The organism is Proteus hauseri, assembly GCF_004116975.1.
GTDB classification, from domain to species: domain Bacteria; phylum Pseudomonadota; class Gammaproteobacteria; order Enterobacterales; family Enterobacteriaceae; genus Proteus; species Proteus hauseri.
In genome coordinates this window covers 57,672-288,357 of sequence record NZ_CP026364.1, presented here as the reverse complement: position 1 = coordinate 288,357, position 230,686 = coordinate 57,672, and the positions used below count along the sequence as shown (strand labels likewise).

The 230,686-nt window shown below is 38.0% G+C and carries 223 protein-coding genes, 14 tRNA genes, 2 pseudogenes and 2 CRISPR repeat arrays (1 of these 241 running past the window's edge); of the genes and pseudogenes, 160 read left to right on the top strand and 79 right to left on the bottom strand.

Going from position 1 to position 230,686, the window contains the following annotated elements:
* The 11 genes from PH4a_RS01470 to der all read left to right on the top strand — a co-directional run.
* Positions 1-3,200, top strand: the 3' portion of a protein-coding gene (locus PH4a_RS01470; protein WP_129037216.1) for an alpha-2-macroglobulin family protein. The gene continues 1,885 nt to the left of window position 1, outside the view; 3,200 of the gene's 5,085 nt are visible here — the last part of the coding sequence; its start codon lies beyond the left edge, outside the window; the stop codon is at positions 3,198-3,200.
* A 47-nt stretch (positions 3,201-3,247) separates the two neighbouring features.
* The gene (gene pbpC / locus PH4a_RS01465) at positions 3,248-5,569 is read left to right on the top strand and encodes a peptidoglycan glycosyltransferase PbpC (RefSeq protein ID WP_129037215.1); all 2,322 of its coding nucleotides are present in this window, start codon (positions 3,248-3,250) and stop codon (positions 5,567-5,569) included.
* Between the two features lie 327 nt (positions 5,570-5,896).
* Complete coding sequence (gene ndk / locus PH4a_RS01460) at positions 5,897-6,322, top strand: nucleoside-diphosphate kinase (protein WP_064720566.1); 426 nt, start codon at positions 5,897-5,899, stop codon at positions 6,320-6,322.
* 136 nt (positions 6,323-6,458) lie between these two features.
* The gene (rlmN, locus tag PH4a_RS01455; protein WP_064720565.1) at positions 6,459-7,640 is read left to right on the top strand and encodes a dual-specificity RNA methyltransferase RlmN; all 1,182 of its coding nucleotides are present in this window, start codon (positions 6,459-6,461) and stop codon (positions 7,638-7,640) included.
* Between the two features lie 90 nt (positions 7,641-7,730).
* Positions 7,731-8,165, top strand: coding sequence for a hypothetical protein (locus tag PH4a_RS01450; protein ID WP_064720564.1), 435 nt, complete (start codon positions 7,731-7,733; stop codon positions 8,163-8,165).
* Between the two features lie 74 nt (positions 8,166-8,239).
* Positions 8,240-9,199, top strand: a complete 960-nt coding sequence (rodZ, locus tag PH4a_RS01445) for a cytoskeleton protein RodZ (protein ID WP_129037213.1) — start codon at positions 8,240-8,242, stop codon at positions 9,197-9,199.
* 55 nt (positions 9,200-9,254) lie between these two features.
* Positions 9,255-10,376: a flavodoxin-dependent (E)-4-hydroxy-3-methylbut-2-enyl-diphosphate synthase gene (gene ispG, locus PH4a_RS01440; RefSeq protein ID WP_129037211.1), complete on the top strand. Its 1,122-nt coding sequence runs from the start codon at positions 9,255-9,257 to the stop codon at positions 10,374-10,376.
* Positions 10,377-10,498: 122 nt separating this feature from the next.
* On the top strand, positions 10,499-11,782 hold the full coding sequence (hisS, locus tag PH4a_RS01435) for a histidine--tRNA ligase (RefSeq protein WP_129037209.1): 1,284 nt from the start codon (positions 10,499-10,501) through the stop codon (positions 11,780-11,782).
* A gap of 10 nt (positions 11,783-11,792) precedes the next feature.
* Positions 11,793-12,413, top strand: coding sequence for a YfgM family protein (locus tag PH4a_RS01430; protein WP_129037207.1), 621 nt, complete (start codon positions 11,793-11,795; stop codon positions 12,411-12,413).
* A gap of 14 nt (positions 12,414-12,427) precedes the next feature.
* Entirely contained in the window at positions 12,428-13,600 is a 1,173-nt protein-coding gene (gene bamB, locus PH4a_RS01425; protein WP_129037205.1) for an outer membrane protein assembly factor BamB, read from the top strand.
* Between the two features lie 121 nt (positions 13,601-13,721).
* Entirely contained in the window at positions 13,722-15,212 is a 1,491-nt protein-coding gene (der, locus tag PH4a_RS01420) for a ribosome biogenesis GTPase Der (RefSeq protein WP_064720558.1), read from the top strand.
* A gap of 69 nt (positions 15,213-15,281) precedes the next feature.
* Here the strand turns inward: der and PH4a_RS01415 are convergent, their stop codons facing one another.
* From PH4a_RS01415 to PH4a_RS01405, 3 genes are all read right to left on the bottom strand, one after another.
* Positions 15,282-16,196 carry a Gfo/Idh/MocA family protein gene (locus PH4a_RS01415; RefSeq protein WP_129037203.1) on the bottom strand — a complete coding sequence of 305 codons (915 nt, stop codon included), beginning with the start codon at positions 16,194-16,196 and terminating at the stop codon, positions 15,282-15,284.
* A 142-nt stretch (positions 16,197-16,338) separates the two neighbouring features.
* Positions 16,339-17,523 (bottom strand): GDSL-type esterase/lipase family protein, encoded by a 1,185-nt coding sequence (locus tag PH4a_RS01410; protein ID WP_129037201.1) that lies wholly within the window; start codon positions 17,521-17,523, stop codon positions 16,339-16,341.
* Between the two features lie 33 nt (positions 17,524-17,556).
* A complete protein-coding gene (locus PH4a_RS01405) occupies positions 17,557-18,165 on the bottom strand; it encodes a TetR/AcrR family transcriptional regulator (RefSeq protein WP_129037199.1) in 609 nt (202 codons plus the stop codon).
* A 248-nt stretch (positions 18,166-18,413) separates the two neighbouring features.
* On the opposite strand from PH4a_RS01405, the gene PH4a_RS01400 reads away from it, so the two are divergent.
* The 3 genes from PH4a_RS01400 to PH4a_RS01390 all read left to right on the top strand — a co-directional run bounded on the left by PH4a_RS01400 (position 18,414) and on the right by PH4a_RS01390 (position 20,646).
* Positions 18,414-19,391, top strand: a complete 978-nt coding sequence (locus tag PH4a_RS01400) for an alpha/beta fold hydrolase (protein ID WP_129037197.1) — start codon at positions 18,414-18,416, stop codon at positions 19,389-19,391.
* Positions 19,392-19,541: 150 nt separating this feature from the next.
* Positions 19,542-20,111 carry a hypothetical protein gene (locus tag PH4a_RS01395; RefSeq protein ID WP_129037195.1) on the top strand — a complete coding sequence of 190 codons (570 nt, stop codon included), beginning with the start codon at positions 19,542-19,544 and terminating at the stop codon, positions 20,109-20,111.
* A gap of 184 nt (positions 20,112-20,295) precedes the next feature.
* Positions 20,296-20,646 carry a hypothetical protein gene (locus tag PH4a_RS01390; RefSeq protein ID WP_244212919.1) on the top strand — a complete coding sequence of 117 codons (351 nt, stop codon included), beginning with the start codon at positions 20,296-20,298 and terminating at the stop codon, positions 20,644-20,646.
* A 110-nt stretch (positions 20,647-20,756) separates the two neighbouring features.
* Here the strand turns inward: PH4a_RS01390 and hemF are convergent, their stop codons facing one another.
* Positions 20,757-21,665 (bottom strand): oxygen-dependent coproporphyrinogen oxidase, encoded by a 909-nt coding sequence (hemF, locus tag PH4a_RS01385; protein WP_129037193.1) that lies wholly within the window; start codon positions 21,663-21,665, stop codon positions 20,757-20,759.
* A gap of 133 nt (positions 21,666-21,798) precedes the next feature.
* Here hemF and PH4a_RS01380 point away from each other — a divergent pair, with 133 nt between their 5' ends.
* From PH4a_RS01380 to cysM, 8 genes are all read left to right on the top strand, one after another.
* On the top strand, positions 21,799-22,236 hold the full coding sequence (locus tag PH4a_RS01380) for a GNAT family acetyltransferase (RefSeq protein WP_064720550.1): 438 nt from the start codon (positions 21,799-21,801) through the stop codon (positions 22,234-22,236).
* A gap of 337 nt (positions 22,237-22,573) precedes the next feature.
* Positions 22,574-23,170, top strand: a complete 597-nt coding sequence (locus PH4a_RS01375) for an RpoE-regulated lipoprotein (protein WP_244212918.1) — start codon at positions 22,574-22,576, stop codon at positions 23,168-23,170.
* Positions 23,171-23,313: 143 nt separating this feature from the next.
* Complete coding sequence (locus PH4a_RS01370; RefSeq protein WP_129037191.1) at positions 23,314-24,210, top strand: Dyp-type peroxidase; 897 nt, start codon at positions 23,314-23,316, stop codon at positions 24,208-24,210.
* 279 nt (positions 24,211-24,489) lie between these two features.
* Entirely contained in the window at positions 24,490-25,509 is a 1,020-nt protein-coding gene (gene cysP, locus PH4a_RS01365; RefSeq protein WP_129037189.1) for a thiosulfate ABC transporter substrate-binding protein CysP, read from the top strand.
* A complete protein-coding gene (cysT, locus tag PH4a_RS01360) occupies positions 25,509-26,342 on the top strand; it encodes a sulfate/thiosulfate ABC transporter permease CysT (RefSeq protein WP_064720547.1) in 834 nt (277 codons plus the stop codon). The genes cysP and cysT overlap by 1 nt, the downstream gene beginning before the upstream one ends.
* Complete coding sequence (gene cysW, locus PH4a_RS01355) at positions 26,342-27,208, top strand: sulfate/thiosulfate ABC transporter permease CysW (RefSeq protein ID WP_129037187.1); 867 nt, start codon at positions 26,342-26,344, stop codon at positions 27,206-27,208. The genes cysT and cysW overlap by 1 nt, the downstream gene beginning before the upstream one ends.
* 51 nt (positions 27,209-27,259) lie before the next feature.
* Entirely contained in the window at positions 27,260-28,348 is a 1,089-nt protein-coding gene (cysA, locus tag PH4a_RS01350) for a sulfate/thiosulfate ABC transporter ATP-binding protein CysA (protein ID WP_129037185.1), read from the top strand.
* A 168-nt stretch (positions 28,349-28,516) separates the two neighbouring features.
* A complete protein-coding gene (gene cysM, locus PH4a_RS01345) occupies positions 28,517-29,401 on the top strand; it encodes a cysteine synthase CysM (protein ID WP_064720544.1) in 885 nt (294 codons plus the stop codon).
* A 364-nt stretch (positions 29,402-29,765) separates the two neighbouring features.
* Here cysM and crr read toward each other — a convergent pair whose 3' ends face one another.
* The 4 genes from crr to cysK form a co-directional block, all read right to left on the bottom strand.
* Positions 29,766-30,275, bottom strand: coding sequence for a PTS glucose transporter subunit IIA (crr, locus tag PH4a_RS01340; RefSeq protein WP_023581647.1), 510 nt, complete (start codon positions 30,273-30,275; stop codon positions 29,766-29,768).
* A gap of 49 nt (positions 30,276-30,324) precedes the next feature.
* Positions 30,325-32,052 (bottom strand): phosphoenolpyruvate-protein phosphotransferase PtsI, encoded by a 1,728-nt coding sequence (gene ptsI / locus PH4a_RS01335; RefSeq protein WP_064720543.1) that lies wholly within the window; start codon positions 32,050-32,052, stop codon positions 30,325-30,327.
* 136 nt (positions 32,053-32,188) lie between these two features.
* Positions 32,189-32,446 (bottom strand): phosphocarrier protein Hpr, encoded by a 258-nt coding sequence (gene ptsH / locus PH4a_RS01330; RefSeq protein ID WP_064720542.1) that lies wholly within the window; start codon positions 32,444-32,446, stop codon positions 32,189-32,191.
* 329 nt (positions 32,447-32,775) lie between these two features.
* Positions 32,776-33,729, bottom strand: coding sequence for a cysteine synthase A (cysK, locus tag PH4a_RS01325; RefSeq protein WP_129037183.1), 954 nt, complete (start codon positions 33,727-33,729; stop codon positions 32,776-32,778).
* 230 nt (positions 33,730-33,959) lie between these two features.
* Between cysK and PH4a_RS01320 the strand changes: the two genes are divergently transcribed.
* The gene (locus PH4a_RS01320; protein ID WP_064720600.1) at positions 33,960-34,499 is read left to right on the top strand and encodes a hypothetical protein; all 540 of its coding nucleotides are present in this window, start codon (positions 33,960-33,962) and stop codon (positions 34,497-34,499) included.
* Between the two features lie 42 nt (positions 34,500-34,541).
* Here the strand turns inward: PH4a_RS01320 and cysZ are convergent, their stop codons facing one another.
* Complete coding sequence (gene cysZ, locus PH4a_RS01315) at positions 34,542-35,312, bottom strand: sulfate transporter CysZ (protein WP_129037181.1); 771 nt, start codon at positions 35,310-35,312, stop codon at positions 34,542-34,544.
* Positions 35,313-35,536: 224 nt separating this feature from the next.
* Between cysZ and zipA the strand changes: the two genes are divergently transcribed.
* The 4 genes from zipA (at position 35,537) to PH4a_RS01295 (ending at position 40,461) form a co-directional block, all read left to right on the top strand.
* The gene (gene zipA / locus PH4a_RS01310; RefSeq protein ID WP_208730483.1) at positions 35,537-36,568 is read left to right on the top strand and encodes a cell division protein ZipA; all 1,032 of its coding nucleotides are present in this window, start codon (positions 35,537-35,539) and stop codon (positions 36,566-36,568) included.
* 59 nt (positions 36,569-36,627) lie between these two features.
* Positions 36,628-38,649 (top strand): NAD-dependent DNA ligase LigA, encoded by a 2,022-nt coding sequence (gene ligA, locus PH4a_RS01305; RefSeq protein ID WP_129037177.1) that lies wholly within the window; start codon positions 36,628-36,630, stop codon positions 38,647-38,649.
* 234 nt (positions 38,650-38,883) lie between these two features.
* Positions 38,884-40,068 (top strand): NupC/NupG family nucleoside CNT transporter, encoded by a 1,185-nt coding sequence (locus PH4a_RS01300; RefSeq protein ID WP_064720537.1) that lies wholly within the window; start codon positions 38,884-38,886, stop codon positions 40,066-40,068.
* A gap of 168 nt (positions 40,069-40,236) precedes the next feature.
* Positions 40,237-40,461, top strand: a complete 225-nt coding sequence (locus PH4a_RS01295) for a DUF3820 family protein (RefSeq protein ID WP_064720599.1) — start codon at positions 40,237-40,239, stop codon at positions 40,459-40,461.
* Positions 40,462-40,486: 25 nt separating this feature from the next.
* Here the strand turns inward: PH4a_RS01295 and PH4a_RS01290 are convergent, their stop codons facing one another.
* Positions 40,487-40,912, bottom strand: a complete 426-nt coding sequence (locus PH4a_RS01290; protein WP_129037174.1) for a MarR family winged helix-turn-helix transcriptional regulator — start codon at positions 40,910-40,912, stop codon at positions 40,487-40,489.
* 217 nt (positions 40,913-41,129) lie between these two features.
* On the opposite strand from PH4a_RS01290, the gene PH4a_RS01285 reads away from it, so the two are divergent.
* Positions 41,130-41,882, top strand: coding sequence for an SDR family NAD(P)-dependent oxidoreductase (locus tag PH4a_RS01285; RefSeq protein ID WP_129037172.1), 753 nt, complete (start codon positions 41,130-41,132; stop codon positions 41,880-41,882).
* A gap of 63 nt (positions 41,883-41,945) precedes the next feature.
* On the opposite strand, the gene PH4a_RS01280 is transcribed toward PH4a_RS01285, so the two are convergent.
* The 3 genes from PH4a_RS01280 to gltX all read right to left on the bottom strand — a co-directional run bounded on the left by PH4a_RS01280 (position 41,946) and on the right by gltX (position 43,702).
* Positions 41,946-42,021 (bottom strand) — tRNA-Ala (locus PH4a_RS01280).
* 28 nt (positions 42,022-42,049) lie between these two features.
* Positions 42,050-42,125 (bottom strand) — tRNA-Ala (locus PH4a_RS01275).
* A 158-nt stretch (positions 42,126-42,283) separates the two neighbouring features.
* The gene (gltX, locus tag PH4a_RS01270) at positions 42,284-43,702 is read right to left on the bottom strand and encodes a glutamate--tRNA ligase (RefSeq protein WP_064720534.1); all 1,419 of its coding nucleotides are present in this window, start codon (positions 43,700-43,702) and stop codon (positions 42,284-42,286) included.
* 319 nt (positions 43,703-44,021) lie between these two features.
* On the opposite strand from gltX, the gene PH4a_RS01265 reads away from it, so the two are divergent.
* The 8 genes from PH4a_RS01265 to PH4a_RS01230 all read left to right on the top strand — a co-directional run bounded on the left by PH4a_RS01265 (position 44,022) and on the right by PH4a_RS01230 (position 47,080).
* A tRNA-Val gene (locus PH4a_RS01265) sits at positions 44,022-44,097 on the top strand.
* Positions 44,098-44,140: 43 nt separating this feature from the next.
* Positions 44,141-44,216 (top strand) — tRNA-Val (locus PH4a_RS01260).
* A gap of 43 nt (positions 44,217-44,259) precedes the next feature.
* Positions 44,260-44,335: transfer RNA gene (locus PH4a_RS01255), tRNA-Val, on the top strand.
* 51 nt (positions 44,336-44,386) lie between these two features.
* A tRNA-Lys gene (locus PH4a_RS01250) sits at positions 44,387-44,462 on the top strand.
* A 30-nt stretch (positions 44,463-44,492) separates the two neighbouring features.
* Positions 44,493-44,568: transfer RNA gene (locus PH4a_RS01245), tRNA-Lys, on the top strand.
* A 41-nt stretch (positions 44,569-44,609) separates the two neighbouring features.
* Positions 44,610-44,685, top strand: a tRNA-Lys gene (locus PH4a_RS01240).
* A 15-nt stretch (positions 44,686-44,700) separates the two neighbouring features.
* Positions 44,701-44,776 (top strand) — tRNA-Val (locus PH4a_RS01235).
* Positions 44,777-46,777: 2,001 nt separating this feature from the next.
* On the top strand, positions 46,778-47,080 hold the full coding sequence (locus PH4a_RS01230) for a helix-turn-helix domain-containing protein (protein WP_064720533.1): 303 nt from the start codon (positions 46,778-46,780) through the stop codon (positions 47,078-47,080).
* Positions 47,081-47,658: 578 nt separating this feature from the next.
* Here PH4a_RS01230 and PH4a_RS01225 read toward each other — a convergent pair.
* The 6 genes from PH4a_RS01225 to PH4a_RS01200 form a co-directional block, all read right to left on the bottom strand.
* The gene (locus tag PH4a_RS01225) at positions 47,659-48,705 is read right to left on the bottom strand and encodes an ABC transporter substrate-binding protein (protein WP_129037170.1); all 1,047 of its coding nucleotides are present in this window, start codon (positions 48,703-48,705) and stop codon (positions 47,659-47,661) included.
* An 11-nt stretch (positions 48,706-48,716) separates the two neighbouring features.
* Entirely contained in the window at positions 48,717-50,855 is a 2,139-nt protein-coding gene (locus PH4a_RS01220; RefSeq protein ID WP_244212917.1) for a TonB-dependent receptor, read from the bottom strand.
* A 275-nt stretch (positions 50,856-51,130) separates the two neighbouring features.
* A complete protein-coding gene (gene phsC / locus PH4a_RS01215) occupies positions 51,131-51,910 on the bottom strand; it encodes a thiosulfate reductase cytochrome B subunit (protein ID WP_129037168.1) in 780 nt (259 codons plus the stop codon).
* Positions 51,907-52,485 carry a 4Fe-4S dicluster domain-containing protein gene (locus PH4a_RS01210; protein WP_129037166.1) on the bottom strand — a complete coding sequence of 193 codons (579 nt, stop codon included), beginning with the start codon at positions 52,483-52,485 and terminating at the stop codon, positions 51,907-51,909. Before PH4a_RS01210 ends, phsC begins: the two co-directional genes overlap by 4 nt.
* A 14-nt stretch (positions 52,486-52,499) precedes the next feature.
* On the bottom strand, positions 52,500-54,779 hold the full coding sequence (phsA, locus tag PH4a_RS01205; RefSeq protein WP_129037164.1) for a thiosulfate reductase PhsA: 2,280 nt from the start codon (positions 54,777-54,779) through the stop codon (positions 52,500-52,502).
* Between the two features lie 835 nt (positions 54,780-55,614).
* The gene (locus PH4a_RS01200) at positions 55,615-56,418 is read right to left on the bottom strand and encodes a sulfite exporter TauE/SafE family protein (protein WP_129037162.1); all 804 of its coding nucleotides are present in this window, start codon (positions 56,416-56,418) and stop codon (positions 55,615-55,617) included.
* A 103-nt stretch (positions 56,419-56,521) separates the two neighbouring features.
* On the opposite strand from PH4a_RS01200, the gene PH4a_RS01195 reads away from it, so the two are divergent.
* The 3 genes from PH4a_RS01195 (at position 56,522) to PH4a_RS01185 (ending at position 58,850) form a co-directional block, all read left to right on the top strand.
* Entirely contained in the window at positions 56,522-57,298 is a 777-nt protein-coding gene (locus PH4a_RS01195) for an AraC family transcriptional regulator (RefSeq protein ID WP_129037160.1), read from the top strand.
* Positions 57,299-57,454: 156 nt separating this feature from the next.
* Positions 57,455-57,526: transfer RNA gene (locus PH4a_RS01190), tRNA-Arg, on the top strand.
* A 166-nt stretch (positions 57,527-57,692) separates the two neighbouring features.
* Positions 57,693-58,850 carry a tyrosine-type recombinase/integrase gene (locus PH4a_RS01185; protein ID WP_129037158.1) on the top strand — a complete coding sequence of 386 codons (1,158 nt, stop codon included), beginning with the start codon at positions 57,693-57,695 and terminating at the stop codon, positions 58,848-58,850.
* Here the strand turns inward: PH4a_RS01185 and PH4a_RS18205 are convergent.
* The 20 genes from PH4a_RS18205 to PH4a_RS01090 form a co-directional block, all read right to left on the bottom strand.
* Positions 58,842-59,030, bottom strand: a complete 189-nt coding sequence (locus PH4a_RS18205; RefSeq protein ID WP_129037156.1) for a helix-turn-helix transcriptional regulator — start codon at positions 59,028-59,030, stop codon at positions 58,842-58,844. The genes PH4a_RS01185 and PH4a_RS18205 overlap by 9 nt on opposite strands.
* A gap of 204 nt (positions 59,031-59,234) precedes the next feature.
* Positions 59,235-59,441 (bottom strand): DUF4060 family protein, encoded by a 207-nt coding sequence (locus PH4a_RS01175; protein ID WP_069367891.1) that lies wholly within the window; start codon positions 59,439-59,441, stop codon positions 59,235-59,237.
* 7 nt (positions 59,442-59,448) lie between these two features.
* Complete coding sequence (locus PH4a_RS01170; RefSeq protein WP_129037154.1) at positions 59,449-59,994, bottom strand: phage N-6-adenine-methyltransferase; 546 nt, start codon at positions 59,992-59,994, stop codon at positions 59,449-59,451.
* On the bottom strand, positions 59,984-60,313 hold the full coding sequence (locus tag PH4a_RS01165; protein WP_129037152.1) for a phage protein NinX family protein: 330 nt from the start codon (positions 60,311-60,313) through the stop codon (positions 59,984-59,986). The genes PH4a_RS01170 and PH4a_RS01165 overlap by 11 nt, the downstream gene beginning before the upstream one ends.
* Positions 60,306-60,491 (bottom strand): hypothetical protein, encoded by a 186-nt coding sequence (locus tag PH4a_RS01160; RefSeq protein WP_129037150.1) that lies wholly within the window; start codon positions 60,489-60,491, stop codon positions 60,306-60,308. The genes PH4a_RS01165 and PH4a_RS01160 overlap by 8 nt, the downstream gene beginning before the upstream one ends.
* The gene (locus PH4a_RS01155) at positions 60,488-60,697 is read right to left on the bottom strand and encodes a hypothetical protein (protein WP_129037148.1); all 210 of its coding nucleotides are present in this window, start codon (positions 60,695-60,697) and stop codon (positions 60,488-60,490) included. The genes PH4a_RS01160 and PH4a_RS01155 overlap by 4 nt, the downstream gene beginning before the upstream one ends.
* A gap of 307 nt (positions 60,698-61,004) precedes the next feature.
* Positions 61,005-61,196 (bottom strand): hypothetical protein, encoded by a 192-nt coding sequence (locus PH4a_RS01150; protein WP_129037146.1) that lies wholly within the window; start codon positions 61,194-61,196, stop codon positions 61,005-61,007.
* On the bottom strand, positions 61,168-61,368 hold the full coding sequence (locus tag PH4a_RS01145; RefSeq protein ID WP_129037144.1) for a hypothetical protein: 201 nt from the start codon (positions 61,366-61,368) through the stop codon (positions 61,168-61,170). Before PH4a_RS01145 ends, PH4a_RS01150 begins: the two co-directional genes overlap by 29 nt.
* Positions 61,368-61,652 (bottom strand): hypothetical protein, encoded by a 285-nt coding sequence (locus PH4a_RS01140; protein ID WP_129037142.1) that lies wholly within the window; start codon positions 61,650-61,652, stop codon positions 61,368-61,370. Before PH4a_RS01140 ends, PH4a_RS01145 begins: the two co-directional genes overlap by 1 nt.
* A complete protein-coding gene (locus PH4a_RS01135) occupies positions 61,652-61,900 on the bottom strand; it encodes a hypothetical protein (protein WP_129037140.1) in 249 nt (82 codons plus the stop codon). Before PH4a_RS01135 ends, PH4a_RS01140 begins: the two co-directional genes overlap by 1 nt.
* 43 nt (positions 61,901-61,943) lie before the next feature.
* Positions 61,944-62,222 (bottom strand): hypothetical protein, encoded by a 279-nt coding sequence (locus PH4a_RS01130; RefSeq protein ID WP_129037138.1) that lies wholly within the window; start codon positions 62,220-62,222, stop codon positions 61,944-61,946.
* Between the two features lie 32 nt (positions 62,223-62,254).
* Complete coding sequence (locus PH4a_RS01125) at positions 62,255-62,728, bottom strand: single-stranded DNA-binding protein (protein ID WP_129037136.1); 474 nt, start codon at positions 62,726-62,728, stop codon at positions 62,255-62,257.
* Positions 62,728-63,303 (bottom strand): ERF family protein, encoded by a 576-nt coding sequence (locus tag PH4a_RS01120; protein ID WP_129037134.1) that lies wholly within the window; start codon positions 63,301-63,303, stop codon positions 62,728-62,730. Before PH4a_RS01120 ends, PH4a_RS01125 begins: the two co-directional genes overlap by 1 nt.
* Before the next feature lie 27 nt (positions 63,304-63,330).
* Entirely contained in the window at positions 63,331-64,023 is a 693-nt protein-coding gene (locus PH4a_RS01115) for a 3'-5' exonuclease family protein (protein WP_129037132.1), read from the bottom strand.
* Positions 64,024-64,032: 9 nt separating this feature from the next.
* Positions 64,033-64,185, bottom strand: a complete 153-nt coding sequence (locus PH4a_RS18105) for a hypothetical protein (RefSeq protein WP_164971517.1) — start codon at positions 64,183-64,185, stop codon at positions 64,033-64,035.
* The gene (locus tag PH4a_RS01110; RefSeq protein ID WP_129037130.1) at positions 64,182-64,457 is read right to left on the bottom strand and encodes a hypothetical protein; all 276 of its coding nucleotides are present in this window, start codon (positions 64,455-64,457) and stop codon (positions 64,182-64,184) included. The genes PH4a_RS18105 and PH4a_RS01110 overlap by 4 nt, the downstream gene beginning before the upstream one ends.
* Before the next feature lie 239 nt (positions 64,458-64,696).
* Positions 64,697-64,930, bottom strand: a complete 234-nt coding sequence (locus PH4a_RS01105) for a hypothetical protein (RefSeq protein ID WP_129037128.1) — start codon at positions 64,928-64,930, stop codon at positions 64,697-64,699.
* A gap of 3 nt (positions 64,931-64,933) precedes the next feature.
* The gene (locus PH4a_RS01100; RefSeq protein WP_244212916.1) at positions 64,934-65,173 is read right to left on the bottom strand and encodes a hypothetical protein; all 240 of its coding nucleotides are present in this window, start codon (positions 65,171-65,173) and stop codon (positions 64,934-64,936) included.
* Between the two features lie 29 nt (positions 65,174-65,202).
* Entirely contained in the window at positions 65,203-65,472 is a 270-nt protein-coding gene (locus PH4a_RS01095; RefSeq protein ID WP_129037126.1) for a hypothetical protein, read from the bottom strand.
* Between the two features lie 18 nt (positions 65,473-65,490).
* Complete coding sequence (locus PH4a_RS01090; protein ID WP_129037124.1) at positions 65,491-65,679, bottom strand: hypothetical protein; 189 nt, start codon at positions 65,677-65,679, stop codon at positions 65,491-65,493.
* 166 nt (positions 65,680-65,845) lie between these two features.
* On the opposite strand from PH4a_RS01090, the gene PH4a_RS01085 reads away from it, so the two are divergent.
* Entirely contained in the window at positions 65,846-66,127 is a 282-nt protein-coding gene (locus PH4a_RS01085; protein ID WP_129037122.1) for a DUF2622 domain-containing protein, read from the top strand.
* Here PH4a_RS01085 and PH4a_RS01080 read toward each other — a convergent pair.
* The 4 genes from PH4a_RS01080 to PH4a_RS01065 form a co-directional block, all read right to left on the bottom strand.
* Complete coding sequence (locus tag PH4a_RS01080) at positions 66,099-66,335, bottom strand: hypothetical protein (RefSeq protein ID WP_129037120.1); 237 nt, start codon at positions 66,333-66,335, stop codon at positions 66,099-66,101. The genes PH4a_RS01085 and PH4a_RS01080 overlap by 29 nt on opposite strands.
* A 14-nt stretch (positions 66,336-66,349) precedes the next feature.
* Complete coding sequence (locus tag PH4a_RS01075) at positions 66,350-66,619, bottom strand: hypothetical protein (RefSeq protein WP_129037118.1); 270 nt, start codon at positions 66,617-66,619, stop codon at positions 66,350-66,352.
* Between the two features lie 525 nt (positions 66,620-67,144).
* Positions 67,145-67,555: a hypothetical protein gene (locus tag PH4a_RS01070; RefSeq protein WP_129037116.1), complete on the bottom strand. Its 411-nt coding sequence runs from the start codon at positions 67,553-67,555 to the stop codon at positions 67,145-67,147.
* A gap of 179 nt (positions 67,556-67,734) precedes the next feature.
* Complete coding sequence (locus tag PH4a_RS01065) at positions 67,735-68,412, bottom strand: LexA family protein (RefSeq protein WP_129037114.1); 678 nt, start codon at positions 68,410-68,412, stop codon at positions 67,735-67,737.
* A 79-nt stretch (positions 68,413-68,491) separates the two neighbouring features.
* On the opposite strand from PH4a_RS01065, the gene PH4a_RS01060 reads away from it, so the two are divergent.
* The 22 genes from PH4a_RS01060 to PH4a_RS00960 all read left to right on the top strand — a co-directional run bounded on the left by PH4a_RS01060 (position 68,492) and on the right by PH4a_RS00960 (position 77,840).
* On the top strand, positions 68,492-68,719 hold the full coding sequence (locus tag PH4a_RS01060) for a helix-turn-helix domain-containing protein (protein ID WP_129037112.1): 228 nt from the start codon (positions 68,492-68,494) through the stop codon (positions 68,717-68,719).
* A gap of 129 nt (positions 68,720-68,848) precedes the next feature.
* Positions 68,849-69,229, top strand: a complete 381-nt coding sequence (locus tag PH4a_RS01055; protein ID WP_129037109.1) for a hypothetical protein — start codon at positions 68,849-68,851, stop codon at positions 69,227-69,229.
* A gap of 91 nt (positions 69,230-69,320) precedes the next feature.
* Positions 69,321-69,488, top strand: a complete 168-nt coding sequence (locus tag PH4a_RS18100) for a hypothetical protein (protein WP_164971516.1) — start codon at positions 69,321-69,323, stop codon at positions 69,486-69,488.
* Positions 69,481-70,317: a replication protein gene (locus tag PH4a_RS01050; protein WP_049257590.1), complete on the top strand. Its 837-nt coding sequence runs from the start codon at positions 69,481-69,483 to the stop codon at positions 70,315-70,317. The genes PH4a_RS18100 and PH4a_RS01050 overlap by 8 nt, the downstream gene beginning before the upstream one ends.
* 3 nt (positions 70,318-70,320) lie before the next feature.
* The gene (locus PH4a_RS01045; protein ID WP_088207255.1) at positions 70,321-71,688 is read left to right on the top strand and encodes a replicative DNA helicase; all 1,368 of its coding nucleotides are present in this window, start codon (positions 70,321-70,323) and stop codon (positions 71,686-71,688) included.
* A 19-nt stretch (positions 71,689-71,707) separates the two neighbouring features.
* Positions 71,708-71,911 (top strand): hypothetical protein, encoded by a 204-nt coding sequence (locus PH4a_RS01040; RefSeq protein WP_123822269.1) that lies wholly within the window; start codon positions 71,708-71,710, stop codon positions 71,909-71,911.
* A gap of 269 nt (positions 71,912-72,180) precedes the next feature.
* On the top strand, positions 72,181-72,402 hold the full coding sequence (locus PH4a_RS01035; protein ID WP_129037107.1) for a MarR family transcriptional regulator: 222 nt from the start codon (positions 72,181-72,183) through the stop codon (positions 72,400-72,402).
* On the top strand, positions 72,389-72,628 hold the full coding sequence (locus PH4a_RS18455; RefSeq protein WP_129037105.1) for a DUF551 domain-containing protein: 240 nt from the start codon (positions 72,389-72,391) through the stop codon (positions 72,626-72,628). Before PH4a_RS01035 ends, PH4a_RS18455 begins: the two co-directional genes overlap by 14 nt.
* Complete coding sequence (locus tag PH4a_RS01025; protein ID WP_129037103.1) at positions 72,625-72,903, top strand: hypothetical protein; 279 nt, start codon at positions 72,625-72,627, stop codon at positions 72,901-72,903. The genes PH4a_RS18455 and PH4a_RS01025 overlap by 4 nt, the downstream gene beginning before the upstream one ends.
* A 1-nt stretch (position 72,904) precedes the next feature.
* The gene (locus tag PH4a_RS01020; RefSeq protein ID WP_129037101.1) at positions 72,905-73,099 is read left to right on the top strand and encodes a Lar family restriction alleviation protein; all 195 of its coding nucleotides are present in this window, start codon (positions 72,905-72,907) and stop codon (positions 73,097-73,099) included.
* Positions 73,092-73,361: a DUF4752 family protein gene (locus PH4a_RS01015; RefSeq protein WP_064497299.1), complete on the top strand. Its 270-nt coding sequence runs from the start codon at positions 73,092-73,094 to the stop codon at positions 73,359-73,361. The genes PH4a_RS01020 and PH4a_RS01015 overlap by 8 nt, the downstream gene beginning before the upstream one ends.
* A 9-nt stretch (positions 73,362-73,370) precedes the next feature.
* Positions 73,371-73,814: a YbcN family protein gene (locus PH4a_RS01010; protein WP_129037099.1), complete on the top strand. Its 444-nt coding sequence runs from the start codon at positions 73,371-73,373 to the stop codon at positions 73,812-73,814.
* Positions 73,807-74,013, top strand: coding sequence for a hypothetical protein (locus tag PH4a_RS01005; RefSeq protein WP_129037097.1), 207 nt, complete (start codon positions 73,807-73,809; stop codon positions 74,011-74,013). Before PH4a_RS01010 ends, PH4a_RS01005 begins: the two co-directional genes overlap by 8 nt.
* The gene (locus tag PH4a_RS01000) at positions 74,010-74,459 is read left to right on the top strand and encodes a hypothetical protein (RefSeq protein WP_129037095.1); all 450 of its coding nucleotides are present in this window, start codon (positions 74,010-74,012) and stop codon (positions 74,457-74,459) included. Before PH4a_RS01005 ends, PH4a_RS01000 begins: the two co-directional genes overlap by 4 nt.
* Positions 74,437-74,586: a protein NinF gene (locus tag PH4a_RS18520; RefSeq protein WP_482811940.1), complete on the top strand. Its 150-nt coding sequence runs from the start codon at positions 74,437-74,439 to the stop codon at positions 74,584-74,586. Before PH4a_RS01000 ends, PH4a_RS18520 begins: the two co-directional genes overlap by 23 nt.
* Complete coding sequence (locus PH4a_RS00995; RefSeq protein WP_129037093.1) at positions 74,552-74,842, top strand: DUF1364 domain-containing protein; 291 nt, start codon at positions 74,552-74,554, stop codon at positions 74,840-74,842. The genes PH4a_RS18520 and PH4a_RS00995 overlap by 35 nt, the downstream gene beginning before the upstream one ends.
* A complete protein-coding gene (locus tag PH4a_RS00990; RefSeq protein ID WP_129037091.1) occupies positions 74,839-75,204 on the top strand; it encodes a RusA family crossover junction endodeoxyribonuclease in 366 nt (121 codons plus the stop codon). The genes PH4a_RS00995 and PH4a_RS00990 overlap by 4 nt, the downstream gene beginning before the upstream one ends.
* A 201-nt stretch (positions 75,205-75,405) precedes the next feature.
* The gene (locus tag PH4a_RS00980; protein WP_129037089.1) at positions 75,406-75,909 is read left to right on the top strand and encodes an antiterminator Q family protein; all 504 of its coding nucleotides are present in this window, start codon (positions 75,406-75,408) and stop codon (positions 75,907-75,909) included.
* Positions 75,910-76,334: 425 nt separating this feature from the next.
* Positions 76,335-76,640, top strand: coding sequence for a phage holin family protein (locus PH4a_RS00975; protein ID WP_064720841.1), 306 nt, complete (start codon positions 76,335-76,337; stop codon positions 76,638-76,640).
* Positions 76,637-77,029: a M15 family metallopeptidase gene (locus PH4a_RS00970; protein ID WP_064720840.1), complete on the top strand. Its 393-nt coding sequence runs from the start codon at positions 76,637-76,639 to the stop codon at positions 77,027-77,029. Before PH4a_RS00975 ends, PH4a_RS00970 begins: the two co-directional genes overlap by 4 nt.
* On the top strand, positions 77,026-77,475 hold the full coding sequence (locus PH4a_RS00965) for a lysis protein (RefSeq protein WP_129037087.1): 450 nt from the start codon (positions 77,026-77,028) through the stop codon (positions 77,473-77,475). The genes PH4a_RS00970 and PH4a_RS00965 overlap by 4 nt, the downstream gene beginning before the upstream one ends.
* Positions 77,472-77,840, top strand: a complete 369-nt coding sequence (locus PH4a_RS00960) for a hypothetical protein (RefSeq protein ID WP_129037085.1) — start codon at positions 77,472-77,474, stop codon at positions 77,838-77,840. Before PH4a_RS00965 ends, PH4a_RS00960 begins: the two co-directional genes overlap by 4 nt.
* A gap of 29 nt (positions 77,841-77,869) precedes the next feature.
* On the opposite strand, the gene PH4a_RS00955 is transcribed toward PH4a_RS00960, so the two are convergent.
* Complete coding sequence (locus PH4a_RS00955; RefSeq protein ID WP_129037083.1) at positions 77,870-78,085, bottom strand: KTSC domain-containing protein; 216 nt, start codon at positions 78,083-78,085, stop codon at positions 77,870-77,872.
* 440 nt (positions 78,086-78,525) lie between these two features.
* Between PH4a_RS00955 and PH4a_RS00950 the strand changes: the two genes are divergently transcribed.
* The 21 genes from PH4a_RS00950 to PH4a_RS18095 all read left to right on the top strand — a co-directional run bounded on the left by PH4a_RS00950 (position 78,526) and on the right by PH4a_RS18095 (position 99,389).
* On the top strand, positions 78,526-79,056 hold the full coding sequence (locus PH4a_RS00950) for a Rha family transcriptional regulator (protein WP_129037081.1): 531 nt from the start codon (positions 78,526-78,528) through the stop codon (positions 79,054-79,056).
* Between the two features lie 178 nt (positions 79,057-79,234).
* Positions 79,235-79,771 carry a terminase small subunit gene (locus PH4a_RS00945; RefSeq protein ID WP_129037078.1) on the top strand — a complete coding sequence of 179 codons (537 nt, stop codon included), beginning with the start codon at positions 79,235-79,237 and terminating at the stop codon, positions 79,769-79,771.
* A 9-nt stretch (positions 79,772-79,780) separates the two neighbouring features.
* Positions 79,781-81,265 carry a terminase large subunit gene (locus PH4a_RS00940; RefSeq protein WP_129037076.1) on the top strand — a complete coding sequence of 495 codons (1,485 nt, stop codon included), beginning with the start codon at positions 79,781-79,783 and terminating at the stop codon, positions 81,263-81,265.
* A gap of 11 nt (positions 81,266-81,276) precedes the next feature.
* Positions 81,277-82,722 (top strand): anti-CBASS protein Acb1 family protein, encoded by a 1,446-nt coding sequence (locus PH4a_RS00935; RefSeq protein ID WP_164971515.1) that lies wholly within the window; start codon positions 81,277-81,279, stop codon positions 82,720-82,722.
* Entirely contained in the window at positions 82,676-83,662 is a 987-nt protein-coding gene (locus tag PH4a_RS00930) for a phage minor head protein (RefSeq protein WP_129037071.1), read from the top strand. The genes PH4a_RS00935 and PH4a_RS00930 overlap by 47 nt, the downstream gene beginning before the upstream one ends.
* Before the next feature lie 24 nt (positions 83,663-83,686).
* Complete coding sequence (locus tag PH4a_RS00925; protein ID WP_129037069.1) at positions 83,687-85,078, top strand: DUF2213 domain-containing protein; 1,392 nt, start codon at positions 83,687-83,689, stop codon at positions 85,076-85,078.
* A gap of 3 nt (positions 85,079-85,081) precedes the next feature.
* Positions 85,082-85,522: a hypothetical protein gene (locus tag PH4a_RS00920; protein ID WP_129037066.1), complete on the top strand. Its 441-nt coding sequence runs from the start codon at positions 85,082-85,084 to the stop codon at positions 85,520-85,522.
* Positions 85,523-85,532: 10 nt separating this feature from the next.
* Positions 85,533-86,597: a major capsid protein gene (locus PH4a_RS00915; RefSeq protein ID WP_129037064.1), complete on the top strand. Its 1,065-nt coding sequence runs from the start codon at positions 85,533-85,535 to the stop codon at positions 86,595-86,597.
* Positions 86,598-86,606: 9 nt separating this feature from the next.
* Complete coding sequence (locus tag PH4a_RS00910; RefSeq protein ID WP_129037062.1) at positions 86,607-86,831, top strand: hypothetical protein; 225 nt, start codon at positions 86,607-86,609, stop codon at positions 86,829-86,831.
* On the top strand, positions 86,831-87,199 hold the full coding sequence (locus tag PH4a_RS00905) for a DUF7370 family protein (protein WP_129037060.1): 369 nt from the start codon (positions 86,831-86,833) through the stop codon (positions 87,197-87,199). Before PH4a_RS00910 ends, PH4a_RS00905 begins: the two co-directional genes overlap by 1 nt.
* Positions 87,199-87,537 carry a hypothetical protein gene (locus PH4a_RS00900; RefSeq protein WP_129037058.1) on the top strand — a complete coding sequence of 113 codons (339 nt, stop codon included), beginning with the start codon at positions 87,199-87,201 and terminating at the stop codon, positions 87,535-87,537. Before PH4a_RS00905 ends, PH4a_RS00900 begins: the two co-directional genes overlap by 1 nt.
* A 1-nt stretch (position 87,538) precedes the next feature.
* Positions 87,539-87,907, top strand: coding sequence for an HK97 gp10 family phage protein (locus PH4a_RS00895; RefSeq protein WP_129037055.1), 369 nt, complete (start codon positions 87,539-87,541; stop codon positions 87,905-87,907).
* Complete coding sequence (locus tag PH4a_RS00890) at positions 87,904-88,272, top strand: phage tail termination protein (RefSeq protein ID WP_129037053.1); 369 nt, start codon at positions 87,904-87,906, stop codon at positions 88,270-88,272. The genes PH4a_RS00895 and PH4a_RS00890 overlap by 4 nt, the downstream gene beginning before the upstream one ends.
* Positions 88,273-88,331: 59 nt before the next feature.
* Complete coding sequence (locus PH4a_RS00885) at positions 88,332-89,087, top strand: Ig-like domain-containing protein (protein ID WP_129037051.1); 756 nt, start codon at positions 88,332-88,334, stop codon at positions 89,085-89,087.
* Between the two features lie 49 nt (positions 89,088-89,136).
* Complete coding sequence (locus tag PH4a_RS00880) at positions 89,137-89,829, top strand: DUF6246 family protein (RefSeq protein ID WP_129037049.1); 693 nt, start codon at positions 89,137-89,139, stop codon at positions 89,827-89,829.
* A gap of 47 nt (positions 89,830-89,876) precedes the next feature.
* Positions 89,877-93,305: a tape measure protein gene (locus tag PH4a_RS00875; protein ID WP_129037047.1), complete on the top strand. Its 3,429-nt coding sequence runs from the start codon at positions 89,877-89,879 to the stop codon at positions 93,303-93,305.
* Positions 93,306-93,308: 3 nt separating this feature from the next.
* Entirely contained in the window at positions 93,309-93,785 is a 477-nt protein-coding gene (locus tag PH4a_RS00870) for a hypothetical protein (protein ID WP_129037045.1), read from the top strand.
* A complete protein-coding gene (locus PH4a_RS00865) occupies positions 93,785-94,255 on the top strand; it encodes a DUF1833 family protein (protein ID WP_129037043.1) in 471 nt (156 codons plus the stop codon). Before PH4a_RS00870 ends, PH4a_RS00865 begins: the two co-directional genes overlap by 1 nt.
* Positions 94,252-94,644 (top strand): NlpC/P60 family protein, encoded by a 393-nt coding sequence (locus PH4a_RS00860; RefSeq protein ID WP_129037040.1) that lies wholly within the window; start codon positions 94,252-94,254, stop codon positions 94,642-94,644. The genes PH4a_RS00865 and PH4a_RS00860 overlap by 4 nt, the downstream gene beginning before the upstream one ends.
* The gene (locus tag PH4a_RS00855) at positions 94,631-97,099 is read left to right on the top strand and encodes a host specificity factor TipJ family phage tail protein (RefSeq protein WP_129037038.1); all 2,469 of its coding nucleotides are present in this window, start codon (positions 94,631-94,633) and stop codon (positions 97,097-97,099) included. The genes PH4a_RS00860 and PH4a_RS00855 overlap by 14 nt, the downstream gene beginning before the upstream one ends.
* 58 nt (positions 97,100-97,157) lie before the next feature.
* Entirely contained in the window at positions 97,158-99,389 is a 2,232-nt protein-coding gene (locus tag PH4a_RS18095) for a tail fiber/spike domain-containing protein (RefSeq protein WP_164971514.1), read from the top strand.
* A gap of 35 nt (positions 99,390-99,424) precedes the next feature.
* On the opposite strand, the gene PH4a_RS00845 is transcribed toward PH4a_RS18095, so the two are convergent.
* Genes PH4a_RS00845 through PH4a_RS00835 form a run of 3 tightly spaced genes read right to left on the bottom strand, consistent with a single transcriptional unit; the run spans position 99,425 to position 102,284 of the window.
* Positions 99,425-100,999 carry a DUF6056 family protein gene (locus PH4a_RS00845; protein ID WP_129037036.1) on the bottom strand — a complete coding sequence of 525 codons (1,575 nt, stop codon included), beginning with the start codon at positions 100,997-100,999 and terminating at the stop codon, positions 99,425-99,427.
* Positions 100,993-101,922, bottom strand: a complete 930-nt coding sequence (locus PH4a_RS00840; protein ID WP_129037034.1) for a glycosyltransferase family 2 protein — start codon at positions 101,920-101,922, stop codon at positions 100,993-100,995. The genes PH4a_RS00845 and PH4a_RS00840 overlap by 7 nt, the downstream gene beginning before the upstream one ends.
* Positions 101,922-102,284 (bottom strand): GtrA family protein, encoded by a 363-nt coding sequence (locus PH4a_RS00835; RefSeq protein WP_099659828.1) that lies wholly within the window; start codon positions 102,282-102,284, stop codon positions 101,922-101,924. The genes PH4a_RS00840 and PH4a_RS00835 overlap by 1 nt, the downstream gene beginning before the upstream one ends.
* 666 nt (positions 102,285-102,950) lie before the next feature.
* Between PH4a_RS00835 and PH4a_RS00830 the strand changes: the two genes are divergently transcribed.
* The 4 genes from PH4a_RS00830 to mlaA all read left to right on the top strand — a co-directional run bounded on the left by PH4a_RS00830 (position 102,951) and on the right by mlaA (position 106,010).
* Complete coding sequence (locus PH4a_RS00830) at positions 102,951-103,526, top strand: fused DSP-PTPase phosphatase/NAD kinase-like protein (protein WP_129037032.1); 576 nt, start codon at positions 102,951-102,953, stop codon at positions 103,524-103,526.
* 892 nt (positions 103,527-104,418) lie between these two features.
* On the top strand, positions 104,419-104,604 hold the full coding sequence (locus PH4a_RS00825) for a hypothetical protein (RefSeq protein ID WP_129037029.1): 186 nt from the start codon (positions 104,419-104,421) through the stop codon (positions 104,602-104,604).
* A 33-nt stretch (positions 104,605-104,637) separates the two neighbouring features.
* Positions 104,638-105,087: a P-loop nucleotide/nucleoside kinase family protein gene (locus PH4a_RS00820; RefSeq protein ID WP_129037027.1), complete on the top strand. Its 450-nt coding sequence runs from the start codon at positions 104,638-104,640 to the stop codon at positions 105,085-105,087.
* 173 nt (positions 105,088-105,260) lie between these two features.
* Positions 105,261-106,010 (top strand): phospholipid-binding lipoprotein MlaA, encoded by a 750-nt coding sequence (gene mlaA / locus PH4a_RS00815; RefSeq protein ID WP_064720524.1) that lies wholly within the window; start codon positions 105,261-105,263, stop codon positions 106,008-106,010.
* Positions 106,011-106,085: 75 nt separating this feature from the next.
* Here mlaA and fadL read toward each other — a convergent pair whose 3' ends face one another.
* Entirely contained in the window at positions 106,086-107,441 is a 1,356-nt protein-coding gene (gene fadL, locus PH4a_RS00810; RefSeq protein WP_129037025.1) for a long-chain fatty acid transporter FadL, read from the bottom strand.
* Between the two features lie 345 nt (positions 107,442-107,786).
* Between fadL and PH4a_RS00805 the strand changes: the two genes are divergently transcribed.
* The 4 genes from PH4a_RS00805 to sixA all read left to right on the top strand — a co-directional run bounded on the left by PH4a_RS00805 (position 107,787) and on the right by sixA (position 112,670).
* The gene (locus tag PH4a_RS00805; RefSeq protein ID WP_074379363.1) at positions 107,787-108,083 is read left to right on the top strand and encodes a YfcZ/YiiS family protein; all 297 of its coding nucleotides are present in this window, start codon (positions 107,787-107,789) and stop codon (positions 108,081-108,083) included.
* 258 nt (positions 108,084-108,341) lie between these two features.
* Positions 108,342-109,646 (top strand): acetyl-CoA C-acyltransferase FadI, encoded by a 1,305-nt coding sequence (gene fadI, locus PH4a_RS00800; RefSeq protein WP_129037023.1) that lies wholly within the window; start codon positions 108,342-108,344, stop codon positions 109,644-109,646.
* Positions 109,646-111,814, top strand: coding sequence for a fatty acid oxidation complex subunit alpha FadJ (gene fadJ, locus PH4a_RS00795; protein ID WP_129037021.1), 2,169 nt, complete (start codon positions 109,646-109,648; stop codon positions 111,812-111,814). The genes fadI and fadJ overlap by 1 nt, the downstream gene beginning before the upstream one ends.
* A gap of 379 nt (positions 111,815-112,193) precedes the next feature.
* Complete coding sequence (gene sixA, locus PH4a_RS00790) at positions 112,194-112,670, top strand: phosphohistidine phosphatase SixA (RefSeq protein ID WP_129037019.1); 477 nt, start codon at positions 112,194-112,196, stop codon at positions 112,668-112,670.
* 56 nt (positions 112,671-112,726) lie between these two features.
* Here sixA and smrB read toward each other — a convergent pair whose 3' ends face one another.
* Positions 112,727-113,269: an endonuclease SmrB gene (smrB, locus tag PH4a_RS00785; protein WP_129037017.1), complete on the bottom strand. Its 543-nt coding sequence runs from the start codon at positions 113,267-113,269 to the stop codon at positions 112,727-112,729.
* A 621-nt stretch (positions 113,270-113,890) separates the two neighbouring features.
* Here smrB and prmB point away from each other — a divergent pair.
* The 7 genes from prmB (at position 113,891) to PH4a_RS00750 (ending at position 119,817) form a co-directional block, all read left to right on the top strand.
* Positions 113,891-114,823 (top strand): 50S ribosomal protein L3 N(5)-glutamine methyltransferase, encoded by a 933-nt coding sequence (prmB, locus tag PH4a_RS00780; RefSeq protein WP_129037015.1) that lies wholly within the window; start codon positions 113,891-113,893, stop codon positions 114,821-114,823.
* An 82-nt stretch (positions 114,824-114,905) separates the two neighbouring features.
* Complete coding sequence (aroC, locus tag PH4a_RS00775; protein WP_129037012.1) at positions 114,906-115,991, top strand: chorismate synthase; 1,086 nt, start codon at positions 114,906-114,908, stop codon at positions 115,989-115,991.
* 184 nt (positions 115,992-116,175) lie between these two features.
* Positions 116,176-116,976 carry a sulfite exporter TauE/SafE family protein gene (locus tag PH4a_RS00770; RefSeq protein ID WP_129037010.1) on the top strand — a complete coding sequence of 267 codons (801 nt, stop codon included), beginning with the start codon at positions 116,176-116,178 and terminating at the stop codon, positions 116,974-116,976.
* A 17-nt stretch (positions 116,977-116,993) separates the two neighbouring features.
* Entirely contained in the window at positions 116,994-117,548 is a 555-nt protein-coding gene (locus tag PH4a_RS00765) for an elongation factor P hydroxylase (protein WP_129037008.1), read from the top strand.
* Positions 117,549-117,701: 153 nt separating this feature from the next.
* The gene (locus PH4a_RS00760) at positions 117,702-117,974 is read left to right on the top strand and encodes a YfcL family protein (RefSeq protein ID WP_064720515.1); all 273 of its coding nucleotides are present in this window, start codon (positions 117,702-117,704) and stop codon (positions 117,972-117,974) included.
* Positions 117,975-118,300: 326 nt separating this feature from the next.
* A complete protein-coding gene (locus PH4a_RS00755; protein ID WP_129037005.1) occupies positions 118,301-119,197 on the top strand; it encodes a hypothetical protein in 897 nt (298 codons plus the stop codon).
* 86 nt (positions 119,198-119,283) lie between these two features.
* Positions 119,284-119,817, top strand: coding sequence for a GNAT family N-acetyltransferase (locus PH4a_RS00750; protein ID WP_129037003.1), 534 nt, complete (start codon positions 119,284-119,286; stop codon positions 119,815-119,817).
* Between the two features lie 75 nt (positions 119,818-119,892).
* On the opposite strand, the pseudogene PH4a_RS00745 reads toward PH4a_RS00750, so the two are convergent.
* The 3 genes and pseudogenes from PH4a_RS00745 to mnmC form a co-directional block, all read right to left on the bottom strand.
* Positions 119,893-120,558: pseudogene (locus tag PH4a_RS00745) on the bottom strand (DUF2145 domain-containing protein).
* A gap of 184 nt (positions 120,559-120,742) precedes the next feature.
* The gene (locus PH4a_RS00740; protein WP_129037001.1) at positions 120,743-121,177 is read right to left on the bottom strand and encodes an STM0539 family protein; all 435 of its coding nucleotides are present in this window, start codon (positions 121,175-121,177) and stop codon (positions 120,743-120,745) included.
* Between the two features lie 129 nt (positions 121,178-121,306).
* Complete coding sequence (gene mnmC / locus PH4a_RS00735) at positions 121,307-123,358, bottom strand: bifunctional tRNA (5-methylaminomethyl-2-thiouridine)(34)-methyltransferase MnmC2/FAD-dependent 5-carboxymethylaminomethyl-2-thiouridine(34) oxidoreductase MnmC1 (RefSeq protein WP_129036999.1); 2,052 nt, start codon at positions 123,356-123,358, stop codon at positions 121,307-121,309.
* A 205-nt stretch (positions 123,359-123,563) separates the two neighbouring features.
* Between mnmC and fabB the strand changes: the two genes are divergently transcribed.
* Positions 123,564-124,775: a beta-ketoacyl-ACP synthase I gene (gene fabB / locus PH4a_RS00730; protein ID WP_064720509.1), complete on the top strand. Its 1,212-nt coding sequence runs from the start codon at positions 123,564-123,566 to the stop codon at positions 124,773-124,775.
* A 564-nt stretch (positions 124,776-125,339) separates the two neighbouring features.
* Here the strand turns inward: fabB and PH4a_RS00725 are convergent.
* Positions 125,340-126,260: a DMT family transporter gene (locus PH4a_RS00725; RefSeq protein ID WP_064720508.1), complete on the bottom strand. Its 921-nt coding sequence runs from the start codon at positions 126,258-126,260 to the stop codon at positions 125,340-125,342.
* Positions 126,261-126,381: 121 nt separating this feature from the next.
* Between PH4a_RS00725 and PH4a_RS00720 the strand changes: the two genes are divergently transcribed.
* The 11 genes from PH4a_RS00720 to PH4a_RS00670 all read left to right on the top strand — a co-directional run bounded on the left by PH4a_RS00720 (position 126,382) and on the right by PH4a_RS00670 (position 137,120).
* Entirely contained in the window at positions 126,382-127,161 is a 780-nt protein-coding gene (locus PH4a_RS00720; RefSeq protein ID WP_064720507.1) for an AraC family transcriptional regulator, read from the top strand.
* Positions 127,162-127,382: 221 nt separating this feature from the next.
* Positions 127,383-128,510 (top strand): 4-phosphoerythronate dehydrogenase PdxB, encoded by a 1,128-nt coding sequence (gene pdxB, locus PH4a_RS00715; protein WP_129036997.1) that lies wholly within the window; start codon positions 127,383-127,385, stop codon positions 128,508-128,510.
* A gap of 42 nt (positions 128,511-128,552) precedes the next feature.
* Complete coding sequence (locus PH4a_RS00710) at positions 128,553-129,563, top strand: aspartate-semialdehyde dehydrogenase (RefSeq protein ID WP_129036995.1); 1,011 nt, start codon at positions 128,553-128,555, stop codon at positions 129,561-129,563.
* A 55-nt stretch (positions 129,564-129,618) separates the two neighbouring features.
* Positions 129,619-130,407, top strand: a complete 789-nt coding sequence (gene truA, locus PH4a_RS00705; protein ID WP_129036993.1) for a tRNA pseudouridine(38-40) synthase TruA — start codon at positions 129,619-129,621, stop codon at positions 130,405-130,407.
* Positions 130,408-130,443: 36 nt separating this feature from the next.
* Positions 130,444-131,145 (top strand): DedA family protein, encoded by a 702-nt coding sequence (locus tag PH4a_RS00700; RefSeq protein WP_129036991.1) that lies wholly within the window; start codon positions 130,444-130,446, stop codon positions 131,143-131,145.
* Positions 131,146-131,315: 170 nt separating this feature from the next.
* On the top strand, positions 131,316-132,278 hold the full coding sequence (gene accD / locus PH4a_RS00695; RefSeq protein ID WP_064720502.1) for an acetyl-CoA carboxylase, carboxyltransferase subunit beta: 963 nt from the start codon (positions 131,316-131,318) through the stop codon (positions 132,276-132,278).
* Positions 132,271-133,566, top strand: coding sequence for a bifunctional tetrahydrofolate synthase/dihydrofolate synthase (folC, locus tag PH4a_RS00690; RefSeq protein ID WP_129036989.1), 1,296 nt, complete (start codon positions 132,271-132,273; stop codon positions 133,564-133,566). The genes accD and folC overlap by 8 nt, the downstream gene beginning before the upstream one ends.
* Positions 133,559-134,194, top strand: a complete 636-nt coding sequence (dedD, locus tag PH4a_RS00685) for a cell division protein DedD (RefSeq protein ID WP_129036987.1) — start codon at positions 133,559-133,561, stop codon at positions 134,192-134,194. Before folC ends, dedD begins: the two co-directional genes overlap by 8 nt.
* 185 nt (positions 134,195-134,379) lie before the next feature.
* Positions 134,380-134,886, top strand: coding sequence for a colicin V production protein (gene cvpA / locus PH4a_RS00680; RefSeq protein ID WP_064720499.1), 507 nt, complete (start codon positions 134,380-134,382; stop codon positions 134,884-134,886).
* A gap of 13 nt (positions 134,887-134,899) precedes the next feature.
* Positions 134,900-136,417 carry an amidophosphoribosyltransferase gene (purF, locus tag PH4a_RS00675; protein WP_064720498.1) on the top strand — a complete coding sequence of 506 codons (1,518 nt, stop codon included), beginning with the start codon at positions 134,900-134,902 and terminating at the stop codon, positions 136,415-136,417.
* Positions 136,418-136,538: 121 nt separating this feature from the next.
* Entirely contained in the window at positions 136,539-137,120 is a 582-nt protein-coding gene (locus PH4a_RS00670; protein WP_129036985.1) for a UbiX family flavin prenyltransferase, read from the top strand.
* Between the two features lie 135 nt (positions 137,121-137,255).
* Here PH4a_RS00670 and PH4a_RS00665 read toward each other — a convergent pair whose 3' ends face one another.
* Together PH4a_RS00665 and PH4a_RS00660 are read right to left on the bottom strand one after the other, a co-directional pair.
* Positions 137,256-138,161, bottom strand: a complete 906-nt coding sequence (locus PH4a_RS00665; RefSeq protein ID WP_129036983.1) for a TIGR01777 family oxidoreductase — start codon at positions 138,159-138,161, stop codon at positions 137,256-137,258.
* A gap of 70 nt (positions 138,162-138,231) precedes the next feature.
* Positions 138,232-138,846: a glutathione binding-like protein gene (locus tag PH4a_RS00660; RefSeq protein ID WP_129036981.1), complete on the bottom strand. Its 615-nt coding sequence runs from the start codon at positions 138,844-138,846 to the stop codon at positions 138,232-138,234.
* A 198-nt stretch (positions 138,847-139,044) separates the two neighbouring features.
* Here PH4a_RS00660 and yfcD point away from each other — a divergent pair, with 198 nt between their 5' ends.
* Positions 139,045-139,587: an NUDIX hydrolase YfcD gene (yfcD, locus tag PH4a_RS00655; RefSeq protein WP_064720494.1), complete on the top strand. Its 543-nt coding sequence runs from the start codon at positions 139,045-139,047 to the stop codon at positions 139,585-139,587.
* Here the strand turns inward: yfcD and PH4a_RS00650 are convergent.
* A complete protein-coding gene (locus PH4a_RS00650) occupies positions 139,584-140,630 on the bottom strand; it encodes a LacI family DNA-binding transcriptional regulator (RefSeq protein WP_129036979.1) in 1,047 nt (348 codons plus the stop codon). The two genes, yfcD and PH4a_RS00650, sit on opposite strands and share 4 nt — an antisense overlap.
* 227 nt (positions 140,631-140,857) lie before the next feature.
* On the opposite strand from PH4a_RS00650, the gene PH4a_RS00645 reads away from it, so the two are divergent.
* The 12 genes and pseudogenes from PH4a_RS00645 to alr all read left to right on the top strand — a co-directional run bounded on the left by PH4a_RS00645 (position 140,858) and on the right by alr (position 155,808).
* On the top strand, positions 140,858-141,301 hold the full coding sequence (locus tag PH4a_RS00645) for a PTS sugar transporter subunit IIA (RefSeq protein WP_064720492.1): 444 nt from the start codon (positions 140,858-140,860) through the stop codon (positions 141,299-141,301).
* Between the two features lie 33 nt (positions 141,302-141,334).
* Positions 141,335-141,622, top strand: coding sequence for a PTS sugar transporter subunit IIB (locus tag PH4a_RS00640; RefSeq protein WP_129036977.1), 288 nt, complete (start codon positions 141,335-141,337; stop codon positions 141,620-141,622).
* 10 nt (positions 141,623-141,632) lie between these two features.
* Positions 141,633-142,889, top strand: coding sequence for a PTS ascorbate transporter subunit IIC (locus PH4a_RS00635; RefSeq protein WP_109406156.1), 1,257 nt, complete (start codon positions 141,633-141,635; stop codon positions 142,887-142,889).
* A 127-nt stretch (positions 142,890-143,016) separates the two neighbouring features.
* A CRISPR array of direct repeats spans positions 143,017-143,902; the repeat unit is 29 nt; unit sequence GTGTTCCCCGTATGCACGGGGATAAACCG.
* A gap of 250 nt (positions 143,903-144,152) precedes the next feature.
* Complete coding sequence (cas3, locus tag PH4a_RS00630) at positions 144,153-146,843, top strand: CRISPR-associated helicase Cas3' (RefSeq protein WP_129036975.1); 2,691 nt, start codon at positions 144,153-144,155, stop codon at positions 146,841-146,843.
* Positions 146,840-148,438, top strand: a complete 1,599-nt coding sequence (casA, locus tag PH4a_RS00625) for a type I-E CRISPR-associated protein Cse1/CasA (RefSeq protein WP_129036973.1) — start codon at positions 146,840-146,842, stop codon at positions 148,436-148,438. The genes cas3 and casA overlap by 4 nt, the downstream gene beginning before the upstream one ends.
* Entirely contained in the window at positions 148,425-149,012 is a 588-nt protein-coding gene (gene casB, locus PH4a_RS00620; RefSeq protein ID WP_082918442.1) for a type I-E CRISPR-associated protein Cse2/CasB, read from the top strand. The genes casA and casB overlap by 14 nt, the downstream gene beginning before the upstream one ends.
* 32 nt (positions 149,013-149,044) lie before the next feature.
* Entirely contained in the window at positions 149,045-150,079 is a 1,035-nt protein-coding gene (gene cas7e / locus PH4a_RS00615) for a type I-E CRISPR-associated protein Cas7/Cse4/CasC (RefSeq protein WP_064720486.1), read from the top strand.
* Between the two features lie 12 nt (positions 150,080-150,091).
* Positions 150,092-150,829: a type I-E CRISPR-associated protein Cas5/CasD gene (gene cas5e, locus PH4a_RS00610; RefSeq protein WP_129036971.1), complete on the top strand. Its 738-nt coding sequence runs from the start codon at positions 150,092-150,094 to the stop codon at positions 150,827-150,829.
* Entirely contained in the window at positions 150,829-151,506 is a 678-nt protein-coding gene (gene cas6e / locus PH4a_RS00605) for a type I-E CRISPR-associated protein Cas6/Cse3/CasE (protein ID WP_129036969.1), read from the top strand. The genes cas5e and cas6e overlap by 1 nt, the downstream gene beginning before the upstream one ends.
* Positions 151,507-152,426 (top strand): annotated as a pseudogene (cas1e, locus tag PH4a_RS00600) (type I-E CRISPR-associated endonuclease Cas1e).
* Between the two features lie 2 nt (positions 152,427-152,428).
* Positions 152,429-152,725, top strand: coding sequence for a type I-E CRISPR-associated endoribonuclease Cas2e (cas2e, locus tag PH4a_RS00595; protein ID WP_129036967.1), 297 nt, complete (start codon positions 152,429-152,431; stop codon positions 152,723-152,725).
* A gap of 58 nt (positions 152,726-152,783) precedes the next feature.
* Positions 152,784-154,216: a CRISPR direct-repeat array (repeat unit 29 nt; unit sequence GTGTTCCCCGTATACACGGGGATAAACCG).
* Between the two features lie 368 nt (positions 154,217-154,584).
* Positions 154,585-155,808: an alanine racemase gene (gene alr, locus PH4a_RS00590; RefSeq protein WP_129036965.1), complete on the top strand. Its 1,224-nt coding sequence runs from the start codon at positions 154,585-154,587 to the stop codon at positions 155,806-155,808.
* Positions 155,809-156,336: 528 nt separating this feature from the next.
* Here the strand turns inward: alr and PH4a_RS00580 are convergent.
* From PH4a_RS00580 to ackA, 3 genes are all read right to left on the bottom strand, one after another.
* Complete coding sequence (locus PH4a_RS00580; protein ID WP_129036961.1) at positions 156,337-158,736, bottom strand: membrane-bound PQQ-dependent dehydrogenase, glucose/quinate/shikimate family; 2,400 nt, start codon at positions 158,734-158,736, stop codon at positions 156,337-156,339.
* A gap of 233 nt (positions 158,737-158,969) precedes the next feature.
* The gene (pta, locus tag PH4a_RS00575) at positions 158,970-161,114 is read right to left on the bottom strand and encodes a phosphate acetyltransferase (protein WP_064720480.1); all 2,145 of its coding nucleotides are present in this window, start codon (positions 161,112-161,114) and stop codon (positions 158,970-158,972) included.
* Between the two features lie 78 nt (positions 161,115-161,192).
* Positions 161,193-162,395, bottom strand: coding sequence for an acetate kinase (gene ackA / locus PH4a_RS00570; RefSeq protein ID WP_064720479.1), 1,203 nt, complete (start codon positions 162,393-162,395; stop codon positions 161,193-161,195).
* A gap of 393 nt (positions 162,396-162,788) precedes the next feature.
* On the opposite strand from ackA, the gene yfbV reads away from it, so the two are divergent.
* The 5 genes from yfbV to PH4a_RS00545 all read left to right on the top strand — a co-directional run bounded on the left by yfbV (position 162,789) and on the right by PH4a_RS00545 (position 168,104).
* A complete protein-coding gene (gene yfbV / locus PH4a_RS00565) occupies positions 162,789-163,244 on the top strand; it encodes a terminus macrodomain insulation protein YfbV (RefSeq protein ID WP_064720478.1) in 456 nt (151 codons plus the stop codon).
* Positions 163,245-163,383: 139 nt separating this feature from the next.
* Entirely contained in the window at positions 163,384-163,878 is a 495-nt protein-coding gene (locus PH4a_RS00560) for a YfbU family protein (protein WP_064720477.1), read from the top strand.
* Positions 163,879-163,925: 47 nt separating this feature from the next.
* Positions 163,926-164,588: a sugar phosphatase gene (locus PH4a_RS00555; RefSeq protein WP_129036959.1), complete on the top strand. Its 663-nt coding sequence runs from the start codon at positions 163,926-163,928 to the stop codon at positions 164,586-164,588.
* A 109-nt stretch (positions 164,589-164,697) separates the two neighbouring features.
* Positions 164,698-166,527 (top strand): SLC13 family permease, encoded by a 1,830-nt coding sequence (locus PH4a_RS00550; RefSeq protein ID WP_129036957.1) that lies wholly within the window; start codon positions 164,698-164,700, stop codon positions 166,525-166,527.
* 188 nt (positions 166,528-166,715) lie between these two features.
* Positions 166,716-168,104, top strand: coding sequence for a hypothetical protein (locus PH4a_RS00545; RefSeq protein WP_129036955.1), 1,389 nt, complete (start codon positions 166,716-166,718; stop codon positions 168,102-168,104).
* Positions 168,105-168,203: 99 nt separating this feature from the next.
* Here the strand turns inward: PH4a_RS00545 and yfbR are convergent, their stop codons facing one another.
* Together yfbR and PH4a_RS00535 are read right to left on the bottom strand one after the other, a co-directional pair.
* Complete coding sequence (gene yfbR, locus PH4a_RS00540; protein ID WP_129036953.1) at positions 168,204-168,785, bottom strand: 5'-deoxynucleotidase; 582 nt, start codon at positions 168,783-168,785, stop codon at positions 168,204-168,206.
* A 134-nt stretch (positions 168,786-168,919) separates the two neighbouring features.
* Positions 168,920-170,134 carry a pyridoxal phosphate-dependent aminotransferase gene (locus PH4a_RS00535; RefSeq protein ID WP_129036951.1) on the bottom strand — a complete coding sequence of 405 codons (1,215 nt, stop codon included), beginning with the start codon at positions 170,132-170,134 and terminating at the stop codon, positions 168,920-168,922.
* Between the two features lie 856 nt (positions 170,135-170,990).
* Here PH4a_RS00535 and hexA point away from each other — a divergent pair.
* From hexA to nuoN, 14 genes are all read left to right on the top strand, one after another.
* Positions 170,991-171,908 carry a transcriptional regulator HexA gene (gene hexA / locus PH4a_RS00530; RefSeq protein WP_129036949.1) on the top strand — a complete coding sequence of 306 codons (918 nt, stop codon included), beginning with the start codon at positions 170,991-170,993 and terminating at the stop codon, positions 171,906-171,908.
* 815 nt (positions 171,909-172,723) lie between these two features.
* Positions 172,724-173,176 carry an NADH-quinone oxidoreductase subunit A gene (locus PH4a_RS00520; protein WP_064720464.1) on the top strand — a complete coding sequence of 151 codons (453 nt, stop codon included), beginning with the start codon at positions 172,724-172,726 and terminating at the stop codon, positions 173,174-173,176.
* Between the two features lie 17 nt (positions 173,177-173,193).
* A complete protein-coding gene (locus tag PH4a_RS00515) occupies positions 173,194-173,868 on the top strand; it encodes a NuoB/complex I 20 kDa subunit family protein (RefSeq protein ID WP_064720463.1) in 675 nt (224 codons plus the stop codon).
* A gap of 76 nt (positions 173,869-173,944) precedes the next feature.
* On the top strand, positions 173,945-175,741 hold the full coding sequence (gene nuoC / locus PH4a_RS00510; protein WP_064720462.1) for an NADH-quinone oxidoreductase subunit C/D: 1,797 nt from the start codon (positions 173,945-173,947) through the stop codon (positions 175,739-175,741).
* 2 nt (positions 175,742-175,743) lie between these two features.
* Entirely contained in the window at positions 175,744-176,289 is a 546-nt protein-coding gene (nuoE, locus tag PH4a_RS00505) for an NADH-quinone oxidoreductase subunit NuoE (RefSeq protein ID WP_064720461.1), read from the top strand.
* The gene (nuoF, locus tag PH4a_RS00500) at positions 176,286-177,650 is read left to right on the top strand and encodes an NADH-quinone oxidoreductase subunit NuoF (protein ID WP_064720460.1); all 1,365 of its coding nucleotides are present in this window, start codon (positions 176,286-176,288) and stop codon (positions 177,648-177,650) included. The genes nuoE and nuoF overlap by 4 nt, the downstream gene beginning before the upstream one ends.
* 62 nt (positions 177,651-177,712) lie before the next feature.
* Positions 177,713-180,436, top strand: a complete 2,724-nt coding sequence (gene nuoG / locus PH4a_RS00495) for an NADH-quinone oxidoreductase subunit NuoG (RefSeq protein WP_164971513.1) — start codon at positions 177,713-177,715, stop codon at positions 180,434-180,436.
* Positions 180,436-181,413, top strand: a complete 978-nt coding sequence (gene nuoH / locus PH4a_RS00490; RefSeq protein WP_064720458.1) for an NADH-quinone oxidoreductase subunit NuoH — start codon at positions 180,436-180,438, stop codon at positions 181,411-181,413. Before nuoG ends, nuoH begins: the two co-directional genes overlap by 1 nt.
* 14 nt (positions 181,414-181,427) lie before the next feature.
* A complete protein-coding gene (gene nuoI, locus PH4a_RS00485) occupies positions 181,428-181,970 on the top strand; it encodes an NADH-quinone oxidoreductase subunit NuoI (RefSeq protein ID WP_036935576.1) in 543 nt (180 codons plus the stop codon).
* A 12-nt stretch (positions 181,971-181,982) separates the two neighbouring features.
* On the top strand, positions 181,983-182,516 hold the full coding sequence (gene nuoJ / locus PH4a_RS00480) for an NADH-quinone oxidoreductase subunit J (protein ID WP_129036945.1): 534 nt from the start codon (positions 181,983-181,985) through the stop codon (positions 182,514-182,516).
* Positions 182,513-182,815 (top strand): NADH-quinone oxidoreductase subunit NuoK, encoded by a 303-nt coding sequence (gene nuoK, locus PH4a_RS00475; RefSeq protein ID WP_129036943.1) that lies wholly within the window; start codon positions 182,513-182,515, stop codon positions 182,813-182,815. Before nuoJ ends, nuoK begins: the two co-directional genes overlap by 4 nt.
* The gene (nuoL, locus tag PH4a_RS00470) at positions 182,812-184,647 is read left to right on the top strand and encodes an NADH-quinone oxidoreductase subunit L (RefSeq protein ID WP_129036941.1); all 1,836 of its coding nucleotides are present in this window, start codon (positions 182,812-182,814) and stop codon (positions 184,645-184,647) included. The genes nuoK and nuoL overlap by 4 nt, the downstream gene beginning before the upstream one ends.
* A 19-nt stretch (positions 184,648-184,666) precedes the next feature.
* Positions 184,667-186,196, top strand: a complete 1,530-nt coding sequence (gene nuoM / locus PH4a_RS00465; RefSeq protein WP_064720454.1) for an NADH-quinone oxidoreductase subunit M — start codon at positions 184,667-184,669, stop codon at positions 186,194-186,196.
* Between the two features lie 6 nt (positions 186,197-186,202).
* A complete protein-coding gene (nuoN, locus tag PH4a_RS00460) occupies positions 186,203-187,672 on the top strand; it encodes an NADH-quinone oxidoreductase subunit NuoN (protein ID WP_129036939.1) in 1,470 nt (489 codons plus the stop codon).
* 137 nt (positions 187,673-187,809) lie between these two features.
* Here the strand turns inward: nuoN and PH4a_RS00455 are convergent, their stop codons facing one another.
* Together PH4a_RS00455 and PH4a_RS00450 are read right to left on the bottom strand one after the other, a co-directional pair.
* Positions 187,810-188,817: an alpha-xenorhabdolysin family binary toxin subunit B gene (locus PH4a_RS00455; protein WP_129036937.1), complete on the bottom strand. Its 1,008-nt coding sequence runs from the start codon at positions 188,815-188,817 to the stop codon at positions 187,810-187,812.
* 13 nt (positions 188,818-188,830) lie between these two features.
* Positions 188,831-190,042: an alpha-xenorhabdolysin family binary toxin subunit A gene (locus PH4a_RS00450; RefSeq protein ID WP_129036935.1), complete on the bottom strand. Its 1,212-nt coding sequence runs from the start codon at positions 190,040-190,042 to the stop codon at positions 188,831-188,833.
* A 212-nt stretch (positions 190,043-190,254) separates the two neighbouring features.
* Between PH4a_RS00450 and PH4a_RS00445 the strand changes: the two genes are divergently transcribed.
* The 7 genes from PH4a_RS00445 (at position 190,255) to PH4a_RS00415 (ending at position 198,587) form a co-directional block, all read left to right on the top strand.
* Positions 190,255-191,586, top strand: a complete 1,332-nt coding sequence (locus tag PH4a_RS00445) for an isochorismate synthase (protein WP_129036933.1) — start codon at positions 190,255-190,257, stop codon at positions 191,584-191,586.
* Positions 191,587-191,921: 335 nt separating this feature from the next.
* Complete coding sequence (gene menD, locus PH4a_RS00440; protein WP_129036931.1) at positions 191,922-193,616, top strand: 2-succinyl-5-enolpyruvyl-6-hydroxy-3-cyclohexene-1-carboxylic-acid synthase; 1,695 nt, start codon at positions 191,922-191,924, stop codon at positions 193,614-193,616.
* Positions 193,591-194,358 carry a 2-succinyl-6-hydroxy-2,4-cyclohexadiene-1-carboxylate synthase gene (gene menH / locus PH4a_RS00435; protein WP_129036929.1) on the top strand — a complete coding sequence of 256 codons (768 nt, stop codon included), beginning with the start codon at positions 193,591-193,593 and terminating at the stop codon, positions 194,356-194,358. Before menD ends, menH begins: the two co-directional genes overlap by 26 nt.
* A gap of 12 nt (positions 194,359-194,370) precedes the next feature.
* Complete coding sequence (gene menB / locus PH4a_RS00430; protein ID WP_129036927.1) at positions 194,371-195,228, top strand: 1,4-dihydroxy-2-naphthoyl-CoA synthase; 858 nt, start codon at positions 194,371-194,373, stop codon at positions 195,226-195,228.
* Positions 195,228-196,199: an o-succinylbenzoate synthase gene (gene menC, locus PH4a_RS00425; RefSeq protein WP_129036925.1), complete on the top strand. Its 972-nt coding sequence runs from the start codon at positions 195,228-195,230 to the stop codon at positions 196,197-196,199. Before menB ends, menC begins: the two co-directional genes overlap by 1 nt.
* On the top strand, positions 196,187-197,629 hold the full coding sequence (gene menE, locus PH4a_RS00420) for an o-succinylbenzoate--CoA ligase (protein ID WP_129036923.1): 1,443 nt from the start codon (positions 196,187-196,189) through the stop codon (positions 197,627-197,629). Before menC ends, menE begins: the two co-directional genes overlap by 13 nt.
* A 76-nt stretch (positions 197,630-197,705) precedes the next feature.
* A complete protein-coding gene (locus tag PH4a_RS00415; protein ID WP_129036921.1) occupies positions 197,706-198,587 on the top strand; it encodes an AbaSI family restriction endonuclease in 882 nt (293 codons plus the stop codon).
* A gap of 83 nt (positions 198,588-198,670) precedes the next feature.
* On the opposite strand, the gene PH4a_RS00410 is transcribed toward PH4a_RS00415, so the two are convergent.
* Complete coding sequence (locus PH4a_RS00410) at positions 198,671-200,125, bottom strand: catalase (protein WP_129036919.1); 1,455 nt, start codon at positions 200,123-200,125, stop codon at positions 198,671-198,673.
* A 284-nt stretch (positions 200,126-200,409) separates the two neighbouring features.
* On the opposite strand from PH4a_RS00410, the gene PH4a_RS00405 reads away from it, so the two are divergent.
* Positions 200,410-200,952 carry a YfaZ family outer membrane protein gene (locus PH4a_RS00405; protein ID WP_064720471.1) on the top strand — a complete coding sequence of 181 codons (543 nt, stop codon included), beginning with the start codon at positions 200,410-200,412 and terminating at the stop codon, positions 200,950-200,952.
* 100 nt (positions 200,953-201,052) lie between these two features.
* Here the strand turns inward: PH4a_RS00405 and tyrP are convergent, their stop codons facing one another.
* From tyrP to ubiG, 6 genes are all read right to left on the bottom strand, one after another.
* Positions 201,053-202,264 (bottom strand): tyrosine transporter TyrP, encoded by a 1,212-nt coding sequence (gene tyrP, locus PH4a_RS00400; protein ID WP_129036917.1) that lies wholly within the window; start codon positions 202,262-202,264, stop codon positions 201,053-201,055.
* 182 nt (positions 202,265-202,446) lie between these two features.
* Positions 202,447-202,680: a YgdI/YgdR family lipoprotein gene (locus tag PH4a_RS00395; RefSeq protein ID WP_064720442.1), complete on the bottom strand. Its 234-nt coding sequence runs from the start codon at positions 202,678-202,680 to the stop codon at positions 202,447-202,449.
* Positions 202,681-202,771: 91 nt separating this feature from the next.
* Entirely contained in the window at positions 202,772-203,050 is a 279-nt protein-coding gene (gene yfaE / locus PH4a_RS00390) for a class I ribonucleotide reductase maintenance protein YfaE (protein ID WP_129036915.1), read from the bottom strand.
* Between the two features lie 29 nt (positions 203,051-203,079).
* Positions 203,080-204,210, bottom strand: a complete 1,131-nt coding sequence (gene nrdB / locus PH4a_RS00385; RefSeq protein ID WP_064720440.1) for a class Ia ribonucleoside-diphosphate reductase subunit beta — start codon at positions 204,208-204,210, stop codon at positions 203,080-203,082.
* Positions 204,211-204,221: 11 nt separating this feature from the next.
* Entirely contained in the window at positions 204,222-206,513 is a 2,292-nt protein-coding gene (gene nrdA, locus PH4a_RS00380; protein ID WP_064720439.1) for a class 1a ribonucleoside-diphosphate reductase subunit alpha, read from the bottom strand.
* A 348-nt stretch (positions 206,514-206,861) separates the two neighbouring features.
* On the bottom strand, positions 206,862-207,599 hold the full coding sequence (gene ubiG, locus PH4a_RS00370) for a bifunctional 2-polyprenyl-6-hydroxyphenol methylase/3-demethylubiquinol 3-O-methyltransferase UbiG (protein ID WP_129036911.1): 738 nt from the start codon (positions 207,597-207,599) through the stop codon (positions 206,862-206,864).
* A 172-nt stretch (positions 207,600-207,771) separates the two neighbouring features.
* Here ubiG and gyrA point away from each other — a divergent pair, with 172 nt between their 5' ends.
* The gene (gene gyrA, locus PH4a_RS00365) at positions 207,772-210,408 is read left to right on the top strand and encodes a DNA topoisomerase (ATP-hydrolyzing) subunit A (protein WP_129036909.1); all 2,637 of its coding nucleotides are present in this window, start codon (positions 207,772-207,774) and stop codon (positions 210,406-210,408) included.
* A gap of 184 nt (positions 210,409-210,592) precedes the next feature.
* Positions 210,593-213,421 carry a two-component system sensor histidine kinase RcsC gene (gene rcsC / locus PH4a_RS00360; protein WP_129036907.1) on the top strand — a complete coding sequence of 943 codons (2,829 nt, stop codon included), beginning with the start codon at positions 210,593-210,595 and terminating at the stop codon, positions 213,419-213,421.
* Between the two features lie 425 nt (positions 213,422-213,846).
* Here rcsC and rcsB read toward each other — a convergent pair whose 3' ends face one another.
* Together rcsB and rcsD are read right to left on the bottom strand one after the other, a co-directional pair.
* On the bottom strand, positions 213,847-214,503 hold the full coding sequence (rcsB, locus tag PH4a_RS00355) for a response regulator transcription factor RcsB (RefSeq protein WP_129036905.1): 657 nt from the start codon (positions 214,501-214,503) through the stop codon (positions 213,847-213,849).
* A gap of 2 nt (positions 214,504-214,505) precedes the next feature.
* Positions 214,506-217,220 (bottom strand): phosphotransferase RcsD, encoded by a 2,715-nt coding sequence (rcsD, locus tag PH4a_RS00350; protein ID WP_129036903.1) that lies wholly within the window; start codon positions 217,218-217,220, stop codon positions 214,506-214,508.
* Between the two features lie 201 nt (positions 217,221-217,421).
* Between rcsD and PH4a_RS00345 the strand changes: the two genes are divergently transcribed.
* From PH4a_RS00345 to PH4a_RS00325, 5 genes are all read left to right on the top strand, one after another.
* Positions 217,422-217,509 (top strand) — tRNA-Ser (locus PH4a_RS00345).
* Between the two features lie 6 nt (positions 217,510-217,515).
* Positions 217,516-217,591: transfer RNA gene (locus tag PH4a_RS00340), tRNA-Thr, on the top strand.
* 262 nt (positions 217,592-217,853) lie between these two features.
* Positions 217,854-217,941 (top strand) — tRNA-Ser (locus PH4a_RS00335).
* A gap of 6 nt (positions 217,942-217,947) precedes the next feature.
* Positions 217,948-218,023, top strand: a tRNA-Thr gene (locus PH4a_RS00330).
* Positions 218,024-218,098: 75 nt separating this feature from the next.
* On the top strand, positions 218,099-218,524 hold the full coding sequence (locus PH4a_RS00325) for a GNAT family N-acetyltransferase (RefSeq protein WP_129036901.1): 426 nt from the start codon (positions 218,099-218,101) through the stop codon (positions 218,522-218,524).
* 547 nt (positions 218,525-219,071) lie between these two features.
* Here the strand turns inward: PH4a_RS00325 and PH4a_RS00320 are convergent.
* The 3 genes from PH4a_RS00320 to PH4a_RS00310 form a co-directional block, all read right to left on the bottom strand.
* A complete protein-coding gene (locus PH4a_RS00320) occupies positions 219,072-219,974 on the bottom strand; it encodes a helix-turn-helix domain-containing protein (RefSeq protein WP_064720432.1) in 903 nt (300 codons plus the stop codon).
* 411 nt (positions 219,975-220,385) lie between these two features.
* A complete protein-coding gene (locus PH4a_RS00315; RefSeq protein ID WP_129036899.1) occupies positions 220,386-220,832 on the bottom strand; it encodes a hypothetical protein in 447 nt (148 codons plus the stop codon).
* Positions 220,833-221,009: 177 nt separating this feature from the next.
* A complete protein-coding gene (locus PH4a_RS00310; protein WP_064720430.1) occupies positions 221,010-221,189 on the bottom strand; it encodes a GhoT/OrtT family toxin in 180 nt (59 codons plus the stop codon).
* Between the two features lie 658 nt (positions 221,190-221,847).
* Between PH4a_RS00310 and PH4a_RS00305 the strand changes: the two genes are divergently transcribed.
* A complete protein-coding gene (locus PH4a_RS00305; RefSeq protein ID WP_129036897.1) occupies positions 221,848-222,390 on the top strand; it encodes a DUF924 family protein in 543 nt (180 codons plus the stop codon).
* Positions 222,391-222,460: 70 nt separating this feature from the next.
* On the opposite strand, the gene PH4a_RS00300 is transcribed toward PH4a_RS00305, so the two are convergent.
* The 3 genes from PH4a_RS00300 to PH4a_RS00290 are packed head-to-tail and all read right to left on the bottom strand — an operon-like array spanning position 222,461 to position 226,302.
* Positions 222,461-223,237, bottom strand: coding sequence for a dimethyl sulfoxide reductase anchor subunit family protein (locus tag PH4a_RS00300; RefSeq protein ID WP_129036895.1), 777 nt, complete (start codon positions 223,235-223,237; stop codon positions 222,461-222,463).
* Between the two features lie 3 nt (positions 223,238-223,240).
* Entirely contained in the window at positions 223,241-223,858 is a 618-nt protein-coding gene (locus PH4a_RS00295) for a DMSO/selenate family reductase complex B subunit (RefSeq protein ID WP_023581764.1), read from the bottom strand.
* 11 nt (positions 223,859-223,869) lie between these two features.
* On the bottom strand, positions 223,870-226,302 hold the full coding sequence (locus PH4a_RS00290) for a DMSO/selenate family reductase complex A subunit (protein WP_129036893.1): 2,433 nt from the start codon (positions 226,300-226,302) through the stop codon (positions 223,870-223,872).
* 942 nt (positions 226,303-227,244) lie between these two features.
* Here PH4a_RS00290 and PH4a_RS00285 point away from each other — a divergent pair.
* Positions 227,245-228,885 carry a hypothetical protein gene (locus tag PH4a_RS00285; RefSeq protein WP_129036891.1) on the top strand — a complete coding sequence of 547 codons (1,641 nt, stop codon included), beginning with the start codon at positions 227,245-227,247 and terminating at the stop codon, positions 228,883-228,885.
* A gap of 86 nt (positions 228,886-228,971) precedes the next feature.
* On the opposite strand, the gene PH4a_RS00280 is transcribed toward PH4a_RS00285, so the two are convergent.
* Positions 228,972-229,550, bottom strand: a complete 579-nt coding sequence (locus tag PH4a_RS00280) for an HdeD family acid-resistance protein (RefSeq protein WP_129036889.1) — start codon at positions 229,548-229,550, stop codon at positions 228,972-228,974.
* Positions 229,551-229,744: 194 nt separating this feature from the next.
* On the opposite strand from PH4a_RS00280, the gene PH4a_RS00275 reads away from it, so the two are divergent.
* Positions 229,745-230,602, top strand: a complete 858-nt coding sequence (locus PH4a_RS00275; protein ID WP_129036886.1) for a D-amino-acid transaminase — start codon at positions 229,745-229,747, stop codon at positions 230,600-230,602.
* The last annotated feature ends 84 nt before the right edge of the window (positions 230,603-230,686 follow it).

The following is a 230,686-nucleotide window of genomic DNA, read 5'->3' as shown; positions in this document are numbered from 1 at the left end:
TTGAGGCGGGTGGACGACCAGTTACGCGTCGTTATCAACAAGCGGTATGGCCAGCTACACATTTAGCGGGTATTCGACCTGTATTCCCTAAAAAAGAAGTCTACGACTATCGCACAGATAAATATAAAGCTGGCTATAGCGTTGATGAAAACTCGATGGCCGAGTTTGAAATTGTTTATACCGACCAAGACGGTAAAAAATTAGCCGCTAATGACCTTAAGGTAAGATTTATTTATGAGCGCCATGATTATTACTGGCGTTGGTCTAGTTCAAATGGTTGGGAATCAGGTTATAACGAAAAAGATCTGCAAATGGATGAGCAGACCATCAAAATTGCAAAAGATGGCACAGCGAAAGTCTCATTCCCAGTAGAATGGGGCTCTTACCGTATTGAAGTGATTGACCCTAAAACTGAGTTAGTCAGTAGCTTGCGTTTTTGGGCAGGTTATTCTTGGATGGATAACACTGGCGGTACCGGTGCGGTAAGACCTGATCAAGTAAAACTGTCTCTCGATAAAGAAAGTTATTTACCGGGTGAAAAGGTTAAATTAAATATTGTTGCGCCTCATTCGGGTAAAGGTTATGTGTTGCTTGAATCAAGTGATGGGCCTTTATGGTGGCAAGAAATTGATGTGCCAGAAAAAGGGCTTACTGTTGATGTTCCTATCAATAAAGAGTGGGCACGACACGATCTTTATTTAACTTCTGTTGTTGTTCGTCCTGGTGATACCTCAAAACAAGCGACAGTAAAACGCGCTGTAGGTATTTTGCATTTACCTTTGCAAGATAAGAATCGCCAAATCGATATTTCCCTTGATGCTCCAGAGAAAATTCGCCCAAATCAGGATTTAAAAATCCGTATTAAAGCGAATCCAGTTGCAGGACAGCCGTTACCAGAAAATATCAATGTGTTGGTTTCTGCCGTTGATACTGGTGTGCTAAATATTACTGAATATAAAACACCAAATCCTTATGATGCCTTCTTCGGTCGTAAACGTTATAGCGTTGATCAATATGATGTTTATGGTCAATTAATTGAAGGTGAAGGGCGCTTAGCTAACTTGCGTTTTGGTGGTGATGGTGGTGAGGAATCAACATTATCTCGAGGTGGTAAAAAACCACTAACGGATGTGCAAATCATTGCTCAGCAAAGTGCCCCAGTAAAATTAAATGAAAAAGGCGAAGGGGAAGTCTCTTTACCTATTCCTGAATTTAATGGTGAAGTTCGTTTAATGGCACAGGCTTGGACTGCCGATAAATTTGGTAGCCAAGAAGGTAAAGTGGTTATTGCTGCGCCATTAGTCACACAATTATCGTTACCACGTTTTATGGCTGGTGGTGATAATGCATTGCTTTCTTTAGATTTAACCAACCTAACCGATGATGCACAGGCAATTACCTTAAATTATACCGCTTCTGGGTTAGTAGGTTTGGCTGGCTCTGAGAGCAAAACCGTTTCGCTGACAAAAGGTGAACGAACTCAAATTCAAATTCCAGTAAAAGCAAAACATGGCTTTGGACAAGGTGAATTTTCACTGTCTATCTATGGCGTTAAAGTGCCTGGTGAAGAGATAAAACCTTATCAAAATACATGGAAAATTGGTGTGCGTCCGGCTTACCCAGCAGAAACGCTACATTATGCAAGTACATTGCAAGATGGTGAAACTTGGAGTTTACCAACAGAAATATTAAATCGTTTTAATACTTCAACATTAGAAGGTGAGCTTTTACTTACTAGTCGTCCACCGTTACAGATTGCACGTTATGTCAGAGAGCTATTTGCTTATCCTTATGGTTGTTTAGAGCAAACGGTGAGTGGCCTTTATCCTTCACTTTACTCAACAGAAAAAGAGTTAAAGCAACTAGGCATAAAAACACAAACCGATGCTGATAGAAAATTAGCCATTGAAACGGGTATAGCGCATTTGTTAACAATGCAAAAAGCCGATGGTGGATTCTCTTTATGGAGCCAAGGCGGTCGTGAAGAGTATTGGTTATCTGCTTATGCTACTGATTTCTTGTTCCGTGCATCTCAGCAAGGTTATTCAGTTCCTTCTGATGCACTAAAACGTGCTAACGACCGTTTATTACGCTATTTACAAGATAAGAGCTTAATTAACTACGAATATGCCGTAAACCAAGATGCTGCGCGTTTCTCTGCAAGAGCTTACGCTGCTTTAGTGTTAGCAAATCAGCAAAAAGCTCCATTGGGAGACTTGCGCCGCTTATACCTTGAGCGTAACCAAGCAGGAAGTGGTTTAGCATTAGTTCAATTAGGTATTGCATTAAAACAGATGGGCGACAATAGTCGCGCTGAAAGCCTAATTGCTGAAGGTGTGACAACAGAGCGTAAATATAATTACGGTTTAGGTGATTACGGTAGTGTTATTCGAGATCAAGCGCTGATTATCGCATTGTTAAGTGAAAACAACCTTGAAACTCAATCTCGCGATATTAGTGTTGTGACGTTGTCCGATAATTTAACAGGGCGTGAGTGGTTCTCAACTCAAGAAAGTAATTCTCTCTATCTTGCTGGCCGTTTCTTTATCAATATGGCTGAGCAACCTTGGGAAGTTGTAGTAAATCGTCAAACTCCATCGATAAGCAGTGATCGTGCAGTGAATGAAACACTAACAGCAACTCAATTACAAGAAGGGTTAGAGCTAAACAATCGTGGTGGCGCAACGATTTATTCACGAATGAATGTTGTAGGATATCCGAAGGTTGCACCTGCACCTTATTCTAATGTGTTGAATATTTACCGTAGCTACTATGACTTGAAAGGTAATCGAGTTCATCCAAATCGTTTACAAAGTGGTGAGATGCTGGTAGTGAAACTTGAAGTATCAGCAGATAGAGATGTACCAGATGCGCTGGTGGTTGATATGTTGCCGGCAGGTCTTGAAATTGAAAATCAAAACTTGGCGTCAAGTAGTGCAAGCTTAAGCGATAGTGCTGCTGACCTACAGGAATTGATTGATGATATGGGACAAGCAAATATCAAACATCTTGAATATAGAGATGACCGATTTGTTGCTGCAGTTTCTGTTGATAAGTATCGTCCTGTAACCTTGTTGTATTTAGCCAGAGCGGTTACTCCGGGCAGTTATCAAGTTCCACCACCACAAGTAGAATCAATGTATGTGCCTTATTGGCGTGCATTAGGAAAAACTGAAACTAAAATTGATGTTGTTCCTTAATATTCTTAGCCCTTTCTTTGGAAAGGGCTTTTTCTTTGAGTTATTGAATGAAAATAGGATATAAACGGTTTATTGCCGTCGTTATTATTTTTGTGTTAGCTACCCCTGTTTTAGTGTGGGTAGCCGATAAAATCTGGCCTCTTCCTGATCCTGAACCACAAATTGCAACCATTGTTACTGCTCAAGATGGAACACCGTTATGGCGATTTGCCGATAAAGATGGTGTATGGCGTTATCATGTTAAGCTTTCTGATGTCTCTCCCGAATACTTACAAGCTTTAATTACCTATGAGGATCGTTGGTTTTATCAACATCCCGGTGTTAATCCTATGGCGATATTACGTGCGGCTTGGCAAGATTTGAGCTCAGGACGAATAGTGTCAGGTGGAAGTACATTATCAATGCAAGTTGCTCGTTTAATTGACCCGCATTCTCGTACCTTAGGTGGAAAATTAAAGCAATTATGGCGAACAGCACAATTAGAGTGGTATTACTCGAAAGATGAAATCCTTGAAATCTATCTTAACCGAGCCCCTTTTGGTGGCACACTTGAAGGTATTGGTGCTGCAAGTTGGGCATATTTAGGTAAGTCACCGGCTGATTTATCTGCGGGTGAAGCAACACTAATGGCGGTGTTGCCTCAAGCACCAAGCCGTTTACGACCAGATCGCTATCCTGAGCGTGCTCAGGTGGCAAGAGATAAAGTATTAGATAGACTGGCTGAATACAAAGTTTGGTCACAAGAAAAAGTTGATGAAATTAAAGAAGAGCAGGTGCTTTTGGCACCAAGACAAACTCCTCAGCTAGCGCCTTTACTTGCTCGTAGAATGTATAACGAAAAGAAAGCGCCAGTTATCACAACAACGATTGATATTAATATTCAAAGGCAACTTGAAGATATTACTAATCAATGGAAATACCAGCTGGCAGATAAGACATCCTTAGCAATACTCGTGGTTGATCATACAGATATGAGTGTGAAAGGGTATGTTGGTTCTGCGGATTTTAATGATAATAAACGCTTTGGTCATGTGGATATGATTAGTGCATGGCGTTCGCCAGGTTCAACATTAAAACCTTTTATCTATGGATTAGCATTAGATGAAGGATTCATTCATGCTGAATCACTATTGCAGGATGTTCCGCGGCGATTTGATAATTATCGACCTGGTAATTTTGATTCTGGGTTTAATGGTGCAGTTAGTGCGAGTGAGGCGTTAAGTCGTTCTTTAAATTTACCCGCAGTACAATTAATTGAAGTCTATGGTGCAAAAAAATTTGCAGCTAAATTACGACATAATCATTTAGAAATGCGTTTTCCTTATGGTTCAGAGCCTAATTTAGCGCTTATTTTAGGCGGGACTGCAACACGAATGGATGAATTGGTTGCTGCATTTAGTGCATTGGCGCGACAAGGAAAAACTGCTGGTTTGCGTTTTAAGCCGGAACAAATTATCGAAGATAGAGTGTTAATGTCGCCGGGTTCTGCGTGGATAATACGTCGTATTCTTGCTGGAGAAGCTCGGCCTCGTCCTGATAGTGCTATTTCAGCGATTGCTCCATTAGCATGGAAAACAGGAACAAGTTATGGCTATCGTGACGCATGGTCAATTGGGGTGAATGCGCGCTATACCATCGGTGTATGGGTTGGTAGACCGGATGGCACGCCTGTTGTTGGGCAATTTGGTTTTGCAACAGCGGTACCCATAATGAATCAAGTAAATAATCTATTAACTGGATATATTTATCAAAATAAACAGCGTCCACCAACTGACTTAAGACCTAAAAGTGTCACCGCAGCAACAATTTGTTGGCCAACGGGTAAAATATTAGCGAAAGAAGATAGCAATTGCCGAGTTAGTCGCCGTAGCTGGATCCTTGATAACACTATTCCACCTACATTACTTAATGAGAACCAAGAAGGTATTTTGGGGATCAACGAAAAAATATGGGTAGATCAAGAAGGTAAACGTACAGGGCCAAATTGTCCAAATGCAGAGCTAAAAGATATTGCATTATGGCCGATAGCCTTAGAAGCATGGTTACCTGAAAAAGAGCGAAGGGCAAGGCGCTTACCTCCTATTTCTGAGACTTGCCCTCCAATTAAAGAAGACAATACTCCACTATTTATTTCAGGAATTCGTGCAGGAGATCTATTACGTCCTTTACCGGGTGAAACGGATTTAGAGCTCACTGTATCCACACAAGGTGGAAATGGAACTCAGTGGTGGTTTTTAAATGGCGAACAGATAGGCAGTACTGAAAATGGTGAGGTATTCTCTTATCTACTAGAAAAGCGTGGTAAGTATCAGCTTTCTGTTCTTGACCTAAGTGGACAAACGGATATGGTTAATTTTACTTTCCGTTAAACTAATAGTGCTTATAAAAGTAGAGCATCGTAATTTTTATCATTGAATATAATTTGTTATTTATAGAATTAATGAGCTCTATTTTATTTGGGCTCCTGATTAAAAGGGCTCAAATAAAGGTAAAAATGTGATTGGAACGATAATTTATAACTTTTTTGCCACATTTTTTTAAAAAAAGAGGGGGATTAATATGGGAAATTTGTTTTTATCCTCCTATAATCGTGCCCTTATTTTTGCAGGGAATGCGGTATTTTATTCGCTCTTCCATGATCTGCGATAAAAAGAGACAACAAAAGTTGTAATTAATAAAATAATCAGAGGTAAGACATGGCTATTCAGCGTACATTTTCTATCATTAAACCTAATGCAGTAAAGAAAAACGTAATTGGTGCTATCTATCACCGTTTTGAAAGCGCGGGCTTCAGCATTGTTGCAGCTAAAATGTTACATTTAACTCGCGAACAAGCAGAAGGTTTTTATGAAGAGCACAAAGGCCGTCCTTTCTTTGACGGACTCGTTGAGTTTATGACTTCAGGTCCAATTATGGTTCAAGTATTAGAAGGCGAAAATGCCGTTCAACGCCACCGTGATCTGATGGGCGCAACTAACCCAGATAACGCATTAGCTGGCACATTACGTGCAGATTATGCGGATAGCTTTACTGAGAACGCTGTACACGGTTCTGACTCAGAAGCATCAGCAGCGCGTGAAATTGCTTATTTCTTCGCTGAAGACGAAGTTTGCGCTCGCTAATTTATTAGCATCTATATACGAAAAACTGTACAATGCGGCGCCCTGTTAGCAAATTAACGGGGCGTCTTTTTTTATAAAGTATCCAGTTAACCAATTGGTTAACACAGGCCGCATAGTGTAACAACGAGGCAATGTCATGTCCCAATCTATAACTCCAGCGCCAAGCGCTTCTGTCGCTGTTTCTAAAGAAAATACTGTGAATCAAAAAGCAAAAATTAATCTGTTAGATTTAAATCGTAAACAGATGCGAGAGTTTTTTGCCTCTATGGGGGAAAAACCGTTTCGTGCTGATCAAATTATGAAGTGGATGTACCACTATTGTTATGATGATTTTGATCAGATGACAGATATTAACAAAGTGCTGCGAGCTAAATTAAAAGAAGTTGCAGAAATTAAAGCACCGGAAGTATCTGAAGAACAGCGATCAACCGATGGTACCATAAAATGGGCAATTACTGTTGGCGATCAACAAGTAGAGACGGTATATATCCCAGAAGATGATCGTGCAACGTTATGTGTCTCTTCGCAAGTGGGGTGTGCGCTAGAATGTAAATTCTGCTCAACAGCACAACAAGGTTTTAACCGTAATCTAAAAGTCTCTGAAATTATTGGTCAGGTTTGGCGAGCGGCTAAAATTATTGGTTCTTTAAAAGAGACCGGTCGTCGTCCTATTACTAACGTTGTTATGATGGGAATGGGCGAGCCGTTGCTTAATCTGAATAACGTTATTCCTGCACTTGAAATAATGATGGATGATTTTGGTTTTGGTCTATCTAAACGCCGAGTCACTGTATCAACATCAGGTGTTGTGCCTGCATTAGATAAATTGGGTGATGCTGTTGATGTCGCATTAGCGATTTCATTACACGCACCAACTGATGATATTCGTGATGAAATTGTGCCAATCAATAAGAAATATAATATTGAAATGTTTCTTGATGGTGTTCGTCGTTATATTGCGAAATCAAATGCAAATCAAGGCCGAGTAACGGTCGAGTATGTCATGCTTGATCATATTAATGACAGTACTGAACAGGCTCACCAATTAGCGGATTTGTTAAAAGATACACCTTGTAAAATCAATTTAATTCCTTGGAACCCGTTCCCTGGGGCACCTTATGGACGTAGTTCTAATAGTCGTATTGACCGTTTCTCTAAAGTACTTATGGAATATGGTTTTACAACGATAGTGAGAAAGACACGAGGTGATGATATTGATGCTGCATGTGGTCAATTAGCGGGCGATGTTATCGACCGTACTAAGCGTACACTGAAAAAGCGTCAACAAGGTGAACCAATCTCTATTAAAGCAGTCTGATACAGGTGGATGTCTCTTTGTGTTGTGCGTAATGTAGAATTATCATAATACAAAGAGTTACAAGGATGAAAACACTTAAGGGATATGACGATGATAAGGATATCATCATTAGTAGCAACTATTGGCTTGATGTTGTTGGTATTAGGTTGTCAACCATCAGCCAATCAAAAGCGTGTGGCTGTTTCGACTCGCTTACAATTAGGTGAAGCTTATTTAGCTGAACAGCAATACCAAATAGCGCAATACCATTTCCAAAAAGTGCTTTCAGTGATGCCAACACATCCTCAAGCAAATACAGGAATGGCTTTAACATTTCAATTATTAGGCGATAAGATCCAAGCGCAACATTATTACAAATTAGCGATGAAGTCGAAGCCAGTAAATGTTAATGTATTAAGACTTTATGGCAATTTCCTTTGTGAACAAAATCTATTAAATAACAATAGAGTAGTAATTGAGGATATATCGCCAGAATATTTGGTTTGCCAACAAGGTGATCCAGATATATCACAAAATTCGCGGTGATAGCGTTAAGGTACTGGGTGCTTTACGTGTTCATCAATGTTAAACATCCAATAGCCACAGTGCCTAGATTGCTAATGAATACTGAAAACAAAACCGAAGAAGTGAAATTAACAGCAGGTCAACTTTTACGTCAGGCTCGTGAAAGAGTGGGGTTAACACAACAAACTGTTGCTGATCGACTTTGTTTGAAGTTATCGACAGTTCGTGAAATCGAAACGGATGATGTTTCTTCGGATATTGCACCAACATTTTTACGCGGATATATGCGTTCTTATGCTAAGTTAGTTGGTGTTCCTGAAAGTGAAATTCTTGGTTTTATCAATCAACAAGCACCGGCTAAACAAATTCGAGTGACCACTACTCAAAATTATTCATTAGGCAAAAGACACAAAAAACGTGAAGGCTGGTTGATGAAAATCACATGGGTTATTCTCATTGTGATGGTGGCATTCGTAGGTGTTTGGTGGTGGCAAGGGCATCAAGCCGATCAACAAGAATTGGTCTCTATGGCATCTCAAAACATAGAGAAAAACAACTCGCAAGAAAGTTCGAATACAATAAATTCTCCTTTAGCATCCTTAGATAATACGCCTGTATCAGAGGGTGAAAATTTGCAAGAATCTGATTCTGTGATAGTAAATAATCAGCCGGATAAGGTTGTTGAGTCTACTCCTGCAAAAGCAATATCAACAGCTGAAGTAAAAACGGTTCCATTACCAGTGTCACCTCTAACTACATCAACCACTTCTCGTGCACATGCAACTGATGAAACAGCAACCGCAACCGCGGCTGTCGCTGATCAGCTTGTTATCATGTTTGATGGTGAATGTTGGTTAGAAATTCGTAATGCTCAAAATAAAGTCTTATTTAATGGTATTAAGAAAGCTGGCGAACGTCTGGAATTTAATGGTGAGCAACCTTATAAACTAAAAATAGGTGCGCCTTCAGTAACTCGCTTACAGTTTAATGGCGAATCTATCGATCTAAGCCGTTTTACTGGCAAAATAGCAAAAATAACCGTACCAGGCGCCTAATCTGACTACAATATTTGAGTAAGCATGGAAGCATGGAAGCATGGGAGAATTAAGAATGCATAAAGAATCACCTATTATTCGTCGTAAATCGACCCGAATTTATGTTGGTAATGTACCTATTGGCGATGGTGCGCCTATCGCGGTGCAGTCGATGACGAATACACGAACGACAGACGTAGATGCGACTGTTCGCCAGATTAAAGCACTGGAGCGTGTAGGGGTGGATATAGTTCGTGTTTCTGTACCAACAATGGATGCTGCTGAAGCATTTAAATTAATCAAACAACAAGTTAATGTACCTTTAGTTGCTGATATTCATTTTGATTATCGTATTGCACTAAAAGTCGCTGAATATGGTGTTGATTGTTTACGTATCAATCCAGGTAATATTGGTAACGAAGAACGTATTAGACAAGTTGTTGACTGTGCTCGTGATTATGATATTCCAATTCGTATTGGCGTGAATGGTGGCTCTCTTGAAAAAGATATTCAAGAAAAGTATGGGGAACCAACACCAGAAGCATTATTAGAGTCAGCAATGCGCCATGTTGATATCCTTGATAGACTAAATTTTGATAAATTTAAAGTCAGTGTTAAGGCATCAGATGTTTTTCTTGCCGTTGATTCTTATCGTTTATTAGCGAAAAAAATCGATCAACCTTTGCATCTTGGGATCACTGAAGCGGGTGGTGCAAGAGCTGGATCAGTAAAATCTGCAATAGGTCTTGGGCTTTTATTATCTGAAGGGATAGGCGATACATTAAGAATTTCATTGGCAGCAGATCCTGTCGAAGAAGTGAAAGTCGGCTTTGATATTTTAAAATCGTTGCGTATTCGTTCTCGTGGAATTAACTTTATCGCTTGCCCGACTTGTTCTCGCCAAGAGTTTGATGTTATTGGTACCGTTAATGAATTAGAGCAGCGTCTTGAAGATATTATTACCCCAATGGATGTTTCTATCATTGGTTGCGTGGTTAATGGTCCTGGTGAAGCTGAAGTATCAACATTGGGTGTAACCGGTGCAAAAACACGCAGTGGTTTTTATGAAGATGGTATCAGACAAAAAGAGCGTCTTGATAATGGTAATATGATTGATTTATTAGAAGCCAAAATTCGCGCTAAAGCATCAATGCTTGATAGCAATATGCGTATAAATATAAATCAATTGGACAAATAATATTCAATTTACGGGCTCATTGTACAATGAGCCCGTATTACTATTGATTTCAGATTGAATGCTGATTGATTTCGCTTCTATAATCAGTCTATTGAACAATGAATAACTATTAGAGAAAAAAAGTGGCCCAAAAAATCCAAGCCATTCGTGGTATGAACGACTATCTTCCTGCTGATACACGTGTATGGCAGAAAATTGAAAACACGTTAAAGCAAATTTTAGCGGGTTATGGTTTTAGCGAAATCAGAACACCTATCGTAGAGCATACCCCTCTATTTCAGCGAGCAATTGGTGAAGTAACCGATGTTGTTGAAAAAGAAATGTATACTTTTGTTGATCGTGGTGAAGATACTCAAAGCTTAACATTACGTCCTGAAAATACAGCAGGTTGTGTTCGTGCAGGTATTGAACATGGTTTACTGTATAACCAAGAACAACGCTTATGGTATTTAGGGCCGATGTTCCGTTATGAACGCCCACAAAAAGGTCGTTACCGCCAGTTTCACCAATTAGGTGCTGAAGTTTTTGGTCTTCAAGGTCCAGATATTGATGCTGAGCTTATCATGCTAACAGCACGCTGGTGGCGCGCTTTAGGTATTTCTGAGCATGTCACTTTAGAATTGAATTCTATCGGTTCTTTAGACGCGCGTGCTAAATACCGTGAGGCCTTAGTTGCTTTCCTAGAATTACACGTTGATAAATTAGATGAAGACTGTAAACGTCGTATGTATTCTAATCCATTGCGTGTTTTAGACTCTAAAAATCCTGAAATTCAGACTTTATTGAATGATGCACCTGAACTTTTCGATTATCTTGATGACGAATCTAGGGCGCACTTTGAAGGTCTTTGTGCATTACTTGATTCTGTTGGTATTACTTATCGAGTAAATCAGCGTTTAGTTCGTGGTTTAGATTATTATAACCGTACTGTTTTTGAGTGGGTAACTAGCGCATTAGGTTCACAAGGCACGGTTTGTGCTGGTGGACGTTATGACGGTTTAGTGAAGCAATTAGGTGGACATCCAACGCCAGCTGTAGGTTTTGCGATGGGAATGGAACGCATGATCTTATTAGTTCAAGCAGTTAATCCTGATTTTGTTGCTGATACTAATGTGGCTGATGTTTACCTCGCATCTTTTGGTGATAAGAGCCAAAGTGCAGCATTGATCTTGGCTGAAGAGATCCGTGACCAATTACCGCAATTACGTCTCATGACGAATCACGGTAATGGAAACTTTAAAAAACAGTTGGGCCGCGCTGATAAACAAGGTGCTAAAATTGCACTAATTTTGGGTGAAGACGAAATTAATGCAGGTACAGTTGCAGTGAAAGATTTACGTTCAGGTGAACAAAAAATCGTTGCTCGTAATGAACTGGCCCAGCAACTGTCACTGTTATTAGGTTAAGGAGAGACTTGTGGAAGTTTATAGCTCTGAGAATGAACAAGTTGATGCAATTAAGCAATTCTTCAAAAATTATGGCTTAACTATTGTGTTATCAGTAGTTATTGGTTTTGGTGGTGTATTTGGCTGGAAATATTGGCAGTCACACCAAATCAATCGCCTGCAAGAAAGCGCAAATGCGTTTGCTACAGTCAATGATGGCCTAAGTAAAGTAACGCCAGAAAGTATTGCTGCCGCTGAAAAATTTGTTACTGAAACTAACGATATTTATGGTGCATTAGCGGCTTTAGAGCTTGCTCAGATTGCTATTGAAGCAAATGACCTAGTGAACGGTGAACGTCACTTAACTGCAGCTTTATCAAAAGTGAAAAATGACGCTTTTGCAGACATGCTTAATCTTCGTTTAGCTCGCGTACAATTGGCATTAGATAAAACAGATGCCGCATTAATTTCGCTTGAGCAAGTGAAAAGCAAAGCATGGAATGGAATGAAAAATTATATCCGTGGTGATGTGTTAGCGAAAAAAGGTGATAGTGCAGGTGCAACAGCCGCGTATCGAGCCGCATTAACTGATGAAAATGCAGGTGCTATTCGCTCACTGGTTGAACTTAAACTCAATAATTTATCCAATTAAAGGGATCTTCAGACATGCAACTGCGTAAAACTCTCCTGGTTGGTCTACTAGCATCTGCTTTATTGGCTGGTTGTTCTAGTGAACAGGATAATGTGACGATGTCTCCATTACCTGAGGTGCAGAGTCAATTTACACCAACGGTTGTTTGGGACAAGTCAGTTGGAAATGGTATTGGAAAATACTATTCCCATTTGTCACCAGCATGGGATGGCTCAGTTGTTTATGTCGCTGATCGCCATGGTTTAGTTAAAGCATTAGAACTTGATACAGGTAAAGAGCTCTGGTCACAAGATCTCTCAACTAAGACGGGCTTCTTCTCTTCTAATGAATCAGCGCTGCTTTCCGGTGGTTTAACTGTTTCTGGTTCTCGTATTTTTGTGGGAACAGAAAAAGCGAAAGTTTACGCACTTAATACTGATGATGGTTCTATTGATTGGGAATCTAATGTTGCAGGAGAGGCAATTTCTCGCCCTGTCGTTAGTGATGGACTAGTTCTTATTCATACTAGTAATGGTATGTTGCAAGGGCTTGACTTGCTCAGTGGTGAGATTTCATGGACAGTTAACTTAGATACACCATCACTGTCAGTTCGTGGTGAATCTGCCCCTGCAGTTGCTTATGGTGCTGCTATTATTGGTGCAGATAATGGTCGTGTTAGTGCGGTTGTGTTATCTCAGGGCCAGCTGATTTGGCAACAGAATATCTCACAAGTGAAAGGCTCAACAGAAATTAGCCGATTAAATGACGTTGATATCACACCTGTTATTGATGAAAATACTGTTTATGCAATGGCATACAATGGTAATTTAGTTAGCTTAGATATGCGTTCGGGGCAGATTTTATGGAAACGTGATTTAGGCTCTGTTAATGATATGGTTCTTCTTGGTGATAATATTTACCTTGTTGACCAAAATGACCGAGTTTTATCTGTTCGTAAATCTGATGGTGTGACATTATGGACACAAGAAGATTTATTGCATCGTAATTTAACCGCTCCTGCTATTTTTGATGGCTATTTAGTTGTTGGTGATGCAGAAGGTTATCTTCACTGGATTGATACCAGCACAGGAAAATTTATTGCGCAAAACTCAGTAAATAGCTCTGGTTTACTTAGTCGTCCTCAAGTTGCAAAAGATAAACTGATGATCCAAGCTCGTGATGGTAAGCTTTATCTTTATAGTCGGTAATTTATTGCAGACTAACCTATTTATTTTACGGCTCCTTTAAAGGAGCCGTTTCGTCTTTTTAGTATTTACATGTAAAATACAATCATAGATTTATAATTGTATTTTTATGAGGCATCAAAGAATGATACCCGTTATTGCCTTAGTAGGGCGCCCTAATGTGGGAAAATCCACATTATTTAATCGACTAACACGCACAAGAGACGCATTAGTTGCTGACTTTCCTGGATTAACTCGTGACCGTAAATATGGTCGTGCAGAGTTAGATGGGGAAGAATTTATTATTATTGATACCGGTGGTATTGATGGTGCTGAAGAGGGTGTTGAAACCCACATGGCATCACAATCATTACAGGCTATTCAAGAAGCTGATATCGTTCTATTTTTAGTTGATGCACGCGCAGGTTTAATGCCAGCAGATCAGGGCATTGCTAAACATCTTCGTGGTGTTGAGAAAAAAACGTATTTAGTTGCGAATAAAACAGATGGTATTGATACCGATACTGCGCTTGCTGATTTCTATTCATTAGGTTTAGGTGAAATATTCCCTATCGCTGCTTCTCATGGTCGTGGTGTTGCTCAACTTATTGAACAAGCACTATTACCTATTACAGGTAAAGTGATTGAAGAAGAAAAAGAGCTGACTGAAGAGGAAGAAAATGCTGCTTATTGGGCTGCGTTAGAAGCTGAACAAAAAGAGCAAGAATTAGAAGATGAAGAAGATGATTTCGATCCTTCAACATTACCCGTAAAACTGGCGATAGTTGGTCGCCCTAATGTAGGTAAATCCACATTAACTAACCGTATGTTAGGTGAAGAGCGTGTGGTTGTTTACGATATGCCAGGTACAACTCGCGACAGTATCTATATTCCGATGGAGCGAGATGAGAAAGAATATATTCTCATTGATACTGCGGGTGTGCGAAAGCGCGGTAAAGTGAAAGAGACTGTCGAAAAATTCTCTGTTATCAAAACACTACAAGCTATTGAAGATTGTAATGTTGCATTATTAGTTATTGATGCAAGAGAAGGTATTTCAGACCAAGATCTCTCTTTATTAGGCTATATTCTTAACGCAGGACGCTCATTAGTTATTGCTGTGAATAAATGGGATGGCATGACACAAGAAGACCGTGATCAAGTAAAAGATATGCTTGATCTTAAATTAGGTTTTGTTGATTTTGCTCGTGTTCACTTTATTTCAGCGCTACATGGTAGTGGTGTTGGTAATTTATTTGAGTCTATTCAAGAAGCTTATATTTGTGCTACACGCCGCGTAGGTACTTCTATGCTTACACGTATCATGAAAATGGCTGAAGATGACCACCAACCACCGATGCTTCGTGGACGTCGTGTAAAAATGAAATATGCGCATGCAGGGGGTTATAATCCGCCGGTTGTCGTTATTCATGGTAATCAGGTGTCAGATTTGCCTGATAGCTATAAGCGCTATTTGATGAACTATTTCCGTCGTACATTACAAGTCATGGGGACGCCAATCCGTATTCAATTTAAAGAGGGTGAAAACCCATATGCGGATAAGAAAAATAAATTAACTGTTTCCCAAATGCGTAAGCGTAAGCGTTTATTATCCCATTTGAAGAAATCTAAATAAGTTAATTCAAGTTAAACAAATAAAAACTGAGTTCAGCTAATAATGAACTCAGTTTTTTATATTTAAAGCTTATTGATTTACTAACATTTTCTCTATCATTAATTGAGCAATAATTGCTTGCTCACCACTAGTCATCGGTGCTGTATCATTTATAACAGAGTGAATAAAGTGCTCAACAGCACCAATAAAACCACGTTGTAATAAAATAGGATCCCAATTTTCAGGGTGCTTTTCAGCGATAATATTTTTGTTTTCACTACGCCATAAATTCATATTTGTAATTTGATAAAGATTATCCTCATCAACTGCAATAAGTTGTTCTTGCTGGCTTCCTGCTTTTCTATGCATCGATGTTGTTATCCAGCAATCATTTATTTTTAAATGGTGCTCAGCATAAAATAATTCATCTTTTTCTGTTTGAATAATATTGCCACTAATAAGTTTTGCTTTTGAACCTGCAAACCAAAGAGCTGTGTCTACAACATGTAAATAGTCATCGAATAAAGTAAAACGAGTATCTTTGGGGCCTATACTATCGCATCGATGTTTATCAATTCGTAAAGAAGAAAGGTGTGTAATATTCTGTTTTAATGACTGATAAAAAGGGGCAAATCGACGATTAAAGCCCACCATTAATTTTTTATTTTTTTTAGCTGCAAGCTCAATTAGGGCTTCAGACTGATCAATATTTTCTGTTAATGGTTTATCGACATAAACATGTACACCGGCATGTAATAAATATTTTATGACTTCAAAATGGCTAGATGTAGCACTATGCACAAAGATAGCATCACATTGTTTAGCAAGGGGATCTAGATTATCAAAAAAAGGAATACGATAAGCAGAACAAATTCTATTTCCTTTTTCGTTATTAGGCGAAAATGCACCGACAAGTTCCCATTTAGCGGTATTAGTTAAAATAGGTAGATAAACTTTTTGTGCAATTGATCCTAAACCTACTATACCGATGCGTAATTTTCTCATTATTCGCCTTCTTATTTTTCAATGTATTATTAGTTTAACAGAGTAAAAAAATGTATATCACTAATAACAATCTGATAGAAATAGTAATAGTCGTCATCATATAAAATGGGAGAGTACGTAATGAATTTTTTATCTCAATAACTTAATTTATCATGATCTTTTTAAGAAATATTAATTCAGCAATGCGTAAATGCCCTTTATAATTTAAATGTAGGTGATCACCAGAATCATATTGTAAATTGAGCTGATGAACATTTTGGGGATCACGTATCAATACATCACTATCAATAATGGCATGAAATTCGCTACTTTCTCGCATCCACTGATTTACTTTTTGACGAATAAGTTCTTTTTTAGGTTGATAGAAATTTTCTAAACCATATTCATCAGCACTTCGTAATGGAACGATAGTAACACCGACTATATCAATATTTTTTTTACGTGCCATGCTAATTAATTGGCGATAACCCTCAATTAGCATATCGAATGTTGGTATTTGGCCACTAGGGTCTAAGGCTGTACCTGCGAGCCCCAAATCATTTAATCCTATTTGTACAATACAAGTGGTGATCCCCGGTTGATTTAGTACATCATCCTCAAAACGAGATAGTGTACTAATACCAATACCCTCTTTTAATAAACGAGAGCCAGATTGCCCCGCATTAACGATAGCAATATTTTGGGACACTACACGCTCGGCTAAAAAATCTGTCCAACGATGATAAGAGTCCATTTCTATGCCATTACCATCAACCATAGAATCCCCAATCACGACTATGCTTTTACCTATAGTTTCGGGTAAAACATGCACACTTTCTAACAATAAACGAGAACTGATTTTTTGGTCATATCCTGATTTTTCTTTGGTTTTATTACCGTTTCCCAAGAAAGAAAACTGGCGAGCATCCCAATGAAACGTATCTAGAAAAACTAATTCTGGTAAATAAACTTGGAGTTTTATAATTGATAGTGATGAAATATGTAGTGAAATTTCATCGCTATATAATATTTCTCCGGCAGGAATGGTTGCGCTAGTATCTCCATTAAATGTGATACTAATCGGTTCAGATAGATCAGATTGTTTTTCCACAGAAATACAGCTATCTGCTAATTTCAATGGTTGTTTACCATAGCGATTGGAAAAGATTAAACGCAGTTTCTTTCCCCCCAAACTGATACGGAATGTTTGTTTTAGCGTCTGATTATTTAATGTAGTTGGTATTTCTAGCGGAAAAGGAAATGCGTCGCCTGATGTTGGTTGAGAGGTTGAAAGCCATGTACACACCCACTCACTCTGTGAAGTATCAAAAGGTATTGAAGATGACATTATGTCTTTCTCCTACTATCGTTAAATAAATTATTAGTGTGAAGATGATGAGGTGATAAAAACATCGAAGGTACTCATTGCAACTTCTACCATATGCAGTAAACGTTCTCGGCTGACGCCGTCTCTTGCTTGAATTGATATTCCGTGTAAAAGCGTTGCAAAGTAGTCACCTATAGCTTGTATATCGGTTTTTATCGTTATATCGCCAGATTGAATACCTTGATTTATGCGCTCTATAATTGCGGCGGTACGAGCTTGGCGATAATGAGTAAGCCAAGTCATAATATTTTCATTATCACGAGTGTAATTTGTTAACGACAACACCACCATACAGCCATGAGGCTGGTTTTCTTTGGTGTAGGTTTCAACTGCATTGATAAGAAGTTGTCCAATGGCTAAACGTGTATTGGGTTCAAGCATGGCTTTATCAGCAAAGGCGCCTTCTTCAGCAAGGTACAGTGCGATAGTTTCTCGAAAAAGATCCTCTTTTGAGCCGAATGCAGCATAAATTCGAGCAGAGGCGATACCTAATGTTTCGACTAAATCTGAAATAGAAGTCCCCTCATAACCACGTTGCCAAAACACTAATTTTGCTTTTCGTAATGCCGCTTCACGATCAAATTCTCTAGGTCTTCCTGCCATGAAAAATTCTCCACATAGTTAATCATCATTAAATACTACCAATTATTTGCTGAATGACAAAGAATTATTTTTTAGTGATTGACAAATAATTAAAGATCATCTTAATCTATTGTTTGTCGTTCGATAAACAATTAAGTGTAATAGTATGCCAATGGTGATTAATTATTAATAAATTCATTTGGTTAATTGATATTGAATACTTGTTAAACACTTCAAAAAACGTTAATAAACTACTTTATGGAATATAAATGAACACATTATTTAAGAAGGTGATATTTGCTTCAGCAATGTTTTTTGCATTGCCTTGTACGATTTCTTTAGCAGCAGAAATGATAAAAAAACCAATAGAAGTGTTGAATTCAGCATCTATTCAAGCCAATGAAGCTGATTTTCAGCATCACTATGTGAAAGTGGATGGTCAGCGAATTCATTATGTTACTATCGGTAGTGGTGAACCTATTTTACTGATACCAGGATGGCCACAAACTTGGTATACATGGCGTTATGTTATGACTGAACTTGCCGCGAATGGTTATATGGCGATAGCCGTTGATCCACCAGGAACGGGTTATTCCGATAGACCCAATAGCGGTTATGACACCGGAACCGTAGCGACAACCATGTATAATATGATGAAACAATTGGGATATACTCAGTATGCCGTTGTAGGGCATGATATTGGCATGTGGATTGGTTATGCAATGGCGAGTGACTATCCTTCAACGATTAATAAAATCGCATTAGCTGAAGCGGTTATTCCAGGATTAGCCCCAGCACCTAGTATATTTGTGAAACCGGAAGAAAATATTTTTCTTTGGCATTTCATGTTTAATCAGGTGCAAGACTTACCCGAAATGCTAACGGCAGGCAAAGAGCGTGAATATCTCAATTTTATCTTTGATAATTGGTCATATCGACGCGATAGAGTCGCTGCTCAAACTTATATAGATTCTTATTCTTCACCCGGTGGGTTACGAGCTGGATTCGCATATTATCGAGCAATTCCGCAAACTATACTCCAAAACCAACAGCGTGCAGAGAAACAACTTACTATGCCTGTTCTGGCTATTGGTGCCGATCATGCTACTCGCGATGCGCCACAATTAACCTTGCAAGGTAGAGCTATAAATTTGAAAGGCGTTATTCTCAATGAGTGTGGACATTTTGTGACTGAAGAATGCCCAGAACAATTAATGGTGGAATTATTACCTTTTTTGAATAAATAATTTTGAATCACAAAGCCACTTATTCGAGTGGCTTTTAAATGAGTTAATTCTTGATTTACCAATATATTTCGGTAGTGTACATTCGCAGAAATTGCGATAATTATTTAGTTAAATACCCTCTGTTCCTCTCTTCTTTTTAGGAAGTTTAATATGCTTAGAGTACTCATTCTTTTTGTTCTTTTTGGCTACCAAAGCATTGCATTTAGTAGCAATGGTTTAAGTGATGCCTCTATTGGGCTTATTGCTAATAAAAATGACGGGCTGTTTTTATACACGGACAAGGCAATGTTAGCAGACCAATCTATTTATACTTGTTTTAATGACCCGATAGATAAAAATAACAATCGTTGTTTGTCATTAAAAGGTGAAGATTTTGATATTACAGATAAAGACAATGTGGTTTATGATTCTGTAGATGATAAAATTACTTACACATTTCTTTATAATAAAAAATTGACACAACTTGAACACTTTATGGATGAGTTATCAACTTCTGTTATTTACAGTAATAATCCTAATAAGAACAATACAATTAAGATTACAGGTGCACTAAATCAATCTGAAATCATTTTTAATAATGATAAAGTGAATATTACAAATTGCTATAGCTCTGAAGGAATTCATATATTTAATAAAGATGATATAAATAAATACCATTTATATTATTATTTAGGATTTGATGTTATTTCTGACTGCCCAGATGAGCTATTTGAAGAATAACATATTTTAAATATCGATAATGTTAATTAAATAGAATCGATTAGCACTATTTGAACAGAGAGTAACCTATCTTATAGTATTGATAGGTTCTTTACTTAAAGACATGATCTTCATAAAAAATTAATTATTTTTTTCAAAAAAAGTTTAAACTAAAACACATCTTTATTTGATGAGTTATTGTATCTTGAAAAAATGTATCATTATTGCACCACTATTTGTTCTTTCTTCATGTGCTACGCCTGAAAAATGGATAGCAAATACATCGGAGCCATCGCCTTTAGGATCAGCTAGAAATATGTGTATGCAGCGTGCTACAGAAAGATATCCTGTTAGTTATTCAATAAATTCAGCTAATACTTCTTTTTCTCCGATGATGGTAAATGGTAAAGAAATACCCAATACAGTAGCGGGGAGTACCTTCTCTTCTGATAGAAATGAGTGGGAGCGAAAAGATTATTTTAATACCTGTATGAGAGCAGAAGGGTGGGAAAATAAAAATAAAGTCACCGGGTTGTTAGCCTTTTTGTTTAATTAACTGCAACTGTCTTTGCCGCAAAGCGTAAATTCAAATATTGTTAAGATAAAACTTACTTTAAATAAAGCCACATTATTTAAGTGGCTTTATCTTCCATTATCTAACCAGTTTTACACCCACTCTTTTTGAATTAAGAAGTCAGTATATAATTTTGCTTCTGGTGAATTAGGCTCAGGGGTTTGATTATATTCCCAGCGAACAAGTGGTGGCATCGACATTAAAATAGATTCTGTGCGCCCTCCACTTTGCAAGCCGAATAATGTGCCTCTATCCCAAACTAAATTAAATTCCACATAGCGGCCACGACGATATAGTTGGAATTGACGCTCACGTTCACCCCAGGGCATTGTTTTGCGTTTTTCTACAATAGGTAAATAGGCATCGAGGTAACCTAAACCAACTTGTTTAACAAATTCAAAACAGTGGTCAAAATTTGGCGTGTTGAGATCGTCAAAAAAGAGTCCACCAATACCACGTGGCTCATTGCGGTGCTTGAGATAAAAATAGTCGTCACACCATTTTTTATAACGAGAGTAATAATCCTCGCCAAAAGGAGAGCAAACTGACTTAGCAACTTTATGCCAATGAATTACATCTTCTTCAAATCCATAATAAGGTGTTAAATCAAAGCCACCACCAAACCACCAGACGGGTTCTTCTCCTTCTTTTTCAGCGATAAAAAAGCGTACATTAGCATGAGATGTTGGAATATAAGGATTTATTGGATGAATTACCAATGAAACACCCATTGCTTGAAAACTACGACCACTTAACTCAGGGCGATGTGCTGTTGCTGACTTAGGTAAACTGTCACCATAGACATAAGAAAAGTTAACACCTGCTTGCTCAAAAATAGCACCTTCAGTGAGTACTCTAGTACGCCCGCCACCACCTTCTTTTCTTTCCCAATTGTCTTGTTGAAAAGTGGCTTTTTTATCCACGGATTCAATAGAATGACAAATGGTATCTTGCAGGGACAGAAAAAATTCTTTAACACGATGAATATCAGGTAAACTCATAATAACCTACAATTTTTATCATATTTATTAAAAATAAAGTTTTATATTCTCTATGTTCTCATTTTCAAGTTGATTCATAAACTAAACAAGCGATAATAAATTAAGATTTATATGACCAATAACAGGCAAAACCATGGAAATACGACTATTTCGCCAAGATGACTTTGAGGCAATTATTACACTTTGGGAGCGTTGTGATTTAATTTCACCTGATAACGATCCTGAAATTGATATTGAAAGAAAAATTAATCACTCACCTGATCTCTTTTTAATTGCTGAAGTTGCAGGGGAAATAGTAGGAAGTGTGATGGGAGGCTACGATGGCCACCGGGGATCTTTATATTATTTAGGTGTACATCCTGATTTTCGTGGTAGAGGTATTGCGAATGCGTTAATTTCTCGCCTTGAAAAAAAGCTTATTGCTAAAGGTTGTCCGCAAATCACCTTGGTGATCCCAGAAGAAAATGATGCCACTATTTTTATGTTTGAAAAATTGCTATATGAAGATCAAAACCAAGAAAGTACAACCTACACTAAGCGTTTAATTGTTGATCAAGATTTTGATCTTTAATATTTACAGCTAAAGCCCCTTATTAATTAGGGGCTTTAGGTTCTATCTTCTCATCTTTTTAAACCCCATCTTATTGTATTATCTTGTTTATCTTATTCATCTGATGATGGTTACTTGTTTATTAACCTTACTTTATTCATTACTTGGTAGATATCGAACAATATGGAACAAAAAGAAATATAGGTGGTCGTAATTAGGCTTTCTTTTTCATGTCATTATCGCAGATTAAGTTTGCTTATATTTTGTTATGCTTATTTATTACTTGGGTATCCATCATTACCGAGGTGGTATTAGTGTTATTTTTAATGTCTTATGAAAAAGTTTAACGGAGAGCGTTATGATGCCTAAATTTTGGTTACCCTTGTGTTTAAGCACAAGTGTTCTATTACTCAGTGGCTGTTCATCCATGGGGGGGATGTCTTTTTCTGCACTAAATCCAATCAATTGGTTTTCTAGCGATAATTTGATGGTTTCTGCTGATGGTTTAGGAAATATTACTGGCTCAACAAAAATCACTGAAAGTGAAATAAAAAAAGAATTAGGAAGCCGTTACCATTATCGACAAGGTATGGAAATGCAAAATGGCGATATTATGGTGATTTTGCAAGGACTTGAAGAGAATAAGGTTCAAGTGGCGTTTTATGGTAAAGAAAATGGTACCGTTGATAAAATAGAAATTTCTGATCCTAAAGTAGAGACAACATGGGGTACAGCAATGGGTACACCATTTAAAGATATTTATAAAAAAGCATTTGGCGCTTGTAGTAAAGGGCCTGTAATTAACGAACAAAAAACTATTTTGTGTCAGTCAGAACAAGCTAAATCAGTTAGCTATGTATTTAGTGGAAAGTGGGATGGCCCAGATGGGTTAATGCCACCTGATACTGCATTAACTAATTGGAAAATAATACAAATTATCTGGCAGAAAAAATGACACCAAGATATTCTTTTATAAAATACATCTGATTTAGCACAATAGAGCAACTGAAGTTTGTTAAAAGGCAAATCTTAGAAAATAAATATTAGATATAATCAGATATTATTTTGAGCGTTTTGATTATCGATTAGGGAAGCAATATGTCTCATGCACAAAGTGGCATTTTAGTCGCACATAGTAAATTTGGCCTGTTTATTGAAGCAATGGTTGTGGGTGAATTAGATCTTCTGCGTCAAGGATGTCAGAAATTTATGCAATCACTTTCTGATTTACAAAAGCAATTTCCTGATGCTTCGTTGGGTGCTGTAGTTGCATTTGGTTCAGATCTTTGGAAAAAACTATCAGATGAAAATAGTGCTCCAGAGTTAAAACCTTTTCGCCCATTAGGTAAAGGCTTGGCTCCTGCAACACAGCGTGATTTCTTTATCCATATTCAATCGATGCGCCATGATGTGAACTTTACATTAGCTCAAGCTGCACTTGCTGCGTTTGGCAATGTGATTAGCGTTGAAGAAGAGATTCATGGCTTCCGCTGGACTGAAGAGCGTGATCTTAGTGGTTTTATTGATGGTACAGAAAACCCACAAGATGACGAGCGTTATGGTGTTGCTCTTATTAATGATGGTGTGGATGCTGGTGGTAGTTACGTGTTAGTACAGCGTTACGAACATAACCTGAAGAAATGGGCACGTTTTAGCGAGTCTGAACAAGAGAAAATGATTGGACGTACTAAAAAAGATAGCGTCGAATTAGATGTGTCAGAACGCAATGTTACTTCTCATGTTTCTCGTGTCGTCATTGAAGAAGAGGGTGAGGAATTAGCTATTTTGCGTCATAGCCTGCCTTATGGTACTGCAAGTGGAAAACACGGGCTGTATTTCTTAGCATATTGTGGCCGCCTACATAATATAGAACAGCAGCTATTAAGCATGTTTGGTGAATTAGATGGTAAACACGATGATTTACTGCGAATGAGTAAACCCGTCAGTGGTAGTTACTATTTTGCGCCGTCTTATGAAGTATTAAAAGTGCTATAAGTATTAGGTTTTATTAAAAACACCTTATTTAAACTAAACGCCAGCTTTGAGTATAAGCTGGCGTTTCTCTTTTACTTAGTAAGTTCTATTTTTGTCTCTTTCTTCGCTGAATTCTTTTCAAGTTAACTCAAAGTGATTTATTTTTGGCTAATTAGCACGACTTTTATTCATTTTTAATAACTATCAGTTATATCAAATAACAAAAGCTAACTACACTGTTATAAATAAAGCCGATAGAGTAACCCTTAGAACAACATATTCAATGATGGGTAACTTTTAATGAAGAAAAACACAATAAGAACCTTTGCATTACAGGCAACCGCAGCATTGTCTTTAGTTGTGAGTAGTTATGCAGGGGCGGCACAATTACTTAATAGCTCTTACGATATCGCAAGAGAGCTATTTACAGCACTTAATAGTGATTTTAAAACACAATGGGATACTCAACATCCTGATGATAAAATCACTATTAAACAATCTCATGCTGGTTCATCTAAACAAGCACTTGCCATATTGCAAGGGTTGCCCGCTGATGTCGTGACTTATAATCAAGTGACTGATGTGCAAATTTTGCATGATAAAGGCAATTTAATTCCTACTAATTGGCAACAACGTTTACCAAATAATAGTTCACCTTATTACTCAACTATGGCCTACCTTGTTCGTAAAGGAAATCCTAAAAATATTACTTCATGGGAAGATTTAACCCGTGACGATGTCAAAATTGTTTTCCCTAATCCTAAAACATCAGGTAATGGGCGTTACACTTACTTAGCCGCTTGGGGCGCTTTTGAAAAAGCTTATGGCACTGATGAAAAAACCCGTGAAGCGATGACTAAGTTCCTGAAAAATGTTGAAGTGTTTGATACTGGCGGCCGTGGCGCAACCACTTCTTTTATTGAGCGTGATTTAGGGGATGTATTAATCAGTTTTGAATCAGAAGTGAATAATATTCGTAAGCAATATGGTGAGGATGATTACCAGGTTATTGTGCCACCTGTCGATATTTTAGCTGAGTTCCCAGTTGCCTGGGTAGATAAGAACGTTCAGCGTAATGGCTCAGAGAATGTTGCAAAAGCCTATCTTAATTATCTTTATAGCCCTAAGGCCCAAGAAATTATTACGCAATTTAATTATCGCGTAAATGATAAAGCAGTTATGGCACAAAAAGCAGCTCAGTTTCCTGCAACCTCTCTCTTTACTATCGAAGAGGTGTTTGGTGATTGGAATAATGTAATGAAAACGCATTTTTCAACAGATGGCACATTGGATAAATTGTTAGCACAAGGACGCAGATAATGTTTGCCACAACCAGCAAGCGAGTTTTACCAGGATTTGGATTAAGTCTAGGGGGAACACTGTTTTACACTTGCCTGATCCTTTTATTACCTATGAGTGCGCTGGTTGTGCAGTTATCTGATATGAGTTGGGCGCAATATTGGGCCGTGATTACCCATCCTCAAATTATCGCCGCTTATAAAGTAACACTACTAGCAGCAGGTATTGCAAGCTTGTTTAATGCGCTATTTGGTATGTTATTAGCGTGGATAATTACACGTTATCGATTTCCTGGCAGACAATTACTTGATGGTTTAATGGATTTGCCTTTTGCCTTACCCACAGCTGTGGCGGGATTAACACTGGCAACGCTTTTTTCAACACAAGGTTGGTATGGTTTTGTATTAGATAAGTTTGATATCAAAGTAATAAATACATGGATTGGTATTGCTGTTGCCATGTCATTTACCAGTTTACCTTTTGTGGTAAGAACCGTTCAACCTGTGTTAGAAGAGTTAGGACCAGAATACGAAGAAGCAGCAGAAACACTGGGTGCTAGTCGCTGGCAAACATTTCGTAAAGTAGTATTACCTGAATTATCACCCGCATTATTAGCAGGAACAGCGCTTTCTTTTACACGTAGTTTAGGTGAGTTCGGTGCAGTGATTTTTATTGCCGGCAATATTGCATGGCAAACAGAAGTTGTTTCTTTGATGATTTTTATTCGTTTACAAGAATTTGATTATCCTGCGGCAAGTGCTGTTGCCTCTGTGATTTTATTGGTTTCTTTAGTCTTACTGTTTGCAATTAATGGGTTACAAAGTCGCTTTGGACAACGCTTAAGGGGGCATTAATGTCAGGTTTATCAGACTCAATGCCACAACATTCAGTGTATCGAAGTCCAATTAACTGGGTTAAATGGGGACTGATTATTACTGGCGTTGTGTTATCGATTTTATTTTTGGTAGTACCGATAGCATGGATCTTTATGACCGCGTTTTCAAAAGGTATTGAAGTTTTTAATCAAAATTTACTCGATAGCGATATGTTACACGCTGTTTGGTTAACAGTATTAATTGCATTGATAACGGTGCCAGTAAATATGCTTTTTGGTGTGAGTATGGCATGGCTAGTGACCCGGTTTCAATTTCCGGGACGTCAGTTATTAATGACTTTAATTGATATTCCTTTTGCAGTATCGCCAGTCGTTGCAGGTCTGTTATATCTTCTTTTCTACGGTAGTAATGGCTGGGCAGGCCAATGGTTAGCCGTTTTTGATATTCAGTTAATGTTTTCATGGCCGGGAATGGCGTTAGTGACTGTTTTTGTGACTTGCCCTTTTGTGGTTAGAGAATTGGTTCCTGTGATGATGAGCCAAGGAAGTCAGGAAGACGAAGCGGCTGTATTATTAGGCGCGAGTGGCTGGAAAATGTTTTGGCGGGTGACATTACCTAATATTCGCTGGGCGCTGTTATATGGCGTTGTATTAACTAATGCGAGAGCTATTGGCGAGTTCGGTGCAGTTTCTGTGGTTTCAGGTGCAATTCGTGGTGAAACCTATTCATTGCCATTACAAGTTGAATTACTGCATCAAGATTACAACACTGTGGGGGCGTTTACCGCTGCGGCATTATTAGCATTGATGGCTATTTTAACATTAATGATTAAAAGTGTATTGCAATGGCATCTGGCTCGCCAGCAGCAATACGATCATCATTAAAAATGATCACTATTAACACTATCACCACTGACACATAGGTAGAGGCAAAATATGAGTATTAAAATTAATAACGTCACAAAATATTTTGATCGCACTGAAGTGTTGCATGATATTAATTTAAATATTGATTCAGGTGAAATGGTGGCATTGTTAGGCCCTTCGGGTTCAGGTAAAACAACCTTATTGCGCATTATTGCTGGGTTAGAGCATCAAACCCAAGGCAACCTCTCTTTTCAAGAAAAAGATGTCAGTCGTTTACATGCAAGAGAGCGTAAAGTGGGTTTTGTATTCCAACATTATGCCCTGTTTCGCCATATGACAGTATTTGACAACATTGCATTTGGTTTAACCGTTTTACCTCGTCACGAAAGACCAAATAATGTGGCTATCCGTAAAAAGGTTGAGCAATTATTAGAGATGATACAGTTACCGCATTTAGCGCAACGTTATCCTGCTCAATTGTCTGGTGGTCAAAAACAACGAGTAGCATTAGCTAGAGCATTAGCTGTAGAGCCGCAAATATTATTGCTTGATGAGCCTTTTGGGGCTCTTGATGCAAAAGTAAGAACTGAGTTACGTCGTTGGTTACGTGAATTGCATGAAGAGCTTAAATTTACCAGTGTATTTGTCACTCATGATCAGCAAGAAGCGATGGAAGTAGCTGATCGTATTGTCATTATGGGTAACGGTAAAATAGAACAGGTTGGTACACCACAAGAAGTATGGCAATCACCAACAAGTCGCTTTGTGCTGGAATTTTTAGGTGATGTAAATCACTTTCAAGGCGAGATTAATGGTGCTCAGTTGCAAATTGGTGGTTATCACCTTCCATTATCGGTAACACCACTTTATCAGGGACAGGTCGATGTATTTTTACGTTCTTGGGAAGTGACGCTAAATGCTCATGAAAATAGCGTTTGTCGATTACCTGTTAAAGTAATGGAAGCCTCTCCTAAAGGGCATTATTGGCAGCTTATTTTACAACCTATAGGTTGGAGTGATACGCCAATAACAGCAATTTGGAACGATATCGCTACCACACCGATTAAAGGGGCAACTTACTATATGGGGGGCGCCCAAGCACGTTTATATGCGGGTGATACCCCCTTAAATACAGTTTCATTAGCTTATACTGCATAATTTTATCTATTATCAATAAGTTATTTAATTTATGAATACCCATACTAAAGATAATGTGGGTATTTTTCATTGTGTTGATATTTATCTAATTTTGTTAATGTTATTGCGTTAATAAAGCAAATGTGATTTCTTCATAGATATAGACTAACAAATGATCAGGGACTTACTGTGGCTGGGTTAGAACAATTTATTGGTAATACACCGTTAGTAAAACTACAACGGCTGACACAAGGTGTAGATGCTGAAATCTGGGTTAAATTAGAAGGTAATAATCCAGCAGGTTCAGTGAAAGATAGAGCTGCTTTATCAATGATTGAACAAGCAGAATTACGAGGCGAAATTCAGCCGGGTGATACGCTGATTGAGGCAACCAGTGGTAATACAGGTATTGCACTTGCAATGATTGCCGCTGTAAAAGGTTACCATTTAAAGCTTTTAATGCCTGAAAATATGAGTAAAGAACGTCAGGCTTCTATGCAAGCTTATGGCGCGGAGCTTATTTTAGTTAGCCGTGAAATAGGTATGGAAGGGGCGCGAGATTTAGCACAACAAATGGAAAAAAAGGGTGAAGGGAAAGTGCTCGATCAGTTTAATAACCCTGATAATCCTCGAGCGCATTTTATCTCTACAGGACCTGAAATTTGGCAGCAAACCCAAGGTCGTATTACTCATTTTGTTTCAAGCATGGGAACAACGGGCACTATCACTGGTGTGGCGAGTTATTTAAAAACACAATCTGATAATGTTCAAATTGTTGGGCTTCAGCCTGAAGAGAAAAGCCAAATTCCAGGGATCCGTCGTTGGTCACCAGCATATTTACCAGGTATCTTTAAAAAAGAGCTGGTGGATAAAGTCATAGATATGTCTCAAAATGAAGCAGAAGAGACTATGCGCCGTTTAGCAAGTCAAGAGGGTATCTTCTGTGGCGTAAGTTCTGGCGGTGCTGTAGCGGGCGCTTTGCGCGTTGCAAAAGAAAATCCTGGGGCGGTAATTGTGGCGATTATTTGTGATAGGGGTGATCGTTATTTATCAACGGGCGTTTACTCGTCATAATTCAAACTGCAGCGTTGTTGACTACGTTTACTCGCACTAGTCACATACTTGTGTATGCTCCTAGTGACTCATTCACTTGTCGCCTAGCTGCATCTTGAATTCTTTAGAGTAAGGATATCGTTATACTTCAAACTGTAGCGTTGTTGACTACGCTTACTCGCACTAGTCACATACTTGTGTATGCTCCTAGTGACTCATTCACTTGTCGCCTAGCTGCATCTTGAATTCTTTAGAGTAAGGATATCGTTATACTTCAAACAGCAGCGTTGTTGACTGCATCTAGCATTTCTTAGTTTTTAAATATAAAAAAACCGCCACAACAACATCTGGTTAGTGGCGGTTTTAATATCATTAAGCTGTTAGATTATTTTTTAATCTGAATAATAACGGTTTCACCAACGGTAACAGGACCTGTCATTTTGGTTAAACTTTGAATTTCATCCATATTAGAAATAACAACTGGAGTAAGTACAGATTTTGCTTTTTCTTCTAGCACAGCCAGATCAAATTCTAAAATAGTATCGCCAACTTTTACTTGTTGACCTTCTTCAGCGATACGTTTGAATCCTTCACCTTTCAGTTCAACAGTATCAATACCGAAGTGGACAAATAACTCGATACCATTGTCCGATTCAATAGAGAAAGCATGGTTAGTCTCGAAAATTTTACCGATAGTACCATCAACTGGTGCAACAATTTTATTACCAGCAGGTTTGATAGCAATACCGTCACCTACGATTTTTTCAGCGAAAACAACATCAGGAACATCTTCGATATTGACGATTTCACCAGAAAGTGGTGCAACAATATCAATCGTGCCACTGCCTTTCTTTTCCTCTGAAACCAGTGATTTTAATTTATCAAACAGACCCATGAATCTTCTCCTAATTATTTTAGTTGGGACCGGGCTCTGGCTAATGCGATTAGCACAGTGTTTTTTCTTTAGTAAAAGTTTCTACTAAGTCCATTAATTCCTTCGCAGTCGGTTGAGCAAGTGCTTGCTCAGCTAATGCTTTCGCATCATCGAAATTCGCATTGCGAATAATTTTCTTGATGCGAGGAATTGAAATAGCACTCATACTAAACTCATCTAATCCCATGCCTAAAAGCAACAGAGTTGCTCTTTCATCCCCGGCAAGTTCACCACACATTCCAGTCCATTTACCTTCTGCATGTGATGCATCAATAACCTGTTTTATCAGGTTAAGTACTGCTGGTGACATTGGATTATACAGATGAGATATCAGCTCATTTCCACGGTCTACAGCCAGAGTATATTGTGTTAGATCGTTAGTCCCAATACTGAAAAAGTCAACTTCTTTTGCCATGAGACGTGCCATTACGGCCGCCGCAGGGGTTTCAACCATGACACCAACTTCGATAGACTCATCGAAAGTTTTATTTTCTGCACGAAGTTGGCTTTTCAGTATTTCAAGTTCTGCTTTCAATGCACGGATCTCTTCAATAGAGATAATCATTGGAAACATAATGCGTAGTTTACCAAAAGCAGATGCTCTTAAGATAGCACGTAATTGCGAATGAAGGATCTCTTTACGGTCAAGACAAATACGAATTGCTCTCCAACCTAAGAATGGGTTCTCTTCTTTTGGTAGGTTCATGTAAGGTAAGTCCTTATCGCCACCAATATCCATAGTACGGATAATAACGGCTGGGCTTCCTACTGCTTGTGCCACAGCTTTATAAGCTTGGAATTGTTCTTCTTCTGTTGGGAATGAATCTCTATCCATAAATAAAAATTCAGTACGATACAGACCAACACCTTCAGCACCATTACGTTCAGCACCCGCAACATCACGTACAGTACCGATATTTGCACAAACTTCAACCTGATGACCATCAAGTGTTATCGCAGGTAAATCTTTTAATTTTGCGAGCTCATCTTTCTCATGTAGGTACTCAGCTTTGATAGCTTTAAGTTTATCAAGTTCCTCTTCAGATGGATTAATAATGATTTTATTATTAATTGCATCAAGGACAAGATAATCGTCTTTTTTTATGGTTTGAGTCGCATTAGATGTTCCAACAATGGCAGGAATTTCTAAAGAACGCGCCATGATCGATGTATGAGATGTTCTACCACCCAGATCGGTAATAAAACCTAAGACGTTTTCTAAATTAAGTTGTGCGGTTTCAGAAGGGGTGAGATCAGGAGCAACTAAAATGACTTTTTCTGCAATAGCGCTTAAATCGATGATTGGCATATCTAAGATATTGCGCATTAAACGTTTGCCAATATCTCGTACATCAGCAGCACGCTCTTTTAAATACTCATCATCTAACGCTTCTAATGCCATTGCTTGGTCTTCAATAACAGATTGAACAGCAGCTTCTGCAGTTTTCTTTTCACCTTTGATAAGGGTCACAATTTCTTGTTCAAGTTCCTCATCTTCGAGCAACATGATATGGCCTTCAAAAATTTCGGCTTTATCTGCTCCCAGATTTTTTTCAGCACGCTCTTTAATAATTTCTAGTTGTTGCGCTGATTTATTACGGCCATCTTTAAAACGTTCAATTTGATTGTCTATTTCATCACTTTGAATTTTACGTTGGCTAATGATAAGAGGCTCTTCTTTAAGAAGTAGAGCCTGACCGAAAGCGATACCTGGTGATGCTAAAATTCCTGAAATCATAATTTATCCTACGACTTGCTGGTGATAATTTTAAAAGAATAGGATCTTGCGACACTGCTGTTTTAAAATCATCTTTGGGTGATCCCCCTGAAGGTTATTCAGGGGTGTGTACAATGTTAATGGCCTATCGGAGTTATTACTCTAATTCAGCCATTAATTTAACTAAGTGTTCAACAGCCTGTTTTTCATCTTCGCCTTCAGCAGAGATAGTGACGACAGTGCCTTGAGTTAAACCTAAAGTTTGTAATTTAAATAGGCTTTTAGCGCTGGCAGATTTACCACCAGAGATAAGGCTGATATCAGAAGAAAATGTTTTGGCATCTTTTACTAACTGCGCAGCGGGACGAGTATGTAAGCCGTTTGGTGCTGTAATAGTAACTTCTTGCTGGTACATAGGATATTTTCCTTTTATAACTCAAGTTTTCACATCAAGTCAGGACTTAGTAAGTGTAGATGAAATTGTCCTGCTTTGCGTAGCAATATCAGATAAGATAAAACGAATGCATCATCTGATAAAAATTTATCGTAGAAATATAAATGAGAGCTGTTTTGTTTTCTCGTTTATTTTCTGATTAATTTCGACCTTCGAAATAATTAATTGATTAAATACTAAACTCGAAGGAATAAATCACCTGTCTACGTAGCAAAGTTTGATCTCCACCACAAAAAAAGCACCATATAGGTGCTTTTTTAATAAGTTGTTTACAATTAAATGTGCTGGGGTTAGCTATCTGCGATGTCTGCAAAAAGTGGTGTACTGAGGTAACGTTCACCAGAAGAAGGTAAAATAACCACAATTTGCTTATCTGCAAATTCAGGTTCTTTTGCCAATTTAACTGCCGCAGCAATCGCAGCCCCAGAGGAAATACCTGCTAAAATACCTTCTTTAGTCATTAATTCACGAGCGGTATCAAAAGCTTCCTCGTTAGTAATCTGCTCAACACGGTCTAGTAATGTTAAATCAAGGTTTGCAGGAATAAATCCGGCACCAATACCTTGAATTTTATGTGGTCCTGGCTGAATTTCTTCGCCTGCTAATGCTTGTGTAATAACAGGCGAACCGGTTGGTTCAACAGCTACCATCGTAACGGCTTTACCTTGAGTTTTCTTTAAATAGCGACCAATACCTGTAATAGTGCCACCAGTACCGACACCTGCAATCACGACATCAACTTTACCATCGGTGTCATTCCAAATTTCAGGCCCTGTAGTTTTTTCATGGATCTCAGGGTTTGCTGGGTTACTAAATTGCTGTAATAGCAGATAGCGAGTAGGGTCGCTATCACGAATTTCATTTGCCTTATCAATAGCGCCTTTCATACCTTTAGCGCCTTCTGTTAGCACTAAATTAGCACCTAATGCTTTAAGCAATTTACGCCGCTCAACGCTCATGGTATCAGGCATTGTTAGGGTTAATTTATAACCGCGCGCAGCCGCAACATAAGCAAGTGCAATCCCTGTGTTACCACTTGTTGGCTCAACCAGTTCAACGCCTTGCTTTAAAATACCTTTTTTTTCTGCATCCCAAATCATGTTTGCACCGATGCGGCATTTAACACTAAAGCTTGGGTTACGAGATTCTACTTTAGCCAAAATATTGCCATTTCCGAAATGTTTTAAACGGATAAGTGGGGTATGGCCAATGGTTTGCGAGTTATCTTCGAAAATTTTGCTCATTTTAATCCTCGGTACATCATTTTTATAAGGTCAGATGAATTTACCATACGCCATCAAGCAAAAGATGGAAATAAGCTTTATGAATATCCTTATAACTATTTCTACTTTTTATTCCAAAAAAATCTAATCAATACAGAGTGAGAAATTTCACATATTAATTATAGTGATGAATGTTATGATGATAATCAGGATAAATGATGAGTCTGTTTATTATAAACACTGAGGTAGACATGGAAACGATAGATGAGTTAATCGAGGTATTAGAACAAGCAATTCCCGAATTAGACGCTCAAGCATTACGTGAAAACACACCGGAATCAGATGCTCAGGAAGATGTCCTAAATTGGTTATATGAGTCGCTTTCTGCTCAAGGATTAATGGATTACGTTGAATGGACAGAATATTTTGGTGAAATACCAGAATTAAAATCTTTAGAGCAAGTTACTTTTTCACAATCACCTAGCGCACTCATTTTATCGCAAGTTGAAAATATAGAGTGGGATGAAGTGAGTGTTGACCCCTATATGTTGCCTTATGAGCTGCCTTATTTGGAATATATTAACCATTTTTTAACGGAAAAAGGATTACGATTAGTGGATCTTACTCCATTTGAAAATGGCTATATTCTCTGTGTTCATGATGATGAAGAGATTTTAGAAAAATTAGATTCTGTCTTGAATATTTTTGAAATGGGAATTAATGAACGCGAACCTATGGATGAATCACAAACATTAGAATATATCCATTCGCTTATTAATTCGGGCGAATAAGAAAAATAAGGCTCCTACTAAGGAGCCTTATTTAAAAATGATTTACCATTGCCCTTTTTCAATATGCTGATTGCGATAACGATCAACCCACATCGCCGTTGCGCCACAAATTGCCACTGGCATGATGACTAAATTTAAAATAGGTATCATGGTAAAAATATTAATTACAAAACCAAATTGTAGGTTATTCCATTTATCCTGTTTTAAAGAGGATTTCATTGCTGCAAATGATATTTTGTGATTATCAAATGGAAAGTCATTATATTGAATTGCCATCATCCATGCACCAAAGACAAGCCATAAAATAGGTGCGACAGTTTGGCCGACTACTGGAATAAAATAGAGTAATAACAAAACAATAGCTCTTGGAAGATAATAAGCTATTTTGGTTAATTCTCGTTTTAAAATACGAGGAACATCTTTCATAATCCCCATAACACCCGTATCTGGTGGCGCAATACCAGTAATTTGGCTTTCAAGTTTCTCAGCGAGTAAACCATTAAAAGGGGATGCAATAATATTCGCTATGGTGCTAAAGAAGTAGGTAAATACCAATAAAATAAAAATGACAGAGAGTGGCCAAATTAAATAACTTAACCACTGTAGCCAATCTGGTACTTTTTCCATCATCCAATTGACCATGCCACCAATTTGGCCATATAACCACCAAAACGCGCTACCGAGAATAATAATGTTGGCAAGTAAAGGTAAGATAACAAAACGCTTTAACCCTGAGCGTGTGATTAAACGCCAGCCAAGAGCAAAATAATGAAATCCATTTAAATTTTTAGTCGTTTCAGTCAAATTTGTCATACTTCCTATTCTCTCCTATGAGTGCAAGCTAGTATCATATAGAGAGATAATCAGCCTTACTAGTCACTAATTGTCTAAAAAATGCGCATAAGAGATTGAAGAGTGCGTCTTTGTGACAAGAAAATTAAGTATTGGCTTGCACTTATAAGCATTGGCAAATACTCTTAGTAAAAGAATATTCGCCAACGTGGCTATTAAACCTCAAGACAACAGAGATAGAAATGATGCAGCAAAATTTGCGTCTGATATTAATCGTTGTTGGTGCGATTTTAATCATAGCTTTGTTATTACACGGCTTATGGATTGGTCGAAAAGAGCGCTCCAAGCTTTTCCGTAATCGCCCAGTAAAACGTCAGAAACAGAATTATCAGTCAGATGAGAACGATGACGAGCCACAATATGAGGCTAGCCATCAGACATCATCTTTATCCACTTCTGAAAAAGAAGAGAATGTACCGCCAATAAAAGTGGAGAGTACATTTGAACCTGAAATATCAGAGGTTGGTAAAGATCCATTATTGTCTGGATCCCCGACACATGGGCATTCTAACGATACATCATCACAACAAGAACCTAGTCTTGGTGTTTTTGATGCTATTGAAAAAGAAAATGTCACTGTTGTTAAGGGTGAGCCAAGAGAAGCAACAACGATTCATGTTGAAGAGAAAGCTATTTTTTCTCATGCGACTCACTCAGATCATATTGCTGAACCTGATAACCCGTTATCAGATAATGCATTGAATGCTGATATTACTCATTCAGAGGCTAAACCTCATCTTGATACTCACCCTGAAGTGGAAGACGCTGAAGATACATCAGCACATCCTCCGGCTGAAAAAGAGCTAGTTTTAGTATTGAATGTGAGTGCGCATCATGGGCAAGTGTTAGATGGCGAAATTCTTATGCAGAGCATCATTCAAACAGGGTTCCAGTTTGGTGCTATGAATATTTTCCATCGTCATTTAAATCCATCAGGTAATGGGCCTGTTTTATTCAGTTTAGCGAATATGGTAAAACCGGGTACATTCAACATAGAGACAATGGCAGAATTAACCACGCCGGGTGTTTCAATGTTTATGATGGTGCCATCTTATGGCGATGCTAATCAAAACTTCAAATTGATGTTGCAAGCCGCTCAGCGGATTGCTTCTGATGTGGGTGGTGTTGTGCTGGATGACGAGCGCAAACTACTTACACCACAAAAAATCGAGCTTTATAAATCTAGAATACGTAGGACGCTAGATTTAAATCAATAACTTTTATTTGTAAAAAAGCCCCCGCTTGCGGGGGTTTTTCTTCTTTGGTGATATAACTCATGAATAAAAATATCCAACAACGTATTGATGAACTTCGCGCTACCTTACGTCACCATGAATATCTCTACCATGTCATGGATGCACCCGAAATTCCTGATGCTGAATATGATCGCTTAATGAATGAGCTAAAAGCATTAGAAACTGAACACCCGTCCTTTATCACACCTGATTCTCCGACTCAACGAGTTGGTGCTCTGCCTTTAACGGCATTTGAGCAAGTTAGACATGAAATACCTATGCTTTCTCTAGATAATGCTTTCGATGAAGCGACTTATGAGGCATTTGATAAACGAGTACGTGACCGCTTAAAAAATAATGAAGAAATCACCTTTTGCTGTGAATTAAAACTCGATGGTTTAGCGGTCAGCTTACTGTATGAAAATGGTGTGTTAGTACAAGCTGCAACTCGAGGCGATGGCACTACAGGGGAAAATATCACTGAAAATGTGAGAACCATTAAAGCTATCCCTCTGCGTTTATATGGTGATGATATCCCCGCTCGTATTGAAATTCGTGGAGAAGTCTTTATGACGGAAAAAGGCTTTGAACATTTAAACGAAGAAGCAAGACGTACCGGCGGTAAAGTATTTGCTAACCCACGTAATGCGGCAGCTGGATCATTACGCCAATTAGATCCTCGAATTACGGCTAAACGTCCACTCACTTTCTTTTGCTATGGCGTGGGCGTGCTTGAAGGTGGTGAATTACCTGCAAGCCATTATGAGCGCTTGCAGCAGTTTAAAAAATGGGGATTACCCGTTAGTGATGCAGTAAAACTCTGCACTGGCAGTAAAGCTGTTTTAGCTTTTTATCAGCACATTGAAGAAATTCGTCCTAATTTAGGTTTTGATATCGATGGCGTAGTTATCAAAGTCGATGATATTGCACTACAAGAAGAATTAGGTTTTGTATCAAGAGCACCACGCTGGGCAATTGCTTATAAATTCCAAGCGCAAGAACAAATAACCGTCATCAAAGATGTCGAGTTCCAAGTCGGTCGTACAGGGGCAATAACACCTGTTGCACGCCTAGAACCTGTACAGGTTGCGGGTGTGGTGGTGAGTAATGCGACACTCCATAATGCAGATGAAATTGAACGCTTAGGGCTTCGTATTGGTGATACGGTTGTTATTCGTCGTGCAGGCGATGTTATTCCACAAGTTGTTAGTGTGATTGAAGAAAAACGCCCTGAAAATGCTCAGGAAATCGTTTTTCCTATCCAGTGTCCTATTTGTCAATCAGACGTTGAACGTATTGAAGGAGAAGCGGTTGCGCGTTGTACGGGGGGCTTAATTTGTGGTGCTCAACGTAAAGAAGCGTTAAAACACTTTGTTTCACGCCGTGCAATGGATGTTGATGGCATGGGTGATAAAATTATCGACCAGCTTGTTGAAAAAGAATACGTAAAAACGCCGGCTGATCTTTTCCGTTTAGATGCGAAAATATTAGCGGGTCTAGAACGAATGGGTGAAAAATCAGCAGTAAAATTAATTAATGCTTTAGAAAAAGCCAAATCTACGACTTTTGCACGTTTTATTTACGCGCTTGGAATACGAGAAGTAGGGGAAGCAACAGCAAATGGTTTAACAACACATTTTGCGACACTCGACGCACTTCGTCATGCAGATATTGATGCTTTAAAAGCAGTACCTGATGTCGGCGATATTGTGGCTAAACATGTTGTGAATTTTTTCCAAGAAGAGCACAACAAAACAGTTATTGATCAACTAATTCATGATGCAGGAATAACTTGGGCAGCCCCAGTTATCGTGACTCATAAAGCAGGTGATAATGCTTTTGCAGGTAAAACTGTAGTATTGACAGGATCACTTTCACAACTAACACGTGATGAAGCAAAAGATAGGCTTGTTGCACTAGGTGCAAAGGTGAGTGGTAGTGTTTCTAAAAAGACAGATATGGTGATTGCAGGAGAAGCTGCAGGCTCTAAGTTGGTGAAAGCTAATGAGTTAGGTGTTACCGTCATTGATGAAGATGAAATGATAAGATTACTTGATCTCTAGGAATAACCACTCTAGTATCTACTTTGTGTTACTGAGAAAGCCTCTCAGTAACACATTTTACTTAAGCTAAATTTACAATTTACACTTCTTCAAATACTCACAAAGTGTGATCAACCTATCTTATTTAATAAATAGTGTGTATATAGTTTCATGATATTGTGATGAAAATCACATCCTAATGTTACGCGTTACATAAAATGCTCATCAAGATTTATTTTTATTTTTGGAGCATGCATGTCCTCTATCATTCACTTCGTTTTGGCACTTGCCGTTATCGGCGCATTAGCATTCATTGCGAGTAATAATCGCAAAGGGATCCGCTTGCGTTATATCGTGCAGTTATTAGTAATTGAATTAGCATTAGCATGGTTCTTCCTCAACTCTGATGTTGGTGAAGGCTTTGTTCGTGGATTCGCTGGATTATTTGATCACTTATTAGGTTATGCAGCACAGGGTACAGAATTCGTATTCGGTGGCATGATGAAAGGTGGTTTAGCGTTCTTCTTCTTGAATGTTTTATGTCCAATTATCTTTATTTCTGCATTGATTGGTATTCTTCAACATATAAAAGTATTACCTTTCGTGATCCGTATTATCGGTACTGTACTGTCTAAAGTGAACGGTATGGGAAAATTGGAATCTTTCAACGCCGTAAGTTCATTAGTTCTTGGTCAATCAGAGAACTTTATTGCCTATAAAGATGTATTAGGCAAAATGTCTCAACGTCGTATGTACACTATGGCTGCAACGGCAATGTCGACGGTATCAATGTCGATAGTTGGTGCATACATGACAATGTTAGATCCAAAATATGTTGTTGCTGCACTGGTTCTGAATATGTTCAGTACATTTATCGTCCTTTCTGTTATTAACCCATATTCAGTTGAGAATGAAGAAGACATTCAAATGGGTAATCTACATGAAGGCCAAAGCTTCTTTGAAATGTTAGGTGAATATATCTTAGCTGGTTTTAAAGTAGCATTAATCGTTGCTGCTATGCTGATTGGTTTTATCGCCTTAATCGCTGCGGTTAACGCCATCTTCAGTATGATTTTCGGTATTAGCTTCCAAGATTGTTTAGGTTATGTTTTTTATCCATTAGCATGGGTTATTGGTGTGCCTGAACAAGATGCATTACGTGTTGGTAGTATCATGGCAACTAAATTGGTTTCTAACGAATTCGTTGCAATGGGTAGCTTACAAGATGTAGCCGCAGAACTTACTCCACGCTCTGTAGGTATTCTGTCTGTATTCTTAGTTTCATTTGCTAACTTCTCTTCTATCGGGATTGTTGCAGGTGCAATTAAAGGTTTGAACGAAATGCAAGGTAACGTAGTTTCTCGTTTTGGCCTGAAATTACTCTTCGGTTCAACATTAGTTAGCTTCTTATCAGCAGCTATCGCAGGTCTATTTGTCTAATAAAATCTAAATTAGATAAATAGCATGTGAATTAAATAACAATGTAAATCGTGCAACTCGTAAAACAAGTAACAGAAAAATAAAAGCAGCTCTAAGAGAGCTGCTTTTTTTATCGTAAAATTTCCTTATAATCGAATTAATATTTATGGAAAAAGCGAAAATAAAACAATGCTAGAAAAACAGCACTTAATTGATATTGCTAATACACAGATGCCATTTGGTAAATATAAAGGGCGTATGTTGGTGGATCTGCCTGAAGAGTATTTACTGTGGTTTGCTAAAAAAAGCGCCTTTCCAGAAGGTAAATTAGGGCAATTAATGGAAATGACTCTAGCTATTAAAATAGATGGCTTAGAAGAGCTTCTAAAGCCGTTAAAGCAGAATCGTGGATAGGCTGTAAATAAATGAGATCAGTGCGTTATTTTTCGCTCGCTAGCGCCGCAATAATTTTATGACTTAACTCAATAAAAATGGCCTGCTCTCCCAGTGTTAAGCTTTCACTGACTTTTAGCGCATTTTGTTTGCGGCCTAATGCCGCTTTTTCTAAAAATATTTTTCCTGCCTCAGTTAAATGAGTAATAAACTCGCGTTTATCTTGTTCAGACTGATATTGGGCAATAAATCCTAACCTTTTTAATCCTCTCATAAACTTAGACAGATTTTGGCGTGAAATGGCCAATTCATCACTAAGTTGTGAAGGGGTTAAATCACCACGTAAACGTAATAATTCTAAAATATCATATTGCCCCCAAGTGACCAGCTCTGGGCTATAACGTGTACGCTGCGCAACAAGTGTGCACTGTAATAGTGATAGTGCATTTTCTAGTTCTATTTCTTGGTTCATCAATAATCACTCTATGTATTCATTTTAACTAAAGTTAATAGTAACAGTTCAACTATGGCATATAAACTTTATATTGATTAACTAAGGTTAATCAAATACCCTGTTCATATATAGTTAACTTTGGTTAATTATCTAAGGCTTTAAATCCAAGATCCAACACAATAAAGAGCTTATTAATCATGCTTTTTTAACAAGTAACAAAGAAGAGTATTAAGAAATGAATAATTTTGAGAATAAAGTTGTACTTGTAACAGGTGCAAGTACGGGGGTTGGCGAAGGCATCGCTCAATTATTGTACCAGCGTGGTGCAATGGTATTTATTTCAGGGCGGAATTTAGCGCAGGTAGAACATTGTGCTCGTGCTATTGATGCTACTTCTAACCGAGTTATTGCTATCAAGGCGGATATGTGTGATCCATTACAAGTGGAAAAAATGTTTGATATTGTAATGCAACGGGCAGGAGCATTGCATGGTTTAGTCAATAATGCAGGTATAACAGGGCCGCATAATACCTCTATTGTTGATTACCCAATAAATGATTGGAAAGCGGTGATGGACACCGATATTAATGGTGTTTTCTATGGATTGAAATACGGTATTCCAGCAATATTAAAAAGTGGAGGAGGGAGCATTGTGAACCTTTCATCTTCTAACGGTATTGTTGGTATTGCAGGAATATCAGCTTATACCGCTGCCAAACATGCTGTTTTAGGTATGACTCGCTCTGCTGCTTTAGAATTTGCCGATAAAGGAATTAGAATCAACGCGATTGGGCCAGGTTATGTTGATACACCGCGTATGCAGATGCTACCTAATGATGTACGAGAATGGATGGCAAGCACACATCCAATGAAAAGAATGGCAACCAGAGAAGAAGTTGCGAAAACAGCCGCATTTCTACTTTCAGATGAAAGCAGTTTTTCAACTGGGGCTTTTTACGCTATTGATGGTGGTTATACTGCACAATAATAAATCACAGAATATAATGGAAAAGAAAAACCCCGAAGATTTCTCTTCAGGGTTTTTAAATTTTGGTGGAGCTAAACGGGATCGAACCGTTGACCTCTTGCATGCCATGCAAGCGCTCTCCCAACTGAGCTATAACCCCACATAAGTGGTATGTTCTGCAAGTATATTGGTGGAGCTAAACGGGATCGAACCGTTGACCTCTTGCATGCCATGCAAGCGCTCTCCCAACTGAGCTATAGCCCCAACATACTGGAACGGGCTTGATAATAGGCAACAAGCACAATACTGTCAATCAGTTAATCTCACATTATTTATTGATTGCTGAAAAAGAGTACAAAAAAAAAGATACATCCCTAAAATAAGGAATGTACCTTCATTAATAAGTGAGATAAATGTAGAAATTACGCTTGGTTTTCTCGTTCAGAAATAAAGTCTAATGCTTTATTAATGCGCGCAATACTTCGTGTTTTACCAATAGCGTGAACAGTGACATCTAAGCCAGGAGATTGACCAGCACCGGTTACAGCAACACGTAGCGGCATTCCGACTTTACCCATCCCGATTTCTAATTCATCAGCGGTATTTTGAATTGCTTGATGCACATTCTCAGCTGTCCAATCTGTGATTTTAGCTAACTTATCACGAACAACTTCTAATGGCTGACGGGCAACAGGACGTAAGTGTTTTTTAGCGGCCGCTTCCTCAAAAGCATCAAAATCAACATAAAAGTAGTGACAGCTTTCAGCCATCTCTTTTAATGTTTTACAGCGTTCGCCAAGTAATTTAATCAATTCAACTAATGATGGGCCATTACTCGTATCAATATTTTGTTGTTTGATATGCCAATCTAAATAAACAGCTACTTTTTCAGCAGGTAATGTATTGATATAGTGATGGTTTAGCCACAGCAATTTATCTGTATTAAAGGCACTTGCTGATTTACTGATAGCTTCTAAAGTGAAGTGCTCAACCATTTCATCAATAGTAAAGATCTCTTGGTCACCATGAGACCAGCCTAAACGCACTAAGTAGTTTAATAATGCTTCTGGTAAGTAACCATCATCACGGTATTGCATAACACTAACTGCATTATAACGTTTAGATAGCTTTTTACCGTCATCACCAAGGATCATAGACACGTGAGCATATTCAGGTACAGGTGCACCTAATGCTTTTAATATATTGATTTGGCGAGGTGTATTATTGATATGGTCTTCGCCACGGATAACGTGGGTAATTTCCATATCCCAGTCATCAATAACAACACAGAAGTTATAAGTTGGTGCACCATCGGTACGCCGAATAATCAGATCATCAAGTTCTTGGTTGCTAAATTCAATTGGGCCACGAATTTTATCATCAAAAATAACAGAGCCTTCTTGTGGATTTAAGAACCGGACAACATGAGGCTCACCTTCAGTGTGAACATGTTCACCATGACGGCAACGGCCGTCGTAGCGGGGTTTTTCACCTTTTGCCATTTGGTCTTCACGAAGTTGTTCTAAACGTTCTTTAGAACAATAACAACGATAAGCAGTACCCGCTTCTAACATCTGATCGATAACTTGATTGTAGCGATCAAAGCGTTTGGTTTGATAGTAAGGACCTTCATCCCAATTTAGGTTCAACCAATTCATACCGTCCATGATTGCATCAATGGCTGGCTGAGTAGAACGCTCTAAATCGGTGTCTTCAATACGTAGTACAAACTCGCCCTTATTGTGACGGCTATATAACCAGGAATAAAGTGCGGTACGTGCACCACCAACGTGTAGATAGCCAGTAGGACTTGGTGCAAAACGGGTTTTTATTTTACTCATTGGGATTGCCTTAGTACGTCTTACTTATATAGATAAGTAATCGTGATTATCAAAAAAACAAAGTTGTTGGCTTATTTTATCACTGGATGCTAATTCCTCAATGACATTAAGCTTTTAACAAGAATAAAAATTTAATATTGTCGATTTTTTGTTTGACGAGAGCCGGTAAGCGGATTACTTTGGCCGATTGATGTGTAGGTAATGGTGCTAAAAAACACATCTTGACTAAAAATAAAACGAACGAACGTTTTTACGATAAAAATCCGATAAAAATCGTTGACTCATAGAGAAGTATCCCTATAATGCACCCCATCACGACGGGCGGTTAGCTCAGTTGGTAGAGCATCTCCCTTACAAGGAGGAGGTCGTTGGTTCGAGCCCAATACCGCCCACCATTAATTTCGGCGTGATAAAAAAGCAATAAAATTTAGTGTAATTGGGCGGTTAGCTCAGTTGGTAGAGCATCTCCCTTACAAGGAGGAGGTCGTTGGTTCGAGCCCAATACCGCCCACCAATTACATTAAAGCGTGGTAGTGAGAATTTAGTCATCATGAAGTGGGCGGTTAGCTCAGTTGGTAGAGCATCTCCCTTACAAGGAGGAGGTCGTTGGTTCGAGCCCAATACCGCCCACCACTTCATCCGGTTATTTCGAGCAATATCACACATTAAGTAAAAATCAGAGATGGGTCGTTAGCTCAGTCGGTAGAGCAGTTGACTTTTAATCAATTGGTCGGGCGTTCGAATCGCCCACGACCCACCATTTCTGAGAATAAAGTAAAAGCATTGTGACGGGTCGTTAGCTCAGTCGGTAGAGCAGTTGACTTTTAATCAATTGGTCGGGCGTTCGAATCGCCCACGACCCACCATTCACAAGGTTACTTAAAGATTTACGCAAAAATTATTAAATGGGTCGTTAGCTCAGTCGGTAGAGCAGTTGACTTTTAATCAATTGGTCGGGCGTTCGAATCGCCCACGACCCACCATTTAATAATCAAAGCGGGCGGTTAGCTCAGTTGGTAGAGCATCTCCCTTACAAGGAGGAGGTCGTTGGTTCGAGCCCAATACCGCCCACCATATCTTTACCTCTGCAGTTCATCTTATTTTCCCATCTAAATATCCACTTAATACTCTGTTGTAATATTCTATTGTTTTGCAATTGATCAAATCTAAAGATTTATGATTTTAAAATCATCCTTTCGCTATACCTTTATAACCTTCTTATTTTTTGTATTAAAGCTACTATTAAGTATTGTCATCATTACTCACTAGATGGCGTGTATCGTCGGCTGTGCGGGTTAAATATTGGAGTAGGTTAATACTGATTGTTTCGTTAGAACATCAAAGTATGACGTGATAAAGGCATTTATTACGAGCTACATTATTGCTTATTTACTAGAAATAAATTTCTTTGCTGTAATGAAATACCATTACTTCAGATCCCTACTAGTCCGCTGTTTTTGTTCGTAATATCTGGTTACAGAAAAGGATTGATTTTTAGCTTTTTTTCTTTTCTATTATAATTTTATTAACGTAAAGTGAGTAATTTGCAGCATTTTACTCTGATACGCTGATTAAAAAGCTCACTATCCATCATTCGAAAGCGCCTAAGAATAAAATGAAGAGCCCATTGTGTGTTCTAATTGATATTATTCATTTTTTTACTGTTCAACTTTAATAAGATTAAATATAAATGGTTAAATTTAATTGTATCTTTTGATCTTTAGTTTGATCAAAATAGCATATATTTTGTCGCTAATTTAAATGTAACTAATTGATTTTTATTTTATTTTATTGTCGGTTTGATATTTATCAATCTTAATATGATAATACTCTTCAAAATATGTGATATAAAGCAAAAACATCTTTTTCTATCTATTACTGATTTGTCTTAGAGTGGTAAATTTCATTTTTCACCATAATTAGAGAAAATTGTGCATGCAGCAGGAATATAAATTATATAAAAATATTAATGTTTATTATGGGGTAAGAATAACTCCCATACTAATTAGGTGTTATTACGTAGGAGTGGGGTAAGTATTATTTCTGGTTTTTTAACAAAATTAGATCATGATAAATAACATAAATATTAGATTAATATTTCATCCATTTCTCTTTAGTTGTGATAAATGCTGACATGAGATTTTTCTTATTGTTCGTTTATGAGTGAAAAGGAAAGAAGAGTGTTAGTAAGGATTATGATAGAAAGAAATATCAATTTAACTTATAAAAAACAACAATAACTATATGATTAAAGGGGTTATATTTTTTACAATAACAAAGTTTCAACTTTATCTAATAAAGAGTTTTTTATTTTATACAATGAACAAGATGTGAGTAAATTAATATGAATTTAAAATTTAATTAGTGTGATTCTAATTACTAATTATTCAGAAATGATAATTATTATTCATTTTAAAAAACTATTTACTTGAAGATCTAAGGGTTTATGCTTATATAAATTAATTAACAAATGTTTAAAGAGTGATTTTGGTCTTATTTAATTATGAAATACATGTAATTATTTGTTTTTTATATATATTTATGTTTGTTTTTCTATTTTTACTAAATGCATTGAGATTTCTTATATTCTTTTATAAAAGAGAATAAAAGTACTCTATTTCTTAGGTTAATTTATTATTTTAAATAAATTCACCTAACATAACTTGACTTATTTTTATTCAAAGTGAATTTTTATTCTGTAAATTAACTATTTTTTAGCTGTTTAATCCAACTTATGAGTAAAGTTTAAGAAAAAAAAGAGTTTTTTTATAAATTAATTATTTTAACTAATTGAAGTATAAGGTATTAATTGCTTATCCTAGGTGTTTTTAACTACAGCGAGTGAATTAACAGGTTTGAATTATCTTTTTTTGACTAGTTGAAAGTGTTTAAATGCGTAGTATATTATTTACATATGATAAGTCATGTTATGAATTGTAATATTTCTTATCGACTAAAAATTATATTTTATTAAAACAAAAAGTGCATTCGATAATATATGATTTTATATTTTATTGTAAAAATGCACATCATTATAAATTTAGATATCAATCAAAGTGAAAAGCGAGAAATATTATGAGTAGCAAGTATCCAGTCGCTTATGCTGTTGGACAAAAAATAAAGTCATTAAGAAAATCTCAAGGTTATACTGTATTCCAGTTAGCAAAAGAGATTGATATTAGTGAACAACAATTATTTCGTTACGAGCGTGGTGTTAATCGTATAGATATTGATTGCCTAGTAAGAGTACTTGAAGTATTAGGCGTTAATATTGGCGGCTTCTTTGAAGAAGTTATGGGTGGCATGGTTCAAGAAACTGAACGTAATGAACAACATATTCCATCCCACTTCGATAGCAAAGCACTTTCTATTTTCTAAGATTATTCTTAACTTAGAAAGTTAAATCATTTAAAAATAGTTAGAGTGAGTAAGAAAACGCTTATATAGAAAGTTGAATCTAATTATTTATTAATGAGAATTATCTTATTAAATATAAATGATAGCCTCTAAATGAAATAAATGCCCTTATAGGGCATTTTACATTTTTATCGAGTCGTATTTTAAAATATTAATAAATAGCAATGCTGTTCTATTAAAATAAACCTGTGTTATTAAATTAAAAATAAATAACCTATCGGTATTAATAACTATGTATAAAAAACAGGTAACATACCTATCATTAGTTATTACTTCCTCTGCATAATTACCTATATTCTATTAGATTGCCTATTTATTGGTAACATTCCAAGCATCGCTACTGATATAATTAACGCGGATTATGGTAGTAATGACAAAAAATGTATTCAGCTTCATTTATTAATGAAAATTAATGCATGCTAGCCAAACTGATGCTAGATCAATTTTGACCAACTGGTGTAATCTAAGTTGAAAATGCAATTTTGATTTATCACCTAATCTCAGCTGATTAGGTGATAGAAATACCCAAATATGTAGTACTAATCGTCGATAGGTGTGAGAATAAAACGGAGCTGCTTATCATTCAGTTTTATATTAAAAAAAGTTTGATAAAACTGTTTTGTCTCGTTTTCGATATCAATCTGTTGAGTTTGTTCAGGATAAAGTAACGTTGCTAACCAAACAAATTGTAGTGCTTCCTCTGTTGTTTCACGACACCACCAAAATAATCCTTTAGGGTTTGTGTAAACACGGCCTTCTCGCACTGCGGTTATCGATTGCCAATGTGGATCATTTTTTATTGTATCTGCATCTTTTGCATACATAGTGACAATGACATCAGGATCAGCGTGAAGAATTTGTTCTAAAGCCACTTCTCCTGCTCGGCTAGGAACCGTATCAAACCAATGCTCTGCGATATTAACGCCACCAGCAAGGGTTATCCAATCATGATTAAGAGAAGGTGAACCAGAGGTTCTCAAAGGAGCACCAAAAGCATGGTAAACTTTCATAGGCGATTTTTTTGCAATATCACTAACAGTATTACTCACTAACACTTTGTTACGCTCAAAGTAAATAAGATAATCTTGCGCCAACTGGTGACTTTTATTACCTAAAATGTCTCCTGTTATCAGTGTTCTTTTTAATAATTCGTCCATTGATCCTGATTTTAGAGTAACAACAGCAATACCCGCATTTTTTAAAGCAACAGATTGTGGATCCGAAAGCTTGCCTGTTGTAAAAAATATCTCAGGTTGGCTCATAATCAATGCTTCGATATTTAGCGTATCGTTATTGCCTTTACTTGAAATTGATGCGGTTTTAATCGCAGGCACAATTTCGGTAAAAAAAGGGATCGTTTTAACTAGATCTGTGGTAGATACAATTTTATCTCCAGCCCCTAGCATGGCTAAAATAGTATTATGTGCATTCCAGCTAGTTGCGATTCTTTCTGGTTTATCAGGAACAGTAACTGATTGATTTTGATAAAAATGAATCGTTCTCTCAGCCTGTGCTATAAAGGGAATACTGAGAGCTGTTGCTCCGAGTAAACATGAGCACAAGATTTTTAGTAACCTGTTGTACATGCTAATTCCTTTTAAAGTTCGATACTAACAGACACTGAGATTTGGCGAGGTGTACCTAAAAATGCATTGGCGCCACCGATAGCACCATTTTGGCTACCAGAAAAGATAGATGCCCAATAATGTTCATTGGTGACATTATCTAAATTAAGATGGAATGTAGTTCTTTTGTCCCAATATTGAGTTTGGTAACGAGCACCAAAATCAAGAGTGGTATACGCTTTTGCCCACATAGTATTTGTGGTATTAGCGGCACGTTTGCCAGTGTAATGTAGGTTTGCGCTATAAATAACATTAGGTAATGTTGGATAATGATATTCAGCTAATAAATTTGCTTGGTATTTGGGCACACCAACCACATCTTTATTTTCCGTTTTTGCATTACCAGTATTTGTCAATGTTGGGTCTAACCATGTCATACTAGTGAAAATAAATAATTCGTCGGTTACTTGGCCATTAGCAATTAGCTCTAATCCACGGTTACGCTGTTTACCTTGTTCTTTAAATATTTTATCCTTTCCTACATAAGCAAATGGGCGTTCTAGTTGGAAAATAGCCGCATTTAAATTGAGTGCACCAACTTGTGATTTCACACCCATTTCCCATTGTTCACTACGATAGGGTTTTAATACTTCATCTCTATTTTTAGCGGTATTCGGTGCTGAATCGCCTTCCTCTAAAGAATCTGCATAAGAAATATAAGTCATTACTTCTGGAATAGGCTTAAACATCAAAGCAACGGCTGGGCTTAAACCATTTTTAGTGTGATTTGATCCACCATTGCGATAAGACGTTTCTGTGATCCAGTTTTGGCTTAACGATCCCATCACCGACCATTGAGGATCAAAAGTAATCGTATCACCAATTGTTACTGACTGAACTTGTGAACGGCTGCCTTTTGTACGAGCACCACCAGTATAAAAGCCCTCATTTGAAGGATCATCATAACGGTGTGGATTATTAATATCTTGGATTGGTAACGTAACTTTACGGTCATCACCATTAGCACTATAAATATCCCAACGATAGCCACTGGTTGCCATCACTAAATCATGCGATACAGTACCAGTTAGCACCCGACCATTTAAATTAATAGAATTACTTAACACAGTAAAACGGCCATAAGTAGAAGGGACTGATAAAGTCGGGGTAAATTGTTTACTATCATTACTGAGTTGATTAGATATAGAGCGGAAACCACGATCTGCAGTTTGATAGCCCACCGCAGCACTAACTTGCCAATCCTCGTTAAAATTGTGTTTTAAACGGCTGCTAACAGTTCGGGTATGTAAATCAACGCCAGCAAAATCCTGACCATAGCCTGCTTTTGTTGGATTGGGCGCATCAGGTAATGAAGTAACTTTAGGACCATAAGAGAATGCGCCAGGATAGCCCATTTTTTTAAACCAATAGTCACTGAAATTTATTTCTAATACAGTATCAGACGAGATATTCCAATCAAATGCGGTGCTGATTAATTGGCGACGCATTTTACTACTGGTCACGTAACCTTTACCTTCGTCGTGCACTAAATTGATGCGATAACCAAAGGTATTGTTATCATCAATAAATCCACCAAGATCGAGATGCCCTTTAAATTGCCCATCATTAATATAAGCGACATTAATAGAGGTAAGCGGCTTTAATGTGGGGCGTTTTTGAATAAAGTTAAATTGCCCACTAGGGCTTGCAGGACCATAAAGTGAGCCTGTTAATCCATTAATGATATCAATGCGCTCAAGTATTTCGATAGGAAATGCAGTAGTTGAAATAATATTAACGCCATCTAAACGAGAGTTAGCAACGACATTACCTTGCATACCCCGATTTTGAGGGCGACCTACATCCATACCACCACGGGCTTGCATTTGTGATGAAGCATTATATTTTAAAATATCAGCAACACTTGTAATTTGCTGATTTTCAATCATTGATTGAGTGAACGTATTTGTTATGTAGGGGGTATCCAACCATTTCTTTTCGCCTAATGGGCCCATATCTATTTCACGTATAACAAATCCTGCACCGGCTTCGCTATTGTTAATCGGGTGTGCGACAACAACGATTTTTTCAGCGTTATCAGCAGCACTCCCTGAGATGGCTAATACTTGTGCAACAGTACAAGTTATTGTCGCAATGATAAATTTATTCACAATAAACTCCAATTATTCATTTTTTAGTTATATAAACCACCTTTATATATAAAATTATATAGCGATGTGCGCTGCAAATATATGCAATGCATTTCATTGTATAAAAATGTATATAGCGAAGTGGGGGCAGACTATACACGCAATAACATGTAAATAAAATGATATATATGCGAATAATAAAATTATGAAATTATTTCTGAACTGAGATCAAAAAATGCCCGCATAAGCGGGCACTTAGAGAAAAATGAAGCAGGTTTATAGTAAAAAATTAGAAATTAATGCTCTGTTTTCTCACGATTAACTGCATGATCATCATGCTTTTGGTGGCGGTGATGACCATCAACCATGCTATGGAATGTTTGGGTGAAAGTATCACCTAAAGTACATAGATAGAAGTGAGCACAAATGAACATTAATGCCACAATACCTAAAACTAAGTGCGCTTTTAACATCCAATAACCATAACCGAGCACTTCAGGATAAAGACATAATAATCCTGTGATCAGCAGTAAAGGTACTAATCCAAACATTACGCCTAAATAAGCTAGTTGTTGTAATGGATTAAATTTATCTGTAGTTGTTGCAGCAAAAGGATGTGGTTCTCCTTTCATAATGCCATACAGATAAAAACGAGCTTGTTTAATACATCTGCCTATTAGGCCACTAAATCTAACTTTATAATGAATACCATTGTTAGTTGTTAGATTAATGATGATAAAGCCAATCCAAAATGCGATAAGAATAAAACCACATATTTTGTGTAGCAGCACCATTGATGTGACATTACCAATAGAGAAATGACCTAAAAACCCGCTGACCAGTAATAGGATAAATAGCAAGGCATTTCCCCAGTGCCAAAATCGAATTGCTTTAGAATAAAGATAAACACGCTCTTCTTCATAATGGCCCGTGTGTTTGGGGGCTAACGCATAACGAAGAAAACCATGAAGGACTAACACGGCTATCATTGCAACAACTAATAGGCCGGCAGCCATCAGCCATACAGGCCAATAATCGGGCGTATAATGGAGTTCTGCTCCCCAGATACTTGTCATGCTTTATCTCCCTGATGAATTTCTTTACGACGGAATAAACTTGGTTTTCCGACATTATCTAATTGATATTGATAAACAGATTTTTGTTTGATCCAAGCTTGAATTTCAGGTGAGTCAGCACGACCAAAGGCAAGAGCATCGGTTGGACATACTGAAACACAAGCGGGTAATTCACCTTCTGCTAATCGGGTATCAGAACAGAAATTACATTTATCAGCGATATGAGTCATTGGGTTGATATAACGAACATGGTAAGGGCAAGCGCCAACACAATAATCACAACCAATACAAAGCTCTTTTTTGACTTGTACGATACCATTTTCATCTATAAAAGAAGCGCCAGTAGGGCAAACAGACACACAAGGTGCATCTTCGCAATGTTGGCAAGAAACGCGAAAAAACTGATAGTGAGGATGTCCTGCGGCGTCATTATTGGGTCCTTGGATCTGAACCTGTAAACGACTAAATCCTTCAGGAATATCATTAATGACTTTACATGCAACGGTACAGGCTTGGCATCCAATACAACGTTTTTCATCATGTAACATAACATATTGTTTATTATTGCTATTCATAGGTATTTTTTTCCTTAAGCCCGACTAATTCTGACACCTGATGTATGAACATCAGTACCTGATACAGGACTAATTTCATGAGGTAATAAATTGCCGCAGTGAACGCCGGTTGTCGTCGCGGCTGTTTTCGCACCCGCTTTTGCGCCTGATCCCATATAAACAAATACAGTGTCAGGGCGTATGCCCTCAGTGATTAAGGCGTGAGCCTTTTCTTTACCTATGTTGTTTTCTAAAATGATTTCATCACCATGATTAATGCCATGATGTTTTGCTGTTTCAGGGTGTAGCCACACTGGATTTTCCCACATTAATTCGGCTAATAGCGGAACATATTGTGTCGCGCCATTAGTATGAACAGCGACTTTCCCTTGAATAAAATAGAGTTCATCTTTTTCTTTTAATGGGAAGTTATGAAAACGAGGAATACCGTAATTTTCTAAACGGCTTTCTAGTTCTTCGGAATAGATTTCAATTAAGCCACTTGGTGATTTAAAAGAGAGCGATTTTTCCATCATGTTGTTATTATCAACATGTTTAATGGCATCGGGATAAGTTTCAACAAAGGCTTTTACATAAGAAGGTTCACGTAGTAACAACGGAATACCGTAGGATAAATACCCTTTTTTATGAATTTCTTTATACAGATTTTCATCACCATTAACCTGATAAAGCTGACGAACACCCATATTTTCCCAAGGAAAATATTGAGCTAGTCCTAATTTTTTACCTAATTCCATCCAAATTAACCAGCTTGGTTTCGTATCACCAATAGGCTCAACAACTTGCTGACGCAATGCATAAGCTGGGTTTAAACTAGAAACGTCAGAAATTTCTTCGTCGCGCTCTAAATAAGTTGTTTCTGGTAATAAATAATCGGCATAAGCTGCACTTTCACTTAAATAAACATCACAACTAACAATTAAATCGAGTTTTTGAGCGGTTTTTTCTAATTCAGGGCGGCAACTCACTGTTTGGAATGGATTATGACGCGACATGATCCATGCTCTGGTTTGATATGGCACACCCTTTAAGGTTGAATCAATAATGGCCTGAACAATACCACCACCTTTATTAATATATTTAAATTGTGGTGCAGTGGCATCGATACGTTTTGCCGTAATTTCAGGCATTCCTTTAACGCTTGGTTTTGCTAATTCAGGTGCAACATTAATACCTGCTAATTTATTATATTTTGCTGCAGCTTTTTTCTGATACATTCCACCTTCACGTTCAATATTGCCAAGTAAGGCATTGAAGGTGAAGATCATTCTGCGCATATTAATTTCTTCTTTATTAAAAGTTGCGCGGTGGCCTGGCATAATTAATGCGTGAGGTGCTTTTGCAGCTATTTCACGAGCAATACGAATAATATCTTGAGCTGGAACATCAGAATGCGCTTGTGCCCATTCTGGCGTGGTGTCTTGTAATACTTCTTCTAATTGAGGAAAACCAACGGTGAACTTTTCAATAAAATCTTTATCGTAGAGATTTTCTTTAACTAATACATGACACATAGCCATAAGAACAGGTAAATCCCCACCTGGGCGAATAGCAAACCATTCATCTGCTTTACTTGAAACCACAGATAAACGAGGATCAAAACTGACTAATTTTGCACCGCGTTCTTGTGCGGTCATTAATTCATGGGTTTCTGCAACTTCAATGCCTTCATAAAGGTTATGACCAAAAGAAAGAATATACTTTGAATTTGCTAAATCCATTGAAAGATCGCCGCCCATCATTACAGATGCGGCAATAGCCTTACCAGCAGGACAGGTTGTTGCATGTGTAAAGGTATTTGGTGAACCAAATGCCGCGGCAAGATGGAAAAGGTGAGAAGAGAGTGAACCTGATTTAGATGAAAAAGAAATAGTCTCTGCGCCATAAGTTTGTTTTATGGTATTCATTTTCTCAGCTATTTCTTGATAAGCTTGTTCCCAACTAATAACTTCCCATTCACCAGCCCCTCTTGGGCCTTTACGTTTCATTGGTTTGACAATACGATTTGGATCGTTGACAAGGCTGACACCACTGCCGCCTCTTGCACATACACGACTACTTTGATGTTCTGCGTTTCGGTTCCCTTGAATAAAGACAGTCTTGTTGTTAACAACTTGTGCTTCTATCGGGCAGCGATAAGAACACATTTCACACAGACTTGGCGTTAATTTGGTTTGACCCTTAAGAGAATCTATAGGATTAAATGCAAGTGCACCGGGTGGTAAGCTACTAACGGTACAACCAACACATCCTATTCCCATCCCCTTAATGAAAGAACGACGACTAATACTCATATAACCTCCAGTTTCTTCTTATAGCTAAATATTATATACAAGCGGTTAAATAAATATTTGATGGCGTCTCCAATTTATTAATCGATAAGTGATAGGTTAGTTGTAAATAATAAATAGAAGAGAATAAGACGTTAATAAACGTAATAGAAATAATTAACAAAAATAGACAAAATTAAATGATAATTATTTTCTTCTACTGACCTTCTTAATAATAATTTATTGTGTGTGTCAGTAAAAACACCTTGTATAACAATAATTTTTTGTTCTTTATATTTCACTTACTTATGTTATTAATCTATTTTGCTAAAGTGTATTTTAAATATACTATTTATTATTTTTAAAAATTAATGAAAATAATATTCGGTATATAATTAATTATATATCGATGTGAGGTGTTGTTGTAATTGAGTTGTTATTTTAAATTAAACTTAATTGTTTTTTTCTCTCTATTTTAAATTCATTTCTTCCTTTATTTAATTTTATTAAAAATAGATAACTTGTTATTTTTTGTGTAAATACCAATATAATTTAAGCAATAAAAATACTTATCTTGGATAAAAAAATGCTTATAAAAAGCAATAAAATTGATATTTTTAACAAGACAATTTATAAATCATTATTCATTATGTTTAAATATTAATTAATGATGTTAATGGTTAATCCTGTGTATACTGATTGTCAAATAAAGACGTTTTTTACTAGGTCTTATTTAACAAGTAAGAAACTAATCGAGATTGTGAAGGAAAAGAATAAAGTGAAATGTTAAAAAATAGGGCTACTTAATGATACTGGCAATATATAAAGTAGCCGTGATTTTGAAATAGAAAGAAAAGAACTAGAGTAACATGACGAGTAATACAAGAATTAGTAGTAAAGGGTAGACTTTGGCATGCCAAAGGTCAGGAATGCGAGATAAAAACCGTTCTGATGTTTTTAAGCCAACCCAAGTGCTACAAATCAGAATTAGTGCAGCTTTAAGCCAGATATATCCCACAAAACCAGCTTCATTATTTAATGGTGCAGTAAAAGAGAGAGCGAGATAGGTTAATGTTGCAGTGAGTGCTAAAGGCAGTGTTAATGTGTTTGCCATTGCGGCTGATTGCATCATAGGTGTACCCCTACGACGTAATAAAGGAACCGTCATAACACTTCCGCCAACACCTAAAAATGCCGCAACAATACCAATTAAAGTACCTGTAATTGTCTCTTTTGTATTATGTCTATTTTTTATTATATGAGTTGGAGTTATAAAGCCAGGGCGCAAATAACAATCTAAAATAGTGATAATAAGATAGCCGATAAAGATCCACCTGATCCATTCTCCTTCTACTATTAAAGCAAGATATGCACCTAAAATTCCACCAAGAGCAATACCAATAAATAGAGTAGTAATAGATTTCCACTCTATTCTTCTTGCTTTATGGTGTTTAAGTGTCGTGATAGTTGCTGAGAACAACATAATAAGTGCAGAAGTCGCTACTGCGATTTGCATAGCATGTTCACCGGGCAGGCTATCAATTCCCCATAGAGTGAGAATAAGTGTATAAAGTAGGGGAACGGTGACAAACCCACCACCAAAACCAAATAACCAAGTTGTAATGCCTGAAATTAAACCAAACGAAATCAGCCAGAGTGTCATTCTAATTCTCCTGTTGAGTCAGGAGATTGATAATATACACTAAATTAGTGGCTGACCCACGTAATAAAGACAAGCTTATACGAATTTAGGACAATTTTAAGATATGCGTAACATTGATATTAATAGTGTGGATCATCTTCCCAGAGATATATTAGCATTAGGATCCGATTATCCTTACGATACATTACTTGAGACTCATCATCATCGCAGAGCGCAATTTCTTTATGCGCCAAACGGTGTAATGAAGGTAAAAACAGAAGATGGGCAGTGGATTGTATTACCTTATAGTGGGGTATGGATCCCCGCAGAAAAAGAGCACCAAGTATTAATGTTAGGAAGTAGTACTTATAGTCTTTATATTGAACCGAGTAAAGTACCTCGGAATTCAAATTGTTGTGAGGTGTTACAAGTATCGCCGTTATTTCATCAATTATTACTTTCTGCTAATCAACTACCGTTACTTTATGATTTAGAGGGACGAGATAGTGCGTTATTAACATTGTTATGTCATGAATTAATGTTAGCAAAGCCGCTTCCTTATTTTACTCCATTACCACAGCATAGGTTGTTAGATAAACTTTGCACGGCTTTTATGTCTCAACCTAATATTCATACCACGCCAGAAATGTGGGCTGAAAAACTGAATAAAAGCCTTCGTACTTTTACTCGTTTATTTCACAAAGAAACAGGGCTTTCTTTTCGCGTTTGGCGGCAAAAAGCATGTTTAATGTATGCATTAACGGCGTTAAAAAAAGGGTATTCAGTGACAGAAGTTGCATTAGAACTAGGATATGAAAATCCAAGTGCCTTTAGTGCGATGTTTAATAAAGAGATGGGGTATTCACCAAAGCTATTCTTGAAGCAGTTAAAACAGTTTTAGCTGATGTATTTGAGCATATTTTAACTCAAACTACAGCGTATAAAAAATCGGCAAAGTAAATTTCCTCCAATATCAGTGCGTTAAAACTTGATTAAAACAAGGTGAGGGAGGTAAAATACCCCTCGTACATTATTAGTACTATACCTATCTAAGTAGGTTCCCTTAGTTAAATGGATATAACGAGCCCCTCCTAAGGGCTAGTTACAGGTTCGATTCCTGTAGGGAACGCTCTGAATCCATTCGCATTAGTTCGCCCACGTTCGTAAAATCCCACAAAAACCAATACACACAGCAATTTCTTTTCCGTTGTAGTTCGCATTAGTTCGTTGACAACCGCCATCTTTATTGGGTAAATATTGGGTAAATTTTTTTACCCAGCGAGATTTTACCCAAAATGCTAACTGTAAAGCAGATATCATCATTTAAAGCAAAAGATAAACCGTATAGGGTTTCTGACGGTAACGGCCTTTATCTATTTATACCAGTAACTGGCGTCAAAGCTTGGCAAATGAGATATCAGTTTATGGGTAAAGAAAAGATATATTCTCTTGGTAAATTGTCAGAACTATCTCTGCAGGAAGCAAGAGAAAAAGTATTCGAATTAAAAAAAGAACTGGCAAAGGGAATTGATATCAATCAAGCCAAAAAAGAAGAAAGCAACAAAGATCTGTTTGTTGATGTTTTTAATGAATGGTTTGATTACAAAAAAGATACGTGGTCAGAAAAATACAGAAAAGAACTTCAATCTATGTTTTCATCCGACATCTTACCAATTTTAGGTAATTACAAAATGGATGATATCGCACCGACGTTGCTTCTAAAGGTAATAAGAAAGTTTGAAGAAAGGGGAGCAATGGAGAGAGCCAGCAAGGCTAGGCGTAGGTGTGGAGAAGTATTTAGATATGCAATTATTACAGGAAGGGCAAAGTACAACCCAGCACCTGATTTAGCTGATGCAGAAAAGGGATATAGAAAGAAACATTTCCCGTTCTTAACTAAAGAGCAGATCCCCGACTTCAATAAGTCGCTTCAATCTTTTACTGGTAGCATTATCAGTAAACTAGCCACTGAATTATTACAATATACAGCAGTAAGAACAAATGAAATGAGAAACCTATTGTGGTCTGATATAGATTTTGATGGAAAAACTATAAACATTAGACCTGAGGTAATGAAAAGTAGAAAGCCTCACATTGTTCCGATGTCAAAACAGGTTGAGTCGCTTTTGCTAAAAATGAGATCAATGACGGGTGATATATCAGATTTTGTTTTTGCCGGAAGGAGTGATAAAAGAAAGCCGATCAGCGAGAACTCTGTGTTAATGGTTATCAAACAAATCGGCTACGATGGCCTGGCGAGTGGTCACGGTTTCCGACATCAATTCAGTACAATATTGAATGAGCATGGCTTCAACCGTGACTTAATAGAAAGGCAGCTGGCGCATGTTGATAAAAGTACCATTCGTGGCGTTTATAATCATGCTGAGTATCTGGATAAAAGAAGGGAAATGATGCAGTGGTTCGCTGATTACATCGATGAGATATCACGATGACATCAACTTTCTTTTTAGCTCTAATACATCTGAATATAACCATCTTGACCTACCGTGTATCTTTGTTGATTCCGGTAGCTTTCCTTCTTTTATGCGATCATAAATAAATGTTTTCTTAAACCCAGTGTCTGACATAATAAATTTTAAATCGACTAGCGAGTCTGGTTGCAATCTATCCATCTTTCTCTTCCTTTTGTAATTTCCGTAGGTAATACGATAGAACCATCTTGTCCTGATAATTCATGTTATTTAAAGGCTTAAACTTTGGTGTGTATTTATTGAGGATTTTAGTTGTTAATTTGTCGTTGGGTATTCCGTGGCTTCTGAGTTCGATGAGGCATTCCTTTGCTATTTGCCTTCGTGCGTTTTCCATTGCTTGTGCATTCATAGTCTTTGCCTTTTATTACGCAAAGTGACCATATATGATTTACGACAGTTTTCTATTTCGACGGGATAAATATTCTTTCCTATCTTTATTTTGTGGCTAACGATTATTCCAGTTCGATTATATTTCTTTTTATGGGCTTCCAGTGCCTCATTAATAGCAATCCTTTCTGTGGGCGTGACTTCACCGCGAATTATTAATCTCATAATTCACCTACGCTATTTTCCATTCATTTAATATTTTATTGCCGATATTAATTAACTCATCTCTATCGACAGTATTAATTATCTTTCGTGGTTTGATATATGGTCGCCATATTAAAAGCATTGAGCCTTTATTATTACCATTAACTGGTTTGTTTGTTCCTGCATTAATAAAAGATATTCTTCCTCCTGTAATTAGTCTCGCTTCATCAACTGTTTCTAATGCAGAATTAAACCAACCGACAGAAGTATCAGCAGGAATTAACATCACGATAGGCTGTAATTGCTTTTTACATTGCTCGGCGGCTTTATTAATCCAAGGTTGAATATCTGAATAGGGAGGATTAATCCAAATAGCACCATAGCTTTCCCAGTCGCAATTTAACGAGTCGTCTTTTTCGGTTAGATAATAAGAACAGAGAGCATTATCTTTATCGGCAGCGGCATCTAAATAGAAACCAAATTCAGCGTCCAATGCTGTGAATAAAGGTAGGGGAGTTTGCCATCTATCACGCAATTCCTTTGGTGTATAGCTACCTCCGTAGTCAGCCTTCATTCTCCGCACCCTTCATAATCAAAAAGCAAGTCATAGCTGCGCGATAATAGTTTTTATCGTAAATTTCCAACTCACCTTTCCCTTCATCAAAATGATATGCACACCAACCAATATCGTTATCTATATAATTCATGCATATTTTATTCTCAATAATAATCGGCATTGCGTTAGCAGGGTTGTTGCAAGGGTCGAAAGGCGTTGCATCCATATCATCAAACAAAACTATTTCAGTGCGTTCATATGAAATTGTGTTTAATTTAAGATTCTCAGCAACCTTTTTATTAATCTCGAAGTCAGATAGTTCGGTGTATTTATTCATGAATAACCTCGCATTCAGTTCCTACTACAAATAAAAAAGTATCTCTGCGGTCGCCAAGATGAAATTGGTCGCCTTTAACCTCTATCATGTCACCATGCTTAGAGCCTAAAACAATTATGGGGTATTTTAGGCTGGCTAAAGATTTGTATCTTGCATTATTCAATAATTTAATTTTCATTTTATTTTCTCCATCTTATCCCAGTCTAATAAGGCAGCCACAGCGTTAAAGTTATCAACGTATTCGTTGTAAGTTCTACTACCTGGAGAACCTACCTCTTCGTAAAATCCTTTATGCCACTCCATAAAATAATATATTTTCCCTTGATAAGTGTTAGCTAATTCCTCTAGTAAATCCTTTGGTACTTTAATGCGCTTACTTCCCACGAATCACCTCTCCACAAACAACATCAACATTTCTCACTGACATTAAATATTCAGCACGTTTATTGCATTCCGATTGCGTGTATATATCTTCCGTTACAGGCACAGCGGAACCCTGTATTAGCATGAGTAATACATATCCGATTATTTGCATGGTTATTTAATTTTATATGTGTGCGCTACTTTGAATTTAGAATTTAAATTATTAGCTCTTTTTACTGCATCTGAATATTAAATAAATCCTTTTTCAATCAAATTTCCATTTAATGGAATAACTGGTTTGCCGTTAATTAGTTCGGCTTTGTATTTATCATTCATCTTTTATTTCCACCTCGTCGCTGATTAATATATCTTTGCATTCAATCAAAGCTGCTCTATAACCAGCCTCAAATGCCATGCGCCTAACGCCAATTAAATGACTATCAGGTGGCGCTACTGATGGGCTATAACCGTGAGACTTCTTAAACCAGACTTCAAATGCTTCTTCTAATATATCCATCATTCCACCTTTTTAGTTCTTCAATACCTAACTCTGTTAATTTCCATCCATCTTTAGGGTGAAGTTTAATAAGTCCTTTATTCTCCAGTGAGAAAATTGATATACTATTGCTTAACTGACCATATCCATTATCTACATTTTTTAATGTGCTAATTTGACGTTCTGTTAATTTCATCACTCCACCTTATTAGCTGAAAATACTGGGTCAAACTCACGCTCAACTTCAAACGTGCCAAGATATTGGTCGTCAATCCATAACATGAATAACAACGGCCATTTATCTTCCCACCCGTCACAGTCAGCGTGATGATATTCTGCACATTCTTCAATGCAAAATTCAAAGTCGTCATCATCAGCATTGAAGTTATGATCATCTGGTAATTCATATCGGAGGTTATTGGTAATTTCTGATGGGTCTTCATCTTTACTGTCAGCTATGTAAAACTGAACTATTGCCATTATTCATTCCTCTTATTGCATCCCTGCGAGTTAATCTTCCATAACAGAACCAAGGCTTCTCTGGCATTCACTGCAAAAAGCCGTCTTTTAGACTTCAACCTAACCCCATCCCACAGGTGAGTGTTATCTGCATCATCACCATTAAAACCATAAAAATAACTAGTGCTACCTGATGCTGTATGAATTACATAGAATGAATAATCATTACCGCAATGATGGCATGACGTAGCACCACTTTTTAATTTCATATCTATCTCCTGTTTGCATCCTTGCACTGAGTCCGTTAATTAATTACATGATTAACACGCCATTCCTTAGCGTGATATCATCAGGTGTAACGTCTAACTCCTTTGCTACTTCGTGTTTGAGTGATATATATCTATACACGAAATCAGGGTTCTTAATTTCTTCTTCGCTCACCTCTTTACCAATAAAACTAAATCGACCACTGAAGTATGACCCGTGTTGTGTGTAGTCGTCATTCAGTAAATATTCGATTGACTCCTCATCAATAGTTACCTTTTCCATATCAGTGCCAACAATCAACTTTGGCTCGTAATCAATACTCATGGTTATATCCTTTGGTTAAACGGGTAGGGTGGTTAGAAGGGTATTTTTTGATCATCCCAATCTTGAGGTGGTTCATTTTGTGGTGCTGGCTTCTGCGGTTGCTGTGGTTGACCCCATCCTTGCGACTGTGGATTCTGGCTTCCTGCCTGATTACCACCGTTACCGCCTAGCATCTGCATTGTTCCACCAATATTGACTACTACTTCCGTTGTGTGTCGGTCTTGCCCGCTTTGGTCTTGCCATTTTCTGGTTTGCAGAGAACCTTCGATATATACCTGACTTCCTTTTTTCAGATATTCACCTGCAATTTCGGCTAATTTTCCGAAGATGCATACTCGATGCCACTCAGTTTTCTCCTTCATCTCACCAGTCTGCTTATCACGCCACGATTCCGATGTGGCCAATGTGAGATTTGCAACAGCGCCACCTGATGGCATATAGCGGATTTCAGGGTCTTGCCCCAAGTGACCAATGAGAATACATTTATTCACGCCTTTAGTTGCCATTAAACAGCCTCCAACTCTGATTTCCTAATGTCATAAACTTCTTTCGCTTTTGCTTGTTCTGGTGTGTTATCAAGTAACTTCCATGTTTTACCAAACTCAGCCTTTAGTGTTTTTATATTGCTAATATTCATCGCATTTCCAGCGAACTCAGACAAAACAACATCAGGATTAAAGTTTCTTTCCTGCTGTTTATGCTCGTTACTATCCGCATCCTTCGAATCGTCAATTGCAAAAAGTCCATTTAAGCAGTACTTACGAGCATAAGAGCTAGTTGCCCCTGTTACCTGAGCGTCATCCATCCCTTTTTTTGACATTGGCTCCCTTGCCATCGCTGTCACGCTGTGAGAGTGCTCTCCATCCGTTAGAGTCGCAGTAGATTTGACATAAATTCTGTCGCCAACAGCAACCACATCATCCGTGATGCTTAAAACTAACCCATCTAGTAACGGCTTAACTGATTCCAGAATTCCTTCGCAACTCCTGTATGCGTAGTTACCGAATGAGTTATTTAGGTTCTTTGGGGCCTTTAAATTTTGCTGAATACCGGCTATCTTTTTGTAGAATTCTTTACTCATAATTACCTCCAATAAAAAACCGCCAAACTAGGCGGTTAATTGAAATGTCATACGTTTATGAATAGCTCTAACTCTATCTACATCTCCCTTGCAATACTCTGCTACAACTGAAATTTTGCCGTCCTTAACAAAATCCCAAACTTTACTACCGTCTATATCCTCGCCTGTTTCAGAGCCTTTAGCGTCCAAGCCAAGAACAGAGCAGAGCTTATCTAACGATACACGTCCATTATGACCAGCCCATACAGTCATCGTGTCGAATATAGCTTTATCCCATGGTCTAGCTCCGAAAGGGATCACTCTCGGAGGTTTAACTCCAAGAACAACAGCGCGTTGGAATAGGAATTTAAGATCAAACTCAGCTACGTTATGACCAATAAATACAGGTGGTATGTTTTTTGATGGGTCGTAATTTTCGTCAATTAGCTCAAATAAATCAGTGATGATTCTCTTTTCATTAGCTAGATAATCTTCCGCGTAGAAAGTTTTGGTTTCTCCGCCATTAATTGCTACGCCAATCACGCAAACATGACCCAAACCACCATCAAAACTTGTTTTTTTCCAGTTTTCTTCACCGACAATTTCACGATTTTCAGTTAGCCACGCATCAATTGATTCTTGCTTTTTGTAATTACCCGGAGCGGTTACATCATCTATGAATTGCTGTCTAACCACTGGGTCTTGTGATGGTATGGTTTCGATATCAATATAAATATTCATTACAGTTCCTTAATTAAATTCACCTTGAAAGTCTTTCATTGGTACTGGCAATCCCTGCCGTCCTAACACTTCCGTTTGGTACATAAATTCATCGTGTTCGCGTTTCTGCGATTCTTTACGCTTCCTGCGTAATTCTTCTAGCCATTGTTGATGCTGAGTCACGCAACCCTCCTGAAATACAACTCATTGAGTATCTTTGCGACTACCTCCCCTCGTCCTGAGAGATGAATAGCTGCTGCGAGTGACTTTGCGTCATACTGATTAATGATGTAATCAACGACTTCTGACGGTTCTGGTTGGTAATATTGAGTAAGTTCTCTGAATGATTCGGTTTCAATGCTGACATCGTTAAGATTCTGAAAGGCTATTTCCGTGCCATTATTTCGGTTTCTACTTGTCATATCTGCATAGGTGTAACGTATAGTCAGTGACATACTTTCCTCCCGTAAGCCATCTTCTGTAGTTGACTCGCCAACCGCCAGACATCCTTGTTATTAGTTGAGACGGCTATCCTTGCCGCCTGACGTGCGAGTTGTAAAAAAGGCGTAGTGATACGCACCGCCATGCAATCACGCATAGCGCTGTAATAGTTAGTTTTCATTGTTACCTCGCTAGGTGAGCGATAGGGTGGTTATCTGGTGTTTGTGTGGTGGGTTACTGCTGACCGAGGGTTTTAGAGTTTTGCTACAACTTCGTCATAATTGACTTCAAAGTCTTCGCAGGTTTCTTTCAAATCGTTAAAGTTAATTGCGTGATTTAAGGCGCTAACTTCATCCTGAGTTAACAGTCCGTCATGGCAATCACCAAATCCAACCGATAACAATTTACCTCCTAGTATCTCCGTGCCAGCATTTACAGTCGGCTCCTTGCCATCTTCATACTCAACTACGAATGTCATTTTCCCCACATATCACCCCCTAGCCTTTAACATCGCATCTGCCATGCGGTAGAATATTGCCGCATCTCGCTCCAGACACTCATCTTCACGACCATGGGGGAAATCCCAGTAGTCGAATCTGTCCGCAGCCCAGTGACCTTGCATACATTGAGCTGCGAAATAGTCTCGCAACGTCATACCTTCCTGCGCTACAAATTGCATATCTGGATGCCCGCTTGCTGGAAAAGCCGCTCCACCTGTTTTATCTGCCATACCCCCTCCGTTATTAACTAAACACGATGCTAGTTATCGTATTTCACGCCACAGAAAGGGCAGTGAGACATTTTTACTTTTGTGTCCAATCGGGTTAGGTTTTTCGCCATTTCACCGTTTTTCTTTTTTGCTCGGTAGGCGAATTTAAAATTAAGCATCACAAGAGTTCTTCCAAATGTGAAATCAATAACTTGGTTATCCCATCCGGTTTCACTGTTAGATATTTCGCCACCCTCACTTACACGGGCTGTAAACTTCTCTTTTAACTCTTTCTCTACATGATTTAAACAGTCACACATATCTCTATCTCCTATCTATTAATCACCAAGCCATTCAAGATGTTGCAATTCCTGAATAACTCGTTCGTCTGTTGGCTCTCTGTTCTCTTTATTGCATTCCTTGCAATTGGTTGCTGCTACTGGTTGACCCATGCAGCCACATTCACGACCAGAACAACAGGAAATAAACTCAATGCCATCTTGGCAATATTTGTTGCTACATTTCATTGCAACTCCTATCTATTAATCAACTCACCACAGCCCACAGAATGGGCTGTAATTAGTTAACTTGTGCCTGCTTTTAACCACGTCAGGCGAGGTGGTTCCTTACTTTCCACAGTCAAGGAAAATTGATATATTGGTTATTCCACAGTCAATATAAGGAATGATTTAAATGGCTATGTTTATAGTGAGAGTAGAATTACCTGATGCTAATTATTCAGACTATCAGGATCTATATGATTTAATGGAAAGCTACGGATTTTCAAAGCAAATAACTGGTGATAATGGTGTAGTATACGATCTCCCTGATGCTGAATATTACTGCAATGGAGATTATGATATTGAAGCTGTAAGTAGCACAGCCTTCCAAGTAGCCCAATCAGTTAGAGCTAATGCTAAAGTTCTTGTAACTGAAACTGAAAGAATTAGATGGACGGGGCTTGTTTACTACTAAAGTCACAACCAATAGAACCACTACCACACATTTCAGGTTTTGGTTCTTCACTCTCCAAGGTCACAAATGCCTTTCTAACTCCATGACCTAATTCTAAAATATCATCACGAGTTAATTTAAAATTGCGTCGATAACTATCAACTAGCATGGCTGATAGAACCGCACGAGCCGATTCTTGAGATGCTTCTGTTAAATCTTCAAATTTCATCTTACTTCTCCTATTTATCTCGCCGTAACCCCGAACTCGCACGGCTTATCTTTAAGTTTTAATGTTTTACGTGTATCTGGTGCTGATTTAAGACTCAACACCAAACTTGCCAGCACATCTGTTTCATCGACTGGCTTAATGATCGAATCCCATATTTCCTCAGTAGTGCGACCGCGCTTAGCTTCTTCTAAAGCTTTACGAGCCATTAATTCACCTCTAGCGATATAACGGCGCATCTTTGAATTTGTCTTACCAGTACGCGGTAAGTAAGTAATCTGTTGCATGGTTTACCCTCGGTTAGTAAGTATTGGTGATTGGTGGTAGGTACTGAACTCCTACTTAGACTATTTCCAGTGTTAGCTGCCACTCCATCAGGAGGATACACGTCATGATTTTCACTGGATTTATTGGGTAACTGTGCTTTCCAGCTATTTACGCAGCTTGTCTTACAATGCACACTTCTGCTTTACCCATCTGAACCCGCTAAGTTCCGCTAATCAGCCTTAGCACTCACCAATCCCAATACTCACTTGGAGTTTTGAAACTTTCCCACAATGGCGGGAGTTAATTTGTAAAAGAGCGAACATCCTGTTTATCTATGGCTCCTTGCCTTCGATGAGTTATATATTGAACTATAAGTACGGATTAATCAAGACCAAAAGTACGAATAATTTATTCAATTACGAACTATTAGTTCTATTTTCTTGAATTTGAAAGGAATTTATTTTCAAAAAAATCTCAGATTGGAATGCAGATCACTTCTTTGGAGGGGATGGGGTACAAAAAAGCCCTCGCGGTGAGGGCTGGGGTTATCTATGTTTTGTTAAGTCTATAAGAGGCTTAAGGCTTTCTACTATCTGCTGTCTTACATCGTCTTCTAAAGTTGGTTTGTGATACTTATCCCACTTAATCATTGATACAGCATCACAAAACTCCTTATAAGCCACTATCAGTTTTTCTCTTTCCTTTTCTTTCATATGGATAGAAAGATTTAATATTTCTTTTTCATTAACTAAAGAACGGTGAACACATAGCCCTAAATCTAGATCTTTCTTGGCTTTAATGAGCCTTATGTAGATAGGGTCTGCAACTGAATTAAACTCTTTGCGCAGGTCGTTGCGTCTGTTCGAATAAACACCAATAAAGTATGATGCAATTATTGCAATGATTGATATAATCCTTTCAGTATTTGCAATAATCCACTTAACTATTTCATCCACTATCGAGGTTCCTATGCCTAACTTGGAAGCCAAAATCATTGAATTAGAAAAGGCGAATGCAGTATTACAAAGCCAGTATGGAAACCTATTGGCTATTTGCATTGGACTTATCGTAGTTATGTTTATAGCCATCTATCGGTTAAAATAAGATTATTAAAACGTGTCGTCAGGCCATTGTGTTACACAAATCGCATCATCATCTGAACTACAACACCAATAATTTTACAGTTACCATTTATAGTAATGGCGGGATAGGCTGGGTTTAACGCTTTAAGATATTTAGCTCCATCCAAAACAAGTTTTTTGAATGTTGCTTCATTCGTATCAGTAAGCTTGGCTATCACCAAACTCCCATTTATAGGTTCTCTACCAGTATCGACTAAAACTAGACATCCCTCTGGGATGCTTACGCCCATAGGGGCTGTCATTGAGTCACCTTCAACCTTCAACCAAAAAGCGGAACCTTGAACAGCCACCTCTGATTCGTACCACTCATCGATCTCACTCAACGTATATGGCTCACAAGCTTCAGTCCAATTACCCGCCTGAACAAAGCTAATAACAGGGTACTTAGGAGCTGGTCGATAAGGTCTTGGGTTACTTACATTGGCGTTATTTACATTTTCATTACCATGCTGCAACCAAATAACATCGCATTTTAAGAATTTCGCCAACGCATTCATTTTATCTTGCCGCGGTAAAGACTCCCCATTAAACCATTTACTAACAGCCTTAGATGAGACACCAAGGGCTTTGACTATCTCAGCCCCTCTGCCGTGTTCATTTAATCCCGCATCTTTACAGGCCTGTGCTAGCCTTCGGGAAAAATCATTCCGCACTTTTTCTGCTTGTACCATGAGTTCAATTATAAACTTCTTGCAAAAGACTTTCAGTACGGAGATAATGTGTACTGAAAGTACGATAATGGAGATTTTTATGGATGATTTACGTAAGCCAATTACTGACATTGGCGTTGCAAAAGTAGCAAAAGCATGTGGAGTAAGTGAGAGAGCGGTTTACAAATGGATTAACAATGGTTTTCTACCAAAAACAGAATTCTTTGGAAAAACCAATTATGCAAAAACAATCCAATCCCTATCAAAAGGGAAAGTAAAAGCTGAATACTTACTATCAGTTAGCCAGAAAAAATTACTTGCTGCTTAGTTTTAATCGCTCTTTTAACAATCTAGGTTCCGCCACTGTGGAACATATCAATACCAGCTCGTATGGAATGAGCCACGGATCATTACTGCTGTTCTCTAACGGGAAGTAATCTAAGAAGGAATTTAACAAATGGAATACGGAAACACATGCAAAACAGTTCGTGACAAACGAGCTATTGAATTTAGAACACGTCATTTAGTTAGTAACGCACTTCAAATATTACGTGATGGTGATCAGCGAGAAATTGCACAAGCCACATCACGCTCAGACTCGACTATCTCAAGAAGAATTCAATCTATTGATGGTGTATGCGAAATGCTTGCTACACGTCGTGTGGTTGGTTTTGTAAGGGAAGGCGAGAAAGTTATCAGGGAATCAGACTACAAACTCTATTTAGAAAATATGGCTGAACTATCGAGATTAAAACTTCAAGTTCATGCATATGAAAAAGCCTCAATTGCGGGAACAACTGAGGCCTTTAGAGAAGAACAATTAGGGCTGTTCAACTAACAAATACACTGTATCAATAACCAGTATTAAAGGGAAGCTGATTTTGAGCTTTCCTTTTGCTGATACAGCTTATGAATAAGGGAATTATACCATGAAACAACGATTTAATCATAGTGCTGTGCATAAAAACAACGCTAGAGTTCGTGAATATCGTTTAGTAACTAAAGATGGTGTTAAGCGTCTCAGAGAAATACTCGAGGATGCAAAAATACGCACTGAACATCGTCAGCAGGTACTAGGAGGTGAGGGCGATGAATAGTAATGTTGCATACGCTGACTTTGGTAATCAACGACGGCAAGAGAGGTCAACAGTGGCAAATCTTGAAGATGGTTACACAAGAATAGCCAACGACCTATTTGAAGCTGTTATGTGTGCAGATTTAACAGCAAGACAACTAAAAGTCGTTATGGCGATCATCAGAAAGACATACGGCTTCGGCAAAAAGTTAGACCGTATTACAAACACTCAAATAGCTGAAATGACAGGTATTCATCATACTCATGTTTGCAAAGCGAAGAATGAAATGATTGCTATGAATATTGTTATTTCATCAGGTAATAAAATTGGAATTAACAAAGATTTTACTGAGTGGAATTTCAATATTAGCCAAGTTAGCGAAACATTAGCTAAGTCAGCTAATAAAACATTAGCTAAAACGGCTAATTCACATAAGCCAAGTCAGCTAAACACAAAAGAAACTATTACAAAAGAAAAGAAAGAAAGTAATACACCCCTTACCCCTCACGAGGTGAAAGGGGGAGAATCGGTAAAACCTACCAAGAGAAAATCAACTCCAATTAACTACGATGAATATCTCAATGCCTACAACGAGGAAGTTGGTGACAGACTACCTCATGCTGTGGAAGCTAACGAGAAACGTAAAACACGGATCAGGAAGATAATCAAAAACCTTGCAACGGCAAATGTTGATGGTTGGAGAGCTTACGTTAGAGCCTTTGTGCGGATGGCTAAGCCATTTTATTTTGGTGAAAACGACACAGGCTGGACGGCTGATATTGATTATCTGCTAAGAGAAACAACGTTGACGGGTGTTCGAGAAGGTAAATTTGCTGACAGGGGGTTTTAAGTGATCAATACGGAATTTGAAGCAAGTGTTATTGGCGGTTTGTTAATTTCAGGGTTAACACCTGATGCCTCGGATGTTTTGGCCACTTTAGAGCCTGAATCATTTTCAGTTAGGTTCTATCGAGAAGCCTATCAAGTTATTCAAAAACAAGCCAAGTCTCGCGGTGTCATCGATATGATGATGGTTGCTGAAGGAATGGGAAGTGAACACCTAGCAAACATCATTCAAACAGCCAAGGATTGCCCTAGCGCAGCCAATCTAAAAGGCTATGCCAAGATGGTGACCGATAATCATAACCGTAGAGCTATGATCCAGTTAATGGATTCTGTGCGTGGTGTGATTGAGAACGGAACTATTGAGCAAGCCAGTGAGGCAATGGAAAGTTTTCTTGCTCAGGCATCTGATATGCATTCTTCGAAAGGTGATATCGCACCAGTCCATGTGTCATCGTTAATCGAAGATTACACGGAAGTTTTACAAGAACGTGTTAACAAAGGCGAGGAGTCGGACACACTAAAAACGGGGATCCGCGAATTAGATGAAATTATGGGAGGCATCAACCCTGTTGATTTAGTCATTATCGCCGCTAGACCAGGAATGGGTAAAACAGAAATCGCGCTGAAAATTACAGAAGGTGTTGCCTCTCAAAATGTTATCGGATCTGACACCAAGAAAGGCGTTTTAATTTTCTCGATGGAAATGGACTCTCAGCAAATCGTAGAGCGTCAGATTGCAGGATCCGCAAATCTATCTGTTAGCGCATTGAGAAACCCATCTCGTATGAGTGACGAAGATTGGGGAAGGGTATCTATGGGTGCAGGTAATTTACTTGGTCTGAATGTCTGGGTTGTCGATGCCAGCAAATTAACCGTTGAACAAATCACTGCAATTTCAACAAGACACAAGAAGCGTCATCCCGAATTATCGTTGATCATGGTCGATTACTTAGGGTTGATTGAGAAACCTCGCGCAGAGCGTAACGACTTGGCTATTGCTCATATTTCAGCAACGTTGAAAGGGCTAGCTAAAAACATCAGAACGCCTGTTATTTCACTAAGTCAGCTATCTCGTGATGTTGAAAAGAGACCGAACAAACGACCTACCAATGCGGATTTAAGAGACTCAGGAAGTGTAGAGCAAGATGCAGATAGCATCATCATGCTTTACCGTGATGCGGTCTATAATGAGAACTCCCCCGCAGCAGCTTACGCAGAAATAATTGTGACAAAAAACCGATTTGGGAAATTGGGTACAGTTTATCAATTGTTCAAAAATGGTCACTTTCTTGACACCGATCAGGCGCAAGCATCTAGCATTTGTCAACAAAGTAGCAGACCACAACAACGCCGATTCCAAGGTGCCAACGTTTAACACGCAAGAGGATTTTTAGATGAACTTATTAAAAAGCACTGTCACCAAGGTATTAGGTGATCCGGTTCGTCACACTTACAAATCGGATGATGGAACAGAAAATGAATATTACCTAACGCCAGTTGAGTGTGATTGCTGGGGTGATATTTCAAACACAAAAGTAATGACTAATACCTTAGAGCAAGCCAAGGCAATTAAAGTCGGCTATGAGTGGGAATCGTGAGGATTTTTAGATGAAAGGAATATTGTTTCACAAGGGTTATGACTATTCAGCATCCAATGAGTGTTTTAAAAACTATGAATTACTACTCGATAAGCAGCAATCACGAGAAGTAAAACTATTCTATTTTGATGGCGCCAAACCAAAAAGCAAGACGCACAATTTGGATCGAAAACTTAATCGATGCTTCCCAAGAGGAAGGGCGTATCTAAAGGTTTCTAACTCAGGGATTTTTAACAGAATGTAACCTACTTTAAGAGAGGTGTTGAGTGATGAAAGGAACAGAACTTAAAAAACTGATGTGGCTCTACGCTGATGAAGCAATGATGCGTAAGCGTAGATATGTGAGAGGTGGGAAAAAGACAGCGGATCGCAATCGAAAAATGCATAAGCCGTATCGTTGTGAAAAAGTTATGACGAGACTATTTAGGCTTGAAAGTAATCAGTTAAAGATTACCTCAAGCCAGCAGGAGGCATCTAATGCAGGGAGCTAATTGGGTTAAGGTGAGTGAGAGATTGCCAAAAATAGGCGAGCCATTACTAATTATTGTCGATTGTAAAATTAGAACTGTAACATATTTCATGGAGATGATTGATTGCGCAGAGTCTTATCGTTTTTTTGAATTTAGCGATTATGGGAATGATAGCAATTGGGAGTCAATACATAGAGTCACTCACTATATGTACTTAAGAGACATAACAATGCCAGAGGGTGAATGATGAAGATAAAACGCAAAGTTCACAATAAGCTATTTCCAACTCGTAGATTGTCATTTTATCAACATTCAAAAGTGGATGAATGGAACTCGCTAGAGTGCTACATGGACAAGTGGTTATTAGTTATTTTATTTATCCCGATTGTTGTTATTGGGACGCTAGTAGCTGGTTTTCCTACGGCATTCAAAGAGGCGACGGTTTATTTCAACAATCCATATTCAGTCGATAGTCTGACGCTTGCAGAAGTAGAGTCAATCAAGCGCCTTCAGGAGAAATAGCATGAACGAACTCAAGAAATGCCCTTTTTGCGGATGTGATGCAAGCATCAGAAGTACACGAAGTTGGCACTTTCTAGAAGCTGAACATGATGATGATTGTATATTTGAAACAGGTAGCGTTATTCAAGTTCCAGCGTCAGATGAACAGCGTGAGTTATTAGTTAGAGATTGGAACAGGAGAGCTAACAGTGAGTGATGAAACATACAAATGGATAGTAGCCACGTTATCAATGATGGGCTACGTGTGGATTGTTACACAAGCGTTTTGCTGGTTCGCAAGTTTGATATTCAGAAAGCTTTTCAAGCGTAAGTCAAAAGAACGAAAGAAGGCTGCAATAGCTGAATTTTATGAGGCTTATGAGCTTGATAAAATAAATGAAAGTCAAATGGTAAGGGTCACAACAAAACACGGACTTGTTATTGTAATTTATCGAGAGCCAAAAGGTGACGATGAATAGGAGGCTAACTTGGAAGCAGATTTTCTCTTCCACGAATCAACCAAAAATACCGCATGGCAACACCTCAAAGAAGTTCTAGCAACAAACCAACCACACCGAATCATTATCAAGCCTTGGAAAAACAAGCGCTCACTATCTCAAAATTCCACTTTCCATTTGTGGTGCTCAGAGATAAGCAAATATCTATGTAAGAACAATGCCAATTACACACCAGAGACCGTTAAGGAAATGCTTAAGCACTCGTTCCTAGGTTATGAGGTGGTCGATATGGTTGATGTTACTACACAGCTTACAGAGCGCGTAAGGTCACTTCGGAAAACATCAAAACTTGATACAGGTGAAATGTTCCACTTCATGGGGCAGGTTGAACGCTGGGCGGTAGGTATAAATTGTTTCGTGACGATACCTGATAACTCTCAATATATGGAATTAAAAAGGAAACAAAATGAGTAAATACGACAGACCATGTAAAGGTATAACAATCGATGTGTATGACGTTTTAAAAGCCTTTGAAGTAACCAACCCAGCATTACAGCATTTAATTAAAAAAGCTCTCTGCGCTGGATTAAGAGGGCATAAAGACAAAGAGCAAGACTTATGCGAAGTGTTAGCATCGGCAAAGCGGGCTATTGAGTTGGAGGCTGGAAAATGACTGAAGAACAATACGGGACTTATGCGAGAGTGATAGTTGTTGGTCGTGAATTTATCTCATTTAATCACAACACCATTTCACGAGTAACAGGTTTAACACCTGCAAGGGTAGGAACGATTCTGAGAAAGTTACTTGCATTTAAGTGTGTAGAGTATGTTGAAACAAAGAGCCGTAAACGCACTCGCCCAATTAATAACTATGCCGTTACAGACGATGCAATCACTCGACTGAGAAGTCAGTTTGAAAAAGAGCGACTGGCTAACCTTCCACTTTTCCCAAAAGCAAAGAAAGTTGAAGCAAAGAAGCCTAGAAAAGTGCTGGATGATTTTATGTGTGGATTGTCATTTGTCGATAAGGCAAACACGGCAGGCATGGGTAATCCGATGTTGATGAAAATAGACTCGTTACTCAAAGGAGTTCGCAATGAACTGCATGTCATGCAATAGACCACTAACGGATGATGAAATTTACGTGTGTAGCAAGTGTGCTGATGAATACGCTCATTTGGAAGTGATGGAAAAAATCAAAGGGGAAGGAGATGGCGAAGTTACGCAAAGAAGCTCGAGGTCGTGAATGTCAAATAAGAATACCTGGTGTCTGTAATGGCAATTCTGAAACTGTCGTCTTAGCTCATTATCGAATGTCTGGCATTTGCGGTACCGGAATAAAACCTAATGATATTTTTGGTGCTTGGGCATGTAGCGCTTGTCACGATGAAATAGACCGAAGAACACGAATTACTGACGCGGAATACGCAAAGCAATGTCATTTAGAGGGTGTTATTCGTACTCAGGATATTCTCATCAAGGAGGGTAAGATTAAGGCATGAGCGAGTATCACTTAAAGCTGCCGTGGCCACCGAGCAATAATACGTACTGGCGGCATTGTAGAGGGCGGCATTACATCTCAACCAAAGGCACCAACTACCGAAAGCAAGTAACAGATTACATCAAGCAACATAACCTAGACGTCAAAACCACTTCCCGCATCAAAATAGCCATCACTGCAAATCCACCAGATAAACGACAAAGAGACCTCGATAACTTGCCTAAAGCGGTTTTCGATTCGTTAACTCATGCCGAATTTTGGGGCGATGATAGCCAAATTGATGATATGCGGATCCGTCGAGGTGAAAAGGTTGCTAATGGCTCATTAGATATCACGATATGGGAGATAGATGATGTTCACTGACTTAATCGCAGCTATTGAAGAATGCAGGTTTAGGGCGTTGACAGAACGAACAGGAAATAAACCAAAGCGTTATTTATCTGTTATCCAGCTTAACAATGGCTTCATGAGGATAGTTGAAACAACCCAAGCAAAGCAGTTTGGGAACCGGATCATGTACTCGGTAGGTTGCGATAGACATCACACAGTATTACCGGAGGCGAGATGAGCTATATCGGAGAAAGGGAATTAACGGATGAGCAGTTTCGCTGGCTAGATGGTTGGTTAAATCTGTGGGGGGCGTGGGTATATTCTGGTCGTATTGATATTCGCATGATCAACATGATTTATAAATTCATGCAAACAGTAGAGCCAAGTAAAAACCCATCAAGACCTATGTGCAATGACGATGAAGGAATGTTGATTTCTCAGGTCGTAGATTCAGTCATCGCCACCGACACAAAGGCTTATGGAATATTACTAAGTTATTACGCTCATGGCTCATCTAAGTTGTCGATTGCATCTTACTATCACCGAGTTGCAAAACCACGCAAAATGCAAACGAGAGGAGGGAATAAGTACGCCAAGCCATCTCATAGAACTTGCAGGAGAGAAGTTGACGAAAAACTCAAAGCTGCTCAGTGGTTATTGTACGAACCTCTGCGAAATGCAATGAATAATCGCAAACGTGTAGATAAAGTAAAGAAAATAGCTGAGCTTTGCTATTGACATTAATGGACAAATGGACAACAATTATAGGGTAAGTTGCTTTACGTGACTCTTAAGTTTACTTACCTCATTCAAGACCTCGCTTCGGCGGGGTTTTTTGCTATCTAGCACACTCTTCATTTTGGAGGGTTGTGTGATTAGTGGCACCAGATATCCGTCGATCAAAACATCATCTGGTGTCCCTTTCTATTTTAATTCCCCCGAATTCGAGGGAATAGCAACCTGTAAGCAATCCTTACAAGTTCAACTCTCCGGAAATTCCGGATAGTTCACATGTTCGGTTATTCCGAACAACTCATTCAGAAGATCGCTTAGGCGGTCTTTTTTCGTATATGCCGACCACAGAATCAATCACAACACCTCACATTCACACAAGAGCTGTGAGTCGGCGTTCTATTAACTAATTCCTCCAAAAAGGAGGCGGTATGACACGAATGGACGAGAAAGACAAATTCAGTGCCACCGCATGGGGTGTCATATTCGCTATATCCCTATACGGCGGATTGGCTAGATACATTATTGACAATAAACGTAACGGGTATCGGTGGAGTTGGGTAGGGGCAATTATGCAAATGTTCGTATCTGGCTTTGCTGGAATGATGGGCGGTCTTATATCAATAGAGCTTAACGCCTCATTCTATTACACGTTATTTACGGCTGGCTTATGTGGTTCTGCCGGCTCTTTAGCATTGGACTTCTTCTGGGATAAATTTACAGGAGGCAGGAAGTGAGTAAGTTTAGATTAAGTAGACGTAGCGAAGAAAATCTCCGTGGCGTTCATCCTGATTTGGTTAAGGTAGTACATCGAGCATTAGAAATTACCGATATTGATTTTATGGTGATTGAAGGTAAGCGCAACGAAGCTCGACAGCGACAATTAGTTGCAAGTGGTAAAAGTCAAACGATGAATAGTCGTCACTTAACTGGCCACGCTGTTGATTGTGCTCCGCTGGTAAATAATCAGATCCCTTGGAGCGATTGGTCATACTTTAAAAAAGTAGCTGATGCCATGATGCAAGCTGCGAAAGAGTTAAGCGTTGATATCGAATGGGGCGGTAACTGGAAAACATTTAAAGATGGCCCTCACTTCCAATTAACTCATAAGACATATCCAGCATGAATACGCTAACTAAGGTATTAGCTGGTCTACTGGCAATATCTGCATTCTGGCTGTGGTGGGTGATGGATGATTACGACAAGTTAAGCAAAGATTACAACACAGCAACCAATCAGTTATCACAACAAATCAACATCAACAAAGACTACCAAGCCCGTATCACTCGATTAAACCAACTCGATATTCGTCACTCACAGGAGTTAGCCAGTGCAAATAATGAAATCAATACTCTTCGCGACGCTGTTAGCTCTGGCAATAAGCGGGTGTACGTCAAAGCCGAGTGTCCAACAGTCACCAAGAATTCCACCGAAAGCGGAAGCGATGAAGCCACCGCACGACTTAACAAAGCAGTTGAACAAGATTATCTACGTCTCAGAGAAATGATAGTCGAGAACGAACAGCAAACTTTGTATTTGCAGAATTACATTAAAACGGAGTGTTTACGATGAGGGCTAGGCTGTTAGCAATTCTTATTGATGTGGTGGTTGCTGCATCACTTTATTTTGGGTTGACTCTGAACAATGAAGGGCTAACTAATATCGGGTATTTCACAGGGTGGCTATTTGCTGTCATGGGGATATTACTTATCTTCGTTGATAAAGAGAAATTCGCAAAAAACCACAAACACCAGTCTATAGCGTGGCGAACTTATGATGTATTAACCGATGTGGCTTATGTAACTTTTGCTGCATATTCTGGCTGGTTCGTACTTGCTACATTCTTTGCTATTGCTTCGATAATCAAAGCTGCAATAAAGAGTGACACTGAAAAATCTTTACTAAAAGCCCAACAAGAAAGCAATACGAGAAATTGAAAAAGCGAGGATGTCCCCGCTTTAACTAGTTAGCTAATTTGACGGTATTTGTAGCCAGCTTTTTTAATATTCACATCAAGGTATTGACCTTTCGAACTTGCATTCATTAGGCCTTGATGGAGCTTTGATGGAACATTTAAGTACTGATAAACACTGCCACTATGGAATGCTACTTCCAAAGTTTGAGTGGCTTGATCATAACCAACTGATTGAAGGTTTGAAGATGAAACAGGAACGCGATTCAATTTCTAAATCTCCTATTAACGGGAAAAGTCCCGAGGAAATATTAGAACATTTTAAGAAATATAACTTCGTGGATGATCACGGACACAGGTTAGAGTTCTGTCAGGACTTTATTGATCTAGTGACCTTAGCCACAAAGTAAAGAAAATCTTAATTATGCCTCGCAATAGCGGGGCTTTTTTATGGATGCAATTCCGCCAATAGAAGAGTGATCACTATCTTGACTGCCAGGAACAGACTAGAAGCAACTTGATTAACGTGGTGATACGTGATGATGGTTGCGAACTCTAAGCATTTCACCGCTCATTCACAGAGCAATTCAAAAACGTCGAATCCAATCACTTTGATATGAGCCTTCGAGGAAGTCAGTTATAGCTGGCGAGCTTCGACGGGCTGATTTTCTATGTGAACGAGGGTTCATTTCAAATGAAGGTAATACGTTATGACTAATACAGTGGTTATCCCTGAATTTAATTTTCAACAAATGGTTATGGCATCTGATGGTCAAGTGTTTACGACTAGCAAAAAGATTGCAGAGTATTTTGGTAAAACACACAAGAATGTACTGAGGAAAATAAAGCAAACAATCAACGATTGCCCTGAGGAATTTGCTGAGCTCAATTTTGAGCCCACTGATTACATTGATAAAAATGGTGATATCCAGCCAATGTATAAACTATCGAAAGACGGCTATATGCTTCTGGTGATGAGTTTCACAGGAAAAGCAGCGATGCTTATTAAGATAAAATTTATCCAAGCATTTAACTGGATGCATGAGCAAATGAATCGCTGGAAAGATTTAGGCGAAGAGGCTCAACATCGTCATGCATTAAAAGCGGCTAAATCAGAATTGAAAGGTCGCCTCGGTAGCCAGTTAATGAATAAGCGGAAGAAAGAGAAGAAAGCATTGCAATTGGAATATGAGCAAATACTTTCACTCACTCAACCAAAATTATTATTTGTAGGTGAATAGGCCCTAGTGGCCTTTTTTATTGGGTGGAATATGAAAACAGGAACACTGCATTACAAAATGACACTGCGCCGTTACATGTACCCATTGTTTATTATCGGCGCTTTAATTAACAGCACTTGGTTAGTGAAGCTCTGCTACAAGAAAGAAATTGTGTTTAAAGAAATTTAAAGGAATGGATATGGCACTCACCGATAAACAGGAAATGTTTTGTCGTGAGTACCTCGTTGACTTGAACGCTACACAGGCGGCTATTCGTGCGGGGTACAGCGAAAAAACTGCACGAAGTGTTGGGAATGAAAACCTGACAAAACCTGACATTGAAAAACGAATTCAGGAACTAATGAATGATCGCAGTGAGCGATTAGAGATAACTGCTGATTACGTTCTCAATAGGCTTGTTGAAATAGACCAAATGGACGTTCTGGATATCCTTCATGATAACGGAGGCATTAAACCTATTCATGAATGGCCAAAAGTTTGGCGCACATCATTAAGTGGCATGGACTTAGCTGAAATGTTCGAGTCTAAAGATGGTGAGCGTAATTTAGTCGGCGTCATGAAAAAAATCAAATGGCCTGACAAAGTGAAGAACATTGAGCTACTCGGTAAGCACGTCAAAGTTCAGGCGTTCAAAGACAAGGTAGAGCACTCTGGGGGGCTATCTGTTAGTTCCGTTGCTTCGCTGATGGATGAAATAGGAGATGAAGACCTGTAGGGAGCTTCTATGTTAACTAAAAAACAAAGACAGCTACTGAAAAACAGAGTCTGGCGTCTAAATAATCTTTATAAAATTAAAGATAAAAACGGGCAGTGTGTAACATTTAAAATGACTCCTGAGCAGTTGGAGTATTTCGATGGAATGCATGACCGAAATATAATTTTGAAAGCGAGACAGCTTGGGTTCACAACAGAGGTGTGCATCATTCAGCTTGATCTTGCAATATTTCACAAAAAAGAATGCGCTTTAATAGCCCACTCTTTACCTGACGCAGAGAGGCTTTTTCGTAACAAGACGCAATATGCATATCGATTGCTTCCTGATGATATTAAGCAGGCCAACCCGCTAACTAAAGAAACGACAAGTGAATATGTATTTTCTAAAGGTGGCAGTGTGACTGTCTCTACATCGTTTCGGGGAGGGACACTTTACAGCTTGCATGTGTCTGAGTTCGGTAAAATATGTGCAAAGTACCCAGATAAAGCCAAAGAAATTGTTACTGGTGCTTTTGAGGCTGTTCCTTTGGGTGGAAGAATAACACTTGAAAGCACAGCGGAAGGTCGAGCAGGTTATTTTTATGATTACTGCCAGTCTGCTGAGAAGGCACAAATTCAGAGTAAGACGCTCTCTAATCTAGACTGGAAATTCTTTTTCTTCTCGTGGTGGAAGAACCCTGAATATGCAATCGATCCTGTGGAGCAATTGCCGCAGCGATTAGTCGATTATTTTGATGAGATATCAAGTAAACATGGTGTTCCATTAAACGAGCGTCAGAAAGCATGGTATTACGCCAAAGAGAAAACACTTGGCGACGATATGAAGCGGGAATATCCGTCAATACCGTCTGAGGCATTCCAGCAATCGGTTGAAGGTGCTTACTACGCTAAGCAATTCCGCTTTCTATATGAAAATAAACGCATTGGCACACTTCCTGATAACTCACACTTACCGGTTCACACGTATTGGGATATTGGTGTGGGTGACTCAACGTCAATTTGGTTTATTCGCGAGGTTGGTGAGGAATTCCACGTCATTGATCACTACTCAAACAGTGGTGAAGGTCTAAGGCACTACATGAAAGTGTTGAAAGACAAAGGCTACACATATGCAAGTCATAATGGCCCTCATGATATCGATAACCGTGAGTTTGGTTCAGATGCGAAATCACGGCGTGAATTAGCGCGTGAAGGGTACGAAATCGACGGTGAAAACTATTCAATGCGATTTGAAGTGGTGCCGAAACTTTCCATTGATGAGGGCATTGAGGCAGTGCGTGAAATCCTTCCTATTTGCGTGTTTGATGAGCATAAATGTAGCGAAGGTATTACTCATCTTGAGGGGTATCGCAAAGAGTGGGATGACAAACGCGGGTGCTGGAAAGATAAACCACTTCATGATTACACGTCACATGATGCTGACGGATTTAGGTATTTTGCAGTGAGCAGAAGAAACAAGAAGGCTCATGTTGGCATGTTAGTTCGCAAACGTTAATGAGGGCGATAATGGAAGAGAATCAACAAAAGCTGTCATTAGCGGTTAATAACGCTATCAAGGCAGTTGCTAAAGCAAGAATGGACTATGTTTCTGGCGGTATTGGAATGAGTAATGCAAAACGACCACGTATCTGGCGTGAGTTTGGTTATCCAGAAGTGCTGACGTTTAATGATTTCTATAATGCTTATGATCGTACCGCTCTTGGTGGTGCGGCAGTAGATCGGTATGTCTCTGATTGTTGGGTTGATATTCCAGAAATATTCGAAGGTAACGAAGAGGCAGACCAAGACGGCTCTACTGATTGGGATAACAAGCTGAACAAGCTTCTCAAATCACACTGGGAGCAGATTAAGGAAGCAGATAAGCGAAACTTAATAGGTCGGTACTCTGGGTTAATTATTCAATTAAGAGACGGTAAAGACTGGAAAGAACCAGTTGATACGACAGTAGTTAAAAGAATTGGTGATAAGTCAATTGTTCGGTTAATACCTGCATGGGAAGCCCAGATTGAACCTAAGTCATGGGATGAGGATACAAACAGTGAAAGTTACGGCTTCCCAACAATGTATTCATTTACTGAAATGCAAGTTGGAAATGATAAAGACAGCTCACCAGGTAGAATTATTGATATACATCCAGACCGGGTGATAATCCTTGCAGAAGGTTCTGGGGATGGGAAATTAACATCTGGAACCCCGCTTCTAAAGAAAGGGTACAACGATCTACTTGATATTGAAAAAGTATCAGGTGGTAGCGCTGAAGGTTTCCTGAAAAATGCAAGTAGACAATTGAACTATGCATTCAGTAAAGAAACTGACTTCCAGCGCCTAGCTGAAGCATTAGGCACCAATATGGAAGGGCTTGCTGATGCGCTTGATGAGCAAGTTCGTCGCCTGAATGAAAGTATTGATGCTTCAGTAATGATGCAAGAAGGCTCTGCAAGTGTTTTATCAGTTGCTCCAGCAGACCCAGAGCCATCCTTCAGAACGTCATTAGCTAAATTTGCAGCTTCTATCAATATGCCAGTTAAAGTGCTAGTTGGTCAGATTACTGGCGAGAGAGCTTCAACTGAGGATATGAAAGATTGGGCTAGAACGCGCATGTCACGTCGCAATAACTTTCTGAGATCAGTGATCGAGTCAGTGGTGTCACGTTTCTGGACACTTGGTGCGATTGAATCAAGGGAAGAAATAACAGTTAGCTGGTCTGATTTGCTCGCTCCAAGCCAGTCTGAAAAGCTAGATAATATGAGTAAAGCTGCTGATGTTGCACAAAAAACACAGGCATCATTTGGCTATTCAGTGTTGATGGAAAATGAAATCAGGGCATTAGGTGAATATCCGACATTAAAAGAGTTTGATAACACCACTTCGCCAGAAGAAGGTAAAAAAGGAGATCCATTAATTGATGATGAAGAATCAAAAGATAGGGTCGCCGATAATACCAAGGAATAAGTCTGACCCAACACAATCAGGTCGGCAAGTTAGAAAGATGTTTCGTGATATTGATAACCGATATTACGAAATAAAGAAAGCACTCAAGCAGCTATTCGACCTGTCATTTACTGGCAGAGAACGAAACCAGAACTCACTACACAGCTATATTCTCGCCAAAAACGCACATAATGAACCGGATTCACTTATCAGGGTTAACGCTGGCGTTTACTCTTATGATCTAGCTGAGAGACCTGCTGAATACGCTAAGTTTCTTGAAAGACTGCAGTCAATACTTGATGAGCACCTATTAGACGGTGGTGATGAGAAATTATGGGCGTTTGGCTATGTGTCAGATGAGTATGAGCGAGGCACGTTAAACGCCTATACTAACTTGTCATTGCAATCAGAAGTATACGCATCACAAACTACGCTTACTTACCTGATGTCACAACCCGCATACCAGAACCAGATAGCGTCAGCATTCATATCCACTTATAGCGATTGGAAAGGTATTTCTGATGCAGCTAGAGCTGATCTGTCGAATATTATTGGCACATCGATAGCAAGAGGGATTAATCCAAGAGAAGCAGCAAGGATAATCAGCAAGCGATTAGATGTATCAATGTCCAACGCAAAGCGCATGGCTCAGACGGAACAGGTCGGTGCGTTACGCCGTGCAAACTGGAATGAAACGTTGTGGGCTAGCGAATCTCTGGGGTTAAAAACAGGATTGTTATGGCTATCAGCACTAAAGCCTACTACAAGAAGCTGGCATGCAGCGCGACACGGGAGGATCTATACCGTTGAAGAGGTTGAAGCGTTTTATGCCGAAGGTGGAAATAGATTTAACTGCTACTGCGCGACACAACCTGTATTGCTAAATGACGATGGGACTATTTACAACAAAGGAATTATCGACCGCTTAAGTACTGAGCGGAAGAACTGGTCAACAGACTAAAATTCACAATCAAGAGGCCACTACATGAGTCTTTCTAGTATTCATGTTAAATCGCTGGCTATTAACTCCTCTAATATCTCAACTGAAACCATTGATGGTGATGAGCATATCGTCATTCGCGGCGTTGTGCCTGTCGTTGATGACGTTGTGATGAATGGAGGCTTATATCCAGCTAGCGAAATTAACAAAAGCTTTCAGTCGATGGAGGGGCGGCAGTGCCCTTACGGGCATCCCAAAATCGGCACAGATTACGTATCGGCTGACACGCCGAGAGCAGTAAACCAGTTTCACATCGGCGCATGGGCTGAAAATGTCCGCAAGGATGGTGAAAGAGTCGTCATGGACGTGAAGGTAAACCGACGGTTTGCTGATGCCACTGAGAAAGGCAAAGAGTTCCTAGCCCGTGTGGATGACATCATTGCCGGTAACAGCACAGACCCAATCCACGTCTCCACCGGATTGCTGCTACAGCGCGAGCAGAACAAAGGCAAGTCAAAGGGTAAGCCTTATACATGGGTCGCCCGAAACATGCACTTTGATCACATTGCAATATTGCCAGCTTCTGAACCGGGAGCCGCCACACCAAAAGACGGTGTCGGGATGTTTGTTAATAGCAAAGGTGAAAAACTAAATATTGAATTAGCTGATTTAATTAATGCATCAAACTGCACTCAGGATAATTTGTTAAATAAAGCGAAATTCTTTTTTACCAATGGCTCGTTCTCGTTTGATGACATTCATTCGGCACTACGTAACGCATTAAAGGCTGCTTATCCAAATGATGATTGGCCTTATCCAGAAACAGTATGGCCTGACAAATTTATCTATTACACGTCAGGTAAAACCTACCAACAAAAATACCTCATGAACGATGAAGGAATAGCCGAACTCGTTGGTGAGCCTATCGAAGTTGTGCGCAAGCCAACAGAGTACGAAGTAAAAACCAATAAGGAAAACGATCCGATGAAACAAATCATCACGAATGCGCTGAAGGCGAAAGGTATCGAGACAGAAGACAAATCCGATGCTGAATTACTGGATGCGTACAACCAAATGAACGCTGAAGACAAAAAAGAGGAAACGCCAGAAGAAAAAGCTGCGCGTGAGAAAAAAGAAAAAGAAGAAAAGGATAAATCTGACACTGCAAACAACAGTGATCTGCAACAGCAAATCACAGCTGCTGTAAATGCTGCTATTGCGCCAATCCAAGCACAATTAAATGCCAATGCAGACAAAGAAGTAAGTGCCATGCGTGATGTCGTGAAGGCAAAGTTTGGCATGTCCGATACCGCTATTAATGCGTTAAGTGGCGAACCACTGAAAGAGCTATACGCTCAATGCAATGTATCTCATAGCTTAAATGGCTCGTTCCAACAAGCTAATTCCTCTCAATCAGTTTCAGATATGCCGGAGTAAAACATGGCGAATAAAAAACGTGTAATTCATGCGGGTGGTGTATTCACTAACCCATTGCTACACCGTGAAGGTGCGGCGGCAGTTGATACCAAGGCGGGTATTATCGGTTTCTATGGTGAGAATACCGCTAAATTTACGCCATCGGTTGATGGTAAAGAAGCAAATGTTTTGTATGTGTCCGACTTTGATTATCTTCGCTGTCAGTCAGTTGATGATGCAATCAAGGCTGGCGATTGGGTTGTTGCAATTCAACCAATGCAAGGTTTGTTCTTAAATGTGCGTGCTGCTGCTGGTACATACAAGAAAGGCCAAGCGGTTATTGTTGCTAACGGTCAAATCACTCTGGCTACTGGTGCCGAAGGCGAGGCAGTATTTGCCTATATTGAAGAAGATACAGCCTTAACCGTTACGACGGATGAGCTGGTTCGTGTTGTGTTCAAGTAAGGAGAACTGAATGTTTTATTTTTCAACTAAGAAGGCAACCGAAACTGGAAACCTTGAAGACAACCAAGCGCAATTCGGAGCGTTGAGCTTAGAGCGTAATTCATCCGCTCAGGCAGTGGCTGATTTTATTGCTCGTACTCGCAATATGCCGGTTTTAGATGCTACCAATGCAGTAGATGATATTAAGCGTCTGTACAAGGCGTATGACCAGACTGTATTGGCTGAATTTCAGCCAAATACTGAATTTACGCTATTGAATGACCTCATGCCATTATCTCGCTCAGTTCGCATTAGTGAATCAGTCTATGAGTATGCGCGAAAAGGAAGTGGTGGCGTCGCTCATACATCGATGAGTGGTCAGGTCGGTGCGTTGCTTGAAGCTAGTGCGTATAGCTTCGACGGCACAATGGTGCCAATTCATGACACTGGGTTTAAGTTCACATGGCGTGACCCAATCTTTGAAAAAGGCTCTGCACTGGCTTCATTATCTGATGCACAGAAAGACTCTGTTGATACTGTTCGTCGTAAATATCTCGACTTTATCTGGAATGGTTTCCGCGATGCTGCGGGTAACTTCATTACATTTGATGGCAAGACATTTAAAGGTCTGCGTAATGATGAGCGCGTTGCTCAAGTGACGTTGGATGTTAATTTCGCAACCGAGCAAGATGGTAAGAAAACCCGCACTGAGATCATCAAACTGCGTGATGTGCTGAAATTGCAAAACCTGCAATATGGTGAGCAAACTTGGTATGTGTCAGGTGAAATCCTGTCAAATTGGGAAAGCGTGTATTTCGACGTTAACCAGACACGCACGATTCTTGAGGAAATCAAGAAAATCACTGGCATCAAAGACATTAAAGAAGATTACGAACTGAAAGGTAACGAAGTTCTGATTGTTCCTCTTAGCGCTGGTGTTATTGCTCCTATCGTTGGTCAGGCATTTGGTACTGTTGCAGATCCACGCCAGTTCTATAACTCTGACTATGTATGGCGCACATGGGGTGCTGCTGGTCTGATGGTTAAGCAGGACATCAGTAATCATTTCTCAGTTCTTCACGCGAAAGGCGCATAAGGGGGATTTATGGCACTGGTAAAAGTAGTTTCAAATAACTTCTTCGCCGGTGCCGGTTTCCAGCCCGTGGAAGCCGGTAGCCAACTGACAATGTCAGATGAAAGCGCGAAAGAATGGGAAAAGGCCGGTCTTGTTGAGATTATCGCATCGGGTGATATTGAAGCAGCGTCACCTGGTAACGATGATGCTGAACAGCCTGAACAGCCAAAGGCAAAACCTAACGGTAAAAAATAATGCAGATAACTCTTGATGACGTAAAGCCGATGATTACTGAACTCGGGTTTACATTGCCTGATTCTGTGCTGTCGCTGTTACTGAGTCAGGTTAATGCAAAGTCCGGATGTCTCGAAGCCAACTACGACGAAACCACGCAGAAGTTACTGCTGATTTACACCGCTATCCGGTTGGCATCACTATCTGGCGCACGAAAGATATCATCACAGAGCGCTCCTAACGGGGCGTCTCGTTCTTTCGCATATGATTCTGCCGGTACTGATTATCTGCTGAACCAGATCCGCGCATGGGATAGTGCAGGATGCCTTGCTGATTTGCCATTATCTAGTAAAACGGTAGGCTTTTTTCGGGTGATTGGAGGTGTCTAATGAGTTCAGTTGCTAATTGGGCGTATACCTCATGGGCTACTTTATGGAAAGCAAAGAAAGACAAAAACGGCAAGCCGGTATTCTCTGAGCCGGTTCATTTTCTTTGTGGCTATGGCAGCGAACTTAAATCTGGAAAGTTGGATGTTGGCTCTGAAATCACCATTAAGTTGGTTTTCTGGACTGAGTATGCTGATGCTAAAAAAGGTGACTTTATCGCTATTGGTAAGCACTCAGGCGATCCGTTATCTGTCGGTGCTGACGAAATCAAATTCATCAAACGTGATGAAGACTTATTCGAGCATATTGCAGATGACTACACTCTGATAACGGCGGTGTGATATGGCAGCAAGAGTAAGAGGAATTTCTCAGGCTAACGCGAACCTTAGAACGCTTGTAGGTGATATACAGGGTAAGAAAGTTATGAGAGCTATTCAGTCTGCTTTATTGATTGGTAGTGCTCAGGCGGCTATATACACACCTATTGATACATCAACACTTATCAACTCTCAATTCAGAGAAGTCACTGTTAATGGCACTAGAGTAACCGGTCGCGTCGGATATACAGCAAACTACGCGGTTTATGTTCATGATCCAAGAATTAAGCAAAACTTTAGGCGCTCAAGTGCTCGTAAAGAGTTTCTATCTCGTGGTTTTGAGGATGAGCGCCAGGCTATCGATGACGCGGTTAGACGGGAGCTGCAAATATGATACATGAGAAGTTTGAGCGCTACTTAAACAGAGGTAATTTGCTTGATGGTTTCATTGTTCAATATCTAACGTGGAATGAGCAACCAGACGAAAAAACTCAGCAATATGCTGTTATTCAACCTAATGACGGTAGTGGTCGATTTGCTGATTTGGGTGCTGATGATTTCGTGACGCTTGTTCTAGTTTCTGCGCAGTATGATCCTGAGCCTGCCCTGATAAGAGCTAATGAAATTCTAAACTTTGTTGCTGAATTCCCCGATGATTGCGAACTCAATTCAATATACAACTTAGGCGGTCTACCAAGGCCGATACCGACAGAAGAAGGTCGGTTTATCCTCAAGCTTTCTTTCCGCTGTACATCTTAAACACATCTCAACAGGTCGCTTATGCGGCCTTTTTTATTTGCAAATAAAGAGGTTATAACATGGCACAATGCCCTGATGATAAAGGCCTAGTGATGGGTAACGCAGGTATTCTGCGCATTGCAAAAGGCTGTCCTGACCAAGCACCAGCACAAGATCAATTCTTGCGCTTAGGTGCGCTAACAAGCAAGTCATTCGATTTCGGTATGGAGACAGTGACATCTAATGCTGATGACACCAAAGGCTTAACTGAGTCAATTGTTACTGGCGCTGACTTTACCATTAGTTTTGATGGTGAATTAAAGAAAGCTGGTGTAACTGGCTCTACGTCCGCGTTTGATATTGCCAAAGAAATCCTTGATGAAATCAAAGCAAGTCGCCAACCAACATATTGGGTTCAACTTGATATGAAAGGTGATGGCTCTGATGTTGTTCAGGGTTACATGGCTTTCACATCTTGGTCAATGGAATTTCCAACAAAAGAAATCTCCACTTACTCAGGTGAGCTGAAAGTTGCTGATGCAGAAACGGTTGAATGGCTACAAGAAGAAATCGTTGTTGAAAGCGTCGCAGTAGAGCCAGCCACTCTGTCTGTAAAAGTGGGTGAAACCAAAACATTTACTGTCAAATTTACACCAACCGATGCAACTAACAAAAACTACACATCCGTAAGTGATAAGACGAACTTTGCAACAGTTACCAAGCTTGTGAATGTGGTAACTGTGCGCGGTGTTGCCGAAGGTACTGCAAACGTTACTGTCACATCCGAAGATGGTAGCAAGACAGCCAAATGCGTGGTCACTGTTACCGCTGCTTAATATTACAAAGGGTATCCACGGGTGCCCTTGATAATATTCAGGAGGTATTATGACGCCTATTTTAGAAATCGGTGAGATGGTTATCTCTACTGATAAAAAGGATTACTTATTTAGACCATCGTTCATCAATATGACAAGAATTGGTGAACCAAAGCAGATTGTGAGTGCCTATAGTCAGTTAAATGGAGCAGAGGTGCAAGAGTTAATCACTCTCGCCGTAATGAGTTACAGGGTTATTCCTGAGTGGTTAATAAAAGTGATTAGCAAGCCGACATACGGACGCAATATCCTACAAACTGCAATGATAGTGATACAAGCGTGTTGTGATAATGACTGTTCGGAAATCATTGGAGAATGGAAGTCAGGTAAACGTGGCATTGTCTATAAAAACGGTAAGATGCCAATCGCTGATATTATCGTCATTGCCAGAGAGTTATTTACTCACGGAATTATCGGTAAAGCGAAGATCCGAAAACTTCAACGTAACGAAGGCAAAAATGAATTCTCTGATGAGTTTATGGCAATTGATTACATTAGCTCTGCCCGTGTTAATTTTGGAGTGAATCGTGATGAAGCCGAGCAGTTAACCATGACTGAATTTCAGATGATGCTCAGAGCTAAATACCCTGATGAGAAAGGATTTACTAAAGAAGAATACGACAACATCATGAAGCAAGATGATAAACGTAATGATGAGCTGATCAGTGGCAAGCGTCGATTAGTGAGCAGGAAGAGAAAGTAAAGCATAACACCGCCATTGAGCGGTTTTTCATTTTAAGGAGCCGATAAATGGCAAATGTAGGCGAAATCGTTTATCAAGTTCAAATGGATGTTCGGCAATTGCTTACATCGCAACAGCAGTTAGAGCAACGCCTTAATCGTATGGATAGTAGCTTTAACCGAACGTCTCAGTCAGTAAATAACACAGAACGTTCAATGCAGTCTCTGTCCAAAGTTGCCGCTGCTCTGACTGGTTATTTATCAGCTTCAATGGTTGCTAGTTATTCAGAAGCATGGACTGAATTAAACAACAAGCTATCTAACTCAGTTCGCGCAAGTGAATCACTTATTGATGTCACTCAACGAGTATTTGACATCTCTCAAGCAACACGATCTAGTCTTGATGCCACAGCAACACTCTACGCACGCCTTGAACGAGGAACGAGAGAATACAATACATCAGCGGAAGACTTGGCAAAATTAACATCCATTATCAACCAAGGCTTTATCGTCTCTGGTGCTACTGCACAGGAAGCAGAAAACGCTATTATTCAGCTATCACAAGGTATTGCTTCAGGTGTTCTCCGTGGTGAAGAATTTAACTCAGTGGCGGAACAGGGTAGCCGTTTGATGGTTGCACTTGCTGACTCGATGGGTGTTGGTATAGGCCAGCTTCGTAAGATGGCGGCAGAAGGCAAGCTAACCACTGATGTTGTTGTGAAAGGTTTGCTCTCTCAAGGTGATGCAATTGGTAAAGAGTTTGCCAAAACCACTCGAACAATGTCACAGGCATTTCAAGAGGCAGGTAACAACCTAACAAAGTTTCTCGGTGAAAATACAACAATAAAATCAACCATTAGTGCGTTTAGTGATGCGGTTATTACTGTTAGTAAGAATTTAGATGAGCTTAGTTCTGTCTTGACGGTAATCGCAGCAGTGGTTGGTTCAAGATATGTTGGCGCGTTGGCTATGGCTACCAAGTCAAAGGTGATGATGGCGGCCGCCTCTCGTCAAGAGTCAGTCGCTACACTGCAATCGGCAAGAGCAAGTGAGTATGCTGCAAATATGTCAGTCAGAAAGGCTCAGGCTGATTTAGCCTCTGCTAGATCGGCTGTTGCACTAGCTCAAGCGGAGTACAACGTTGCAAAAGGAACGTTAGCGGAAGCAACTGCACTTGATAACTTAATTGCTAAAAAATCATTAGCTTCAAAAGCTGCAATAACATTAACTCAAGCAACACAGGCGCAAACGGCAGCAATGGCAAACTCAGCAGCCGCAGCAAGGGCGGCATCATTGTCTATGGGGTTGTTGCGTGGAGTTATGGGAATGTTAGGTGGTCCAGCTGGCGTGGCCATGTTAGCTGGTGCCGCAATCTATTATTTCTATCAAAAATCAGAGCAAGCTAAGCAAGAGGCTCGAGACTTTGCAGATAGTATTGATCAGTTAACAGCTAAGTTAAAAGGTTTGTCGTATCAAGAGATTGCTCGTGACGCGCAAGATGCCGCTGATAAACAAAAAGTTTTAACTTCAGAAATGAAGGATCAAGAGAATCAACTCGCGAGACTTGAAGCCAGATTAAGAATGCAGCAGGACGCTCTCGGTAATAATCCAGAGTTAATTGAACGAAATACAATAAATATTTTAAGAGAAAAGATAAAGCTGGAAGGTGATCTAGCTGAGAATAAAAAGCGACATGAGTTAATAACCAAATATTTATCTGAGGCGCAGTCTGAATACAATCAAAAAGCAAAGGAAGCCATTGATTTAAGCGTTAAGAGTGCAACAACTCTTGATATTGAGAAGTCAGCTCTTGGTAGATTTACACAGCAAATAAGGGAGGCAACTGGCGCAAAAGGTGAATTCAATGCCAAGCAATTAGCTGTTGATTTCGGAGGAGAGGATGGTGAGAAACTAAGAAAGCAGATGGAAAGAAGGCTTGAACTCTCCAAGAAAGAAGGTGTTGAAAAAGCCAAATTACAAGCTTTATATGACGCGGAGGATGCAGGGACGGCAGATCATGGTGCCATAAAGAAATTACAAGATATGGCAGCTCAGATATATGAAAACGAACAAGCCAAAAAAGAAGGAATTAAAACAGCAAAAGAGGCTGCTAGTGCAGCATTAAAAGAAGCCACTGAAGCTGAAAAGCTGAAACAGAAGATCACCGATGTAGCCAATGCGACAAAAGTTGCTGAATTAGAAACAAAAGGACTTGTTCGCGAGGCTGCTATTCTTGAGTCCGTTCAAAAACTTGGCAGTAAAGCAACGAAATCACAGATTGCAGAAATAACAGATTTGGCTGGGAAGGAATTTGATTTAAAGCAGAAAATACAAGATAGGAAGGACGCTTTCTCTCAAAACCCAGAAGCAAAGGCAAATCAAGAATACAAGTTATCTCTCGAGCAGCTTGAAAGGCAACTTCAGGGTAATTTGGTTACTGAGGAGAATTACCAAAGAAGAAGAGTTGAGCTAGCTGGTGAGTATTCTAAAAAAATAGCTGAGGTAAATGCTCAGGCTTCAGTTTCTCCAATTGAAGATAATAGGGCGCAGTTCGATCCTGTTCAGCAATTGAAAAATGAGAACGCTAAAAAACTAGCGCTCATGGATAAGTATTATGCTGATGAAATGGCAATCATTAATCAAGCGTATGCAAACCAACAAATCTCACACGAGCAATTTACGACTGCCAAACAAATCACTGACGCACAATATCTTCAGATAAGAACAGCACAGGAAAGACAATTCAACGAACAGCAAACTGCAGCACAGTGGCAGATATTAAGTCAGCAAAGATTAGGTTTTGACATGCTTACATCTGCTGTTGATGCAATGGCAGGAAGCGCATCAAACGCTATCACTGGATTATTGACTGGCACCATGACTGCGGCTGATGCAATGAGATCACTAGGTAACACGATACTAAACAGTGTTGTTAATTCCATTGTTCAAACTGGCGTTGAAATGCTGAAGAATTTCATCATTGGTAAAACAATGGGCGCTGCCGCCGCTGCCGCATCTATGGGTGAAGCTGCAATAGTTGCTTCCGCATGGGCTCCCGCTGCTGCTTTTGTTTCTTTGGCTACTATGGGAGCTAATGCTGCGCCAGCTAATGCAAGCTTAGTTGGTACCACTGGACTTGCTTCAACACTGGCAATTGCAGGCGCTCGTAAAAATGGCGGTCCTGTTGACGCTGGTTCAATGTATCGAGTTGGTGAGGGCGGTAAGCCTGAGATATTCAAGGCTAACAACGGTCGCCAATACATGATCCCCGGTGACAATGGAAAGGTTATTTCCAATAAAGATATGCAGGGTGGCGGTATGAATGTGAATGTTGTCTTTAATGACTATTCATCTGGTGGCCACAAGTTTGATGCGCAGACATCGCAAGATGGAAACACTATGACCATTCAGGCATTCATTATGGACATGGATAACAAAGGCCCAATGCTTCAATCAATCACAAGAAACACATCGGCAACGGCGAGAGCAAGAGGTTGACATATGGTTATTAATTACCCTGATTGGCTTCCTCTGGCGCAGAAAGCCGATAAAAGCATGACACTAGATACTGGGTTCTTGACAGACCAGCCACAGGTAGGCGCACCTATATTCCAGAAGCTAACTGATGACTTAAAAACTGTATGGAGTGTGAATTGGATATTTACACTTCAACAGGAGCGTGCGTTTGCACAATGGTTGCGCAGTCCTAACTATCTTGATAATTGTAATCGCTGGTTCAGGATGAAAATTAATCTTGGTGGTAGTGGATTGCAGGAACAGGAATTGCATTTTGTTTCCTATCCAGTGCAAACCAGTATTAATGGATCTTCTGTAACATGGACTGGTCAGGTCATTAGCAAGAAACTTTATAATTCAGATGATGAATTCGACGATATTATTGTTGAGTTTCCGTCACCATTTGGAAGTTGGCTTGATATTATCGTTACTGAGACTCTACCTAAGTATAAGGAGTTGTAATGCCTACACTAAGAGAGTATCGGGCACAAAGGCCAAACAGAATACTTTATGAGACGCTGCAATTTAGCCATCCGTCATTTGGCGATATCTATCTTGTTTCTTATCAAGTATTCCCAAAGGTTCTAGGTGGGGTTGAATATCAGCCGTGTAATTTCGAACTATCTGACAGTCAGCAAAGCAGAACACCCATAATCGACGCTAGTGTTAAATTTAGCCGTGTCGCACAAGACTTTAAGCAGAAACTTAAACTATGGAAATCATTCAATAGGATGACACCTATAGAGGCTAATTATCGCTTATTTGATGAGAAAGACAAAGGCACAGCAATCACTCGATGGAAATTATTTGTGAAAGATGTGTCGATGGATCATGAGAGCGTCACTGTCACGCTATCTATGAGTAACCCATTGAATAAAAACATCGGACGCATTTATGAACCGCAAGAATGGCCGGGCTTGGAGGCTGTATGACAACTCAAGATTTCATCAATAAAGTCATCGGTAAACCATGGAAAAACAGGTCTTGTACATTTGATGCTATGGACTGTTGGGGGCTTGTCGTTCTCTATTATCGTCACGTTCTAGGTATTGAGACCCACCATCACGCAGGATATGAGTCGGAAACTGATTTTGTTACTTGCTATAACAATGAAGTTGAGTTTTGGGAGAGAGTAAATAAACCAGAAAATAACGGAATATTTATAGGATATATAGGCTCAAAACCTGCTCACATTGGCTTGATTATCGACGGTAACGCATTACATAGTCGAGGTGAGAACGGCTCTGTGAGAATGGATAGGATGATTGTTCTTGAGAGAAAATTCACTAAGTTGGAGTTTATGAAGTATGCCAATGATTGAAATTCAGCGTGTCGCTGGAATGCCGAAAGAGAGAGTCGAGATAAAAGCCGGCTCTCTTTTTTTTGATTGGTTAAAAGAGCAAAACTTTCATCATGACGTTGATATCTATGTTAATGGCGTAAAGATTAACGATGATGACCGCCTTGACTTTGTTGTTAGTGAATTTCATCACATTCAAATATTCGACCAGCCGAAAGGGATTATTGGCGACATTCTTAATCCAGTATTTAAGTTTGTCTCCAAGATATTCTCATTCTTAGCGCCCAAAGCGCCATCATTTAGCGCCGCTGATGTGAATGCAAAGGAAAGCCCCAACAACCGATTAACTGGTCAAACTAATATAGCGAGAACATATCAGGCTAGACCTGAAATTCACGGACAAGTTAGAGCCTTTCCCGATCTCATTCAGCAATCAATGTTTGAATACATCGACAATAAAAAGATGGTTACCGAGTGGATGAACTTTGGTATCGGTTACTACACGATTGAGAACGTAAAATATTCAGAGTCTGAATTGCTCGCCCTTGATGGTGCTAGCTATCAGATATTCCAGCCGGGTGAAGTGATCCCACAGATATTCGAGGGGTTCGAATTCCCTGATGTTGACGGACAAGAAATGCCGGGTCCGAATGAAAGTGACGAAATACCACAATATGAGGCTACCGCTAACAATGTTATTTCTGGTGAAATTAAAGGTGGTGAGGCGGCCATAAAGATAGAGAAACAAGATGAGTTTCGATATTTTATGGATATTGTAAAACCTCGTTCAGTAAGCCTTGTTGTTAATGTTACTTATGATACCCCACAGGGTTCGGTTACAAAGGATATTAAGGTTGATGCTTATTTATCCGATGCGAAAGAAAGCGATGATGGCGCTATTATCTCACCAAAATATTACTACGAATTCTTTTTCACCAATTTAACTGGCGGTGATTTAGCAACTCTTCCGCCTAATGCGACTGTTAACACATCAAAGTTTATTCTCTATGACAATCAGTTCCTAACAGTAGGGCCTTTCTTTTCTCCACTTGATGGTGGTGAATTATGGGTACATTTAAATGCTCAGCTTGGTGATGGTGATCAGGCTAATGCAAGAATTGAATTCTGGAAGGTTGATGATAATAACAATGAAATAACAGGAACGAGAGAGTCATTCAATAGGGGATTCCCGTCAGCACCAAAAACAAAAACATACTATCTTACGGAAAAATTCAAGCCGTTGGCTGGATATGGAAGATATGCACTTCAATTAACTCGATTAGAAAACAGTAATGATCACAGCATTCTTAAGCTAGAGGAAGTCTTTATTGTTAGAGAGAGGATTAACGAAGTACATGAAGAAGATACGCTTGTTAAAGTAACAGTGAGGGCAACAGAAGCGCCAACAGGAGCAAGAGAGCGCAAATATAACGCACTGGCCACACGCCATGTTATTAGTTACGACATAAATATCCGTAGTGTTGATTATACATTACGACCATCACGATCATTTGCTGATGCTGTCGCTCACACTTGGTTAGTTACTGCAGGGCAACCAGAAAGCACCATTGATTTATATGGATTGTATTCAATCTATGAATCACTTCCAGATAAGCGTTTAGGATATTTTGATTACACGTTTGATGATGAGGATGTATCGCTGGGTCAGCGTATAGAAACAATATGCAATGTTGCTCGTGTTATTTCCTTTTGGGATAACGGCGTGCTTACATTTACCCGTGAGGAGGAAAAGCAGTATCCATCTGGCACCTTCAATAGAGCTAACACAACAGGAAATGGATTTTCTCTTTCTTATGATATGACGATGCCAAGCGGTAATGATGGTGTTGAAATCGAATATGTAAACCCCAAGACCAACAAAAAGACCTATCTCAAGTATCGTATTGAAGATAACAAAATAGTTAAAAAGCCAGCTAATAACCCTAACAAAATAACCATTCATGGTTGTCGTAATGAGTATCAAGCGACAGATAGAGCACTATTAGAAATGGATAGGTTAATACATCAGCGTATGAGTATCAGTGTGCAAACTCTCGCAGATGGTGATTATGTTTATCCTGGAGACTTAATTATTGTTGCTGACACATACGATAAGAATCAACAGGCGGGTTATATAGTTGAGAGGATCGACAATCAGTTTTCAACAAATGAAAAAGTTGTCTTTGATGGTGAGATGTTTACTTGTATCACTGATCACCTAGGTAACACAACAGAAAGGTTTAAAGCCACACCAAGAAGTGATACCGATTACGGATTTATCGCTGATATACCTAACATCCAGCTAAACATCTATGACGGCATGAATATTCAATCTCCGTCACGTTACGTTATATCCAATATCGTTGAAATGGACTCAATGAGGTGGATTGTAAGCGACAAAAAGCCCAATGCAGACGGAACTTTCAGCATTACAGCAAGTGAGTATTTTTCTGCAAAGAAGGATTACAACGTTTAATTAAATTCATTTCAATCATAGCCAGCATAAGCGCTGGCTTTTTTTATTGGGAAAAATTATGTCTACAATTCCAACACAAAATCCAGTTCCAAGTGAAACAGCGAAAGACCTGAAATTTAACTCAGGTAAAATTGACGAATTCGTTACGTCAATGAAAAGCAAATATATCGATAGATTTGGGCAAGAGCATTTTACAATCGAAGGGTTGCGCTGGATTGCTCAACAAGCAATATCTCAATTTGGATACATTACCTTAGACTCGTTCCAAAAAGGCGCAGAAATAACATTGCCAAATCAAGTCTTACGTAATGAAGTTACAGGGGAATATTACCGCTGGGATGGTGCGTTACCAAAATCAGTTCCTGTTGATTCAACTCCTGATAGTTCTGGTGGTGTTGGTATTGGTAAATGGCTGAATGTCAGTGACGCAACTTTAAGAGGAGACCTTAATAAAAATGATGGTGCAAAATTAATAGGATATGAAGAAATATCAGTATTTGAAAAACTAAAAGAAATAAAATCAGTAATAGATTACGGCGTAAAGGGTGACGGATCTGATGAATCATTGGCTCTTCAGGACGTTATAAATTCAGGGGTGGTTAATGTTCCGGATGGTATGAGTATACATATTAAAAATGTAACAATTCCTAACGGAACGCATATAAATCTGAATAACACTGGAGCTATAGTAATTGATGAATATAATGCTCTTAAATTTAAACAAGACAAGATTATCCATGTAAAACCTGCTGATAAAGGAAGTTGTACAATAACGCTAATTGATACAGCACTTCCTGAATCAACTAAATGGATAAAAATACACAGACCTTTCATTCAAACAGATCAGTGGTACATAGATAACTCTGAAAACCAAAATGAGTTAGGTTATACAGCAGAGGTATTTTTTATAAAATCCATAGATGGAAACACTATAACGCTTAGTGAACCAGTTGGTTTTGAATTATACAACGATTCATATATCACTCTTATTGAAGGTGATCGAACCACTGTTACAGGTGGAATAATAAAAAGTAATGTGCAAAATACCCCCACGGGGGCTGCAATATTTGCATCAGATATATCTAATGTTGATTTTGTTGGGGTTCTTTTTGATCTGTACGACCATGCAGGTATTAGATTCAATGCTTCACATTCTATAAACTTTACTCGGTGTGTATTTAAGCGTAGTAAACTGGGTAATTTAAATTATTCCTATGGGTGTACTGATTGTTGTGTGTCATACAGTATTAGCTACGGAAGCCTATTACACGATGGGGCTATTACAGCATTCGCTGGGTGTCGGAGAGTATTTTCTTTATATAACAAATACTATTTAGAGGTTAGCAATCTTGAACTAGGTGGGTTTTATGTCGGTGCTAAATGCATAGGCTGCAAGTCTATTGGTGACACATTTATTGGTGGTAAGTACGGTGTTATGGCAATGTTTGGTGCGCAGCAGTTTGAATTTATATCACCGTACTGTAGAGGGCAGCAAGATGCCGGGGTGTTCGTGGAGAGATGTCAGCACTTTAAAGTAATGGAGCCTAATGTAGACCTAGATCACTCGTCTCGTTCAGATTCAGATCCTACGTTTGGGAGTATTGTCATAAAGGATTGTGATAATTACCTGCTACATAATTCATTATCGTTATGTAGGAACACAAAGAGAATGCTAAGTATTTACTCTTTTGATTTTAATAAATCAAAATCAAGGGTTGGTGTTAATATTTCACTGAAAGGTACTGGTGGGGTTAGATTAATCGTACCAACTGTTGATGCAATTATAGATGGGGTGATATCAAATGGAGCTATATCATATTATCAACCAGGAAGTATTACCAATCGGTTAATAGTGACTAATTGTGATGTATCTACGATAGCTTTATATAATTTCATCAATAGCACTATCAGTAACAATAAATTAAGAGGAAGTGAAACTGGCATTCAGGTGTTGGGTCATACTGCAAAATGGAATTACTTTATTAATAATTCATTTCATGGCGCATCATTATGTTATGAGCTCACTGAATCAAATAAATTCATGAATAGTATCAAAGGAGTTAACTTATTTGGTGGTTCATCAAGAGTTTGCAATTTCCCTATAAAAAGCTCAGATCAAGTTGCTGTTGGGTACCAATCTTCAAATCCAGCTCCGAAGGGATTCACATTGTATGTTACAGAGCATTTAGATAATGCTGATATAAATAGGAGTAAACTATTGTTTAGGCACACTGGTTTCAATAGAGGAACATTTCAGGATTGGAAGTCACTTAACATCAGTGAGTCATAGCAGTAAGGGAAGGGGTTTAATCCTTCCCTTATTTTCTAATAAAATTTAATATCTTTTACGTTATCAATACTTATGTTATTTCGTGAGTCGCTAGTATATTTTTTTTCACCAATAACACTTGTGTTGTTTTGTATGTTTATTTTATATAACCGTCCATCATTTAAATAAACGAACATAAGATTTTTATCTAAGTCTAATCTTGTAGTATCAACAACCAGCATGGATTTGTTAGTTATGCTATCAAAGTAACTATATGCACACATGCCATATATAGTTAGTGTTTTTTCTTTATTATCACACTCATATATTGTTGAGTAATCAAACTTTGAATCTATAGCATTAATTTTTTTAACACCATAATATTGAGCCATGGATCCAGAGTGATAAGTATCAAATTTATCTCCATTTCTCATTAACCCTCTAAAATAATATTTTGGTATCGTTATTTCTGATATTCCATGTTTTTTACCATTTTCAATTATTTCCTCTCTTATTTTTGATTGTTCAAATGTTTTGGCATATGCAGTATTTATTGCCAAATAGGAAGGAATGAAAAATAATAATAAAGATAACAAAGAAATAGGTATAAAAACCTTCTTTCCTAAATCTATTGAATAAATAACGAATGAAATCATGCATAGCATGAATACAAACGGACCATTCATTGACCTTGGTTCGTAGTATGGGGTTGCTATCATCACGCAATTAGATATAACTAAAGCTATGAAAAATAGTATTATATATGGTTTGTACTTATTATTAATCCCAGTAAATGAAATGAATATGAGGGATATTATTAAAAACAGCACAGCTATCCACATGGAAGCAAATACGCTCTGCAGTGATGTATGTACAAAAATATACATCTTATAAAGTATTGGTGCTTCTTTCCAAGACACAAACACTGAGTATGATGCTCTTACATAATTACCTGGGGCCGCAATCAGAATTACCATTCCTATAAATGATGCTATTAGAGCCACCTTTAGCAATAGATCTATTTTACCATTGGTTATCTTTCTGTAAATAATGGTAATTATTAGCATGGAAACTAGTGTTAAACTGGTGTTTTCATTAGTCATCCCAGCAATCACACCCAAAACAAAAATATACAAATATTTTGCGGTGTTTATATTTTCATCATGTAGAGATTCCAGCGTCTTTCTGAGGAAATAAATAATAATCAATGTTGTCCATAGGTAGTTTGCAGAGCCAACAACCCAAAACATTACTTGTCCTAAGTTTGGGTTGGAAACCCAATAAAGCATAAATATCAGTAAAGATAATGCTGATAAGAAGTAGTTAGATATGTTGTTTATTTTTAGAGCTGACTTTGGAAGTAGGACTATGTTTGCAATAAGTAACACGGTGCCAAAACTATTTATAATGGAAATAATATAATGATTGTCTATCGATAATATTGTTGAGCTTATATAGTCAGCAACAACCCTACCGCTCCACCCAAAATAATGTTTAACATGAGCCTCTAAGCCAATTCCCATATTATAATATGCATAATCATCAGAATGCATTGGTGTTATTAATGCTATTCGCAACACCAGTAAATAAATGATCAATAGTGTGATGGGAAATATTATTTTTTTTAACATTGTGAGCCCTTTCTATCTTTTAGTAGGTACTTAGGTCTTTTCTTGCTTTCAACATATATTCTCCCGATATATTCACCAAGCACACCAATACCAATAAGCTGAATACCTCCCAGAAATAAAATAGAAACCAGCAGAGATGGGTAGCCCGGAACTGGGTTTCCCCAAATAAGTTTATCTATAATCATCCACCCACCATAAACAAATGAAATGGCACCAACAAATAAGCCAATATAGGTCCACATGCGCAGAGGGAAGGTTGAAAAACTGGTGATCCCCTCCAGTGCAAGATTCCAAAGTTTCCAGCCATTAAACTTGGATTCGCCAGCGGAACGTTCAGCGCGAGAATATTCGACAATATCTACTTTTCCGCCAACCCAAGATAGAACACCTTTCATAAATAAGTTGCGTTCAGGAAGCAATTTAATGTTCTCAACTGTTTCACGAGACATTAAGCGGAAGTCACCCACATTTTCTTCAATCTTTGGTGTGCTGATTTTATTATGCAGTTTATAGAACCATTCTGCTGTTTTGCGTTTCAACCAACCATCAGTAGATCGGTCAGTTCTTTTTGCTAAAACAACATCAGCACCTTGTTTCCATTTTTCTATTAATTGTGGAATAACTTCTATTGGATCTTGAAGGTCAACATCAATTGGGATTATTGCTTCACCAGTGGCATGATCTAATCCAGCAAAAAGTGCAGGCTCTTTACCAAAGTTTCTAGTAAAACTTAATGCCACCACTTGCTCATCAGCTAACGACAATGCATTAATGATATTTTCAGTTGAATCTTTACTACCATCATTGATAAAAATAATTTCAACGTCATATTTTTTTAGTTCTTCATTTTCACGAACCGTTTTATAAAAAATAGGTATCGCTTCTTCTTCGTTGAAAACAGGAACAACTAAAGAAATTTTCATTACTCTATTCCTTTAAAGACAAATAATTTTGAGTAGAAAAAGCCAAGAACAAGGCTAATTGCTGAAAATGCAACTAAGGTAATTATTGGCATTGCATTGAGTTTATCGGCTATAAATCCAGTCAGATAACTTAACACACCCATAAATACTGTGAATGCAATGTATCTCCCACCCGTTGCTTTCTTCTTAAATGTAAACTTAGCGTTAGCAAAGAAGGAGAAAGTTACAGCAATGATGAATGCGATCAGGTTAGCAGTGGCCTGTGTCGTGGAAAATAAATAAACCAAAATACCGAACACGACCCAATGCAAGAGCGTGTTAATAACACCAACAGAAAAGTATCGTGCAAATAACTGGAGCATATTAAATTATCTTATAATAAAAATTGATGGGTGAGTTTAGCACTAATGTAAATTTAGGTCAGTAGTGGATATGCATACAACCATTTAGTTTTTGGAGAGTATAGCAGGGTGTGGAATTAAAAATGAGTAGGTGGTATAAAAGTATCACCTTTCTCATAGGTTCGATCTCCAAATCAAATTCATTCTCCCTAATTGGGTAAAATAATGGGTAAAATATTTAAATTTTAGTAATTTATTACTATAAATCAACGAAATAATCATTGCTTGTGAAGTCTGTAGGGAACGCCAATTACATTTCCTTTTTATTTGCTCACATGATTTACCTCTAATATTTATATCAAATCAAGCTAATCCATTGTTTAGTTTTGTATCTACCTGTTTATTAATAAATTTTCCAGTAAAAATAAACAGTTATGTTTTTATCCAATAGCCAAAAAAACATAAGAATAATTAATGATAAGTCTGTTTTTATACTAATAGAAAGTAAGCTGAGGTGTTTGATGGTGAAGAAGTTTATTTAATCCATCAATCAACCTATTGAGAATATAAAAAATCACACTATGATTAAGAAGTTTTGCTGAAAATTAGGATGATAGCTGTAATAAAATAAGTAAAAATAACTATTGTATTTTGATAAATCAAATCAACTCAAAGGGTTAAGAATATATGGATATAAAACTAATCAATCATGCTCGGTATTTAAAATTCTTTTTATTTACTTATTTCTTTTTATTAATAGGATGCAGTTCTCGTTCTAGCGATGTGCTTGTAGCACCTGAAAATTTTCATCAGGTTTCAGCTCAGGTTTATCGTTCTGGTCAACCAACTCATGGCGAAATGAAGTGGCTCGAATTGCAAGGAATTAAAACGATTATTAATTTACGACAATATCATAGCGATAATGACGATGTAGAAGGAACTCAACTCAAAATTTTTCAAGTAAGAATGAATGCAAATAACATTACAAACTCAGATGTTATTGAGGTGTTGCGTAAGATAAATAGCACATCTGAGCTGGTATTAGTGCATTGCTGGCATGGTAGTGATCGTACAGGAGCAATTATTGCTATGTATCGTCTTGTATTTGAAGATTGGACAAAAGAGCAAGCTATTGCTGAGTTAAGAAAAAAAGAATACGGATACCATGAAACATTTTTTCCTAACATTATTCAGTATATAGAGGAAGTTGATATTTCAGCAATAAAGCAACAAGTATTTAGCCACCATACTGATAAAAAATAGCGCTAAGTCGGTATTAATAATAATTAATTTATCATTTTAAAAAAGAAAATAGAGTTTGCTTATTGAGTTTATATCAAGCTCTATAAATTAAAATACAGTAACTTAAAATTATAAGTTTGATAGATATTATAGAGAGAACGCATCAGATAGAAAAATTATACTAATCTCAGAATGACGGTGCCAAAGTCTAATGATACTCATACAGGAAAATGTTGATAAATACTTATTCGTGATTTTATAAATATCCCCATTGTAATGCATAGTTAAACCATTAAAGGGAGATGGTGACGTTTTTATATCCTTATGTGACAGTTCCTTATCCTGCTGTTTAAAAAACAAAATTAATGGATTATTTATCTTTCTGTTGCCAATATAAATAATAACCTCATCTATAATAATAATGAAAAACAACTGTTTTTTTAAAAGGAAAATATGCTATTGAAATAATATCTAATTTAGAACGTTTTTATAAGAATAGTCTTTGTTTTTATGGCTTAAAAATTATTTATAATAAATTTCTTACTTGTGTGGAAATATTTTATTGCTAGGTTAACTTCAATCTATTTATCAGGTTATTTATCTTATGTTGTATATATTAACCTTTATATTTATTATTTTCTATCACTTATTGGTAGGGGTTAATTATATTCTTAACCTGTCAAATAAGCGGTTTTTTTATGATGCCTTATCTGACATAAAGTTATGGAAATATATTTTTCGAATATAAAGAAAATCAACATGACATATTATTAACTCAATTAATTACTGATATTGATCACACTATTACTGATGAAAATTTTAATTTTTTATCAATTTTTATACTGAGAATGGTACGTTAGTTATAAAAGAAAACTTAAATATTTCAGGAAAACTAGAGTTAAAAAAAGTATTTATGTCAATTACTGAGTTTTTTAATCACTCTCTTTATGTATCTCAAAGTAAGGTGAAGATTATTTTAGGTGAAGATTGTGCACTCGTTTTCGTTGAAACAGTTTTGAATACTAAAATGTCTAATGGTGCTGATTTTAATACAGTAAGAGAAGCTATTTATGTATTTAAATTAATTGATAATCGATGACTTTGTGTTACCGATAATCCTTATGGCACTGATTTGTTAAAATCAACATTAGCGAAAGCGCTTTCAAATCATCCAAGAACAGTATTAATTAATGAAGATACGTGGTTATCACTATTTTATCCTAATCAAATAAAGACACTCGCGAACTATATAGAGAAAAGTGAGTTGATTAAAAATGCTTTAGCTGTACATATTGCAAATATTCTTAATGCGGGGAATCGCGTTATAATGGATTTTCCTACAAATACACCAAACCAACGTAGTTGGTTGAAATTATTAGCTGATAATACAAGAATGCCTTACTTATTTCATATACTGAAAATAGATAGTAATGAATATAAGAAAAGATTATTACAGCGTAATCAACAGAATGGAAATCCATTTCAAGCAACAGAAGCTGAGTTTGATCTTATAACTCAGCATTTTTCTTATCCTGCGCCATCTGAAGGTTTAAACCAGAAAAAATATAGCGAATTTAAATAAACACAGTTTATTTTTCATATTAGCTCGTTAGGATAAACCCAAAAACCGAATTATCTTATAAGATCAACACCTAATAAAAGTACCACTTGTGGCACATTGACAGTATTATGTATAGAGTTAATGGATATGCAAAATAGATGCTATTCATAATAAAATAACGAGCGGAGAACATTATGAAGTATCGCCTGTGCGGTGTTGCTCTTTCAATTGCCTTACTTTCAGGATGTGCAAATACCCCTAATAATGGGGAAGGGCGTTCCGATCCATTGGAAGGATTTAACCGCCAGATGTTTGATTTTAACTATTATGTTTTAGATCCTTATATTTTGCGCCCAGTGGCTGTTGTTTGGCGTGATTATGTGCCGCCACCAGCACGTAATGGTTTATCTAATTTTTTAGGCAACCTTGAAGAACCTGCAAGTATGGTTAACAGCATATTACGTGGCGACTTTGAAAAAGGGGCTAAACACTTTGGCCGTTTCTGGATTAATACTGTTTTTGGCATTGGTGGTTTAATTGATGTCGCAGGTATGTCTAAAGAATCGATGGAAAAAGAAGTTCCAATGCGTTTTGGTAGCACTTTAGGCCATTATGGAATGGATTATGGCCCTTATGTTGTATTACCGGGCTATGGTAGTTTTACCGTTCGTGAAGAGGGTGGTGATTTAGCGGATGTTACTTACCCTATGCTTAGTTATCTTACATTTTGGATGTCTGCAGGAAAGTGGGCATTAGAAGGAATAGAAACGCGAGCTCAATTACTCGATTCAGATGCTATTTTGCAAAACTCATCAGATCCATATTTGATGATGCGCGAAGCTTATTTCCAACGAAATGACTTTATAGCAAATGGTGGAGAGTTAAAACCTAGTGATAATCCTAATGCGAAAGCGATTGAGGATGATCTGGATTCTATCGACTAAAATATTGTGTTTATGTTGATAAATAAAAAAATGGTCTTTTTCAAGACCATTTTTTTGGTAAAAATAAAAGAATAATTAGAAGCGATAGTTAAAGTTCATACCGTATAACCATGCTTTACCTGATGATTCAAATTCGTAAGCAGGTAATGGTAAGTCTTCAGATAATTTCTCTTTAATAGTGACTTTTTTACCGTGCATGTAAGCTAAGCCTACATCAACAGACATATCTTTGTTAAATGCATAAGTTGTACCAGCACTTAACCAGAAACGATCTTGGTCTGGAATAGAGATAGAGCGTTTGTTCGCGGGTACTGGACTATCATCAAAAGCAATACCAGTACGGAATGTCCAGTTGTCATCGTGATAATAGGTTGTACCTAAAGCCACACGCCATGCATCACGGAAACCTTCTTCTTTCTTAAACAGTTGTTGCCCATCACTTTTACGAGTTGCTTTTAATTCTTCAAAAGCACTCCAACTGGTATAAGCAAAGTTGTAGTGAACAGCCCATTTAGGCGCTACACGGTGATAAGCAGCAAACTCCCAAACTTCAGGTAAATTAAGGTCTAGTTTACCTGCAACGGTTTGACCATCAGTACCTACAACGCCCATATCTTCAAGTTCAGGAATTGCACGTATATCACTTTGATATTCACCGTCTTTAAATTTTACTTTTACTTTTGAACGATAAGTAAAGCTAATGCGGTTGCCTTCATCAAATTCATATAATAAACCCGCGTTCCAACCAAAGCCCCATGCATCGCCTTTTAATTGGGCGAAACGATCACTTGGAGACAAGCCAGATAAATAGCCACCTAGTTGTTCCATTCCTGGTCTTTGAGAAAGAGCACCGCCTAAAACTTTACCTGCTTCACCAACATGGCGAGTGATTTCAGCATCAGCATAAAGAGCGTTTAAGCCTAAACCAACACTGAATTGATTATTTACACGGTAACCCGCACTTAAGTTTAAGTTCATGGTTTTCAGATCTGTTTTACCGCCGATAAGACCAGCTGGATAGTCATTTTTAAAATCAGTCGCTAAACCAAAGTTGGTTGTGCCAGATGCACCAATTGCCCATTTATCATTGATAGGGGCAACAAAGTGAATGTTAGGAACTAGTGCACTTGGTGCAATATCGTCAGCACTTGTGTTTGTGCCAGTGAGTGGTGATTTACCTTTAATATCGACGCTTGGGTTAATATGAATAGCACCCACTGAAAATTCAGGGCGATCAAACATAGTGAGTGCCGCAGGGTTGCGGCTGCCTACACTTGCGTCATCTGCAATAACGCCTTCCCCAGAAAACGCACGACCTAGTGCTGATGTAGAATATTCATTTAACTGAAAACCGGCAGCGCCTGCTTGAGAGGAAATAGTTCCTACAATGGCAGCTAGTGCTGTGCGAGTAAACAGGTTTTTACGGTTCATGACCTAAACCCTCATAATTTTTTTAAGTTAGTAACTTCTGATTAGAAGCGCTGGATTTTAGGTGCGGTTGTCGTTATGACAAATCAGACCAGTTGCTTAAGTATAAAGTTGAATACCACAAATGTTGCAAGTATGTTTTATTAATATTGCTGTTTTGATGTCAAAATTGAGATGCAATTAACATATTTTTCACAATCTGTGCCAATAAAGATGTTTTTGATTGTTAAATAAACAGAGAAATCAATTTTTTTTGTAAAAGTGTAAAATAATTTGAGCTAAAGCAGTTTATTTTATTTTTTTACGATTATGATAGATAATTAACACTTCTTTCGTTGGGAGAGTAAAATGGCAAACGCAATTAATCGTTGTAGTGCAGAAGAAACAGCTGCTTGCTGCTGTGTCGATGTGGGTACCATTATCGATAATAAAAACTGTACTGCTTCATACGAGCATATCTTTTCTGATAAAGCACAAGCTGAAGCAATGTTAGAGCAATTGAGTGCGAAAGCACGATCAATCGCTTCAGAACCTTGCCAAATAACGCATAAAATTTCTGAAGTTGATGGTGGCATTCAATTAGTTGCTGACTTCACTTTCTCTTGTGAAGCTGAAAACTTAATTTTCCAGTTGGGATTACGTTAATCCACTGAAAATAAATAAAACTAAGGCTGTTGATAATCAACAGCCTTTTTTATCTCTCGCTTATTACTCCTCATATAGTTCATCGTTATTTATTACTTCCTTTTACTATTACTTGCGGCTTTCAGGCATTTGAAAGAAATAATGCGTGCTAACTCCCAGTTCTCATAAATTGATGTTTCTGATAAGTGAAATTTTTGTTAACACTATTGTCAGGTCAGACCTCTTTGGTGTTGTGGGATCAATTTTTCAGGAGTCATTATGAAGTCATCAAATAACAGTGCTGTAAAAGATCGCATTGCTATTGTAAGTGGTTTACGTTTACCTTTTGCAAAACAAGCGACGGCATACAGAGGGATCCCTGCTGTTGAATTAGGGCGCACCGTTGTACAAGAGCTCGTTATTCGTAATGAAATTCCACCCGAAATCATTGATCAACTGGTTTTTGGACAAGTTGTACAAATGCCAGAAGCCCCTAATATTGCCAGAGAAATTGTTCTTGGTGCGGGGTTAAGCGTTAAGACGGATGCTTATAGTGTCACCAGAGCCTGTGCTACCAGTTTCCAAGCAATTGCTAATGTTGCTGAAAGTATGTACGCAGGCCACGTTTCTGTTGGAATTGCTGGGGGAGCTGATTCATCTTCTGTTTTACCTATCGGTGTTAGTAAAAAGCTCGCCGATGTATTGCTCAGTTTAAATAAAGCCAAAACATTAGGCCAAAAACTCAGTTATTTAAGCCAATTAAGGCCTCGTGATTTATTGCCCGTTGCTCCTAGCGTTGCTGAATATTCTACAGGGTTACGCATGGGAGATACTGCAGAGCAAATGGCGAAGACCTATCATATTTCTCGCGTAGCACAAGATGAATTAGCTCATCGTTCTCATCAACTTGCGGCTAAAGCATGGGAAATGGGAAAACTGAATGATGAAGTAATGACGGCATTTTTCCCTCCTTATAAAGAAGGTTTTCATCAAGATAACAATATCCGTAAAAATTCTGTATTAGACTCTTATGCCAAATTAAACCCTGCTTTTGATAGGCGTCATGGTAGTGTGACAGCAGCAAATAGCACACCACTTACTGATGGCGCGGCGGCAGTGTTGATGATGAAAGAATCTGTTGCTAAAAGTTTAGGTTATCAACCTTTAGGTTATCTGCGCAGTTATGCTTTCACTGCAATTGATGTGTGGAAAGATATGCTATTAGGGCCTTCTTATGCTACACCTTTAGCGCTTTCTAGAGCTGGACTTGCACTAAGCGATTTAACCTTAATTGATATGCATGAAGCCTTTGCCGCTCAAACTTTGAGTAATTTAACGCTATTTGGTAGCGAACGATTTGCCAAAGAACAGTTGGGACTATCTAAAGCAATTGGGGAAGTGGATATGGATAAATTCAACGTATTAGGTGGATCCATAGCTTATGGACATCCTTTTGCTGCAACAGGCGCAAGAATGGTTACACAGACACTACACGAGCTTAAACGCCGTGGCGGTGGATTTGGGTTAACGACGGCTTGTGCTGCTGGTGGATTGGGTGCTGCGATGATTTTGGAGGTGGAATAATGGACTTACAACAAACAAAACCAGCCACACCAGAAAAACTGCCTGTTTTTCAATTTTCTGTACGCGCTGATAAAGTTGGTGTTATTAGTATTGATGTGGTTGGTGAAAAAGTTAATACCTTAAAAGCCGAATTTGTTGAACAGTTTCAACATGTTTTAAAACAAGCGCAACAGCATTCAGGAGTAAAAGGATTAATTATTACATCTGGTAAGCCAGACTGTTTTATCGCAGGTGCTGATATATCAATGATTGCTGGGTGTAAAACAAAAGAAGAGGCAAGTGCTTTGGCTAAAGCAGGGCAAGATCTTTTTACTCAACTTGAAAACTATCCATTGCCTGTTGTCGCCGCCATTAATGGGGCATGTCTTGGTGGAGGACTTGAATTAGCCTTAGCATGTCATGGACGTATTTGTTCTGATAACAGTAAAACACGCTTAGGTTTGCCAGAAGTTCAACTTGGTTTATTGCCAGGTTCTGGTGGAACACAGCGATTACCTCGTCTTATTGGCGTAACTGCAGCATTAGATTTAATTTTAACCGGTAAGCAAGTCGATGCTAAACGTGCATTAAAACTAGGTATTGTGGATGATGTGGTATCTCAAGATATTCTATTAGATGTTGCCGCAAAATGGATTTTATCAGGTAAAAAAACACAGAAAAAACATTCAATACTTGAACAATTCTGGGCTAATACGACGTTGGGGCGAAATATTTTATTTGGACAAGCTAAAAAACGTATTTTAGCTAAAACTAAAGGACATTATCCAGCCGCTGAACGTATTTTGAATGTAATAGAGCGAGGGCTTGAAAAAGATATTCAAACAGGTTTTAAAGAAGAGTCAAATGCGTTTGGTGAATTAGCTATGACACCTGTTTCATCCGCATTACGTCACCTTTTTTTCGCATCTACAGCATTAAAAAATGAAACGGGTTCTAATGAAAAACCTGACTCTTTACAGCATATCGGTATTCTAGGTGGTGGATTAATGGGGGGCGGTATTGCTTTTGTCATCGTGACAAAGGCACATTTACCTGTACGAATTAAAGATATAAGCGATAAAGGTATTGCTCAGGTTTTTAATTATAGTTGGAAAGCCCTTTCTTCAAAAGTGAAGAAAAGAAGATTACAACCTCGTGAACGTCAGCGTCAAATGGGGTTATTATCAGGCACATTAGATTACAGTGGTTTTCATCAATCTAATCTTGTCGTTGAGGCAGTGTTTGAAGATCTTACCTTAAAGCAAAGCATGGTGGCTGAAATTGAAAAAATAGGTGATGGGAAAATTATTTTTGCTTCTAACACATCATCTATACCTATCAGTAAGATTGCAGAAACAGCAAAATATCCAGAAAAAGTGATCGGGCTTCATTACTTTAGCCCGGTTGAAAAAATGCCCTTGGTTGAAGTGATCCCCCATGATCAAACAGATGAAAAAACTATTGCAACGACAGTTGCCTTGGCAAAAAAACAAGGAAAAGTCGCTATTGTTGTAGGCGATAAACCGGGTTTTTACGTTAATCGAATCCTTGCTCCTTATATTAGCGAAGCATTAACTTGTTTAGTTCAAGGTGAACCAATAGAAAATATTGATAAAGCATTAGTTCAGTTTGGTTTTCCTGTGGGGCCAATTCAATTGCTTGATGAAGTGGGAATTGATATAGCAACCAAAATCACGCCTATTTTAGTTGATGCATTTGGTGAGCGATTTGCTTCACCATCAGCCATAGATGCTATCATTGCTGATGATAGAAAAGGGCGTAAGAACGGTCGTGGTTTTTATCTTTATGCGCGTCATGGGTTACCATTGTTATTAAGCAAAACAAAAAAACGTTCTGATCCCACGATTTATCGATTATTGAATATTAAGCCAAAGAGCCAATTATCTGCATCCGAAATTACAGAACGTTGCTTATTGCTTATGCTTAATGAATCAGTACGTTGTTTAGAAGAAAACATTATTAAACAACCGAGAGATGGTGATATTGGCGCTGTCTTTGGTATTGGATTTCCTCCTTTCTTTGGTGGTCCTTTCCGTTATATGGATAGTATGGGAACCACTAAAATTGTAGAAAAACTTAATCAGCTAGCAGAAAAACAGGGTGAAAAATATCGCCCTTGTGAACGATTAACTGAAATGGCTAAACGAAATGAGCGTTTCTATGATTAATTTGTTTTCTATTTTTCTTATTTTCTATAATAGTTAGAAAAAAGGCGCTAATGCGCCTTTTTTCTTTTCTCTTTTGAGTCAGATTAAGAATTGATGAATCTTTAATGGAAAAAAGAGCCAAAACTGTTAATTATAGTGAGATATGACAAAATAATTTTTAAAAAATGTATTAAAAACGATATTACTCAAAATAATATCCTGAAAAATAAATTTAAATTTTTAGATTAATGAGTGTCATTCAGCAAATTAAATAACATGGTTTCAAATTATGATATTCAATATCTTTTGCAAAAATATGTTAATTTACGTTGATTGAAAAACATTTTTGGGGCTAATTAAAGCCGTAATTACAAAAATAAAATAGGTTTAATAATTTACTATGCAAATTTTTATTATGCGCCACGGAGAAGCTGCAATTGATGCTGCAAGTGATGCTGTTCGTCCACTAACAGAGCGTGGGCAGCAAGAATCAATAAAAATGTCACAATGGATGACCCAGCAAAATAATCGAATTGATTATGTTCTCGTTAGCCCTTATTTACGTGCTCAACAAACATTTAATGCAGTAAAAAAAGGATTAGCATTACCTGATAAAGTTGAAACTGATGATGGGCTTATCCCTGGCGGTAATCCAGATCATGTTGCTCATTATCTACGTGCATTAGGTGATGCGGGCTATCAAAATATTTTGGTGATTTCACACTTACCTTTGGTGGGATATATTGTTGCAGAGCTTTGTCCTTCAGTATGTGCACCTATGTTTTCTACATCGACTATTGCTTGTGTAGATTTCGATCTTACTAAAGGCACTGGTTCACTATTGTGGCAAGTTTCTCCATCAGCATTAAATCAGTAAGTTAGCTGTATAAAAACGGATATTTAAATCATCACACCTTGGTGTTTTATTGGAGGTTAACGGCGTGCTATATCGTCATTTTCAACTAACAATAATAAGGCTGCATCGCCTCCCCATTCTTTAGGAGCTTGATGAAAAGCAATAACATCTGGGTGTTGAGCCAGCCAAAGGGGTGTCTGTTGTTTTAAAATATGTTTACCATGACCATGCATTATGCAAGCACAGTAAACATGTTCTCGTCTACATGCCGCAATTAATGCACCAATTTCTTGCTTAGCGATAAGTTGGGTAAGCCCATGTAAGTCTAAAAAGAGCTCTGGTGCATAATCTCCTCTACGTAACTTTTTAAGTTCATAAGCATTTGCACCTTCTCGTAAATAGCGAGTTGGGCCATCAGTTGCTAAATTGGGCTGAAATTCATCAGAAAAATAATATGATGCATCAACTTGCTCTTGTTGTAGTCGTTCTACGGCATAATGCATAACTTTTTTACGTTTAGGTGAATGCATTATTTTATCTTGTTGTAATTTTTTGGTGCCTTTCACCATTTCTTTAAATAGCGCTAAATCAGAGGGTTGCAGTGTCAATTTTTTGTTCATTTTTTTCGGTTCTTCATAGTGTTATCTATTTTATAAAACAATAGTACATGAAATAGAAGAAGATATAAAAAAGTTATACGCTAAAATTTTGAACAAAAAAAGGCAGGGAATTTACCCTGCCGAAATAGTCACATAGCTAGCAAATATGAGATGTCTGATAAATATATACTAGGTTTATCGAGTTATTTGTACATAAAGCAAATCGATTATTTCATTCTGTTGATTCAAATTATGGCGAAAACACGCTTTTTTGATACTGTAAATCGCATTGATTTTCTTATATTAGTGCTAAATGGCTGAATATAAGTGAAACAAAAATAAAAAAGCGTTATTGGCATATCTTGTCACTATGTAAATAAACTCTATTTAAAGTATGGTTGATATTTTTATATTTTCTAATAAAAATGGAATTTTCAGCCTATTCATCCAGATTTTATCAAAATTCTTTGTTTATTGATTGCATCTCGTCTTTATCTTAATGTTTAAATCTATTGGACTTTTTAAGCGAGTGATCTGATGAAATGAATGTGATTAAGATGTATTTTTTTCTCATTCACCGCTGATTTATCATCATCTTCATGGCAAACTACATACTTTCCATTTATTCAGAGGACAACGGTTTTGGATATCACAACAAAAGAAGAAGCGATAGCTGATTTAAGCACGATCCTAGATATGTTACGCTGGGCTATGAGTCAATTTAACTCATCTGATATTTATTATGGTCACGGCACAGACAACGCTTGGGATGAAGCATTACAGCTAGTATTGCCTACGCTTTCACTTCCTTTGGATGTACCAGACTCCTTACTATCAACACGCCTAACAACCTCTGAAAAAACAGCGATTATTGAGCTGATTGAAAATCGAATTGAGCAAAAGATCCCTGTTCCTTATTTAACGAATAGTGCATGGTTCTGCGGGCATGAATTTTATGTTGATGAACGCGTACTTATTCCTCGTTCACCTATTGGTGAACTTATCAATAATCATTTTGATGGATTAATTCAAAATGAACCGACACGTATTTTAGATTTATGTACAGGTAGTGGATGTATTGCCATTGCTTGCGCTTATGAATTTGAAGAAGCTGAAGTCGATGCTGTTGATATATCCGAAGAGGCTTTAGAAGTAGCTCAATTTAATATCGAAAATCATGGATTAATTCATCGTGTCTATCCAATGCAGTCTGATTTATTTAGTGAAATAGTACCGACACCTTACGATATTATTGTCACTAATCCGCCGTATGTTGATGCTGAAGATATGGGGGATTTACCAGATGAATATCATATCGAGCCAGAATTAGCATTAGCTTCAGGTCTTGATGGTCTTGATATTACGCGTCAAATCTTATTAAACGCACCGAACTATCTTAGTGAAAAAGGTATTTTAGTGTGTGAAGTTGGAAATAGTATGGTGCATCTTATCGAGCAATTCCCAGAAGTTCCTTTTACGTGGCTTGAGTTTGAAAATGGTGGTTTAGGTGTCTTTATGCTGACACGTGAACAGCTAGTAGAATATTCAGACAGTTTTTCAACGGATAAACGTTGATGTAATAGTTTCTAAGCGTTAGATTGTTATTCTTACAATAACATAATGATAACATCACACAGCTCAAGACAGGAATAACGGAATGGCAGGAAACAGTATCGGACAATTGTTTAGAGTGACTACCTTTGGTGAGTCACATGGTATAGCACTCGGATGTATTGTTGATGGTGTACCACCAGGATTACCATTAACAGAAGCTGATTTACAAGGTGATCTGGATAGACGACGTCCGGGTACTTCTCGCTATACGACGCAGCGTCGAGAGCCTGATCAGGTTCGTATTTTATCAGGTGTTTTTAATGGCGTAACAACGGGTACCAGCATTGGCTTATTGATTGAAAACACTGACCAACGCTCCCAAGATTACAGTGAAATTAAAGATGTTTTTCGCCCAGGACATGCCGATTATACTTATGAACAAAAGTATGGTTTACGTGATTACCGAGGTGGCGGGCGCTCTTCAGCTCGTGAAACTGCGATGCGTGTTGCCGCAGGCGCGATAGCCAAAAAATATCTTAAAGAAAAATTTGGTATTGAAATTCGTGGTTGTTTAACACAATTAGGTCCTATTGAATGCGATATTGTTGATTGGTCTATTGTTGAAACCAATCCCTTTTTCTGTCCTGATCCTACTCGTTTAGATGCACTTGATGAATATATGAGAGCATTAAAAAAAGAAGGGAATTCTATAGGTGCAAAAGTTACCGTTATTGCTGATGGTGTGCCCGCTGGATTTGGTGAACCGGTGTTTGATCGCTTAGATGCCGATCTCGCTCATGCTTTAATGAGTATTAATGCAGTCAAAGGTATTGAGATTGGTGATGGCTTTGGTGTCGTTACCCTTAAAGGTACCGAAAACCGTGATGAAATTACTAAAGAAGGTTTTAGCAGCAATCATGCTGGAGGTATTTTAGGCGGAATTAGTAGTGGCCAGCCAATTGTTGCACATATCGCACTAAAACCAACATCAAGCATTACTATTGCAGGTAAAACAATTAATCGCGATGGTGAAGAAGTTGAAATGATAACTAAAGGTCGTCACGATCCTTGTGTTGGTATCCGAGCTATTCCGATAGCTGAGGCCATGATGGCTATCGTATTGCTGGATCATGCATTACGTCAGCGTGGGCAATGTGGCGATGTAACGTCACCATTAATGCAGTGGTAACAATAAATAGCTTAATCCACATAGTTATTGGTTGTGTGGATTAACTTTTTAACTAGCAAGTTTATATTTTTATAGGTGTGGGCGCCTAAATTTATTATGCCCAGATCGTGTTGCTATCCTTTTTTCTCATAGTGTATGTTGTAGCAGCACGTACCCTTCATCTCTGATTAATTCGGATAGATAAATGGATTGGCTATTTTCAGAGGGCATCTACCTTCTTCTGTTTTTTGTTGCTGTTATTGCAGGATTTATTGATTCTATTGCTGGTGGTGGCGGACTTATTACTATTCCAGCATTACTTTCAGTAGGAATATCGCCAGTACAAGCGCTAGCGACAAATAAATTGCAATCTGTTGGTGGCTCTTTTTCGGCAACACTTTATTTTATACGCCGACGAGTTATTGATTTAAAAGCACAGCGATTTGCCATTTTAATGACCTTTTTAGGCGCTGTTTCGGGTGCAATGCTGGTGCAGTTTATTAACCCTCAGCTTCTCAAACAGTTTCTTCCGGTTTTAATCATTGCGATAGGTCTTTATTTTTTATTCACGCCTTCTATTGGCGCTCAAGATAGTAAACAGCGCTTAGGTTATTATGCTTTTGGTGCATTGTTAGGCGGGGGAGTCGGTTTTTATGATGGTATTTTTGGCCCCGGTGCAGGTTCTTTTTTCGCATTAGGCTATGTCACATTGCTGGGGTATAACCTGTCAAAAGCCACAGCACATGCGAAACTGCTTAATTTTACTTCTAATTTTGGCTCTTTACTCTTTTTTATTATTGGCGGACAAGTTTTGTGGACGATAGGGCTTGTTATGCTCTGTGGTCAATTTATTGGCGCGCGTATTGGTGCTGGTTTAGTCCTAACAAAAGGACAAAAATTAATAAGACCTATGTTGGTCATTATCTCCTTTTTGATGAGTATCAAACTTATTCATGATAATCATGGCGATACTATTGCACTTTGGTTCTCTGCGCTTTTTAAATAGGAATAAATGGTTTTTAAATGTCAGAACATCATTATCAACAGTTAATTGATATATTTAATCAATGCTTTAGCGATAGCTATCAAACCCGTTTAGTTATAGGGGATGATGAACCTATATATTTGCCAATAAGCGAAGAGTGCCCTTATCATCAAGTTGTTTTTGCTCATGGTTTTTACGCTAGTGCATTACATGAAATATCACATTGGTGTATTGCAGGAGAAAAGCGTCGTCAGCAAGTTGACTATGGTTATTGGTATTGTCCTGATGGGCGAGATGCGGAAACCCAAGGACAATTTGAAGTTGTTGAAATAAAACCACAAGCATTAGATTGGTTATTTTGCCAAGCCGCTGGTTATCCTTTTAATGTCAGTTGTGACAACTTAGAAGGCGATTTTGAGCCTGATCGCTATGAGTTTAGAAACAAAGTAAGAGAGCAGGTTCTTAGTTATTTACGCGAGAAAAACATACCGCCTCGTGCGCAGCTATTTATTAATGCGTTACATTTGTTTTACAATACGCCTGAATTAACTGAAGCACAGTTCCCTTATCAGGAAAATCCTTTAGTTATTTAAGGGTGTTGAGCCTAATTATTAGCCAATATCCGTTGCGAAGGTTTTGCCCAAATAGGGCGGAGTCTGAAGTAATAAGGTTGCTATGTCATTCTTATTGGTATGAAAAATAGATAAGAAAACGAATATAGCAACATTATATATTGAGGATAAATAATGCTTTCTGAGTATGAAACGTACTTATTAGACCAAATAGATAGTCGTGTTGAACATGCTACTGATGATGAATTATTTGCAGGTGGATACCTACAAGGCCACATTACATTAGCCGTGGCTGAGTTAGAGCAAGAAAACAACATGCAATTAGAAGCGCTGAGAGTGCGTGTAGAAGAGAGTATTGAAAAGGCAATTAAGGCTGGTGAACTTTCTCCTCCTGATCAGGTTTTAGTTATATCAACATGGCGTGATTTAGTTAACTCAATTAATTAATTTAAGCTATCTTTTAAAAGAGCAACCGACATTGTTCGGTTGTTTTTCTTTCTTAAGTACATATTAAAAATATGAGTAATTAAGTCATATTTAGGACATTTGATGTTGAAATGGATGAATTTTTAGACAAAAATTGATCCTAACTATTTATCAATTGTTTTTATTTGATTTTTCAAAGTCTATGTATCTCTAAATGATTGAGCATAATAATGCTATCTTTTGTAACGCCTTGCCATTTCTGTAAAATTACTTTTAAATGTTTTTAGGAATGTTTCTCGGGATGCAAATGATTTGCATAGAATATTTATGATAAGGATAACGATACGATGAAAAATTTCTTTAAAGTAGGCTTAGTTACAGGCGCGGTATTTATTTTATCAGCTTGCGACCAACTCGATTTAGATAATAAAAAAAATAAATTTTATTACAGTAATCCTAGCGAAAGTCTTATTAGTTTTAATGTTGATGGTAAAGACTACCAAATAGAACCGGGTAAAAATGGTTATTTAACACTATTACCAGGCGAACACAGCTTGCAAGATAGTACCGGCAATAAATCCACTTTTATGGTTTATGATAATAATAACGGTGGCATATTAAACCCTGACAACTTTATGTATTATCGTTTATCTGAAGTTTATGCGGTAAAAGGGCAATCAGATAAATTTAAACCTACTGATTATAAAGTCATTATTAATGGCTTCCAGCTAGAAATGCCGTTGCAAAGTACCAATGCGACATTAATCGATGGCAATGTGTTTAAATGCACTTATGCTTTAGGTGAAGTATTTCCAGCTGAAATTCGAAGCAGTAACAAAAATAATGATGGAAATATAAAAAATAAATGTTTTGATAAGCCTGAAATTGTTAATTATTTTCTTACTGATTACGCTGAAAATTTGCAGCCTCTGTCTAAAGAAGATGAATACAGCGATTCAGTAAATATTAATATAGATTATACCTTACCATTACCTGAATTTACTGATCCTGATATTCAGGCCGAGGCTGAAAAATTAACGGCCTTATTAAATCAAATAAACGAAAGTAGCGATCCTAAAATTCATGACAAATTAAAAGAAAAACTCCATGAAAGTATGGTTAATTTATCTAAAGTTTATGGTGAAAGAGTTGTCACATCATCGGTTGAAGATAATAAATACTACAATCGATTTATAGAAGAAAGTGGTGTTTTTCAATCTTATGGTATTTTACCTAGAGAATAATTATTCTCTTAATAAGTTCACTTTCAAAGCCATCCTATTGGGTGGCTTTTTACATGCGCTGAAATATATATTACTGGAAAATAATAATGAAAAATAAATACATCAGATTACGACAAACACAACCTAGCGACGCAATTATATTACCTGAAGTTGAGCAATCAGCAGGGCAGCTTTTTGCTACATTAGAAGACTTAAGTTGGATCAGTGAACATGCTGTACAGAATGTTGAAAGCCATTTGAAATTTATTGAAAAACAGTCACATTGGGTTGCTGTTACTGAAAGTAATGAACTGGTTGGTTTTATTATGACGCAAGCATTACCCGAAAGTTTGTTTATTCATGAGCTATCTGTCAGTAAAGAATGGCAAAATCAAGGGATTGGTAAATTATTAATTCAACACGTTATTGATAAAGCTAAAGAAAAACAATTTTCTGCAGTAACTCTGACTACATTTCGTCATGTGCTCTGGAATGCGCCTTTTTATCAGCGACTCGGTTTTGTTATTTTGCCAAATAACGAAATCCCAGCATCATTACAAGAGATTTTAATGCATGAAGTGACCGAGGGTGGTTTTGCACCAGAAACACGCTGTGCGATGAAGTTTGATATTTCAAGGTAAAGATAGCTAAGATTAAACTAGGCTATTTAATCGACTTATTACTCAATCAGCAAAGGTAACGACAATATAGTTACCTTAATTAGGTAATGCGAATAAACAGACTGATAATTCCCAATTTCCATGTTCACCGTTAATCTGTTTTCTCCCATAATTATCCATAAAATTAAGTAAACTATCACCTGAGTTAAAATGAATAATATTAGTATTCGGCTGATCACTTATCGATATATGCGGAATAAACATATCGGCCATAGTGCGTTTTACAAAGCTAACACTTAGGGATGAAGGGACATAACTTTGAGAGGTCAACCAATCAACACCGGTTGAAAATGAGGTTACTTGTGACGAAACGGCTGCATCTAACACCATTAATATCCGTCCATTAGCGTTTTGCATTTCAATTGAAAATGGATAGGCAATCATATTGTAGTGAGCTTGATGTAAACCTTGACGTTTTTGTCGATTAGTTAGTGTTGTGAGTAGCCTTTCTTGTAAATTAGAAGAGAAGTGCAGAGTTGCTACAGTATTTTCTGATAAATCATCATCAAGAAATTGATATATTCCTTGAATATATCAATTCGACCGATCTGTGCCACATTCATTAAGATTATGGTAAACACGCCAATGGCCAGTTAATGTTTTTACCGCATAAGCGCCATGAGAAAATGTTAAGCCATAATTAGATAAAAATTGCCCTTGGCGAAAAAGGGCTATAACGCGATCACCACTGTTATCAAGCAATTGTCATAAAACTTTAGCTTGTTCAGTTCGTAATGCGATATCTTTAGGTGTTGATAATGTTCTATCGGCACAATTATGGCTACTAGCATAGGAAAAAGTAGTTATATTCAAGCTAATAAGCAAAACAATTATTCTGATTTGATTTGATTTGATTTGATTTGATTTGATTTGATTTGATCTCATATCAATTAAGTTTTTCTTGATGAGAAAGTGCGCGATCATCTTGTGTCACAATATAAGAGATAATGGTATCGCCTTTCTTTAAATATGCGCCAGCGCCTTTTTCAACGGGTTCAAGTGTCAGTTTATCATCAGGTTTAATTGGATTTTTTTCTAACACATCAGCAGGAACAATTATTTCGACATCTTCCCCTTTTTCTGTTTTTGCTTTAATCATTTTTTCATCAGGTTTATTACTTTTCTCAACAGAAATTTGTACCAATATAACAGGCAACGCAATTGGCGATAACAGGATCCCACTGACAAGGGCTGAACTTCCTACACTACTTGCTACACTCATTACAGAATAAATTTCACCTTCTGAATGATTACCGGCTAAGGCGGGTAATGAGATAAGTGCTATTGATCCAATAAGTAATGATGAAAGTGTGTTTTTCATTGTATATCCCTATTAAGTAGTAAATATGAATGAAATGTATTTTTTAGCACTAGCAATAATAAATATATAACTTAATCAATTGGTTATGGTTTTCACTGGGCGCCATTAATAAAATATTAATCAATAATTCTACTGTTTTGTTTCAATTGGTTTTCCTCGTAATAAAGGTCTTACCCAAAAACGATTAGGGTGTAATGCATGTAAGATTTTATCTTCAACAGGAAAAGGTTCATCAAAAATTTGGCTTGCTAAAATTTCAGCAGATAAAGGCGCTGAACATAAACCCCGTGAACCTAATGCGCTAAAAACATACAGTTGATGAAAAGCAGGGGCGAGTGATGGTGTTATTTTTCGACGTTTAAATCGGTCTAAGTGTTTATATTCTATAACTAACCGCTCAAAGTCAGGCACTTCACCTAAAAGTGGAAGATGATCTCGAATAGTACAACGAATACCTACACGTGCTTGATTTTGGCTAAAATCAACGTCTTGAGTCCATTTTGCTTTTGATAAACAGTGAGTAAGATGCCATTTGTTATCTTCTTGCTCTTGATGAGAAACATCTAAATCTAATTTATCTCGACGAAAACTCGCACCCACACAATGTAAATTATCTTGAGTATCAACAGGTGTAAAATAGCCGTCATAACATAATACTGTTTTGAGTTTTGATAGATTTTTTGTGGTTGGGATATGACTTACTTGACCACGTACTGCGCTAATGGGAAATTTAGCACTTTGGCTAAAATCAGTGATATGTTGCCCATTGGCTAAAATAATGCAGTCATGTTGAGCTATATATTGAGAACAGCCATCACTATTTTGCTGATTAATGATCAAATTCCAACCCGCATCATCTTTTTCTATTTGTGTTACTTGATGCTTGAATAAACAGGTGGCGCCTAATCGTTTAGCAAAAAGCAACGCATTAGTGGTTAATTCAGTCGGTGAAAGCCAACCTGCTTGTGGATAAAATAGTCCATCACTATTAATATCAAGCCCGCATAATGTATTTATTTCTTCTTTTGAAAGATAGCGAGCAAGATAAGTAAAAGGCAGAGAGTAATTAATTATACGTTCCGCTTTTTTACGTACTTTATCGCTATAAATAATTTGAGCAACGCCAGATGATTGATAGGTAAATGCTACGCCAGCTTGATTTAATTGTTTGTAATAGCGATGAGAAAATAGAAAGGCCTGAGTGAAAAATTGTTCTAACTCATCTGATTTACCATTAAGTAATGGATATAAAACGCCTTGTCTATTACCTGATGCATTGGCTGCTGGTTGTGGATCTTTACAATAAATAGTCACCTTAGCTCCTCTTCTTAAACAACAAAGAGCCATTAAAGCACTAGCAACTCCACCACCAATAATAGCGATATCTTTATGTTCTGTTGCACTTGGCCGCGCATAGTAGGGAATAAATTCAGTAGCGGGAGGATGAGGAAATATGCCGGTAAGCATCTCTCTTTTTTCACCAAATCCTTTTACTTTTTTGATTTCAAAACCGACATTTTGTAATCCGCGTCTTACAAAACCAGCAACAGTAAAGGTGGCGAAAGTTCCATTTTCTCGCATTGAGTCAGCCATTGCTTGAAATAGAGTATCACTCCACATTTGTGGGTTTTTAGAAGGCGCAAAGCCATCAAGAAACCATGCATCAATTTTGTTGTGAAGCGCTTGGCGAGTTTGTGGTAAAAGTGTGTTGATATCACCAAACCATAAATCAAGAGTAATTGCACCTTCAGCAAGAATAATACGATGACAACCCGCAACAGGCTCTGGCCATTGAAAACATAGCTCCTGTGAGTATTTTTCAAGTTCATGCCAGTGATTATGAGCAGAGTTCAAATCGTGTTTAGTTAGCGGAAATTGCTCAAAACTAACATAATGTAAACGTTGTAGTTTTGCGTTGGGTGTTGCTTGACGAAATTGCTCAAATGCTTGCCAAAGAGTAAGAAAATTTAGCCCTGTACCAAAACCCGTTTCTGCAATAACGCACTCAGAGCGTACATGTGTACCAAAACGTGCTGGAAAATGATTTCCTTGTAAGAACACATGTCGAGTTTCTTCTAAGCCATCTTGATTTGAAAAATAAATATCTCCAAATTGTTCTGAGATGGGGGTTCCTAGCTCATTCCAACTTAGGGATGCGGTATTGATAGAGGTATTTTTCACGGAACTGCCTGTATTTCTCGAAAAAATTATTAGGTATCTTAGCGCTGTTCCATAGGTTGTTCCAGCCGTTAACGGCACCACTATTTTTCTCGTTATCTTTATTTTTGTAAAAAAGCCCCTGATCGGACTTGTTCAGCGTACAAGTGTACGCTAAAGTGCTACTTAGAAATCCCGCAGCTACAACTATTATTGTAAAGAGGTATAAATGAAGCGCGCAGTGATCACGGGTCTGGGTATTGTTTCGAGCATTGGTAATAACCAGAAAGAAGTGCTGGATTCTTTAAAAGAAGGTCGTTCCGGGATAACTTTCTCCGAAGAATTTAAAGAGATGGGGCTTCGTAGCCACATTTGGGGCAACGTTAAGCTTGATACTGAAGGTCTTATTGACCGTAAAATCCGCCGTTTTATGAGCGACGCATCAGTTTATGCCTATTTATCTATGCAAGAAGCGATAGCAGACTCTGGCTTAAGTGAAGACCAAGTTTCTAATATTCGCTCTGGCTTAGTTGTAGGTTCAGGCGGTGGCTCTCCTCGTAACCAAGTTTTAGGTTCAGATGGTATGAGAGCTAAAGGTCTACGTGGTGTAGGTCCTTATATGGTAACTCGTGCTATGGCATCAGGTGTTTCTGCTTGTTTAGCAACCCCTTTTAAAATTAAAGGTGTTAACTATTCAATTAGCTCAGCATGTTCAACATCAGCACACTGTATTGGTCATGCGGTTGAACTTATCCAGTTAGGCAAACAAGATGTTGTTTTTGCTGGTGGTGGCGAAGAGTTAAGTTGGGAAATGACCTGCGAATTTGACGCAATGGGTGCTCTTTCAACAAAATATAACGACACACCCGCTAAAGCTTCTCGCACATACGATAAAAACCGTGATGGTTTTGTTATCGCTGGCGGTGGCGGTATCGTTGTGGTTGAAGAATTAGAACATGCATTGGCGCGTGGCGCACATATTTATGCTGAGGTTGTCGGCTATGGAGCGACTTCAGATGGTGCGGATATGGTTGCACCTTCTGGTGAAGGTGCAGTGCGTTGTATGCAAATGGCAATGCAAGATATTGACCATGTTGATTATATTAATACTCATGGTACATCAACACCAGTTGGTGACTTAAAAGAGCTGGAAGCAATTACTGAAGTATTTGGTTCTAAAACCCCAGCAATTTCTGCCACAAAAGCAATGACAGGTCACTCATTAGGTGCAGCTGGTGTTCATGAAGCTATTTATAGCTTACTGATGTTAGAGCATAGCTTTATTGCACCAAGCATTAATATTGAAGATCTAGATGATAAAGCTAAGGGTATGAATATTATCACTAAACCTACAGAACAGAAACTTGAAACAGTGATGTCAAACAGCTTCGGTTTTGGTGGTACTAATGCTTCGTTAGTAATGAGTAAATATAAGAACTAGTTAATAATACTTATATTAAATATTAAAAAAGCAGACTTTATTTTATAAAATCTGCTTTTTTTATGCAAAAATAATAAAATAATTTAATTCGATAGTCTGAATAAAGATATTTTCAAATAAAAACTATTATAAAACGACTCTTTAACGGAATGATAAAAATAACAAAACAAATAATTGCTTAGTTTATTATTCTAAATTAATAGACTAAATGAACGACATACGATTATATGTTTATAAAAAAAATAAAGAATTTATTTCTATTCAATCGTTTAATTTAATTTTAATGATAATAATTAAATGTATTGTTTTATATGTATTTAGGTTAACAAAATTATCAATAACTAAAGAGTTGAACATGAAAAATTGATCTGGGTTATTTTATATTAATAAAGTAGAAGCTATTTAATATGAAAGTTGATAGTGTCTGTCCCCGGATACTTGTATTACTTTTATATTTTACACTTTGATTCTAATGTTAGTTTAGCACTATCTAAACTAACATTATGAAGTGACCGGCTAATTATTTAGCCGGCATTTTTTTATTATTGTCTTTTTGACATTGACTCACATCTCCTGATGGCAATCTGCTTTTTTATTTGCAGACTGACGTCGGAAATTCAGAGGTGTTCGCAGTTGCTGAACTAAAATTACACCAAGTAAAACTATTCCACCTCCGACTAAATGATAGCTATGCATCTCTTCTCCCAAAAAGCTAATTGCGATCATTGCAGTAAATAGTGGCATTAAATTCATAAAGATTGAGGTAGTATTAGCACCTAATTTCATTACACCTAAAATCCACAAATAAGGTGCAAGAATGGATGCGCCAATACCCGCAAATGCAACTAACCCGATATTATCTTTTGTTAAAGCAACACTCTCGGCCATAAAAAAATTAGGTAATAATAACAAAACACCAAAGGCAATTTGAACATAAAGCGATTGCCAACTTGGTAATGGAATAGACCAACGTTTTGTTAATACGCCATATAACGCATAAGAGGCTGAAGCAATAAACATCATTAATTCGCCATAACCTAATCCTTGAGAAAGCAAGTGAGAAGGTTCTCCTCGGCTAATTAACCAAACTAAGCCACCAATAGAAAGTAATGTACCTAATAAAATTCCGACAGTTGGAATAATACGTAATAAAAAAATACTAATCACAACAGTTAGCAAAGGAATAAGTGAATTTAATATTCCCATAAAAGTTGCACTAACATAATGAGCAGCATAATAAGCAAGGCTTTGGTACATCACCATACCTAATGCGCCCAATATAAATAATTTCCACCAATACTGTTTTACGGCTTTACGATGATGCCAAACAGGCATAATAAGAAAAGGCGTCATTATTAAAAAGGCAAGGAACCAGCGATAAAAAGAAATAGCCGCAGGATCAATCACAGAAGCTGCTGCTTTATTAACAACGGCATTAATAGACCAAATCAGTACCGCTAGAAGCGGAAAAATCGCGTTTTTCATTATTCTCACATCTATTTTTAAACCAGATGGCTATTGTATGCTTGTCTGATTAGATATATATAATGAAAACCAGACAACCTATAAGCCAATAAAGACAACATGACAGGAGAACAATATAAAGATGACAATAGAACAACAAATGCAATGGTTGCTCTCTGATCCTGACACAGTTCGATTTCGTGATGAGCAATTATTGGCAGAAACAGAGTTTCATTACCATCAGCATGATTTCGGACAGTTATTATATGTTGTTTCTGGTGTGATGGATCTCGAAGCAGGGGGTCAGCGTTTTTTAGCCCCTCCTGAATTTAGTGTTTGGATCCCAGAGAAAGTAGGACATGCAAGTTATAATAAAAAAACTTTGTCGTTTAAAGTGTTAGATGTTTCTCCTGCGTGGTCTAAAGGATTATTGGACAAGCCTTGTCTTATTCAATTAAGTCCTATTTTCTCAACAATCTTTTCTGATTTTTTTCATCGAGGTGTGTGTAAACCTCATACGGAAGAAGATTTTCGCTTAGCTCAGGTACTTATTGATCAATTAAAAGCGGCTCCTATACATCACACGTATTTACCTTCCTCAAAAGATAAATTATTAGCACCAATATTAGCCGCATTAGAGCAAGAACCGGCTAATAATACCTCATTAGAACAGTGGGCAAAAAAACGCTATACCTCAGAAAGGACGCTTTCACGGCGTTGTCAGCAAGAATTAGGTATGTCATTTAGCGAGTGGCGTAAGCGTTTAAGATTTTTACATGCGATTTCTTTATTAGAGCAGGGAAAAAGTGTCAATGAGGTTGCTTTTGATGTGGGGTATAGTTCGTCTTCTTCATTCATCGCAATGTTTCAACAATTTGCAGGAACAACGCCAGAGCGTTTTCGTCGATTACCAAATTGTTAAGACTTCTTTTCATATATTTACTTAAAATATGGGCAGATCTCATCGGCAATAATAGGCTTTGCTTTCAATAAGTGGCAAAATAGGCCGCTTAAATTTATTTTTTGTATGTGTTGTTTCATATGTATTGTTTAATTCATATTGTTTAATTCATATTGTTTAACACATATCTATTTTCCACAAATTGTTTACACACATAAATATCAAATCAGTGAGATAAAACCGTGAAAATTCTGGTTGATGAAAACATGCCTTATGCGGAACAACTCTTTCGCCAATTAGGTGAAGTAAAAGCGGTTCCCGGTCGTCCTTTACCTGCCGATGAACTGAATGACACCGATGCGTTAATGGTGAGATCGATTACTAAAGTCAATGAATCTCTATTATCAGGCAAGCCAGTTAAATTTGTTGGAACGGCAACTGCAGGTTTTGATCATGTTGATTTAGCATGGTTAAAGCAACAACAAATTGGTTTTTCATCCGCTCCTGGTTGTAACGCAATTGCTGTTGTTGAATATGTTTTTTCTGCATTAATGGTACTTGCAGAGCAAGACGGTTTTCAATTAATCGATAAAACGGTGGGCATTGTTGGTGTTGGTAATGTAGGGGGGCGATTAGCAAAACGACTGCGCTCACTTGGTGTAAATGTACTGCTTTGTGATCCTCCGAGAGCAGATAATGGTGATGATGAAACTTTCTATCCATTAGAAACGTTACTTAATGAGGCGGATATCCTAACTTTCCACACGCCTCTCAATAAATCAGGTCCTTATACTAGCTATCATTTAATTAATGAGAGCAATCTCGAAAAATTACCAGAAGGCTGCATTTTAGTTAATGCAAGTCGTGGTGAAGTTGTTGATAATCAAGCTCTACTTTCTGCACTTGAGCGTGGTAAAGCATTACGTGTGGTGTTAGATGTCTGGGAGCCAGAGCCAGATCTCTCTTTAGCGTTGCTTGATAAAATTGATATAGCAACACCTCATATTGCAGGTTACACCTTAGAGGGTAAGGCTCGGGGAACGACACAAGTTTATGAAGCTTATTGTGATTTTATTGGTCAACCACAACATGTTGAGTTATCAACATTATTACCGGTACCCGTAATTTCAACAATTTCTGTACAAGGTGAGTTAACGCAATCATTACTCAAACAACTTATTCACCTTGTTTATGATGTGCGTCGTGATGATGCACCATTACGTCAAGTTGCAGGTATAAAAGGCGAGTTTGATAAATTGCGTAAGTTTTATCCTGTACGTCGCGAGTGGTCTTCATTACAGGTTATTTGCGATAATGAAACAACGGCTAACACACTGAACGCCATTGGTTTTAATGCAAAATACCAGTAAGCGACATCATTTTTAACATTTTATTGTATTGGAGGAGGTCTCATGGGAGACGGTTGGAATATTGCGCTTGTTGGTGCAACTGGCTCGGTTGGTGAAGCTATTATCGAACTTTTACAAGAACGCGAATTTCCGATAGGAGAGTTTACGGCTATTGCTAGTGAAGACAGCATCGGAAAGGTTTTGCGAGTAAATGGTAAAAGTGTTTCTGTGCAAGGGATCCATAATATTGAGTGGGCTGATGTTCAATTGGCATTTTTTGCCGCGCCAGTTGAGATTAGTGCGCAATATGCACAACAAGCTGCTGACTCAGGTTGTATCGTTATTGATTGTAGTGGCGTATTTGCAATGGATTGGGATGTGCCTCTTGTTGTTCCTGGTGTTAATAACTCGATGCTAGGGGAATATCGCACTCGTAATATTGTCGCTGTCGCCGATAGCATGGTTTGTCAGTTATTACGTGCCATTAACCCATTAACTGAATCTGCTGGTTTGACTCGCCTAAATGTCACTAATTTAATGTCTGTTTCTCGTTTTGGAAAACAAGCTGTTGATGAGTTAGCAGGACAAAGTGCTCGTTTATTAAATGGTATTCCAGCTGAATTAAGTCACTTTAGCAAACAGCTAGCATTTAATATTTTACCATTACTGGTTGATAACGAAGGCTCAATTAAAGAAGAGCGTCTAATGGTCGATCAGATACGTAAGGTATTACAAGATGAAGGTTTACCTATATCTGTGACTTCATTACAAGCACCTGTTTTTTACGGTAATGCACAAGCTGTGCAACTAGAAACTACACGCCCTATGGGGAGTGATGAAGCACGTGAAACACTACAAGAAAGTGATGATCTAAACATCAGTGATGAAAATGATTTTCCAACACAAGTGACGGATGCTTCTGGTAATACAAGCTTAAATTTAGGCTGTTTCCGCAATGATTATGGTGTGCCTGAAGCACTACAGTTTTGGTCAGTTGCTGATAACGTACGCTTTGGTGGTGCATTAATGGCAGTAGAAATTGCAGAAAAATTAATGCAGGAGCAGTTTTACTAATGAACGCTGAAGTAACAGTACCGCCTGTTATCAATACGCAAGTACCCCCCTAAAGCTGGCTTTAGGGGTTGAGTATGACGGTAGTCATTATTATGGCTGGCAACGACAAAACGAAGTACGTAGTGTGCAAGAGCGATTAGAAAAGGCGCTTTCTCAAGTAGCAAACGAGCCTATATCGGTTTTTTGTGCTGGCAGAACAGATGCGGGAGTTCATGCAACAGGGCAAGTTGTTCATTTTGAAACAACCGCGCATCGTAAAGATGCAGCATGGACAATGGGCGTTAATACCCATTTACCTAGCGATATTGCTGTGCGTTGGGTAAAAAATGTTGCTGATGATTTTCATGCTCGTTTTAGTGCAACGGCAAGGCGTTATCGATATGTGATTTTTAATCATCGTTATCGTCCTGCAATATTGTCTGCAGGGGTTACACATTTTCATTATCCATTAGATGAAACGCGTATGCATCAAGCAGCACAGTGCCTATTAGGCGAAAATGATTTTACTTCATTTAGAGCTGTGCAATGCCAATCGCGTACACCGTGGCGTAACGTTATGCATGTTAATGTCTCTCGTTTTGGTGATTATGTGGTGGTAGATATTAAAGCTAATGCCTTTGTGCATCATATGGTAAGAAATATTGTTGGCAGCTTACTCGAAATTGGTTGCGGTAATCAAAACATCAATTGGATGGCTGAGTTATTAGCATTAAAAGATCGCACCAAAGCCGCAGCAACAGCAAAAGCAAATGGACTGTATTTAGTCGCTGTAGATTACCCTGATAGCTTTGAATTACCAAAACCTGCAATGGGCCCGCTATTTTTAGCTGATAACCCGTTTTAAATGTCTTAATAAAGCTGCCCCGATTTCTGAGGATTTATGGAATTATTAACGCAATTTGTTGATCTAATAAAATTTTTAATCGATTTTATTTTACATATCGATGCGCATTTAGCCGAGTTAGTTGCACAATATGGTACATGGGTTTATGCCATTTTATTTTTAATTGTGTTTTGTGAAACAGGATTAGTGGTTACACCTTTCTTACCTGGTGACTCATTACTGTTTGTTGCAGGAGCGCTTGCATCACTAGATACAAATGATGTGAATGTGCATATTATTGTATTGTTATTGCTTTGTGCCGCAATTTTAGGTGACGCAGTTAACTATTCAATTGGGCGGCTGTTTGGTGAAAAACTTTTTAGTAAGCCTAATTCGCGTATTTTCCGCCGTGAATATTTAGATAAAACACATGCTTTTTATGAAAAACATGGTGGTAAAGCAATAATTTTGGCAAGATTTGTGCCGATTATCCGAACCTTTGCGCCATTCGTTGCAGGAATGGGCAAAATGTCTTATCGTCATTTTGCCTTTTATAATGTAACTGGGGCAATTGTATGGGTACTGCTATTTACTTATGCAGGATATTTTTTTGGTGACTTAGAGATAGTTCAAAAGAACTTAAAATTGCTAATTGTTGCCATTATTGTTATTTCTATTTTACCGGGCGTCATTGAAATCATGCGCCATCGCAGAGCGAGCGCAAAAGCCAAGAAAGAAAATGATAACAAAGAGGTTTGAGCAGTTATCATTAGCTTTTGCCGTAGAATAGCAATAATAAAGAGATGCGCTGAAAATCAGTAAGCGGTATCATCGTAAACTTTGCTAACCACACAGCCAGTGCATTGTGGTTTGACATGCTCACAATAACTAAACTGGCGAAGGTCAGATTCAGACGAAAAGGTCCATTAATGAGCTGGATTGAAAAAATTCTTAATAAAAGCACCATCACAAGTTCACGTAAAGCCAATATCCCTGAAGGGGTTTGGACTAAGTGTGATAGCTGTGGGCAGGTACTCTATCGCGCAGAGTTAGAGCGTAATTTAGAGGTTTGCCCTAAATGTGATCACCATATGCGTATTTCAGCGCGCCGTCGCCTTGAAACCTTTCTGGATGCAGGAAGTACCACAGAATTAGGTAGCGAATTAGAGCCTAAAGATATTCTGAAATTCCGCGACTCCAAAAAATACAAAGACAGAATCAGTGCTGCTCAAAAGCAAACGCAAGAAAAAGACGCATTAATCGTCATGAAAGGAACGTTAAAAACGATGCCAGTTGTTGCTGCATCTTTTGAGTTTGCATTTATGGGCGGTTCTATGGCTTCTGTTGTGGGTGCTCGTTTTGTTCGTGCGGTTGAACAAGCATTAGAAGATAACTGCCCGCTGGTCTGTTTCTCAGCAAGTGGTGGTGCGCGTATGCAAGAAGCATTGATGTCATTAATGCAAATGGCTAAAACCAGCGCAGCATTAGCTAAAATGCAAGAGCGTGGATTACCATATATTTCTGTTATGACAGATCCAACAATGGGTGGTGTTTCTGCCAGTTTAGCTATGTTAGGCGATATTAACGTTGCTGAGCCTAAAGCGCTGATTGGTTTTGCTGGCCCTCGTGTTATTGAACAAACAGTGCGAGAAAAGCTGCCCGCAGGATTTCAGCGTAGTGAATTTCTGTTAGAAAAAGGGGCGATAGATATGATTGTTCGTCGTCCTCAAATGCGTGATGAACTGGCTGAATTACTGTCTAAATTGACTCAATACGATTTAGTAAAAGATGAAGATGAAATCATTGGTGAAGAGTTTATCGCTGATGAAATTGAATCTGCAGATAATGAGCCAGAAATTAACATCGAAACGAATAAAAAAGAAGATGTCTAATATCATAACTGCTCCTAAAGCCACATCGCCCTTGTCGGTGTGGCTTTCTTACCTTGAACATCTACATTCAAGCGCTATTGATATGGGCTTAGAACGTGTTGGCAAGGTAGGAAAGGTATTGGATGTGTTACGACCTGCACCAAAAGTGATTACTGTTTCAGGCACTAATGGTAAAGGCACAACATGCCATATGTTAGAGTCAATTCTGATTGCTTCGGGATTGAAGGTTGGCGTTTATAGCTCACCTCATTTAGTTCGTTACACTGAACGTGTGCGAATTCAGGGTAAAGAGTTGTCAGGATCTGCCTTTTGTGAAGTGTTTGCTCAAATAGAGCAAACAAGAGGGGATATATCCTTAACTTTTTTTGAATATGGCACATTAGCGGCTTTGAAATTATTTCAGCAAGCTCAACTTGATGTGGTTATTCTTGAAGTGGGTTTAGGTGGTCGATTAGATGCCACAAATATTGTTGATGCAGATATTGCTGCTATCACCAGTATTGCTCTTGATCATACAGACTGGTTAGGCGCAGATAGAGAACATATTGGCAGAGAAAAAGCAGGTATCTTCCGTGCTGGGCACTTTGGTGTTGTTGGTGAGCCAGATATGCCTCAATCAATTGCTGATGTGGCACATGAAAAACAAACTCAGCTTTTCCGCCGTGGTACTGATTGGTCGTTCTCTGTTGATGGTATTCATTGGCATTGGCGCTGTGCTGATAGACAATTTGAACAACTCCCTATTCCCAATATCCCATTAGCGAATGCGGCAACGGCAATGGCTGTTGTGCGTTGCCTGTTACAATCAGATGATAAAGTCAGTCAAGCAATTACTTATCAAAGTATTGTAGAGGGAATGTCACAAGCACAATTACCAGGTCGTTTCCAGATTATTTCTCATCAGCCATTAGTTATTTTGGATGTTGCACATAATCCACATGCTGCTGGATATTTAACTGAGAAATTAGCACAATTACCTCGCCAATCTGATACTAAGGTTCGTCTTGTTGTTGGTATGCTAGGTGATAAAGATATCGCGGGTACTTTGGCATGTTTAAAAAAACAAGCAGACCTGTGGTATGTTGCGCCGCTTAATGAGTTTCGTGGTGCAAAAGCTGAAGTGTTGGCGCAGCATCTTGATGCTCCCGCCGTATTTGACAGTGTAGAGCAAGCATGGCAACAAGCTATTTTAGATGCAAAAGAAAATGACATTGTTGTTGTTTGTGGTTCATTCCATACCGTTGCTCATGTAATGGAACTTTTGGAAAAGGAGAGTATGGGTGGCTAGTAAATTTCAAAATCGCTTAGTCGGTGCCGTTGTGCTGGTGGCTGTAGGTGTCATTGTTCTACCTGCATTGCTTGACGGCGATAAGAAATATAACGAAGACCAGTTCGCCTCTATTCCTTTAGTACCTAAGCCTGGTGATGAGCAAGAAATTGAATCAATAGCACCGATACAACAAACGACAACACCTTCTACACCATCAGAAGGTGCATCGGAAGCAATGCTTTCTGAAGCGGTAACAGGCGTTGAACAGCCCGCAGTGTCAACACCCGATTTACCTGTTGTCCAGCCAGTTACTCCTCAGCCACAGCCTATACCAGAAACACCTGTTGTGGTTAATCCACCTGTACAACCAACTCCACCACCGATTGAGGAAATTAAGCCGCCAAAAGGTGAGGCATGGGTTGTTCAACTTGGCGCATTAAAAAATGCCGCTAAAGTTGAAGAGATTATTGCAAAAATGCATTTTTCAGGTTACCCAGTTTATACCGTGCCAGCGCGTCCAGTATCAGGGCAAGTGACACGTATTTATATTGGACCTAATGCCTCTAAATCAGAATTGCAAGCAATGTTGCCTCGTTTAAAAGAGTTAACAGGATTGCAAGGTGAGGTAAGAGCGTATAAGCCTTAATGTATTTTGGAGAAACTCATCAGATGAGTGATGTAACAAGGTGTTAACTTATTGCGGCGATTATGATTTTTCATGTCGCCGTAAATTATTTTAAATTATCGAAAATTAGCGTTACGCAAACGTTTTCGTTTTCTGTTAGAATGCTTTCGTATTAATGCGGGGCATCGTTATTGGATAGAGAATTTATGGTCTGGATAGATTACGCCATTATTGCCATTATCGGGTTTTCCGCATTAGTTAGCCTGATCCGTGGCTTTGTTCGTGAAGCATTGTCACTTATCACCTGGGGTTGTGGTTTTTTTGTTGCTAGTCAGTTTTATCCTTATCTTGCCGTCTATTTTACCCGGTTTGAAGATGAACTGGTTCGTAACGGGATAGCGATAGTTTCATTGTTTATTGCGACATTAATTGTTGGTGCTGTTGTAAATTATGTTATTAGCTCTCTTGTTCAACGCACAGGGTTATCAGGTACAGATCGTGTATTGGGGGTCTGTTTCGGGGCATTAAGAGGCGTGCTTATTGTATCAGCACTACTTTTTGTATTGGGTGCATTTACTCCTATGGCAGAGAGTGCTGATTGGCAACGTTCTGAACTTATTCCTCAATTCAACCATATCATTAGGTGGTTCTTTGACTACCTGCAAAATGCGTCAAGTTTCGTGTCGGAGAATGTAACCTCTCCGTCTGGCTGATGAGGATCTTTTCATGTGCGGTATTGTCGGTATCGCTGGAGTTAATCCAGTAAACCAATCAATTTATGATGCGTTAACGGTGTTACAACACCGTGGTCAGGATGCAGCAGGCATTGCAACGATAGACGGTAACAATGGTTTCCGTCTTCGCAAAGCCAACGGACTGGTGAAAGATGTTTTTGAAACTCGCCATATGCTGCGTTTAAAAGGAACTATCGGGATAGGTCATGTGCGTTATCCAACAGCAGGTAGTTCGAGTGCATCAGAAGCTCAGCCTTTTTATGTGAACTCTCCTTTTGGTATTACGTTGGCGCATAATGGTAATTTAACCAATGCGCATTTATTACGTCGCCAACTGTTTGAGACAGCACGTAGGCATATCAATACCACCTCTGATTCTGAAATTTTACTCAATGTACTTGCCTATGAATTAGACCGTTTCGATCATTTTCCACTCGAACCAGATAATATTTTTACGGCTGTTGCTGCAATGCATAAAAAACTATGTGGTGCTTATGCTTGCGTTGCTCTTATTATCAGCCACGGTCTTTTGGCTTTTCGTGATCCCTTTGGTATTCGTCCCCTTGTTTTAGGCAAGCGCACACTGGAGGATGGACGCCATGAGTATATGGTGGCATCAGAAAGTGTTGCTTTAGATACTTTGGGCTTTGAGTTCTTACGTGATGTTGCGCCAGGCGAGGCGGTTTATATTACAGAACAAGGGCAATTATTTACCCGCCAATGTGCGGAAAATCCGCAATTAATGCCTTGTTTATTTGAGTATGTTTATTTTGCGCGTCCTGATTCTTTTATCGATAAAATCTCTGTTTATAATGCGCGTTTGCGTATGGGCCAAAAATTAGGGGCTAAGATCGCAAAAGAGTGGGATGAATTACAAATAGATGTAGTTATTCCTATTCCCGAAACCTCTTGTGATATTGCGTTAGAAATTGCTCATATACTGAATAAACCGTATCGCCAAGGCTTTGTAAAAAATCGCTATGTAGGCCGTACTTTTATTATGCCGGGTCAACAAGAGCGTCGTAAGTCAGTCAGACGCAAGCTTAACGCTAATCGCGCCGAGTTTCGTGATAAAAACGTGTTACTTATCGATGATTCAATTGTTCGGGGTACGACATCAGAGCAAATTGTTGAATTAGCAAGAGAGGCGGGTGCTAAAAAAGTTTATTTTGCTTCAGCAGCGCCAGAAGTTCGCTTCCCTAATGTGTATGGTATTGATATGCCAAACGCTAATGAACTGATCGCTCATGGACGCGAAGTTGATGAAATTCGTAAATTGATTGGCGCAGATGGCTTAATTTTCCAAGAACTGGGCGACCTTATTGCAGCAGTTCAAGAAGAAAATCCAGATATTAGCCAATTCGAATGTTCAGTATTTGATGGCGTATATATCACAAAAGATATTGACCAAGACTATTTAGATTACTTAGAAAATCTACGTCGTGATGATGAACATAAAATTCGTGATCAAAATGAAATAGAGAACTTAGAAATCTATAACGAAGGCTAAATTTGCGTTAATATAGCCATCCTTATACAGCGCCGATGCTAGAGTATTTCTACATCGGCGCTTGTCTTTTGAGGGTTAATCATCATAATGATTTACGTTGATATATATTCTGAGGATTATAATGAAAAAGCTGATAGTAGGGCTAACTGGTGCTAGTGGTGCAATTTATGGCATACGTTTGTTAGAGATATTAAAATGTGTGCCATCAGTAGAAACGCATTTGGTCATTAGCCAAGCTGCTCGTCGTACTATCTCCTTAGAAACAACGTATTCATTAAAAGATATTTATGAATTAGCTGATGTCATTTACGATGATCGTGATATTGGTGCAACTATCTCTTCGGGTTCATTTCGTGTTAATGGCATGGTTATTTTGCCATGTTCAATCAAAAGTTTGTCAGGTATCGTTCATAGTTATACTGATACACTAGTTACTCGAGCTGCTGATGTAGTGTTAAAAGAAGGACGTAAATTAGTGCTATGTGTACGCGAAACCCCATTACATTTAGGGCACTTACGTTTGATGACACAAGCCGCAGAATTGGGTGCTATTATTATGCCTCCTGTACCTGCTTTTTATTTTCAGCCTAAAACGATAGATGACATTGTTAATCAAACAATTAATCGTGTACTAGATCAATTTGATGTTGATTTACCTGATGATTTATTTCAAAGGTGGCAAGGGGATAAACCTGCTCGATAAATACTTGTCATACTTCAAGTTGCAGTGTTGTTGACTGAGTTTATTCGCACTAGTCACATACTTATGTATGCTCCTAGCGACTCATTTGCTTGTCGCCTTGCTGCAGCTTGAATTATTTAAAGTATAAAAAAGAAGTTATTTTCCCGTATTAATAATATCCGTTAATGCTTCTTCCAATTGTGGGTAGCGAAATTCAAAGCCAGCATTAAGTAATTTTTCAGGAATAGCTTGCTGTCCACCTAAAACTAATGTCGCACTTTCCCCCATAATTAAACGCAATGCAGTGGCTGGAACCGTCATTAACGCAGGGCGTTTAAATACTTTGCCTAAAATGTAGGTAAATTCTTTATTTTGCACCGGATTTGGTGCTGTTAAGTTAAATGCACCTTTAGCTTGTTCTTCATTAAGTAAGAACACAATTGCGTTGACCATATCATCGATATGGATCCACGGCATATATTGTGTTCCACTACCTAATTTCCCTCCAAGACCTAATTTAAAGGGTTTACTCATTTTGGGTAATGCGCCGCCTAATGTTGATAATACAATGCCTGTACGTAGCAAACAGACTCGAGTTAGCGGAGTTTGTGCTTCAAGTGCGATACTTTCCCATTTCGCACAGAGATCATGAGTAAATTCTGGATTTGCTGGCGTTTTTTCAGTCACCAACGTGTTTTTTTGATCACCATAAAAACCGACAGCAGAACCAGAGATAAAAACAGAAGGCGGTGAACTACCTGCTTTAAGTAAATCAACGAGTTTTTGGGTTAATTCACAGCGGCTATCAACTAATTTTTGTTTATGCGATGGTGTCCAGCGTTGATCAGCTATGGGTTCTCCAGCAAGATTAATGACAGCATCGAACTCATCAAGGCTATTTTTATCGCCTAATTGAGTCCAACAGGTTATTTCATTACAAAAATGTGAATAAACCTTTTGTGGCGAACGAGAAAGAACCGTAATATGATGGTTATCAAGCGCAAGCTGACAAACTAAAGCTTTACCTATTAATCCTGTTCCGCCAGTGATAAGTATTTTCATCACAAATCCTCCTGATTTTATTTCCTATATTGAAGATTAATATCATCCTGATGTGTTAGCCGATTTTGTATTAGCCAAATAATTTTTTCGCTGCTGGGCGTTGACTGATAGCATTAAACCATTTTTCTACTGCTGGGTAATTAGTGAGACTAATATTATGGTGTTTGTGAGCACGTACCCAGGTATAAGTGGCGATATCTGCAATACTGTAATGTTGGCCACCAAGGTAAGTTGATTGGCTTAGTCTTTTATTTAATACGTTATACAAGCGTTGTGTCTCTTCAGTATAGCGTTTAATTGCATAAGGTACGGTTTCAGAGGCATAACGAGTAAAATGATGATTTTGTCCTAACATTGGGCCGAATCCACCAACTTGCCAAAATAGCCACTGCAGTTGGTGTGTTTTTTCTCTTAGCTCTTGGCTAAATAATTTGCCGCTTTTCTCTGCTAAATAAATCAAAATAGCGCCAGATTCAAAAATAGCGATAGGTTCACCGCCATCAATTGGCTTGTGATCAACAATGGCAGGAATTTTATTGTTGGGTGAAATGGCTAAGAATTCGGGTTTAAATTGATCACCTTTGCTGATATCAATTGAATGTAATTGATAAGGGATCTCGGCTTCTTCAAGAAAAAGTGTGATTTTCTGTCCATTAGGGGTATCTGCATAATAAAGATCAATCATAGAAATCTCCTGAGTGAAACGAGCACTTTATGGTAAATATTTTCACAGTCTGCCTTTTAACATCACAAAAAGCAAAAAAGAGCAAGATAGATAAAACAACTAACATATGATTATTATAGTGGTGAAATATAGCGGTTTTGATATATTCAGGATAAAAATTACGATAGTTTAATATCGGTTAAAAAAGGTTTGTTGAGGATGGAACAAGAAAATACGGCAGTGGTCGAGTGGGTTGATATTGTTGATGATAAAAATGAGGTAGTTGCCCAAGCAACTCGTCAACAAATGCGAGCAGAAAACCTACGACACAGAGCAACTTATATTGTCATACATGACGGTATGGGGAAAATTCTGGCACAACGCCGCACAGAAACAAAAGATTTTTATCCTGGTTGGTTAGATGCCACCGCTGGTGGTGTTGTGCAGCAAGGTGAAAACTTACTTGAAAGTGCGCGTCGTGAAGCAGAAGAGGAACTAGGCATTGCGGGCGTTCCTTTTGCTGAGCATGGGCAGTTTTATTACGATGATAAAAGTTGTCGTGTATGGGGCAGCTTATTTAGTTGTGTTTCTCACGGCCCTTTCGCCTTACAAGCAGAAGAAATTGAGGAAGTTCGTTGGCTAACCCCCTCTGAAATAACAGAGCGTTGTGATGAATTTACACCGGATTCACTAAAAGCACTTTCACTTTGGTTAACACGCAATAACAGCACACGTTTAGAAGCAAGAGAAACTGTCGATTAAGGCGTACTTTGCCCTGTTTCAAAGCGATAAGCATAGTTGATAACGGTATCTTCAAATATAGCGTTATCATCTTCGTCTCGTAGTCGCTGTAAAAGTGTTATCAGATGTTTTCCTGCATCTTTTCCCATTTTATGGTAATCAAAATGAATAGAGGTGAGTGAAGGAAATATCTGAGCACTATTATCTGAGCCTTCCAAACAAGCAATTGCGAGATCTTGAGGGATCTTAATTAAGCGGCGCTGACATTCAAAGATCATGCCTAACGCAATGCTTTCATGACTACATATCACTGCATCTAATTCAGGTTGACGTAATAAAATTTCAGTTAATGCTTGTCGTCCATAAGCCATTGATGCGGGATCCGGCGTAGTAACACTTTGCTCTGCATTTAAATAATTTTTGAGTAAAGCACGTGACCAACCTGTTATTTGCTGATGATGAAAGCGCTGTCCTTGCAATGCACCAATATAGCCAATACAACGTTTACCTTGAGAGACTAAATAGTGCGTTAATTCAAAAGCTGCTTGTTCGTAGGGACATTCAATACTAATTGCAGCCTGGTCGTTAGATTGGCTAGCAACGCTCACCACAGGTACATTGGCATTACTAATATGTAAAAAATGAGGTGTACTTAATTGAGAACCAAATGTCACTAATGCTGCTGGATTACTTTGTAATAGCATATTGATGACATCGGTTGCTTTATGTGGTTGATGTTCATAACAGCCCACTAAGATCTGATATTGATGACGATTAAGCACTTGTTGCAATGACTGCATAAAATCAGCACTAGCTTTATCTGTAAAAGAAGGCAAAAGAACGGAGACAATATGACTTTGCGCGGAAGCCAAAGCACCTGCTGACGCATTGGGAATATAGCCTAGTTCTTCAACAGATTGGTTAACTTTTTCTCTTAATTTATCAGAAACCAGTTCAGGAGTTCGCAATGCGCGAGAAACGGTCATGGAACCGACACCTGCGTGTTTTGCGACATCTTGTAAAGTGACGCGACCTGTATTTCGGCGCTTACGTGTTTTTATCATTCTTTTTATACTTGTTTATCTCAATTTTATTGAAAGTAGATCCTACCTGAAATCTTCTCATTATGCTGAAACAATACAGTCGCAATTGTTGGCATTTTCTGCAATTAACATTTCATTAAAATGATAGCGCTATCACAATTGTGAATCTTCTATCTAGATAGCGCTACCATAAATGATTACTATCATTAACAACAAAGCGCAGAGAATATTTCACTAAGGTTATAAACATGCTTAAAACATTATTAACACCTGATGTTGTGCAAGTAGTTCCGCATGTCAGTGATTGGCGAGAAGCGATTAAAGTTGCGTGCCAGCCATTAATTGATAAAGGTTATATCGAGCCTCGTTATGTTGATGCGATTTATAAATCACATGAACAAATTGGGCCATATTATGTATTAGGCCCTGGTATTGCGATGCCGCATGCTCGTCCTGAAGAAGGCGTTAATAAATTATCATTGGCTTTAACGATAGTGGAGCAAGGTGTCGAATTTGGTGCTGATGAAAATGATCCTGTGAAATTACTGATAGTTTTGGCGGCAACAGATAACGATAGTCATATTAACGCTATCGTAAAATTAGCCGAATTATTTGATAACGATGATGATATCCAATCGTTATTAAATGCTAAAAGCAAAGCTGAAGTATTCGCAGTTATCAACAACTATTAATTAACAATTATTCAAATTACCAAGGGGAATATTATGAAAATTACCGTTGTTTGTGGAAATGGTTTAGGCAGTAGCTTAATGATGGAGATGAGCATCAAAAGCATACTAAAAGATATCGCCGTAAATGCAGAAGTTGATCATGTAGATTTAGGTTCAGCAAAAGGCACTCCAAGCGATATTTATGTTGGAACCCGTGATATTGCAGAACAACTCACTGCTCAAGCTGTAAATGGCAAAATCGTCTCATTGGATAACATGATTGATAAAGTGGCAATGAAAGAAAAACTTTCTACTGCATTACGTGAATTAGGCGCGCTATAAGGAGCCTACTATGGACTTTTTCCGCTTTCTAATGAGTGATGTGCTTTCAGAGCCCTCTATTTTAGTGGGTTTAATCGCACTGATAGGTTTAATTGCCCAGAAAAAACCTGTAACAGAGTGTATTAAAGGCACAGTAAAAACCATCATGGGTTTTGTTATCTTAGGCGCTGGTGCGGGTCTGGTGATTAACTCTCTTGGTGATTTTTCGACTATTTTCCAACACGCTTTTGGTATTCAAGGTGTGGTGCCAAATAACGAAGCCATTGTGTCTATTGCACAAAAAAGCTTTGGTAAAGAAATGGCATTGATTATGTTCTTTGCCATGTTAATTAATATATTAATTGCACGCCTAACGCCGTGGAAATTTATTTTCTTAACGGGGCATCACACATTATTTATGTCGATGATGGTCGCGGTTATTCTGGCAACAGCAGGCTTAGAAGGTACAGTACTCGTTGCGGTAGGTTCATTAGTTGTTGGGGTTTCGATGGTATTTTTCCCTGCCATTGCACACCCTTATATGAAAAAAATTACCGGTTCTGATGATGTTGCACTAGGTCATTTTTCAACAATTTCATATGTATTAGCAGGTTTTATTGGTAGTAAATTTGGTAATAAAGAGCATTCAACGGAAGAGATGAATGTACCTAAAAGCTTGCTGTTTTTACGAGACACTCCTGTTGCTATAGCCTTTACTATGGGTATTATTTTTATCATTACTTGTTTATTTGCGGGCGATACATTTGTTCGTGAAGTGAGTGGTGGTAAAAACTGGTTTATGTTCTCGTTAATGCAATCTATCACTTTTGCAGCGGGTGTTTACATTATTCTGCAAGGTGTACGTATGGTTATTGCTGAAATTGTACCTGCATTTAAAGGGATTTCAGATAAATTAGTTCCTAATGCCAAGCCAGCCTTAGATTGCCCAGTTGTTTTCCCTTATGCACCAAACGCCGTATTAGTTGGTTTTTTAAGTAGTTTTGCGGCAGGTGTAATTGGCATGTTTGTGCTTTATCTGTTGGATTGGACTGTTATTATTCCGGGTGTTGTTCCACATTTCTTTGTGGGTGCAACAGCAGGGGTATTTGGTAATGCAACGGGTGGACGTCGTGGTGCAATATTAGGTGCTTTTGCTCAAGGTTTATTAATTACTTTCTTACCTGTATTCCTATTGCCAGTACTTGGTGATATAGGGATCGCGAATACAACATTTAGTGATGCTGACTTTGGTGTTATTGGCATTCTATTAGGTATTATTGTTCGTTAATTTTTTCCAGCTTAAAACTAAACTAAACGCCTTACTTGGTTTAATTAAGTAAGGCGTTTTTATCTATTTTTTTGGTAAAAAAGAGAAGGTTAAATTTCTTTTTTATATTCAATCTATTATGATTAGAGTGTTCCCCGTATGCACGGGGATAAACCGCATAATGAGAAGTCACGTCTAGCGGCTCCCATGTGTTCCCCGTATGCACGGGGATAAACCGGAAACCGAAACCATCACCGCAACATGCACATCGTGTTCCCCGTATGCACGGGGATAAACCGATTTTTCAAAATTGCGCGATAACTTACCAAATGTGTTCCCCGTATGCACGGGGATAAACCGTAGGTCAATATAGCCAGAAAGTGAGGAAATTTGTGTTCCCCGTATGCACGGGGATAAACCGGTCAATGATAATGGTGAGTTTGAATATGCCATGTGTTCCCCGTATGCACGGGGATAAACCGATTATCTTGAGTATGCGAAGTTACTTTTACAGGTGTTCCCCGTATGCACGGGGATAAACCGCCCCTGTATGACGTCGAAACCTATTTACGACGTGTGTTCCCCGTATGCACGGGGATAAACCGTACAGAAAGAATTTTATTTGCTGAACATTATCGTGTTCCCCGTATGCACGGGGATAAACCGTCGCCAGCTAATCCGCTATTAATTAGCTTCATGTGTTCCCCGTATGCACGGGGATAAACCGCTGACTGATGAGCTAATCGCTAAGGCAAGGGAGTGTTCCCCGTATACACGGGGATAAACCGCGGATAATGCGCTAACAGTGGCAAACGGTGTGGGTGTTCCCCGTATGCACGGGGATAAACCGCATTAGGTTCTGGCGTTCTTCGTGGTGAAGAAGTGTTCCCCGTATGCACGGGGATAAACCGGCATGGCATGGAAACATCAAGCAAAAAAAAATCGTGTTCCCCGTATGCACGGGGATAAACCGGACTTGAATGGGAATATATTGAGATTGATGATGTGTTCCCTGTATGCACGGGGGTAAACCGCGGATCACTTTTTTAACAGCAATAATTTTTCGGTGTTCCCTGTATATACGGGGACAATTAAATTGTTACGCAATATAATTATATTAAGTGTTTTTTAACAAAAAAATCACATCCCGAAGGTTTTTGGGCTATGCCTAAACTGAGTTCTAAAAATATAAACAGGGGAAGATCTAATTTTAAGTATTAAATTAAGAAAATAGTTGCTATTCATTATAGACTTTAAATTATAAAAATTAGTGATTAGGTAGATATGAATACAGACTATTATAATTATTGGGGTAAATTTAAATCAGATAATAATAATGAATATTATCACTTACTTCCTTATCATAGTCTCGATGTGGCTGCTGTTGGTGCAATATTATTTTCAGCAGATACAAAGATAGTAAAAGATATTTCTAATTTTTTGCAGATTAGCCCCAAAAGCTTTTCTAAATTATTTTTATTAATACTTTCTCTTCATGATATCGGTAAGTTTTCATCGTCATTTCAATATATTAATCAAAATATCATCGATAAAAACCAAGTTCCTGAAAGTAGATTTTCTTACGATGGAAAAAATTATCGTCATGATCGTTTGGGTTATTATTTTTGGAAAAAAATAGAACAAACGATTTTCTCTTTAATAATACCTAATAGGGATTATAATCAACGTAAACTATCAAAAGGTTTTCTGGTAATTATTGAAACAGTATTAGGACATCACGGTAAGCCAATTAATACAAATGATATTGATTATATGGAAAATTTTATCCATAAAAATAATGAAATTGCAGCTGTTAATTTTTCTTATGATGTTTTTACATTATTTAATCCAAATATTTCAGCGGAGCTTTTTTATAATAAAGAATGGATGGGGCGATTAAAACAGATATCATGGCTTCTAGCTGGAATGGCAACACTTTCTGACTGGATTGGTTCAAATAATGAATATTTCCCCTATTATAAAAATAAAATGCCATTATCTGAATATTGGCGATTAACTTTAAAGAACGCTGAAAAGGCCATATTATCCAGTGGTTTTAATCGAAATTATCAAATATCACCTTTTATTTCCGTTGAGCATCATTTTGGTTATAAACCGACCCCATTACAGCAATGGGCTGAAAAAGTACCAATAAATGAACATCCCCAACTTTTTATATTAGAAGATACGACTGGTGCAGGAAAAACAGAAGCTGCATTAACATTAGCTCATCGATTAATGGAAGCTGATGCTGCTGATGGATTTTATTTTGGTTTACCTACTATGGCAACTTCAAATGCCATGTTCTCAAGAATAGTCAATTATTATACGAATATATTCGATAAAAATAGCGAAGCACCAAGTATTGTACTTGCTCATGGTGCTAGCATTATGAATGAACAATTTACAAGTATAATTCGAGACGGTAACGAACAATATAATAGCAAAGATAACACCGCATCAGCCCAATGTTATCAGTGGTTATCAGACTCTCGCAAGAAAGCACTATTAGCAACAATAGGTGTTGGAACTCTTGATCAAGCGCTATTGGCTATGCTACCTCGAAGGCACCAATCTTTAAGATTATTAGGATTAAATAGAAAAGTTATCATTTTTGATGAAATTCACTCAGCAGATGAATTTATGTTTGAAATTATTGAACATTTATTATCGGCGCATTTATATCAAGGTGGTTCTGTCATTTTATTAACGGCAACTTTGTCACTTAAAAAAAGACAAAGAATTATTAATAGTTGGTTTGATGCACTTAATCAACCACCACAAATGATACAGTCAAAAAACTTTCCATTAGCAACACACTTAACTTATTTTCCAGAAGTCAAAAAGATGGAATATCCTTTAGAAAGTAGAAAAGAAGTTAGTCGAAAAGTAAAAGTTGAAATAATAAATGAAGAACAAGATTGTATTCATATTATAATAAATGCAATAAAGAATGGAAACTGCGTTGTTTGGATTAGAAATACCGTTAATGATGCGATAAAAGCATACCATGATATAAATAAAATATTACCTGAAAATAGAGATAATTGTTTATTGTTTCATAGCCGTTTTACATTACAAGATAGAAAAATACGTGAAGCACAAGTATTAAATATTTTTGGAAAATTGAGTACCGCTAAACAAAGAAAAGGCGCAGTATTAATTGCTACTCAAGTTTTTCAAGAAAGCTTAGATGCCGATGCAGATATTATGATTTCAGATATTTGTCCTATTGATGATCTTATTCAACGCTCGGGGCGACTACATCGACATACACGCACAGTAACTGGTGATTATACGCCAACAGGACAAGATAAACGTACAGCGCCTATTTTATATCTACAGGCCCCTTTATTTACTAACGACCCACCAAGTAATTGGCTTTCACAAAGTTTTTCATCAACCGAGGCTGTGTATCGTTCTCCAGGTCGTTTGTGGTTAACATTAAAAAGCATAATTCAATTAGGTGAAATTAAAATGCCGCAACAAGCACGGCAATTAATTGAATCGGTTTATAGTGATAATGCTTATGATCAAATTCCACAGTCGTTAATTCGACAAGAAAATAATAATTTAGGTGAACAAAAAGCAAAAATAGTAAAAGCAAAAATTCAACTATTAAAATTAAATAAAGGTTACAGTGAAGAAAGTTCCGAATTTTGGACAGAAGATCACTATGATATCAGTACGCGATATAGTGATATTGAGATTGCAAATATTCTTTTACTCAAAAAAGTAGAAAATAATTATATTCCTTGGGTAGAAGATACGCATTTTTCTATTGCATTAAGCACAGTGAAAATTGCGAAGCATAAATATGCTGATAAGCTTGCTACTGTAACTGAAAATATAAAAGAAAAGATAAATAATCAATATCCACAAACACGATATTTACAGTTGTGGATCCCTGAAGAAGATACTCATTATCAATATGATCCTCTAATCGGTTTTAGTGAAAGACAGGAATTGTCATGAATATTATTAATCAACCTTGGTTGCCTTTTCGTTTTCGTAATGGCGATATTAAAACCCTTCCTATCTCAGCTATTTCTCATCCTGATATTATCGACTTTTCTTTAAATAGAGCCGATTTTCAAGGTGCTGCGTATCAATTTGCAATTGGATTGTTGCAAACGGTATTTGCGCCAGAAGATGAAGATGAATGGGAAGCGTATTTTGAAACGCCACCTTCAAATGAAAAATTAAAAATAGCATTTGATAAAGTCGCCCATGCTTTTAATGTAACGGGTGATACGCCTTTATTTATGCAGGATTTTTCTTCATTAGAAGAGCAAAAGAATATATCTATAGCTCAATTATTAATTGATGCACCGGGTGAAAATGGAATAAAACAAAATACTGACCATTTTATTAAACGGGGTGTTGCTGATGTAATGTCATTAGAAATGGCAATATTGGCACTGTTTACGTTACAAATAAATGCTCCAAGTGGAGGACAAGGTCATAGAGTTGGTTTAAGAGGCGGAGGACCTTTAACTACCTTAATATTACCCACTGATGAGAATTCTACATTATGGCAAAAATTATGGCTAAATATTATTAATCGTGATTTTTGGCAATATGATGATCCTAATTTTCATGATGGTAGTGTTTTCCCTTGGTTGAACCCACTGAATTTAAAAGAGGGAATGGGAGAAAAAGTTTACCCTAATGATGTTCATCCTCTCTATATGTATTGGGCAATGCCTCGTAGAATAAGGTTACAAGTAGAAAATAAGTCTGCAACTTGCCAAATTAGCGGTGAACATAGCAATATTACCGTTCAATACTATTTAACTAAAAATTACGGTTTAGATTATCAAGAAGGATGGTTACATCCATTAACACCATATTATTGGGATCCTAAAAAGCCTGAAACTCTCCCTAATTCAATAAAAGGAAGGCAGGGAGGAATTCATTATAATCTTTGGGATAGATTGCTATTATCAAGTAGTGAGAATGGGCAAAAATGTGCCACGGTTGTTAGTCATTATTTAAAACTGTATCAATTATTAGAATTAACGAGGAAACCTCGGTTACTTATCTTTGGGTACGACATGGATAATATGAAACCACGAGGATGGTATGCTTTAGAAATGCCTATTTTTCATGTGGAAGATAATTATCATAATAAAATAATTAATGAAATAAAACTTATTCAATTATTGACAGTTGAATGTTTGAAAAATTTAAGAAATCAAATAAAAGCAGCATGGTTTGATCGACCTAAAGATATAAAAGGTGATCTTAGCTTTATTGATTTAACCTTTTGGCAAAGAAGCGAAAATATATTTTTTAAAACCGTAGAAAATATTATTGAACAAACAAAAAAAGATGATTTTTTAACACCTGAACAAGCTAAGTCTTGGCTAAATAGTATAAGAAATATTTGTTTTTCGATCTTTGATGAATATGCCTTATCTGCATTAGGAACCCAAAAAGCAATAAGTGGAACTATTAAGGCTAGACAAAATTTAGTCAGAGATCTTTATGGTAATAAAAAAATAAAAAGCTTTGCTACAGACTTTAAAATCACTAAAAAAAATGGAGAAGAACATGGGGTTTTATAAATCAGATAATATTACTCTGTATAGTCATCCTGAATTACAAACTATCGTATTACGGTGGTGGGAAAGTCTATTTTTATCGCCAGATGAATTAAGAAAAAAAGGTATTGCACCAGCACCTAGCCGATATAAAGCAGAGCTAAAGCGTTGCGAATCTATTACTGCGATTATGCTAACGGAAGGGTTCCGTTCTTTGTGGCTTAGTTTTCCTCCTGATTTAATTAATCAAGCCAAAACAGAAGATATAGAGCGTTGGGCAACTATTGTAGCAGTGTTGGTTTATATTACTCAAAATAGTGATAAACATTTTGCTACGGTGGCGGGTGAAAAAGATGACAGCAAAAAATCAATAATTAGTGAGTCACGGTTTTTACAGCTTCAATCTTCGCGTACCCATGATGAATTTATAAGACGTCTAAGACGAATTTTAATTCAAATTAAAGGGAAAACAGATGTCTTACTAATGAGTAAAGATATTGAAAAATGGGTTTTAGAAAAGCAAAAAATACGCTCTGTTCAAACCAATAAGCAAATTATTGTTGAGTGGGCTATGAAATATTATCAAGCAGCGATTTAAACATTTTAATAAAGTTAAAAAGGATAGAGACAATGAGCCAATTTATTCAATTACATATTCTTACTTCTTATGCCCCTTCTAATTTAAATCGTGATGACTTAGGTCGACCAAAAACTGCAAGAATGGGCGGATTTGAGCGTTTAAGAATAAGTTCACAAAGTTTAAAACGTCACTGGCGTACTTCTGAATTATTCGATACTGCACTTTCTGGCAATATAGGGATCCGTACTAAGCAATTTGGATTACAAATTTATGATGAATTGGTTAAGGGCGGTATTACTGAAAAAAATGCTAAAAAGTGGACAGAGTTGATGGTTGATCAATATGGCAAATTAAAAAAAGACAGCATTGAAACTGAACAGCTTGTTCATATAAGTCATTTTGAAAAAGAGAAAATATTTGATTTAATAAAATTACTTATTGAAGAACAGAGAGAACCAACAAAAGAAGAGTTAGATAATTTAAAATTAACTAAAACATCTGTAGATATTGCATTATTTGGCCGAATGTTAGCATCTGCCCCAAAATATAATGTTGAAGCTGCTTGCCAAGTTGCTCATGCAATTAGTGTTCATAGTGCGGTTGTTGAAGATGATTATTTTACGGCGGTAGATGATTTAAATGATGGTAAAACAGATACAGGATCTGCTCATATTGGTGAAATGGGATTTGCCGCTGCACTTTTTTATAGTTATATCTGTATTAATAAAACGCAGTTAATTGAATCTTTAGAGGGAAATGAAGAGCTTGCAAATAAAGCCATTCAAGCTTTAACTGAAGTTGCTATTAAAGTTTCTCCAACAGGTAAACAAAATAGTTTTGCCTCCCGTGCCTACGCTAGTTATGTTTTAGCAGAGAAAGGGAATTATCAGCCTCGCTCTTTATCTGTGGCATTTTTAAAGCCTATTGATGATGAAGATATGGAATTTTCTGCAATCACTGCATTAAATCAACGTATGGAAAATTTTGATAAAGTTTATGGTGCTTGTGCGGATTCTCGTTACCAGTTAAATGTTGCACAAGGCGAAGGCTCGCTCTCTGAATTATTGCAATTTGTCGCTGAATAATAAGGAGATATCATGGCTGAATATCTCGTATTTCGACTTTATGGGCCTCTTGCTAGTTGGGGATTACCTGCTGTTGGTGGCGATAGGCAAACCGGGCTTGCGCCATCACGCTCAGCTATTTTAGGTTTTCTTGGCGCAGCATTGGGAATTAAGCGAGAAGATGAACAATCACTCGTTCAATTGCAGCAAAGTATTGTAGTAGCAGTAAAGCAGATTGTACCCAGTACTTTATTGAGAGATTTTCATACCGCTCAAGTACCTTCTGCACGCAAAAATATAATACATTCCACTCGACGTAGCGAATTAGCTGAAAAAGATCTGAATACGGTTTTATCTAATCGAGATTATCGATGTGATGCTGTATGGATTATTGCAATTAAGTTAACTCAACATTCAAAATACACATTAGAACAACTTAAAACAGCATTACTAATGCCTACTTATATATTAAGTTTAGGTCGTAAAGCTTGCCCATTATCTTTACCAATGATGCCTCAAATTGTAGAAACTGAGCAATTACGAGAAGCTTTAGATACAACGTTTCCCGCAATTATGTCTTCTGATAAAGCAGATAATTTTTGGTTTAGCTCAGATGGATGGGTAACTTATTATTGGGAAGGTAATAGCCAAGATATTACTGGCAAAAATATAATGACTTTGCACCCGTGGGATGAACCGGTAAATAGGCAGCACTGGCAATTTCGTCAACGCGAAATGTACCAAATGAGTGTAAAAAAGGAGGGTGAATAATGTACTTATCTAGGGTTACGATAAGAGGGTCTTCTGATTACTTACACTCATTACTAACCAATGAACAGCAGGCTGGATATGCGATTCATCAGTTATTGTGGCAATTATTTACTGAGGAATCTGAACGTTCATTTTTATATCGAGTAGAAATAGAGAAAAATGGAATACCTATTTTTTATCTACTTTCTTCTGTAGCACCCACTATTCAACATCGTTTTTTTAAAATAGAAACCAAACCTTTTTTACCTAAATTGAATACAAAAATGAAATTAGCTTTTTCTTTAAGAGCAAACCCTACGGTTTGTATTACAGATAAAGAAGGAAAACGACATCGTCATGATGTGCTTATGCATGCTAAAAAGCAGGCTCAATTAAGTGGTAATAATTATAATAAAGACGATATTCAAAATTTAATGCAACAAGCTGCATTAAATTGGATAAGTTCTGAAGAGCGTTTAAATAAGTGGGGGATCTCACTAAATCATTTACCAGATATTAGAGCATATACACCTGAACGTATTAAAAAAGCATCAGGAAAAATAATGGCTTTTTCTTCTGTTGATTATCAAGGTACGCTTACAATAGAAAATCCAACGCTATTTTGGCAACAATATCAACAAGGATTTGGTAGAGCAAAAGCTTTTGGTTGTGGATTAATGCTAATTAGGGTTATTTAAATGGCGTTTATTCCATTAAAACCGATCCCAATTAAAGATAGACATTCAATGATTTTTATTGGGATGGGAAGAATCGATGTAAAAGATGGCGCATTTGTTGTTATCGATGAAGTTAATGGCGAAAGGATGCTTATTCCGGTTGGTTCATTAGCCTGTATTTTACTTGAACCTGGAACTCGTATTAGCCATGCAGCGGTTAAATTAGCTTCTACAACGGGCACTCTATTAATATGGGTGGGTGAACAGGAGTTAGACTTTATTCTGTTGGACAACCCGGTGGCGCTCGTTCTGATAGATTACTTTATCAAGCAAAATTAGCCCTAGATAATGATTTACGGTTAAAAGTTGTACGTAAAATGTTTGAGCTTCGTTTTGGAGAGGCTGCACCATTAAAACGTAGTATTGATCAGCTAAGAGGAATTGAAGGAGCGCGAGTTAGAAAACAGTATCAAATGTTAGCTAAAGAATTTAACGTTGATTGGAAAGGTCGACGTTATGATCCTAAGGATTGGGAAGCGGGAGATATTATTAACCGCTGTATTAGTGCGGCCACAGCCTGTTTATATGGTGTAACAGAAGCCGCTATTTTGGCCGCAGGTTATGCACCAGCAATAGGTTTTTTGCATACAGGAAAGCCACTTTCATTTGTTTATGATATTGCAGATATTATAAAGTTTGATACCGTGGTGCCTGTTGCTTTTAAGATTGCATCATATAAAGCAATTTCTCCTGATCGTGAAGTTCGCATTGCTTGTCGAGAAGCATTTCGTAAATATCAAACATTAAATAAGCTGATCCCTTTAATCGAAGAGATTCTTTCGGCTGGAGAAATTTTTCCTCCGGAGCCACCTTCTGATGCTCAACCTCCTGCAATTCCCCAAGCGCGGCCTTTTGGTGATGAAGGCCATAGAGAAAAATAGCAATGAGTATGATTGTGGTTGTGACGGAGTCTGTACCTCCTCGATTACGAGGGCGATTAGCGGTGTGGTTATTAGAAGTTAGGGCTGGTGTTTATATAGGTAATGTTTCCGCACGAATAAGAGAAATGATTTGGCAACAAATCAATGAGTTAGCTGAAAATGGTAATGTAGTTATGGCATGGGGAACAAATACTGAATCAGGCTTTGATTTTCAAACGTATGGAGAAAATCGCCGTGAACCTATTGACTTTGATGGCTTAAGATTAGTGTTATTTAAACCGCTAGAAGATGATGAATAATAGTTGGTAGAAATAAAAATGTTTTTTTATTTAGTTAAATCAATCGGATATATTTAGAGTGTTCCCCGTATACACGGGGATAAACCGAAATTAGACGCGCTCATAATGAAGAGTGTTCGGTGTTCCCCGTATACACGGGGATAAACCATTCATCTTGTCGCTTCAATACATACTGTTTAAGTGTTCCCCGTATACACGGGGATAAACCGCCCATCGTCATGGTCTTTGGTTATTAACCACTGTGTTCCCCGTATACACGGGGATAAACCGTCGTTTAACAATCAGTCCTGAAATATTATAGAGTGTTCCCCGTATACACGGGGATAAACCGGGAGAACCTAGACCAGATTACCGAGACGTCATGTGTTCCCCGTATACACGGGGATAAACCGATACTGTTTCTTTCATTAGTGAAGTGTTGATCGTGTTCCCCGTATACACGGGGATAAACCGCAGGTGCAGCTTCATCTGCTCCTCTACTATCAGTGTTCCCCGTATACACGGGGATAAACCGCGCTTATTAAAAATGACCACACTGGTTTATCAGTGTTCCCCGTATACACGGGGATAAACCGGGATTTCGCGGCCTACTAGCGGAGCACAGTCAGTGTTCCCCGTATACACGGGGATAAACCGATAAATGCGCACCATCTCTTTTTCTGGCATTTGTGTTCCCCGTATACACGGGGATAAACCGTTGATAGGCGGTGTTGAGTTACACCCCGGTGAGTGTTCCCCGTATACACGGGGATAAACCGGATTTCAGTTGCGTAACGGTAAATTAATGACAGTGTTCCCCGTATACACGGGGATAAACCGTCACAGTGGGCGCGACTTTATCATCAGCAGATGTGTTCCCCGTATACACGGGGATAAACCGTTTTTAGCGTCATACTCAAGAGCTAACTCTGCGTGTTCCCCGTATACACGGGGATAAACCGTTCGGGTTTTTTATCTGCTGAACAACCGCTTAGTGTTCCCCGTATACACGGGGATAAACCGTATCGTCATCTTACTAATATTCGAACAATGGAGTGTTCCCCGTATACACGGGGATAAACCGATTAATAAATTACCATCTTTAGTTTTACCGACGTGTTCCCCGTATACACGGGGATAAACCGATGAAAAAAAAACCACGCATCATGACCACTGAGTGTTCCCCGTATACACGGGGATAAACCGACTGCTTCTCCAAGATGAAGATGAATCATAGAGTGTTCCCCGTATACACGGGGATAAACCGCAGTGCTTGGATAAAGTAGAAAAGCAAGCATCCGTGTTCCCCGTATACACGGGGATAAACCGATATTAGGGATGGTTCTGACTGTCTCCCTGATGTGTTCCCCGTATACACGGGGATAAACCGTTTGATGGAGGTTACGCTAGAGGGTTGACAAGGTGTTCCCCGTATACACGGGGATAAACCGGGACATGGTTACTGGGAGAACTTTTCAGGTGAGTGTTCCCCGTATACACGGGGATTACTGTATATAGAAATAAAAATCAAAATTAGAGATATCCTTTTTTCATTAAGCCCCGTTTTCTTTCCTTGGTTACTTACACCCCTTATCTCCATTTTTTGTTATTGATAGCTTAATTTAATACCTAGAGCTGATAATAAAAAACTAACTAATTATTCTAATAAAATTACGATAAATCCATTTATGTCTTGTTTTTTAAAGAAATAGACACATTTATTTTAAAAAAGTAACAAGTGAATTTATATGTTTATTTTATGAATAAAAATGCTTATTATTCTTGGTGAATATTCACTGTGTGTATATTTTCGTGCCTAATTAATTACAACAAAATAATTGGTTCAAGGTTTTACATCACAATCACTAAGGAAAAATAAGATGTCTTTTGGTTTACGATATCTTGCGTTGGTACCTCTTTTGGTTATCACTGCTTGCCAACAACCTATTAATCACAATCCATCTGTAACACAAACAGCGCAGGTTCAACCTGTTATTGTTAATAACTCATGGATTGAAATCTCACGTAGTGCACTTGATTTTAATGTGAAAAAAGTCCAATCATTATTAGGCGATAAATCTTCTCTTTGTGCGGTATTAAAAGGAGATGCTTATGGTCACGATTTGTCACTTGTTGCCCCTGTAATAATTGAAAACAATGTGCAATGTATTGGTGTAACCAATAACCAAGAGTTAAAAGAAGTACGTGATTTAGGTTTTAAAGGGCGTTTAATGCGAGTACGTAACGCGACAGAGCAAGAGATGTCTCAAGCCACTGCTTATGATGTAGAAGAGCTGATTGGTAATCTCGATATGGCAAAAAGATTAGATACTATTGCGAAACAACAAAATAGAATTATTCCAATTCATTTGGCGTTAAATTCGGGTGGTATGTCACGTAATGGGTTAGAGGTAAATAACCAAGCAGGGCTTGAAGAGGCGAAGCAAATCGCGCAATTACCCAACCTAAAAGTGGTTGGCATTATGTCTCATTACCCAGAAGAAGATGCTGATAAAGTGAGAGAAGATCTTGCTCGTTTTAAACAGCAATCACAGAAGGTAATTGATGTCACAGGGTTAAACCGTAACGATATTACACTGCATATGGCAAATACCTTTGCAACCATTACGGTTCCTGAATCATGGTTAGATATGGTACGTGTTGGTGGTATTTTCTATGGTGATACTATCGCGAGTACAGATTACAAACGCGTAATGACATTTAAATCGACCATTGCATCAATCAATAATTATCCGAAAGGTAATACAGTTGGTTATGATCGTACTTATACCTTAAAACGCGACTCTGTTTTAGCGAATATTCCTGTAGGTTATGCAGATGGTTATCGCCGTGTATTTAGTAATGCAGGACATGCTTTAATTGGTGGGCAACGTGTGCCTGTATTGGGCAAAACATCAATGAATACTGTCATTGTAGATATTACTGATATTAAAAATATTCAGCCGGGTGATGAAGTTGTGTTCTTTGGCAAACAAGGTAATAGCGAAATTACCGCAGAAGAAATAGAAGATATCAGTGGTGCACTATTTACTGAGATGTCGATTTTATGGGGTGCAACTAATCAACGGGTATTAGTTGATTAAAGTAGGGTGCTTGTGATCACCAAACGAAACAACATGTGATAAGAAATAGTGGGGGAAAAATTCCCCCACAAAGCTATTTATCGCAAGGTAAAGTTGCTTGAATTACTGTATGACTACAACGAATATTGAAAGAACATAATCTTTCATGCCCAAGTAATGATAAACACAGCGCTGTAATACATATAGCCATCAGCCCTATTAGGATAAATTTAGTCATTTTTTTGACTCTTCTTTATAAAGAAGAAAAATCGATGTTGTATGGTATTAAGACTGTCTCGAATTTTAGTTAAATAGGAACTGGGGCTTTCGTCTTTTTGGCTCTTGCAAATGCTTGAAATAAAATGATCCAAGCATTTATCTGTATACCAACCAAAACTCACTTGATTCTTATCTTTTTTGAATAAAATAACGAAAATAAATCAATAGAATTTAAAAGTGATTTTCTTAGGTTTAATTTCTTAAAAAGAAAGAGGCAACTGATTATTCAGTTGCCTCCTTATTGTCTATTATATAAGTAAAAACAAATGGTTATTGGTTATCAGGCAGTCCATAGGCAACCAAGCTGTCACCCATTTTGGTTCCAAATGAACCATGTCCACCAGCCATAATCACAATATACTGCTTGCCATCAATAGAATAAGTCATCGGTGTCGCTTGCCCACCAGCAGGAAGACGCGCCTCCCATAACATTTTTCCATTTGTGACATTAAAAGCTCGAATATAGTTATCTTGTGAAGCGGCAACAAACATAACATTACCGGCTGTAGATATTGCTCCCCCTAGTCCAGGAACGCCAATTTTTAATGGAGGAAGTTCCATAAGGTTAGGTAGACTATCGCGAATAGTGCCGAAACGTTGTTTCCAGACAAGTTGATTTTTTTCTAAATCAACACCCGCAACAAAGCCCCAAGGCGGCTGTTTACAAGGCAAACCTAGTGGTGATAAGAAAGGATGAATATCAACACTATAAGGTGTTCCTGTCATAGGCTGTAAACCTTGTTCTCCGTGACCACCTTCTATTACATTTTTATCATTGGGATCTTTTAAATAGAGTTTTGAGATAAAAGGTAGCGTAATAAAATTCATCACGGCGACTTGTCTATCTTGGTTAACCGAGATCCCGCCCCATTCAAAAATACCTAAGTTTCCAGGGAAAACGAGGGTGCCGTTTTCTGATGGAGGTGTATAAATCCCCTCATAATTGAGTTGATTAAAAGCGATACGGCATAACAACTGATCAGCCATTGTACCGCCCCACATATCAGACTCTTTCAACTTATTTGCTGGCGCTAAATTAAGCGCTGAAAAAGGCTGAGTTGATGAGTAATGTTCACCTTGTGTTTGTGGCCCCAATTTCACTGTGGTCGGAACATCTTTTTCAGTGATAGGTACAATGGGTGAACCATCACGTCTATCAAGAACAAAAACATTCCCTGTTTTAGTTACTGCATAAATAGCAGGGATAACTTCATTTTTATCTGTTTTAATATCGACTAATGAAGGTTGTGATGGCACATCCATATCCCAAAGATCATGATGAGTTGTTTGGAAATGCCATACTAGCTCACCTGTCGAGCCTTTTAATGCCACGATAGAATTTGCATAACGCTCTTTTAACGGGTGACGGTCACCTCCCCAAATATCGGGCGTACCAACACCTGTTGGAATATAGACCACATCAGTTTGAGCATCATAAGCTAAAGGTGCCCATGCATTCGGTGAGTTGTGAACAAACTCTGTTGATTCACCTGGCATGGTATTAGGATCTTCAGCACCAGTATCAAATATCCACATTAATTGACCGTTATTAACATCATAACCACGGATCACGCCAGAAGGCTCTTTAGTCGAAAGGTTATCAGTGACAGAACCTCCAATAATAATTGTATTTCCTGTCACAATAGGGGGAGACGTTGGATTATAACCACCAAGGTACGCATAAGGCATTGAGGTTAAAAGATTGATTTCACCCTCAGAGCCAAAATCACGGCAAACATCTCCTGTTTGGGCATTTACAGCGATTAGACGACCATCATTAACGGGTAAGAAGACTTTTTGAGGACACTCAGTTGAAGCGATAGGCTGACGTTCTTCAATACTTTTTGCAAATTCAGCTGTATTTTTTTGATCATAATAAGCAACACCACGGCATGTCATATGCTGAAAGCTTTTGTTGTATTGTAATTTAGAATCGAAACGCCATTTTTCTTTACCTGTTGCGGGATCAAGACTGATTAAGTATTGATGAGGTGTACAGAGGAAAAGATTATCATCAATTTTAATTGGCGTGACTTCGTTTGTTATTTCGACTGCATCATCAGGTCTTTTTTCATCCTTTGTATGGAATGTCCATTTTTCCACCAGTTTATCAACATTATCGCTGTTAATTTGAGTCAGTGGTGAATAGCGAACTCCTGCCTGTGTCCTACCATAAGCAGGCCAGTCATTATCACTTATCCCTACAGGTGAGTGATTAACATCAGGTTGATTTCGGCTAAATTGTCCATCAATAGCATGTGGATCGGTAAACATACTTCCCAAAATAATGACTAATGTCGCTGCCAAAAGAGTCAGCAAGCTGATTTTATTTATGCGACAAGCGTAAGCATTTTTTATAGAGAGGAAGGGAAGCAGGAGTAAGCCGAGTATAAATACAATATCTAGCCGAGGGGAAAGAGCCCAAAAATCAAATCCAGATTCCCAAATACTCCAGATAATTGTGGCTAAGAAGAGAAGGTTAAACAATAACAATGTGAGCTTTTTTTGTTTCCAAAAACAAGCAGCAATAATAAGAAGGATAACACCAGTAAAAAGATAAAAAGGTGATCCCCCTAATGAAACTAAATAACCGCCTAAAGCAGTAAAGTAGAGACCAAAGGCAATGAATATAATGAATATTATCCATCGATAAAGATTTGATATTTTCATAATGCCATATCCTATTTGGATTGAAGACTTACCATCGTATAAATAGAATAGACAATATTTAAGAGATCTACCGATTCATTGTGCTATTTACGCTCTTTTTTAAGAGAAAAATATACATAATTTAATTTCCAGCTCATTATTTTTATTTAAATAAAATAACTTAAGATAATTATGAAATAAAAACGCCAGATAAAATTATCTGGCGTTTTTCTATTTGAAGCAAACTTCAATAATTATGCATTTTCTTGCTGACTTGCTTGAATTGCAGTCAATGCAACGGTGTAGACGATATCATCGACTAACGCACCACGAGAAAGGTCGTTAACGGGTTTACGCATACCTTGTAACATTGGTCCGATAGATACCAAGTCAGCTGAACGTTGTACCGCTTTATAAGTGGTGTTACCCGTGTTCAGATCAGGGAAGATAAACACAGTTGCTTTACCCGCTACTGGTGAATTTGGTGCTTTAGATTTAGCAACATCAGCCATTACAGCAGCGTCGTATTGTAAAGGACCATCAATGATCAGGTCAGGACGTTTTTCTTGTGCTAAACGTGTTGCTTCACGTACTTTCTCAACATCACTACCCGCACCGGAGTTACCAGTAGAGTAAGAAATCATCGCAACACGTGGGTCGATACCGAATGCAATTGCAGAATCAGCAGATTGAATAGCGATTTCTGCCAGTTGCTCTGCCGTTGGATCTGGATTAATTGCACAGTCACCATAAACATAAACTTGTTCTGGTAACAGCATAAAGAATACAGAAGAAACCAGTGAGCTACCCGGCGCAGTTTTGATTAACTGTAGTGGTGGGCGAATAGTGTTTGCGGTGGTATGAACAGCACCAGAAACTAAACCATCAACTTCACCTTTTTCTAGCATTAAGGTGCCAAGAACCACGTTATCTTCTAATTGTTCACGTGCAACAACTTCTGTCATACCTTTGTTTTTACGCAAATCAACTAAACGAGGTACATAGATTTCACGTACTTCTTTAGGATTAACGAGCTCGATACCCGTACCTAATTCAACACCCTGTGCTGCGGCTACGCGACGAATTTCTTCAGGATCACCTAACAGAACACAGGTTGCGATACCGCGTTCAGCACAAATAGAGGCTGCTTTAACTGTACGTGGCTCATCACCTTCTGGCAGAACAATACGTTTTTTCGCTTTACGAGCCAGTTCAGTTAATTGATAACGGAATGCTGGTGGTGATAAACGATTAGGACGCTCTGAGTTTGCAGTCAGTGAATCAATCCATTCTGTATTGATATGTTGAGCAACGTAGTTTTGAATTTTTTCAATACGTTCATGGTCGTCTGCTGGCACTTCTAAGCTAAAGCTTTGCAGATTTAAAGAAGTCTGCCAAGTATTTGCATTAACCATAAAAATAGGTAAGCCAGTTTCAAAAGCACGTTCACAAAGCTGTTTGATTGGGGCATCGATTTGATAACCACCAGTCAGTAAAATAGCACCAATTTCAACGCCATTCATTGCAGCAAGACATGCAGAAACTAATACATCAGGACGATCCGCTGAAGTCACTAATAGTGAACCAGGGCGGAAGTGTTCTAACATATGTGGAATACTGCGAGCACAGAAAGTGACTGACTTAATACGACGCGTTTCGATATCGCCTTTATTAACGATGGTCGCATTTAAGTGTTTCGCCATATCCGTTGCACGGGTAGCAATTAAATCAAAGTTCCATGGAATACAACCGAGTAAAGGAAGTGGGCTGTTTTTCTCGATGGTTTGTAAATCTACATTTGAAATAGTTGCTTTGGTTGAATCATCAAAAATTTCTGATAAATCAGGGCGAGTACGGCCTTGATCATCAACGGGTGCGTTAAGTTTATTAACGATAACACCAGTAATATTTTGATTTTTAACACCACCGAATTCAGCACGCGCAAATTCGATACGTTCTTTTAATTGTTCTGCCGTGTTGTTACCTAATGCAGTAACAAAAACGATTTCAGCACCTAATGTTTTCGCAATTTCATAGTTTAATGATTGAGCGAAAGGGTGCTTACGCATAGGTACCAAACCTTCGATGAGAACAACTTCTGCATCAGCGGTGTTTTCATGGTATCTAGCAACGATCTCTTCCATCAGAACATCTTTTTGGTTTGAGCTGAGTAGAGACTCAACATAATCCATATTTAAAGGTTCTGAAGATTGAATTGTGGAGTGAGAGCGAATTATCGCAGTTGTTTGATCTAATGCGCCTTTTACACGAGGCTGTGCGATAGGCTTGAACACGCTAAGGCGAACGCCTTTTTGTTCCATAGAACGGATAACACCCAAGCTGACGCTGGTTAAACCTACGCGTGTATCTGTTGGGACTAGCATAATTGTACGGGACACGGAAACCTCTTTAAATATCGGTTGCTCGTTATGTAAAACAGTACTGCCAGCGTAAAAACTGGCAGTACATCAAAAAACTTAAGCAGTCAGACGGCTTGCGTCTTGAGCGATTACTAACTCTTCGTTAGTTGGAATAACAACAGCAAGACGGCTGTTATCGGTAGTGATAGTGCCTGATTTACCGAAACGAGCATCTAAGTTACGTTGATGATCAACTTCAAAACCTAACAGAGCCAGTTTTTTCAGAGAAAGTTCACGAACCATTGCTGCGTTTTCACCGATACCACCAGTGAAGATAATTGCATCTAAACGGCCTTCCATCAGTGCACAGTAAGAACCGATGTATTTAGCTAAACGATGGCAGTAAACGTCCATTGCACGTTTTGCATCAGCTTTAGTGTCATAGTTATCTTCTACATAACGGCAATCGCTAGTGACTTCAGTTAAACCTAACAGACCTGATTCTTTAGTCAGTAATTTATTGATGTCTTCAACACTCATACCTAAAGCGTCGTGTAAATGGAATACGATAGCAGGGTCGATATCACCACTACGTGTACCCATTACTAAACCTTCTAGTGGAGTCAAACCCATAGAAGTATCAACACATTTACCGTTAACAATAGCAGAAACAGAACCACCATTACCTAAATGGCAAGTGATTACGTTCAGTTCATCAACAGGTTTGTTTAACATTTTAGCGGCTTCACGAGAAACATAAAAATGGCTAGTTCCGTGAGCGCCGTAACGACGAATGCTGTGATCTTTATATAGGCTGTATGGCAGTGCATACAAATAAGCTTCTTCAGGCATTGTTTGGTGGAATGCGGTATCAAATACAGCAACCATTTTTTCAATTAAATGAGGGAAAGCTTTACGTGCTTCTTCGATACCAATAAGGTGAGCTGGGTTATGCAGTGGTGCAAACGGGATAGCTGCTTCGATACCTTGAATAACGTCATCAGTAATAATGACAGATTTAGTAAATTTCTCGCCACCGTGAACAATACGATGACCAATTGATGCGATTTGTGCAGAAAGCTCTGGTTTTTCAGCCAGAATAGTATTAACAATAAAGTTCAATGCTTCGCTATGGGCAGCACCGGCGCCTAAAGCCGCTTCGTGTTTCTGACCATCCATTTTCCACTTCAGGCGGGCTTCAGGTAGGTTGAAGCATTCAGCCAAACCTGAAAGGAATTCTTCACCATTTTCTGGGTTGATAATTGCAAATTTAAGAGAAGAACTACCGCAGTTCAGTACCAGCACCAGCTTACTTGACATGGAATTACCTATTTATCTTGTTGTCGTAGTGTCTTTTATATTATAAAGACGGTGGTTAATAAAACGTCAATCATAAAAGCCTATCGCATTACTATGATGACATTAATGACGCGCATCATGCTTAAAGTGAAAAACTTGATGCTAATTATAGTTGCCAATCATTAATTGGACGATTTTTATTCACCCGATGACGATCTTTAGTAAAATCGGCGAAAAAGGGTTGAAAATCACGCCGGCAAACAAAATATAGCGCTTTATTGCCACAAAGCTTTAGAATGGGCACAGGATACAGAGTAAAGGCAACAAAGACAAAATATACTTAATTCTACTAAAAGATTTTTATTCTTTATAGATATTTTTTAAAAGTTACAGAAGAAATTGATTGAGGTCATTATGAGCGAGCCGACAGTCACTCCCCCAGGCTTTTTTAAAAAGCTACGTTTGGGTAATGAGTATTTAAAAACCTGGCCGGTTGAAAAGCAATTAGCCCCTGTTTTTCCTGAAAATAGAATGGTAAAAGCAACGCGATTTGGTATTCGTTATATGCCACCTATCGCTATTTTTACTATGACATGGCAAATTGCATTAGGCGGTAACTTAGGACCTGCGATTACAACCGCGTTATTTGCCTGTAGCTTGCCGATGCAAGGGTTATGGTGGTTAGGTAAACGAGCCGCGACACCGTTACCTGCAACGCTGTTACGCTGGTTTTTTGATATTCGTACTAAATTTGAACAAGCCGGCATTGCACTAGCACCGGTTGAACAAACGCCGACATATCTCTCTTTGGCAAAATTGCTCAAACGTGCTTTTAAACAGTTAGATCGTTCTTTTCTTGATGATGTGTAGACGTTTTGTCTCACTTCTTTGATTTACCCTCTAGCTTGCACCAAATACCCCCGTTGAGATCAAAAAACGGCGAGTTAGCACTACTCAATAGTTTTGATTAATGCCATGATCCTGCCAATAATTTCTTTGGAGAATAATGATGGAAATGACACACGCACAACGCCTGATCCTCTCTAATCAATACAAAATGATGACGATGATGGATCCTGATAACGCTGAACGTTATCGTCGCTATCAGACAATTATCGAACGTGGCTATGGTTTGCAATTACGCGAGCTTGATCGTGACTTCGATGAAATGTCAGAAGAGACTTGCCGTACCATTATTAACATCATGGAAATGTATCATGCTCTACAAGTGTCGCGTGACAACTTAAAAGAGTCTGACATGATGGATATTCGCCGTGTCGCATTTATGGGCTTTGATGCCGCGACAGAATCTCGCTATCTTAGTTATGTGCGTTTTATGGTAAACACAGAAGGGCGTTACACCCATTTTGATAGTGGTAGCCATGGATTTAACTCACAAACACCGATGTGGGAAAAATACCAAAGAATGTTAGCAGTATGGCTAGCTTGTCCTCGTCAATACCACTTAAGCGCAGTTGAAATTCAACAAATTCTAAATGCATAATATAAGTGCGCAATAGTTAGCTCATCACTGCAAAGTAGAGATAAAAAATGTCGATCACATGTAAAGGTTTTCTGTTTGATTTAGATGGTACGTTAGTTGATTCATTACCTGTTGTTGAATATTGCTGGGCTCTGTTTGGTGAAAGAGTGGGAGTATCAACACAGAAAATCAATGACTATATTCATGGAAAACCCGCTATAGAGTCGATTCGCCATTTTATGCCTAATGCAAGTGAGCAAGAAATTACAGAAACCTTCCGCTGGCTAGAAAAATTAGAATCTACCCAAACGGAAGGTTTAGCGCCACTTCCTGGTGCGATAGCGCTGATTAATCGTCTTAATGAGTTAAATATTCCTTGGGCAATTGTCACATCAGGCACAGTACCAATTGCGTCAACACGCCAATCTGTTACTGGTATTCCTGAGCCAAAGCATTGGGTTACGGCTGAATGCATTAATAAAGGAAAGCCTAATCCCGAACCTTATCTTTTAGGTGCTAAAAAACTGGGCTTGTTGCCACAAGATTGTGTGGTTTTTGAAGATGCTCCCGCAGGCATTTATTCTGGTTTAGATGCGGGTTGTCAGGTCATTGCGGTTCATGCACCTCTTTCTCTTCCTCGCCGTAATGAGATTCATTTAATTATTGAATCATTAAAAGATATTCAAATCGAAAAGCAAGTGGAAAAGGTGATGATAAAGCACAAAATTTAGTCATTTATTTGATCTTACTAAAAGACTTATAGATGCAAAAATGGTCTACTTATCAATCTAGTGAATTGATGTCTTAACTTGTTTTCACTTATTGCTGACCGAGGCCATTTTGAATAGCGAATTGTTATGGGTTTTAAGCCTGCTATTGATAGCTATTGTCCTTTTTACGACCAACAAAATCCGCATGGATGTGGTCGCCTTACTTGTCATCATCGCATTTGTTCTTAGCGGTACACTCTCATTAAATGAAGCTACGGTAGGATTTAGTGATCCTAACGTATTACTTATTGCTGCTCTTTTCGTTATCGGCGAGGGATTAGTCAGAACAGGCGTTGCTTATCAAATGGGTGATTGGCTTGTTCGGGTTGCAGGCAGTAGTGAAATAAAAATGCTTGTATTGCTGATGATATGTGTTGCTGGTCTTGGTGCATTTATGAGTTCAACGGGCGTTGTCGCAATATTTATTCCTGTTGTTCTGAGTGTTGCTGCGCGAATGAAAACATCCCCTGGTCGTTTAATGATGCCGCTGGGTTTTGCGGGATTGATTAGTGGATTAATGACCTTAGTGGCGACGCCACCTAATATGGTGGTGAACAGTGAATTAGTTCGAGAAGGATTACCTAGTTTTCAATTTTTCTCGATTACACCCATTGGTATTGCGGTATTATTCGCAGGTATTTTATATATGCTGGTGGTACGCCGATGGCTAGGAAATGATGATAATGGTAAGCAAAAAGAGACTTATCGTCGGACTTTTCGTGATCTTATTCGTGACTATCGATTAGCTGGACGAGCTCGACGTTTAGCTATTCGAAAAGGTTCCCCACTTGTTGGTCATTCACTAGATGAATTACATCTACGTTCTCGCTATGGTGCAAACGTTGTCGGTATTGAACGCTGGAGGCGGTTTCGGCGAGTGATGGTTAGCGCAACAGGGGGCACAGAATTACGTGAACGTGACGTGTTATTAGTCGATATGTCGGCAAGTGACGTTGATTTGCGTGAATTTTGCCGTGAACAAATGTTAGAACCAATGGTATTACGCGGCGAGTATTTTTCTGAACAATCTCGTGATGTTGGTTTAGCAGAAGTTTCGATGAACCCAGATTCTGAGTTATTAGGAAAATCATTAAGAGAAATTAAATTCCGTACGCGTTATGGGTTAAATGTCGTTGCTATTCGCCGTGAAGGCGGAGCATTACCGGGTAAAATTGTTGATGAGCCTTTACGATTAGGTGATGTGTTATTAGTGATTGGGGATTGGAAATTAATCCGCATATTATCAACTAAACCACGTAATTTTATTGTTCTTAACTTAGCGGCTGAAGTCGAAGCCGTTGCTCCTGCATCATCTCAAGCACCTCATGCACTATTTTCGTTAGCGTTAATGGTGGCATTAATGGTGACAAATGAAGTCCCTAATTTTATTGCGGCACTGATTGCTTGTTTATTAATGGGCAAATTCCGTTGTATTGATATGGAAAGCGCTTATCGGTCTATCCATTGGCCAAGTATTATTTTAATTGTCGGAATGATGCCATTTGCTGCTGCTTTACAAAAAACGGGCGGTATTGAGCTTATTGTTAATGGTTTAATGGATGTAGCAGGAAATGCCGGCCCTCAAGTGATGTTGGTGTGTTTATTTATACTGTGTGCATCAATTGGGTTATTTATTTCCAATACAGCAACCGCGGTATTAATGGCACCAATAGCCATAGCAGCAGCTAATCAAATGAATGTATCCCCTTTACCATTTGCAATGGTAATAGGTGTTGCTGCATCAGCCGCATTTATGACGCCAGTTTCATCGCCTGTGAATACACTTATTCTTGAACCCGGTGGTTATAAATTTGCCGACTTTATCAAAATTGGTGTGCCATTCACCATTATTGTGATGTTTATTAGTGTATTTTTAATTCCAATATTATTTCCATTCTAAATATACCTATTGTGCTGAAACGTCGTTTATTAATTAATAAACGACGTTTTTTATTTATCTATCGATAATTTTTTATATGTTATATACATTTCATTGATTAGTGTGTGTTTTTTAAAAATCTTTCTTAGAAAAAAAAGTATAGTCATATTATTGAGTTAATAAATAATTTTATAAGAGAGAAATATATAATGGGTATAGATCTAATAAATGGCAATGCACCTATTTCAAAAACAAATGAAATTAATGAATCTAGTAAATCTAGTGAAAGTCATGAGGGGATAAAGGATGTAAAAAATACTAGTAATGAATATCAAGCTTTTTTTAATAAGGTTAAATCAGAAGAAATCAATAAAGTATTAATTAGTAAAATGAAAGAGTTAAAAATAGAAAGAAATATTTATGGTAAATTAACAACAAGAGTGAGTAATAAAAACCCTATTTATTCGAGTGAACCTAATAAAAATATGACTCAAAGTGTTAGCGATGATTTAGAGCAGATAAAACAGGCTGTTGCTAAAAATGCTACTGCTTTTACTCAATCGATTGCGAATTGTTTAGTTAATAATAATGAAGAAAATTTTGTGAGTCAGATATTATCAAATTATAATAATTTTACCTCATTAGCACCTGAATTTCATAATAAATCATCAAAGGCAATGACTGACTTTTCTATTTCATTAGAATTAAAAAGTTCAGATGAGGCAATAATTTTTTCTATGTTAGAAAATAATGATAAGAATCATTCTGTTTATTATGTAAAGCAGTATTTAAATCAGAAGTACCAAGTATATACAGATGCTATGGAAAATAAATTAAATATCACTAATAGAGCGAAAGATATATTAAAAACGATGAGGTCAAATAAGTTTGATAAAAAAATAGAAGTTCTTTTTGAACTTGTTAATGATTTTAAAAATAAAAATAAAAATATCGTTAGAAATAAAAGTGATTTAAATATACATGATATCTTCCAAGGAGTTGCTGGTAATTATATTAAAGATATTAATATTCATATTAATTTAGAGCAAGCCGAAAGCATTATTGAAAAAATGATAAAAGACACAGGATTAGCTTTTGTTGTCTCATTAAGCTCAGAAGAGCGATTAGAGCAAGTTAATTTGGCAATTGACCAAACATTAAATGATATGAAAGTGGTTCAAATAAATAAAAATGATATAATAAGGCTTGCTCAGGGGAAAGTAAAAAGTATTAATAGAAGTAATGTATTTATTAGAGGTATGAAAGGAATAAGAAATTTAGTTATTGGTAAAGATAATAGCAACGTTGATAGACTAAATAAATTAACAGAAGGTTTGGTCAAAAGTTTTGAATCTAATACATTAAGGTTTTTAGCCGACAATATAAAGAAAATGGAAAAGACAAAGAAAATGGAAGGTATAAATGAAATAGGAGGTGAAACAGAAATAAAAGATAAAACAGAAATAGCAGATGAAACAAAAATAGCAGATAAAACGGAAATAACAGATAAAACAGAAATAGCAGGTGGAACAGAAATAGAAGATATGGGTGATAAGAATATGTCTTCTGACGAAAACAAAGTGAAAAATGAAGATTGATTCATATTATTAAATCAGTAAAAATTAAATTGCAGTATCTATTTTTAAGGTGAGTGATTATTGTTAGCACTCACCTTTCTATAAAAATGGTTCGCTTAATTACTCACTAATTTCATCTAGCGATAAACTAAATCCTGGCACAAATACTGTCATAAAATAATCCATTTCAGGGCTATGTCTTTCGGCTAAGGTTTTTTCTAACCGGTTTTTAGCTAAATTAAACTCACTATTGCCAGCGGCTAACTCTTCAAGACATTTTAAATAGGCGCACAAGCTGTCTGCTTGTTTCACAATAAAGGTTTCTTCTTCACTATGTAATTGCTCATCAATCAGCGGACGAAAATCTTCTTGCAGCTCTTCTGGTAGCATTTCAATTAATTTTTGCTGTGCGTATTTTTCGATTTTTTTATATTCGTGGGCAATTTGTGGGTTGTGATATTTAATGGGGGTTGGCATATCGCCAGTGATCACTTCGCTGGCATCATGATACATCGCTTGTAATGCAATTCGCTCGGCATTGACATTACCATCAAATTTACGATTTTTAATTACCGCCAAAGCATGGGCGACAAAAGCCACTTGTAAACTGTGCTCAGAAACATTTTCTTGGCGAATATTACGCATTAAAGGCCAACGAGTAATGAGTTTTAAACGAGAAAGGTGGGCAAAAAAGTAACTCATAATATCTCCCAATTGCGTGATTGAAGTGATTATTGTGAGGGGATAGGGCTATGATGTAAACGGTAATAGAAGAGAAAATAAAAAACGCAATATAACTGATTGTTATACTGCGTTTTATTTTAACTGAATAAATTTTATTGATGATAACCAGCAATAAAACGACCAAATTTTTGGATAGCCATATCTAAATCATCTTCACGAGGAAGGGTGACGATACGAAAGTGGTCTGGGTATGGCCAGTTAAAGGCAGTACCCTGAACTAACAGTACTTTTTCTTGTAACAGTAAGTCGAGGATCATTTTCTGATCATCTTTAATACTAAAGCGGTTTAGGTCTATTTTAGGGAACATATACAACGCGCCCATAGGTTTAACGCAAGAAACCCCTGGAATTTGATTAATCAGTTCCCAAGCGCGATTACGCTGTTCATATAAACGGCCACCCGGCAGAATAAATTCACTAATACTTTGATAACCGCCTAATGCTGTTTGAATTGCATGTTGCATCGGTACGTTGGCACATAAACGCATTGATGCCAGCATATCTAAACCCTCGATATAGCTTTTGGCATGTTTTTTAGGGCCGTTTAATACCATCCAACCTTGGCGAAAACCAGCGACACGATACGTTTTTGATAGACCATTAAACGTCACGGTTAACAGATCGGGTGCCATTGCTGCAATAGAGTGATGCTCGGCATCGTCATAAAGAATCTTGTCATAAATTTCATCAGCGAAGATGATCAGATTATGTAGACGGGCAATCTCAACGATTTCCAGCAAAATATCTTTGCTATACACCGCACCCGTTGGGTTATTTGGGTTGATGATAACAATACCGCGGGTATTTTTAGTGATTTTACTGCGGATATCATCTAAATCAGGAAACCAACCTTGTTGCTCATCGCACATATAATGTACGGCTGTACCGCCAGACAGCGAAACGGCTGCTGTCCAGAGTGGGTAATCAGGCGCCGGCACTAGCATTTCGTCACCATCGTTAAGCAAAGCTTGCATGGCTTGGACGATTAATTCAGAAACACCATTACCAATATAAATATCTTCAACGGTGACATCACGCATATCACGTGCTTGGTAGTGTTGCATAATGGCTTTACGTGCAGAAAAAAGTCCTTTGGAATCGCTATAGCCCTGTGAACTTGGCAGGTTACGGATAACATCAACCAAAATCTCGTCAGGGGCTTCAAAACCAAAAGGTGCCGGGTTACCGATATTGAGTTTTAATACTTTATTACCTTCTTCTTCCAGACGCTTTGCTTCTTGCAAAACCGGACCTCGAATGTCGTAACAGACATGATCGAGCTTATTTGATTTTTTAATCTGATTCATAGCACGTTTACCTAATAGGGTATGACTTATATTTACATAGAGACTACATAGTGACATTTCTGTTCATCTCGCTATCTCTATATAAAGATACAAATGAAAAGGCTGTCCCAGCAAAATAACTGCTCTATCACTCTACTCTTAGGTTACAAACTTTTGAAGATGTTGAGTAATTTTTGGTGTAAAAGGTCAGTTTATTCTTAGAATGTTATTTTGATGACTGATTGTATTGGTTAGGTCGGTTGTATGTTCTGGTTTTTTTGAGAACATTGAAATATTTATCTAGTGAAAAGAGGGTTTTTAGTGTGCGGTTTGAAAATAATTCAGCGTAATACATAGGTTGAAGAAATGTTGCATAATCAATTATTGAATAATTTTATTGAGTTTGTATTATCTGACTTAATATATTAAATTTTCAAATATTATGGTTAAATCTCCTTTATTCTATAGCAATCAAACAGTTTAAGTATAAATTAAATTTAAATCTTAAATTTAATTTATAGGGAAAGATACTTAAATGACGATGCATAGTTAAGATAATTTGAATTATTTTCAAAATGTTAAATTTTCTGGATAGAAAGGCAATATAGTATGATCCAAGTCTAACTTGTGATGACGGCTGATAGTTCTTTCTTGTTAATGCTCAAAATGATAATAAAATTTAATTTGTTACAAAAATATGCAATTCCTTTCTATCTAGGAGGTGTAAACCATAAGAAACAAATGTAAAGTATCCAGTATGTCTTTGCTCTCTTTTTCAGAGTAGAGTACTGTCTAAATCGGAAGTCTCTTTTAGACTTTTGATATAAAACACCAGGTATATGTAATTTAAAAATCAAAAATAAGTGAAGAATAAACAATGATTAATGCAAATCGTCCGATAATGAACCTCGACCTCGATCTGCTAAGAACGTTTGTCGCTGTTGCAGATTTAAATACTTTTGCAGCCGCCGCAGCAGCAGTATGTCGAACTCAATCTGCGGTAAGTCAGCAGATGCAGCGTTTAGAGCAATTAGTGGGCAGAGAGCTATTTGCCCGCCATGGTCGTAATAAACTTTTAACAGAACATGGCCTACAACTATTAGGTTATGCTCGCCAAATTCTACGTGCTAACGATGATGCTACGGCTTCATTAACTTATAGTGATGCTGAAGGTGAGTTACGTATTGGCGCTTCAGATGATTCAGTAGATACCTTATTACCGTTTCTACTCAATCGTATCGCGTCAGTTTATCCACGTTTAGCAGTTGATGTACGAATCAAGCGTTCTCAGTTTATCGAAACAATGCTTGATAACCATGAAATTGATTTAGCACTGACAACCGCGCGTATTGGTCATCACCCACGTACCGCGTTACGTACCGCACCTGTTTTATGGCATTGTGCACCAGACTACCAAATACAAATGAATGAGCCTATTCCATTAGTGGTGATGGATGAAACAAATCCATTCCGCCAATTGGCGACTAACACATTAGATGATGCTGGCATTCAATGGCGTATTGCTTATGAGGCCGCTTCTTTATCTGCGGTTCGTGCAGCAGTCAATGCAGAGGTGGGGATCACTGCGCGTCCACTTGAAATGCAAAATGCTGATCTACGTATTTTAGGTGAAAGTGAAGGTTTACCACGTTTACCAGAAACACAGTATTGGTTATATCGTAATTTTGATGAGCAAAATGAAGCGGTATTAACCGTATTCAATGCTATCGAAAACAAGAAAACACCTTATACCGTAACAGCAGCAGAAACTACAAGCTCAACCGAACTTGAGTAATCAATTAATGCCTAAGTGTGATTTTGAATACGAAGGCATAAACCAAGTTTGAAAATGCAGTATAAAGATTAAATAATAGTCAAATAAGACTAAATAGTGATGAATAAGATGAACGGAAATAGGTGTAATATTTTGCATTTGTTTCCGTTTTTTTATGGTTATTTTTTGAGGTAGTAACATAACTTTAATATTTATGTAAATTAATCTATTCATCTTTGTGACATAACTCTCTTTGGACCTCAGTTATATTTGTTAAAAGAATGTATACCGTTTTGCTCGGTTACAGGCTTGTAGGATTTGTTAACAAATAAAAGGTTTGTCTAGGTATTCCTAGAATAAACTCACAAATTAAAATGGATATTTGACCTCCACCACATTATTGGAAAGTTAATTTGTTAAAATTTGGATAAAATTTAAACTGTTTATGCATTTTTTCGACTATTTTGTGAGTTTGATCAAGAAAATAAGGCACATTTGCCTATATTGAGTCAGGTTTTTCCTGAGATACTGGTGTAGTAAAATCGAATTATCGGTTAGACTAAGCGTGTTAGCAGAAAATTTGTAGGTTCACTGACACGTTTTAGCATTAGCCAATAATTGGCTGTTAAAATAGAGTGTTAAGTTTGTTAAAAAACGATGGGGAACTGAGTGGTTTGTCGCAAAGTTTTCCAAAAAATAAGAAAGGTTTGAATAGACTGTTATCATTTGTTTAATTAGCAAGTCTGTTCTTTAGGCCTTTTTTTTCGTAATTATAAATGTGGTGTAAACCGCCGGATAAGAGTTGGTTAATTGACACCACCTTTGATGAGTAAGCAATGAGTATGTCTACAACCACTGAAGTTATCGCCCATCATTGGGCATTTGCTGTCTTTCTGTTAGGTGCATTAGGTTTATGTTCACTCATGTTGCTGGGGGCTCGCTATTTAGGCGGTCGTGCGCAAGCAAGAGCAAAACATGTTCCTTATGAATCAGGCCTTGATTCAGTTGGCAGCGCTCGTCTGCGCATGTCAGCCAAATTCTATTTGGTTGCTATGTTTTTCGTTATTTTCGATGTTGAAGCACTGTTTCTTTATGCCTGGGCTGTTTCCGTTCGTGAAGTAGGCTGGTTAGGCTTTATTGAAGCGGCCGTCTTCATCGCTATCTTATTAGCTGGATTATTCTATTTAGTTCGTATTGGTGCATTAAATTGGACACCTGTTCGCTCTCGTCGTGAAAGCGCAGGAAATACACACGTTAGATTAACCAGCGGCAAACATCCGCAGCAGTAATAAGCGAGGCATTAGAAATGGATTATACGCTCACCCGCATAGATCCGAACGGTGAGAATGACCGTTATCCCCTGCAAACACAGGAAATTGTCAGTGACCCATTAGATGCTCACGTTCATCGCAGCGTGTATATGGGAAAACTGGAACATGCGTTGCATGACGTTGTGAACTGGGGAAGAAAAAACTCTTTATGGCCGTATAACTTCGGTCTTTCCTGTTGTTACGTTGAAATGGTGACGTCATTTACTGCTGTACATGACGTAGCGCGTTTTGGTTCTGAAGTATTGCGTGCTTCCCCCCGTCAAGCCGACTTTATGGTGGTTGCTGGAACTTGCTTCACTAAAATGGCACCCGTTATTCAACGTTTATATGATCAGATGCTAGAGCCAAAATGGGTAATTTCCATGGGAGCTTGTGCTAACTCTGGTGGTATGTACGATATTTATTCAGTCGTTCAGGGTGTTGATAAGTTTATTCCAGTTGATGTGTATATTCCTGGATGTCCACCTCGTCCTGAAGCTTATATGCAGGCATTGATGCTATTACAAGAATCTATTGGTAAAGAGCGCCGCCCATTATCATGGGTTGTCGGCGATCAAGGCGTTTACCGTGCCAATATGCAGTCAGAACGAGAAAGAAAACACGGTGAACGTATCGCAGTGACAAATCTGCGTACACCAGACGAAATTTAAAGGCTTTTGCCTAAGACGTAACCAGAGCAATGTGTTGCGATCATAGTAACCCTGATCAAAGTTGTGGTGAATAGAAATGACCGATCAGATAGCGCAAAAAGGCGCTCGGCCAGCGTGGGAAACAACCGATCATATCGATGATCAGGTTGTTAATGAACTACGTCAAAAATTTGGGCCAGATGCGTTTACATTCCAGCCTACTCGCACTGGCATGCCAGTTGTGTGGGTAAAGCGGGAACAACTCATTGAGGTAATGCTATACCTCAAATCTTTACCAAAACCTTATGTCATGCTGTTTGATATGCATGGCTTTGACGAACGTCTTCGTACGCACCGTCAAGGCTTGCCAGCAGCTGATTTTTCCGTTTTCTATCACTTGATATCAATTGACAGAAACAAGGATATCATGCTGAAAGTCGCATTAAGTGAGAACGATCTTAATGTTCCGACTATCACATCGATATTCCCTAACTCAAATTGGTATGAGCGTGAAGTCTGGGATATGTTTGGGATTGTCTTTAATGGCCACCCCAATTTACGCCGCATTATGATGCTTCCTGATTGGGAAGGTCATCCGCTGCGTAAAGATTATCCAGCTCGTGCGACCGAGTTTGATCCTTATGTGCTGACAAAGCAGAAACAGGATCTGGAAATGGAATCGCTGACATTCAAACCTGAAGAGTGGGGAATGAAACGCGGTACTGAGAATGAGGACTTTATGTTCTTAAACCTCGGTCCTAATCATCCATCCTCTCACGGTGCATTCCGTATTATTCTTCAGCTTGATGGTGAGGAAATCGTCGACTGTGTACCTGATGTGGGTTATCACCATCGTGGTGCGGAAAAAATGGGTGAGCGCCAATCTTGGCACAGCTACATCCCATACACAGACCGAATCGAATACCTCGGCGGATGCGTTAACGAAATGCCTTATGTACTTGCAGTTGAAAAACTTGCCGGTATCGAAGTGCCTGAGCGCGTTAAAGTCATTCGTGTCATGCTGTCAGAGCTATTTCGTATTAATAGCCATCTGCTCTATATCAGTACCTTTATCCAAGACGTTGGTGCAATGACACCAGTGTTCTTTGCCTTTACCGACCGCCAAAAAGTTTACAACATTGTTGAAGCTATTACGGGTTTCCGTATGCATCCAGCATGGTTCCGTATTGGTGGTGTGGCACATGATTTACCGCGTGGTTGGGAGCGTTTATTACGTGAATTCTTAGACTGGATGCCAAAACGTCTAGATTCTTACGTAAAAGCGGCGCTGCAAAACAGTATCTTAAAAGGCCGTACTATCGGCGTTGCCTCTTATAACTCTAAAGAAGCGTTAGAGTGGGGTGTGACTGGTGCGGGTCTTCGTGCAACAGGTGTAGAGTTTGACGTACGTAAATGGCGTCCATACTCAGGTTATGAAAACTTTGAGTTTGAAATACCTGTAGCAAGTAACGGCGACTGTTATGACCGCGTGATGCTTAAAGTTGAAGAGTTACGCCAAAGTTTACGTATTCTTGAACAATGCTATAAAAATATGCCAGAAGGTCCATTTAAAGCAGACCATCCACTGACAACGCCGCCACCAAAAGAGCGCACGTTGCAGCATATCGAAACCATGATTAACCACTTTTTACAGGTTTCATGGGGTCCAGTTATGCCTGCGAATGAATCATTCCAGATGGTTGAAGCCACAAAAGGGATCAACAGTTACTACTTAACCAGTGATGGCAGTACGATGAGCTATCGTACGCGTATTCGTACGCCAAGCTTTGCTCACTTACAGCAAATCCCAGCGGTTATCCGCGGTAGTCTGGTTTCTGACTTAATTGTTTATCTGGGTAGTATTGATTTTGTAATGTCGGATGTGGATCGTTAATCATGCAAAATGAATTAAACCAAAAAGAGCATGCATCGCAGATTGATATCGTAGATGTCACTCATTCACAGAAAGCGGCTTTTGTCTTAACAGAAGAAGAACGCACTGAAATTGAAAATGAGAAACACCATTACGAAGATCCGCGAGCTGCTTCTATTGAAGCACTGAAAATTGTGCAAAAGAACCGAGGTTGGGTCGAAGACGGTGCAATTTATGCGATTGCTGATGTGCTTGGGATCCCCGCGAGTGATGTTGAAGGCGTTGCTACGTTCTATAGCCAAATTTTCCGCCAACCTGTTGGTCGCCATATTATTCGCTTCTGCGACAGTGTGGTCTGCCATATTACAGGGTATCAAGGTATTCAGGCCGCTATTGAAAAACATTTAAATATCATTCCCGGGCAAACTACACCGGATGGTCGTTTTACATTGCTGCCGACCTGTTGTTTAGGCAACTGTGATAAAGGTCCTACCATGATGGTAGATGACGACACTCACAGCTTTGTCAAACCTGAAAATATTGAACAGTTACTGGAGCAATATCCATGACAGCAATTTCAGGAGTGAAACCGGTTATTCGCAGCGCAGAAACACATCCGCTTACGTGGCGTTTACGCGAAGACCGTCAGCCTGTATGGCTGGATGAATACCGTGCAACAAACGGTTATAAAGCGGCAGAAAAAGCATTAAAAGGTATGTCACCGACTGAGGTGACAAACGAAGTTAAAGATGCTGGCCTAAAAGGGCGTGGTGGTGCGGGATTCTCAACAGGCTTGAAATGGAGCCTGATGCCAAAAGATGAAAGCATGAATATCCGTTACATTCTTTGTAACGCAGATGAAATGGAACCGGGAACTTATAAAGACCGTCTTCTGATGGAAGAACTTCCACATCTGCTGATTGAAGGGATGATCATCGGCGCTCACGCACTGAAAGCTTATCGTGGTTATATCTTCCTGCGTGGTGAATATATCGAAGCAGCAAAGCATCTGCGCCAGGCAATAGAAGAAGCGAAAGCAGCTGGATTTTTAGGTAAAAATATCTTTGGTTCAGGTGTCGATTTCGAATTATTTGTTCATACAGGTGCAGGTCGTTACATCTGTGGTGAAGAAACGGCATTGATTAACTCCCTTGAAGGGCGTCGTGCTAATCCGCGTTCTAAACCACCATTCCCTGCAACATCGGGGGCATGGGGTAAACCAACTTGTGTTAATAACGTTGAAACACTGTGTAACGTGCCAGCAATTATTGAACACGGGAAAGATTGGTATATCGGTTTAAGCGCAGGAAAAAGCCCAGACGCAGGGACAAAATTAATGGGTTTCTCTGGCCGAGTAAAAAATCCGGGTTTATGGGAACTGCCTTTTGGTACAACGGCACGCGAAATTCTTGAAGATTACGCAGGTGGTATGCGTGATGGCCTTAAGCTAAAAGCGTGGCAGCCAGGTGGTGCGGGTACGGACTTCTTAACTGAAGATCATCTCGATCTCCCAATGGATTTTGGCACGATAGCAAAAGCGGGTAGCCGTTTAGGCACTGCACTCGCTATGGCGGTAGATAATGAAATTAATATGGTTTCATTAACGCGTAACTTAGAAGAGTTTTTTGCTCGTGAATCTTGTGGCTGGTGTACACCATGTCGTGATGGTTTGCCTTGGAGTGTCGAAATCTTAAGAGCGATAGAAGAAGGTAAAGGTCGCCCCGGAGATATCGAAACACTCGAGCATTTATGTCGTTCCTTAAGTCCAGGACATACATTCTGTGCTCACGCGCCAGGTGCGGTAGAACCGCTACAAAGCGCCATTAAATATTTTCGTGAAGAATTTGAGGCCGGCATCATTCAAGAAGATTATACGAATGCCAACCTTATCAGAGGTATTCAGCCTAACTTGCTGAAAGATCGCTGGTAGTTTTTCACGATACATTCTAGGTTTAACGCCTGCAATGCAGGCCTTTGGGAAGCATGCTGACTATGGCTACGATTCATGTAGACGGCAAAGAATATGAAGTTAACGGGGCAGATAACCTGTTAGAAGCCTGCCTTACCTTGGGGCTCGATATTCCTTATTTTTGCTGGCACCCGGCGCTTGGAAGCGTTGGCGCTTGCCGCCAGTGTGCGGTTAAGCAATATCAAAATGCTGAGGATACTCGCGGTCGTTTGGTGATGTCTTGTATGACACCTGCGACTGATGGCACGTTTATCTCTATTGATGATGAAGAAGCGAAGAAATTTCGTGAAAGCGTTGTTGAATGGTATATGACAAACCATCCTCACGATTGTCCAGTTTGTGAAGAAGGGGGTAACTGCCACCTTCAAGATATGACGGTAATGACAGGTCATACTATGCGTCGCTATCGCTTTACTAAGCGTACACATAGAAACCAAGATCTGGGACCGTTTATTTCTCATGAAATGAACCGTTGTATTGCTTGTTACCGCTGTGTTCGTTATTACAAAGACTATGCTGATGGTACTGACCTTGGCGTCTTTGGTGCGCATAACAACGTTTATTTTGGTCGTGTTGAAGATGGCACCTTAGAGAGCGAATTCTCAGGTAACTTGATTGAGATTTGTCCAACGGGTGTATTTACCGATAAAACGCACTCATCTCGCTACAACCGTAAGTGGGATATGCAATTTGCGCCAAGTATTTGTCAAGGCTGTAGCATGGGTTGTAACACAAGCCCAGGTGAACGTTATGGTGAATTACGTCGCATTGAAAACCGTTATAACGGAACGGTAAACCGCTATTTCCTCTGTGACCGTGGACGTTTTGGCTATGGTTATGTGAATTTAGCAGACAGACCTCGTCAGCCTAAAAAACGTTTAGGTAGCAATTGGTTAGAAATCAATGCGCTGCAAGCAACACAAGCCGCAGCAGAGATGCTGAAAAAAGGTCAACGTGTTGTCGGTATTGGTTCACCTCGTGCAAGTATTGAAAGCAACTTTGCACTACGCGAAGTGGTTGGTGTTGAAAACTTCTATAGTGGAATTTCAGCCGCTGAGCAAAAACGTTTAACGCTAATGCTTGATATTTTACAAAAAGGAGGAGTTCGTACGCCTTCTTTACGTGAAATTGAAAATTATGACGCGGTGCTTGTATTAGGTGAAGACCTAACACAAACCGGTGCTCGTATGGCGCTATCTGTTCGCCAAGCGGTGAAAGGTAAAGCACGTGAAATGGCAGCGGCGCAAAAAGTGGCTGATTGGCAAATTGCAGCGATTATGAATATCGGTCAACGTGCTAAATATCCACTGTTTGTCACTCACGTTGATGAAACTCGTCTTGATGATGTGGCTGCGTGGAGCTATTGCGCCCCAGTTGTTGACCAAGCGCGTTTAGGTTTTGCGATAGCAAACGGTATTAACGGTGAAGCGCCTGCGGTTGAAGGCATCGATGAGGCACTGAATAAACATATCGATATGATTGTTCAAGCACTGTCTCAAGCGAAAAAACCATTAATTATTAGTGGTAGCCATGCGGGTAGCGAAGATGTCATCAAAGCTGCTGCGAACATTGCATTTGCATTAAAAGCAAAAGGTAATGACGTTGGTCTTTCTTATGTTGCAGATGATGCAAATAGCATGGGATTGGCAATGATGAATGCGAAACCATTGGATGATGCATTAAAAATCATGCGCAGTGGCCAAGCTGATACCGTTGTTGTGGTAGAAAACGATTTATATCGTCATTTTGACGCTGATGTGATTGATGATGCGTTAGCTAAAGTAGATAACCTGATTGTTATCGACCACCAGCAAACCGATATTATGGCGAAAGCTCACCTTGTTCTTCCTGCCTCTAGTTTCGCTGAAAGCGACGGTACGCTGGTTAGCCAAGAGGGTAGAGCACAACGTTACTTCCAAGTCTTCGAGCCATCATTCTATAACAAAGATATTGTTATGCATGAAAGCTGGCGCTGGCTAAGTGGTGTTGATTCAATGTGGCACGAAAGAAGCTTAGATTGGACTCAGTTAGACCATGTCATTGAACTGTGTGCAGAGCGTCTTCCTCAGTTTGCGGGCATTGTTGATGCAGCACCAAATGCAGCATTCCGTATTCGTGGACAAAAACTGGCGCGTGAACCGCATCGTTATAGTGGTCGTACTTCTATGTTGGCGAATGTTTCTGTTCATGAACAACGTCAGCCAAAAGATATCGACACTGCATTTGCTTTCTCAATGGAAGGTAATAACAGCCCAACAGCGCCTCGTCAGCAAATTCCATTTGCATGGGCTCCGGGTTGGAACTCACCTCAAGCATGGAATAAATTCCAAGCTGAAGTGGGTGGCAGCTTACGCTTTGGTGATCCAGGTGTGCGTTTAATTGAAAGTGATGAAAATACACTTGGCTATTTCACTGAAATCCCAGCGGCATTTAATGTTGAGAAAAATCAGTGGATGGTTGCACCTTATTATCGTTTATTCGGTAGTGAAGAGTTGTCACAACGCGCTGAAGTTATCCAATCTCGTATGGAAGCCGCTTATTTAACATTGAGTGAATCTGATGCTAAAGCATTAGCCTTAACTCAAGGGCAGCAAGCGATGTTTACTTACGAAGGCCGTGAATTTACTTTACCGGTGAAAATCAGTATGCACCTAACTGAAGGTCAAATTGGTTTACCGTTAGGTATGGCGGGTATTTCCCCATCACTGGTTGGTGCATCGGTTCGTCATCTGCGGGGTATTGCATAATGAGCTGGTTATCTCCTGAAGTTACTGAGATTTTACTCACAGTCTTAAAAGCCGTCGTGATCCTCCTTGTTGTGGTCACTTGTGGTGCTTTTATGAGTATGGGTGAACGTCGCTTACTCGGCCTGTTCCAAAACCGTTATGGGCCTAACCGTGTGGGGTATGCAGGTTCTGCGCAGCTAATTGCGGATATGATCAAAATGTTCTTTAAAGAGGACTGGATCCCGAAATTTGCTGACCGCTTTATCTTTACCATCGCACCGGTTATCGCATTTTCTTCTTTATTACTTTCTTTTGCGATAGTCCCTGTTAGCTCAACTTGGGTTGTGGCTGACTTAAACATCGGTATTTTATTCTTCTTGATGGTGGCTGGGCTTGCGGTATATGCCGTGTTGTTCGCTGGTTGGTCAAGTAATAATAAATACTCGCTGTTAGGTGCAATGCGTGCATCAGCACAAACCGTAAGTTATGAGGTGTTCTTAGGACTCTCTATCTTAGGGGTTGTGGCACAAGCAGGGTCATTTAACTTAACTGATATTGTTAACTCACAATCCACTGTCTGGAATGTTATTCCTCAATTCTTTGGCTTTATTACCTTTGCGATAGCGGGTGTTGCGGTATGTCACCGTCACCCATTTGACCAACCAGAAGCCGAACAAGAATTAGCAGATGGTTACCATATTGAATATTCCGGTATGAAATTCGGTCTGTTCTTTGTGGGTGAATATATCGGTATCGTTGCGGTTTCAGGCTTAATCGTGACGCTGTTCTTTGGTGGTTGGCAAGGGCCTTTCTTACCGTCATTTATTTGGTTTGCACTGAAAACAGGATTCTTCATGATGATGTTTATCCTTATTCGTGCATCTTTACCGCGTCCGCGTTATGACCAAGTGATGTCATTCGGTTGGAAAATTTGCTTACCGTTAACTTTAATCAATCTGCTGGTAACTGCTGCAGTGATACTTTACAACGCTCAATAAGGGGTGATTGAACCATGACTTTAAAAGAGTTATTGACTGGTTTCGGCACCCAGGTACGAAGCATTTGGATGATTGGCTTACATGCCTTCGCCAAGCGCGAAACACAGATGTACCCGGAAGAACCTGTCAATGTTGCACCACGTTATCGTGGACGTATTGTATTGACGCGTGATCCTGATGGAGAAGAGCGTTGTGTTGCTTGTAACCTGTGTGCAGCAGTCTGTCCAGTAGGCTGTATTTCATTACAAAAAGCCGAGCACGAAGATGGTCGTTGGTACCCAGAATTTTTCCGTATCAACTTTTCTCGCTGTATCTTTTGTGGGTTATGTGAAGAAGCTTGTCCGACAACAGCATTGCAATTAACACCTGATTTCGAGATGGGTGAGTTCAAGCGTCAGGATCTGGTTTATGAAAAAGACGATCTGTTGATTTCTGGGCCGGGCAAATATCCTGAATATAACTTTTACCGTAAAACAGGTATGGCGATTAACGGCAAAGATAAAGGTGAAGCGGACGACGAAGCTAAACCTATCGATGTCAAAAGCCTGTTACCGTAAGGAGCGATATTCATGGAATTTGCATTTTACATAGCGGGACTGATTTCAATCCTTGCAACACTGAGAGTTATTACGCATACCAATCCAGTACATGCTTTATTGTACTTGGTTATATCGTTGATCGCACTTTCAGTGGTTTTCTTCTCACTTGGCGCTTACTTTGCCGGTGCATTAGAGATCATCGTTTACGCGGGTGCCATTATGGTGCTGTTTGTTTTCGTGGTGATGATGCTTAACTTAGGCAAAGCCGTTGTTGATCAAGAAAAACAATGGCTACAACCTAAGTATTGGATTGGTCCTGCATTGTTATCTATTGCTTTGTTAGCGGTGCTCATTTATGCGATTAGTAGCGTGACTCATGGTGAGATTAGTGGCGAAGTCATTGGTGCTAAAGAAGTTGGCATTAGTCTGTTCGGACCTTATATTCTGGCCGTTGAGTTAGCGTCAGTACTCTTATTGTCAGGGTTGATTGTTGCTTATCATATTGGTCGCGATCAGAGCCATGATGACCTCGTCGAAAACGAAAATGCAGGGGAGCAAAAATGATACCTCTTCAACATGGTTTGATCTTGGCTGCGGTACTGTTTGTGTTAGGTTTTACCTGCTTAGTACTTCGCCGCAACCTGTTGTTTATGTTGATCGGACTAGAAATAATGATTAATGCAGCTGCACTGGCATTTGTTGTCGGCGGTAGCTTTTGGGGTCAAACCGATGGTCAGATAATGTATATTCTGGCAATCAGCTTGGCAGCGGCAGAGGCAAGTATTGGCTTGGCATTGTTGTTACAACTACATCGCCATCGTCAAAACCTTAATATTGATACAGTTAGTGAGATGCGCGGATGAATATACTCTATTTAACCATTCTGCTACCACTACTGGGATTTTTACTGCTCGCTTTCTCACGTGGTCGTTGGTCAGAAAATGTATCAGCATGGATTGGTACCGGTTCAGTTGGTTTATCAGCATTAACAACGCTTTGGGTTGGTATGGATTTCTTTGCTCAAGGGCAAGAAACTCAAGTACAAACTTTATGGACATGGATGGCAGTTGGGGATTTCAATATCCCATTTACCCTTGTTCTTGATGGTTTGTCACTAACTATGCTGGGTGTTATTACGGGTGTTGGTTTCTTAATTCATATGTATGCCTCTTGGTATATGCGCGGTGAAGAAGGCTATTCTCGCTTCTTTGCTTATACCAACTTATTTATTGCGAGCATGGTTGTATTAGTTCTCGCAGATAATATGTTGTTGATGTATATGGGTTGGGAAGGGGTTGGTCTGTGTAGTTACCTATTAATTGGTTTCTATTACAGCAATCCAGCTAACGGCGCTGCTGCGATGAAAGCATTTATCGTAACGCGTGTAGGTGATGTGTTCTTAGCTATCGGTATGTTTATTCTCTACGATCAGTTAGGTACATTGAGCTTTCGCGAAATGGCGGTGCAAGCTCCATTACTTATGGAATCAGGCTCGACGGTGATTAACTGGGCAATGTTAATGGTATTAGGTGGTGCAGTGGGTAAATCAGCACAATTACCATTACAAACTTGGTTAGCAGATGCGATGGCAGGCCCTACGCCTGTATCTGCATTAATCCACGCCGCAACGATGGTAACAGCCGGTGTTTACTTAGTCGCGCGTAGCCATGATTTATTCTTAATGGCACCTGAAGTACTGGAATTAGTCGGTATTATTGGTGCAGTAACGCTGGTATTAGCCGGTTTTGCAGCGCTGGTACAAACTGATATCAAACGTATTCTCGCTTATTCAACCATGAGCCAAATTGGTTATATGTTTTTGGCTTTAGGGGCACAAGCATGGGATGCGTCAATTTTCCACTTAATGACACACGCTTTCTTTAAAGCATTACTGTTCTTATCAGCAGGTTCCGTTATTGTTGCCTGCCATCATGAGCAGAATATCTTTAAGATGGGCGGTTTACGTAAGAAGATCCCATTTGTTTATGCTTGCTTCTTAATAGGTGGCGGAGCGTTATCTGCATTACCACTGTTAACGGCAGGGTTCTTCAGTAAAGATGAAATCTTATGGGGTGCGTATTCAAACGGGCATTTTAATATGATGCTTGCAGGGTTGATTGGTGCGTTGTTTACATCACTTTATACCTTCCGTTTGATTTTTATCGTATTTCACGGTGAGACCAAAACCGAAGCACATCAAGTTAAAGGCTTTACTCATACTTTCCCATTAGCGGTACTGGCTGTGTTATCCACCTTTATTGGTGCGTTGATCACTCAGCCTTTAGGTGCGGTTTTCCCAGAAAGCACAGCATCACATGATGGTAAGTATGTATTGGAAGCTCTTTCTGGTGTGGTAGCGATTGTGGGTGTTGCCATTGCAGCGTGGTTATATCTGAAACAGCGTCAATGTGTTTCTCAGGTTGCCAATACTCGTACGGGTCGTTTCTTCTCAACATGGTGGTTCCATGCTTGGGGATTTGATGCGCTGTATGAAGTGCTGTTTGTCAAACCTTATAAAGGTGCGGCATGGCTTATTCAAAATGATCCTGTTAATCAATTCTTTAATTCTTTCGGCTGCCTGTTTAAAGGGGCCAATAAAGGATTGAGTTTCAGTGAGAATGGACTAGCCCGTTGGTATGCGGCTTCTCTCGGTTTAGGTGCAGTGCTGGTTATCGCTCTGCTGCTTCTGGTTTAATTAAGGGACACATTGCGCCATGTTATTACCCTGGCTAATACTTATTCCCTTCATCGGTGGCCTGCTAAGTTGGCAGGCTGAACGAATCGGCTCGCAAATCCCTCGCTGGGTTGCGTTGCTGACGATGGGATTAACACTCGTTATTTCTGTGCAACTCTGGTTGCAGGGCGATTATCATCTTATCAGTGCGGATGGAGCACCACGTTGGACAGAGTTTTACTTTGTGCCGTGGATCCCTGCGTTAGGGATTAATATCCAGTTTGCACTTGATGGCATGTCATTGCTGATGACTGTATTAACAGCGATTTTGGGTATTTTAGCAGTACTCTCTTCGTGGAATGAAAATCAGCCATCACAAGGGGCTTTCCATTTTAACTTGCTATGGATTTTAGCAGGTGTAATGGGAGTCTTCTTGGCAACGGATTTATTCTTATTCTTCTTCTTCTGGGAAATGATGTTAATCCCAATGTATTTCCTGATTTCTTTATGGGGACACAAAGGAAGTAGCGATAAGAAACACGTTAGTGCAGCGACTAAGTTCTTTATCTATACACAGGCAAGTGGTCTGTTAATGCTATTGGCAATTATCGGGTTAGCGGTTGCTTTTTACCGCGAAACAGGTATTTGGACCTTTAGTTACGACATATTATTACAAGCACACACTGTATTAGGTTCAGAGCTGCAATTTATCCTGATGTTAGGCTTCTTCGCTGCATTTGCGGTGAAAATGCCTATTGTACCTGTTCATGGCTGGTTAGCTGATGCTCACGCAGAAGCACCAACAGCGGGTTCTGTCGATTTATCAGGTATTTTGCTTAAAACAGCGGCTTATGGTTTATTGCGTTTCAATTTACCATTATTCCCTGAAGCGTCTGCATTACTTGCGCCTGTTGCAATGTGGTTAGGTTTAATTACCATTTTCTACGCAGCATTGTTAGCGTTCCGTCAGACTGATATTAAACGTCTCGCGGCTTACAGTAGTATTTCTCACATGGGCTTTATCGTTATTGCGATTTATGCTGGCTCTGTATTGGCTTACCAAGGCGCGATTATTCAAATGATCACCAATGGTCTGTCAGCTGCAGGTCTGTTTATCATGTGTGGCATGCTGTATGAGCGCTTAGGTACTCGTGATATGAACCAAATGGGTGGATTGTGGAAAAGCATCCGTTTCTTACCTGCGTTTTCACTGTTCTTTGCGGTAGCCTCTTTAGGAATGCCAGGAACAGGTAACTTTGTTGGTGAGTTTATGATCCTGTTTGGTACTTATGGTCAATTTAAACTGATCACGATTATTTCGGTCTTTGGTTTAGTCTTTGCTTCTGTTTACGCGTTGTGGATGATGCAACAGGCTTACTATGGTTCACCGAAAACAGCTGAAAGAACCTATAAAGGGTTAGATCTGAGAGAATTTATTATCCTGATGTCGTTAGTTGTCATGCTGGTTATTTTGGGCTTCTTCCCGCAACCGGTGTTAGATACTTCAATATCAGCGATGGAAAATCTCCAGACTTGGTATTCCGCTTCTATCTCAACAGTAAGGCCGTAATTCGCCATGACAATAACTCCTCAACAACTGATCGCAATGCTACCGCTGTTGATCGTCGGATTGACGGTGGTGGTTGTGATGCTGGCCATTGCGTGGCGACGCGATCATTTTACTATTGCCACTTTGACAGTCACTGGTTTTATCATTGCGCTAGGATCGCTTTATTACGTTAATGCATTAGGCGTAGTAGATGTGACAACGCTCTATCATGTCGATGGGTATTCTAGTTTCTTCACCGCATTAATTATTATTGCTGGGATTGGAACCATTGCTTTTGCTTATCCTTGGTTAGAAGGTTATCAAGATAACAAAGAAGAGTTTTATATGCTGGTTGCGATAGCGGTAGTGGGGGGGATTTTACTTTCTTCTGCACACCACTTCGCATCGATGTTTATTGGGATTGAGTTACTGACATTACCGTTGTTTGGTCTTATTGGTTACGCATTTCAACAACGTCCATCACTGGAAGCGAGCATAAAATATATGCTGCTTTCAGCAGCGGCATCATCTTTCTTATTATTTGGTATGGCACTTCTTTATGCCGAAGCAGGAAACCTCTCGTTTACTGCAATGGGCCAAAGCTTGAGTGATAGCAATATCCACAAACCTTTAGTGTTAGCAGGTTTAGGAATGATGCTGGTGGGAATTGGCTTTAAGTTGTCGTTATTCCCATTCCAACTGTGGACTCCTGATGTTTACCAAGGTGCACCAGCACCAACAGGGGCGTTTTTAGCCACAGCAAGTAAGATTGGTATTTTCGCAGTGGTTATGCGTTTATTCCTTGAAGCACCCGCAGCAGACAGTGAAACGTTACGCATGATCTTAGGTGTAATGGCGATAGCGTCTATCCTGTTTGGTAACATCATGGCGCTGACACAGAAAAACGTAAAACGTTTATTGGGTTACTCTTCTGTATCGCACCTTGGTTATCTGTTAGTTGCATTGATTGTGTTGCAATACAGCCCTGTGCTTGCGCAAGAAACCGCTGAAATTTATTTAGCGGGTTACTTATTTGCTAGCTTAGGTGCATTTGGTGCAATTGCCGTTGCTTCCAGCCCATACCGTGAAGGGGAGCTTGAATTACTCGAAGATTATCGTGGGTTATTCTGGCGTCGTCCGGTTGTTGCGCTGGTAATGTCACTGATGATGTTATCATTAGCAGGTGTACCAATTACGTTAGGCTTTATCGGTAAACTGTATGTCATTATTGCAGGTATCGACTCTAGCTTATGGTGGTTAACAGGCATGGTAGTATTAGGTAGTGCTATTGGTCTGTTCTATTACTTACGTGCTGCTGCAATAGTTTTCTTACGCAAACCAGACAACGACAACACACCTGTAATGACGACTACATCACAAAATATGGCCGCTTTTGTTGCGTTAATTTGTGCAATAATCGTTATTGCGTTAGGTATTTGGCCACAGCCATTAATTGAATTAACTAACTTTTCCATTATTTCACCTACTGTGAATTAATCCATAATTTAGTTAACTTAAAAAAAGCCTGATTTTTTAATCAGGCTTTTTTATATCTAACAGTTTTCTTTATCCTAATGTATTGTTATTTTCTGCTAACTAATTCAAGTTATTAAGATAAAATAATAATCCGCTAATTAGTATTCATCTAAAAATTTACCTAAGAATAATATATGTGGTTCAATAATGTTATTTGTATCTAATATATTGTTTTTTAACTGAGTTAATTGATAAATAAGAGAGCTCCAATATTGTTCGAGTAATGTTAGTTGTTCTGCTAATAAATTAAAATAAGATTCAATATTAACTAATGAGTGATAATAGGTCTGAGTAAAAATAATCATGCGTTTTTGATTTTCTAGCACAGTTAAATTTTTGAGTTCAGCAAGGTAATCATCAATAAGTTGGTGGCGTGTCTCAATGAGATTTTGATATGTAAAACCTTTATCAATTTGAGAAAGTAGATTATCTAATGAATCTATAAGTAGTTTTAATATGTTTTTTTCTGAAATATCTATATTTAATGATGAAATCGTTTCTTTTGAGGGAATACCGACATTAAAAATATCAATGATACTTTCATTGTTAATGATATCCTCACTTTTAGTAATAATGTCAATTTTTTCTTTAAGCTTAAAAATATTTTCTTTATTTAAAAGAATTTTATTGCCTACTTCTTCGGCATGTTTTTCTTCCGTAATAATTAAAGGTTCAATATCTTTTTTTAAATTAAACTTACTTAAAAACTCTTTATTTTTATTAATAAAAACTTGATGAAAATTGATAATATCAATTGATTCATCAATTTCTTCTTTTAAAATATCTTCAATTATCCTTCGTTCATTACTTAATTTTTTGACTATTTCTAAGTTTTGTGATTTTTGTAATATTTCGTTATCAATTTCACCAAGGGTACCGATTGTCCCTGTTAATAGTTTCTGTTTTAATCTACTTTTAATAGAAATGGAAAAACTAATAATGCTATCTAACATTCTATTATTATTTATATAAATTGAGATAAGTTTATTATTCAGTTCATCGTTGTTCTTCGATAGATGAGTACTAATTTGGCGAATATTTTTTATAGCATTAAAAAAGATTGAATGTTCGAATTTTTCTTTAGTATCTATATTTATTTTATTCATAACAATTCCTTTGTTATTTAGAGGCATAAAAAGCCGATAATGCTTCATCAAATATAGCAATCATCTCTTTTGAATAGCCTATAACCATATACCAAGGTGAAATCATTTTTTCCAAGTAAATACTAAAACGAATAAGTTCCATAGCATTATCTACTTTTTTTAAATTTATCAGTGAGGCATTAATTTCAGTTAATGTTGTTTGCCACATATATTCAAGATGCTCTAGTGCCATATTGGCATCTTCGATATATTGTTCAATCTCATCTAAATCTGTTTGAAATTTTTGTAAACATAATGAAATATTAGAATGGATTTTTATATTGTTATTTACTTGATTAAGTTTTTCAATAATAGTATTCTTTTTCTTGCGTGCTTCCTCTGCTTTAGCACCAAAAATACCGCCTGTGATGATAACACCTACAATACCAAAGGCTAAGCCTGTAAAAGCAAGTTTAACAAATTGCTTATATTCTTCTTTTAAAGCTTCAAGTTCATTTTCTAAGATACTTTTTTCTTCAATAAATGATGTATTATTACTGCTAAGGTATTCATTAATAATTCTTTTTTTACTAATAATATCGTAGTAAATTGATTGATAGAAAGTACCATTACTACTTTCTCCACCAGTTATTTTTGCTCTAAAGTCACAAACCATATTCTTTATTTTTACTGTTTTTTGATACTCATCATTAATATCACTCTTCATACTTTCTAAAATAGTAATAAGTTGGGTTGTTACTTCTTTATCTTGTTGTGTGTATTTAATTGTTGATGTTTCTTCTTCTGAGATGTCTTCTAATTTTATATTTATTTTATCGAGTAATGGCATTTGACTAATAAATAATAAAATATGTTCTCCAGTTGTTGTGATTTCTCTTCCTATAATTTCAAGATCTATTGCTTGTTGTTTAATCGCATATTCTATTTTATTCCACCCAAAAGCATGTTCTCTCATTCTTAAAAAAAGAGCTTGAATATTATCTGAAGAAATTTGAGAAATATTAATATCGTCATATCCAAGAAACTCAATAACTGTTTCTTTTTGATAAGGAAGTATTAATATTTTATCGATATAGTTTTTAATTTTTTTAAGATCATAAGAAGTAAAAATGCCAGGGCTTCTACCTCCTTCAATATTTTTTCCGAGTATTAAACCTAGCGTAACTTCTGGAAGTTCTGTTTTTTCGATGATTTTATCAACATATTCAAAGATGGTTGTATCCATATAACCTCTCTCTTAGGTATAATAAATATTAATTCTATGGCATGATTTTGAAATAACACATTTGTTATTTACAGATAGCTGGTTAACTCTTCTACTTTGTAACATGAAAAATACAAAACTTTGATAAATGACAAAGGTTATAATTAATCAGCTCTTTGATAATTCTTATAGAAACGTATAATCTCCTTTTTAATTAGTTGCGGGTATTTGGAGTGGAAAAGGTTAAACCTGTGTTTTCGACACTGTACGAAAAAGTTAAAAATATAAATCTGACAGCACAAGGTAATCTTTTACATCTGAAAGTCGCCTTGGCCTCAGACGTTTCATTTTCACTACTTTCTTGGCTTGCGGCACAAACGTATTACCCTCAGTTTTATTGGCAGCATCGCGATGAATATGAGGAAATCGCGGCTTGCGGACAATTATGTTGTTTTAATCATATTCGTGATGCGCGAGAGTTTTTAAATACTCATAAAAATGAATCTAATACTGATGATGTTCGTATTTGGGGATTAAATGCGTGGGATACCATTATTCCTGGCCGAATTGATCAACAAAGTGGCGATGATGCTTACCTTTTCTTGCCCAGAATTGAAATAAGACGTCAGCAGCAGCAACTCTCTGTGCATATCAACTTACTTGGTGAAAAAGATAGAGATGATGCATTAACTTTTCTAAGTACATTAAATAATGAGCTAGAAATTTCACCGCTTTCTGTTTCTGTTATTTCAGTAAAACATTCATTAACTCAAGATCAGTGGGTTAACTACCTTGAGCTTGCTTTACATGAGATTGAGCAGGGAACCTTCGAAAAAGTTGTTCCTGCAAGAGCAACGTGTTTAACACTTGATAATCCGCTTAAAGCTATTCAATTTATGAAAGCAAGTCGTGATGTTAACCATCATTGCTATCATTATATGTTGGCATTTTCTCCTTCAGATGCGTTTATTGGTTCGTCGCCTGAACGCTTGTATTATCGTGATGAAAAACAACTTTATACCGAAGCATTAGCAGGTACTGTAGCAAGTTCTGAGAATGAGCAACAAGCAAGGGAACTTGCTGATTGGCTAATGAATGACAAGAAAAATCAGCATGAAAATTTAGTCGTAGTTGATGATATTTGTCAGCGCTTACAAGGTGGAATAGAAGGTATTGATGTTTCGCCTGCTGATGTAATTCGATTACGCAAAGTACAGCACCTTCGTCGTTATATTCACGGTAAACTTATTGATACAGATGATGTTGATTGTTTAAAACGCTTACAGCCTACTGCGGCTGTGTGTGGTTTACCCCGTACTGTTGCTCGCGCATTTATTCATCAACATGAACCCTTTAAAAGGCGTTGGTATGCCGGCTCCGCCGGTTATTTAGGATTATCTCATGCTGAATTTGCTGTTAGTTTACGTTGTGGTGAATTGCATGATGATACATTAACGCTTTATGCTGGTGCGGGGGTCGTTGCCGGATCTTCACCTTTGCAAGAATGGGATGAAATCGAGAATAAAGCCGCAGGGTTACGCACTTTATTACAAGAAAAAAAATAATATTGTGCAGAAGCTCCTTGAGCGTAGTAGTGCTAATAGAGTGAAACATAATAGGGAGCATTATTTAATGCTACTCTTTAAATAAACTCTGCTATCAGCGAACTAATAAATGCTATTCTTGAGAGAATTAGTGCTATTTATTTATACTGTTGACGAAAGAAAAATACATTAACTTAAAATATGTTGAGTACTTAGCCTAAATAATGCACTCCTATGAGTGTTTTCTTTCACTATTTATTTAACGAAAACTTCTGTTCATTGAACTAGGCTAAGGAAAAGTATTTAGGAACAGATATTATAATAGCAATTGTAAGTTTTCGTTGTTGGGATGATCAATGTCTAATAGTTCGTTTAATCGCCAATGGGCTAAAGTTATACTTGAAGCTTTGACTCGCCATGGTTTGCGCCATATCTGTATTGCTCCTGGATCTCGTTCAACACCTTTAACACTTGCTGCCGCTAATAATAGCAAGTTGATTTGTCATACACATTTTGATGAACGCGGATTAGGGCATTTAGCGTTAGGTTTAGCTAAAGCAACACAAGAGCCCGTTGCTGTTATTGTGACATCAGGCACGGCGGTTGCTAATTTATATCCCGCTCTTATTGAGGCCGGATTAACCGGCGAACGCCTTGTTTTCCTTACTGCAGATAGACCACCTGAACTTATTGATTGTGGCGCGAATCAAGCCATTCGTCAGCAAGGTATTTTCGCAAGTCATCCATCCAAAACACTTTCATTACCAAGGCCAACCTCCGATATTTCAGCAAGTTGGCTTGTTTCTACGGTTGATAATGCCATGAATGAGCTTGTGCATGGTGCTCTGCATGTCAATTGTCCTTTTGCCGAACCTTTATATGGTTATGATGACGCAAATGCTTGCCCGTGGAGTGATGCATTAGGTGAGTGGTGGCAAAATTATCACCCTTGGTTACAAGAAACAATAACATTATCGGCAGCAACGCATCCTCAATGGCATAGATTATGCCAGAAAAAAGGCGTCGTTATTGCTGGAAGGGTCAGCGCCCAAGAAGGTATTGAAGTTGCTAAATGGGCATCTCAATTAGGTTGGCCTTTATTAAGTGATGTACTTTCTCAAACAGGGCAGCCGTTACCTTGCGCTGATTTATGGCTAAATAATCCTCAAGCAAAATCATTATTAAACCAAGCTGAAATTGTTATTCAATTTGGCTCAAGTTTAACCGGTAAACGATTATTACAGTGGCAAGTTGGTTGCTCGCCAAAAAATTATTGGATAATAGATGCTATTGCGGGGCGTTTAGATCCAGGACATCATCAAGGTGAGAAATTTACTGTATCCCCATTACAATGGTTAGCGGCGCATTCTGCTGTAGATAATTTGCCTTGGGCTACAGCATTAACTGAAATAGCTAAACAGACGTATCAGCAAGTGAAACAAGCCACACAAAATTTTGGTGAAGCACAAGTAGCTCATAAATTAAGCACATTACTTCCTAAAGACGGACAATTATTTGTTGGCAATAGTCTTATTGTTAGGTTAATTGATGCGTTAGGTGTTTTACCTCAAGGTTATCCTGTAATGAGTAACCGAGGTGCAAGTGGTATTGATGGTCTACTTTCAACAGCAGCGGGTGTGCATAGAGCAACAGAAAAACCCACTTTAACCATTCTTGGTGATTTATCTGCATTATATGACTTAAATAGTTTAGCCTTGCATCGTCAAATTTATGCGCCGAATGTTATTATTGTGGTGAATAATAATGGTGGGCAGATATTCTCTATGTTGCCAACACCGGCGATACAACGAGAGCGTTTTTATTGTATGCCTCACTCTCTAAACTTTAAGCACGCAGCCGCTATGTTTGGTCTGAATTATGCCTCACCTACTGATTGGGATGCATTATTTTCTACCGTTCAACAATGTTGGGCTGGTGGCGCAGAAACCACATTAATCGAATTAATTGTTAATGACACTGATGGTGCCCAAACATTAAATCAGCTAGTTAAACAGGTGACAGCTCATGACTTTAGCATGTCGGAGATATAATACCCATAATGAAGGGCCTTGGTTAGTCTGGTTACATGGGCTATTAGGAGAGGGAGATGAATGGGAGCCAGTGATTGCTGCTTGTCATGAATACCCCTCTTTAGTGATTGATTTACCACGGCATGGTGATTCAGCGTCAATCGGTGCTAAAAATTTTGTTGAGGTGAGTGCATTACTGACTGAAACATTAAAAACTGAAGATATTACGCATTATTGGCTAATTGGTTACTCATTGGGTGGCAGAATTGCGATGTATCACGCATGTTTTGGTGATACTACAGGATTAATGGGACTTATTGTTGAAGGGGGAAACCCCGGCTTATATGATGCCAGTGAACGACAAAATAGAATTGCACATGATATGCGATGGGCTCAGCGATTTCGCGATGAACCAATAACCAAAATATTAGAACAGTGGTATCAGCAGCCCGTATTTGCAGATTTAAGTGATGAAAAACGTCAGTTACTCATAGAAAAACGTAGCCGCAATGCAGGTTTTTGTATTGCAGAAAGCCTTGAATGTCTTTCATTAGGTCATCAACCTTGGCTGGTGGCAGAATTGCAACAACTCACTTTACCTTTTATTTGGCTATGTGGTGAGAAAGATAAGAAATTTCAGACTATAGCGCAGCAATATTCGCTGCCATTAACGACTATCCCGCACGCTGGCCATAACGCCCATCAGGCTCAGCCTGTTGCTTATGCTGCGGTGATAAACCATATTTTATCCCTCTTTGGTTAAAGGAACCTAATTATGCTTTATCCGAGCGAAGAAAAGCTGTATGCACCGATAGAATGGCAAGATTGTTCAGGCGATTTTGAAGATATTCTTTACCATAAATCGACTGATGGCATCGCGAAAATTACGATTAACCGCCCACAAGTGCGTAATGCTTTCCGCCCTTTGACTGTCAAAGAGATGATCCAAGCATTAGCTGATGCACGTTATGATGATGGTATTGGTACGATCATTTTAACGGGGGCAGGTGAAAAAGCATTCTGTGCTGGTGGTGATCAAAAAATTCGTGGCGATTACGGCGGATACCGTGATGACAGCGGTACACATCACCTGAATGTATTAGATTTCCAGCGTCAAATACGTACTTGTCCAAAGCCTGTAGTTGCGATGGTGGCGGGGTATTCCATTGGTGGTGGTCATGTTCTGCATATGATGTGTGATTTAACCATTGCTGCTGAAAATGCTATTTTTGGTCAAACAGGGCCAAAAGTCGGTTCATTCGATGGTGGCTGGGGTGCTTCTTATATGGCTCGTATCGTGGGGCAGAAAAAAGCGCGTGAAATTTGGTTCTTATGTCGTCAGTACGATGCAAAGGAAGCACTGGAAATGGGCCTCGTTAACACTGTTGTACCTTATGCAGATCTTGAGAAAGAAACGGTGCGTTGGTGCCGTGAAATGCTTGAAAATAGCCCAATGGCATTACGCTGCTTAAAAGCGGCATTAAATGCGGACTGTGATGGCCAAGCAGGTCTTCAAGAATTAGCGGGTAATGCAACTATGTTGTTCTATATGACTGATGAAGGTCAAGAAGGACGTAATGCGTTTAACGAAAAACGCCAACCTGATTTCTCTAAATTTAAACGTAATCCATAATGCGAAACGTAAAACTCTATTCATTCAGCCTGCCTATGGAGGCAGGCGTTGTTCTGCGCTATCAAAGGCTGAAAACTCGAGATGGTTTTCTTGTCTGTTTAGAGCAGGATGGCAAACAAGGCTGGGGCGAAATTGCTCCTCTTCCTGAATTTAGCCGCGAAACGTTACCTGAAGCTCAGGCTTGTGCTATCGCTTGGTTATCCGCATGGTGCAAAGGTGAAAACCCAGCAGAAAGCGAGTTACCTAGTGTTGCATTTGGTATAAGTTGTGCACTAGCTGAATTAGCTGAGACTTTACCTCAAGCAGCAAATTATCGTGCAGCACCATTATGTAATGGTGATCCTGATGACTTAATTTTAAGCCTGAATGAAATGGAAGGCGAAAAAGTAGCTAAAGTCAAAGTGGGTCTATATGAAGCTGTTCGTGACGGTATCGTGGTAAATCTTCTATTAGAAGCGATCCCTGATTTAAAACTAAGGCTTGATGCTAATCGAAGCTGGACTCCTGCTAAAGCCGAAAGTTTTGCTAAATATGTTAATCCACAATGGCGTGATCGTATCGCTTTTTTAGAAGAGCCTTGCAAAACGCCAGCTGAGTCATTGGCATTCTCTCAAGAAACTGGGATTAGCATTGCGTGGGATGAAACAGTACGAGATGACGGTTTCGAAATAAAGCCTCAAGCAGGTGTTACGGCAATTGTTATCAAGCCAACACTGGTTGGCAGCCTTGAACGATGCCAGTCTTTAGTATCACAAGCACATGCTTTGGGGTTAGAGGCTATTATTAGCTCAAGTATTGAAAGCAGTTTTGGTCTTTCTCAATTAGCGCGTATTGCTCAGTGGTTAACACCAAATGCAATTCCAGGGTTAGATACGGTTGATCTGATAAAACAGCAACTCGTTAAACCGTGGCCAAATGTTGACATCCCTCTTATCTCTCTTGAGCAACTTGAGATAACATGGCAGCAGTAGTTCAATTTAAGCTATCGCCGTGGCAATATTGGGCTGAATTATGCCCAAATGAAACGGCGATTATTGCTGACAATCAGCCAATATCGTGGCAGCAATTAGTATGTCATATCAATGTATTAGCACAAAAATTTTATAAACAAGGTGTTCGACCTCAACAAACTATTTTGTTAAGGGGTAAAAACCATATTCATTTTATTTTTGCCTTGTTAGCCGCTTTTCAGTGTGGTGCTAAAGTTTTACCGCTAAATCCCCAATTACCAGAATCGTTGCTAGATGATTTACTACCTCATCTTAGTATTGATTTTTATGCTGATTTTAGTCTTCCTCAGCTTCAATTCGATGCAGTATTACTAGATTTAGACGGTATTGCCTATGATGAGAATGCATTTGAGCAGCAAGCAGCAATAACTTCAGCTGTTGAATGGGATACTAATCGTATGGCAACCCTTATTCTTACCTCAGGTTCATCGGGTTTACCTAAAGCGGCTGTTCACACTTTTAATGCGCACCTTTGCAGTGCCGAAGGTGTTTTATCGTTAATGCCTTTTAATAAAGGTGATCGCTGGTTGCTTTCTTTGCCTCTTTTTCATGTCTCAGGGCAAGGAATATTTTGGCGCTGGCTATTGCGCGGTGCCACACTCGTTGTTCGTGCTATGCATCCATTAACTGATGCTTTACAAGGTTGTAGTCATGCTTCTTTAGTACCAACACAGCTTTGGCGCTTATTACACCAAGACAATCATCAAAACAGTCATCAAGATAAGCACCAACTTATTACCTTAAAATCTGTTTTATTGGGAGGCGCTATGATCCCCATTGAATTAACTCAAGCCGCAGAAAAATGGGGTATTCAATGCTGGTGCGGTTATGGTATGACAGAAATGGCATCGACGGTATGTGCTAAACGCGCTGATGGCAAAGCGGGAGTAGGGCTTCCACTTAAAGGTAAAGCGGTCAGACTAGTAGATAATGAAATTCAAATTAAATCAGATAGTGTTGCTTTAGGTTATTGGTTTAATGGAAAATTAAATCCCTTATCATTAACCGCCGATGATTGGTATTCAACAAGAGATAAAGGATGTTTTAGCGCAGATGAATGGTGCATTTTAGGGCGTTTAGATAACCTTTTCTTTAGTGCCGGTGAAGGTATTCAACCTGAAGATATTGAAAAAATTCTTAATACTCATCCCAAAATAAGTCAATCATTTATTGTACCTATCGATGATGCTGAGTTTGGGCAGCGTCCTGTCGCTGTGATTGATGCTGATATTGATACGGTTAATCAGTTGCCTCAATGGTATCATTCTCGTTTGGCCGGATTTCAACGACCCGTTGCTTGTTTACAACTCCCTGATAGTCTAAAAAATGGGGGAATTAAAATTTCTCGTAAGCAAGTGCAAAAATGGGTAAAAGATAGATTAATTTGTTGATAGATAAATATTATTGATCTTCATTCAGTGTTGAATATTTTGTTCAACTTATCATAATTATTGGCGTTATAATTATATGAGTAAAACAGATTATATTTTACGTTCTCTTTCAAAGATTAATAAAAAAAGATGGGAACATTATGTTATTAATCGCATATTTCACAAACTAGATGATCTTGAAATTGAGTTTATTTGTCAGCAATGTATTCGAAAAGCAGATTCTTCAGATAAAATATATCTTGCTGATTTATTCTTTCCGCAATTTGGTCTGTATTTGGAAATAGATGAAGATCATCACAATAGTGATGAAGCTAAAAAAGCAGATGCAATGAAGCGACTTGATATTATTGAAGCGACTGGTTTTAGTGAAAAACGGATCTCTGCTAGCAACGTAACTATAGAACAGCTCAATGCCAGTATAGATGAATTTGTTAAGTTGCTTATAGGCACTAAAGAAAAGTTAAAGGCGCAAAAGAAGTTTATACCTTGGGATTATAGCGCACAATATACAGCTGAGCGCCATATAAATGCAGGCGTTATGGAAGTTGGGCCACATACTATTTTTCGCTACCATCGCGATGCTTTAGAATGCTTTGGTTATATTAATAAAGGGCATCACCAATCTGGTAGTTGGAAATTACCTGAAAAGGTTGTAAAAGCGATAGGGTTATCTGGTCGTACAATGGTGTGGTTTCCTCGTCTTTATAAAGCAGGTGTTTGGGATAATGAGCTTTCTCTTGATGGTGAATGGATCATTGAGAAGAGTCTTGAAGCCAATAACAATTATGTCGAAGATTGGGATTATCGTATTGTTATGGCTCATTCTCGAGATGAACTTAACCGAGTATTATATCGGTTTCTAGGGGTTTTTCAGATAGATAAAAATAAATCCACAGAAGGAAAAAATGTTTTTAAACGAATTAATACTAAAGTAAAAGTCTTTAATTCACATAATTAACTCTTTTTTATATAAAAATATGCCCCTAGCTTTTAACTAGAGGCATAGGAGCCGAGTTGCTCACAGGGCTTCTTATTATTCCATTATTTAGCGTCTTTTTTGACTAATGCTTTGATAGCTTTTTCAACGCCAGCACCATATTCAGGATGTACTTTCTTAAATAGGGCAATTTGACGTTTTTGAGTATCTTTGCTGGCTTGTGATAATTCGCCTGCAATACGAGCAAACATGCGTTGATGTTCTTCATCACTCAATAATTCATAAAGTGCACGAGGTTGGCTGAAATAGTCTTCATCTTCGCGATGATTCCAGTGATCTGCTGCACCTTCTAGCGATAATGGCGGCTCTTTAAAATTAGGTTGCTCTTGGAACATCCCACCATTATTAGGTTCGTAGGTAATGCCACTGCCACTATTACCATCAATACGCATTGCGCCATCGCGATGATAGTTATGGAATGGGCATTTTGGTGCATTAACCGGAATTTGATGATGGTTTACACCTAAACGGTAACGATGCGCATCACCATAAGAGAATAGGCGACCTTGTAACATTTTATCAGGAGAGAATCCGATACCAGGGGCAATATTCGCAGGACTAAATGCCGCCTGTTCTACATCAGAAAAGTAGTTTTCTGGATTACGATTTAACTCGAAATAACCAACATCAATTAATGGATAATCTGCATGTGGCCATACTTTAGTTAAATCAAATGGATTATAAGGAACCGTTGATGCTTCTTTTTCTGGCATAATTTGAACTTGTAAATTCCAGCGAGGGTAATCACCACGTTCAATTGCTTCATATAAGTCGCGTTGTGAACTTTCTCTATCAGTACCTACCAGCATTTCAGCTTGGTCATCCATTAAATTTTTAATGCCTTGTTGGCAACGAAAATGGAATTTAACCCAGAAACGCTCATTGTTTTTATTGATAAAGCTATAGGTATGGCTACCAAAACCATGCACAAAACGATAGCTCTGTGGTAATCCGCGGTCGCTCATATCAATAGTTAATTGGTGTAATGATTCTGGTAAATGAGAGAAGAAATCCCATTTATAGGCTGGATTGCGCAGATTGGTTCGAGGGTCACGTTTTACAACGTGGTTTAAATCAGGAAATTTTAATGGGTCACGAAGATAAAATACTGGGGTATTGTTACCTACCATGTCCCAGTTACCTTCTTCGGTGTAAAACTTCAATGCAAAACCACGAATATCTCGCTCTGCATCAGCCGCACCACGTTCACCCGCTACAGTTGAAAAACGACCAAACATCTCTGTTTTTTTACCTACTTTAGAGAAAATCTTTGCGCGAGTATATTTGGTGATATCGTGAGTAACAGTAAATGTACCGAAAGCACCGGATCCCTTGGCATGCATACGTCTTTCAGGAATAACTTCACGATCAAAATGGGCTAACTTTTCTAAAAACCAGACATCTTGTAGTAACATAGGACCACGAGGGCCTGCTGTCATTACGTTATTATTATCTACAACTGGTGCACCCGACGCCGTTGTGAGCTTTTTCTTTTCCATCACATTTCTCCAGTTTATGAAACTATGAACGTTCTAAAAAAATAGCATGTGCGAATAAAACTAAGCGAACAGCCTTATATTTATTATGGTTAATTTCAGCTGGAATTCCACTTTAGCAACATCAAGATTATAAATAAAACCAATTAGACCAATACCATTGATAGCCGTAACTTATTTACATAGATTGAAAATTCTGGAGATTACCTTTCAAATTGAAGTAAATTAATTTTGTGTATTTATAGTATAATTATAAATTAGGATAATTATTTGCTGGGGTAATAATGATGAAAAAATATTTATTGGCCGGAGTGGCAAGTGTCTTCTTGATTACAGGAACCGCTAACGCGGCATCAATGAATATTCAAGCTGGCAAACATTACACTGATGTTCAGGCTGGATTAGGTGATGCTAATTCAGGGTTCTCTTTTAATGGAAACTGGGCACGTAGTGATCATGATGGTCAAATGGGTAGTTTAGGCGCAAAATTCGCATTGCCTTTAGGTCCATTCTCTGCAAGTGTCGGAGGTAAAGCGCTTTATTTATCGCCTAAGAATGGTGATGATGGGGCGGCTTTAGCAGGGGGCGTTGGGCTTAACTGGAATGTATTCCCTTCTCTCAGTGTGTATGGCGAGGCTTACGCTTCTCCTGAAGGCTTAACGTCAGGCAGCAAATCGTATTATGAAGCTGATGTTGGCGCTCGATACACTGTATTTAAACCGTTACAAGTTAATGCGGGTTATCGTGTTATTGAGATTGAAAACGCGCATAACAGAGCCAACAACAAATTGGCCGATGGTTTCTATGTTGGTGCAGGTTTAAGTTTCTAATTAGACGTTATTTTTAATTAGTTCTTTCGCATTGATATAACACAATAAAAAAACAGGTGTTGATAGCAACACCTGTTTTTTTATGGGCATCATTTAGCAATTAACCTACTTGTGGTAATAAGCCGAAAGTAATTGCAATTTGGATACCAATAACAATCAAACCACAGATAAACACGATAGTAAGGGCAGGTTTTCCGCCTTTCACTCTATATTGCTTATCTGCGTGTTGTTGTTGTCTTACTTTCCAAACTAATAATGCGGGCAACAAAAGTGCTAAAATAGAGAGTGCAATAGCAGCATAAGCTAATGCTTGTACAAAGTTAGGAAAGTAAAGCGCGCAAAGTAACGGTGGCACAAAAGTAAGTAAACCAGACTGTACGCGGCCAGTGGCTCGATTGCTGCGCTTAAAGAGGTCTGCTAAGTAGTCAAATAAGCCTAGCGCAACACCAAGGAAAGAAGTCGCTAGCGCTAATGCGGCAAATAAGTTTACTGCAATATTAACACGAGGCGTTGCAACAACATCTCGGATCGCAGTTAACAGGCCATTTAAGCCAGATTGTTGCGCCATAATTCCCATAAACGTATTTGTAGGAATGGCTCCCAGAGTCGCTAGCTGCCATAAAATATAAGCAACTAATGGAATAGCACTACCAATAATAAAGATAATGCGCAGCTTTTTAATATCACCATTCATATAGCTAACAATACTTGGCACGCTGCCATGAAAGCCAAACGAAGTAAAAATAACGGGGATAGCCGATAAAATTAACCCATGAGCAACAGGCATAGAGGTTAAATTGACAGTTTCTACATGAGGTAGCATAACCACTAGCATAAAGATTAAAAAGATTACTTTAGCGGTAAATAGCAGGCGGTTAATCATATCAACAGATGTTGTACCAATTCCTACTACAGCCCCTCCAATCACTGTAAAGATAATAATACCTTGTGTAACAGAAACCGGTTTGCCAATCCAAGAGGATATTGTTGCAGAGAGTAATTCCCCCGCACCACTGATATAGGCGGTTGTTAAGGCATACATCAACAGCAGTAGTGCTAAGCCTGTGACCAATTGCCCACCTGCACCGAGATAGCGTTTAGCAATTGAACCAAGACCCGTATGAGGATCGTTATGTTGATAAACTTCAACAAGTAACAGTGCGGTGTAGCTCATTAAAAGCCACAAGCCAATAAGTAATAGTATGATGGTGCTAAAGCCAATACCCACAGCAGCAAGTGGCATTGCTAGCATCCCAGCCCCAATTGTTGTTCCTGCAACAATAAAGACACTACCTATAGTGCGATTTTTCACAAAATCCTCTGTTATTCCAACTGTTTTATTTATTTAAAATGAAGAGTATAAGAATGGTAAATTTCTGTCAAATTTTAATTACGATAGATGTAAATTTATGTTTACAAAAAAGAAGGGGGAAATAAAAAACGCCAATATTATTTTTTATTGGCGTTTTTAATGGAGAAGACTCGTCAAAGAGATTAATCGTCAAGCTCTACCATACGTCTTATCTGATCACGGTTAATTTGTTGTACTTTGCCTGTTTCTGCATCTTTATACGTAATTAACCCAGTGGCTTCATTTATCTCAACTTTGTCTGTAGTTAGGATAGTTTGACCATTAACCGTTTCTATTTTTTGTGGTGATGAACAACCCGCAACGAGTAATAGTGACGCTGAAATGGCAACAACTGAGATAATAGAATTGAATTTCATAATATTTCTTCCTTTTTTAATCCTGTAATTTAACTTTAGTCAAGGATATATAAGAGTGTTAGAAAAAAGTGGAAAATTAAGATAATTCAAATTATTCAGAGCAAATTTCGATTTCAATATCACTAATAGGGTGGCAACTACAAGGCAGGATTTCATCAGCTTGAATAAATGCTAAAGGTTCATTACGGTAGCAAACTTTTCCTTTAACTAATCGTAAGCGACAAGAGCCGCAATAACCTTCTCGGCATTGATATTCGACTTGAATTTTTCCGTGTTCTAATGTTTCAAGTAAAGAAGGATGAGAATCAGAACAGAATTCTAGCGGTGTTGAAAGACCCTGCTGATGCAGGGTCACTTTATGAGAAGCCATAACGTTATCAGTGTTAATTCTCAGTGTTATTACAACTCAAAACTACTTAAGTCGTCAGTGTCAACTTGTGAGTCGATTTGACCAACAAGATAAGAACTTACTTCAACTTCTTGTGGTGCAACTTGTACGTTGTCTGAAACTAACCATGCATTAATCCATGGAATAGGATTTGAACGACCTTTGAAAGGCAATTTCAGACCGACAGCTTGCATACGAATATTGGTAATATATTCAACATACTGACAAAGAATATCTTTATTTAAACCAATCATTGAGCCTTCAGAGAATAAGTATTCAGCCCATTCTTTTTCTTGTTCTGCGGCTTCAACAAAAAGATCATAACACTCTTGTTCACACTCAGCCGCGATCTCCGCCATTTCAGGATCATCCTGACCAGAGCGTAGTAGGTTCAGCATATGCTGAGTCCCTGTTAAATGTAAGGCTTCATCACGAGCAATCAATTTAATGATTTTCGCATTACCTTCCATTAATTCACGTTCTGCAAACGCGAAAGAACAAGCAAAGCTAACATAAAAACGGATTGCTTCTAACGCATTAACACTCATCAGGCACAAATAAAGTTGTTTCTTTAATTTGCGTAATGTCACGTTAACGACTTTGCCTTTTACTTGATGATCGCCTTCACCATACATGTGATAAAGGTTGGTTAAGCGAATTAACTCGTCATAGTAAGAAGAAATATCGCGCGCACGTTTTAAGATTTCTTCATTTTCAACAATATCGTCGAAGACAACAGAAGGATCGTTAACAATATTACGAATAATATGCGTATAAGAACGTGAGTGAATAGTTTCAGAGAAAGACCATGTTTCAACCCAAGTTTCCAATTCAGGAATAGAAATCAGTGGTAAAAATGCTACGTTAGGACTTCTACCTTGAATGGAATCAAGCAATGTTTGGTATTTCAAATTACTAATAAAAATGTGTTTTTCATGATCGGGTAACGCATTATAGTCGATACGATCACGAGAAACGTCTACCTCTTCTGGACGCCAGAAAAAAGAGAGCTGTTTTTCAATCAATTTCTCAAAAATAGGGTATTTCTGTTGATCATAACGGGCTACGTTAACAGGCTGCCCAAAAAACATGGGCTCCTGAAGTTGATCATTTTTAACTTGTGAAAAAGTAGTATAAGACATAGCTTCCTCAATTAAATTTTACACGCGCCGCCTTCACAATCTGAATCTTCAGCCTCAACGACTTCTTCCAGATCACCCTGTACATCATCTGCACCATCGCGGGTATTGTGATAATAAAGTGTTTTCACACCATATTTGTAAGCGAGCAGCAAATCTTTCAGCAGTTGATTCATTGGAACCTTACCGCTTGGGAAACGAGTAGGATCGTAGTTAGTGTTTGCCGAAATTGCTTGGTCAACAAATTTTTGCATAATACCAACTAACTGTAAGTAACCCTCGATACTTGGCATTTGCCATAGTAACTCGTAAGAACCTTTTAAGCGTTCATACTCAGGAACAACTTGGCGCAAGATACCATCTTTTGATGCTTTGATGCTGATGTAACCACGAGGTGGCTCAATACCATTGGTTGCGTTTGAAATCTGTGATGATGTTTCTGATGGCATCAATGCAGATAACGTTGAGTTACGTAAACCGTGAGTTTTGATCTCTTTACGTAAACCTTCCCAATCGTAATGTAATGGCTCGTTAGTGAGTACATCTAATGATTTTTTATAGGTATCGATAGGTAAGATACCTTCTGAATAAGTTGTCTCATTAAACCACGGGCATGCGCCTTGTTCTTTCGCTAATTCATTTGATGCTTTTAATAAATAGTATTGAATGGCTTCAAACGCACGATGTGTAATGTTATTTGCACTACCATCTGAGTAACGTACGCCATGTTTTGCTAAATAATAAGCAAAGTTAATAACACCAATACCTAATGTACGACGACCCATTGCCCCTTTTCTTGCGGCTTCAATTGGGTAGTCTTGGTAATCTAACAGCGCATCAAGTGAGCGAACCGCTAAACGAGCTAACTCTTCTAAATCATCAAGATTTTCAATTGCACCTAAGTTAAATGCCGAGAGCGTACATAATGCAATTTCACCATCAGGATCTTTAATATCATTTAATGGTTTTGTTGGCAGCGCAATTTCTAAACATAAATTAGATTGACGAATTGGCGCCACAGCCGGATCAAATGGGCTATGCGTATTACAATGGTCAACGTTTTGCAGATAAATACGGCCTGTTGATGCACGTTCTTGCATCATTAACGAGAATAGCTCCACCGCTTTAATTTGTTTTTGGCGGATGCTTTTATCTTTTTCATATTGTACGTATAAACGTTCAAATTCGTCTTGATCAGCAAAGAAGGCATCGTAAAGACCTGGCACATCTGAAGGGCTGAACAGCGTAATATCCTGACCTTTGATTAAACGTTCATACATTAATTTGTTTAATTGCACGCCGTAATCTAAATGGCGAACACGGTTATCATCAACACCACGGTTATTTTTCAGTACTAATAAACTTTCGACTTCTAAATGCCATAATGGGTAGAACAGTGTTGCAGCACCACCACGGACACCACCTTGTGAACAAGATTTAACCGCTGTTTGGAAGTGTTTATAGAATGGAATACAGCCGGTATGGAATGCTTCACCATTACGAATAGCACTGCCTAATGCACGTATTCGACCTGCATTAATACCAATACCTGCACGCTGAGAGACATATTTTACTATTGCACTTGACGTCGCATTAATAGAATCGAGGCTATCATCGCATTCAATAAGTACACAGGAGCTAAATTGACGCGTTGGTGTTCTTACACCGGCCATAATTGGTGTTGGTAATGAGATTTTAAAGGTTGAAATCGCATTATAAAAACGCTCGATATAGTCCATACGTGTATTTTTTGGGTAACGAGAGAATAGGCACGCTGCCACTAATACATAAAGAAATTGAGCACTTTCGTAAATTTCACCAGTAATGCGGTTTTGAACGAAATATTTACCTTCTAATTGCTTTACGGCAGCATAAGAGAAGTTCATATCACGTTGATGAACAATAAAGGCGTTCATCTGTTCAAATTCTTCTTTTGTATAATCTTCAAGAAGATGACGGTCATATTTGCCTAAATTAACCAACTTTGTAACGTGGTCAAACAGTGCTGGTGGCTCAAATTGGCCATAAGCTTTTTTACGCAAGTTAAATACAGCAAGGCGAGCAGCTAAATATTGATAGTCAGGTGTTTCACCAGAGATCAAATCGGCAGCCGCTTTGACTAGCGTTTCATGGATATCAGCGGTTTTGATACCATCATAAAACTGAATCTGAGAACGTAATTCAACCTGAGAAACTGAGACATTTTCTAGGCCTTCAGCAGCCCAAGTAATAACACGGTGAATTTTGTCTAAGTCAATGCGTTCTTTGTGACCATCACGTTTTGTGACGAGCAGGCTATGATTCATGAGCGATGTACCTTTCTTGCATAAGTGTTACCTGAAATTTTATACCGCAAAAAAACGCTCCCGATGACAATTATTGTCAAGGAGTCTTGTGGTGTGAAATTTAAGGAAACACAATATATAGGGGTTGGTTCAAATGGTGATAACAAGATAAAGGTAATTGCGCGATTGATCAAGTGCACAAATCTGATTGTTTCTGTGGATAAATGGGGGATAAATTTTTTAACAACTGCCTGTACCCTGCATAAATACAGGCAGTAAGAAACGCAATTCACAGTGATAATGAGACAAAGTCAATTTTTAAAAATGTGATCGTTTGATGTTTTATTAAACCAAATCAAACTTTCTGTTTCATAAATTCGAGTTATATGTCGAATGTGTGTGCACCATATAGTTAACATCAACGTTAGGCGCTAATCGGAATTTGTCAGAAATCGGATTATAATGTAACCCAATCATATTTTGGGTACTCAATTGTGTTTCATCGACCCAACTTAATAACTCTGATGGGCGAATAAATTTATTAGCATCATGTGTGCCCTTAGGTACCATATTTAGAATATACTCCGCACCTACTACGAGCATAAACCATGCTTTTTTATTGCGATTAATGGTTGAGAAAAATACATGACCACCAGGTTTAACCAGTTTTGCGCAAGCTCTTACGACCGATGAAGGGTCAGGAACATGCTCTAACATCTCCATGCAGGTGACAACATCATAAGTCTGTGGGTTTTCATGGGCATGATTTTCAACCGTATCCTGTATATAGGTAACGGGAATACCTGATTCAAGCGAGTGTAAACGAGCAACTTGTAGCGGTTCGGCACCCATATCAAGGCCGGTGACTTCAGCACCCACACAGGCCATACTTTCAGATAAAATTCCACCACCACAACCGACATCAAGCACTTTTTTACCAAATAAGCCATCTGCACGTTCTTGGATGTAATTGAGCCTTAATGGGTTAATGCGGTGTAGCGGTTTAAATTCACCTTCAAGATCCCACCACCGTGATGCGACACTTTCAAACTTGTCGATTTCATGCTGATCCACGTTAGCATGTAAAGAGGTTGTTTTATCATTCATCAGAAAGCATTACTCCTATTTTCATATTGATCTGATTCTATCAACGTTAGAGAGTGAAATCGAAGAGAATAGAGAAAGAATCACTAATTTAGTTGTTTCAGTTTTCCTAAAATTGGCGATTTGTGGTATAGTTCTACACCTTTGAATCCGTAGTATGAGGGACAGTGGCTCCATGAGCGACATTGCCAGAGAAATCACACCAGTTAATATCGAAGAAGAGCTGAAAAGCTCATATTTGGATTATGCGATGTCTGTTATTGTCGGACGCGCATTACCCGATGTTCGAGACGGACTGAAGCCAGTACACCGTCGCGTCCTTTTCGCGATGAATGTATTAGGAAACGATTGGAATAAACCTTATAAAAAATCAGCCCGTGTTGTTGGGGATGTTATCGGTAAATATCACCCGCACGGTGACAGTGCTGTTTATGAAACGATAGTTCGTTTAGCACAGCCTTTTTCTATGCGTTACATGTTGGTTGACGGGCAGGGTAACTTCGGGTCAGTTGATGGTGACTCGGCGGCTGCAATGCGTTATACCGAAGTTCGCATGGCGAAAATCGCCCATGAACTGCTGGCGGATTTGGAAAAAGAAACGGTTGATTTTGTTCCTAACTATGATGGAACAGAACATATCCCGGCAGTCATGCCAACCCGTATTCCAAACTTATTAGTCAATGGTTCTTCAGGTATCGCAGTCGGGATGGCAACAAACATTCCTCCGCATAACCTAGGTGAAGTTATCGACGGCTGTCTTGCTTATGTTGATAACGAAGACATCTCTATTGAAGAATTGATGGAGCATATCACGGGGCCTGATTTCCCTACTGCCGCTATTATTAATGGCCGCAGGGGAATTTTAGATGCTTACCGTACTGGGCGCGGAAAAATTTATATTCGTGCACAAGCTGATGTAGAAACTGATGAGAAAACAGGTCGCGAAACAATTATCGTGACGGAAATTCCTTATCAGGTGAACAAAGCTCGCTTAATTGAAAAAATTGCAGAGCTTGTTAAAGATAAACGTATTGAAGGCATTAGCGGATTACGTGATGAGTCAGATAAAGATGGTATGCGCATTGTTGTTGAAATTAAGCGTGATGCTGTTGGTGAAGTTGTACTAAATCACTTATTCTCTCAGACTCAGATGCAGGTTTCTTTTGGTATTAACATGGTTGCGCTGCATCAAGGTCAACCGAAAGTGTTAAACCTGAAAGAAATTATTTCAGCCTTTATTCGTCACCGTCGTGAAGTGGTGACTCGTCGTACTATTTTTGAATTACGTAAAGCGCGCGACCGTGCTCATATCTTAGAAGCACTTGCAATAGCGTTGGCAAATATTGACCCGGTTATTGAAATGATCCGTCAAGCGCCAACGCCAGCAGAAGCAAAAGCCGCTTTAATTGCACAACCTTGGGCTTTAGGCAGCGTTTCTGCAATGTTAGAACGTGCTGGCGATAGCAATGTTGCTCGCCCTGAATGGCTAGAACCACAATATGGTGTGCATGAAGGAAAATACTATCTAACAGAACAACAAGCACAAGCTATTTTGGATCTGCGTTTGCAGAAACTAACGGGTCTTGAGCATGAAAAACTGTTAGATGAATATCGTGATTTATTACTTCAAATTGCTGAATTATTACATATTCTGAAAAGCCCAGAACGTTTGATGGAAGTTATTCGTGAAGAGCTGAATGCGATTAAAGATCAATATAACGATCCTCGTCGTACAGAAATTACCGAAAATACAGCAGATATTAATATCGAAGACTTGATCAATGAAGAAAATGTTGTTGTGACACTTTCTCATCAGGGCTACGTGAAATATCAACCACTGACTGACTATGAAGCGCAACGTCGTGGCGGTAAGGGTAAATCAGCAGCGAGAATTAAAGAAGAAGACTTTATTGATCGTCTACTTGTTGCTAATACTCATGACACAATTCTTTGTTTCTCAAGCCGTGGTCGCCTCTACTGGATGAAAGTTTACCAGTTACCAGAAGCAAGCCGTGGTGCACGTGGTCGTCCTATTATTAACTTACTGCCTCTTGAACAGAATGAACGTATTACTGCTATCTTACCTGTAAGAGAGTATGAAGAAGGTAAGTTTGTCTTTATGGCGACCGCTAGCGGGACTGTGAAAAAGACACCATTAAAAGATTTCAGCCGTCCTCGTAGTGCGGGTATCATCGCTGTTAATTTAAATGACGGTGATGAACTGATCGGTGTTGATTTAACCGATGGTACTAATGAAGTCATGCTGTTCTCCGCAGATGGTAAAGTTGTACGCTTTGCAGAAGATTGTGTTCGTCCTATGGGACGTACTGCGACGGGTGTTCGTGGTATGAAACTGAACAACGACACTGTCGTTTCACTGATAATCCCACGTGGTGAAGGTGATATCTTAACTGTTACTGAAAATGGTTATGGTAAACGAACTGTACAAAGCGAATACCCAACGAAAAATCGTGCAACACAAGGCGTTATCTCAATTAAAGTGAGTGAACGTAATGGTAAAGTTGTTGGTGCGATCCAAGTTGAAGAGACTGACCAAATAATGATGATTACAAATGCGGGTACTTTAGTTCGTACACGCGTTTCAGAAGTCAGCATTGTTGGACGTAATACGCAAGGTGTTACCTTGATCCGTACTACAGAAGGCGAGCTGGTGGTTGGTTTGCAACGTGTTGAAGATGAAGATGACGCGCTAGATGATGATGAAGTTAATGAAGTGATTGTTAATGAGGGTCTATCAGAAGCACTAGAATCAGATTTAGAAGACGATGCAGATATTGACGACGAAGAATAATCGTTATTATTGTGCTGTATAAAGAAAAAAAAGCAGGCATAATTGCCTGCTTTTTTTGTGTGAATAATTGCCTGCATTAGCAAAAAATTTATTCTTATGGTAAAAATCATATCATTCAGACATACAGTAACTTCTGCTAGAATAGAATAAGTTTCTTGTGTGGTTTATCGATTAGGGTGGTTGTTTGAGATATCTCTCGTCCTTTAAAACGTCGTTAAAAATTTCCCGCTACCTTTTTCGTATATTAGGTGTCATGTTGTGGGCTATGGGCGCATTGTTGACCATGTTTTATCTCATCAACATTTTTAACGATACAAAATCGGATATCAGACAAGAATATAGTAACAACTACACCAATTTACTTGGTTTCTTTAGGCAAACCTCAGGAACCATTCGTGATTTACAATATCTCGCCGAACGTCATCAAGAGCAGCTCAATTTAAATCCTAATATCAAAAATTTACCTTTTTATGAAGGAGCTTTTTCCTTACACAAATTAAATGACACTGCGGATTGCGAACTTTTTAAAGGTCAAACGAATAACTATTTCCGTTCATTTAATAGCATTCTTTATTATTGGAAAGACAATACGCCTGCATTACAGGGAATAAACCAAGTTTTTATGGTGGGTTCTCATAGTATGTGTATGATTAATTTTCCATTGCGTGCATCACCGATTGATACCGAAATGCTGAAAAAAATGGTCTATGAAAATACGCGTAACTATATTAATCAGCGAGCTCAGGGGAAGGAAGTTAATCAATATTGGATAGTACCTGATGCAAAAGGGGATAGCGGTATTTTGTATGTGATGTCTCCAGTTTATGCTTCCGGAAAGTTTATTGGATTGATTGGTATTGAAAGAGCCATTCGTCTTGAATACTTTTCTCCAACTAAAGATCGCGTTATTTCTATTCATCTACTTAATAGCAACAATACCACAATTTTAAATTATCCGGCTGAGAATAATTATCGTACAGCAAGACAAGCACCTGAAGTTAATGCGCCTTATTTTGGTTTTGATGAGGACTTTAGTGATTTAGTTTCTAAGCGGAAATTATTGCCTTCATCATTCAGTGTGGTTTATTCGTTACCACTAAAACAAATTCTCAATGAATTTAAATTTACTATTTTTAATGCGCTGATTTTAAATACGATATCGGCCATTTTTGTCTTTATTTTTGTTTGGATCTTTGAACGGAAAATATTCTCACCAGCAGAAAATAATGCATCACGTTTAGAAGAGCATGAGCAATTTAACCATAAAATAGTAGCATCAGCGCCAGTTGGCATCAGCATTCTTCGTATTCGCGATGGCATGATTATTTTAAGTAATGAATTAGCTCATAATTATTTCCGCTTACTTAGCCATAGTGATAAGCAAAATATTTTATCTATCATTGCTGAGAAAGGCAGCAATATGGTGGATGTAGTGACTAATAACCGTAACCATTTACAAATTAGTTTTGTTAATTCACGTTATCAAAATGAAGATGTTGCTATCTGTGTTCTCGTGGATATTAGTTCCCGCGTTAAAATGGAACGTTCTTTACAAAATATGGCAACGGCGGCAGAACAAGCAAACCAAGCAAAATCGATGTTCTTAGCTACAGTTAGTCATGAGTTACGTACACCACTATATGGCATTATTGGTAATTTAGAGTTATTGCAATCTTTTACTCAAAATAATGAAACCGCTCGATTGCTTAAAACAATGGATAACTCATCATCTTTATTGCTTAAAATTATTAGTGATATTTTAGATTTTTCAAAAATAGAATCTAAGCAACTAAAAATAGAGATTAAGCCGTTTAATTGTCGTCAAGTGGTCTCATTTGTTATTTCTAACTATTTGCCTTTGATAGCTAAAAAAGACCTCGCTATTTACTGCTTTATTGAGCCTGATGTGCCTAAAATCGTAAATAGTGACCCTGTTCGTGTACAACAAGTTATTTCTAATTTATTAAATAACAGCATTAAATTTACTACGACAGGTTGTATTACGTTACATCTTTATAAAGATGATTATTATCTCTATTTTGATATTCATGATACAGGTAAGGGAATAAGTGAAAAAACACTTCACGAGCTTTTTGAACCCTTTTTCCAAGTTTCTCAAAATACAGAGAGTGCATCTGAAGGAACAGGGCTTGGATTAGCTATTTGCGAGAAGCTTATTAATTTGATGGATGGTGACATTAGTGTGGTATCACAGGAGAATATTGGTAGTCGATTTACGGTACGGATCCCGTTATATGGTGCGTTAGAAAATAACGAAAATAATGATAAAAAGAATATTTACGCACAAAGCACTATTCGTTGTTTTCTTGATGTAAGAAATCTTTGTTTAGAAGGTTTTATTGAGCGTTATCTTAGTTACTTTGGATTAAAGTGTGCAGAGTTAACAGAAGAAATTGCGCTTGCTTCAACGGATTTTATTATCACTGATTATGATCGAGATATAATCACTCAATGCCAAACAATCAGAATTAATGAGCATTATTTTGATCCGGCAAAGAAAATAGATGAAAATATGTGGCTGTGTAGCACTTATAAACTTAATGAGTTATCTAAGATTATGCTACAGCTTCCTCAAATAAATGCTGATGTTATTTATTCAGAATCTAAAGCAATAACAACGGATAGCGGTTTACAAGGGCTAAGAGTACTTATTGTTGATGATCATCCTATCAATCGTTTATTGCTTACGGATCAATTAAAGAAAATTGGATTTGATACAGCAACGGCAGAAGATGGTTGTGATGCGCTGGAATTTATTGCTAAAAATTCGATAGATATTATTTTAACGGATGTCAACATGCCAAATATGAACGGTTATCAATTAGCAACCCATGTTCGACAAATGGGAAGTTCTATTCCTATTATTGGCGTGACAGCGAATGCAATAGCAGAAGAAAAACAGCGTTGTATTGATGCGGGTATGGATGATTGTGTTTCTAAACCTGTTTCACTCATTATTTTAAAAGAAGCATTATTAAAAAATATTTCTTAACTATGGCAATAGAAAGAGGTGTTAATCGAATAATTTGTTGATATTTAATAATGGGTTTAATAAAAAACAAGAGTGACGAGTATAACGATGAATTATTCAAAAGGTGCTAATTTTTAGCACTTTTTTTGTTTTTTTGTTAGTAAGAAGAGAAAAAGGTTATATAAGATTTTTAATAAAAAGAAGATGTAGCGCTGATTTTTGCAGTCTGGGTATAGATAAACAATATCTGTTTAAATCGTTTAAAAACACCCTATACAACGTTTAGAGGGACTGTTTAGATAAATAACATTGGGATACAAGCTGAGAAAAGAGGTGTAAATAGGTGCATAGATAGGAAATAACACAGATAAAAAGCAGAGAAGCTCCCACAAAGGGTATGAGCTTCCTGATTTTATCGGTACTGCCAAGATAAGTTAACGAGCAAGTTAATCGTCGCCGTTAATTTCCTTATCAATAGTCACGGATGATAAGTAGTTGAGAAGTGCAATATCATTATCAACACCTAACTTCATCATTGCTGATTTTTTCTGGCTACTAATCGTTTTAATACTACGATTTAGTTTTTTAGCAATTTCAGTGACAAGGAAGCCTTCAGCAAACAATCTAAGGACTTCGCTCTCTTTTGGTGATAGGCGTTTATCGCCATAACCATTGGCATTAACTTTCTCTAGTAGTTTTGCAACGCTTTCAGGCATAAACTTTTTGCCTTTCTGTAACGTTGCCAAGGCTTTTGGTAAATCTGTTGGTGCACCTTGTTTTAAAACGATACCTTCAATTTCAAGGTCAAGCACTGCACTTAAAATGGCAGGGTTGTTATTCATGGTTAGTACAATAATAGACAAGTTAGGATAGTGTCTTTTTATGTACTTAATCAATGTAATACCATCACCATATTTATCACCAGGCATTGAAAGATCGGTGATTAGGGCGTCAGCATTTAGCTTTGATAAGTTATTGATAAGTGAAGTTGAATCTTCAAACTCACCAACAACATTAACCCATTCAATTTGTTCTAAAGATTTACGAATACCGAATAAAACAATCGGATGATCATCGGCAATAATAATATTAAGGTTATTCATGTTTAATTGTTACCTTGCTGCAGCAACTGTTGAATCCATTTATCCAGTTGACTGATACGTTCTTTTATCTCTAATTCATTATGATTTTTTATGTCACGCTCTAAATATTCACAGCTCTCTTTGAGATACTCCAAATCTAACATGGCAAAAACCCCTTTTAGGCGATGTGCAGTCTGGGCTAGAGAAGGAAAGTCTTTATTAGTTGCCTCTAAATGTAATTTTTCAATATCAGTTGGAACAGTATTGATAAATAGCTCCTTATAATCACTACCATCCAGCTTGTGTCTATAATTATTAAGAATTACTTCGTGATTATCAAGGTTATTATTTTCATTTAAAATACTCGCTTGAGTTGTTTCTAGAGTTAATGACTCATTTTCTTCAATCAAATAAGTAATAGACTCTATTAATGCATCACCGAAGTTATAGTTACACTTTATTAAATTTTTTGATATTTTTTCAAATCCAACAATAGTACTAACTAATAATATTGTTGCTGATTCTGCTTTATCATCAGGAGTATCTTTAAGTATGATATCGTATTCAGGATAAAGATTCTCTTTATTTTTATCAAAGTATGTAGCGCCATATTTATCAAGCTGTTGGCAAACAATTTTTTCTATTTCAGGGTTTTTTATGGCGAGTTTTGCACTTACGCCTTCTAATAATACGTCAAAGCTACGTTCTTGGGTATCAATATGCTGGTATGGTAGTACGATACGGAAATGAGAACCAATACTTTCCTGACTCTTAATAGTTAAATCTCCCTGTATTTTCTTACACAATAAATGGCATAAATAAAAAATAATTCCTGAGTTGGAATAATATTTATCGCCCATAGCTTGCCCAAGAAATGGATATTTAATATTAGCAATATCTTGTGGTGTAAGTCCGCTACCACTGTCAATAATATCAATAAGTATTTCTTCTTTATCTTTGTCTTTATTTTTTACTAAATTTAAATTAACAGAAATTTTTCCATAATTAGTCGTGCTGATGGCATAATTAATCAGAGATAAAAGAATTTTACTTAATGCCGGCCCATCGTTAATTAAAAGTAATCCAGGCCTTATATTGTTATGAAAATAAAGTGTTAGTCCTTTTCTTATCATAAAAGGCGTAGTAGTTAGCAGAATAGATTCAACAAGCGTTGAAAGTTCAAATTCATCTTTATGAATTTTCCATTCTTGATTTTCTAACTTATTAATTAAAGTGATGTTTTCAATCCACTCTGAAATATAGTTAGTTTTTTCTAATAGAAGGCTAAGCAACTGCTGATGGATATCTTCAGGTAATAGTTCTTTAAACTGATAAACCATTCCATTAATGTCTTTAATTGGTCGCATTAATTCTGATGACATATTGGAAAGGATTTTACGACGAGCAATAGTATTTTTTTCATATTCTTGCTGCGCTAGTTGCAATTTTTTATTGATCAAGGCTTCATTATCTTTATTCAAAAAAATGAATAGAGAGGTATTATCAATATTGTTGTTATTACTTGTTCTAATTTCATAGATTTCATTATTGATGGCTGTTTGTATCAGGCCATTGTGTTCTATCGCCATTTGACGAATTTTTGATAAATCAATATGAGGTAGTAGCTTTTCAGCGTGACTATTGCTGATAATCTTATGATTAGAGGAAAAATTGTATACTAATAATCCGATAGGAAGGTTAGAGATAATGTCATTCGTCATTTCTTCTTTAATACGAAGATTGCGTGTCATTGAGATGTAAGGATAGACATATTTATTGCGAATATAGATATGGCCAAAAATAGAGATCAGAATAAAAGAGAAAAGGCTAATTAATAGCCAGATATTTTTATAAGTGATTTCTGTGATTATCGCCTTTAAAGGGTATTCATAAGAAAGAGAATAAGGGATCCCTGCAATAGGCTGAGAAAAGATGAGTGAAGAGCCATCGGTCGAAACTTCGATATCATTTTTATCATAAATTGTTTGCTGACCCGTAGGCAGTAGTCTTAAATACTGAGGCTGTAGCTCATAAGGAAGAAAGTTATTTATTGGTAAATCAAAAGCAATGACGCTAGTTAGCTGCCCAGGAACATTAAACATAATCCGGTAAGTGTAGTAATAAATGTTTTCTGTAGACATTTTCCTAATCGGAGAAATACTCTCTTTTTCATCTAATGCAGTAGATTGCATTAAAAGTTCAGAGCGTTTGTTCTCCGCAGTTAAAGTTAGATAACTCTCTTTATAACGGATCTCAGGTTTAAGTACTGAGTGCGTAGTAACTAATATAAGGTCATTGCCTTTACCATTAAGGTAATAAAGAGAGCTGTAGTCATTACGAACGCCCCAAAGTATTTCTAGTGAATTAGCAAAACGTCTTGCTAGTTGAAAAGTATGTTCATTTGCTTTACCAAATACAATGGTATCAACCGTTTGATCTCTGCCTTCAAGCCAATAAACATCGGTGCGTAATTTTATTGGGTTGATAGATATTGGTGGATAAATAGTCGAGTCGGCCATTTTGTTTGATAATTGGAAAAGCTGGTTTGAATGATAGCGGTAATCTTCAACCTGTAATGCGAATTTGTGTGTTGTGTTATTTAATGCATTCTTTTTATTGTCGAGCCAAGCGTTAAAGTAGCTATAGGCATATAAAAAGAGAGATATGACCAAAAAAATAAGAAATAGGGCATATATACGAGTCAATGTATTTGGTTTTAATTGAGTCAGTTTGCGCATTCAGTTTGCGAACCTTTAAAAACGAAGTAAGTAGAAGATAATTATTGGTTAAACAACCATCAGCATTTAGCCATTATATTAACAGGTTATCACTTTAAAAGGGATATTCGAGTGAACTTTGAGCAAACAAACAGAAAAAGCGAAATTTTTTATATTCAGAACTAGACAGCACGACGAGAGATAGGCATAATTCCGCGCTATGGAAGGATGGCCGAGTGGCTGAAGGCAGCGGTCTTGAAAACCGCCGATGGGAAACCATCCTAGAGTTCGAATCTCTATCCTTCCGCCAGAATTAGCCGGCTTAGCTCAGTTGGTAGAGCAACTGACTTGTAATCAGTAGGTCACCAGTTCGACTCCGGTAGCCGGCACCATATAAGAACCCGTTATCTCGCAAGAGGTAGCGGGTTTTTTCTTTGTTTATTACTACACTATTATTCCTCTATTTTTAAATCAGTAGTGATATAAATTAATGTCATTGATATCTCATTAATGTTGCTATTCGACCGAAATATTAATAAGTTATCTTTTTTTAATCAATATTAGATTGAAGTTTAAGCAAACGAATAAAAAAATGATTTTTTTTGCCTTCAGGACTAGACAGCGCGGCGAGAGATAGGCATAATTCCGCGCTATGGAAGGATGGCCGAGTGGCTGAAGGCAGCGGTCTTGAAAACCGCCGATGGGAAACCATCCTAGAGTTCGAATCTCTATCTTTCCGCCAGAATTAGCCGGCTTAGCTCAGTTGGTAGAGCAACTGACTTGTAATCAGTAGGTCACCAGTTCGACTCCGGTAGCCGGCACCATATAAGAACCCGTTATCTCGTAAGAGGTAGCGGGTTTTTTCTTATCTATAGTTTTATTACTTAAAAACTATCACTATGAAAATTAGACTTGCTACACTTTCTGAACTTCACTTAATCAGTCAAATCGACACTTATGCTCAAATACATTCTTCTCGCATTGACGAAATAAAAACTTGGATTAATGAGAATTCACTTTATCTTGTCGTTGTTGATACGGTTGTTGTTGCTTATGGCGTTTTTCATTATCGTTTTTTTCAGTGCGGTTTTATTGAGTTAATTATGGTTGATGAAAACTATCGCTCACAAGGTTTAGCGACTAAGTTAATTACATATTTTAAGGCATCATCAAAAACAGCGAAGATTTTTACCTCTACAAATCAATCTAATCTTAAAATGAAAGCGATATTGTCCAGATCAGGTTTCGTTGAAAGCGGTTGTGTAGATAATTTAGATGAAGATGATACTGAATTAATTTATTATCTTAATACATTAAATATGTAAAACAACAGCCTCAAAATAGGATCATTTTATCGCAAGGTGATTTATAAATTATCGAGTTGCGCTATTTGGGTGGTGTTCAAGAAGAACTTTATTTTTGATATCATTTGCATTGATTGTCATTTTCTGTGGTATGAATGCTTTTGATTGTTGTTTTTAGGTTTTGTATCGCAATTATTTGTATCGTTAAAAATTGATACAATGAAAGAGAAAAGATTAATATTGAAAGATAATCAAGTGAGTCACTCGCTAGTTTATATAAATAGGATAGGGTAAGAAAATCACGTAAAGAAATAAGAAATAAATTTTTCAATAGTAAATATTATTACAACTATTTTATTTTTTTCGTTTATTAAAGATAGAACATGAAAAATTTAATTGAAAGAGATTAATTTATTTTTTTGAGTAATAATAAATTTTAACTAGTCTAAATAATTTGAAATATGATTGGTAATGTATTGATAATTATAGTTTTTTATAAATCATTTTTTATTATAGTGTAAGGTTAATATTCTACCTTTATTCTCTGAGAAGATAGAATATTAAATTATTATTTGAGGTTCGGTTTAATATCAATAGGAATATAATAATTAATATTTTTTATTAAAGATAATGGATTATTGATAAGATCTAAAACGTGATAGTTTTCTTTTAAAATATATTCCTCAATGTCCGGTTCCCCTTTTTTTCGTGGAATATTTAATTTTCGCATTAAAACACCATAAATATTGTAAATAATATCTTTGTAATCAAGTTGTAATAGTGCTGGCGAAAGCGTGATTTTTAAATATTTTTTATTATTAATTATCTCGGTGTAATTAAAATTTGAATTATCTCTATCTACTAAATTCTCTCTCATTGTTGCATAATTAATAACGAGATTGTTTCTTTGTTCAGAAAAAATATTGTGAGTAGCATAGATTTTATTGTGATTATAAAGTGCTTTTTTGAAAAATATTTCCCAATACTCTTTGCGCTTTTTTTCAGTATTTAGATTCCACTCAATAGAATTAGACTGGTAAGTATGGCTGATCCCAATTAGAGAAAGGTTGTCAATATCAATAATTTGCATATCTAAATTATAACCTGCAAATTTTCTTAATGGTAAAGTAAAACCATGTGCTTGCCAATTTGCTTTTCGGCGATAATCGTAAGGGGTAATATTAAATAGCTTTTTAAAAGCACGAGAAAAAGTTTGTTGAGAGTCAAAACGATATTTCAATGCGATATCAAGTAATGGTGTACGCTGTAAGCGTAATTCAATTGCAGCACAAGAAAGACGTCTAGCTCTTATATAAGATGCTAGTGTTAAGTTTGTCTGTTCTTTAAACATTCGCTGAAGATGCCATTTAGAGTAGCCTGATTTTTGTGAAACACTTTCTAAGCTCAGATTTTTTTCTAAATTATCTTCGATCCAACAAATAATATCAGTAATGACATTTTCACTAAACATATTTTAACTCTAAGTAGAAACTCTATTTAAAAATAGAAAATATTAATAATCTTAATTTACCTAAAATACTGTAATGTTTTTACTCTTATTTGTAAATGTATAATAAAAAATAGGTTAATTAAAATAAATATTTTTGTATTTAATCAATTGGTTAGTATTTTTAAATTAAGGTGTTTAAGTGAATTTACTTGGCAAGAATTTAACAAAATAAAATGGTGGAATATTAGATATTAATTCGTTAATAAAATCTAAGCTAAAAGAGTTATCTTTAGATCGTTTAAATTAATAATATCTAGTTTTGAAAATATTATTTTTAGTTATTATTTTTCAACATTAACAGGGCTACTATCTTAGACAATAGCCCTGTTAAATTAATAATCTATCTTTATTTTATAGAAAATAGCAATTAAATCATGCATTCATTAATGTAATTTGCCAAGATCTATCTAATTCTCTTTGGCTATAAATATAAAAATGACCTTTAATAATAAATATAGCACCTGATTTGTTAAAACCTTCAAAATAATCATGAGTATCAGTTGATAGCAATTTCCCATCACCTTGAATTAAAAATAATTCAAAGTATTTGCTATCTGAGGAAATACAACATAAATATTGTTTTCCATTTGCAGAGTCATAGATAATTTGCATGTAGTCATAATAATGCTTAAAGATATTAGTTTCAACCAATGGGCCAAATTTTCCATCAGAAGTAAGTGTCTTCGTTTCATATTTTCTGTCTCGATTCAATGAAAGCATGTAATCATTTCTTCCTACAGAAAAAGAGATATTCATAGCATAAAATGTGTCAGCTACTCCTGAAGCAGTGACTTTAGTATTACTCTTGGTTTCACTCATTTAAAATTTCCTTATTGATTTGGTATCCAATATTACTTTATCTTTATTTTTTATTTTTTAAATAATAAAAATAGATACATCTATTTTAATATTTAATTAACTATCTTAAAAAAAGAGAGTAGATATAGAAAAATTAAATAAGGAAAATAATTAGGCTATGATTATAGACTTAAAAATTTAGCTAAAAATAGAAAAAACAAGAGCCATAAAGAAACTTAATGGCCAGGTAATGGCAATCAAGAACGCACTTAGTAAACGCATGACAAGGCTAGGATCTTTTGTTAGAAAGAAAGTAACAATAAAAGAGAGTACAGCACCAACAAGGTAGCTTATTCCAATAACAGCAATGGTAGACATAACGATTCATTCAGTAGATAGACTATGACGATTGTACTCCAAATTTGTTAAAGAAACAGAGGAATAGCGCAAATTTTTAGATAAATGTCATTAGTAATGCGTGTTTTTTAATCTTTTATCTCATTATTGATCCTCATATATTTTATACAAAATAAATCGATATCCTTATAATAATATCGATTGTTATTTATTTATCTTATTGAATTATAAGTTATTTATTTACAATAAAGATTGTTGGGTAATAATACTTATTTAAGGCCTACAAAGGAATAAATGCAATATTTATTAGTATATCGTTGATTTTTTTTAAGCTATTTTGCTGTTTATTTTGTAGGCATATTGTTTGAGCTAGTTTGTTTTTATATTTATTAAAATAATAAAATATGAGATTGAAAAAATATTGTTAGCAATATTTTGAGTAGATAGAACGGTAGCTTATGGATGGCGTCACTTAATGGATATAAGTGTTCGCTAGGAAGCGATTTTAATCTCCTTTGAATCGATCCAAAGGAGATTTATTTTTTTATAAAATTGATGATAGGGTTAAGTAATAATAAGGTTTAAGATATATCACTATTAAAAGTAAGATAGTTTGAAGAAAAACTCAGGTAATAATAACGCTAATTTTTCACTAACAAGCGACAGGGTGGTTATAAATATGAATCCTTATCAACCAGTTTTAACTTTTTGGTTTGATGAATGTACTCCCGAGCAGTGGTTTAAGAAAGATGCTTCTTTCGATAAAGAAATTAAAGACAGATTTGGTTCGCTTTGTGAACAAGCCAGTCGAGCGGAGTTATCATATTGGCGAGAAAGTATTGAAGGGCGTTTAGGTGAAGTTATTATACTCGATCAATTTTCACGCAATATTTGGCGTGATACACCTCAAGCATTCTCTCAAGATAATATGGCACTTATTTTAGCTCAAGAGGCGATTCGCCAACCTGAATATCTTTCTTTAACCCCAGTTAAACGAAAGTTTTTAATTATGCCATTTATGCATTCTGAATCTAAAAAAATTCACCAAGATGCGCTGACTCTTTTCTCTCAATTAAATGATGAAAACACTTATCAATATGAACTGCGACATAAAGAAATTATTGATAAATATGGCCGTTATCCACATCGTAACGAAATTTTAGCCAGAGAATCAACACCAGAAGAGCAACTCTTCTTACAACAACCTGGTTCATCATTCTAAAAAAAATGCATACCTAAAAAGGTATGCATTTGCTTTTATTTCTTAAAATTACGTTTTAAGAAAATCAAAGTTACATCGTAATATGCCACAAATTATAGAAAGCAATACGGCCTGATAATTCAGCAATAATGACTGCTGCGGCACAAGTTGCTAGTGTCATTTTTGATGTCTGTGCTTTCAGGGCCGTGAAACCAACAATCACAATACCTAATGCTAGTACTGCAAGTTGGAATCCCCAAAAAATAGTTTGTTCTGCACTAAGTTCAGGGCCTGTAAAACCAAGGAAGCTCACGTAACCAGAACGTGTTGCCAAGGTGATAATAGCGCCAATAATAAAAGATAATGCACCTAAGCGTCTTGCACCTGTGGCCATAGCCAAAACACCACCACCAACTAACAACGTCATCCAAAATTGCAATGTTGTGTAATCAGTATTCCAGTTAGCAATGGTTGCAATATGATAAACTTGTGGAATTGACCATACAAAAGCTAATCCGAAAATAACGGTAAATAGATTACAAATTTCACGCAATCCATTCCACTTTTTCATTACTGTTAATGCAACAGTAACAAATGCAAATCCAGTAAATATGCCACTTAAAAATGCTTCGTTACTCATAGGAGAACGGCCAACACCTAATAGCATATTAAAGAAACGCAGTGGTTGCCCTACGTGTAACCCACCAATTCCTAAACCGATCAGCATTAAGATTAATGCTAAGATATTTGCGTTACGTAATTGGTTTTGATCAATTTGACCTAATTTTTTACTGATATAAGCAATAAGAAACAGCCCAGCTGCTGAAGAACCTAATACAGTAAAAAAGACTAGAGGAAGTTCATGCATGGTTTATACCTCCGCCGCATTTTGAACTGAACCGGTTTTATCACCAGAAGGTTTGGCTTCTTTATGTGCTTTGATGACGATATTTGGGTTAGTTAAGCTTGGATCTGGCATTGGTGCAATACCACACTCAGTACCATGTTTTGCTCTAATCACTTCAATATCATCAAAATCCAGTGCGCGTTGAGGACAAGACTCAACACAAACAGGTTTCATGCCTTGTGCTACACGTTCATAGCAACCATCACATTTAGACATGAGTTTTTTCTTTTCATCAAATTGTGGTGCGCCATAAGGGCAACGCAATTCGCAATAACGGCAACCTACACAAATATCTTGGTTAACAACAACTAAACCATCTTCTTCGCGTTTATGCATTGCACCAGTCGGACAACCTGCAACACAAGTTGGGTTCGAACAATGGTTACAAGAAATGGATAGATAATAACTATAAATATTTTGTGTCCAGATGCCATCTTGTTTAGCCCAACTACCACCACCATATTCATAAACACGACGGAATTTAGGGCCTAAATCTAAATCTTTTTCATCCTTGCAGCTGACTTGACAGGTTTTACAGCCAGTGCATTTAGTGGAGTCAAAATAAAAACCATATTGCTTCATGAGTTAACTCCTTATGCACGTTTCACTTCAACAAGGTTTGTATGTTGTGGATTTCCTTTAGCAAACGGCGATGGGTGCCAGCTTGTTAATGTGTTAATACATCCACCTTTATCTACACCTGTTGTATCAAGATCTCGCCATGCACCTTGTGGCACTGCAATAACGCCCGGTAAAACACGATCTGTTACTTTTACTTTAATATTTAAGCGACCGCGGCTGTTATAAATTTCAGCAATATCACCTGATTTTAAGCCGCGTTCTTGTGCATCAATTGGGTTTAACCAAAATTGATGAGGGATCGCTTCACGTAACATCGCCACATTATAGTAACTAGAGTGAACGTGACCTTTATCGTGGAAACCGGTCATTTGCAGAGGAAATTCCTCTTTCAATGTAACGTTTTCAACGCCTTCTTCATTCTTACAATATTCTGGAATAGCAGGGATACGGTCGCCTTCAGGTAAAACCCAGCCTTCGGTATCTTGCATTAATTTTTCAGAATAAATTTCAATCTTACCTGACGCTGTTTTTAATGGGTTAGCGATAGGGTCTTGACGGAATGCTTCAAGTGCAACATATTGATTACGATTAGGTAATTTACGATCTATAATCCCCATATCATTGGTTTCTGCAAAGGTAGGCAGTGCAGGGTTTTTCTCACGCATTTGGTTGTAGCAATACTCAATCCACTCTTCGTAAGTCCTACCTTCTGTAAATTGCGCTTTAGTACCCATTTTTTCTGCAATATCTGTTAAGACATCATAGCAAGGGCGGTTTTCCCAAAGAGGCTTAATCGCATTTTGTAAGCGGACAACATAGTGGTAAGCACCACTGGCGTAAGAGTTGTTAATAAGATCGTTTGTTTCAACGGTTGTTACATCTGGCAGTAGAATATCCGCGTATTTCGCAGAAGGTGTCATGTGGTTATCCCACACTAAAATAAACTCACATTTTGATTCATCTTGCAGTAAATCATGAGTTTTATTCAGGTCAGCATGTTGGTTACCAATCACGTTACTGGAATAACACCACATAAATTTAATGCCAGTATCTAGTTTATCTTTATTTCTAACACCCGCATTTTTACTGGTTAATTCTTCACCATGCGCAATCGCTTCAGACCACATAAAAGTTGGGATCAGCGTTTTTACAGGATTTGGAAGTGCGAAGCTTGCAACAGGGTAAGCAACGTTACCGCCCCAACAGCCAGTATTTGTACCAGGGCGACCAATATGACCCGACATTAATGGCAACATCATAATAGAACGACAGGCTTGTTCACCATTAGTGGTACGTTGAATACCCCAGCCTTGAGAGATCCACGCCGCTCTTGCATTACCAATTTCACGGGCCAGTTGAATAATACGCGCAACAGAAATACCCGTTAATTTACTTGCCCACTCAGGGGTTTTTGCAATGCCATCAGGTCCATTACCTAAAATGTAATCTTTATAAGAGCCATTTTCAGGTGCTGATGCAGGGAGTGTTTGCTTATCCCAACCGACGCAATATTCACGTAAGAAATCTTCATCGGTAATACCTTCTTGGATCATCACATAACCTAGTGCTGCAACTAATGCAGCGTCGGTACCTGGATAAATAGGGATCCATTCAGCACCGAGTGTTGTCACACTGTCAGTACGGCGAGGGTCGATGATGATAACTTTACTTTTGCTCTTATCTAACGCATTTAGCGTTTCATAGAACTGACCACCACCTGACATACGTGTTTCAGCAAGATTATGACCAAACATCACAACTAGGTCTGAATTCTCAATTTCCGTTAACAGAGATTCCAGCATATCGCCATAAACATAAGGGACGATACCGGTTAATTGAGAGTAAGAATAAGTGCCATAGTCACTTAAAAAGCCACCTACGGTGCTTAATAAACGTTTACATGCTGTTCTACCGTGTAAGTTTGCACCGGTAGAGCCTGTACCATATTGATAATAAATTGCTTCATTACCGTATTTTTCGATGGTGTATTGTAATTTTTCGGCGATGATTGATGTTGCTTCATCCCAAGAAATACGTTCAAATTTACCTTCACCACGCTTACCCACACGTTTCATTGGGTATTTTAAACGATCTGGGTTATACGTTTTCCAACGTACAGAACGACCACGCAGACATGGGCGAATTTGGTGAAGACCAAATGTTGAATCGTCATACATAGTTTCATTAGAAATACGACGAATAACGCCATCTTTCACATGAACTTTTAATGGACAACGGCTACCACAGTTCACTAAACATGCACTGTATTTGATAGTTTCCGCTGTTTCATCAGGACGGATACCCTGGATATTTTGAGCATTTGCAGAGAAAGGTAATGACACCGTTCCTGCCACAGCAGCAGCGCCTGAAAGAACCGCTGCAGACTGAATGAACCCACGCCGGCTCATTTCAGTAATCGAAGTATTATTTTTAATTTTTGACATTGACATTACCCTAACATTTTTCACAACAAGTAAAGTTGTATATATATGTTAAGTTATAACCCTCATACCTATAATGATTTATATCAATATAAAAAATGTTAATAACGTTATCTAAAAAAAATAACTATTAAACAAATGGTTACATATTTTGATGATATACCACTTTAGTGGTAAAAAAATATCAGTTAAATAGGATATAACAATCAATCGATATATAATAAATAACATAGCGATAATAATTAGTATATAAAAAACAAGATTGTTAACATAATAATAAAATAGAAATTCATTAATATTTGTTAATCTTTAAATAAGAAAGGGAAGATTTTTTCTGTTCAGAAATAAATTTAGTATCAGCGCTTAGTCAATTGGATATTTAATATTCAACGTATTGCAATGAATTAAGCGAAGTAAAATTTATGTTACTAAAAAACGATTGAGAAAAGTAGAATGAGAGGAGAAATAAAAAGAAAATAAAAGCCAGAAGTTGTCTCTCGATAAGATGATGATTTTTCTGGCCTCATGCTATATTTGTTTTAAATAACAAACAATTACAGTAAGCGTGATGATGATAAATGAACAACAACCTGATGCAGTTGAGTAATAAAAGAAGTCATTGATTTCATATTAAGTATCCTATTAATAAAATGTGATTCATGTCACAAATATTTTCTGATGCTGATTTTAGTCACATTCTCATAACAGTCAATAGTTTTTTTAAAAAATATTTTAAAAATTAAATTATTTTTTATTTTAGATGTGTTTATCTTGGAAGTTAATATCATTTTTAATCTGCATTAACTTTTATCATATTGTTCTTATTGGTTTTTATTTTTCATCTATTAACAATACTCAGTTGACTCTTTTCCATTGTGATTTTCTCTGCGAATTTTTGCTTTAAGCTAAAAATGGAGTCGGTAATAAAAAAAAGGAAATCACGTAATGACAATAGAAACAAAAGAAGAACGTTTGCAGAAAATCTTACAAGCTCAACAATTATCAGCTAAAAAAGTCGTGCAGTCAGGTGATAACGATAAAGATCAAGACCTAGATAAAGGAGATAAAGATATTGCTAATGGAATAGTTGTTCACTTTAAACAGATAAAAAACACACCAGATGAACCCGATCATGAAGTAAAAATTAATCAAAAAATAAAATATGAGATATCGGTTACAGGAACTGATTTACGGTTAGCTGAATGGAAAACAAGCCCTAAAGGTATTCTTGTTCTACCTAATAAAAAGGATATTTTTGTTTCAATTATTGATAGCGACAAAACGGAAGTGACCTTAACGGGAAATCGCAATGGTGTTGCTTCATTAAATCTTATTTTAAAAGATGAAAATGACGAGCAACCTCAATACAGTACAAATATTCAAATACGTGTAACTTCCACCGCACCTGATTTAAAATTTGATTGTTTAGCAACTAATTGTGAGAAATTTGAAGATCTATTAACTATTCGTTCAGAATCTATGCAGTGGCCAAGCAAATGGGAAGAGGTTTCTAAAAACTTTATTGTTCATTTAATCGATGAAGAGGGAAATGACGTACAAAATAAAGTTGTTGAGTTAGTTTTTACTAGAGATAAGAGTACGATAATTACAGAGCCTACAATAATAAAATCAGAAGATGATAGTGAGGGAAAAACAAGAACAAATAAGTATGGTATAGCAATATTTAAAGTTAAATTTAAACATGCTAAGCCTGGCGAAATAGCGGTGTTTTATGCTAGTAGTGAAAATTCAGAAACACCAGCCAAAGAGATCAAGTCAAAAGATTTTTATGTTGAGATAACCAATGAAAAACTCTCATCACCTAAGGTGCCCGCTGCATTAAACGGTGTATTGAGTTATCACAGCGATAATTATTGTGTTAATGCTAATCTTATTCTCGGTCGAGATATTAGCGAAAGTACTCAAGTCGGTTTTTATTTTAATGACCAGTTAAAAATGCTGCCGTGCACTGATAAATCAGCCATTTCAGTAAGATTAGAAAATCAAGCATTAACCAATGGTGTACATTATATCTCTTTCTTCACTGTCGATATTTTTGATAACGTGTGTTTCTCTCGTCGAGAGCGAATTATTGTTGATAATTCACTTACTGGTGAATGTGGTAAAAAAATTAAAAATATTGCCCCAAAACCTTGTATTAGTGTAACTATCCCTCAGATTTGTGATCGTTACTTTAATTCCTCTAATATACGCTTAGTTCCTACCTTATGTTTACAAATTAGAAATCGTGTTGCGAAAATGAATATTCAAAAAATGATTATTATCTTTAATGGTTATTCTAAGAATATTGGTAGTGAAAAAACACTCGTATATCGTTCTACCATGGAAATTTATGCAGACGATCCTAGATTGAAAAACTTTTTACAAGATACTACACCAAATGTTGAACCTATTAATATTGTTGAATTTGAAGACCCAGAATTAAACAGTATTCTTGCTGATGCATTGCCTAATATTGAAGTGGGCTATCTTGGTATACAGGTGATGGTATTTGAGAAAACGGGCGATTGTTATCTCTGTGGTGAAAATATGTACACTGTGGCTTTAAGACTTCCATGTGCATAATAAATTAAAGAAATTAAAGACAAAGAGCCACATTACAGTGGCTTTTTGTCTTTTATATAATAACTATTAATTTTCTTTCATTATTTTTAACGAACCATGCGTTTCATGGCACTTGTAATAGAAAAAATTGTGATTGAACTAAAAATAAGTTGGATCCCAATAAGTGTCATCACTAGTGCAACAGAATTCTGAGGACCAAAAGCAAGTAAAAAGTAGGCGACAATAAGATCTAAAAAACCGACTAATACATTAAACCAGCCATAAAAATTATCTTTGATTTGCTTGAAACCAAGAAATAAGCGTAAAACACCCGCAAAAATAAATAGAAAACCAATAAGAAAAGCGAGGCTTAACATTCCTTGCAAAGGGTCAGTAATAAAAATATAGCCTAGCAGTAAATAGATAAATCCAGCTAACAAAGTAATTAGCATTGAAGTGCCTGATGATACTTTGGTATTAAATCCAGCAATAATGCTGGTTATGGCACAGGCAAAAAAAATCACACCAAGTAGAATACTGATAACAACACCAGAAGAAAGTGGGTTAATTATGCAGATAATTCCCGCAATAAATCCTAAAACAGCAATAATATTCATAAATATGCACTGTTTCTTAACCAGATTTTCTGTTAGTTGAGATAAATTATTCTTATTAATATCTAACATAACAACCTCCCTTATTTATATTTAACGATAATAAGCTAAATTATAGCAATTTTTATCTGTATAACATGATTTCTTTAAACAAATAGTAAAAAAGTAAAACAAGATGTAGATAAAATAGCATTTGAAATGTAATTACCAAAGAGTAAGGTAGTAAAGTGATATAAAATGTAAACGAAATGAGTGACGGAGGTAAAATGACTAATATTGTTTATTTAAATCATCAGTTTGTGCCTAAAGAGCAGGCGAAAATATCTGTTTTTGACCGTGGTTTTTTATTTGCTGATGCCGTATATGAAGTTACAGCCGTTATCGATAAAAAATTAGTTGATTTTGATGGTCATTTCCAACGTTTACAGCGTTCATGCAAAGAATTAGGTTTATCACTTTCATTGTCTAAAGATGAATTAAGACAGATCCATTTACAGCTTATTGAAAAAAATTCTTTACATGAAGGATTAGTCTATTTACAAATTACACGAGGTACCGATTCATCTCGTTTTTTTGATTTTCCTTCATCATCAATACATTCAACTGTAGTCGCCTTTGTTCAGCACTCTACGGTTATTAATCATCCTAATGCAACGAAAGGGATTTCAGTGGTTACCGTTGATGATATTCGTTGGCAGCGCTGTGATATTAAAACGGTGGCATTATTAGCCGCGTGTTTAGCAAAGGATCATGCTCATCAACAAGGCGCTGATGATGCCATTTTTATTAAAGATGGATATGTGACTGAAGGTAGCTCAAGTAATTTTTTTATCGTAAATCAAAATAATGAAATAATTACACGGCCACTAAGTCAAAATATTTTACCAGGAATTACACGACAAGCACTTATTCAATTAGCAGCGGAAATGGGATTAGAAATTAAAGAACGTTTATTTACTGTTGATGAAGTCAAAATAGCAAAAGAAGCATTTATTAGTTCAGCAACAACATTAATTTGGCCTGTTATTTCAGTTGATCAAAATTTAATTAATAATGGTGATGTCGGCCCTATATCACAACGCTTGCGAAAAATTTATCTTGATAAAGCTGTAGAGAAAAAATAAAAATGAGTACTCAGACTCTATTTTGATTAGTTGAATTTTAAAATAGTTAAATACATTACCGTACTGTCTTTGTGCTTTTATTAG

Excerpts from the sequence above, each read along its gene's own strand:
- pbpC (WP_129037215.1), top strand. The coding sequence starts at position 3,248 with ATGAAAATAGGATATAAACGGTTTATTGCCGTCGTTATTATTTTTGTG.
- ndk (WP_064720566.1), top strand. The coding sequence starts at position 5,897 with ATGGCTATTCAGCGTACATTTTCTATCATTAAACCTAATGCAGTAAAG.
- rlmN (WP_064720565.1), top strand. The coding sequence starts at position 6,459 with ATGTCCCAATCTATAACTCCAGCGCCAAGCGCTTCTGTCGCTGTTTCT.
- PH4a_RS01450 (WP_064720564.1), top strand. The coding sequence starts at position 7,731 with ATGATAAGGATATCATCATTAGTAGCAACTATTGGCTTGATGTTGTTG.
- rodZ (WP_129037213.1), top strand. The coding sequence starts at position 8,240 with ATGAATACTGAAAACAAAACCGAAGAAGTGAAATTAACAGCAGGTCAA.
- ispG (WP_129037211.1), top strand. The coding sequence starts at position 9,255 with ATGCATAAAGAATCACCTATTATTCGTCGTAAATCGACCCGAATTTAT.
- bamB (WP_129037205.1), top strand. The coding sequence starts at position 12,428 with ATGCAACTGCGTAAAACTCTCCTGGTTGGTCTACTAGCATCTGCTTTA.
- der (WP_064720558.1), top strand. The coding sequence starts at position 13,722 with ATGATACCCGTTATTGCCTTAGTAGGGCGCCCTAATGTGGGAAAATCC.
- PH4a_RS01415 (WP_129037203.1), bottom strand. The coding sequence starts at position 16,196 with ATGAGAAAATTACGCATCGGTATAGTAGGTTTAGGATCAATTGCACAA.
- PH4a_RS01410 (WP_129037201.1), bottom strand. The coding sequence starts at position 17,523 with ATGTCATCTTCAATACCTTTTGATACTTCACAGAGTGAGTGGGTGTGT.
- PH4a_RS01405 (WP_129037199.1), bottom strand. The coding sequence starts at position 18,165 with ATGGCAGGAAGACCTAGAGAATTTGATCGTGAAGCGGCATTACGAAAA.
- PH4a_RS01400 (WP_129037197.1), top strand. The coding sequence starts at position 18,414 with ATGAACACATTATTTAAGAAGGTGATATTTGCTTCAGCAATGTTTTTT.
- PH4a_RS01395 (WP_129037195.1), top strand. The coding sequence starts at position 19,542 with ATGCTTAGAGTACTCATTCTTTTTGTTCTTTTTGGCTACCAAAGCATT.
- hemF (WP_129037193.1), bottom strand. The coding sequence starts at position 21,665 with ATGAGTTTACCTGATATTCATCGTGTTAAAGAATTTTTTCTGTCCCTG.
- PH4a_RS01380 (WP_064720550.1), top strand. The coding sequence starts at position 21,799 with ATGGAAATACGACTATTTCGCCAAGATGACTTTGAGGCAATTATTACA.
- PH4a_RS01375 (WP_244212918.1), top strand. The coding sequence starts at position 22,574 with ATGATGCCTAAATTTTGGTTACCCTTGTGTTTAAGCACAAGTGTTCTA.
- PH4a_RS01370 (WP_129037191.1), top strand. The coding sequence starts at position 23,314 with ATGTCTCATGCACAAAGTGGCATTTTAGTCGCACATAGTAAATTTGGC.
- cysP (WP_129037189.1), top strand. The coding sequence starts at position 24,490 with ATGAAGAAAAACACAATAAGAACCTTTGCATTACAGGCAACCGCAGCA.
- cysT (WP_064720547.1), top strand. The coding sequence starts at position 25,509 with ATGTTTGCCACAACCAGCAAGCGAGTTTTACCAGGATTTGGATTAAGT.
- cysW (WP_129037187.1), top strand. The coding sequence starts at position 26,342 with ATGTCAGGTTTATCAGACTCAATGCCACAACATTCAGTGTATCGAAGT.
- cysA (WP_129037185.1), top strand. The coding sequence starts at position 27,260 with ATGAGTATTAAAATTAATAACGTCACAAAATATTTTGATCGCACTGAA.
- crr (WP_023581647.1), bottom strand. The coding sequence starts at position 30,275 with ATGGGTCTGTTTGATAAATTAAAATCACTGGTTTCAGAGGAAAAGAAA.
- ptsI (WP_064720543.1), bottom strand. The coding sequence starts at position 32,052 with ATGATTTCAGGAATTTTAGCATCACCAGGTATCGCTTTCGGTCAGGCT.
- ptsH (WP_064720542.1), bottom strand. The coding sequence starts at position 32,446 with ATGTACCAGCAAGAAGTTACTATTACAGCACCAAACGGCTTACATACT.
- cysK (WP_129037183.1), bottom strand. The coding sequence starts at position 33,729 with ATGAGCAAAATTTTCGAAGATAACTCGCAAACCATTGGCCATACCCCA.
- PH4a_RS01320 (WP_064720600.1), top strand. The coding sequence starts at position 33,960 with ATGGAAACGATAGATGAGTTAATCGAGGTATTAGAACAAGCAATTCCC.
- cysZ (WP_129037181.1), bottom strand. The coding sequence starts at position 35,312 with ATGACAAATTTGACTGAAACGACTAAAAATTTAAATGGATTTCATTAT.
- zipA (WP_208730483.1), top strand. The coding sequence starts at position 35,537 with ATGCAGCAAAATTTGCGTCTGATATTAATCGTTGTTGGTGCGATTTTA.
- ligA (WP_129037177.1), top strand. The coding sequence starts at position 36,628 with ATGAATAAAAATATCCAACAACGTATTGATGAACTTCGCGCTACCTTA.
- PH4a_RS01300 (WP_064720537.1), top strand. The coding sequence starts at position 38,884 with ATGTCCTCTATCATTCACTTCGTTTTGGCACTTGCCGTTATCGGCGCA.
- PH4a_RS01295 (WP_064720599.1), top strand. The coding sequence starts at position 40,237 with ATGCTAGAAAAACAGCACTTAATTGATATTGCTAATACACAGATGCCA.
- PH4a_RS01290 (WP_129037174.1), bottom strand. The coding sequence starts at position 40,912 with ATGAACCAAGAAATAGAACTAGAAAATGCACTATCACTATTACAGTGC.
- PH4a_RS01285 (WP_129037172.1), top strand. The coding sequence starts at position 41,130 with ATGAATAATTTTGAGAATAAAGTTGTACTTGTAACAGGTGCAAGTACG.
- gltX (WP_064720534.1), bottom strand. The coding sequence starts at position 43,702 with ATGAGTAAAATAAAAACCCGTTTTGCACCAAGTCCTACTGGCTATCTA.
- PH4a_RS01230 (WP_064720533.1), top strand. The coding sequence starts at position 46,778 with ATGAGTAGCAAGTATCCAGTCGCTTATGCTGTTGGACAAAAAATAAAG.
- PH4a_RS01225 (WP_129037170.1), bottom strand. The coding sequence starts at position 48,705 with ATGTACAACAGGTTACTAAAAATCTTGTGCTCATGTTTACTCGGAGCA.
- phsC (WP_129037168.1), bottom strand. The coding sequence starts at position 51,910 with ATGACAAGTATCTGGGGAGCAGAACTCCATTATACGCCCGATTATTGG.
- PH4a_RS01210 (WP_129037166.1), bottom strand. The coding sequence starts at position 52,485 with ATGAATAGCAATAATAAACAATATGTTATGTTACATGATGAAAAACGT.
- phsA (WP_129037164.1), bottom strand. The coding sequence starts at position 54,779 with ATGAGTATTAGTCGTCGTTCTTTCATTAAGGGGATGGGAATAGGATGT.
- PH4a_RS01200 (WP_129037162.1), bottom strand. The coding sequence starts at position 56,418 with ATGACACTCTGGCTGATTTCGTTTGGTTTAATTTCAGGCATTACAACT.
- PH4a_RS01195 (WP_129037160.1), top strand. The coding sequence starts at position 56,522 with ATGCGTAACATTGATATTAATAGTGTGGATCATCTTCCCAGAGATATA.
- PH4a_RS01185 (WP_129037158.1), top strand. The coding sequence starts at position 57,693 with ATGCTAACTGTAAAGCAGATATCATCATTTAAAGCAAAAGATAAACCG.
- PH4a_RS18205 (WP_129037156.1), bottom strand. The coding sequence starts at position 59,030 with ATGGATAGATTGCAACCAGACTCGCTAGTCGATTTAAAATTTATTATG.
- PH4a_RS01175 (WP_069367891.1), bottom strand. The coding sequence starts at position 59,441 with ATGAGATTAATAATTCGCGGTGAAGTCACGCCCACAGAAAGGATTGCT.
- PH4a_RS01170 (WP_129037154.1), bottom strand. The coding sequence starts at position 59,994 with ATGAAGGCTGACTACGGAGGTAGCTATACACCAAAGGAATTGCGTGAT.
- PH4a_RS01165 (WP_129037152.1), bottom strand. The coding sequence starts at position 60,313 with ATGAATAAATACACCGAACTATCTGACTTCGAGATTAATAAAAAGGTT.
- PH4a_RS01160 (WP_129037150.1), bottom strand. The coding sequence starts at position 60,491 with ATGAAAATTAAATTATTGAATAATGCAAGATACAAATCTTTAGCCAGC.
- PH4a_RS01150 (WP_129037146.1), bottom strand. The coding sequence starts at position 61,196 with ATGATGGATATATTAGAAGAAGCATTTGAAGTCTGGTTTAAGAAGTCT.
- PH4a_RS01145 (WP_129037144.1), bottom strand. The coding sequence starts at position 61,368 with ATGAAATTAACAGAACGTCAAATTAGCACATTAAAAAATGTAGATAAT.
- PH4a_RS01140 (WP_129037142.1), bottom strand. The coding sequence starts at position 61,652 with ATGGCAATAGTTCAGTTTTACATAGCTGACAGTAAAGATGAAGACCCA.
- PH4a_RS01135 (WP_129037140.1), bottom strand. The coding sequence starts at position 61,900 with ATGAAATTAAAAAGTGGTGCTACGTCATGCCATCATTGCGGTAATGAT.
- PH4a_RS01130 (WP_129037138.1), bottom strand. The coding sequence starts at position 62,222 with ATGAGTATTGATTACGAGCCAAAGTTGATTGTTGGCACTGATATGGAA.
- PH4a_RS01125 (WP_129037136.1), bottom strand. The coding sequence starts at position 62,728 with ATGGCAACTAAAGGCGTGAATAAATGTATTCTCATTGGTCACTTGGGG.
- PH4a_RS01120 (WP_129037134.1), bottom strand. The coding sequence starts at position 63,303 with ATGAGTAAAGAATTCTACAAAAAGATAGCCGGTATTCAGCAAAATTTA.
- PH4a_RS01115 (WP_129037132.1), bottom strand. The coding sequence starts at position 64,023 with ATGAATATTTATATTGATATCGAAACCATACCATCACAAGACCCAGTG.
- PH4a_RS01110 (WP_129037130.1), bottom strand. The coding sequence starts at position 64,457 with ATGTCACTGACTATACGTTACACCTATGCAGATATGACAAGTAGAAAC.
- PH4a_RS01100 (WP_244212916.1), bottom strand. The coding sequence starts at position 65,173 with ATGGCAGATAAAACAGGTGGAGCGGCTTTTCCAGCAAGCGGGCATCCA.
- PH4a_RS01095 (WP_129037126.1), bottom strand. The coding sequence starts at position 65,472 with ATGTGTGACTGTTTAAATCATGTAGAGAAAGAGTTAAAAGAGAAGTTT.
- PH4a_RS01090 (WP_129037124.1), bottom strand. The coding sequence starts at position 65,679 with ATGAAATGTAGCAACAAATATTGCCAAGATGGCATTGAGTTTATTTCC.
- PH4a_RS01085 (WP_129037122.1), top strand. The coding sequence starts at position 65,846 with ATGGCTATGTTTATAGTGAGAGTAGAATTACCTGATGCTAATTATTCA.
- PH4a_RS01080 (WP_129037120.1), bottom strand. The coding sequence starts at position 66,335 with ATGAAATTTGAAGATTTAACAGAAGCATCTCAAGAATCGGCTCGTGCG.
- PH4a_RS01075 (WP_129037118.1), bottom strand. The coding sequence starts at position 66,619 with ATGCAACAGATTACTTACTTACCGCGTACTGGTAAGACAAATTCAAAG.
- PH4a_RS01065 (WP_129037114.1), bottom strand. The coding sequence starts at position 68,412 with ATGGTACAAGCAGAAAAAGTGCGGAATGATTTTTCCCGAAGGCTAGCA.
- PH4a_RS01060 (WP_129037112.1), top strand. The coding sequence starts at position 68,492 with ATGGATGATTTACGTAAGCCAATTACTGACATTGGCGTTGCAAAAGTA.
- PH4a_RS01055 (WP_129037109.1), top strand. The coding sequence starts at position 68,849 with ATGGAATACGGAAACACATGCAAAACAGTTCGTGACAAACGAGCTATT.
- PH4a_RS18100 (WP_164971516.1), top strand. The coding sequence starts at position 69,321 with ATGAAACAACGATTTAATCATAGTGCTGTGCATAAAAACAACGCTAGA.
- PH4a_RS01050 (WP_049257590.1), top strand. The coding sequence starts at position 69,481 with ATGAATAGTAATGTTGCATACGCTGACTTTGGTAATCAACGACGGCAA.
- PH4a_RS01040 (WP_123822269.1), top strand. The coding sequence starts at position 71,708 with ATGAACTTATTAAAAAGCACTGTCACCAAGGTATTAGGTGATCCGGTT.
- PH4a_RS01035 (WP_129037107.1), top strand. The coding sequence starts at position 72,181 with ATGAAAGGAACAGAACTTAAAAAACTGATGTGGCTCTACGCTGATGAA.
- PH4a_RS18455 (WP_129037105.1), top strand. The coding sequence starts at position 72,389 with ATGCAGGGAGCTAATTGGGTTAAGGTGAGTGAGAGATTGCCAAAAATA.
- PH4a_RS01025 (WP_129037103.1), top strand. The coding sequence starts at position 72,625 with ATGATGAAGATAAAACGCAAAGTTCACAATAAGCTATTTCCAACTCGT.
- PH4a_RS01020 (WP_129037101.1), top strand. The coding sequence starts at position 72,905 with ATGAACGAACTCAAGAAATGCCCTTTTTGCGGATGTGATGCAAGCATC.
- PH4a_RS01005 (WP_129037097.1), top strand. The coding sequence starts at position 73,807 with ATGAGTAAATACGACAGACCATGTAAAGGTATAACAATCGATGTGTAT.
- PH4a_RS01000 (WP_129037095.1), top strand. The coding sequence starts at position 74,010 with ATGACTGAAGAACAATACGGGACTTATGCGAGAGTGATAGTTGTTGGT.
- PH4a_RS18520 (WP_482811940.1), top strand. The coding sequence starts at position 74,437 with ATGAACTGCATGTCATGCAATAGACCACTAACGGATGATGAAATTTAC.
- PH4a_RS00995 (WP_129037093.1), top strand. The coding sequence starts at position 74,552 with ATGGCGAAGTTACGCAAAGAAGCTCGAGGTCGTGAATGTCAAATAAGA.
- PH4a_RS00990 (WP_129037091.1), top strand. The coding sequence starts at position 74,839 with ATGAGCGAGTATCACTTAAAGCTGCCGTGGCCACCGAGCAATAATACG.
- PH4a_RS00980 (WP_129037089.1), top strand. The coding sequence starts at position 75,406 with ATGAGCTATATCGGAGAAAGGGAATTAACGGATGAGCAGTTTCGCTGG.
- PH4a_RS00975 (WP_064720841.1), top strand. The coding sequence starts at position 76,335 with ATGACACGAATGGACGAGAAAGACAAATTCAGTGCCACCGCATGGGGT.
- PH4a_RS00965 (WP_129037087.1), top strand. The coding sequence starts at position 77,026 with ATGAATACGCTAACTAAGGTATTAGCTGGTCTACTGGCAATATCTGCA.
- PH4a_RS00960 (WP_129037085.1), top strand. The coding sequence starts at position 77,472 with ATGAGGGCTAGGCTGTTAGCAATTCTTATTGATGTGGTGGTTGCTGCA.
- PH4a_RS00950 (WP_129037081.1), top strand. The coding sequence starts at position 78,526 with ATGACTAATACAGTGGTTATCCCTGAATTTAATTTTCAACAAATGGTT.
- PH4a_RS00945 (WP_129037078.1), top strand. The coding sequence starts at position 79,235 with ATGGCACTCACCGATAAACAGGAAATGTTTTGTCGTGAGTACCTCGTT.
- PH4a_RS00940 (WP_129037076.1), top strand. The coding sequence starts at position 79,781 with ATGTTAACTAAAAAACAAAGACAGCTACTGAAAAACAGAGTCTGGCGT.
- PH4a_RS00935 (WP_164971515.1), top strand. The coding sequence starts at position 81,277 with ATGGAAGAGAATCAACAAAAGCTGTCATTAGCGGTTAATAACGCTATC.
- PH4a_RS00930 (WP_129037071.1), top strand. The coding sequence starts at position 82,676 with ATGATGAAGAATCAAAAGATAGGGTCGCCGATAATACCAAGGAATAAG.
- PH4a_RS00925 (WP_129037069.1), top strand. The coding sequence starts at position 83,687 with ATGAGTCTTTCTAGTATTCATGTTAAATCGCTGGCTATTAACTCCTCT.
- PH4a_RS00920 (WP_129037066.1), top strand. The coding sequence starts at position 85,082 with ATGGCGAATAAAAAACGTGTAATTCATGCGGGTGGTGTATTCACTAAC.
- PH4a_RS00915 (WP_129037064.1), top strand. The coding sequence starts at position 85,533 with ATGTTTTATTTTTCAACTAAGAAGGCAACCGAAACTGGAAACCTTGAA.
- PH4a_RS00910 (WP_129037062.1), top strand. The coding sequence starts at position 86,607 with ATGGCACTGGTAAAAGTAGTTTCAAATAACTTCTTCGCCGGTGCCGGT.
- PH4a_RS00905 (WP_129037060.1), top strand. The coding sequence starts at position 86,831 with ATGCAGATAACTCTTGATGACGTAAAGCCGATGATTACTGAACTCGGG.
- PH4a_RS00900 (WP_129037058.1), top strand. The coding sequence starts at position 87,199 with ATGAGTTCAGTTGCTAATTGGGCGTATACCTCATGGGCTACTTTATGG.
- PH4a_RS00895 (WP_129037055.1), top strand. The coding sequence starts at position 87,539 with ATGGCAGCAAGAGTAAGAGGAATTTCTCAGGCTAACGCGAACCTTAGA.
- PH4a_RS00890 (WP_129037053.1), top strand. The coding sequence starts at position 87,904 with ATGATACATGAGAAGTTTGAGCGCTACTTAAACAGAGGTAATTTGCTT.
- PH4a_RS00885 (WP_129037051.1), top strand. The coding sequence starts at position 88,332 with ATGGCACAATGCCCTGATGATAAAGGCCTAGTGATGGGTAACGCAGGT.
- PH4a_RS00880 (WP_129037049.1), top strand. The coding sequence starts at position 89,137 with ATGACGCCTATTTTAGAAATCGGTGAGATGGTTATCTCTACTGATAAA.
- PH4a_RS00875 (WP_129037047.1), top strand. The coding sequence starts at position 89,877 with ATGGCAAATGTAGGCGAAATCGTTTATCAAGTTCAAATGGATGTTCGG.
- PH4a_RS00870 (WP_129037045.1), top strand. The coding sequence starts at position 93,309 with ATGGTTATTAATTACCCTGATTGGCTTCCTCTGGCGCAGAAAGCCGAT.
- PH4a_RS00865 (WP_129037043.1), top strand. The coding sequence starts at position 93,785 with ATGCCTACACTAAGAGAGTATCGGGCACAAAGGCCAAACAGAATACTT.
- PH4a_RS00860 (WP_129037040.1), top strand. The coding sequence starts at position 94,252 with ATGACAACTCAAGATTTCATCAATAAAGTCATCGGTAAACCATGGAAA.
- PH4a_RS00855 (WP_129037038.1), top strand. The coding sequence starts at position 94,631 with ATGCCAATGATTGAAATTCAGCGTGTCGCTGGAATGCCGAAAGAGAGA.
- PH4a_RS18095 (WP_164971514.1), top strand. The coding sequence starts at position 97,158 with ATGTCTACAATTCCAACACAAAATCCAGTTCCAAGTGAAACAGCGAAA.
- PH4a_RS00845 (WP_129037036.1), bottom strand. The coding sequence starts at position 100,999 with ATGTTAAAAAAAATAATATTTCCCATCACACTATTGATCATTTATTTA.
- PH4a_RS00840 (WP_129037034.1), bottom strand. The coding sequence starts at position 101,922 with ATGAAAATTTCTTTAGTTGTTCCTGTTTTCAACGAAGAAGAAGCGATA.
- PH4a_RS00835 (WP_099659828.1), bottom strand. The coding sequence starts at position 102,284 with ATGCTCCAGTTATTTGCACGATACTTTTCTGTTGGTGTTATTAACACG.
- PH4a_RS00830 (WP_129037032.1), top strand. The coding sequence starts at position 102,951 with ATGGATATAAAACTAATCAATCATGCTCGGTATTTAAAATTCTTTTTA.
- PH4a_RS00825 (WP_129037029.1), top strand. The coding sequence starts at position 104,419 with ATGTCAATTACTGAGTTTTTTAATCACTCTCTTTATGTATCTCAAAGT.
- mlaA (WP_064720524.1), top strand. The coding sequence starts at position 105,261 with ATGAAGTATCGCCTGTGCGGTGTTGCTCTTTCAATTGCCTTACTTTCA.
- fadL (WP_129037025.1), bottom strand. The coding sequence starts at position 107,441 with ATGAACCGTAAAAACCTGTTTACTCGCACAGCACTAGCTGCCATTGTA.
- PH4a_RS00805 (WP_074379363.1), top strand. The coding sequence starts at position 107,787 with ATGGCAAACGCAATTAATCGTTGTAGTGCAGAAGAAACAGCTGCTTGC.
- fadI (WP_129037023.1), top strand. The coding sequence starts at position 108,342 with ATGAAGTCATCAAATAACAGTGCTGTAAAAGATCGCATTGCTATTGTA.
- fadJ (WP_129037021.1), top strand. The coding sequence starts at position 109,646 with ATGGACTTACAACAAACAAAACCAGCCACACCAGAAAAACTGCCTGTT.
- sixA (WP_129037019.1), top strand. The coding sequence starts at position 112,194 with ATGCAAATTTTTATTATGCGCCACGGAGAAGCTGCAATTGATGCTGCA.
- smrB (WP_129037017.1), bottom strand. The coding sequence starts at position 113,269 with ATGAACAAAAAATTGACACTGCAACCCTCTGATTTAGCGCTATTTAAA.
- aroC (WP_129037012.1), top strand. The coding sequence starts at position 114,906 with ATGGCAGGAAACAGTATCGGACAATTGTTTAGAGTGACTACCTTTGGT.
- PH4a_RS00770 (WP_129037010.1), top strand. The coding sequence starts at position 116,176 with ATGGATTGGCTATTTTCAGAGGGCATCTACCTTCTTCTGTTTTTTGTT.
- PH4a_RS00765 (WP_129037008.1), top strand. The coding sequence starts at position 116,994 with ATGTCAGAACATCATTATCAACAGTTAATTGATATATTTAATCAATGC.
- PH4a_RS00760 (WP_064720515.1), top strand. The coding sequence starts at position 117,702 with ATGCTTTCTGAGTATGAAACGTACTTATTAGACCAAATAGATAGTCGT.
- PH4a_RS00755 (WP_129037005.1), top strand. The coding sequence starts at position 118,301 with ATGAAAAATTTCTTTAAAGTAGGCTTAGTTACAGGCGCGGTATTTATT.
- PH4a_RS00750 (WP_129037003.1), top strand. The coding sequence starts at position 119,284 with ATGAAAAATAAATACATCAGATTACGACAAACACAACCTAGCGACGCA.
- PH4a_RS00740 (WP_129037001.1), bottom strand. The coding sequence starts at position 121,177 with ATGAAAAACACACTTTCATCATTACTTATTGGATCAATAGCACTTATC.
- fabB (WP_064720509.1), top strand. The coding sequence starts at position 123,564 with ATGAAGCGCGCAGTGATCACGGGTCTGGGTATTGTTTCGAGCATTGGT.
- PH4a_RS00725 (WP_064720508.1), bottom strand. The coding sequence starts at position 126,260 with ATGAAAAACGCGATTTTTCCGCTTCTAGCGGTACTGATTTGGTCTATT.
- PH4a_RS00720 (WP_064720507.1), top strand. The coding sequence starts at position 126,382 with ATGACAATAGAACAACAAATGCAATGGTTGCTCTCTGATCCTGACACA.
- PH4a_RS00710 (WP_129036995.1), top strand. The coding sequence starts at position 128,553 with ATGGGAGACGGTTGGAATATTGCGCTTGTTGGTGCAACTGGCTCGGTT.
- PH4a_RS00700 (WP_129036991.1), top strand. The coding sequence starts at position 130,444 with ATGGAATTATTAACGCAATTTGTTGATCTAATAAAATTTTTAATCGAT.
- accD (WP_064720502.1), top strand. The coding sequence starts at position 131,316 with ATGAGCTGGATTGAAAAAATTCTTAATAAAAGCACCATCACAAGTTCA.
- folC (WP_129036989.1), top strand. The coding sequence starts at position 132,271 with ATGTCTAATATCATAACTGCTCCTAAAGCCACATCGCCCTTGTCGGTG.
- cvpA (WP_064720499.1), top strand. The coding sequence starts at position 134,380 with ATGGTCTGGATAGATTACGCCATTATTGCCATTATCGGGTTTTCCGCA.
- purF (WP_064720498.1), top strand. The coding sequence starts at position 134,900 with ATGTGCGGTATTGTCGGTATCGCTGGAGTTAATCCAGTAAACCAATCA.
- PH4a_RS00670 (WP_129036985.1), top strand. The coding sequence starts at position 136,539 with ATGAAAAAGCTGATAGTAGGGCTAACTGGTGCTAGTGGTGCAATTTAT.
- PH4a_RS00665 (WP_129036983.1), bottom strand. The coding sequence starts at position 138,161 with ATGAAAATACTTATCACTGGCGGAACAGGATTAATAGGTAAAGCTTTA.
- PH4a_RS00660 (WP_129036981.1), bottom strand. The coding sequence starts at position 138,846 with ATGATTGATCTTTATTATGCAGATACCCCTAATGGACAGAAAATCACA.
- yfcD (WP_064720494.1), top strand. The coding sequence starts at position 139,045 with ATGGAACAAGAAAATACGGCAGTGGTCGAGTGGGTTGATATTGTTGAT.
- PH4a_RS00650 (WP_129036979.1), bottom strand. The coding sequence starts at position 140,630 with ATGATAAAAACACGTAAGCGCCGAAATACAGGTCGCGTCACTTTACAA.
- PH4a_RS00645 (WP_064720492.1), top strand. The coding sequence starts at position 140,858 with ATGCTTAAAACATTATTAACACCTGATGTTGTGCAAGTAGTTCCGCAT.
- PH4a_RS00640 (WP_129036977.1), top strand. The coding sequence starts at position 141,335 with ATGAAAATTACCGTTGTTTGTGGAAATGGTTTAGGCAGTAGCTTAATG.
- PH4a_RS00635 (WP_109406156.1), top strand. The coding sequence starts at position 141,633 with ATGGACTTTTTCCGCTTTCTAATGAGTGATGTGCTTTCAGAGCCCTCT.
- cas3 (WP_129036975.1), top strand. The coding sequence starts at position 144,153 with ATGAATACAGACTATTATAATTATTGGGGTAAATTTAAATCAGATAAT.
- casA (WP_129036973.1), top strand. The coding sequence starts at position 146,840 with ATGAATATTATTAATCAACCTTGGTTGCCTTTTCGTTTTCGTAATGGC.
- casB (WP_082918442.1), top strand. The coding sequence starts at position 148,425 with ATGGGGTTTTATAAATCAGATAATATTACTCTGTATAGTCATCCTGAA.
- cas7e (WP_064720486.1), top strand. The coding sequence starts at position 149,045 with ATGAGCCAATTTATTCAATTACATATTCTTACTTCTTATGCCCCTTCT.
- cas5e (WP_129036971.1), top strand. The coding sequence starts at position 150,092 with ATGGCTGAATATCTCGTATTTCGACTTTATGGGCCTCTTGCTAGTTGG.
- cas6e (WP_129036969.1), top strand. The coding sequence starts at position 150,829 with ATGTACTTATCTAGGGTTACGATAAGAGGGTCTTCTGATTACTTACAC.
- cas2e (WP_129036967.1), top strand. The coding sequence starts at position 152,429 with ATGAGTATGATTGTGGTTGTGACGGAGTCTGTACCTCCTCGATTACGA.
- alr (WP_129036965.1), top strand. The coding sequence starts at position 154,585 with ATGTCTTTTGGTTTACGATATCTTGCGTTGGTACCTCTTTTGGTTATC.
- PH4a_RS00580 (WP_129036961.1), bottom strand. The coding sequence starts at position 158,736 with ATGAAAATATCAAATCTTTATCGATGGATAATATTCATTATATTCATT.
- ackA (WP_064720479.1), bottom strand. The coding sequence starts at position 162,395 with ATGTCAAGTAAGCTGGTGCTGGTACTGAACTGCGGTAGTTCTTCTCTT.
- yfbV (WP_064720478.1), top strand. The coding sequence starts at position 162,789 with ATGAGCGAGCCGACAGTCACTCCCCCAGGCTTTTTTAAAAAGCTACGT.
- PH4a_RS00560 (WP_064720477.1), top strand. The coding sequence starts at position 163,384 with ATGGAAATGACACACGCACAACGCCTGATCCTCTCTAATCAATACAAA.
- PH4a_RS00555 (WP_129036959.1), top strand. The coding sequence starts at position 163,926 with ATGTCGATCACATGTAAAGGTTTTCTGTTTGATTTAGATGGTACGTTA.
- PH4a_RS00545 (WP_129036955.1), top strand. The coding sequence starts at position 166,716 with ATGGGTATAGATCTAATAAATGGCAATGCACCTATTTCAAAAACAAAT.
- yfbR (WP_129036953.1), bottom strand. The coding sequence starts at position 168,785 with ATGAGTTACTTTTTTGCCCACCTTTCTCGTTTAAAACTCATTACTCGT.
- PH4a_RS00535 (WP_129036951.1), bottom strand. The coding sequence starts at position 170,134 with ATGAATCAGATTAAAAAATCAAATAAGCTCGATCATGTCTGTTACGAC.
- hexA (WP_129036949.1), top strand. The coding sequence starts at position 170,991 with ATGATTAATGCAAATCGTCCGATAATGAACCTCGACCTCGATCTGCTA.
- PH4a_RS00520 (WP_064720464.1), top strand. The coding sequence starts at position 172,724 with ATGAGTATGTCTACAACCACTGAAGTTATCGCCCATCATTGGGCATTT.
- PH4a_RS00515 (WP_064720463.1), top strand. The coding sequence starts at position 173,194 with ATGGATTATACGCTCACCCGCATAGATCCGAACGGTGAGAATGACCGT.
- nuoC (WP_064720462.1), top strand. The coding sequence starts at position 173,945 with ATGACCGATCAGATAGCGCAAAAAGGCGCTCGGCCAGCGTGGGAAACA.
- nuoE (WP_064720461.1), top strand. The coding sequence starts at position 175,744 with ATGCAAAATGAATTAAACCAAAAAGAGCATGCATCGCAGATTGATATC.
- nuoF (WP_064720460.1), top strand. The coding sequence starts at position 176,286 with ATGACAGCAATTTCAGGAGTGAAACCGGTTATTCGCAGCGCAGAAACA.
- nuoG (WP_164971513.1), top strand. The coding sequence starts at position 177,713 with ATGGCTACGATTCATGTAGACGGCAAAGAATATGAAGTTAACGGGGCA.
- nuoH (WP_064720458.1), top strand. The coding sequence starts at position 180,436 with ATGAGCTGGTTATCTCCTGAAGTTACTGAGATTTTACTCACAGTCTTA.
- nuoI (WP_036935576.1), top strand. The coding sequence starts at position 181,428 with ATGACTTTAAAAGAGTTATTGACTGGTTTCGGCACCCAGGTACGAAGC.
- nuoJ (WP_129036945.1), top strand. The coding sequence starts at position 181,983 with ATGGAATTTGCATTTTACATAGCGGGACTGATTTCAATCCTTGCAACA.
- nuoK (WP_129036943.1), top strand. The coding sequence starts at position 182,513 with ATGATACCTCTTCAACATGGTTTGATCTTGGCTGCGGTACTGTTTGTG.
- nuoL (WP_129036941.1), top strand. The coding sequence starts at position 182,812 with ATGAATATACTCTATTTAACCATTCTGCTACCACTACTGGGATTTTTA.
- nuoM (WP_064720454.1), top strand. The coding sequence starts at position 184,667 with ATGTTATTACCCTGGCTAATACTTATTCCCTTCATCGGTGGCCTGCTA.
- nuoN (WP_129036939.1), top strand. The coding sequence starts at position 186,203 with ATGACAATAACTCCTCAACAACTGATCGCAATGCTACCGCTGTTGATC.
- PH4a_RS00455 (WP_129036937.1), bottom strand. The coding sequence starts at position 188,817 with ATGAATAAAATAAATATAGATACTAAAGAAAAATTCGAACATTCAATC.
- PH4a_RS00450 (WP_129036935.1), bottom strand. The coding sequence starts at position 190,042 with ATGGATACAACCATCTTTGAATATGTTGATAAAATCATCGAAAAAACA.
- menD (WP_129036931.1), top strand. The coding sequence starts at position 191,922 with ATGTCTAATAGTTCGTTTAATCGCCAATGGGCTAAAGTTATACTTGAA.
- menH (WP_129036929.1), top strand. The coding sequence starts at position 193,591 with ATGACTTTAGCATGTCGGAGATATAATACCCATAATGAAGGGCCTTGG.
- menB (WP_129036927.1), top strand. The coding sequence starts at position 194,371 with ATGCTTTATCCGAGCGAAGAAAAGCTGTATGCACCGATAGAATGGCAA.
- menC (WP_129036925.1), top strand. The coding sequence starts at position 195,228 with ATGCGAAACGTAAAACTCTATTCATTCAGCCTGCCTATGGAGGCAGGC.
- menE (WP_129036923.1), top strand. The coding sequence starts at position 196,187 with ATGGCAGCAGTAGTTCAATTTAAGCTATCGCCGTGGCAATATTGGGCT.
- PH4a_RS00415 (WP_129036921.1), top strand. The coding sequence starts at position 197,706 with ATGAGTAAAACAGATTATATTTTACGTTCTCTTTCAAAGATTAATAAA.
- PH4a_RS00410 (WP_129036919.1), bottom strand. The coding sequence starts at position 200,125 with ATGGAAAAGAAAAAGCTCACAACGGCGTCGGGTGCACCAGTTGTAGAT.
- PH4a_RS00405 (WP_064720471.1), top strand. The coding sequence starts at position 200,410 with ATGAAAAAATATTTATTGGCCGGAGTGGCAAGTGTCTTCTTGATTACA.
- PH4a_RS00395 (WP_064720442.1), bottom strand. The coding sequence starts at position 202,680 with ATGAAATTCAATTCTATTATCTCAGTTGTTGCCATTTCAGCGTCACTA.
- yfaE (WP_129036915.1), bottom strand. The coding sequence starts at position 203,050 with ATGGCTTCTCATAAAGTGACCCTGCATCAGCAGGGTCTTTCAACACCG.
- nrdB (WP_064720440.1), bottom strand. The coding sequence starts at position 204,210 with ATGTCTTATACTACTTTTTCACAAGTTAAAAATGATCAACTTCAGGAG.
- nrdA (WP_064720439.1), bottom strand. The coding sequence starts at position 206,513 with ATGAATCATAGCCTGCTCGTCACAAAACGTGATGGTCACAAAGAACGC.
- ubiG (WP_129036911.1), bottom strand. The coding sequence starts at position 207,599 with ATGAATGATAAAACAACCTCTTTACATGCTAACGTGGATCAGCATGAA.
- gyrA (WP_129036909.1), top strand. The coding sequence starts at position 207,772 with ATGAGCGACATTGCCAGAGAAATCACACCAGTTAATATCGAAGAAGAG.
- rcsB (WP_129036905.1), bottom strand. The coding sequence starts at position 214,503 with ATGAATAACCTTAATATTATTATTGCCGATGATCATCCGATTGTTTTA.
- rcsD (WP_129036903.1), bottom strand. The coding sequence starts at position 217,220 with ATGCGCAAACTGACTCAATTAAAACCAAATACATTGACTCGTATATAT.
- PH4a_RS00325 (WP_129036901.1), top strand. The coding sequence starts at position 218,099 with ATGAAAATTAGACTTGCTACACTTTCTGAACTTCACTTAATCAGTCAA.
- PH4a_RS00320 (WP_064720432.1), bottom strand. The coding sequence starts at position 219,974 with ATGTTTAGTGAAAATGTCATTACTGATATTATTTGTTGGATCGAAGAT.
- PH4a_RS00315 (WP_129036899.1), bottom strand. The coding sequence starts at position 220,832 with ATGAGTGAAACCAAGAGTAATACTAAAGTCACTGCTTCAGGAGTAGCT.
- PH4a_RS00310 (WP_064720430.1), bottom strand. The coding sequence starts at position 221,189 with ATGTCTACCATTGCTGTTATTGGAATAAGCTACCTTGTTGGTGCTGTA.
- PH4a_RS00305 (WP_129036897.1), top strand. The coding sequence starts at position 221,848 with ATGAATCCTTATCAACCAGTTTTAACTTTTTGGTTTGATGAATGTACT.
- PH4a_RS00300 (WP_129036895.1), bottom strand. The coding sequence starts at position 223,237 with ATGCATGAACTTCCTCTAGTCTTTTTTACTGTATTAGGTTCTTCAGCA.
- PH4a_RS00295 (WP_023581764.1), bottom strand. The coding sequence starts at position 223,858 with ATGAAGCAATATGGTTTTTATTTTGACTCCACTAAATGCACTGGCTGT.
- PH4a_RS00290 (WP_129036893.1), bottom strand. The coding sequence starts at position 226,302 with ATGTCAAAAATTAAAAATAATACTTCGATTACTGAAATGAGCCGGCGT.
- PH4a_RS00285 (WP_129036891.1), top strand. The coding sequence starts at position 227,245 with ATGACAATAGAAACAAAAGAAGAACGTTTGCAGAAAATCTTACAAGCT.
- PH4a_RS00280 (WP_129036889.1), bottom strand. The coding sequence starts at position 229,550 with ATGTTAGATATTAATAAGAATAATTTATCTCAACTAACAGAAAATCTG.
- PH4a_RS00275 (WP_129036886.1), top strand. The coding sequence starts at position 229,745 with ATGACTAATATTGTTTATTTAAATCATCAGTTTGTGCCTAAAGAGCAG.